Origin of the sequence: Mesorhizobium sp. B3-1-6, assembly GCF_006439555.1 — a bacterium.
Lineage (GTDB): Bacteria > Pseudomonadota > Alphaproteobacteria > Rhizobiales > Rhizobiaceae > Mesorhizobium.
In genome coordinates this window covers 1-180,629 of sequence record NZ_VFTM01000009.1, presented here as the reverse complement: position 1 = coordinate 180,629, position 180,629 = coordinate 1, and the positions used below count along the sequence as shown (strand labels likewise).

At 64.2% G+C, this 180,629-nt stretch carries 170 protein-coding genes, 1 tRNA gene, 2 other RNA genes, 1 pseudogene and 1 riboswitch; of the genes and pseudogenes, 60 read left to right on the top strand and 114 right to left on the bottom strand.

All coding sequences use genetic code 11. The features are described from left to right. Nucleotides 1-159: 159 nt before the first annotated feature. The 19 genes from FJ414_RS10790 to FJ414_RS10700 form a co-directional block, all read right to left on the bottom strand. Entirely contained in the window at nucleotides 160-1,830 is a 1,671-nt protein-coding gene (locus FJ414_RS10790; protein ID WP_140644337.1) for a ribonuclease J, read from the bottom strand. 96 nt (nucleotides 1,831-1,926) lie between these two features. Then, nucleotides 1,927-2,748 (bottom strand): biotin--[acetyl-CoA-carboxylase] ligase, encoded by an 822-nt coding sequence (locus tag FJ414_RS10785; RefSeq protein ID WP_140644335.1) that lies wholly within the window; start codon nucleotides 2,746-2,748, stop codon nucleotides 1,927-1,929. Nucleotides 2,749-2,752: 4 nt separating this feature from the next. Beyond that, on the bottom strand, nucleotides 2,753-4,189 hold the full coding sequence (gene nuoN, locus FJ414_RS10780; protein ID WP_140644333.1) for an NADH-quinone oxidoreductase subunit NuoN: 1,437 nt from the start codon (nucleotides 4,187-4,189) through the stop codon (nucleotides 2,753-2,755). A 14-nt stretch (nucleotides 4,190-4,203) separates the two neighbouring features. Then, a complete protein-coding gene (locus FJ414_RS10775) occupies nucleotides 4,204-5,709 on the bottom strand; it encodes an NADH-quinone oxidoreductase subunit M (RefSeq protein ID WP_140644331.1) in 1,506 nt (501 codons plus the stop codon). Further along, nucleotides 5,709-7,682 (bottom strand): NADH-quinone oxidoreductase subunit L, encoded by a 1,974-nt coding sequence (gene nuoL / locus FJ414_RS10770; RefSeq protein WP_140644329.1) that lies wholly within the window; start codon nucleotides 7,680-7,682, stop codon nucleotides 5,709-5,711. Before nuoL ends, FJ414_RS10775 begins: the two co-directional genes overlap by 1 nt. Before the next feature lie 11 nt (nucleotides 7,683-7,693). Next, nucleotides 7,694-8,002: an NADH-quinone oxidoreductase subunit NuoK gene (nuoK, locus tag FJ414_RS10765; protein WP_027168992.1), complete on the bottom strand. Its 309-nt coding sequence runs from the start codon at nucleotides 8,000-8,002 to the stop codon at nucleotides 7,694-7,696. A 1-nt stretch (nucleotide 8,003) separates the two neighbouring features. Continuing rightward, nucleotides 8,004-8,624 carry an NADH-quinone oxidoreductase subunit J gene (locus FJ414_RS10760; RefSeq protein ID WP_041007645.1) on the bottom strand — a complete coding sequence of 207 codons (621 nt, stop codon included), beginning with the start codon at nucleotides 8,622-8,624 and terminating at the stop codon, nucleotides 8,004-8,006. Nucleotides 8,625-8,751: 127 nt separating this feature from the next. Then, entirely contained in the window at nucleotides 8,752-9,243 is a 492-nt protein-coding gene (gene nuoI, locus FJ414_RS10755; RefSeq protein ID WP_042643165.1) for an NADH-quinone oxidoreductase subunit NuoI, read from the bottom strand. Further along, nucleotides 9,240-9,497, bottom strand: a complete 258-nt coding sequence (locus FJ414_RS10750) for a hypothetical protein (protein WP_140644327.1) — start codon at nucleotides 9,495-9,497, stop codon at nucleotides 9,240-9,242. The genes nuoI and FJ414_RS10750 overlap by 4 nt, the downstream gene beginning before the upstream one ends. Continuing rightward, nucleotides 9,497-10,540 carry an NADH-quinone oxidoreductase subunit NuoH gene (gene nuoH / locus FJ414_RS10745; protein WP_140644325.1) on the bottom strand — a complete coding sequence of 348 codons (1,044 nt, stop codon included), beginning with the start codon at nucleotides 10,538-10,540 and terminating at the stop codon, nucleotides 9,497-9,499. Before nuoH ends, FJ414_RS10750 begins: the two co-directional genes overlap by 1 nt. A gap of 2 nt (nucleotides 10,541-10,542) precedes the next feature. Next, entirely contained in the window at nucleotides 10,543-12,624 is a 2,082-nt protein-coding gene (gene nuoG, locus FJ414_RS10740; protein ID WP_140644323.1) for an NADH-quinone oxidoreductase subunit NuoG, read from the bottom strand. A gap of 73 nt (nucleotides 12,625-12,697) precedes the next feature. Then, the gene (locus FJ414_RS10735; protein WP_140644321.1) at nucleotides 12,698-13,378 is read right to left on the bottom strand and encodes an NADH-ubiquinone dehydrogenase; all 681 of its coding nucleotides are present in this window, start codon (nucleotides 13,376-13,378) and stop codon (nucleotides 12,698-12,700) included. Between the two features lie 75 nt (nucleotides 13,379-13,453). Beyond that, a complete protein-coding gene (gene nuoF / locus FJ414_RS10730; RefSeq protein WP_140644319.1) occupies nucleotides 13,454-14,758 on the bottom strand; it encodes an NADH-quinone oxidoreductase subunit NuoF in 1,305 nt (434 codons plus the stop codon). 10 nt (nucleotides 14,759-14,768) lie between these two features. Beyond that, the gene (locus FJ414_RS10725) at nucleotides 14,769-16,085 is read right to left on the bottom strand and encodes an NADH-quinone oxidoreductase subunit E (RefSeq protein ID WP_140644317.1); all 1,317 of its coding nucleotides are present in this window, start codon (nucleotides 16,083-16,085) and stop codon (nucleotides 14,769-14,771) included. Further along, nucleotides 16,086-17,276: an NADH-quinone oxidoreductase subunit D gene (locus FJ414_RS10720; protein WP_140644315.1), complete on the bottom strand. Its 1,191-nt coding sequence runs from the start codon at nucleotides 17,274-17,276 to the stop codon at nucleotides 16,086-16,088. Nucleotides 17,277-17,342: 66 nt separating this feature from the next. Then, complete coding sequence (locus FJ414_RS10715) at nucleotides 17,343-17,720, bottom strand: four helix bundle protein (protein WP_140644313.1); 378 nt, start codon at nucleotides 17,718-17,720, stop codon at nucleotides 17,343-17,345. Between the two features lie 34 nt (nucleotides 17,721-17,754). Next, nucleotides 17,755-18,357 carry an NADH-quinone oxidoreductase subunit C gene (locus FJ414_RS10710; RefSeq protein ID WP_140644311.1) on the bottom strand — a complete coding sequence of 201 codons (603 nt, stop codon included), beginning with the start codon at nucleotides 18,355-18,357 and terminating at the stop codon, nucleotides 17,755-17,757. Between the two features lie 4 nt (nucleotides 18,358-18,361). Next, nucleotides 18,362-18,943 carry an NADH-quinone oxidoreductase subunit B gene (locus FJ414_RS10705; protein WP_015317338.1) on the bottom strand — a complete coding sequence of 194 codons (582 nt, stop codon included), beginning with the start codon at nucleotides 18,941-18,943 and terminating at the stop codon, nucleotides 18,362-18,364. Further along, nucleotides 18,934-19,299, bottom strand: a complete 366-nt coding sequence (locus FJ414_RS10700) for an NADH-quinone oxidoreductase subunit A (RefSeq protein WP_140644309.1) — start codon at nucleotides 19,297-19,299, stop codon at nucleotides 18,934-18,936. The genes FJ414_RS10705 and FJ414_RS10700 overlap by 10 nt, the downstream gene beginning before the upstream one ends. A 332-nt stretch (nucleotides 19,300-19,631) precedes the next feature. Between FJ414_RS10700 and FJ414_RS10695 the strand changes: the two genes are divergently transcribed. The 8 genes from FJ414_RS10695 (at nucleotide 19,632) to FJ414_RS10660 (ending at nucleotide 29,939) form a co-directional block, all read left to right on the top strand. Beyond that, the gene (locus FJ414_RS10695; protein WP_140644307.1) at nucleotides 19,632-20,831 is read left to right on the top strand and encodes a winged helix-turn-helix domain-containing protein; all 1,200 of its coding nucleotides are present in this window, start codon (nucleotides 19,632-19,634) and stop codon (nucleotides 20,829-20,831) included. A 29-nt stretch (nucleotides 20,832-20,860) separates the two neighbouring features. Next, nucleotides 20,861-21,064: riboswitch (cobalamin riboswitch) on the top strand. Between the two features lie 39 nt (nucleotides 21,065-21,103). Further along, nucleotides 21,104-21,529, top strand: a complete 426-nt coding sequence (locus FJ414_RS10690; protein WP_140644305.1) for a DUF1636 family protein — start codon at nucleotides 21,104-21,106, stop codon at nucleotides 21,527-21,529. A 2-nt stretch (nucleotides 21,530-21,531) separates the two neighbouring features. Next, entirely contained in the window at nucleotides 21,532-22,569 is a 1,038-nt protein-coding gene (cobW, locus tag FJ414_RS10685; RefSeq protein WP_140644303.1) for a cobalamin biosynthesis protein CobW, read from the top strand. Nucleotides 22,570-22,587: 18 nt separating this feature from the next. After that, nucleotides 22,588-26,328, top strand: a complete 3,741-nt coding sequence (locus FJ414_RS10680) for a cobaltochelatase subunit CobN (protein ID WP_140644301.1) — start codon at nucleotides 22,588-22,590, stop codon at nucleotides 26,326-26,328. Continuing rightward, nucleotides 26,325-27,797, top strand: coding sequence for a precorrin-3B synthase (gene cobG, locus FJ414_RS10675; protein ID WP_140644299.1), 1,473 nt, complete (start codon nucleotides 26,325-26,327; stop codon nucleotides 27,795-27,797). The genes FJ414_RS10680 and cobG overlap by 4 nt, the downstream gene beginning before the upstream one ends. 2 nt (nucleotides 27,798-27,799) lie before the next feature. Beyond that, on the top strand, nucleotides 27,800-28,432 hold the full coding sequence (locus FJ414_RS10670) for a precorrin-8X methylmutase (protein WP_140644297.1): 633 nt from the start codon (nucleotides 27,800-27,802) through the stop codon (nucleotides 28,430-28,432). Continuing rightward, nucleotides 28,429-29,178 (top strand): precorrin-2 C(20)-methyltransferase, encoded by a 750-nt coding sequence (locus tag FJ414_RS10665; protein WP_140644295.1) that lies wholly within the window; start codon nucleotides 28,429-28,431, stop codon nucleotides 29,176-29,178. The genes FJ414_RS10670 and FJ414_RS10665 overlap by 4 nt, the downstream gene beginning before the upstream one ends. Further along, the gene (locus FJ414_RS10660) at nucleotides 29,175-29,939 is read left to right on the top strand and encodes a precorrin-3B C(17)-methyltransferase (RefSeq protein ID WP_140644293.1); all 765 of its coding nucleotides are present in this window, start codon (nucleotides 29,175-29,177) and stop codon (nucleotides 29,937-29,939) included. Before FJ414_RS10665 ends, FJ414_RS10660 begins: the two co-directional genes overlap by 4 nt. Here the strand turns inward: FJ414_RS10660 and FJ414_RS10655 are convergent. Beyond that, complete coding sequence (locus tag FJ414_RS10655) at nucleotides 29,903-30,670, bottom strand: cobalt-precorrin-6A reductase (protein WP_140644291.1); 768 nt, start codon at nucleotides 30,668-30,670, stop codon at nucleotides 29,903-29,905. The two genes, FJ414_RS10660 and FJ414_RS10655, sit on opposite strands and share 37 nt — an antisense overlap. A gap of 1 nt (nucleotide 30,671) precedes the next feature. Between FJ414_RS10655 and cbiE the strand changes: the two genes are divergently transcribed. Genes cbiE through cobT form a run of 7 tightly spaced genes read left to right on the top strand, consistent with a single transcriptional unit; the run spans nucleotide 30,672 to nucleotide 36,996 of the window. After that, the gene (cbiE, locus tag FJ414_RS10650) at nucleotides 30,672-31,913 is read left to right on the top strand and encodes a precorrin-6y C5,15-methyltransferase (decarboxylating) subunit CbiE (protein ID WP_140644289.1); all 1,242 of its coding nucleotides are present in this window, start codon (nucleotides 30,672-30,674) and stop codon (nucleotides 31,911-31,913) included. Continuing rightward, on the top strand, nucleotides 31,910-32,296 hold the full coding sequence (locus FJ414_RS10645; protein ID WP_140644287.1) for a cobalamin biosynthesis protein: 387 nt from the start codon (nucleotides 31,910-31,912) through the stop codon (nucleotides 32,294-32,296). The genes cbiE and FJ414_RS10645 overlap by 4 nt, the downstream gene beginning before the upstream one ends. After that, on the top strand, nucleotides 32,293-33,057 hold the full coding sequence (gene cobM, locus FJ414_RS10640; protein ID WP_140644285.1) for a precorrin-4 C(11)-methyltransferase: 765 nt from the start codon (nucleotides 32,293-32,295) through the stop codon (nucleotides 33,055-33,057). Before FJ414_RS10645 ends, cobM begins: the two co-directional genes overlap by 4 nt. Continuing rightward, nucleotides 33,054-33,869, top strand: coding sequence for a uroporphyrinogen-III C-methyltransferase (cobA, locus tag FJ414_RS10635; protein ID WP_140644283.1), 816 nt, complete (start codon nucleotides 33,054-33,056; stop codon nucleotides 33,867-33,869). The genes cobM and cobA overlap by 4 nt, the downstream gene beginning before the upstream one ends. Continuing rightward, nucleotides 33,866-35,182 carry a cobyrinate a,c-diamide synthase gene (locus FJ414_RS10630; RefSeq protein ID WP_140644281.1) on the top strand — a complete coding sequence of 439 codons (1,317 nt, stop codon included), beginning with the start codon at nucleotides 33,866-33,868 and terminating at the stop codon, nucleotides 35,180-35,182. Before cobA ends, FJ414_RS10630 begins: the two co-directional genes overlap by 4 nt. Continuing rightward, on the top strand, nucleotides 35,179-35,946 hold the full coding sequence (locus FJ414_RS10625) for an adenosylcobinamide-GDP ribazoletransferase (RefSeq protein ID WP_140644279.1): 768 nt from the start codon (nucleotides 35,179-35,181) through the stop codon (nucleotides 35,944-35,946). The genes FJ414_RS10630 and FJ414_RS10625 overlap by 4 nt, the downstream gene beginning before the upstream one ends. 24 nt (nucleotides 35,947-35,970) lie before the next feature. Further along, nucleotides 35,971-36,996 carry a nicotinate-nucleotide--dimethylbenzimidazole phosphoribosyltransferase gene (gene cobT, locus FJ414_RS10620; protein ID WP_140644277.1) on the top strand — a complete coding sequence of 342 codons (1,026 nt, stop codon included), beginning with the start codon at nucleotides 35,971-35,973 and terminating at the stop codon, nucleotides 36,994-36,996. A 201-nt stretch (nucleotides 36,997-37,197) separates the two neighbouring features. Here the strand turns inward: cobT and FJ414_RS10615 are convergent, their stop codons facing one another. From FJ414_RS10615 to FJ414_RS10605, 3 genes are all read right to left on the bottom strand, one after another. After that, on the bottom strand, nucleotides 37,198-38,034 hold the full coding sequence (locus FJ414_RS10615; protein ID WP_140644275.1) for a hypothetical protein: 837 nt from the start codon (nucleotides 38,032-38,034) through the stop codon (nucleotides 37,198-37,200). Between the two features lie 393 nt (nucleotides 38,035-38,427). Then, nucleotides 38,428-38,503 (bottom strand) — tRNA-Lys (locus tag FJ414_RS10610). Nucleotides 38,504-38,663: 160 nt separating this feature from the next. After that, nucleotides 38,664-39,566 carry a PhzF family phenazine biosynthesis protein gene (locus FJ414_RS10605; protein ID WP_140644273.1) on the bottom strand — a complete coding sequence of 301 codons (903 nt, stop codon included), beginning with the start codon at nucleotides 39,564-39,566 and terminating at the stop codon, nucleotides 38,664-38,666. Nucleotides 39,567-39,895: 329 nt separating this feature from the next. On the opposite strand from FJ414_RS10605, the gene FJ414_RS10600 reads away from it, so the two are divergent. The 3 genes from FJ414_RS10600 to FJ414_RS10590 are packed head-to-tail and all read left to right on the top strand — an operon-like array spanning nucleotide 39,896 to nucleotide 42,907. Then, a complete protein-coding gene (locus tag FJ414_RS10600; protein WP_246672359.1) occupies nucleotides 39,896-40,984 on the top strand; it encodes an efflux RND transporter periplasmic adaptor subunit in 1,089 nt (362 codons plus the stop codon). A 4-nt stretch (nucleotides 40,985-40,988) separates the two neighbouring features. Continuing rightward, nucleotides 40,989-41,696 carry an ABC transporter ATP-binding protein gene (locus FJ414_RS10595; RefSeq protein WP_140644270.1) on the top strand — a complete coding sequence of 236 codons (708 nt, stop codon included), beginning with the start codon at nucleotides 40,989-40,991 and terminating at the stop codon, nucleotides 41,694-41,696. Next, nucleotides 41,693-42,907 carry an ABC transporter permease gene (locus FJ414_RS10590; protein WP_140644268.1) on the top strand — a complete coding sequence of 405 codons (1,215 nt, stop codon included), beginning with the start codon at nucleotides 41,693-41,695 and terminating at the stop codon, nucleotides 42,905-42,907. Before FJ414_RS10595 ends, FJ414_RS10590 begins: the two co-directional genes overlap by 4 nt. A gap of 41 nt (nucleotides 42,908-42,948) precedes the next feature. On the opposite strand, the gene FJ414_RS10585 is transcribed toward FJ414_RS10590, so the two are convergent. Further along, complete coding sequence (locus FJ414_RS10585; protein WP_140644349.1) at nucleotides 42,949-43,665, bottom strand: hypothetical protein; 717 nt, start codon at nucleotides 43,663-43,665, stop codon at nucleotides 42,949-42,951. Between the two features lie 5 nt (nucleotides 43,666-43,670). Continuing rightward, nucleotides 43,671-44,783: an endonuclease/exonuclease/phosphatase family protein gene (locus tag FJ414_RS10580; protein ID WP_140644266.1), complete on the bottom strand. Its 1,113-nt coding sequence runs from the start codon at nucleotides 44,781-44,783 to the stop codon at nucleotides 43,671-43,673. 166 nt (nucleotides 44,784-44,949) lie between these two features. Between FJ414_RS10580 and FJ414_RS10575 the strand changes: the two genes are divergently transcribed. Further along, nucleotides 44,950-45,531 carry a BA14K family protein gene (locus tag FJ414_RS10575; protein WP_140644264.1) on the top strand — a complete coding sequence of 194 codons (582 nt, stop codon included), beginning with the start codon at nucleotides 44,950-44,952 and terminating at the stop codon, nucleotides 45,529-45,531. A gap of 184 nt (nucleotides 45,532-45,715) precedes the next feature. Beyond that, nucleotides 45,716-46,000 (top strand): PilZ domain-containing protein, encoded by a 285-nt coding sequence (locus FJ414_RS10570; RefSeq protein WP_140644262.1) that lies wholly within the window; start codon nucleotides 45,716-45,718, stop codon nucleotides 45,998-46,000. Between the two features lie 103 nt (nucleotides 46,001-46,103). Here FJ414_RS10570 and ilvC read toward each other — a convergent pair whose 3' ends face one another. Together ilvC and FJ414_RS10560 are read right to left on the bottom strand one after the other, a co-directional pair. After that, nucleotides 46,104-47,123, bottom strand: coding sequence for a ketol-acid reductoisomerase (gene ilvC, locus FJ414_RS10565; RefSeq protein ID WP_140644260.1), 1,020 nt, complete (start codon nucleotides 47,121-47,123; stop codon nucleotides 46,104-46,106). A gap of 25 nt (nucleotides 47,124-47,148) precedes the next feature. Further along, on the bottom strand, nucleotides 47,149-47,802 hold the full coding sequence (locus tag FJ414_RS10560; protein ID WP_140644258.1) for a TetR/AcrR family transcriptional regulator: 654 nt from the start codon (nucleotides 47,800-47,802) through the stop codon (nucleotides 47,149-47,151). Nucleotides 47,803-47,924: 122 nt separating this feature from the next. On the opposite strand from FJ414_RS10560, the gene FJ414_RS10555 reads away from it, so the two are divergent. Beyond that, the gene (locus tag FJ414_RS10555; protein WP_181181586.1) at nucleotides 47,925-48,356 is read left to right on the top strand and encodes a DUF1772 domain-containing protein; all 432 of its coding nucleotides are present in this window, start codon (nucleotides 47,925-47,927) and stop codon (nucleotides 48,354-48,356) included. A gap of 21 nt (nucleotides 48,357-48,377) precedes the next feature. Here FJ414_RS10555 and FJ414_RS10550 read toward each other — a convergent pair whose 3' ends face one another. Then, nucleotides 48,378-48,833 (bottom strand): MarR family winged helix-turn-helix transcriptional regulator, encoded by a 456-nt coding sequence (locus FJ414_RS10550; RefSeq protein WP_140644254.1) that lies wholly within the window; start codon nucleotides 48,831-48,833, stop codon nucleotides 48,378-48,380. A gap of 96 nt (nucleotides 48,834-48,929) precedes the next feature. On the opposite strand from FJ414_RS10550, the gene FJ414_RS10545 reads away from it, so the two are divergent. Together FJ414_RS10545 and FJ414_RS10540 are read left to right on the top strand one after the other, a co-directional pair. Continuing rightward, the gene (locus tag FJ414_RS10545; RefSeq protein ID WP_140644252.1) at nucleotides 48,930-49,235 is read left to right on the top strand and encodes a Rieske (2Fe-2S) protein; all 306 of its coding nucleotides are present in this window, start codon (nucleotides 48,930-48,932) and stop codon (nucleotides 49,233-49,235) included. Nucleotide 49,236: 1 nt separating this feature from the next. Next, a complete protein-coding gene (locus FJ414_RS10540; protein ID WP_181181585.1) occupies nucleotides 49,237-49,956 on the top strand; it encodes a glutathione S-transferase family protein in 720 nt (239 codons plus the stop codon). Here the strand turns inward: FJ414_RS10540 and FJ414_RS10535 are convergent. Together FJ414_RS10535 and FJ414_RS10530 are read right to left on the bottom strand one after the other, a co-directional pair. Beyond that, entirely contained in the window at nucleotides 49,910-51,139 is a 1,230-nt protein-coding gene (locus FJ414_RS10535; protein WP_140644248.1) for an NAD(P)/FAD-dependent oxidoreductase, read from the bottom strand. The two genes, FJ414_RS10540 and FJ414_RS10535, sit on opposite strands and share 47 nt — an antisense overlap. 73 nt (nucleotides 51,140-51,212) lie before the next feature. Next, a complete protein-coding gene (locus FJ414_RS10530) occupies nucleotides 51,213-51,623 on the bottom strand; it encodes a helix-turn-helix domain-containing protein (RefSeq protein ID WP_140644246.1) in 411 nt (136 codons plus the stop codon). A gap of 167 nt (nucleotides 51,624-51,790) precedes the next feature. Between FJ414_RS10530 and FJ414_RS10525 the strand changes: the two genes are divergently transcribed. Then, complete coding sequence (locus FJ414_RS10525; RefSeq protein WP_140644244.1) at nucleotides 51,791-52,684, top strand: SDR family oxidoreductase; 894 nt, start codon at nucleotides 51,791-51,793, stop codon at nucleotides 52,682-52,684. A gap of 38 nt (nucleotides 52,685-52,722) precedes the next feature. Here FJ414_RS10525 and FJ414_RS10520 read toward each other — a convergent pair whose 3' ends face one another. The 4 genes from FJ414_RS10520 to FJ414_RS10505 all read right to left on the bottom strand — a co-directional run bounded on the left by FJ414_RS10520 (nucleotide 52,723) and on the right by FJ414_RS10505 (nucleotide 58,641). Beyond that, nucleotides 52,723-53,763 carry an aldehyde reductase gene (locus tag FJ414_RS10520; protein ID WP_140644242.1) on the bottom strand — a complete coding sequence of 347 codons (1,041 nt, stop codon included), beginning with the start codon at nucleotides 53,761-53,763 and terminating at the stop codon, nucleotides 52,723-52,725. 73 nt (nucleotides 53,764-53,836) lie between these two features. Beyond that, a complete protein-coding gene (locus FJ414_RS10515; protein WP_140644240.1) occupies nucleotides 53,837-55,753 on the bottom strand; it encodes a potassium transporter Kup in 1,917 nt (638 codons plus the stop codon). A 147-nt stretch (nucleotides 55,754-55,900) separates the two neighbouring features. Then, complete coding sequence (locus FJ414_RS10510; protein ID WP_246672361.1) at nucleotides 55,901-57,727, bottom strand: potassium transporter Kup; 1,827 nt, start codon at nucleotides 57,725-57,727, stop codon at nucleotides 55,901-55,903. Nucleotides 57,728-57,900: 173 nt separating this feature from the next. Then, nucleotides 57,901-58,641 carry a pyridoxine 5'-phosphate synthase gene (locus FJ414_RS10505; protein WP_140644236.1) on the bottom strand — a complete coding sequence of 247 codons (741 nt, stop codon included), beginning with the start codon at nucleotides 58,639-58,641 and terminating at the stop codon, nucleotides 57,901-57,903. A gap of 108 nt (nucleotides 58,642-58,749) precedes the next feature. On the opposite strand from FJ414_RS10505, the gene FJ414_RS10500 reads away from it, so the two are divergent. Next, complete coding sequence (locus tag FJ414_RS10500) at nucleotides 58,750-59,145, top strand: STAS/SEC14 domain-containing protein (RefSeq protein WP_140644234.1); 396 nt, start codon at nucleotides 58,750-58,752, stop codon at nucleotides 59,143-59,145. Nucleotides 59,146-59,157: 12 nt separating this feature from the next. Here the strand turns inward: FJ414_RS10500 and FJ414_RS10495 are convergent, their stop codons facing one another. From FJ414_RS10495 to FJ414_RS10450, 10 genes are all read right to left on the bottom strand, one after another. Continuing rightward, nucleotides 59,158-60,285, bottom strand: coding sequence for an ATP-dependent RecD-like DNA helicase (locus FJ414_RS10495; RefSeq protein ID WP_140644232.1), 1,128 nt, complete (start codon nucleotides 60,283-60,285; stop codon nucleotides 59,158-59,160). Between the two features lie 146 nt (nucleotides 60,286-60,431). Beyond that, on the bottom strand, nucleotides 60,432-60,782 hold the full coding sequence (locus tag FJ414_RS10490; protein ID WP_140644230.1) for a nitrile hydratase accessory protein: 351 nt from the start codon (nucleotides 60,780-60,782) through the stop codon (nucleotides 60,432-60,434). After that, nucleotides 60,769-61,428, bottom strand: a complete 660-nt coding sequence (gene nthB, locus FJ414_RS10485; RefSeq protein ID WP_140644228.1) for a nitrile hydratase subunit beta — start codon at nucleotides 61,426-61,428, stop codon at nucleotides 60,769-60,771. The genes FJ414_RS10490 and nthB overlap by 14 nt, the downstream gene beginning before the upstream one ends. Then, nucleotides 61,425-62,030, bottom strand: a complete 606-nt coding sequence (gene nthA, locus FJ414_RS10480; RefSeq protein WP_140644226.1) for a nitrile hydratase subunit alpha — start codon at nucleotides 62,028-62,030, stop codon at nucleotides 61,425-61,427. The genes nthB and nthA overlap by 4 nt, the downstream gene beginning before the upstream one ends. 63 nt (nucleotides 62,031-62,093) lie before the next feature. Then, entirely contained in the window at nucleotides 62,094-65,249 is a 3,156-nt protein-coding gene (locus FJ414_RS10475) for an efflux RND transporter permease subunit (protein ID WP_140644224.1), read from the bottom strand. Continuing rightward, nucleotides 65,246-66,535 carry an efflux RND transporter periplasmic adaptor subunit gene (locus tag FJ414_RS10470; RefSeq protein WP_140644222.1) on the bottom strand — a complete coding sequence of 430 codons (1,290 nt, stop codon included), beginning with the start codon at nucleotides 66,533-66,535 and terminating at the stop codon, nucleotides 65,246-65,248. The genes FJ414_RS10475 and FJ414_RS10470 overlap by 4 nt, the downstream gene beginning before the upstream one ends. A gap of 269 nt (nucleotides 66,536-66,804) precedes the next feature. Then, nucleotides 66,805-67,401, bottom strand: coding sequence for a LysE family translocator (locus FJ414_RS10465; RefSeq protein WP_140644221.1), 597 nt, complete (start codon nucleotides 67,399-67,401; stop codon nucleotides 66,805-66,807). Nucleotides 67,402-67,507: 106 nt separating this feature from the next. Then, nucleotides 67,508-68,083 carry an acetolactate synthase small subunit gene (gene ilvN, locus FJ414_RS10460; protein ID WP_140644219.1) on the bottom strand — a complete coding sequence of 192 codons (576 nt, stop codon included), beginning with the start codon at nucleotides 68,081-68,083 and terminating at the stop codon, nucleotides 67,508-67,510. 84 nt (nucleotides 68,084-68,167) lie between these two features. After that, nucleotides 68,168-69,949 (bottom strand): acetolactate synthase 3 large subunit, encoded by a 1,782-nt coding sequence (locus tag FJ414_RS10455; protein WP_140644217.1) that lies wholly within the window; start codon nucleotides 69,947-69,949, stop codon nucleotides 68,168-68,170. 121 nt (nucleotides 69,950-70,070) lie between these two features. Further along, entirely contained in the window at nucleotides 70,071-70,463 is a 393-nt protein-coding gene (locus FJ414_RS10450; RefSeq protein WP_140644215.1) for a hypothetical protein, read from the bottom strand. A 76-nt stretch (nucleotides 70,464-70,539) separates the two neighbouring features. On the opposite strand from FJ414_RS10450, the gene FJ414_RS10445 reads away from it, so the two are divergent. Next, nucleotides 70,540-72,348: an NAD(P)/FAD-dependent oxidoreductase gene (locus FJ414_RS10445; RefSeq protein WP_140644213.1), complete on the top strand. Its 1,809-nt coding sequence runs from the start codon at nucleotides 70,540-70,542 to the stop codon at nucleotides 72,346-72,348. Nucleotides 72,349-72,556: 208 nt separating this feature from the next. On the opposite strand, the gene FJ414_RS10440 is transcribed toward FJ414_RS10445, so the two are convergent. Together FJ414_RS10440 and FJ414_RS10435 are read right to left on the bottom strand one after the other, a co-directional pair. Then, the gene (locus FJ414_RS10440; RefSeq protein ID WP_140644211.1) at nucleotides 72,557-73,147 is read right to left on the bottom strand and encodes an HD domain-containing protein; all 591 of its coding nucleotides are present in this window, start codon (nucleotides 73,145-73,147) and stop codon (nucleotides 72,557-72,559) included. After that, nucleotides 73,144-74,295, bottom strand: coding sequence for a gamma-butyrobetaine dioxygenase (locus FJ414_RS10435; RefSeq protein ID WP_140644209.1), 1,152 nt, complete (start codon nucleotides 74,293-74,295; stop codon nucleotides 73,144-73,146). The genes FJ414_RS10440 and FJ414_RS10435 overlap by 4 nt, the downstream gene beginning before the upstream one ends. A gap of 135 nt (nucleotides 74,296-74,430) precedes the next feature. Between FJ414_RS10435 and FJ414_RS10430 the strand changes: the two are divergent. After that, a pseudogene (locus FJ414_RS10430) lies at nucleotides 74,431-75,292 on the top strand (LysR family transcriptional regulator). On the opposite strand, the gene FJ414_RS10425 reads toward FJ414_RS10430, so the two are convergent. Genes FJ414_RS10425 through FJ414_RS10415 form a run of 3 tightly spaced genes read right to left on the bottom strand, consistent with a single transcriptional unit; the run spans nucleotide 75,284 to nucleotide 76,736 of the window. Continuing rightward, nucleotides 75,284-75,823 (bottom strand): GNAT family N-acetyltransferase, encoded by a 540-nt coding sequence (locus FJ414_RS10425; protein WP_140644207.1) that lies wholly within the window; start codon nucleotides 75,821-75,823, stop codon nucleotides 75,284-75,286. The pseudogene FJ414_RS10430 and the gene FJ414_RS10425 overlap by 9 nt on opposite strands. A 32-nt stretch (nucleotides 75,824-75,855) precedes the next feature. Continuing rightward, nucleotides 75,856-76,164 (bottom strand): hypothetical protein, encoded by a 309-nt coding sequence (locus FJ414_RS10420; protein ID WP_140644205.1) that lies wholly within the window; start codon nucleotides 76,162-76,164, stop codon nucleotides 75,856-75,858. Between the two features lie 5 nt (nucleotides 76,165-76,169). Then, the gene (locus FJ414_RS10415) at nucleotides 76,170-76,736 is read right to left on the bottom strand and encodes an XRE family transcriptional regulator (RefSeq protein WP_140644203.1); all 567 of its coding nucleotides are present in this window, start codon (nucleotides 76,734-76,736) and stop codon (nucleotides 76,170-76,172) included. Nucleotides 76,737-76,888: 152 nt separating this feature from the next. On the opposite strand from FJ414_RS10415, the gene FJ414_RS10410 reads away from it, so the two are divergent. Then, nucleotides 76,889-78,721, top strand: coding sequence for an ATP-binding protein (locus FJ414_RS10410; protein ID WP_140644201.1), 1,833 nt, complete (start codon nucleotides 76,889-76,891; stop codon nucleotides 78,719-78,721). A gap of 178 nt (nucleotides 78,722-78,899) precedes the next feature. On the opposite strand, the gene FJ414_RS10405 is transcribed toward FJ414_RS10410, so the two are convergent. Beyond that, complete coding sequence (locus FJ414_RS10405; protein WP_140644199.1) at nucleotides 78,900-79,691, bottom strand: GGDEF domain-containing protein; 792 nt, start codon at nucleotides 79,689-79,691, stop codon at nucleotides 78,900-78,902. A gap of 125 nt (nucleotides 79,692-79,816) precedes the next feature. Next, a complete protein-coding gene (gene miaA / locus FJ414_RS10400; protein ID WP_140644347.1) occupies nucleotides 79,817-80,761 on the bottom strand; it encodes a tRNA (adenosine(37)-N6)-dimethylallyltransferase MiaA in 945 nt (314 codons plus the stop codon). On the opposite strand from miaA, the gene serB reads away from it, so the two are divergent. Continuing rightward, nucleotides 80,751-81,638: a phosphoserine phosphatase SerB gene (gene serB, locus FJ414_RS10395; protein ID WP_140644197.1), complete on the top strand. Its 888-nt coding sequence runs from the start codon at nucleotides 80,751-80,753 to the stop codon at nucleotides 81,636-81,638. The two genes, miaA and serB, sit on opposite strands and share 11 nt — an antisense overlap. A gap of 8 nt (nucleotides 81,639-81,646) precedes the next feature. Next, entirely contained in the window at nucleotides 81,647-82,210 is a 564-nt protein-coding gene (locus FJ414_RS10390) for a GNAT family N-acetyltransferase (RefSeq protein WP_140644195.1), read from the top strand. Here FJ414_RS10390 and FJ414_RS10385 read toward each other — a convergent pair whose 3' ends face one another. The 7 genes from FJ414_RS10385 to FJ414_RS10355 form a co-directional block, all read right to left on the bottom strand. Continuing rightward, nucleotides 82,211-82,471 (bottom strand): pilus assembly protein HicB, encoded by a 261-nt coding sequence (locus FJ414_RS10385; RefSeq protein WP_140644193.1) that lies wholly within the window; start codon nucleotides 82,469-82,471, stop codon nucleotides 82,211-82,213. A gap of 44 nt (nucleotides 82,472-82,515) precedes the next feature. Further along, nucleotides 82,516-84,033 carry a DegQ family serine endoprotease gene (locus FJ414_RS10380; protein ID WP_140644191.1) on the bottom strand — a complete coding sequence of 506 codons (1,518 nt, stop codon included), beginning with the start codon at nucleotides 84,031-84,033 and terminating at the stop codon, nucleotides 82,516-82,518. A gap of 145 nt (nucleotides 84,034-84,178) precedes the next feature. Further along, a complete protein-coding gene (locus tag FJ414_RS10375; protein ID WP_140644189.1) occupies nucleotides 84,179-84,364 on the bottom strand; it encodes a DUF2065 domain-containing protein in 186 nt (61 codons plus the stop codon). Between the two features lie 6 nt (nucleotides 84,365-84,370). Then, nucleotides 84,371-85,312 (bottom strand): protease modulator HflC, encoded by a 942-nt coding sequence (locus tag FJ414_RS10370; protein ID WP_140644187.1) that lies wholly within the window; start codon nucleotides 85,310-85,312, stop codon nucleotides 84,371-84,373. Beyond that, nucleotides 85,312-86,427 (bottom strand): FtsH protease activity modulator HflK, encoded by a 1,116-nt coding sequence (gene hflK, locus FJ414_RS10365; protein ID WP_140644185.1) that lies wholly within the window; start codon nucleotides 86,425-86,427, stop codon nucleotides 85,312-85,314. The genes FJ414_RS10370 and hflK overlap by 1 nt, the downstream gene beginning before the upstream one ends. 247 nt (nucleotides 86,428-86,674) lie before the next feature. Further along, nucleotides 86,675-87,193, bottom strand: coding sequence for a dihydrofolate reductase (locus FJ414_RS10360; protein ID WP_140644183.1), 519 nt, complete (start codon nucleotides 87,191-87,193; stop codon nucleotides 86,675-86,677). Continuing rightward, the gene (locus FJ414_RS10355; RefSeq protein WP_140644181.1) at nucleotides 87,193-88,206 is read right to left on the bottom strand and encodes a DUF4424 domain-containing protein; all 1,014 of its coding nucleotides are present in this window, start codon (nucleotides 88,204-88,206) and stop codon (nucleotides 87,193-87,195) included. The genes FJ414_RS10360 and FJ414_RS10355 overlap by 1 nt, the downstream gene beginning before the upstream one ends. A 127-nt stretch (nucleotides 88,207-88,333) precedes the next feature. Here FJ414_RS10355 and cobF point away from each other — a divergent pair, with 127 nt between their 5' ends. After that, nucleotides 88,334-89,098 carry a precorrin-6A synthase (deacetylating) gene (cobF, locus tag FJ414_RS10350; protein ID WP_140644179.1) on the top strand — a complete coding sequence of 255 codons (765 nt, stop codon included), beginning with the start codon at nucleotides 88,334-88,336 and terminating at the stop codon, nucleotides 89,096-89,098. A 157-nt stretch (nucleotides 89,099-89,255) separates the two neighbouring features. On the opposite strand, the gene FJ414_RS10345 is transcribed toward cobF, so the two are convergent. The 4 genes from FJ414_RS10345 to modA all read right to left on the bottom strand — a co-directional run bounded on the left by FJ414_RS10345 (nucleotide 89,256) and on the right by modA (nucleotide 92,316). Then, complete coding sequence (locus tag FJ414_RS10345) at nucleotides 89,256-89,597, bottom strand: winged helix-turn-helix domain-containing protein (protein WP_140644177.1); 342 nt, start codon at nucleotides 89,595-89,597, stop codon at nucleotides 89,256-89,258. Nucleotides 89,598-89,685: 88 nt separating this feature from the next. Next, complete coding sequence (gene modC, locus FJ414_RS10340) at nucleotides 89,686-90,798, bottom strand: molybdenum ABC transporter ATP-binding protein (RefSeq protein ID WP_140644175.1); 1,113 nt, start codon at nucleotides 90,796-90,798, stop codon at nucleotides 89,686-89,688. Next, nucleotides 90,795-91,499: a molybdate ABC transporter permease subunit gene (modB, locus tag FJ414_RS10335; RefSeq protein ID WP_140644173.1), complete on the bottom strand. Its 705-nt coding sequence runs from the start codon at nucleotides 91,497-91,499 to the stop codon at nucleotides 90,795-90,797. Before modB ends, modC begins: the two co-directional genes overlap by 4 nt. Before the next feature lie 22 nt (nucleotides 91,500-91,521). Continuing rightward, entirely contained in the window at nucleotides 91,522-92,316 is a 795-nt protein-coding gene (gene modA / locus FJ414_RS10330) for a molybdate ABC transporter substrate-binding protein (RefSeq protein ID WP_140644171.1), read from the bottom strand. Between the two features lie 165 nt (nucleotides 92,317-92,481). Here modA and FJ414_RS10325 point away from each other — a divergent pair, with 165 nt between their 5' ends. Further along, complete coding sequence (locus FJ414_RS10325) at nucleotides 92,482-92,691, top strand: molybdopterin-binding protein (protein WP_140644169.1); 210 nt, start codon at nucleotides 92,482-92,484, stop codon at nucleotides 92,689-92,691. Between the two features lie 13 nt (nucleotides 92,692-92,704). Here FJ414_RS10325 and FJ414_RS10320 read toward each other — a convergent pair whose 3' ends face one another. Next, complete coding sequence (locus FJ414_RS10320; protein ID WP_140644167.1) at nucleotides 92,705-93,499, bottom strand: thymidylate synthase; 795 nt, start codon at nucleotides 93,497-93,499, stop codon at nucleotides 92,705-92,707. A 143-nt stretch (nucleotides 93,500-93,642) separates the two neighbouring features. Continuing rightward, nucleotides 93,643-93,954, bottom strand: coding sequence for a DUF2853 family protein (locus FJ414_RS10315; protein ID WP_140644165.1), 312 nt, complete (start codon nucleotides 93,952-93,954; stop codon nucleotides 93,643-93,645). A gap of 168 nt (nucleotides 93,955-94,122) precedes the next feature. Between FJ414_RS10315 and ssrA the strand changes: the two genes are divergently transcribed. After that, nucleotides 94,123-94,483, top strand: a transfer-messenger RNA (tmRNA) gene (ssrA, locus tag FJ414_RS10310). A gap of 100 nt (nucleotides 94,484-94,583) precedes the next feature. Continuing rightward, nucleotides 94,584-95,144, top strand: a complete 561-nt coding sequence (locus FJ414_RS10305) for an AAA family ATPase (protein WP_140644163.1) — start codon at nucleotides 94,584-94,586, stop codon at nucleotides 95,142-95,144. A gap of 45 nt (nucleotides 95,145-95,189) precedes the next feature. Here FJ414_RS10305 and FJ414_RS10300 read toward each other — a convergent pair whose 3' ends face one another. Beyond that, entirely contained in the window at nucleotides 95,190-96,395 is a 1,206-nt protein-coding gene (locus FJ414_RS10300; protein WP_140644161.1) for a multidrug effflux MFS transporter, read from the bottom strand. 208 nt (nucleotides 96,396-96,603) lie between these two features. Between FJ414_RS10300 and FJ414_RS10295 the strand changes: the two genes are divergently transcribed. The 4 genes from FJ414_RS10295 to FJ414_RS10280 all read left to right on the top strand — a co-directional run bounded on the left by FJ414_RS10295 (nucleotide 96,604) and on the right by FJ414_RS10280 (nucleotide 98,377). Next, nucleotides 96,604-97,287, top strand: a complete 684-nt coding sequence (locus tag FJ414_RS10295) for a TetR/AcrR family transcriptional regulator (protein WP_140644159.1) — start codon at nucleotides 96,604-96,606, stop codon at nucleotides 97,285-97,287. 116 nt (nucleotides 97,288-97,403) lie between these two features. Then, nucleotides 97,404-97,934 carry an SspB family protein gene (locus FJ414_RS10290; RefSeq protein ID WP_140644157.1) on the top strand — a complete coding sequence of 177 codons (531 nt, stop codon included), beginning with the start codon at nucleotides 97,404-97,406 and terminating at the stop codon, nucleotides 97,932-97,934. Nucleotides 97,935-97,942: 8 nt separating this feature from the next. After that, on the top strand, nucleotides 97,943-98,140 hold the full coding sequence (locus FJ414_RS10285) for a DUF4169 family protein (RefSeq protein ID WP_140644155.1): 198 nt from the start codon (nucleotides 97,943-97,945) through the stop codon (nucleotides 98,138-98,140). A 9-nt stretch (nucleotides 98,141-98,149) separates the two neighbouring features. After that, nucleotides 98,150-98,377 (top strand): ribbon-helix-helix domain-containing protein, encoded by a 228-nt coding sequence (locus tag FJ414_RS10280; RefSeq protein WP_140644153.1) that lies wholly within the window; start codon nucleotides 98,150-98,152, stop codon nucleotides 98,375-98,377. On the opposite strand, the gene FJ414_RS10275 is transcribed toward FJ414_RS10280, so the two are convergent. Then, on the bottom strand, nucleotides 98,374-100,179 hold the full coding sequence (locus tag FJ414_RS10275) for a chloride channel protein (RefSeq protein WP_140644151.1): 1,806 nt from the start codon (nucleotides 100,177-100,179) through the stop codon (nucleotides 98,374-98,376). The genes FJ414_RS10280 and FJ414_RS10275 overlap by 4 nt on opposite strands. A 170-nt stretch (nucleotides 100,180-100,349) precedes the next feature. Here FJ414_RS10275 and FJ414_RS10270 point away from each other — a divergent pair, with 170 nt between their 5' ends. Next, the gene (locus FJ414_RS10270; RefSeq protein WP_140644149.1) at nucleotides 100,350-100,778 is read left to right on the top strand and encodes a helix-turn-helix domain-containing protein; all 429 of its coding nucleotides are present in this window, start codon (nucleotides 100,350-100,352) and stop codon (nucleotides 100,776-100,778) included. Between the two features lie 37 nt (nucleotides 100,779-100,815). Here FJ414_RS10270 and FJ414_RS10265 read toward each other — a convergent pair whose 3' ends face one another. Further along, nucleotides 100,816-104,763: an AsmA family protein gene (locus FJ414_RS10265; RefSeq protein ID WP_140644147.1), complete on the bottom strand. Its 3,948-nt coding sequence runs from the start codon at nucleotides 104,761-104,763 to the stop codon at nucleotides 100,816-100,818. A 195-nt stretch (nucleotides 104,764-104,958) separates the two neighbouring features. On the opposite strand from FJ414_RS10265, the gene FJ414_RS10260 reads away from it, so the two are divergent. After that, a complete protein-coding gene (locus tag FJ414_RS10260) occupies nucleotides 104,959-105,927 on the top strand; it encodes a Dyp-type peroxidase (protein ID WP_140644145.1) in 969 nt (322 codons plus the stop codon). Nucleotides 105,928-105,942: 15 nt separating this feature from the next. On the opposite strand, the gene FJ414_RS10255 is transcribed toward FJ414_RS10260, so the two are convergent. Beyond that, on the bottom strand, nucleotides 105,943-107,358 hold the full coding sequence (locus FJ414_RS10255; protein WP_140644143.1) for an FAD-linked oxidase C-terminal domain-containing protein: 1,416 nt from the start codon (nucleotides 107,356-107,358) through the stop codon (nucleotides 105,943-105,945). Nucleotides 107,359-107,521: 163 nt separating this feature from the next. On the opposite strand from FJ414_RS10255, the gene FJ414_RS10250 reads away from it, so the two are divergent. Then, entirely contained in the window at nucleotides 107,522-108,007 is a 486-nt protein-coding gene (locus tag FJ414_RS10250; RefSeq protein ID WP_140644141.1) for a thioesterase family protein, read from the top strand. 145 nt (nucleotides 108,008-108,152) lie between these two features. Continuing rightward, nucleotides 108,153-108,350, top strand: coding sequence for a hypothetical protein (locus FJ414_RS10245; protein WP_027168755.1), 198 nt, complete (start codon nucleotides 108,153-108,155; stop codon nucleotides 108,348-108,350). A gap of 46 nt (nucleotides 108,351-108,396) precedes the next feature. On the opposite strand, the gene FJ414_RS10240 is transcribed toward FJ414_RS10245, so the two are convergent. Then, complete coding sequence (locus FJ414_RS10240; protein WP_140644139.1) at nucleotides 108,397-108,873, bottom strand: Lrp/AsnC family transcriptional regulator; 477 nt, start codon at nucleotides 108,871-108,873, stop codon at nucleotides 108,397-108,399. Between the two features lie 182 nt (nucleotides 108,874-109,055). On the opposite strand from FJ414_RS10240, the gene FJ414_RS10235 reads away from it, so the two are divergent. Beyond that, nucleotides 109,056-109,895 carry a DMT family transporter gene (locus FJ414_RS10235; protein ID WP_246672358.1) on the top strand — a complete coding sequence of 280 codons (840 nt, stop codon included), beginning with the start codon at nucleotides 109,056-109,058 and terminating at the stop codon, nucleotides 109,893-109,895. Nucleotides 109,896-110,172: 277 nt separating this feature from the next. Here the strand turns inward: FJ414_RS10235 and FJ414_RS10230 are convergent, their stop codons facing one another. After that, entirely contained in the window at nucleotides 110,173-111,075 is a 903-nt protein-coding gene (locus FJ414_RS10230) for a dienelactone hydrolase family protein (protein ID WP_140644135.1), read from the bottom strand. Nucleotides 111,076-111,306: 231 nt separating this feature from the next. Here FJ414_RS10230 and FJ414_RS10225 point away from each other — a divergent pair, with 231 nt between their 5' ends. Beyond that, nucleotides 111,307-111,744 carry a hypothetical protein gene (locus tag FJ414_RS10225; RefSeq protein WP_140644133.1) on the top strand — a complete coding sequence of 146 codons (438 nt, stop codon included), beginning with the start codon at nucleotides 111,307-111,309 and terminating at the stop codon, nucleotides 111,742-111,744. A 368-nt stretch (nucleotides 111,745-112,112) separates the two neighbouring features. Here the strand turns inward: FJ414_RS10225 and FJ414_RS10215 are convergent, their stop codons facing one another. Both FJ414_RS10215 and FJ414_RS10210 read right to left on the bottom strand, forming a co-directional pair. Then, a complete protein-coding gene (locus tag FJ414_RS10215; RefSeq protein WP_140644129.1) occupies nucleotides 112,113-112,313 on the bottom strand; it encodes a hypothetical protein in 201 nt (66 codons plus the stop codon). A 612-nt stretch (nucleotides 112,314-112,925) separates the two neighbouring features. Further along, nucleotides 112,926-115,241: a glucose/quinate/shikimate family membrane-bound PQQ-dependent dehydrogenase gene (locus tag FJ414_RS10210; RefSeq protein WP_140644127.1), complete on the bottom strand. Its 2,316-nt coding sequence runs from the start codon at nucleotides 115,239-115,241 to the stop codon at nucleotides 112,926-112,928. A gap of 234 nt (nucleotides 115,242-115,475) precedes the next feature. Between FJ414_RS10210 and FJ414_RS10205 the strand changes: the two genes are divergently transcribed. The 3 genes from FJ414_RS10205 (at nucleotide 115,476) to FJ414_RS10195 (ending at nucleotide 121,033) form a co-directional block, all read left to right on the top strand. Next, nucleotides 115,476-117,116, top strand: coding sequence for a helix-turn-helix transcriptional regulator (locus tag FJ414_RS10205; RefSeq protein ID WP_140644345.1), 1,641 nt, complete (start codon nucleotides 115,476-115,478; stop codon nucleotides 117,114-117,116). A 148-nt stretch (nucleotides 117,117-117,264) separates the two neighbouring features. Continuing rightward, entirely contained in the window at nucleotides 117,265-118,338 is a 1,074-nt protein-coding gene (locus FJ414_RS10200; protein ID WP_140644125.1) for an NAD(P)-binding domain-containing protein, read from the top strand. A gap of 55 nt (nucleotides 118,339-118,393) precedes the next feature. After that, nucleotides 118,394-121,033: a UvrD-helicase domain-containing protein gene (locus tag FJ414_RS10195; RefSeq protein ID WP_140644123.1), complete on the top strand. Its 2,640-nt coding sequence runs from the start codon at nucleotides 118,394-118,396 to the stop codon at nucleotides 121,031-121,033. A 1-nt stretch (nucleotide 121,034) separates the two neighbouring features. Here FJ414_RS10195 and FJ414_RS10190 read toward each other — a convergent pair whose 3' ends face one another. From FJ414_RS10190 to FJ414_RS10165, 6 genes are all read right to left on the bottom strand, one after another. Beyond that, complete coding sequence (locus FJ414_RS10190; protein ID WP_140644121.1) at nucleotides 121,035-122,327, bottom strand: hypothetical protein; 1,293 nt, start codon at nucleotides 122,325-122,327, stop codon at nucleotides 121,035-121,037. Nucleotides 122,328-122,527: 200 nt separating this feature from the next. Beyond that, nucleotides 122,528-123,577: an ABC transporter permease gene (locus FJ414_RS10185; RefSeq protein ID WP_140644119.1), complete on the bottom strand. Its 1,050-nt coding sequence runs from the start codon at nucleotides 123,575-123,577 to the stop codon at nucleotides 122,528-122,530. Then, complete coding sequence (locus FJ414_RS10180) at nucleotides 123,574-124,371, bottom strand: ATP-binding cassette domain-containing protein (RefSeq protein WP_140644117.1); 798 nt, start codon at nucleotides 124,369-124,371, stop codon at nucleotides 123,574-123,576. The genes FJ414_RS10185 and FJ414_RS10180 overlap by 4 nt, the downstream gene beginning before the upstream one ends. Before the next feature lie 87 nt (nucleotides 124,372-124,458). Beyond that, the gene (locus tag FJ414_RS10175; RefSeq protein WP_140644115.1) at nucleotides 124,459-125,472 is read right to left on the bottom strand and encodes a substrate-binding domain-containing protein; all 1,014 of its coding nucleotides are present in this window, start codon (nucleotides 125,470-125,472) and stop codon (nucleotides 124,459-124,461) included. Nucleotides 125,473-125,582: 110 nt separating this feature from the next. After that, on the bottom strand, nucleotides 125,583-126,491 hold the full coding sequence (locus FJ414_RS10170) for a sugar phosphate isomerase/epimerase (protein WP_140644113.1): 909 nt from the start codon (nucleotides 126,489-126,491) through the stop codon (nucleotides 125,583-125,585). Continuing rightward, nucleotides 126,488-127,519 (bottom strand): Gfo/Idh/MocA family oxidoreductase, encoded by a 1,032-nt coding sequence (locus tag FJ414_RS10165; RefSeq protein WP_140644110.1) that lies wholly within the window; start codon nucleotides 127,517-127,519, stop codon nucleotides 126,488-126,490. Before FJ414_RS10165 ends, FJ414_RS10170 begins: the two co-directional genes overlap by 4 nt. 198 nt (nucleotides 127,520-127,717) lie before the next feature. Between FJ414_RS10165 and FJ414_RS10160 the strand changes: the two genes are divergently transcribed. From FJ414_RS10160 to FJ414_RS10150, 3 genes are all read left to right on the top strand, one after another. Beyond that, the gene (locus FJ414_RS10160) at nucleotides 127,718-128,743 is read left to right on the top strand and encodes a LacI family DNA-binding transcriptional regulator (protein WP_140644108.1); all 1,026 of its coding nucleotides are present in this window, start codon (nucleotides 127,718-127,720) and stop codon (nucleotides 128,741-128,743) included. 166 nt (nucleotides 128,744-128,909) lie between these two features. Then, nucleotides 128,910-130,391 carry an esterase-like activity of phytase family protein gene (locus tag FJ414_RS10155; RefSeq protein ID WP_140644106.1) on the top strand — a complete coding sequence of 494 codons (1,482 nt, stop codon included), beginning with the start codon at nucleotides 128,910-128,912 and terminating at the stop codon, nucleotides 130,389-130,391. A 102-nt stretch (nucleotides 130,392-130,493) separates the two neighbouring features. Continuing rightward, nucleotides 130,494-131,960: an MATE family efflux transporter gene (locus FJ414_RS10150; protein WP_140644104.1), complete on the top strand. Its 1,467-nt coding sequence runs from the start codon at nucleotides 130,494-130,496 to the stop codon at nucleotides 131,958-131,960. A gap of 7 nt (nucleotides 131,961-131,967) precedes the next feature. On the opposite strand, the gene FJ414_RS10145 is transcribed toward FJ414_RS10150, so the two are convergent. Further along, nucleotides 131,968-133,176 (bottom strand): MFS transporter, encoded by a 1,209-nt coding sequence (locus FJ414_RS10145; RefSeq protein WP_140644102.1) that lies wholly within the window; start codon nucleotides 133,174-133,176, stop codon nucleotides 131,968-131,970. 138 nt (nucleotides 133,177-133,314) lie between these two features. On the opposite strand from FJ414_RS10145, the gene FJ414_RS10140 reads away from it, so the two are divergent. After that, nucleotides 133,315-133,890: a TMEM175 family protein gene (locus tag FJ414_RS10140; RefSeq protein ID WP_140644099.1), complete on the top strand. Its 576-nt coding sequence runs from the start codon at nucleotides 133,315-133,317 to the stop codon at nucleotides 133,888-133,890. Nucleotides 133,891-133,893: 3 nt separating this feature from the next. On the opposite strand, the gene FJ414_RS10135 is transcribed toward FJ414_RS10140, so the two are convergent. After that, nucleotides 133,894-134,175, bottom strand: coding sequence for a hypothetical protein (locus FJ414_RS10135; RefSeq protein WP_140644096.1), 282 nt, complete (start codon nucleotides 134,173-134,175; stop codon nucleotides 133,894-133,896). Between the two features lie 152 nt (nucleotides 134,176-134,327). Here FJ414_RS10135 and FJ414_RS10130 point away from each other — a divergent pair, with 152 nt between their 5' ends. Further along, entirely contained in the window at nucleotides 134,328-135,194 is an 867-nt protein-coding gene (locus FJ414_RS10130) for an SDR family NAD(P)-dependent oxidoreductase (RefSeq protein WP_140644094.1), read from the top strand. 101 nt (nucleotides 135,195-135,295) lie between these two features. Here FJ414_RS10130 and FJ414_RS10125 read toward each other — a convergent pair whose 3' ends face one another. From FJ414_RS10125 to FJ414_RS10115, 3 genes are all read right to left on the bottom strand, one after another. Beyond that, nucleotides 135,296-135,727, bottom strand: a complete 432-nt coding sequence (locus tag FJ414_RS10125; RefSeq protein ID WP_181181583.1) for a low affinity iron permease family protein — start codon at nucleotides 135,725-135,727, stop codon at nucleotides 135,296-135,298. 334 nt (nucleotides 135,728-136,061) lie between these two features. Then, a complete protein-coding gene (locus FJ414_RS10120) occupies nucleotides 136,062-136,703 on the bottom strand; it encodes a DapH/DapD/GlmU-related protein (RefSeq protein ID WP_140644092.1) in 642 nt (213 codons plus the stop codon). Between the two features lie 60 nt (nucleotides 136,704-136,763). Then, nucleotides 136,764-137,192 (bottom strand): CreA family protein, encoded by a 429-nt coding sequence (locus FJ414_RS10115; RefSeq protein WP_140644341.1) that lies wholly within the window; start codon nucleotides 137,190-137,192, stop codon nucleotides 136,764-136,766. Nucleotides 137,193-137,424: 232 nt separating this feature from the next. Here FJ414_RS10115 and FJ414_RS10110 point away from each other — a divergent pair, with 232 nt between their 5' ends. The 3 genes from FJ414_RS10110 (at nucleotide 137,425) to FJ414_RS10100 (ending at nucleotide 140,825) form a co-directional block, all read left to right on the top strand. Further along, nucleotides 137,425-138,009, top strand: a complete 585-nt coding sequence (locus tag FJ414_RS10110) for an SCO family protein (RefSeq protein WP_140644089.1) — start codon at nucleotides 137,425-137,427, stop codon at nucleotides 138,007-138,009. Continuing rightward, the gene (locus tag FJ414_RS10105; RefSeq protein ID WP_140644339.1) at nucleotides 138,009-138,881 is read left to right on the top strand and encodes a 50S ribosomal protein L11 methyltransferase; all 873 of its coding nucleotides are present in this window, start codon (nucleotides 138,009-138,011) and stop codon (nucleotides 138,879-138,881) included. The genes FJ414_RS10110 and FJ414_RS10105 overlap by 1 nt, the downstream gene beginning before the upstream one ends. Before the next feature lie 99 nt (nucleotides 138,882-138,980). Continuing rightward, the gene (locus FJ414_RS10100) at nucleotides 138,981-140,825 is read left to right on the top strand and encodes an aminopeptidase P family protein (protein WP_140644087.1); all 1,845 of its coding nucleotides are present in this window, start codon (nucleotides 138,981-138,983) and stop codon (nucleotides 140,823-140,825) included. 121 nt (nucleotides 140,826-140,946) lie between these two features. Here FJ414_RS10100 and FJ414_RS10095 read toward each other — a convergent pair whose 3' ends face one another. Together FJ414_RS10095 and FJ414_RS10090 are read right to left on the bottom strand one after the other, a co-directional pair. Continuing rightward, a complete protein-coding gene (locus FJ414_RS10095) occupies nucleotides 140,947-141,243 on the bottom strand; it encodes an AzlD family protein (RefSeq protein ID WP_140644085.1) in 297 nt (98 codons plus the stop codon). Further along, entirely contained in the window at nucleotides 141,240-141,968 is a 729-nt protein-coding gene (locus tag FJ414_RS10090) for an AzlC family ABC transporter permease (RefSeq protein ID WP_140644082.1), read from the bottom strand. The genes FJ414_RS10095 and FJ414_RS10090 overlap by 4 nt, the downstream gene beginning before the upstream one ends. Before the next feature lie 369 nt (nucleotides 141,969-142,337). On the opposite strand from FJ414_RS10090, the gene FJ414_RS10085 reads away from it, so the two are divergent. Then, a complete protein-coding gene (locus FJ414_RS10085) occupies nucleotides 142,338-143,096 on the top strand; it encodes an SDR family oxidoreductase (RefSeq protein WP_140644080.1) in 759 nt (252 codons plus the stop codon). 26 nt (nucleotides 143,097-143,122) lie between these two features. Here FJ414_RS10085 and FJ414_RS10080 read toward each other — a convergent pair whose 3' ends face one another. From FJ414_RS10080 to mraZ, 21 genes are all read right to left on the bottom strand, one after another. Further along, nucleotides 143,123-143,815 carry a TIGR02453 family protein gene (locus tag FJ414_RS10080; protein ID WP_140644078.1) on the bottom strand — a complete coding sequence of 231 codons (693 nt, stop codon included), beginning with the start codon at nucleotides 143,813-143,815 and terminating at the stop codon, nucleotides 143,123-143,125. Continuing rightward, a complete protein-coding gene (gene ligA / locus FJ414_RS10075; RefSeq protein ID WP_140644071.1) occupies nucleotides 143,815-146,022 on the bottom strand; it encodes an NAD-dependent DNA ligase LigA in 2,208 nt (735 codons plus the stop codon). The genes FJ414_RS10080 and ligA overlap by 1 nt, the downstream gene beginning before the upstream one ends. 134 nt (nucleotides 146,023-146,156) lie before the next feature. After that, on the bottom strand, nucleotides 146,157-147,830 hold the full coding sequence (gene recN, locus FJ414_RS10070) for a DNA repair protein RecN (protein ID WP_140644067.1): 1,674 nt from the start codon (nucleotides 147,828-147,830) through the stop codon (nucleotides 146,157-146,159). Nucleotides 147,831-147,838: 8 nt separating this feature from the next. After that, nucleotides 147,839-148,708 carry an outer membrane protein assembly factor BamD gene (locus FJ414_RS10065; RefSeq protein WP_140644065.1) on the bottom strand — a complete coding sequence of 290 codons (870 nt, stop codon included), beginning with the start codon at nucleotides 148,706-148,708 and terminating at the stop codon, nucleotides 147,839-147,841. A 201-nt stretch (nucleotides 148,709-148,909) separates the two neighbouring features. Then, nucleotides 148,910-149,857, bottom strand: a complete 948-nt coding sequence (gene lpxC, locus FJ414_RS10060) for a UDP-3-O-acyl-N-acetylglucosamine deacetylase (RefSeq protein WP_140644063.1) — start codon at nucleotides 149,855-149,857, stop codon at nucleotides 148,910-148,912. Between the two features lie 376 nt (nucleotides 149,858-150,233). Next, nucleotides 150,234-151,895, bottom strand: coding sequence for a cell division protein FtsZ (gene ftsZ, locus FJ414_RS10055; protein ID WP_140644061.1), 1,662 nt, complete (start codon nucleotides 151,893-151,895; stop codon nucleotides 150,234-150,236). A 67-nt stretch (nucleotides 151,896-151,962) separates the two neighbouring features. After that, nucleotides 151,963-153,270 carry a cell division protein FtsA gene (ftsA, locus tag FJ414_RS10050; protein ID WP_140644059.1) on the bottom strand — a complete coding sequence of 436 codons (1,308 nt, stop codon included), beginning with the start codon at nucleotides 153,268-153,270 and terminating at the stop codon, nucleotides 151,963-151,965. Further along, nucleotides 153,267-154,211 (bottom strand): cell division protein FtsQ/DivIB, encoded by a 945-nt coding sequence (locus FJ414_RS10045; protein WP_140644057.1) that lies wholly within the window; start codon nucleotides 154,209-154,211, stop codon nucleotides 153,267-153,269. Before FJ414_RS10045 ends, ftsA begins: the two co-directional genes overlap by 4 nt. Further along, nucleotides 154,199-155,125: a D-alanine--D-alanine ligase gene (locus tag FJ414_RS10040; RefSeq protein ID WP_140644055.1), complete on the bottom strand. Its 927-nt coding sequence runs from the start codon at nucleotides 155,123-155,125 to the stop codon at nucleotides 154,199-154,201. Before FJ414_RS10040 ends, FJ414_RS10045 begins: the two co-directional genes overlap by 13 nt. Nucleotides 155,126-155,437: 312 nt before the next feature. After that, a complete protein-coding gene (gene murB / locus FJ414_RS10035) occupies nucleotides 155,438-156,403 on the bottom strand; it encodes a UDP-N-acetylmuramate dehydrogenase (RefSeq protein WP_140644053.1) in 966 nt (321 codons plus the stop codon). Beyond that, entirely contained in the window at nucleotides 156,400-157,806 is a 1,407-nt protein-coding gene (gene murC / locus FJ414_RS10030; RefSeq protein ID WP_140644051.1) for a UDP-N-acetylmuramate--L-alanine ligase, read from the bottom strand. Before murC ends, murB begins: the two co-directional genes overlap by 4 nt. Then, nucleotides 157,803-158,927, bottom strand: coding sequence for an undecaprenyldiphospho-muramoylpentapeptide beta-N-acetylglucosaminyltransferase (gene murG, locus FJ414_RS10025; RefSeq protein ID WP_140644049.1), 1,125 nt, complete (start codon nucleotides 158,925-158,927; stop codon nucleotides 157,803-157,805). Before murG ends, murC begins: the two co-directional genes overlap by 4 nt. 6 nt (nucleotides 158,928-158,933) lie before the next feature. Next, nucleotides 158,934-160,085 (bottom strand): putative lipid II flippase FtsW, encoded by a 1,152-nt coding sequence (ftsW, locus tag FJ414_RS10020; protein ID WP_140644047.1) that lies wholly within the window; start codon nucleotides 160,083-160,085, stop codon nucleotides 158,934-158,936. Next, on the bottom strand, nucleotides 160,085-161,488 hold the full coding sequence (gene murD, locus FJ414_RS10015) for a UDP-N-acetylmuramoyl-L-alanine--D-glutamate ligase (RefSeq protein WP_140644044.1): 1,404 nt from the start codon (nucleotides 161,486-161,488) through the stop codon (nucleotides 160,085-160,087). Before murD ends, ftsW begins: the two co-directional genes overlap by 1 nt. A gap of 8 nt (nucleotides 161,489-161,496) precedes the next feature. After that, the gene (gene mraY, locus FJ414_RS10010) at nucleotides 161,497-162,579 is read right to left on the bottom strand and encodes a phospho-N-acetylmuramoyl-pentapeptide-transferase (protein ID WP_140644041.1); all 1,083 of its coding nucleotides are present in this window, start codon (nucleotides 162,577-162,579) and stop codon (nucleotides 161,497-161,499) included. 27 nt (nucleotides 162,580-162,606) lie between these two features. Continuing rightward, complete coding sequence (locus FJ414_RS10005) at nucleotides 162,607-164,040, bottom strand: UDP-N-acetylmuramoylalanyl-D-glutamyl-2,6-diaminopimelate--D-alanyl-D-alanine ligase (RefSeq protein WP_140644039.1); 1,434 nt, start codon at nucleotides 164,038-164,040, stop codon at nucleotides 162,607-162,609. Beyond that, a complete protein-coding gene (locus FJ414_RS10000; RefSeq protein WP_140644036.1) occupies nucleotides 164,037-165,491 on the bottom strand; it encodes a UDP-N-acetylmuramoyl-L-alanyl-D-glutamate--2,6-diaminopimelate ligase in 1,455 nt (484 codons plus the stop codon). The genes FJ414_RS10005 and FJ414_RS10000 overlap by 4 nt, the downstream gene beginning before the upstream one ends. Nucleotides 165,492-165,545: 54 nt before the next feature. Further along, complete coding sequence (locus FJ414_RS09995) at nucleotides 165,546-167,270, bottom strand: penicillin-binding protein 2 (RefSeq protein ID WP_140644032.1); 1,725 nt, start codon at nucleotides 167,268-167,270, stop codon at nucleotides 165,546-165,548. Further along, complete coding sequence (locus FJ414_RS09990; protein ID WP_140644028.1) at nucleotides 167,267-167,662, bottom strand: hypothetical protein; 396 nt, start codon at nucleotides 167,660-167,662, stop codon at nucleotides 167,267-167,269. Before FJ414_RS09990 ends, FJ414_RS09995 begins: the two co-directional genes overlap by 4 nt. 4 nt (nucleotides 167,663-167,666) lie before the next feature. Then, nucleotides 167,667-168,683: a 16S rRNA (cytosine(1402)-N(4))-methyltransferase RsmH gene (gene rsmH, locus FJ414_RS09985; RefSeq protein WP_140644025.1), complete on the bottom strand. Its 1,017-nt coding sequence runs from the start codon at nucleotides 168,681-168,683 to the stop codon at nucleotides 167,667-167,669. Then, the gene (mraZ, locus tag FJ414_RS09980; protein WP_140644023.1) at nucleotides 168,680-169,138 is read right to left on the bottom strand and encodes a division/cell wall cluster transcriptional repressor MraZ; all 459 of its coding nucleotides are present in this window, start codon (nucleotides 169,136-169,138) and stop codon (nucleotides 168,680-168,682) included. Before mraZ ends, rsmH begins: the two co-directional genes overlap by 4 nt. A 396-nt stretch (nucleotides 169,139-169,534) precedes the next feature. On the opposite strand from mraZ, the gene FJ414_RS09975 reads away from it, so the two are divergent. Beyond that, on the top strand, nucleotides 169,535-170,650 hold the full coding sequence (locus tag FJ414_RS09975) for a cystathionine gamma-lyase (RefSeq protein ID WP_140644020.1): 1,116 nt from the start codon (nucleotides 169,535-169,537) through the stop codon (nucleotides 170,648-170,650). 9 nt (nucleotides 170,651-170,659) lie between these two features. On the opposite strand, the gene FJ414_RS09970 is transcribed toward FJ414_RS09975, so the two are convergent. From FJ414_RS09970 to FJ414_RS09940, 7 genes are all read right to left on the bottom strand, one after another. Next, nucleotides 170,660-170,953, bottom strand: coding sequence for a type II toxin-antitoxin system RelE/ParE family toxin (locus FJ414_RS09970; protein WP_140644018.1), 294 nt, complete (start codon nucleotides 170,951-170,953; stop codon nucleotides 170,660-170,662). Further along, on the bottom strand, nucleotides 170,950-171,234 hold the full coding sequence (locus FJ414_RS09965) for a type II toxin-antitoxin system ParD family antitoxin (RefSeq protein WP_140630896.1): 285 nt from the start codon (nucleotides 171,232-171,234) through the stop codon (nucleotides 170,950-170,952). The genes FJ414_RS09970 and FJ414_RS09965 overlap by 4 nt, the downstream gene beginning before the upstream one ends. Before the next feature lie 154 nt (nucleotides 171,235-171,388). Next, an RNA gene (rnpB, locus tag FJ414_RS09960) (RNase P RNA component class A) lies at nucleotides 171,389-171,785 on the bottom strand. A gap of 125 nt (nucleotides 171,786-171,910) precedes the next feature. Continuing rightward, entirely contained in the window at nucleotides 171,911-172,615 is a 705-nt protein-coding gene (locus FJ414_RS09955; protein ID WP_140644015.1) for a transglycosylase SLT domain-containing protein, read from the bottom strand. 176 nt (nucleotides 172,616-172,791) lie between these two features. Continuing rightward, on the bottom strand, nucleotides 172,792-173,568 hold the full coding sequence (locus tag FJ414_RS09950) for an N-acetylmuramoyl-L-alanine amidase (protein ID WP_140644013.1): 777 nt from the start codon (nucleotides 173,566-173,568) through the stop codon (nucleotides 172,792-172,794). Then, entirely contained in the window at nucleotides 173,565-174,284 is a 720-nt protein-coding gene (locus FJ414_RS09945) for a DnaJ family molecular chaperone (RefSeq protein WP_140644011.1), read from the bottom strand. The genes FJ414_RS09950 and FJ414_RS09945 overlap by 4 nt, the downstream gene beginning before the upstream one ends. 132 nt (nucleotides 174,285-174,416) lie before the next feature. Then, nucleotides 174,417-174,629: a hypothetical protein gene (locus FJ414_RS09940; protein ID WP_027168700.1), complete on the bottom strand. Its 213-nt coding sequence runs from the start codon at nucleotides 174,627-174,629 to the stop codon at nucleotides 174,417-174,419. A 176-nt stretch (nucleotides 174,630-174,805) separates the two neighbouring features. Here FJ414_RS09940 and FJ414_RS09935 point away from each other — a divergent pair, with 176 nt between their 5' ends. The 3 genes from FJ414_RS09935 to FJ414_RS09925 are packed head-to-tail and all read left to right on the top strand — an operon-like array spanning nucleotide 174,806 to nucleotide 180,436. Further along, the gene (locus tag FJ414_RS09935) at nucleotides 174,806-178,432 is read left to right on the top strand and encodes a hydantoinase B/oxoprolinase family protein (RefSeq protein ID WP_140644009.1); all 3,627 of its coding nucleotides are present in this window, start codon (nucleotides 174,806-174,808) and stop codon (nucleotides 178,430-178,432) included. 43 nt (nucleotides 178,433-178,475) lie between these two features. Continuing rightward, on the top strand, nucleotides 178,476-179,774 hold the full coding sequence (locus tag FJ414_RS09930) for a DUF3419 family protein (RefSeq protein WP_140644007.1): 1,299 nt from the start codon (nucleotides 178,476-178,478) through the stop codon (nucleotides 179,772-179,774). Further along, nucleotides 179,771-180,436 (top strand): class I SAM-dependent methyltransferase, encoded by a 666-nt coding sequence (locus tag FJ414_RS09925; RefSeq protein ID WP_140644005.1) that lies wholly within the window; start codon nucleotides 179,771-179,773, stop codon nucleotides 180,434-180,436. The genes FJ414_RS09930 and FJ414_RS09925 overlap by 4 nt, the downstream gene beginning before the upstream one ends. 31 nt (nucleotides 180,437-180,467) lie before the next feature. Here the strand turns inward: FJ414_RS09925 and FJ414_RS09920 are convergent. Further along, a partial coding sequence (locus FJ414_RS09920; RefSeq protein WP_140644003.1) for a transposase occupies nucleotides 180,468-180,629 on the bottom strand: 162 nt, incomplete at its 5' end.

The window sequence follows — 180,629 nt, the reverse complement described above, 5'->3', positions numbered from 1 at the left end:
GCAGTAGGCAGTAGGCAGTAGGCAGTAGGCAGTAGGCAGTAGGCAGTAGGCAGTAGGCAGTAGGCAGTAGGCAGTAGAGAAGAAGCAAATTTGGCGAGCTAAAAGCAATCGCTTTCCTATTGCCTACTGCCTACTGCCTATTCCCTACTGCCCTACTCTTCATCTCGTCACAAACACAGTCACCAGCGGCTTCTTGCCCCAGGCTTCGTTGGCGGCGCCGCGCACGGCACGGCGCACCGCTTCCTGCACCAGGTCGAGGTCTTTTCGGCGCTGGCGCGGAATGGAGTCCACCGCGCCGATTGCCGCATCGAGCATCAGGTCCTCCAGCGTCTCGCCGCTGGCATCGGCCTCGGCGACCCCGATCGCCACCAGGTCGGGGTCGCCGGCAAGCTCATATTTGTCGTCGAGCACGACATTGACCGCGACATGGCCGGCGAAGGAAAGCTTGCGGCGGTCGCGTATGCCCATCGCCTGATCGGTGCCGATCAGCGAGCCATCCTTGTAGAGCCGCCCGAACGGCACCTGGTCGATGATCGTCGCCGGGCCGGGCCAGAGCCTGAGCATGTCGCCGTCGCGCACCTGCGCCACCTGGCCGATGCCCGACATCGACATCAGCGAGCCCTGCGCCACCAGATGCGCCGCCTCGCCATGCACGGGAACGCCGATCTGCGGCCGGACCCATTCATACATCTTGCGCAACTCGCTGCGGCGCGGATGGCCGGAGACATGCACCAGGGCATCGCCGTCCTCGATGATCTTCATGCCAAGATCGATCAGCCGGTTCTTGATCTCGAGGATCGCCTTCTCGTTGCCGGGAATGGTGCGCGAGGAAAACACGACGGTATCGCCGGCCGTTAGCGCCACCGACTTCATCTCGTCGCGTGAAAGCTTGGCAAGCGCGGCCAGCGGCTCGCCCTGGCTGCCCGTGCAGATGATCACCAGGTTCTCGCGCGGGATATAGCCGTAGTCTTCCTCGGCGATGAACTCCGACAGGCCATCCATGTAGCCGAGCTCGCCCGCCACATCGATGACGCGCTTCAGCGAGCGGCCGAGCACCAGGCACTGCCGGCCGGCATCGCGTGCCGCCCTGGCGATCGAGACGATGCGCCCGACATTGGAGGAGAAAGTGGTGACGGCAACGCGCCCCTTGGCTTTCTCGATGACGCCCCTGAGGCCTTCGCCGACCGCGACTTCCGAGGGCGACTCCCCTTCCCTCAACGCGTTGGTGGAATCGCAGATCAGCGCCAGCACGCCCCTGTCGCCATAGGCGCGGAAACGCGCCTCGTCGGTCTTCGGGCCGATCGTCGGCGCCGGGTCTATCTTCCAGTCGCCGGTGTGGATGACGGTGCCGGCGGGCGTGGTGATCGCCAGCGACATCGGTTCGGGGATCGAATGCGCCACTGGAATAGCCTCGATCTCGAACGGTCCGACGGTGAATTTCTCGCCGGCCCGGTAGATCGACGCCGGAATCTTCGGGGCGTTCTGCTCGCCCTGCCGCTTGGCCTCGAGCAGGCCGGCAGTGAACGGCGTCATCCAGACCGGGACTTTAAGCTTCGGCCAGATATCGAGCAGCGCGCCGTAGTGGTCCTCATGCGCATGCGTGATGACGATGCCGCGCAAACCATCGAGATTCTCCTCGATAAAGCGCGTATCGGGCAGGATGAGATCGACGCCGGGATGTGCCGAGTCCGGAAAGGTGACGCCGACATCGACAATGATCCATTCGCGCGCGTCGGAAGGCCCATAGCCGTAAAGGGCGAAGTTCATGCCGATCTCGCCAACGCCGCCCAGCGGCGCGAAAACGAGCTCGGCGTTTTCCTTATTCGCCATGAATTCTTTCCTTCCTGGCCGCCTTGGCCAAGCCGTTGGCACAATTCCGGGAAAAGCGTGTCACGGTTTTCCGTCCGGAATTGCGCAAAAACAAAATTATACCCGGGCCGAGGCGACAGCGCCGAAATGCACGTCGCCGGCCGCGATCGTCAAAAGCGATCCCTCATCGTCGCGGATCACAAAACGGCAGTCCTCGTCAATGGTCTCGAAGACGCCGCGCACCACATTGCCGTCAATTCTGACAGCAACCTCGCCGCCGAGGCCCGCTGCGCGGCCAAGCCAGCGCTTTCTGATGGCATCGAGCCCGCGCCCGTCATCCCACATCCGGGCATTCTCGCTCCAGGCATCCGAAAGCGCCAGGAACAGCGTTTCGGCATCGCAAGTGGCGCCCAATGCCTGCAGCGACGTCGCCGGATAAGGCAAATCTTCCGGGTAGGCCACGACATTGACGCCGATGCCGACCGCAACCGCGAAGCGGCCGCCTTCCAGCATCGTCGATTCCAGCAATATGCCGGCGAGCTTGGCGCCCGAGGCCAGCACGTCGTTCGGCCATTTCAGCTCGAAGCGATTGCGGCCCTGGCTCGCGCCATCCAAGGCGACGGCGATCCGGCCCTTCGGCACGACGGCGTCGAGCGCATCGGCCAGCGCCAGCCCCGCGACGAAGCCGAGCGTCGCGGCAAGCCGCAGCTCGCCGCCCGGAACCAGAAGCAGCGTCGCCGCGAGATTGCCTTCGGGCGTGGCCCAGACACGGCCACGGCGGCCGCGGCCGCTTTCCTGCTTCTTCGAAACGACCCAGAGCTTGCCGGGATCGCCGGCGCGCGCGTGTTCCAGCGCCAGCGCGTTGGTCGAGCCGACGCTGTCATGCGCTTCGAGCCGGAACCCCTCCGACGCGGCGGTTGGAGCCAGTCGAAATGCCATCCCGTCAGAAGAAGGTCTTGGCGGCGGCTTCGGCATAATTGCCGATCGGCCCGCCGATCAGCACATAGAACAGCACGAAGGCGCCGCTGACGCCGAGCACAAGGCGCAGCTCGCTGGCCATCGGCACGAAACCGCCGACCGGCTCGTCGAACCACATGATCTTGATGATGCGCAGATAGTAGTAGGCGCCCACCACCGAGGCCAGCACGCCGATGATCGCCAGCGCATAGAGATGCGCGTTGATGGCGGCCAGGAACACGTACCACTTCCCCCAGAAACCCGCGAGCGGCGGAATGCCGGCCAGCGAGAACATCAGGATGGTGAGGATGGTGGCCATGATCGGGTTGGTCGAGGACAGGCCGGCGAGATCGCTGATCTGCTCGACATTGCCCTCCTTGCGCCGCATGGCGAGGATGAAGGCGAAGGTGCCGAGCGTCATCACCAAATAGATCAGCATGTAGATGGCGACGCCGCGCACGCCGGCCTGGCTATTGGCGGCAAGGCCGACCAGCGCATAGCCCATATGGCCGATCGAGGAATAGGCCATCAGGCGCTTGATGTTGGTCTGGCCGATGGCCGCGAAGGCGCCGAGCGCCATCGAGGCGATCGAGATGAAGACGACGATCTGCTGCCAGTCCGAAGCGATCGGCTTGAAGGCGCCCATGGTGACGCGCACGATCAGCGCCATCGCCGCCATTTTCGGCGCGGCGGCCAGGAAGGCGGTGATCGGCGTCGGCGCGCCTTCGTAGACGTCAGGCGTCCACATATGGAACGGCACGGCCGAGATCTTGAAGGCAAGGCCGGCGAGCACGAACACCAGGCCGAAGACGAGGCCAAGCTGGCGCTCGCCGCTGGAGAGCGCCGTCGCGATCTCCTGGAAGCCGGTGTTGCCGGTGTAGCCGTAGACGAGGCTGATGCCGTAGAGCAGCATGCCCGACGACAGCGCACCGAGCACGAAATACTTCAGGCCCGCCTCGGTCGAACGCAGATTGTCGCGGTTGATCGCCGCGAGCACATAGATCGCCAGCGACTGCAGCTCGAGCCCGAGATAGAGCCCAATCATGCCGTTGGCCGAGATCATCAGCATCATGCCGAGCGTGCAGAGCAGGATAAGAACCGGGAATTCGAACTTGTCGAAATGCTCCTGGCGCGCGAAGCGCATCGACATGACCAGCGTCACCGCCGAGCCGATCAGCGCCAGCATCTTCATGAAGGCGCTGAAGGAATCCTGCACGAAGGCGCCGCCATAGGCGGCTCCCCGTCCGCCGGAGAAAGCGAGCCACAGGCCGGCCACCACCAGCACGAGCACTGCCAGCCCGGTCACGGTCATGGTGTTGTTGGAGCGCGAATAGGCTCCGATCATCAGGAGCACCAGCGCGCCGACGGCCAGGATCAGTTCCGGCGTCGAGAGCGAAAGGCTGGAGAGAAGGTCCGGCGTCATGGTCTATTCCCCAGTCAGTTCGCCGCCGCGGTCTGCGCGGAATTGATGGATGCGGTGACGTTGGTGACGAGCGTCTTGACCGAAGCGGCCGTCGCGTCGAACACCGGCGCCGGGTAGACGCCGAAGAAGATCACCAGCACCACCAGCGGATAGACGATCGCCTTCTCGCGCGGCGACAGATCGAGCAGGTTCTTCAGGCTGTCCTTGGTCAGCGCGCCGAAGATCACCCGGCGATAGAGCCACAGCGCATAGGCCGCCGACAGGATAACGCCGGTGGCGGCGAAGAACGCCACCCAGGTGTTGACCTTGAACACGCCGAGCATGGTCAGGAATTCGCCGATGAAGCCGCTGGTGCCCGGCAGGCCGACATTGGCCATGGTGAAGATCATGAACACGGTCGCGTATTTCGGCATGTTGTTGACGAGGCCGCCATAGGCGTCGATCTCGCGCGTATGCATGCGGTCGTAGATGACGCCGACGCACAGGAACAGCGCGCCCGAGACGAGGCCGTGGCTGAGCATCTGGAAGATCGCGCCCTGCACGCCTTCCTGGTTCATCGCGAAGATGCCCATGGTGACGAAGCCCATGTGGGCTACCGACGAATAGGCGATCAGCTTCTTCATGTCCTCCTGCATCAGCGCCACCAGCGAGGTGTAGATGATGGCAACGACCGAGAGCGTGAACACCAGCGGCGCGAACATCGCCGATGCCTCCGGGAACATCGGCAGCGAGAAGCGCAGGAAGCCGTACCCTCCCATCTTCAGGAGGATGCCGGCCAGGATGACCGAACCGGCGGTCGGCGCCTCGACGTGGGCGTCGGGCAGCCAGGTGTGCACCGGCCACATCGGCATCTTCACCGCGAAGGAGGCGAAGAAGGCAAGCCACAGCCAGGTCTGCATGCTGGCCGGGAAATTATGCGTCAAAAGCGTCGAGATATCGGTGGTGCCCGACTGGAAGAACATCGCCATGATGGCGAGCAGCATCAGCACCGAGCCGGCGAGCGTATAGAGGAAGAACTTGAACGAGGCATAGACACGGCGCTTGCCGCCCCAGACGCCGATGATGATGAACATCGGGATCAGGCCGGCCTCGAAGAAGACGTAGAACAAGACGATGTCGAGCGCGCAGAATACGCCGATCATCAGCGTCTCGAGGATCAGGAAGGCGATCATATAGGCCTTGACCCGCTTCTCGATCGCTTCCCAGGAGGCCAGGATGCAGAACGGCATCAGGAAGGTGGTCAGGATGACGAACAGCATCGAAATGCCGTCGACGCCCATGTGGTAGGAGATGCCCGAATCCAGCCAGGCGTGCTTCTCGACGAACTGGAAGCCGGCCTGCGAATTGTCGAAGCCCGTCCAGATGAACAGCGAGATGACGAAGGTGAACGCCGTCGTGATGAAGGCGATGGCGCGGATGTTGCGGCGCGCGTTCTCATTGTCATCGTCGATGAACAGGATGAGCAGAACACCAACCAGCGGCAGGAAGGTGACCAGCGAGAGGATTGGCCAGTCGGTCATCAGAGCATCATCCAGGTGACGAGAGCGGCCACGCCGATCAGCATGGCGAAGGCGTAGTGATAGAGGTAGCCGGTCTGCAGCTTGACGACCCGGTTGGTGACGTCGACGACGCGCGCCGAGATGCCGTCCGGGCCGAGACCGTCGATGATCGTGCCGTCACCGGTCTTCCACAGGAAGCGGCCGAGACGCTTGGCCGGCTGCACGAACAGGAAGTCGTATAGCTCGTCGAAATACCACTTGTTGAGCAGGAAGGCGTAAAGGCCGCGATGGTTAGCCGCCAGTTCCCTCGGCGCCTCCGGCTTGCGGATATAGAACTGCCAGGCGACCAGCAGGCCGATCACCATGGCGACGAACGGCGCCAATTCCACCCACAACGGCAATTCGTGGATCTCGTGCAGGATGTGGTTGTCCGGCAGCGTGAACAACGACGCCTTCCAGAACTCGCCATAGCCTTCGCCGATGAAGGCGCCGTGGAAGATGATACCCGCGAACAGCGCGCCGGCGGCCAGCACATAGAGCGGCACCAGCATCACAGGCGGCGATTCATGGACATGGTGCATGACCTCGTGGCTGGCGCGCGGCTCGCCGTGGAAGGTCATGAAGATCAAGCGCCAGGAGTAGAAGCTGGTGAAGCAGGCGGCGACCACCAGCAGGATAAAGGCAAAGCCGGCGACCGCATTGTGGCTGGCAAACGACGTCGAGATGATGGCGTCCTTGGAGAAGAACCCGGCGGTGCCGATCACCGTCGCCGGAATGCCGACGCCGGTCAGCGCCAGCGTGCCGATGACCATCATCCAGTAAGTCTTCGGGATCAGATTGCGAAGGCCGCCCATCTTGCGCATGTCCTGCTCATCGGAGACAGCGTGGATGACCGAGCCGGAGCCGAGGAACAGCAGCGCCTTGAAGAACGCATGCGTGAACAGGTGGAAGATCGCCGCGCCATAAGCGCCGACGCCGAGCGCCACAAACATATAGCCGAGCTGCGAGCAGGTCGAATAGGCTATGACGCGCTTGATGTCGTTCTGGACCAGGCCGACCGTCGCCGCGAAGAAGGCGGTGAAGGCGCCGATGAAGGTGACGACGGTCAGCGCCGTATGCGACAGCTCGAACAGCGGCGAGAGCCTTGCCAGCATGAACACGCCGGCGGTCACCATGGTCGCCGCGTGGATGAGTGCGGAGACCGGCGTCGGGCCTTCCATGGCGTCCGGCAGCCAGGTGTGCAGCGGCACCTGCGCCGACTTGCCCATGGCGCCCATGAAGAGCAGCAGGCAGACCACCGTCAACGCCGTCTGCTTGTCGAGCGCATGGCCGAGGAAAGTGAGCACGGCAGCGCCCGCCGGCGCGCCTTCGGCCGGCAGGAAGGAGGCCGCGTTGGCGAAGATGGTGCCGAGATTGACCGAGCCGAAAAGCACGAAGACGCCGAAGATACCGAGCGCGAAGCCGAAGTCGCCGACGCGGTTGACGACGAAAGCCTTGATCGCCGCCGCATTGGCCGACGGCTTCTTGTACCAGAAGCCGATCAAGAGATAGGAGGCGAGACCGACGCCCTCCCAGCCGAAGAACATCTGGATGAGGTTATCGGCCGTCACCAGCATCAGCATCGCGAAGGTGAACAGCGACAGATAGGCAAAGAAGCGCGGACGGTTCGGATCGTGGTGCATGTAGCCGATCGAATAGATGTGAACCAGCGCCGACACCGTGTTGACGACGACCAGCATCACCACCGTCAGCGTATCGATCCTGAGCGCCCACGACGCGTCGATGCCGCCCGACTGGATCCAGCGCAGCACCGGCACGGTGAACACCTCGCCATGGCCGAAGCCGACGCTGAAGAAGGCGATCCACGACAGCACAGCCGCGATCACCAGGAAGCCGGAGGTGATGTACTCGGAAGCCTTGGCGCCAAGCGAATTGCCGAACAGGCCGACAATCAGGAAGCCAAGCAGCGGAAGGAAGACGATAGCCTGATACATGGTGGTTCCCGTCAACCCTTCATCGCGCTCACGTCTTCGACCGCGATCGAGCCGCGGTTGCGGAAGAAGACGACAAGAATGGCAAGACCGATCGCGGCTTCAGCGGCTGCGACCGTCAGCACGAACAGGGCGAACACCTGTCCGACGAGGTCATGCAGCGCCGCCGAGAAAGCGACGAAGTTGATGTTGACCGCAAGCAGGATGAGCTCGATCGACATCAGGATGACGATGATGTTGCGGCGGTTCAGGAAGATGCCGAACACGCCGAGCGTGAACAGGATCGCCGATACGGTCAGATAATGTGCAATGCCGACGACCATCTCAGATGCCCTCGCCCGATTTGACCTTGCGGATTTCCATGCCCGTCGCCGGCGTGCGGCCGACCTGCGCGGCGATCGACTGCCGCTTGACGCCTTCCTTGTGGCGCAGCGTCAAGACGATGGCGCCGATCATGGCGACCAGCAGCACCAGGCCGGAAATCTGGAAATAATAGAGGTAGTCCGTATAGAGGATGTCGCCGAGCGCCGCCGTGTTGGAGCGCGTGGCGAGATCCGGCGTTGCCTTGGCGACGGTCGAGGCAAGCTGCGGCGCGAATGTGTAGCCGCCGAGCACGATGATCAGTTCCGCCGCCAGGATCAGCCCGACCAGCGCGCCGATCGGCGCATATTGCAGCGCGCCCTGCTTCATCTCGGCGAAGTCGACGTCGAGCATCATGACGACGAACAGGAACAGCACCATCACCGCGCCGACATAGACGACGAGCAGGATCATCGCCAGGAACTCGGCGCCGGTCAGCATGAACAGGCCGGCGGCGTTGAAGAAGGTGAGGATCAGGAACAGCACGGAATGCACGGGGTTGCGCGACGAAATGACCATGAAGGCCGACGCCACGGCGATAAAGGCGAAGAGGTAGAAAAAGGCCGCCTCTAATCCACTCAGCATGGGTTCCCCCGGGTTCCTGTCGGATTGGACATTCGCCCTCTCCATTGTCTGTGGCTTCGTTCCGCCTCCGGTAGCGAAGCCGCGTGTTCCTTAGACGAGGCCCCTCGCCCCGTCCATGCGTCAAATGTCAGCGATAGGGCGAGTCGAGCGCGATGTTGCGCGCCAGCTCCCGCTCCCAGCGATCGCCGTTCGCCAGCAGCTTTTCCTTGTTGTAGTAAAGCTCCTCGCGCGTCTCGGTCGCGAATTCGAAATTCGGCCCCTCGACGATGGCGTCGACGGGGCAGGCTTCCTGGCAGAAGCCGCAATAGATGCATTTCACCATGTCGATGTCGTAGCGCACGGTGCGGCGCGTGCCGTCATTGCGGCGCGGCCCGGCTTCGATGGTGATGGCCTGCGCCGGGCAGATCGCTTCGCAGAGCTTGCAGGCGATGCAGCGTTCCTCGCCGTTCGGGTAACGGCGCAGCGCATGCTCGCCACGGAAGCGCGGGCTGGTCGGCCCCTTCTCATGCGGATAGTTGATCGTTTCCTTCGGCGCGAAGAACTGGCGCATCGAAAGGAAGAAGGCGCTGACGAAATCCTTCAGCAGCAGCGACTTTGCGGCCTGGGCCAGAGCACTCATTCAGCACCCCCAAATAATTGAATTGCGGCGACAGCGCCAACAAACCCGAACAGGTTCGGCATCATAAAGCGATACGCAACTCGCGTGAGCGACGCCACTTTCCGTATGTCCCAACCAAATACGGGAACTTGATAATTTGCGGAGATCCTCTGTCCCTGCTGTCGCAACACGTAAGGCAGCACAACAACATTGCCGAGAAAGGCAACAAGTAAGCCAGCAACAGCTCCCACAAAACCTGCGGAGATATCGCCCATCACGCAAACCCTGTGATCTTGAGGAAGGCCGCGGTGGCCACGACCATGAACAGCGAGATCGGCAGGAATACTTTCCAGCCCAGCCGCATCAGCTGGTCGTAGCGGTAGCGCGGCACGAAAGCCTTCACCATCGAGAACATGAAGAACATCAGGCAGATCTTCAGCACGAACCAGATAACGCCCGGTACCCAGGTGAAGGGCGCGAAGTTGAACGGGGGCAGCCAGCCGCCGAGGAACAGGATGGTCGCCAGCGCGCACATCAGGACGACGGCGACATACTCGCCGAGGAAGAAGAGCAGGAACGGCGTCGACGAATATTCAACCATATGGCCGGCGACGAGTTCCGATTCCGCCTCCACAAGATCGAAAGGCGGGCGGTTGGTCTCGGCCAGCGCAGAGATGAAGAACACCACGAACATCGGCAGCAGCGACAGCCAGTGCCAGTCGAGGAAGGTGTTGGGCAGGCCGAGCTTGGTGCCGAGACCGTCCTGCTGCGACATGACGATGTCGGAGAGGTTGAGCGAGCCGACACAGAGCAGCACGGTGACGATGACGAAGCCGATCGAGACTTCGTAGGACACCATCTGCGCGGCCGAGCGCAGCGCGCCGAGGAACGGGTATTTGGAGTTCGAGGCCCAGCCGCCCATGATCACGCCGTAGACCTCGAGCGAGGAGATGGCGAAGACATAGAGGATGCCGACATTGATGTTGGCGATCGCCCATCCCTCGTTGACCGGAATGACCGCCCAGGCCGAGATCGCCAGCACCGCCGACACCAGCGGCGCCAGGAGGAACACGCCCTTGTTGGCGCCCGACGGGATCACCGGCTCCTTGAAGACGAATTTCAGAAGGTCGGCAAAGGCCTGCAGCGTTCCCCACGGACCGACGACGTTCGGCCCACGACGCAATTGCACCGCCGCCCAGATCTTGCGGTCGGCATAGAGCAGGTAGGCGACGCCGATCAGAAGCACGACGATCAGCACGACCGACTTCAGAAGGATCAGCAGCGCCGGCAGCACATAGATTGAGAGGAAGATGTCCATGCTTATTCCGCCGCCTGCTTGAAGCCGCTCTTGGCCAGCGCCGAGCATTCGGCCATCACGGCCGACGCCCGCGCGATCGGGTTGGTCAGATAAAAGTCCTTCACCGGCGAGGTGAAGGTTCCCTTGTTCAGCCGGCCGCCGAGCTTCGCCACCTTGGCGATGTCGTCGCCGCTGCCCGCCTGCACCTGGTCGATGCGGGCGAGATGCGGGAATTCGCCATAGAGCTTGGCGCGCAACTGCGCCAGCGAATCGAAGGGCAGCTTCTTGCCAAGCACGTCGGAGAGCGCCCGCAGGATCGCCCAGTCCTCGCGCGCCTCGCCAGGGGCGAAGCCGGCGCGGTTGGTCTGCTGCACGCGGCCTTCCGTGTTGACATAGGTGCCGGACTTCTCGGTATAGGCGGCGGCCGGCAGGATGACATTGGCGCGATGCGCGCCGGCATCGCCATGCGTGCCGATATAGACGACGAAGGCGCCGCCGGTCCTGGCCATGTCGATCTCGTCGGCGCCGAGCAGGAACAGCACATCGGTATCGCCCAGCATGCCGGCGACATCCTTGCCGCCCTCGCCCGGCACGAAGCCGACATCGAGGCCGCCGACTCTTGCCGCGGCGTTGTGCAGCACCGCAAAACCGTTCCAGTCGGCGGTGACCGCGTTGACGGCGGCCGCGAGCTTTGCCGCCTGGCCGAGCACCGCCGCGCCGTCCGTGCGCGCCAGCGCGCCCTGGCCGACGATGATCAGCGGATGCGTGGCCTTGCTCAGCACCTCGAAGAATTTGCCGTTGCCGTCGGCGAGGCCCTTCAGGGATTCGGGGCCGGCGCCGATCAGCTCATAGTCATAGCGGGTGTCGCCGATCTCGCCGATCACGCCGACCGGCAGGTTGCCGACGCGCCAGCGCTTGCGGATGCGGGCATTGAGCACCGAGGCTTCGAAGCGCGGATTGGCGCCGATGATCAGCACCGCGTCGGCCTGCTCGATGCCTTCGATGGTCGGATTGAAGATGTAGCTGGCGCGGCCGAGCGACGGATCGAGCGCGGCGCCATCCTGGCGGCAGTCGATGTTCTTCGAGCCGAGCGCCGCCATCAAAAGCTTGAGCGCGTAGATTTCCTCGACCGCCGCGAGGTCGCCGGCGATCGCGCCGATCCGCTCGGGCGTCGCCTTGCCCACCTCGTCCTTGATGGCGGCGAAGGCTTCCGCCCAGCTTGCCGGCGCCAGCTTGCCGTTCTTGCGCACATAGGGGCGGTCGAGGCGCTGCGTGCGCAGACCGTCCCAGATGAAGCGGGTCTTGTCGGAAATCCACTCCTCGTTCACCGCCTCGTTGACGCGCGGTAGGATGCGCATCACCTCGCGACCGCGGCTGTCGACGCGGATCGCCGAGCCGACTGCATCCATGACGTCGATCGATTCCGTCTTGGTCAGTTCCCACGGCCGCGCCTGGAACGCGAACGGCTTTGAGGTCAGCGCGCCGACCGGGCAAAGGTCGATGACATTGCCCTGCAGCTCGGAGGTCATCGCCTGTTCGAGATAGGTGGTGATCTCGGCATCCTCGCCGCGGCCGATCAGCCCGAGCTCGGAAATGCCTGCGACCTCGGTGGTGAAGCGGACGCAGCGCGTGCAATGGATGCAGCGGTTCATCACCGTCTTGACCAGCGGGCCGATATACTTGTCTTCGACCGCGCGCTTGTTCTCGTGATAGCGCGAGGAATCGACGCCGAACGCCATCGCCTGGTCCTGCAGGTCGCACTCGCCGCCCTGGTCGCAGATCGGGCAATCGAGCGGATGGTTGATCAGCAGGAATTCCATCACGCCTTCGCGGGCCTTCTTGACCATCGGCGTGTTGGTGAAGATTTCCGGCGGCTCGCCATTCGGGCCGGGACGCAGGTCGCGCACGCCCATGGCGCAGGACGCCTGCGGCTTGGGCGGACCGCCCTTCACCTCGATCAGGCACATGCGGCAATTGCCGGCGATCGACAGCCGCTCGTGGAAGCAGAAGCGCGGCACTTCAGCGCCGGCGTCCTCGGCCGCCTGCAGCAGCGTGTAATGGTCGGGTACCGTGATCTCTTTCCCGTCGACCTTTAGCTTTGCCATTCGCCTCAAATCCCTGCGGATGTCCGCAATCTATCTTTCCGGGCGCGGCTTGAGCCGCGCCCGGTATTTCAATTCACTTGGCCGCGAGCGCCGCCGCTTGCGCAGTCCAGTCGTCGCGGCCGATGCGGCCGGCGAGCGACAGATAATCTTCCACCCAGGCGATCTCTTCCGACGTCCAGGCGGCGATCTGACCATAGGTCCAGATGCCGAGACCGTTGAGCACCTTCTCCAGCTTCGGTCCGATGCCCGAAATCGCCTTCAGGTCCGAAGGCTTCGCCGGCTTGTCGACGGCCTTCGGCTGCCTGAAATCCTCGGGCATCAGCCCGGTCGCGGCCGGTTGGGCGACAATATCGGCCCCGGTCGCGTCGAGCGCCTTCTCGGTCGCGTTCGCCGCGATGTCGGTCACGTCCCTGGCGAAGGTCTGCGCCCTGGCGATCAGCGTCTCGGTCGCCTTGCGCGCCTTGGACGCGTTGGCGGCCGCTTCGCTCTGCGCCTCGAGATCGTCGAGGAACGGCTGGAACATGCGCTGCGAAGCTTCCAGCGCGCCGGTGAAGGCGCCCATCCACATGCCGACGGCATGGTTCGCGAGACCGATGCTGAGCGCCGACATCGCCGCGGCACCCGCGACCGGATGCGCCAGAAGGTTGACGGCGCTGGCCATCTCCTTCGGCATCATCTTGGTCAGGTCCTGGTTCATCTTCTCGAGTTGGTCCAAATCAGGCATGAACGGGTAGGGTATCGAATACGGCGCCATAGAAATCTCCTGGTCGTTTCTTCGTGTGCCCGCCCCAGTTTTTCAGTCTTCGGGCCAAGCCCGTATTTCGAAGTCTTATTCTGCCGCGACCATCACCGGCTCGGCCCGGTGCGCGTTGCGCGAAAACTCATCGATGCGGCGTTCCACCTCGCCGCGGAAATGCCGCATCAGGCCCTGGATCGGCCAGGCCGCCGCGTCGCCCAGCGCGCAGATCGTGTGACCCTCGACCTGCTTGGTGACGTCGAGCAGCATGTCGATCTCGCGCTTCTGCGCCTCGCCGCGCACCAGACGCTCCATCACCCGCCACATCCAGCCGGTGCCTTCGCGGCACGGCGTGCACTGGCCGCAGCTCTCATGCTTGTAGAAGTAGGAAAGCCTGGCGATCGCCTTCACGATATCCGTCGACTTGTCCATGACGATGACAGCCGCCGTGCCGAGGCCGGATTTGAGGTCGCGCAGCGCATCGAAATCCATCGGCGCGTCCATGATCTGCTCGGCCGGCACCAGCGGCACCGAAGCGCCGCCCGGGATGACCGCGAGCAGATTGTCCCAGCCGCCGCGGATGCCGCCGCAATGCTCCTCGATCAGCTCGCGGAACGGGATCGACATCGCCTCTTCGAAAGTGCACGGATTGTTGACATGGCCCGACACGCAGAACAGCTTGGTGCCGGCATTGTTCGGGCGGCCGAAGTACGAGAACCAGGCGGCGCCGCGGCGCAGGATGGTCGGCGCCACCGCGATCGACTCGACGTTGTTGACGGTGGTCGGGCAGCCATAGAGGCCGACATTGGCCGGGAATGGCGGCTTCAGCCGCGGTTGGCCCTTCTTGCCTTCCAGGCTTTCGAGCAGTGCGGTCTCCTCGCCGCAGATATAGGCGCCGGCGCCGTGATGCATGTAGACGTCGAAGTCGTAGCCGGAGGTGTTGTTCTTGCCGATCAGCTTGGCCGCGTAAGCCTCGTCGATGGCGCGCTGCAGCGCCTCGCGCTCGCGGATGAACTCGCCGCGCACATAGATGTAGGCGGCGATCGCGCCCATGGCGAAGCCGGCGACCAGAGCGCCCTCGACCAGCGTGTGCGGATCGTTGCGCAGGATATCGCGGTCCTTGCAGGTGCCCGGCTCGGATTCGTCGGCGTTGATGACGAGATAGCTCGGTCGGCCGTCGCTCTGCTTCGGCATGAACGACCATTTCAATCCGGTCGGAAAGCCGGCGCCGCCACGGCCGCGCAGGCCGGACGCCTTCATCTCGTTGACGATCCAGTCGCGCCCCTTGGCGATGAGGCCGGGCGTATCGTCCCAGATGCCTCGCGACTGCGCGCCAGCCAGCGATGTGTCGAAGAGGCCGTAGATGTTGGTGAAGATGCGGTCTTTGTCCTGAAGCATTTTTCGTCCCTCAGACCGGCTTCTTGCCGAAGACGCGGATGTATTCGGCGACGCCGCCCTTGGCGAGCGCCTTGGCCTGTTTCACCCAGTCGTCGCGATCGATGCGGCCGTGGAAGCTGAGATAGCCGTCGACCCATTCGCGCTCGGCCTTCTTCCAGGAGGCGACCTGCGCGAAGGTGTAGATGCCCAACGAATGCAGAGTGCCTTCGATCTTCGGGCCGACGCCGGAGATCAGCTTGAGATCGTCGACCGTTGCCGGGCGCTCGATGCCGGCGGGCCGGTTCTTGTCGTCGAGCGAAGGTTTGGCTGTCTTGGCGACAGGCTGCTTGGTTTCCGGCGCCTTGAAAGCGGAGGCCGGTTCGGCCTTTGTCTTCGGCCCGCTGCGTGGCTTGGAAACCGCTTCGACTTCCGGATCGGCCTGGTTGGCGTTGGCGGCCGAATGGCGCGGCGCCCTGACGCTGGCGCCGTTCTCGGTGGCCGGAGCGACCTTGACCGGCGACGGCGTGTTGAGCGCCGGGCTGGTTTCAGCCGCATGGGTCTTCGGCTTGCTGGATTTTGACGGCGCAACCGGGCCCGAGGCGGCCGGCGCCGAAGCTGCTGGCGCAGCGGATGCCGGGGCTGCGGCAGGAGCAGCAGCCGGTGCTGCCGCGGCGGCATCCTTGGCGGCTTTCGCCGCCGCCTTGGCTTCCTTGTCACGCGTCGATTTCAGGATTGCCTTTTCGCTGGTCAGCGTCTTCAAGCCACCGGCCGGCTCGGAGCCGTGGCGGCCGTTCTGCGGGCCAGGCTTGACCTCGGCGCCCTTGCCGGCATCGTAGAGATCGATGATTTCGGCCAGCCGCTCGGGCGTCAGATCCTCGAACGTGTCCTTGAAGATCATGACCATCGGCGCGTTGACGCAGGCGCCCAGGCATTCGACCTCCTCCCACGACAGCGTGCCCTTGTCGTTGGTGTGGAACTGGTCGTGATGGATTTTTGACCGGCACACATCCATCAGCGCTTCCGAGCCGCGCAGCATGCAGGGCGTGGTGCCGCAAACCTGGATATGGGCGCGGGTGCCGACCGGATTGAGCTGGTACTGCGTGTAGAAGGTCGCGACTTCGAGGCCACGGATGCGCGGCATGCCGAGCATGTCGGAGATCGTCTCGATCGCCGCCTTGGTGACCCAGCCTTCCTGCTCCTGCGCGATCATCAGCAACGGGATGATAGCCGACTGTTCGCGCCCCTTCGGGTATTTGGCGATCCACTGCTGCGCCGCCGCCGCGTTCGCCTTGTTGAAGGCAAAGGAGGCTGGCTGGATACTGGCATCTGCGAGACGGCGGACTGACATTTAGCGATCGACCTCACCAAACACGATGTCGAGGGAGCCAAGCACGGCGGTGACGTCGGCCAGCATGTGGCCGCGGCACAGGAAGTCCATGGCCTGCAGATGCGCGAAACCGGGCGCGCGCAGCTTGCAGCGATAGGGCTTGTTGGTGCCGTCGGAGACCATGTAGACGCCGAACTCGCCCTTCGGCGCCTCGACGGCCGCATACACCTCGCCGGCCGGCACGCGATAGCCCTCGGTGTAGAGCTTGAAGTGGTGGATGAGCGCTTCCATCGATCGCTTCATCGCCTGGCGCTTGGGCGGCACCACCTTGCCGTCGAGGTTCGACACCGGGCCGGCGCTTTCCTTGCCGAGCAGGAGATCGACGCACTGGCGCATGATCCTGGCCGACTGACGCATCTCTTCCATGCGCACCAGGTAACGGTCGTAGCAATCGCCGTTCTTGCCGATCGGGATGTCGAAATCCATCTCGGAATAGCATTCATAGGGCTGCGACTTGCGCAGGTCCCAGGCGGCGCCCGAGCCGCGCACCATCACGCCCGAAAAGCCCCAGGCCCAGGCGTCGGCCAGCGAGACGATGCCGATATCGACATTGCGCTGCTTGAAGATGCGGTTGCCGGTCAAAAGCGCATCGAGATCGTCGATCGACTTCAGGAACGGATCGATCCACTTGCCGATATCCTCGACCAGCTTCTGCGGCAGGTCCTGGTGCACGCCGCCCGGCCGGAAATAGGCCGCATGCATGCGCGAGCCCGAGGCGCGCTCGTAGAAAACCATCAGCTTTTCGCGCTCGACGAAGCCCCACAGCGGCGGGGTCAGCGCGCCGACGTCCATCGCCTGCGTCGTCACATTCAAGATGTGCGACATGATGCGGCCCATCTCGGAATAGAGCACGCGGATCAACTGACCGCGCTTCGGCACCTCGATGCCGAGCAGCCGCTCGGCGGCCAAAGCGAAGGCATGCTCCTGGTTCATCGGCGCGCAATAGTCGAGCCGGTCGAGATAAGGCACGGCCTGCAGATAGGTCTTGGCCTCGATCAGCTTTTCGGTGCCGCGGTGAAGCAGCCCGATATGCGGATCGACGCGGTCGACCACCTCGCCGTCCAGTTCCAGCACCAGCCGCAAAACGCCATGCGCCGCAGGGTGCTGCGGACCGAAGTTGATGTTGAAGTTGCGGACGGAGGTTTCAGCCATTGTGGCGCCTCTGGCGAAGAGTCAGTAGTGAGTAGTGAGTAGTGATCATCAATCTCAATGCCTGCTTCATTCCGCCTGCTTGGCCTGCACGGTTCTGATCAGAGATCGCGTCATTTTTCCGATCTCTTCGCACCGCAGTAGCAGTTCAGTCTCGTTATCTCTTGCCAGCATACCGATCCGGCACGCCAGCAATATGTGCGTCTCCAGTTCCTTCAACGAACCCTGTGCCATGCGCAGAAATTGAACGAAAGAACCTCTATTCTCACGACCGTACCCTTCAGCGATATTCGCGGCGATAGATACCGCCGAGCGGCGCATCTGGGAGGTCATTCCATAGATCTCGTCTCTCGGAAAACCTTTGGTGACGCGGTAACAATCCTCGGCAAGGACCATCGCCGGTTGCCACACCACCAAGTCGCGATAAGATTCGATCTTTTTTCCCAATTCCTTCCCTACTGACTACTCACTACTTCCCTATTCACTGTTTCGCCTTCTCATCCCCCGGAAGGACGTAGTCCGTCCCTTCCCAAGGAGAAAGAAAATCAAAATTGCGGAATTCCTGCTTGAGCTCGACCGGCTCGTAGATGACCCGCTTGGCCTCGTCGTCGTAACGAACCTCGACGAAGCCGGTCAGCGGGAAATCCTTGCGCAGCGGATGGCCCTCGAAACCATAGTCGGTGAGAATGCGGCGCAGGTCTGGATGGCCCGAAAACAGCACGCCGTAAAGGTCGTAGGTCTCGCGCTCGAACCAGTCGGCACCGGGATAGACGCCGGTCAGCGACGGCACCAGCGTTTCCTCGTCCGCCTGGACCTTGAGCCGGATGCGCACATTCTGCTTCGGCGACAATAGGTGATAGACGACGTCGAAGCGCCTGGCGCGCGACGGGTAGTCCGCTCCGCAGACGTCGATGATCGAGATGAACTGGCAGCGTGGATCGTCGCGCAGGAAGGTCGCTACCTCGATCAGATTGCCCGGTTCAACCGAAACCGTCAGTTCGCCATAGGCAAGCACGGCTTCGCCGATGCGGCCGGAGAGCTTCTCGCCGAGATAAGTGGAGAGTTCGTTCAACGCCTGGGTCATCGGCTCACCGTTCGATCGTGCCGGTGCGGCGGATCTTCTTCTGCAGAAGGAGAATGCCGTAGAGCAGCGCTTCCGCGCTCGGCGGGCAGCCGGGCACATAGATGTCGACCGGCACGACGCGGTCGCAGCCGCGCACCACCGAATAGGAATAGTGATAATAGCCGCCGCCATTGGCGCAGGAGCCCATCGAGATGACGTAGCGCGGCTCCGGCATCTGGTCGTAGACCTTGCGCAGCGCCGGGGCCATCTTGTTGGTCAGCGTGCCGGCGACGATCATGATGTCGGACTGGCGCGGCGACGCGCGCGGCGCGACGCCGAAGCGCTCCGAGTCATAGCGCGGCATCGAGGTGTGTATCATCTCGACCGCGCAGCAGGCGAGGCCGAAGGTCATGAACATCAGCGAGCCGCTGCGCGCCCAGGTGATCAGCGCTTCGGTCGAGGTGACAAGGAAACCCTTGTCGGCCAGTTCATTGTTGATTTCGAGGAAGAAGGGATCGTCCTCCCCCACCGGCCTGCCGGTGTTGGGGTCGATGATGCCCTTGGGCTTCGGCGCGACGAGGGTGCCTGAACTGTCGTTCAATCCCATTCCAGCGCTCCTTTTTTCCATTCATAGGCAAAGCCGATGGTCAGCACCGCCAGGAACACCATCATCGACCAGAAGCCGAGCATGCCGACCTTGGAGAAGGAGACCGCCCACGGGAACAGGAAGGCGACCTCGAGATCGAAGATGATGAACAGAATCGACACCAGGTAGAAGCGGATGTCGAATTTCATACGGGCGTCGTCAAACGAGTTGAAGCCGCATTCATAGGCGGAAAGCTTCTCCGGGTCGGGATTGCGGTAGGCCACCAGGAACGGCGCTATGAGCAGCGCAAGGCCGACGACCAGCGCCACGGCGATGAACAGGACGATCGGCAGATATGAACTCAGGAGTGCGCTCATGCGGCGGCTTTCCTTAGGCGGGCAGTTCACTTTGATTACAGCAACGAACTCTAATGCGGAAGCGTGACAGTTTAACCGCTGAACCGTTTTAAGAGGCCCATGCTGCAACGCGGCGAGGGTTAGCGCAGCGGTTTCGGTGACGCAAGTCAAACCTTGTTCAATTCGCGGCCCTGGACGCCTTATCGGAAGAAACTGGTCCGATCCGCTCCTGTTTGATTTCCTTCGCTTTTTACTCCACTTTTCTCTCCTGACATATCTCCCGCCATTTGCCTGCTAGCATGGCCGGAATCACCGGCTAAAAATCCGGCAAATGATCAGGGCAAGGCGCCTCGATGAAGGACAAGATTTCGCTGGCCATGGCGAGGCGCATTGCGCTCGGAGCACAGGGGTTCAACGACCCTAGGCCCGGCGGCGTTCCGGATCGCCGCCACCTTGCGCGCGTGCTTTCACGAACCGGCCTGTTGCAGATCGATTCCGTCAGCGCTGTGGTGCGCGCTCATTATATGCCGCTCTATTCTCGCCTCGGCCCCTACCCGCTTGCGCTGCTCGACAACGCCGCGGTCACCCGCAAGCGCGCGGTCTTTGAGTATTGGGCGCATGAGGCGTCGTTCCTGCCTGTCGAAACCTACCCTTTGATGCGCTGGCGCATGCTGCGCGCCGAGCAGGGCGACGAGATGTATCTCGGCCTGGCGAAATGGGGCCGGGAGCGCAAGGCGATGATCGACGAGATCTATGCGCAGGTCGCCGAACGCGGCCCGATCGCCGCGTCCGACATCGAAGGCCACAAGGGCAATGGCGGCTGGTGGGGCTGGAGCGAGGCCAAGCACGCTTTCGAATGGCTGTTCTGGGCCGGACGCATCACCACTGCCTACCGGCGCGGCTTCGAACGCTATTACGACCTGCCCGAGCGCGTTTTGCCGCAGGCCGTGCTCGACCTGCCGGTACCCTCGGTCGAGGACGCGCATCGCGAATTGCTGCGCATCTCGGCCCGCGCCCATGGCATCGCCACCTATGGCGACCTTCGCGACTATTTTCGTCTCGCGCCGGGCGATACGAAAGACCGCATCGAGGAACTGGTCGAAGCGGGCGAACTGCTGCCTGTGAAGGTCGAGAGCTGGGACAAGACCGCCTATCTCCACAAGGACGCCCGCTTTCCACGCCGGATAGAGGCCCGCGCCCTGCTCGCCCCCTTCGATCCCGTCGTCTTCGAGCGCACCCGGACGGAAAAACTCTTCGGCTTCCGCTACCGTATCGAGATCTACACGCCGGCCGAAAAGCGCCAATACGGCTACTACGTGCTGCCCTTCCTGCTTGGTGACCGCATCGTCGCCCGTGTCGATCTGCGAGCCGATCGGCCGGCCAGCGTGCTGCGCGTCCATGCTGCCTATGCCGAAACCGGTGCTCCCGCCGAAACGGCGGCCCAACTCTTCGACGAACTGCAGCAAATGCAGGGCTGGCTCGGCCTGGGAGCGATCGAAGTGACGCCGGCCGGCGACCTCGGGCCGGCGCTGGCCGACATCGCGGTGTCGTAGCCGTGCGTTGACAGGCACCCGGCCGTAAGCCTAAATCCGCCGCAGACGGTCTTCTCCCGGCAAAGGGAGGAGCCAAGAGGGAATGCGGTGCGGGCCAACGCCCAAATCCGCGGCTGTCCCCGCAACTGTAAGCGACGAGCCCCGGCCGAAAACCACTGGGATGTTCCCGGGAAGGCGGCCTTCAAGGCGACGACTCGCGAGCCAGGAGACCTGCCGTCTGAGACTTTAAGTATCCGAATGCCCGGCGGGTTTTCCGGGCAAGGAGCCTGGTTTTGGATCGTAACGGCAGTTTCCCGGCAAATAGTGCGGATATTTCGTCCGAGCCCGACGCGCTGGCCGGCGTGACCGTCATCGTCTGCTCCTCCTGCCGCGACGAAACCGGCTCGGACGCACATCCGCGTGCCGGCGCGCTGCTGGCCGAGGACACGCGCCGGGCTGCCTCCGGCGAAAACATCAACATCCGCACCGTCGAATGCCTCGGCAATTGCAAGCGCCGGCTGAGCGCCGCGCTGCTGCGCGACGGCTGCTGGAGCTATGTCTTCGGCGATCTGACCCCGACCAGCGGCGCCGACCTCATCGCCGGCGCAAAGCTCTTCGCCATCTCGACCGACGGCCTGATCCCCTGGCGCGGCCGGCCCGATTCCCTCAAGCGCGGCCTGGTTGCCCGCATTCCTCCCCTCGACATGCTGAAGGACTGACCATGAACGCTTCCGTTTCTCGTGTTCCCTGCACCGTCGTCACCGGCTTCCTCGGCGCCGGCAAGACGACGCTGATCCGCAACCTGCTCGAGAACGCCAAGGGCAAGCGGCTGGCGATCATCGTCAACGAGTTCGGTGATGTCGGCATCGACGGCGAGATACTGAAAGGCTGCGGCGTCGACACATGCCCGGAGGAAAACATCGTCGAGCTCGCCAATGGCTGCATCTGCTGCACCGTGGCCGACGATTTCGTGCCGGCGCTCGACCAGATCCTGTCGCTCAACCCCAAGGTCGACCACATCCTGATCGAGACCTCCGGCCTCGCTCTGCCGAAGCCGCTGGTCCAGGCCTTCCAGTGGCCGACGGTCAAGAGCCGCGTCACGGTCGACGGGGTCGTCGCCGTTGTTGATGGCCCGGCGCTGGCCGACGGCCGCGTCGCTTCCGACATGGATGCCCTGCAGGCCCAGCGCGCCGCGGACGTGACGCTCGACCATGACGATCCGGTCGAAGAGGTATTCGAGGACCAGATTGCCTGCGCCGACCTGATCATCCTGTCGAAGAGCGACCTGATGGATGCGGCCGGATCGCAGCGCGCCAACGCCGTCATCGGCAAGCACGTCGCGCGCGCCGTGAAGATCGTTCCGACCGCGCAAGGCAAGGTCGACCCGTCGGTGCTGCTCGGTCTCGGCCTCGCCGTCGAGGACGACATCGAGAACCGCAAGACCCATCACGACGACGAGCTCGACCATGAGCACGACGATTTCGATTCCTTCGTCATCGACATCCCTTCGGTCGCCAACCCCGATGAGCTGGCCGAGCGCGTCGCCCTTGCCGCCGAGCAGGAAAACGTGCTGCGCGTCAAAGGCTTCGTCGAGGTCGGTGGCAAGCCGATGCGGCTCCTGCTCCAGGCTGTCGGCCCGCGCGTCAATCATTATTACGACCGCGCCTGGACGGCCGAGGACGACCGCCGTTCGCGGCTCGTCGTCATCGGCCTCAAGGGGCTGAACCGCCCGGCGATCGAGCGTATCCTCGCCGGCTGAGGCAAAGACCAAAAAGCGATGCATATCCTCACCACGACATCCGCTTCGCTCGACGATCTCGCCGAGCCGGTCGACCTCAGGCAGACGCCTGCGGATGTGGTGGCCCTGTCCTTCACCGACAGCGACCTCGCCGGTCTGGCCGCCGCCTGGAAGGCCGATGCCGCGCGGCTGCCCGCGATGCGGCTTGCGGCGCTGCGCGACCTTCGCCACCCGATGTCGGTGGATCTTTGGATCGACAGCGTCGCCCGCCACGCCAAGGTCGTCCTGGTGCGCATCCTCGGCGGCTATGAGTGGTGGCGCTATGGCTGCGACCAGCTCGCCGCGGTCGCGCGCGAGCGCGGCATCAAGCTGGCGCTGCTGCCCGGTGAAAGCCATGACGAGGACCAGCGGCTGATCGAAGGCTCGACCCTGCCGCGCGCCGAGCTCGACGCCCTGCTCGGCTATTTCCGCGAAGGCGGGCCGGCCAATATGGCGGCGCTGGTGCAAAGGCTGGCAAGGCTTGCTGGGGCTGAGGCGGCCGTGGTTGATGCGGTCAGTGTGCCGAAGGCGGGGTACTATCGGCCGGGAGTTGGTGTCGTCGAGAAGTCGAACGTTTCAAGGGTCGGCATTCCTTCGCACCCCCCTCTGTCCTGCCGGACATCTCCCCCGCAAGGGGGGAGATCAGCCGTCACCCAAGCCGGCTTTATCTCTGCTTCGTCAAATATCGAGCTAGCTGAAACATCTACAGTTGGCGAAACCGTCGACCACAGAGCAATCTCCCCCCTTGCGGGGGAGATGTCCGGCAGGACAGAGGGGGGTGTGACGGAACTCGGCGTCGACAATTTCGCAGTCGTCCCCATCCTCTTCTACCGTTCCATGCTGCTTGCCGCAGACATCGCGCCGATCGACGCATTGGCCGAGGCATTACATTCGCAAGGCATGGCCCCGGTGCCGATCTTCGTTTCCAGCCTCAAGGATCCGGCGTCTCTCGCCTTCGTCGAAAACGCGATCGCCTCGCTGAATCCCGCCGCCATCGTCACCGCCACCGCCTTCGCCTCCGGCGCGGAGCCCGGCGCCGAGACCCTGTTCGACCGCGCCGGCGTGCCGGTGTTCCAGGTCATCGTCGCCACGACGAGACGCGAGGTCTGGGAAAAAAACCAGCGCGGCCTGGCGCCCGCCGATCTCGCCATGCATGTCGTGCTGCCCGAGCTCGACGGCCGTATCCTCGCCGGCGCCATCTCGTTCAAGGACGAGGTCGAAACCGACCCGGCGCTCGCCTTCCGCGCCTTCGCCAACCGGCCGGAGGCCGATCGCGTCGAGCAGGTCGCCAGGCGGATCGCTGCCTTTATCCGCCTGCAGCGGACCGAGCGGGCCGAACGCAAGCTTGCCATCCTGATCCCCGATTATCCCAGCGCGCCCGGGCGGACCGGCTATGCCGTTGGGCTTGATGTGCCGTCAAGCGTGCTCGCCATGCTGCATGACCTGAAGGAACAGGGCTATGCGGTTGACGGGATTCCGCAATCGCCGCGGCGATTGCTGGATGTGTTGGAGGTTGGTGGGCTTGGCCTCTCCGTAGAGGACTACTCCGCCTTTTCGTTCGAACTGCCGAGGGAAGCGCGCGATGCAGTAGAGGCCGTGTGGGGCAAGGCAGAAGGGATAGGTTCGCGCGAGGCACCCCCCTCTGTCCTGCCGGACATCTCCCCCGCAAGGGGGGAGATCGATCTGTCGCCACCGCTTTCGCCAATTGTCGGAGTTGCAGGAACGGCGCCTTCGACGGAACTGCCAATCTCCCCCCTTGCGGGGGAGATGTCCGGCAGGACAGAGGGGGGTGTTCAAGCGCCGAACTCGGCAACCTTCCCCTTCCGCGCCGCCACCTTCGGCAACGTCACCGTGGCGCTGGCCCCCGACCGCGGCCGCTCGGCCGACCGCCGCGCCGACTATCACGACCCGACGCTCCCCCCGCGCCACGAGTTGATCGCCTTCGGCCTCTGGCTGCAAAAATCGCTCGGCGCGCATGCCATCATCCATGTCGGCGCGCATGGCACGCTGGAATGGCTGCCAGGCAAGACGGTGGCGCTATCCGACACCTGCTTCCCCGAGATCGTCACTGGATCGTTGCCGGTCATCTATCCCTTCATCGTCTCCAATCCCGGCGAGGCCGCGCAGGCCAAGCGCCGCATTTCGGCCGTCACGCTTGGCCATCTGCCGCCGCCGCTGACCGGCGCAGGCCTCGACGAGGTCCAACAGAAGCTGGAGCGCTTGGTCGATGAATATGCCCAGGCCGACGGCCTCGACCGCCGCCGCCGCGACCGTCTGGCTAGGCTGATCGTCGAGACGGCGCAAAGGACCGGCCTGGCCTCCGAAGCCGGCGTTGCCGGCACTGACGCTCCGGACGAAGCGCTGCGCCGCATCGACGCCTGGCTCTGCGACCTCAAGGATTTCGCCGTCAAGGACGGGCTGCATGTCTATGGCCGCGCGCTGGAGGACGAGGTCGATCCACTGCGCCGGCAAAGCGCCGAGGCTGAGAAGTCTGCCCTGCTCGCCGCGCTCGATGGCCGCCACATCAAGGCAGGTCCCGCCGGCGCGCCGGCGCGTGGTCGCTCCGATGTGCTGCCCACCGGCCGCAATCTCTTCACCGCCGATCCGCGCACCATGCCGACGCCGACTGCTTACGATCTCGGCCAGGCGGCGGCGGAAGAAGTGGTGCGCAGTTATATGCAAAGCCACGGCGACTGGCCGCGCTCGCTGGTCATCGATCTTTGGGGCTCGGCCTCCTTGCGCACGGGCGGCGAGGAGATCGCGCAAGGGTTGGCGCTGATGGGCTGTCGGCCGCAATGGGATGCCGCCACGGGTCGCGTCACCGGCATCGAGGTGCTGCCGCCGGCGGCGCTCGGCCGCCCGCGCGTCGACGTCACCTGGCGTATCTCCGGCCTGTTCCGCGACATGTTTCCGACCCAGATCGCGCTGATCGACGCCGCGGCCGACGCGGTCGCCAGCCGCGACGAGGACGATTCGGAAAATCCCCTCGCCGCGGCGACACGCGCTGAGGGCAAGATCGGCCCGCGCATTTTCGGCACTTCGCCCGGCACCTATGGCGCCGGCGTCGAGGACCTGCTGTCGCGCGGCGAATGGGGCGCGCGCGAAGAGATCGGCCGCGCCTATCTCGACGCGACATCGCACGCCTATGGCGGCGCCGACGGCGAAGCGATCTCCGCGCCCGGCGCTTTCGAGAGACGGATCGCGGAAGCCGATCTCCTCGTCCACACCGGCGACGATCCCGGCCGCGACATCCTCGAGGGCTCGGCCGACGTCGCCTTCATCGGTGGCTTTTCGGCCGCCCTTGCCACGCTTGGCCGGAATGCCGACGTCATCGTGCTCGACACGACCGATCCGAAGAAGCCGAAACCGCGCTCGGTCGGCGATGCAGTATCGCGCGTCGTGCGGGCCCGCGCCGTCAACCCGCGCTTCATCGCCGGCCAGATGCGCCATGGCCCGCGCGGCGCCTCCGAATTCGCCGAGACCGTCGATCGGCTGGTCGGTTTCGCCGAGACCACGCATGCCATATCAGGCGCGCTGATCGAGGCGGTGCATGACGCCTATGTCGGCGACACGGACGTCCGCGCCTTCCTGCTGCGCGAGAACCCGGCCGCCGCCAAGGCCATCGCCGAGCGCTTTCTCGCTGCGCGGCGGCGCGGCCTCTGGCATCCGCTCAGGAATTCCATCGACGACGATCTCGCGGCCCTGATCGCCGAGGCCCAGGCAAGCGGGGTGGCGGCATGAACGCCTTTTCGCGCCGCGGCGCCTGCCCTGCGCTGAGCGCACCGATGCAAACCGGTGATGGGCTTCTCGTCCGGCTCAACCCGGTCGCTGGAGGAATTTCTCCGAAGTCGCTGATCGGACTCGGCGAATCCGCCTTGCGCCACGGCAACGGCATCATGGAAGTGACCGCGCGCGGCAGCCTGCAGATCCGTGGTTTGACGGCGGACAGCGCGCGGCTGCTGGCGACGGAGGTGGATGCGCTTGGCATTGCCGTGCGCAGCGGCGTGCCGGTCGAAATCGGGCCGCTGGCGGGAATCGATCCGCAGGAAATTGCGGATCCGCGCCCTCTGGCCGAGCGGATCAGGGTGGCGATCGAAGAGGCCGGGCTGACGGCAAGGCTGGGACCGAAGGTGTCGGTGGTTGTCGACGGCGGCGGGCAGTTGACGATGGATGCCGTGACGGCCGACGTGAGGCTGAAGGCGGTAAAGACTAAGGGCGCTACCCTCTGGAGCCTATCGATTGCCGGCGACGCACGGAGTGCAAAGCCACTCGCGACAGTCGATGAAGATGCGGCGCGCGACATTGCCGTCGCGGCTCTTAGGATGGTCGCTGAAAAAGGGCGCGAGGCGCATACGCGGGATTTGTCGGAGCGGCAGCTGGCTTCGCTCGCGGGTTGGCATTCCTTCACCCCCCTCTCTGTCCTGCCGGACATCTCCCCCTCAAGGGGGGAGATTGGCAGTTCCCGCGCCGGCTCTCCACTTTCGGCGTTGGAGATTGGCGAAAGCCGCGATGACAAGGCAATCTCCCCCCTTGAGGGGGAGATGTCCGGCAGGACAGAGAGGGGGGCGCGGGAACGCCAGCCTGCGGGAAGCCCCATTGGCCTATTTAACCTCGGCAACACCCACGCCCTCGGCATCGGCCTGCCCTTCGGCAGCATGCCCGCCCAGTCCCTCATCGATCTCGCCGTACAAGCCGCGAACCTCCGCGCCATCGAAATCCGCCTCGCCCCAGGCCGCGCCTTGCTCTTCCTCGGCCTCTCCGCACCCTCCTCCCTGCAAACCTCCGCCGCCACCCTCGGCTTCGTCACCGACCCCACGGACCCACGCATCCGCATAGCTGCCTGCCCCGGCACGCCGGCCTGCGCTTCCGGCCGTATCGCCACGCGCGCCATCGCCGAAACCATTGCAAAACAAAGCTCCGGCCTCATCGACGCCTCGCTGACGCTCCACGTTTCCGGCTGCGCCAAGGGCTGCGCGCATCCCGGCGCGGCGGCACTGACCCTGGTCGGCGACGAAAACGGAGCCGGACTTGTCGTGGACGGGACGGCAAAGGCCCTTCCTGCCGCGTACAGGCCGGGCTATGACGCCGCGCGCGGCATCGCCGGCATCCTTGCCGCGCTGCGCGCGCAACGACATCAAGGCGAGACTGCCGCCGCCTGCCTGGCAAGGCTTGGCGCGGCCGGCATCGCCGAACTCTATCGACGGAACTGAAAATGGCCGCCTACGACTATATCCATGACGGGATGGCGATCTACGAGCGCTCTTTCGCCATCATCCGCGCCGAGGCGGATCTGTCGCGCTTCTCGGAGGCGGAAGCCGATGTCGCGATTCGCATGATCCATGCCTGCGGCCAGGTCGAAGCCGCCAGCCATTTTGTTTTCTCCAATGGCTTCGTCGATGCGGCCCGCACCGCATTCGCGGCCGGCGCGGCGATCTTCTGCGATGCCGAGATGGTGGCCCACGGCGTCACCCGCGCCCGGTTGCCGGCCGGCAACAAGGTGATCTGCACGCTGCGCGACCCGCGCACGCACGACATCGCCAGGGAAATCGGCAACACCCGCTCGGCCGCCGCGATCGACCTTTGGGGTGAGCGCATGGCCGGTTCGGTCGTCGCCATCGGCAATGCGCCGACCGCGCTCTTCTATCTGCTCGAAAAACTGCGCGACGGCGCGCCAAAGCCCGCCGTGATCATCGGCATGCCGGTCGGTTTCGTCGGCGCCGCCGAATCCAAGGATGCGCTGGCCGAGAACTCTTACGGCGTGCCCTATGCCATCGTGCGCGGCAGGCTGGGCGGCAGCGCCATGACCGCCGCCGCGCTCAATTCGTTGGCGAGGCCGGGCCTGTGAACGCGATTGTAAAAGGCCGTCTTGTCGGCGTAGGCACCGGCCCGGGCGACCCCGAACTGCTGACGCTGAAAGCGGCGCGCGCGCTGGCCGAGGCCGACGTCGTCGCCTATTTCGCCAAGCGCGGCAACAACAGCAATGCCCGCGCCATCGTCGAAACGCGCTTCCGGCCGGACATGATCGAGCTGCCGCTGCTTTATCCGGTGACCACCGAAATCGACAAGGACCATGACGACTACCGCTCGCAGATCGCCGATTTCTACGAGCAGTCGGCCGAACAGGTCGCCGAGCATCTCGGCGCCGGCAGGATGGTGGCGGTGCTGTCGGAAGGCGATCCGCTCTTCTACGGCTCGTATATGCATCTGCATGTGCGGCTTGCACACCGATTCCCGACGGAAGTCATCCCCGGCATCACCGCCATGTCCGGCTGCTGGTCGACCACTGGCCTGCCGATCGTCCAGGGCGACGATGTGCTGACCGTGCTGCCGGGCACGATGAGTGAGTTCGAGCTGACCCGCCGCCTCGCCGACACCGATGCCGCGGTGATCATGAAGGTCGGCCGCAACCTGCCAAAAATCCGCCGCGCGCTGGAAGCGGCCGGCAAGCTGGCGAAAGCCGTCTATGTCGAGCGCGGCACGATGCCGGGCAGCATCTCGATGCGGCTTGCCGAAAAACCGGACGACAAGGCGCCCTATTTCGCCATCGTACTGGTCGCGGGCTGGTCGGCGCGCCCCGGAGCCAAAGCATGAGCGGCCGCCTCACCGTCATCGGTCTCGGTCCGGGCAATGCCGACCAGGTCACGCCGCAGGCCAGCCATGCGGTGGCCGAGGCTTCGTTCTTTTATGGCTACAAGCCCTATCTTGACCGGCTTGAACTGCGGCCGGACCAGACCCGCATTGCCTCCGACAATCGAGAGGAACTTGCCCGCTCCAACGAGGCGCTGGCCAAGGCGGCCGAAGGCCACAGCGTCGCCGTCGTTTCCGGAGGCGATCCCGGCGTCTTTGCCATGGCCGCGGCTGTCTGCGAGGCGATCGAAGCCGGGCCCGACGAATGGCGTTCGATCGACCTGTCGGTCGTACCCGGCGTCACCGCCATGCTTGCGGTGGCAGCCCGCATCGGCGCGCCGCTCGGCCACGATTTCTGCGCCATCTCGCTCTCCGACAATCTGAAGCCGTGGGACCTGATCGAGCTGCGCCTGCTGGCGGCGGCTGGAGCCGGCTTCGTCATCGCGCTCTACAACCCGATCAGCAAGGCCCGTCCCTGGCAGCTTGGCCGCGCCTTCGAATGCCTGAAGGCGATCCTACCCGGCACCACGCCGGTGATCTTCGGCCGCGCCGCCGGGCGCCCCGACGAGCGCATCGAGGTTTTTCTGCTGGCAGACGCCGATGCGGAAAAGGCCGACATGTCGACCTGCATCATCATCGGCTCGCCCGAGACCCGGATCATCAAGCGCGGCGAACGGCCGGCGCTGGTCTACACGCCGCGTTCGGCAACGGGCTCGAAAAGATGATCGACTTTTCCCGCCAGCGCATCGACGGTTTCGGCCGAGGGCACGTCAGGCAGCGCCGGCCGGCGGATCATGACCACTTCGATGCCGAGTGCCCGCGCAGCGGTGATCTTGCCATAGGTCGCCTCGCCGCCGCTGTTCTTGGACACGACGGCGTCGATACCGTATCTTTCGAGCAAAGCCCGTTCGTCCGCCTCCGGAAACGGCCCGCGCGCCAGCATGTAGAGCGCATCGGGCACCGCGAGCTTCGGCTCGACCGGATCGACGCTGCGGATCAAGTAGCGATGCTGGGGCGCGGTCTCGAAGGCCCCGGCCTCCTGCCGGCCGATCGCGAGGAAAACGCGGCGCGGCGCCGTGCCGAGGGCGCTTGCCGCCTCAGCAACGTCATCGACCAGCGTCCAGTGGTCGCCTGCGACAGGCTCCCAGCCGGGACGACGCAGCGCAAGGATCGGCACGCCGGACCGCTTGGCCGCCTCGGCGGCATTGGCCGAGATACGGGCGGCGTATGGATGCGTGGCGTCGATCAGCAGATCGACATGCTCTTCGCGAAGATAGGCAGCCAATCCCTCCGCGCCGCCAAAACCGCCGACACGCACCGGCACGCCTTGTGCGGCCGGGCTTTCGGTGCGGCCGGCAAGCGACAGCGTGACCGAAAAATCCTCGCGGCGGACGAGCTTCCCGGCCAATTGCCGAGCTTCCGTCGTTCCGCCGAGGATCAGGATATGGTGGGTCATCATGCCTGCTAAGGGTCCGCGCGCTGCCAAGCCCGCATCGAGGTGGCTCACCATCGTCGGCATCGGCGAGGACGGTGTAGCGGGTCTCGGCGACGAGGCCAAGCAGCGGATTGCCGAGGCCGAGATCGTCTTCGGCGGGAAGCGGCATCTCGGCCTTGTCGCGTCGCTGGCCAAGGGCGAAGCGCGCCCGTGGCCGACGCCCTTCGATGCCGAAATGCGCGACGTGCTGGCGGTCGCGGGCAAAAAAATCTGCGTGCTCGCGTCCGGCGACCCGTTCTTTCATGGCGTCGGCGCCACGCTGGCGCGCAAGGTCAAGCCGGATGAGATGCTCGCCCTCCCGGCTCCATCGTCGCTGTCGCTGGCCGCCTCCCGTCTCGGCTGGGCGCTGCAGGACGTCGAGACCATCTCGCTGCACGGCCATTCCATCGATCTGATCCGGCCCCTGCTCCATCCCGGCGCGCGCATCCTGGCGCTCACCTCCGACGCCGACGCGTCGGCGGCTATCGCTGCACTGCTCGACGAGCTCGGTTTCGGCCCTTCGCGGCTGACGGTCCTTGAAGCGCTCGGCGGTATGGATGAGGCGCATCGAACCTCCCGCGCCGATGCCTTCGACCTCAAAAACATCAACCCGCTCAACGTGCTGGCGCTCGAAATTGAAACGACGCCGGATGCGCGCATCCTGCCGCTGGCCTCCGGCCTTGCCGATCATCTGTTCGAGCATGACGGCCAGATCACCAAGCGCGAGATCCGCGCCGTCACGCTGTCGGCGCTGGCGCCACGCCGTGGCGAGCTGCTGTGGGATATCGGCGCCGGTTCCGGCTCGATCGGCATCGAATGGATGCTGGCGCATTCCTCGCTGCGCGCCATCGCCATCGAGGCCGACGGCGAACGCGCCGCCCGCATCCAACGCAATGCCGCGCATTGCGGCGTGCCCGGCCTTGTCGTGGTCGAAGGCGCCGCGCCCAAGGCGTTCGCCAAGCTCGAAACGCCGGATGCGATCTTCATCGGCGGCGGCGGCAGCGATGCCGGCGTGCTGGAGAAGGCGATCAAGGCGCTCCGTCCCGGTGGCCGATTGGTCGCCAATGCGGTGACGCTGGAGATGGAGGCGCTGCTGCTCGACCAGTACAACCGCCGCGGCGGCGATCTTACCCGCATCGCGCTGTCGCGCGCGGCAGCTGTCGGATCCATGCAGGCGTGGCGGCCGGCCATGCCGGTGACGCAGTGGAGCTGGGTGAAACTATGATGGTTGCGGGCATCGGCAGCCGCAAAGGCGTGACGGCGGGCGACGTTCGCGCAGCGGTCGAGACCGCGCTCGAAGCGCATGGGCTGGCGATGACGGCGCTTTCCGCGCTGGCGACGGGCGAAATCAAGCGCGACGAGCCGGCGATCTTCCTTGCCGGCCGAGACCTCGACCTCCCCGTGCTCATCATGTCCGACGCTGCGCTGCAATCCGTCTCGTCCGGCACGGTCAGTCGGTCCGAAGCGTCGCAGGCCCAGGCTGGCACGCCTTCGGTTTCGGAAGCCTCGGCTCTGGCCGCGGCCGGAAAAGGTGCGAAACTGCTTGGGCCGCGCATCGTGCTCGGTCCTGTGACCTGCGCTATCGCTCTTGGCGGAGGTACCGCATGACCGTCCATTTCATCGGCGCCGGTCCAGGTGCGGCCGATCTCATCACGCTGCGCGGCGCGCGGCTCCTGGCCAGTTGCCCGGTCTGCCTCCATGCCGGCTCGATCGTCGCGCCCGAATTGCTCGAGCATTGTGCGCCTGGCACCAAATTGATTGACACCGCGCCGATGTCGCTCGACGAAATCGAGGCCGAATATGTCGCCGCGCATAAGGCCGGCCAGGATGTAGCGCGCCTGCATTCCGGCGACCTCTCCGTTTGGAGCGCGGTGGCCGAACAGATCAGGCGGCTGGAAAAACACGGAATCCCTTATACGCTGACTCCAGGCGTGCCTTCCTTCGCGGCAGCCGCGGCCGCGCTGCGCCGCGAGCTCACCATTCCAGAACTGGCGCAGAGCCTGGTGCTGACCCGCGTTTCCGGCCGCGCCTCGAAAATGCCGCCAGGCGAGACGCTGGCCGGCTTCGGCCGCACCGGCGCCACGCTTGCCATTCACCTTGCCATTCATGCCATCGATCGCGTCGTCGCAGATCTCACGCCACTTTACGGCGCCGAATGTCCGGTCGCGGTCGTCTTCCGCGCTTCCTGGCCGGATGAGCGCATCTTGACGGGCACGCTTGGCACCATCGAGGAGCAGCTGGCGCAAAACCCGATGGAGCGCACGGCAATCATCTTTGTCGGCAGCGCCCTGGCCGCGCAGGATTTCGGCGAAAGCTCATTGTACGACGCCCATTACCAGCGGCGTTTTCGCGGACGGGACGGATTGTGAACGGCAGCGCCAATACGAACGGACGGGCAACGGTGGAACAGGCGCTTGCGCGCCTGAACTTCAAGCCGCGCGAGCTTGAGCCCGGCCATGTCTGGCTGGCCGGCGCCGGCCCCGGCGATACCGGCTGCCTGACGCTGGAAGTGCTGGCGGCGCTCGGGCAATGCGACGCGCTGGTCTATGACGCGCTGGTCTCGCCCGATGTCGTGGCGGTCGCTCAAGGCGCCGAGCTTTACTACGCTGGAAAACGCGGTGGTCAGCCCTCGATGAAGCAGGACGACATCAACGCCCTGCTGGTACGGTTGGCGCGCGAAGGCCGCCGTGTCGTGCGGCTCAAAGGCGGCGACCCTTATATTTTCGGCCGCGGTGGCGAAGAGGCCTTGGCGCTCGCGGGCGAAACCATTCCGTTCCGCGTGCTTTCCGGCCTGACCTCCGGTCTCAGCGCATTGGCAGCCACCGGCATTCCGACCACCATGCGCGGCATCAACAAGGCCGTTATCCTGGCTACCGGCCATGCCGCCGGCACGGATGACGACATCGACTGGGCGGCGATCGCCCGCACTGGACAACCGGTCGTCATCTATATGGGCATGGCCAATCTGCCGGTCATCGCGGCAAAGCTGCTCAGCGGCGGCCTCGCGCCGTCGACACCCGCGGCTGTGATCGTCGCCGCGACGACGCCGCAGGAACGCACCGTCGTCGCCACGCTCGCCACCATCGCGGACGAAGCCGCGGCCGCCGGGCTCGCTTCCCCGGCGCTGATCGTGGTCGGCGGCATCGTCGCCATGCGCGCAGCACTGACGGGCGGCACATGACGGCGCGCGCGATCATCATCGGCGCGCCGCGCTCCGGCTCGGGCAAGACCAGCGTCACCATCGGCCTGCTGCGCGCGCTCGCCCGGCGCGGCCTGAAAGTGCGCGGCGCGAAGTCCGGACCGGACTATATCGACCCGGGCTTCCACGCTGCCGCCACCGGCCTGTCCGGCGTCAACCTCGACAGCTGGGCGATGCCGCCTGCCCTGCTCAACGCGCTGGCCAGCCAAGCCGCCGAGGACACCGAATACATCATCCTCGAAAGCGCGATGGGCCTGTTCGACGGCATCCCCGCGCCGGAGGGCCGCTCCGGCTCGGCCGCCGATCTCGCCCGGCTCTACGGCTTGCCTGTGCTTTTGGTGCTCGACGTTTCCGGGCAGTCGACCACGGCGGCGGCGGTGGCCAAGGGTTTTGCCACCTACGATCCCGATGTGCGCATGGCCGGCGTCGTGCTCAACCGGCTCGGCAGCGAACGCCACCGGCGGCTGTCGGGCGACGCCATCGAGGCGATCGGCCTGCCCGTGGTCGGCGCCATCCTGCGCGATCCGACGCTCAACCTGCCGGAGCGGCATCTCGGCCTTGTCCAGGCCGGCGAGTACGAGAACCTGATGGCGCATCTCGACCGGCTGGCCGACATGGTCGAGAAATCGCTCGACATCGACGCCATCCTGGCGCTGGCGACCCCGCTGGAGCCGGCAGCCGGCGACTTCGCCGATGCCTTGCAACCGCCAGCGCAGCGCATCGCGCTGGCCGAGGACGCCGCCTTCACTTTCCTTTATCCGCATGTCGCCACGCATTGGCGCAGGGCCGGCGCCGAGATCGCCCCCTTCTCGCCACTCGCCGACGAGAAGCCGAGGGAAGATTGCGATGTCTGCTGGCTGCCCGGCGGCTATCCCGAGCTGCATGCCGGCAAGCTCGCGGCCGCGACGAACTTCCGGACGGGAATGGCGCGCTTCGCGGCGACGAAGCCTGTTCACGGCGAGTGCGGCGGCTTCATGGTGCTGGGCGAAGTGCTGGAAGATGCGGACGGCGAGAGCCACAAAATGCTCGGCCTGCTTGGCCATTCGACCAGCTTCGCCAGGCGCAAGATGAACCTTGGCTATCGCGAGGCGCGGCTGCGCGCCGCCTGCCCGTTGGGGCCGGAGGGCACGCTGATCCGCGGCCATGAATTCCACTATGCGCAGATGACCGCCACGGGCAATGACGAGCCGCTGGCTGACCTTGCCGATGGCCAGGGCAATCCGCTCGGCGCCTCCGGTTACCGGCGCGGCCACGTCAGCGGCACCTTCTTCCATGCCATTGCGAGGGGCGCATGAGCGGCCCTTCCGCGCCCCGGCAAGTGCTTGACGATATCGGCCTCAGCCTCGTCTTCTTCATCAGATTGAGATTGCCCTCAAGCGATTTCGGCGGCCGCAGCCTCGCGGATGCGATCTGGGCGGCGCCCTTCGCCGGTCTCGCGGTGGCGATCATCGGCGCGCTCGTCTACGCCATCGCCGCAGTTCTCGACCTCGCCACCGGGCCGTCCGCCGCGCTCACGCTCGCCGCGACGATGCTCGTCACCGGCTGCCTGCATGAGGACGGGCTTTCCGACATCGCCGACGGCTTCGGCGGTGGCCGAACACGCGACAGGAAACTGGAGATCATGCGCGACAGCCGCATCGGCGCCTATGGCGCGGCGGCGCTCGGTGTCTCGCTGCTCATCCGCTGGAGCGCGCTGTCCGAGCTGACCGGTCCCGGCCACGTCGTCCTGGCGCTGCTTGCCGCGCATGCGGCCTCGCGCGGCCTGTTCGGCGCCTTCATGCATCTTCTGCCGCCGGCCCGAGCCGACGGTCTGTCCGCCAATGCAGGCTCTGTCACGACCGAGACCGCCATCGTCGGCGCGGCGCTCGGCGCGGTGGCGCTGCTGGCGCTCGGCCTTGGCGGCGCGATAGCAGCACTCATCCTGCTCGGCCTGATCTTCATGGGCTTCCGCGCGCTTTGCCTCAGCCAGATCGGCGGCCAGACCGGCGACACGATCGGCGCGCTGCAGCAGCTCGGCGAGATCGCCGTGCTGCTCGTCGCATCCGTTTGCCTTTCCTGATTCTCTTTCGGAGACCTTGCCCCCATGTCCCCCCAAACAACGTCCTTCAAATCGCTCGAAGACCTTCGCGCCGCTTGCCTCGATCTTCCCGCCGGCAGCGACGCGGCCGCCGGCGCCGTCGCGAGGCGCCAGGACACGCTGACCAAGCCGCCGGGCAGCCTCGGCCGGCTGGAAACCATCGCCGCCTGGCTCGGCCGCTGGCAGGGCCGCGACATGCCGAAGCTCGATGCGGTGAAAGTCTTCGTCTTCGCCGGCAATCACGGCGTCACCGCGCAGGGCGTGTCGGCCTATCCTTCGGAAGTCACGGTACAGATGGTGGCGAATTTCGCCGGCGGCGGTGCGGCCATCAACCAGCTTGCCCGCATTGCCGGCGCCAAGCTGGACGTCATCCCGCTCGATCTCGAGCATCCGACCGGCGACTTCACGCAGATTCCGGCGATGGACGAGCAGGCGTTCCTCGCCGCCGTCTCGGCCGGCTATGACGCCGTGACCAAGGACCTCGATCTCGTCTGCTTCGGCGAGATGGGCATCGGCAACACGACGCCGGCGGCGGCGATCTCCACCGCCCTCTTCGGCGGCGGCGCCGAGAAATGGACGGGTCGCGGCACCGGCGTCGACGACGCCGGCCTGCAGCGCAAGGTCGTGGCCATCGAGGCTGGCCTCAAGCGCCATGCCGATTCGCTCTCCGACCCGCTGAAGATCGCTGCCGCCCTTGGCGGGCGCGAGCTGGCGGCGATCTTCGGCGCCACGCTCGCCGCGCGCAAGAACAACGTGCCGGTGCTGCTCGACGGCTTTGTGTGCACTGCCGCGGTCGCGCCATTGGCAAGGCTGCACCCGACCGGCCTCGCCCACACCATCGCCGCCCACGTCTCGGCCGAAGCCGGCCACCGCCGCCTGCTCGAAGCGCTCGGCCTGCCGCCGCTGCTCGATCTCGGCATGCGGCTAGGCGAAGGCTCCGGCGCCTGCCTTGCCGTCAACATCGTCCGTTCCGCTTTGGAATGCCACGCGAAGATGGCGAGCTTCGCCGAGGCCGGCGTTTCGGAGAAGTAGACGACACCCCCAGATTGCGTGCGATGCACCCGAAGCGCCGGTGAAGCATTGTTTCTTCCGATCGCTGACGGCCTACCGGTCAGAGCGATCCCAGCAAAAGTGTGAGCGGAACTGCTCCAGCTAAGCCGGAGAGATAGGGCGTTTCGCCGTTTCCATGAAACGGTGAAACGCCCCAGTCCTTCGAGGCGATCGCGGGCAGGTTCACTGCGAAGCGGCAAACCCGCATTGCTTCTGTTCCATCTCGATCTGCTTTGTGATGCGGATGGCGTTCTGCGCGTAGGCCTCGGTCACCGAGCCGCTGTTCACGGTCTTGTCCTTCAAGGGACTCACCGCGGCACAGAGATGGAAAACATGCGGTTCGGAGGACTTCGCGGCTCCGTTTTCCGGCGCGATCCAGTACACGACATCCTGACCGGCAGGGTGACTCGCGTCCTTCGTCGCCGCGGTCACCGCAGAGGTATCCGTGGCGATCTCCTGAGCCTGGGCGGCGACTTCGGGCGAACAGGCCGTGGTCGGCTGTCCCGCCCTGATCTGGGCCGCGCACGAGTTCATGTCCTGGGTGTACTGCTCGACCGACGGGGGCTTGAAGCTGACGCCCATTGCAGTCGCAAGCACGGCCAGCGCAGCACCCACTCCGCCGGCTACCTTCTTGGTCTGCGGATCCATATTCTTGTCGGTGAGGATAAGGAAGATCAACGGGAGGAAGGCAATCAGCGTGATGATCGCGCCGAGCTGGTTTTGGAAGAAGAACCTGGCCGTGTCGGATGCCCGGGCCGGGTCGTGCCGGTTGGCTGCCTTCCACAGCAAGTTACCGGCGATTGCGAAAATCGCGATTCCGACCAGAATGCCGATCAACAGCGGCAGATTCCCTTGGTCGAACTTGCGCTGGTAAAACAAGACGATCCCGGCAATCTCGCCGCCAATGGCGATAATCCACGAGAGCGCGGCGAAAAGGCGAAGGCGCGTCGCGGCGGACTTTTGGCCCTGCGTTGCTTGCCAATCCTTGGTGACGTCTGCGGCCGGCTTGTTGTCGGTCATGACCAAATCCCCTGAAATCGACACTTTGCAGGACGGCTTCAATCGAAAGGCCAACTCGCCCGGCGCAGCATCATTGAACGAACGTCTCGTCGTCTGCCTTCGCGACGCAGCGAAAAATGTGAGCGCCGCGACAGGCCACGTCCCCATCCATATTGCGCACGAGCGGAAGCGTCCATACCCACGGCGCAGACTCCAGTGTGGCGGTGCCTTTGCTCTTCTTTATCTCCGGCTCGAGCCTGACGCTGCCTTCGCCGGCGATTTTGCGGGAGCGGCCGTGATCACAGGACTGGCCGAAGCAACCCCACACCCATACCTCCGAGCAGCGACCTGCTAAGACCCGGAAAAGAGGAGTTTTCCGCAGGCGTAAAATACTAGCAAAAGCAAGGGACTAGATGGTGGGTGTGCACAGGATCGAACTGTGGACCCGCTGATTAAGAGTCAGCTGCTCTACCAACTGAGCTACACACCCACACCGCTGGAAAACCAGCGTCGGCGGCGCATATAGCCGCCGCTTTCGGTGATGTCTAGCCCTGCCGGATCATTTCCCGACAAATAGACATGGCATGAACCCGAAAAGTGGATTCCGGTTTTCAGAAAAGATCATACCAGCTCAAAAAAGGCCGCAGGCGTCAGACAAACAGCTTGCCTTCAGCCATCTTGATCGCATGGCCGCCGATGCGCGCGGAGGCCAGTTTCCCGCCATCGACATTGAGCTCGAGCCGGATGCGCGACGGCCGGCCCATTTCCAGCCCCTGCTCGATCCAGAGCTGCGAGATGCCGTCGGTCGGAGCGTCGAAATGCATGATGGCGCCGGCAAAGGCCGCCGCGGCCGAACCCGTGGCCGGATCCTCGTAGGAAGGCGTGCCGGGCACGATCATGCGCACATGGAAGGCGCTGTCGTGGTGGACCCGCTCGCGGCAGTAGACATAGGGGCTGGCGAAGGCCCAGTCGCTCTTGCGCGGCGCAAGTTCCGACCACGCCTGGTTATCGAGCCTGATCTTGGCTGCCGCTTCAAGGTCCGCGACGGGAATGGTCACGTAAGGCACGCCGGCAGACCAGAAGGCGACGCGGTGATTCTCGAAGCCGATCTCGTGCGGAGCAAGGCCGAGCGCCGCGCCGATTGCTTCCGGGTCGGCCTTGAGCTCCAACGGTTCCGGCAGTTTCGCCAGGTCGAACTCGGCAAAGGTCGAGCCGTCGTGCTTGCTCACCGCGCAACGCACCGGCCCGATATTCTCCTCCAGCACGAAGATGCCGGCCGCTTCCCCGGCCAGTTCCGCCAGCGCGATCGCCGAGCCGACCGTCGGATGCCCGGCGAAAGGCATTTCGTAGTCGGGCGTGAAGATGCGGATACGGTTGCGATGCTTTGGATTGTCGGCAGGCAGCACGAACACCGTCTCGGAAAGATTGAATTCGCGCGCGATCGCCTGCATGCCGGCAGTGTCGAGCCCATCGCTGTCGAGCACCACGGCAAGCGGATTTCCGGCCAGCCTTTCGGTGGTAAACACATCGTAAAGCAAGTAATTGCGCGCCATGGAGAAAACCTTTCACCTCGCCTCGAATTTCTGCCTCAATCCCAACATGAGGGAAATTTAATTTGAAATTCGAACCTTAAGGCCTGATCTGTGCACGGATAGGGACATCGATTTTCAGCATAGGGGTCCGGGGTGGACCAGATTGTCAATCCGCCAAACGCGGAATCCGGTACTTCCATAGAGGCCGCGCTCGGGCTCGACCACAAGGGCGTAAGCCGCAAGCGACGCCGCTTCTGGCTCTACGCGCTGCTGGCGATAGCGATCGTCGCGGCCGGCATTGCCGTCTATCGATGGTATGCCGCCGCACCCCCAGGATTGAATACACCGCCGTGCCTGCGGCGATCGCCGACCTCACCGTCGAGGTATCGGCCACCGGCACCCTGCAGCCGCTGACCCAGGTCGACATCTCCAGCGAGCTTTCCGGCATCGTCCGCTCGGTCGCGGCCAATGAAAACCAGCAGGTCAAGAAGGGCGACGTGCTGGCGACGCTCGACACCGCCAAGCTGGAAGTCCAGATCGAGCGCGCCACCGCCTCCGCCAAGGCTGCGGCCGCCGCCGTCGAGGACGCCAAGGTCACCTTGCGGGAGAACGAGAACGCGGTTGTGCGCGCAAGCGCGCTGACCAAGCGCGGCATGGCGACGGACCAGTCGCTCGAGGCGGCGACCGCGACGCGCGATCGTTCCAAGGCGGCGCTCGACAGCGCCGAAGCCAATCTGGCTATCGCCCAGGCCGACCTCAAGGCGCAGCAGACCGATCTTGCCAAGAGCACCATCTATGCGCCGATCGACGGCATCGTGCTGACGCGCTCGGTCGATCCCGGCCAGACGGTCGCGTCCTCGCTGCAGGCGCCGGTGCTCTTCGTCATCGCCGCCGACCTTCGCAACATGGAATTGCAGGCCGCGGTCGACGAGGCCGATATCGGCCAGGTCAAGCCCGGCCAGCATGCCCGTTTCACGGTCGACGCTTTCCCGGACCGACCCTTCGATGCCGAGATCCGCGATATCTCCTACGCCTCGGTCACCACCGACGGCGTCGTGACCTACAATGCGCGCCTCGAAGTCGACAATGGCGAGCATCTCTTGCGGCCCGGCATGACGGCCACGGTATCGGTCGTGACCCGGCAGGCCAAGGGCGTGCTTACCGTCCCCTCGACCGCCTTCCGCTATCGTCCGATGCAACAGCAGGCCCGCGGCTGGAGCTTCAGCGACCTGTTCACCGGCCGCATGGGCCGGCCCAACCGGCAGCGCGAAGCAACGAAAGCATCGACCGACGGGTCGCGCACGCTTTACGTGCTGGAGAACGGCCGGCCCCGCCCCGTCAACGTCAAGATCGGCTTGAGCGACGGCGAGTTGACCGAGATCACGTCCGGCCTCGACGAGGGCGCGCAAGTCATCACCGGCGTGCAGCAGCGGAGCTGACGACATGTCGGCTCCCCTGCTCATCACTTTCGACAAGGTCTGGAAAAGCTATGGCGAGGGCGAAGCCCGGGTGCATGCGCTGGCCGGCGTCGATCTCGCCATCCGCAGAGGTGAATTCGTCGCCATCATGGGCCCCTCCGGCTCGGGCAAATCGACGGCGATGAACATCATCGGCTGCCTCGACACGCCGACGGCCGGAACCTACTGTTTTATGGGCGTCGATGCGGGCCGCCTCGACCGCAACCGTCGCGCGCTTTTGCGCAACCTCTATGTCGGCTTCGTCTTCCAGGGCTACAATCTGCTGCCGCGCACGACAGCCGCGGAAAATGTCGAGCTGCCGCTGATCTATCGCGGCGTCGCCGCGCGCGAGCGCCGCGACCTTGCCATGCGGGCGCTGGCCGAGGTCGGGCTTGTCGGGCGCGAGCACCACACCCCGGCCGAGCTTTCGGGCGGCCAGCAGCAGCGCGTGGCGATCGCCCGCGCCATCGTCACCAGGCCGACGCTGCTCGTCGCCGACGAGCCCACCGGCAATCTCGACACCGCGCGCACGCACGAGATCATGGAGTTGCTGACCAGGCTCAACGCCGAGCTCGGGCTCTCGATCGTCATGGTCACGCATGAGGCCGACGTCGCGGGCTATGCCGGCCGCACCATCCGCTTCCTCGACGGCCATCTCGCCTCCGATACCTCGAGAGCGGAGGAAGCGGCATGATCTGGGAGACCGTCCGCCTCTCGCTGCGCTCGATCCGCCGCAACGTATTGCGCTCGTTCCTGACGCTGCTTGGTATCGTCATCGGCGTCGCCGCCGTCATCGCCATGCTCACCATCGGCTCCGGCACCACCGAGAAGGTCAAGGCCGACATTTCCAAGCTTGGCAGCAACCTTCTCGTCGTTCGCGCCGGCCGGCCCGCGGGACCAGGCGGACCGGGAGGTCTCGACCAGGTGCGGCCGCTGGCCGAAAAGGATGTCATCGCGCTCGTTGCGCATCTGAGCGGCGCGCGCGCGATTTCGCCTGCTTCGCAAAAGCAGGTCCGCGTCATCTTCGGCACCGAAAGCCTGACCTCGGGCGTCACCGGCACCGACAGCGCCTATCTCGACGCCCGCGACTGGAAACTGGTGTCGGGACGGCCGTTCAGCGATTCCGAAACGCGCGCCGGCGCCGGCGTTTGCCTGATAGGCGAAACCGTGCGCCAGCAATTCTTCGGCGCCGGCGATCCGGAGGGCGAGATCATCCGCGTCAACCGCACCTCCTGCAAGATCATCGGCCTGCTCGAGCCCAAGGGCTATACCGGCTTCGGCCAGGACCAGGACAATGTCGTGCTGATGCCGCTGCACGCCTATCAGCGGCGCATCGCCGGCAACCGCGACATCGACAACATCTATATCGCCGCCGATGACCGCAGGCCGACCACCGAGCTGCAGCCGCGCGTCGAGGACATCTTGCGCGACACGCGCCGCATCACGCCGGACCGCGATTCCGATTTCGCCATCCGCGACATGACCCAGATCGCCGATGCGATGACCAGCGCCACCACCACCATGACCGGCATGCTGGGCGCCGTCGCCGGCGTCAGCCTCCTGGTCGGCGGCATCGGCATCATGAACATCATGCTGGTCTCGGTCACCGAACGCACGCGCGAGATCGGCACCAGGCTGGCGATCGGCGCGCATGAGAAGCACATCCTCATCCAGTTCCTGGTCGAGGCGACGGTGCTGTCGCTCTTTGGCGGCATCATCGGCATCCTTATCGGGCTGTCGCTGGCCGGTCTCGCCTCGATGGCGTTGACGATACCTTTCGCGCCGAGCCCCGCCGTCATCCTGCTCGCCGTCGGCTTTTCGGCGCTGATCGGCATGGTGTTCGGCTTCTTCCCGGCGCTGCGCGGCGCCCGCCTCGATCCGATCGACGCGCTGCGGCACGAATAGCCAGATCACAGAGACTGCTGACGTCCGGACGTCCAGCGTGGTTAGTCGTGGCCGGCGAAATGCCACTCGATCAGCGGCTTCATATGCGGCATCAACCCCTCGGGCAGATCGCCGGCGTGGCGGATGATCACCGGCCCCTCGATCTCCGGGTCCGTCTCGGTGGCGACGAAGGCCGTAATGCGCCGTGCCAACTCGTCGGCGGGCTCGGCGACCCGGTAACAGCGAAAGATCACCGTGCCGCTCGGCGTCGAGAGTGCGTGATAGTGCCGTCCACGCTCGGCCTCCGACAGGTCGAGCCCGGTCTCTTCCCCCACCTCGCGGATCATGTTGAAGTCGACATCGACCAGCCCGTCGCGGAAATCGATCGGCTCGAAGGAGCCGGCGGCGAAATAGACGCGGCCGGCATTGACGGTGTGCGGCCCCATGCGGATCGCCACCAGCGCATTGTCGCCGGCGACCAGCATGGCATGCGCATAGGCATGCTCGGCGCCGGAAATTTCGCGCCGCTTGCGCCACAGCAGGAAGGTCGAATAGTTGACCGCATGGCAGCGGCCGGCGAGGCGGCCGTCCCGGTAGGCAAGCTCGGAAAGCAGCACCACGGTGCCGTCGAACAGCGCCGGATTGGCCGCTATTTCCTGCCGCCAGTTCTCGGCGATCGCCGCCGCATTGCTCAGCGCGAAGGGATGCGGGCCGGTATCGAGACGGACGTCGACCGCATCGACGGGCAGGATGACATTGCGCGGCAGGTCGAAACTCAAGACGGTCACGCCATGTCCAGTGTGATCGCCACCGGGCAATGGTCCGACGCTTTCGGCCTGTCCCAGCCGGCGCGCGGGAAACGCTCGACCTCCTGTCCAGGCGGAAAGATGGTGCGCCAGGGCTGGCCGTTGCGGATGATGTCGGGAACGGCGGTGGCGTTCTTCGCGGCAAGCGCCTTCGACAGCAGGATATAATCGAGCTGGCAGAGATGCCGCTCCTCCGGGCCGCGCGTGTGGTAGAAGCTCCAGCGGTCCATCTCCGGCCGCCGTTCGACGACATTCTCGCAAAAGCCGCCGGCGGTAAGCACGTCGATCGAGGACCGGGCTTCGTCGACAACCTCGAAACGGTAGCCATCGATGGCATCGCCGTCGACCTTCACGCGTTGCCGGTAGTCGTTCAGGTCGCCGCAGACCACCCAGCGCTTGTCGGCGGCATGGTCCTTGCCGAAACGCTCCTCGATGATACGGCGCACCGCCTGCGCCTCGGCGATGCGCAGCGGCATCGACGCCTCGCGGCCGTCCAGCCCGTTGCGCGGCGGGCCCATTGATTTGAAATGCACGAGATAGAGCGTCAACGGCGCGCCGCCGACCCGCAGGTCGATCTCCAGGCAGTCGCGGCGAAAGATACGCTCATTGGCGAGATAGCCGAGCCCGGCGAGCTCCGGCGTGAACAGCCCGAACTGCTCGAAAGTGACATAGGCGTGGCTGGTCATGCGCGAGAATTCGATCGGCTGCCCCTGCGCGGTTTCGTTGCGCATCATCACGGCGACATCGATGCCGCGCGTATCGTTGCCGGCGGTGGTGTATTTCTGCCGGTACCCCCGCCCGACCATCTTGAACAGATAGCCGTATTCGAAGGCCTTCAGCGCCTCGATATTGTCGACCTCCTGCATGCAGATGACGTCCGCGCGGGTGGCCGCGATGGCGAGCGCCGTCAACTGGCGGGTGTCGTCGGACTGGGCGATCGCGCGGGCCTGCTCGAGAATGCGGTATTCGGCCTCGCTCTGGATGTCGAAGAGCGCCAGCGTGCGGTCTTCATTGAGCTGGTTGCGGTAGCCCGAGAAATCGAACCTGTTCATCAGGTTCTCGACATTGAAGGTGGCGAGGCGCAGCGACATGGCCGCGACCTTTGCCTGCAAGCGAGGGCGAAAACAAGGGCCAGGCCGATACTCGTCATGGTTGATGGAACCTTTCCGTTCATCCTCCGTTCAGACGGAAAGTTCCAACAATAGGCCTTTCCCCGGGGTGTGCTGGGCGTGGGGCCTTTACTCCTTGGAGAGTGAAATGAAACCGCTTTTTTCTTCCCTGAGATCCGGGCTTCTGGTCCTGGGCCTCGTTACCGGCGTGACGGCGCCATCGGTCGCCGGACCGATCCTGCAACCCGATCTCGGCGTCGCGACGAACACCGCCGCGCCAAACATCATTCCCGTGCGCGACGGCTGGGCCGGCAACAACAACGGCGGCAGCTTCCAGGATTGGCGTTGGCGTAACCGCGGCGGCGACTTCAGGTGGCGCGGCGGCAATCGACATTTCTCGCGGAACTGGGATGGCGGCAGGTGGAATGGCGGCGGCGATTGGCGCTGGCGGCACCACCACCGCCGGCACTTCCGCGGCGGCGACGCGGCGATCCTTGGGCTGGGCCTCGGCCTGGGCTTGGGCAGCATGGCCTATGGCAACTACTACGATCCCTACTATTACGATCCCTATCCGCGTTACGCTCAGCCGCGGCGCATTTACCGGACCGGGCGGCTGTCCAGCGCGCACGTCCGCTGGTGCTACGACCGCTACCGGTCCTATCGGGCCTGGGACAATACGTTCCGGCCCAACTACGGTCCGCGCCGGCAGTGCATCTCGCCCTATATCTGAGCTCGTCGGCAGGAATGATGAAACGGCGCCCATCGCGGGCGCCGTTTTATTTTGCCGCAACCTGTGGCTACGACGGGTGGCTACGACGGGCGATAACGCTAAATTCATTGGCGGCTTCTATCCATTCATGCCGATCTCCCCCAACACGACGACTCGCAGGACCAGGTTGCAGGACGTGCCCGCCATGGCCGAAAACGAACACAGAAACCAACACAGGCACCGCGTGCTGAAAGGCGCGGCGATCCTGACTGGCATCAACAATTCCGAGGTGAGATGCACGGTGCGCAACATGCATGCGAACGGCGCCGAGCTGAAAGTGCCCATCGATGCGCGCGTGCCGGACGAATTCCTGCTTTATGTGCCGGTCAACGGCATCGGCTACAAGGCAGTGGTGCGCTGGCGCCGCGAGGATCGCATCGGCGTCGAGTTCACCGACACCGAGCCCAAGCCGCACTGGCACTACGGCTGAAATCGCGTCCACTTCGCGGAATAAAAAGCCGGCGGATTTCTCCGCCGGCTTGAAGCTGCAGCAACCTACCGATAGCCGGCAGGGTGGAATTGGCGCAGGCTTCTTAGTTCTTGGCCTTGTCGACCAGCTTGTTCTTGGAAATCCACGGCATCATCGCGCGCAGCTTGGCGCCGACTTCCTCGATCTGGTGGCTGTCGTTGTTGCGGCGGATGCCCTTGAAGCGCGACATGCCGGCGCGGTATTCCTGCATCCATTCCGAGGTGAACTTGCCGGTCTGGATGTCCTTCAGCACGCGCTTCATCTCGGCCTTGGTCTCGGCGGTGATGATGCGCGGGCCTGAGACATATTCACCCCATTCGGCGGTGTTCGAGATCGAGTAGTTCATGTTGGCGATGCCGCCTTCATAGATCAGGTCGACGATCAGCTTCACCTCGTGCAGGCACTCGAAATAGGCCATTTCCGGCGCGTAGCCGGCTTCCACCAGCGTCTCGAAACCGGCACGGATCAGCTCGACCAGACCGCCGCACAGCACCACCTGCTCGCCGAACAGATCGGTCTCGCATTCCTCGCGGAAATTGGTCTCGATGATGCCGGAACGGCCGCCGCCGACGCCGCAGGCGTAGGATAGTGCCAGATCGAGCGCGTTGCCCGAAGCGTCCTGGTTGACGGCGACCAGGCACGGCACGCCGCCGCCCTTCTGGTATTCGCCGCGCACGGTGTGGCCCGGGCCCTTCGGCGCGATCATGACGACGTCGACCGAGGCCTTCGGCTCGATCAGGCCGAAATGCACGTTGAGGCCATGCGCGAAGGCGATCGCCGCACCGTCGCGGATGTTCGGAGCGATCTCCGATTTGTAGATGTCGGCCTGCAATTCGTCGGGCGTCGCCATCATCATCAGGTCGGCCCACTTGGCGGCGTCCGCCACGCTCATCACCTTGAGCCCGTCGGCCTCGACTTTCTTGGCGGTCGCCGAGCCGGCCTTGAGACCAATGGCGATTTCCTTGACGCCGGAATCCTTGAGGTTGAGCGCATGCGCCCGGCCCTGGCTGCCATAGCCGATAATGGCGACCTTCTTGCCCTTGATCAGATTGAGATCGGCGTCACGATCGTAATAGACACGCATTTGGTGTTCCTTCCCGTTTTGAAGATCAGAGGGCCAGTGGCCCGGTTTTTGCTCCGAAGAGAGCGAGAAACTGTTGCGTCGCGCGCGCGGCATCGCCGCCGATCGTCGCCCCAGTCAATTCCACCCGGTCGCCGAGCAGCAGACGTATCTGCACGTCGCGGCCGACCAGACCGAAAAAGGTTCTGAACGCCGTCTCGGCGTCCTCGAAATCGAGCAGCCCGGCCTGCAGACCGGCTTCAAGCACCGGCTTCAGGCGCTTGGCAAGAGCGAAGCGGCCATTCTGCAGCACGATCGCGCCGAGATCGTCCTTGCCGGAACCGGCATGGCTGACTGCCACACGGTTCAGCGCGATCGAAGTGTCGCTGGAGATAACCTTCAGCCAATCTGAAGCGAAGCGCTCCAGGCTCGCCGTGAGCGAACCGATATCCAGTCTCTCACGGTCGACGGCCGCGACACGCACCTTGGACGCCTGCCATTGCACCGTGGCGTTGAGCAGTCCATCGCGATCGCCGAACCATTTGTAGAGCGTTTCCTTGGAACAGCTTGCCCGCCGCGCCACCGCCGTCATGGTCAGGTTGTCGCCCTCTTCGACCAAAAGGCGAAGTGCCGCCTCCAGAACGGCCTGCTGGCGCTCGGTGAGCGCTTCGCTGTTGTCGATATCCTGCACGCTGTGCAACACGTTTGCCCTCGAATACGTCGACAAGACCGATGCGTACCGTACGTTACGGTTCGGTTTCTATGCCGTATTGCCCGAAGTCATGCAAGCCCTATTTTCCATTTCCTTGCCGGAGGGATAAGATGCTGGTCGGTCTGCTCGCCCTGGCCGTAGCCGCCGCCTTCACCGGCGCCGCTGTCTATGTCAGCGTCGCGGAGCAGCCGGCGCGGCTTGGCCTCGATGACCAGGCGCTGCTGCGCGAATGGCAGCCCTCTTATAAGCGCGGGGCCGCCATGCAGGCCTCTATTGCCATGGTAGCCTGCATTCTCGGCCTGATCGCCTGGTGGCTGACCGGCGCGTCAGCCTATCTTGCCGGTGCGCTGTTCATCATTCTGCCTTGGCCATGGACGCTGCTGGTGATGATGCCGACGAACCGGATGCTGGAGGCGATGGATGTCGAGGCCCCCAATTCTCAGGCGAGGTCATTGATCGTCAGGTGGGGCGGGATGCATCTGGTCCGTGTCGCGCTGGGCGCGCTGGCGACGATCGCATTTCTATGGGCCTTGCGCCTGCCCTGAAAGCTCGTCGGCTCATGGATTTCAGTCCGCGACCGGCGGATCGCGCAGCCGCCCGAGCAACCCGGCAAGCATCCCCAACTCCTTGGCGGAAAGCCTGTCGCCCATGAGTTCCGCGATCGAAGCGCCATAGACGGTCCAGATGCGGCGGCGCATGTCCCGACCGCTTGGCGTGATGCGTACGGTCTGGCCCCGGCCGTCGTCTGAGACGGGCAGCTTTTCGACCAGACCATCCGCCTCGAGCCGGGCCAGCAGTCTTGAAACGCCGTACTGTGCCAAGAGAACGCGATCGATCAGTTCGAACGGCCTGAGCCCACCCTCGCCCGCTTCGGCAAGCTCGTGCAGCACGTCGTACCAGGCGAGCGGCGGCAGCCCGCCGGCTTTCAGTGCACCCTCGGTCCTTTCGACCAGTTGGCGCGAGACGCGCATCAGGCGCGCCCAGGCGATGACGGCTTCGGGTGATGGTGATGTTTTCGTCATCGGTCCAGCTTAAGCGATAGATGCAATTGCATCAAGCTTGACGATCGATGCAAACGCATCTATATAGATGCAAATGCATTTATATAGAGAGAACCGATGAGACATGAAATCTGCAAGATCGCCGACATTCCCCAAACCGGCAGCCTGATCGCGCCTTTCTTCGGCCGCGAGGTCCATGTCTGGCGCAGCGGCGAGCGCATCCGCGCCGCGGCCAATGCTTGCCTGCATTTCGGCGGACCGCTGGACTGCAAGGACGGCGCTTTCGTCTGCCAGTGGCATGGCGCGAAATTCGACATGGAAAACGGCGAGCGCCTGAAAGGCCCGGCGCCGAAGGGCTCGCGCCTGATGTTCCTGTCGACCCGCGTCGAGGATGGCGCGCTGAACTATGTCTGGGGAGAGTGAGATGACCGCAAGGCTCACTCTCGTCAGCCATCACTTGTGCCCCTACGTCCAGCGCGCGGCGATTGCGCTTGCCGAAAAAGGCGTGCCGTTCGAGCGGGTCTATGTCGACCTCTCCAACAAACCCGACTGGTTCAAGGCGATCTCGCCGCTTGGCAAGGTGCCGCTGCTGCGCGTCCGGCACGGCAATGCGCAGGATGTGATTTTCGAATCCGCCGTCATCCTCGAATTCCTCGAGGAGACAGAGGCCAATCCCTTACACCCGGCCGATCCGCTGGCGCGGGCCAAGCATCGCGCCTGGATCGAATTCGGCTCGGCCATCCTCAACGCCATAGGCCGTTTCTATTCCGCTGCCGACGAAGCTGCTTTCCTCGATGAAAGCAGACGCTTGTCCGGGATGTTTGCACGTCTGGAAGCAGAATTGTCTGCAAGGCAAAGCGGTCCGTGGTTCGCCGGCGATCGATTCTCGCTGGTCGATGCCGTTTACGGGCCGGTCTTCCGCTATTTCGACACGTTCGACCGCATCGGCGATTTCGGCATTCTTGACGGCAAATCGCTCGTCCAGGCCTGGCGCGAGGCCTTGAGCGAACGCCGGTCGGCTAAAGAAGCCGTCGGCCCGGACTATCCGCGGCGGCTGCATGCCTTCCTTCTGGCAAAGCAATCTTATCTGTCCGGGATCATCCAGCGGCAGGCCATTGCAACTCCGCAAGCCCGATCCGCCTGAACGGGTCGATCACCGTGCCGGCGACCATGGCGGCGAGGAATTGCGGCCCCGGCGGAATCCTCGCAAGCGCCGCCACCATGCGGTCGCGGACAAAGGGCAAGGCTGCGGAATCCGATTGGTAGAACGGCGTCAGCGACAGCGACAGCGCCTGGAAGACGCGCACATGCCAACGGCGCGCGCTCGCATAGGCCTCCAGCGCGCCGTCGATGCCGTTCGTCCGCGCCAGCGCATGGCTGAGCGCGGCCGCGTCGAGCAGCGCCATGTTCGCGCCTTGCCCGAGTTGCGGACTGGTCGAGTGCGCGGCGTCGCCGATGACGGCAAGCCGTCGGCCGGCCGGCAGCGTCATCGTGTGGTGGCAATAGCGGGCGAGCGAGAGCTGCTCGAAACTGTCGATCTGACTGGTGAAAACCTCGCACTCAGGCCATACCGAAACCACCCTCGCCTTCCAGGCGTCGAGCCCCTTCGCCTTCACCTGTTCGGCGTCGGCCGGCTTGAGGCTCCAGAAGAACGCCGCCATGTCTTCCGCGCCGGGCTCCGGCCGGCCGATCGGCAGCACGCCGACCATGACGCTTGCCTTGTCGTAGCGCTGCAGCAGCGCGCGTTCGTCGAAGCCGTCGCGCCAGCCGAGCGACGCCCAGAATGCCCCATAGGCGAGCGGCCGCGGCATCGCGGCATCGCCAAGATAATGCCGCAGCTTCGAGCGCGCGCCGCTGGCATCGACGATGAGGTCGAATGGGCCGAGCCGCCTGCCGTTGCCGCAGACGAGCGTCGCGCGCTCGGCCGCCTCCAGCATCTCGACCTCGACATTGGTTTCGATCGCGATCGCTTCGCGCAAGGCAGCGCGGTAGAGCACGCCGAACAGCGCCGCCCGGTGCACCGCGAGGCCGAAGCGGCGGCCGCGCCGCGCGTCGTAGCGGACTTCGAGCACGGTGCGTCCGCTGCCGGCGTCAGTGCCGTGCAACCGCTCGATCCGGCTGCCAAGCGAAAGAATCTCGGCGAGCAGGCCGAGATCGGCGAGCACGGTCAACCCGGTCGGCTGCAGGATGAGGCCGGACCCGAGGGGCTTCGGCGCGTCGAAACGCTCGAAAATGGTGACTTTGTGCCCTGCCCGGTTGAGATAGAGCGCCGCGGCCAGTCCGGCCGGCCCGGCGCCGGCAATCGCTATGTCGTAAGATCTGCTCATCGCCCGCCCAAGCCAAGCCGGCGCGACAATCCCCCAACACAGCGGTCAAATCAAGTTGGCGCTTTGACGCCCGTCAGGGTTGGGCTGCGTCGAAGGCGGCGCGTGCCTCGCGCACGGCCTCATGGTTGAGCTCGGCCCACTGGATCAGCATCTGCAGGGGTGCGAACATCGAGCGCCCAAGATCGGTCAAGCTGTATTCCACGCTCGGCGGCTTGGTCGGAAACACTTCGCGATGAACATAGCCATCGCGCTGCAGGTCGTGGAGCGTTTGTGTCAGCATGCGCTGTGAGATGTCGGGAACCAGCCGTCGCAATTCGCCGAACCGATAAGGCTTCTCGGCCAGCGCCATGACCAGCAGCGAGCTCCATTTGCCACTGATGCCCTGGATCACGTCGCGGACCGGACAATCGGCGAAATTGGCGCCGTTCGTCATGGCCTTATAGATCTCGAGCTTGGCTTTGAGATTGAAGATCTTGCTGTCCATCGCGACATCCGCTGATCGAATTTCGGCCGGCCGGGGTGGTTCCCTCGCCATGCCTACCTCCCGAAAAACTGCCTTCTTTACGGCTTGAGGTCAATTCCTATTTTAGTGCTGCTCTCTTTTTGAGACTACGTCAGCACCCGCCAATCGGCGCAATTCAGGAACCTCCCATGACCGAAACACTCCTCGTCACCGGTGCCTCCGGCCAGCTTGGCCGCGCCGTCATCGATCACTTGCTGGAAGCGCAGAAAATTGCGCCGGAAAGCATCATCGCCGCCACGCGCAATCCCGAAAACCTCGCGGATCTCGCGGCGCGCGGCGTTACCGTCAGGGCCGCCGATTTCAACGACAAGGCCTCGCTCGAGAAGGCATTCAGCGGCGCCGACAAGGTGCTGATCATCTCGACCGGCGACCTTGACCTCAAAACCGGCCGGCGCCTGAAGCAGCATGAGACCGCGGTCGCAGCGGCCAAGGCGGCAGGCGTTTCGCATCTGCTCTACACCTCGATGCCCAATCCGGAGCCCGGCTCGCCGGTGCTGTTCGCCGGCGACCACTACGGCACCGAGCAGGCGATCAAGGCGAGCGGCATCCCCTACACCATCTTCCGCAACGGCTGGTACCAGGAGAACCTGTTCATGTCGCTTCCGCATGCCATTTCGTCGGGCAAGTGGTACACGTCGGCCGCCGACGGACGCATCGCCCACGGCGCGCGCGACGACATGGCGGCCGCCATTGCCGCCGGCCTTGCTTCCGGCACGAAAGAGAGCAGGATCTACACGCTGACCGGTCCGCAGGCCCATACCGTGGGCGAGATCGCCGCTCTGGTGAGCGAAGTCACCGGCAAGCCGCTGGAAGTCATCCAACTGCCGGACGAGGCGCTGACCGAAGGGGTGAAAGCAGCCGGCGTTCCCGAAGATTTCGCCCGCATCATCGTCTCCTTCGACGCCAACACCCGCGCCGGCCGCATTGCAGAGGTGACCGATGCCGTCGAAAAACTATCTGGCCGCAAGCCGCGGACGCTGAAGCAGTTCCTCGAGACGAACAAGGCTGCCCTGCTCGGCTGAAGTCTGGCGCGCCTGGGGAAGCCGTCCCCCGGCGCGCCTCACTTCGTTTTCTTGAGCAATCCGAGCCGGATCAGGCTCTCGCTGGTCGCCACAAGCGCGTCTTCGCGTGATCGCGGCGTCCAGCCGAGCAGGCGCACGGCTTTGGCGCTCGTCACGTTTCTCGGCTTGCCCAGTTCCGTCACGATCTGGGCCGCTTGCCCGTCGAACAGGCCGACGATCCGGACCAGCCAGTCCGGCAGCTCCCTCGTCGTAATACGCGATCCTGCGTTGCCAAGCCGCGCCTTCAGCGTCCGCGCGATCTCGAGCATCGTCATGAAGTCGCCGCTGATGGCCAGGAACCGCTCGCCCCTGGCGGCGCGGTTGGTCATGGCGCGCAGATGCAGGTCGGCGACGTCGCGCACGTCGACCACGCCGAACACCATGCGCGGCAGGCCGGGCATCTCGCCATCCATCAGACGCCTGATGAAGTCCGTCGAGGTCGAATGATCCGGCCCCAGGACCGGCCCGAAGATGCCGACCGGATTGACGACCGCCAATTCCAAGGCGCCGCTTTCGCGATCGATGAAATCCCAGGCCGCACGCTCGGCCAGCGTTTTCGATTTCACGTAGGCGCTCACCTTCTGCGACAGATCGGTCCAGTTCTCTTCCGTGAACGGACGGCCGGGAACCGGTACCTGGCCATAGCCGATGGCGGCAAAGGACGAGGTGAGCACGACCCGTTCGACGCCGGCATCGCGGGCGGCGCGCAGCACGCGCAACGCCCCTTCCCTGGCCGGAACGATCAGGTCGTCCTCGTGTTTCGGCACGCCGGGCGGAAAGGGCGAAGCGACGTGCAGGACATATCGGCATCCGGCAACCGCTTCGGGCCAGCCCTTGTCGCTCATGAGATCGGCATAAGCGAAGGAAAGCGCGTCGCCCGGCTCGGCGCCGCCGACCTTCAGCATGGCAAGAACATCGGCTTCGCGCTTGGCCGAGCGCACCGTCGTGCGCACGCGATAGCCCGCGTTCAAAAGCGATAGGATGCAATGAGCGCCAAGGAAGCCGGACCCGCCGGTCACAAGCACCAACCCGTCGCTCATGCCCCGCCTCTTTCGAAAGCAACTGCTTCTTCCATCCGCAATTGCGGGACGTCAGCCTATGCGGCGCAGTCTGTCAGATCGCGACCTGCGTGCCAATCTCCACCACGCGCCCGGTGGGAATCTGGAAATACTCCGTCGCGTCCGCCGCCGTTTTCGCCAGGCCGATGAACAACCGGTCCTGCCAGATCGGCATGCCGGAATTGGGCGATGCCTTCAACGAGCGCCGCGACAGGAAGAACGACGTCGTCATGATGTCGAACTTCCAGCCTTGCTTGCGGCAGATCGCCAGCGCGCGCGGGATGTTCGGCTGCTCCATGTAGCCGAAGGTCAAGGTCACGCGCATGAACAGCTCGTTGACCGTCTCCAGCTTCACGCGCTCGCTGTCGGGCACCACCGGTTGCGGCGCCGTCACCACCGACAGGATGACGTTCTTTTCGTGCAGCACCTTGTAGTGCTTGAGGCTGTGCATCAGCGCGGTCGGCGCGCTCAGCGGATCGCTGGTCAGGAACACCGCGGTGCCGGACACCAGTTGCGGTTTCTTCTTCAGAAGGTTCCCCGCCAGAAAATCGAGCGGGATCTCGTTGCGGCGGGTCTTGTCGAACAGATAGCGGCTGCCACGCACCCAGGTCCACATGCCCAGGATGATGGCGAAGGCGACCGCGAGCGACGCCCAGCCGCCCTCGAATACCTTGACGATGTTGGAGGCGAAGAAGCCGATATCGATCAGGGCAAACACCGCGGTGAGCGCGATGGCCGGCCAGATGTTCCATTTCCAGATGCGCGTCATGACGATGAACAGCAGCGTCGTCGTCACCAGCATGTTGCCGGTCACCGAGATGCCATAGGCCGAGGCGAGCTTGCTGGATTCACCGAAGCCGACCACGAGCATCATGACGACGAGCGCGATCAGCATGTTGACGCGCGGCATGTAGACCTGGCCGGACTGCTTTTCCGACGTATGCAGGATTTCCAGCCGCGGCAGCATGTTGAGCTGCACGGCCTGCCGGGTGAGCGAATAGGCGCCGGAGATCACCGCCTGGCTGGCGATGACCGTCGCCGCCGCCGCCAGCACCACCATCGGGATCAGCGCCCAGCCCTCGTTCATCTCGAAGAACGGATGGCCGACCGTGCCGCCCTTGGCAAGCACGAAGGCGCCCTGCCCGGCATAGTTCAAAAGCAGGCAGGGGAACACGATCGCCAGCCACGCCAGCACAATCGGCTTGCGGCCGAAATGGCCGAGGTCCGCGTAGAGCGCCTCGGCGCCGGTGACCGCCAGGAAGACGGCGCCGACCGTGACGAAAGACACATCCGGTGAATTGATGAAGAAGGCCACGATGTAATGCGGGCTTATGGCCCACAGGATTTCCGGGTCGTCGATGATGTGATTGAGACCGGACAGGCCGATCGCGAGAAACCAGACGGCGGTAACCGGGCCGAACACCAGGCCCACGCCGCCGGTGCCGAAGCGTTGCACAGCAAACAGCATCGCAAGGATCAAAAGGGTCAGCGGCACGACATAGGGCTGAAAAGCAGGTGTGACGACATTCATGCCCTCGACCGCCGACAGCACCGAGATGGCGGGCGTGATAACCGCGTCGCCGAAGAACAGCGATGCGCCCACGATACCGATGCCCAGCACGATCGCCGAGCGTGTCGGGAAGGTACCGCGCGCCAGCGCCATCAATGACAGCACGCCGCCCTCGCCGCGGTTGTCGGCGCGCAACACGAACATGATGTACTTGATCGTCACTGTAATCGTGAGCGACCAGATGATCAGCGACAGCACGCCCAGAATGTCGGCGCGGTTGGCGACGTCGCCGCCCGAGGAAGCATGCAACGCTTCGCGAAACGCGTAGATCGGGCTGGTGCCGATGTCGCCATAGACCACGCCGAGCGCGCCCAGCATCAGCACCTTGGTGCTGTGCTGCTCTATTTCGGGATGGCTCGATTGGTCGACGGGTTCTGCCTCAGCACCATTGGCAAGGGCCATGGACGACACTCCGATAAAACGCGCGGTGCTCTACGCTTGCTGCGGTGCAATATCAAGTGCCCCGACGTAAGGGCTCCCATGCCGCCGACGCAGGGCTTTCAATATATGGTACGCGCGGGCTTCTTCATCCGGCGTAGATCGAGGCTGTCAGATCGCTACCTGCGTGCCGATCTCCACCACGCGCCCCGTCGGAATCTGGAAATACTCGGTCGCATCCGCGGCCGAACGCGCCAGGCTGATGAACAGCCGGTCCTGCCAGACCGGCATGCCGGAATTGGGCGACGCCTTCAGCGAGCGCCGCGACAGGAAGAACGACGTCGTCATGATGTCGAACTTCCAGCCCTGCTTGCGGCAAATGGCCAGGGCCCGCGGAATGTTGGGCTGTTCCATGTAGCCGAAGGTCAGCGTCACCCGCATGAACAGTTCGTTGACCGTCTCCATCTTGACGCGCTCGCTGTCCGGAACCACCGGTTGCGGCGCCGTCACCACCGAGAGGATGACGTTCTTTTCGTGCAGCACCTTGTAATGCTTGAGGCTGTGCATCAACGCGGTCGGCGCGCTCAGCGGATCGCTGGTCAGGAACACGGCGGTGCCCGAGACCAGCTGCGGTTTTTTCTTCAGCAGATTTGCCGCCAGGAAGTCGAGCGGGATCTCGTTGCGGCGCGTCTTGTCGAAAAGGTAGCGGGTTCCGCGGATCCAGGTCCACATGATCAGGCCCATGAGACAGGCGACGGTGATCGACACCCAGCCGCCTTCGACGATCTTGACGACATTGGCCGAGAAGAAGCCGAGATCGATGACGCCGAACAGCATTGCCAGCGCCAAAGCAGCAGCAACCTGCCATTTCCACAGCCAGCGCATCACCACGAACAAAAGGATCGTCGTCATCAGCATCTCGCCCGTCACCGAAATGCCGTAGGCCGAGGCAAGCGCGCTCGAGCTGCCGAAACCGACGACCAGGAGCATCACGCCGAGCGCGACCAGGAGATTGACCCTGGGCATATAGATCTGGCCGCTCTGCATCTCGGAGGTGTGCTGCACCTCGATGCGCGGCAGAAGGTTGAGCTGCACAGCCTGTCTTGTCAGCGAGAAGGCGCCGGAAATGACGGCCTGGCTGGCGATGACCGTGGCTGCCGTCGCCAGGCCGACCATCGGCATCAGCGCCCATTCGGGCAGCATCTGGAAGAACGGGTTGGTCGGCTTGCCGCCATGCGAAAGCACGAAGGCGCCTTGCCCGAAGTAATTCAGCAGCAGGCAAGGGAAAACGATTGCGAACCAGGCCATCACGATCGGCTTGCGGCCGAAATGACCAAGGTCGACATAAAGCGCCTCGGCGCCGGTAACCGCCAGGAACACCGCGCCTACGGTGACGAAGGCGCCTGTCGGCGTGGTGGCCAGATAGTAGATCGCGTAATACGGGTTGATCGCCAGGAAGACGGATGGATCGTCGACAATGTGATAGAGGCCTGCCGCGCCGATCGCTACGAACCATGTCGCCGTCACAGGTCCGAACACCGCCGCCACTTTGCCCGTGCCGAAGCGCTGCACGGAGAAAAGCACGGCCAGGATGACCAGCGTGATCGGAACCACATAGGCATCGAGCGCCGGCGTGACCACTTCCAGGCCTTCGACCGCGGACAGCACGGAGATCGCCGGCGTGATGATCGAATCGCCGAAGAACAGCGCCGCGCCGCAAAGGCCGATGACCAGGATGAGCCGTGAGCCCGGCGGATAGGCGCTGCGCGCCAGCGACATCAGCGACAATGTGCCGCCCTCGCCCTTGTTGTCGGCCCTGAGCACGAAGGCGACATATTTGATCGTGACGATGATGGTGAGCGCCCAGACGATCAGCGACAGCACGCCGAGCACGTCATGGCGGGCAACCGAGCTCGACGAAGCATGCAGCGCCTCGCGGAAGGCGTAGATCGGGCTTGTGCCGATATCGCCATAGACGACGCCGAGCGCGCCAAGCATGAGAACCTTGGTGCTGTGCTGCCGCTCGGTTTCGGCATGGCCCGAACGTTCGAGGGATTCCGTCTCGCTGGTGTTGGCTAGCACCGTGAACCCCACTTCACCGGATTCGCCACGCTCCGGGGTCGCCGCATCGCGCGGAACACAGCAAAACTGCCGAAACTACGCAAGGCGCCCTACCATCCGCAGGCCTTCAAGAACCGTCCGATCGTGCCGGCCATGCCATACTCCAGCGCATCGGCTGTCAACCCATGTCCGATCGATACTTCGGCCAATGCCGGAATACGCTTGGCCAATGCCGGCAGGTTCTTCACGGTCAGATCGTGGCCGGCATTGACGCCAAGCCCGGCCGCGAATGCGGCGTCAGCGGTTTTTCCCAATCTTTCCAGCTCCTTGGCCGCCTTTGCGGAATCGGAATGGAAGCCGCCATAGGGACCGGTATAGAGTTCGATGCGGTCGGCGCCGGTATAGCGAGCCGCGTTCACCCCATCCGGATCGGCGTCGGAAAACAGCGACACGCGGAACCCGCCCTTCTTCAGCCGCTTGACGATCGGTGTGAGGAACGCCGCCTGGGCGGTGAAGTTCCAGCCATGGTCCGAGGTTGCCTGCGCCGGGTCGTCGGGCACCAGCGTCACCTGCTCGGGCTGATGCTTCTCGACAAGCGCCAGGAAGTCCTCGGTCGGATAGCCCTCTATGTTGAATTCCGCGCTAGGAAATTCGTCGTCGATCAGCGCCCTGATCTCCGCCAGGTCGGAATGCCTGGTGTGCCGCTCATCGGGCCTCGGATGCACCGTCAGCCCATGGGCGCCGGCGGCTAGGGCGATGCGGCCAAGTCCGGTCACGCTCGGCCATGGCAGGTCGCGGCGGTTGCGCAGCATGGCGACGGCGTTGAGGTTGACCGAAAGCTTGGCGGGCATGAACTGGGTCCAGTGGATCGGCGGGCATCTATAACGCCTTTAAGGGGAACAGATAGAGGGTTTCGGGTGTTCCAGGGGATAGATGGAGGCTAACACAAGGATTTGCCATTGAATTTCCTCGAAGCCGTGCCGGCGATCCGCCGCATCGAAACCAACCGCGACGCGCTTTTCGCCATCGACGTCGTCGGCGATGTCTCGCCGGCCGATGCGGAAAATCTGTTCGGCCTGCTGGAGGCCGCCTACGCGCTGCATCCGAGGATCGACGTGCTGGTCAGGCTGACCGACGAGGAAAGCGTGGACTGGGCCAATATCTCGCAGGACACGCTTCGCCAGGGCGTTGCCGACGCAATGCAACATGTCGTGCGCTGCGCGGCCATCGGCGAGCCGAGTTGGGCTTCTCTCGTCACGGGTATTTTCCCCAAGGCGCTGCCCTTCGAATTCAGGCGCTTCGATGTCGACGATGAGGAAGCCGCCTGGCAGTGGCTTGGCGCAAGGCCAAAATGACATTCGCAAGCGTTAGCGCACCACCGTCAGTCGCTCGGCGGCGCGGGTGATGGCGGTATAGAGCCAGCGCTGCCGGGTCTCCTTGAAGGCCCAGCTCTCGTCGAACAGCACGACATCGTTCCACTGCGAGCCCTGCGCCTTGTGCACGGTCAGCGCATAGCCATAGTCGAAATCGTCGAAGCGCTTCTTCTGCTGCCAGGGAATCTCGGCATCCGGGTCCTCGAACGCCGCCTTGAGCAGCTTGATCTTGGCAACGCCGCGGTCGGGATCGTCCTCTTCCGGCGAGACCAGAAGGTTGATGCCGGGCTTCACCGTCTCGCGCGACGAGGTCATCACCTTCCACAGCGAACCATTGAGCAGCCCCTTGGCCGGATCGTTGCGCAGGCAGACCAGCTTGTCGCCGGCCTGCGGGAAGTCCGCGTTGAATCCCTTCAACTCGCGCAGCCTTTGATTGTAGCGCCGGCGCGTTCGGTTGGTGCCGACCAGCACCTGGTCGGCCTTGAGCACCAGGTCCTGGTTGACGCCTTCCCTGCCGATCACCTGCGCCGTGCCGTAGTCGCCATGCATGAATTCGCGGCCCTCGCGCACGTCGAGCGCCAGACGGATGATGGGATTGTCGCGCGCCTGGCGGTGGATCTCGGTCAACAACACGTCAGGTTCATGCTCGGTGAAGAAGCCGCCGCCCGAGATCGGCGGCAGCTGGGCCGGATCGCCAAGCACGAGGATCGGTGTGCCAAAGCTCTGCAGGTCGCGGCCGAGCTGCTCGTCGACCATCGAGCATTCGTCGATGACGACAAGCTTGGCGCGCGAAATCGGGCTTTGCCGGTTGAGCGAAAAGGTCGGCGACATCGATGTCTTGCCGGTCACCTCGTCTTCGACCGATTCCTCGCCCTTCGGCCTATAGATCAGCGAATGGATGGTGCGGGCGTTGGTCGCGCCCTTGGAACGCAGCACCTGCGCCGCCTTACCCGTGAAGGCGGCGAACTGCACCTGCCCGTCGACGTGCTCGGCGAAATAGCGCGCCAGCGTCGTCTTGCCGGTGCCGGCATAACCGAACAGCCGGAAGACCTGCGGCCGGCCCTCCTTGAGCCAGCGCCCGACCGCTTTCAAAGCCTCGTCCTGTTGGGGAGAAAATTCCATCAGCGCGAGAGACCGGATTCGCAAGCGAAAGACAAGACAGCCGCTCCATCACTCGTATCGCCGGTGATGGCCTCATTTGCCACAACCCCGCCACGCTAGCAGGCGAAAACGAGAACGTAAAGGGAACAAGCCTGTTTGAGTTTGGCTTACCTTACAGATCCCGGATCGTTCTCCAGCAGGATCGGCTTGCCGTGCGGCGTGGCGTGCGCGGCGCGTTCCCAGGCGGCGGCGAGTTCGTCCACCTCGGCCTTGCCGGCGATCCCCTTTCGCGACAAAAGCTTCTCCAAGGCCGCCAGCCAATGCTCGTAATAATCATGCCCGTCGCTCGCGGCGCCCGGCTGCTTCACCTCGGCGGACAAGGCCTCCGCCCACTCGCTCCACGAAAACAGGCCTCTTCCGTGCAGCGCGACAGTCAGCGCGAAGGCTTCAGCCTGCCACGGCTCGGCAAAGACCGGCTCGTCGAAGCCCGCAGGCAATGCGCCGTCATGCCGGCTCAAGATAGCTCTCCCAGGCGTCGATCGAAACGCTGAGCGTGGGATCGGCGCCCTCGCCCCAGATCTCCGGCCCCTCGAACACCACCGTGTAGACCCATTGCGGGTTCTCGCCCTTGCCATGCGCATTGCTGTCGGGGAAGACGAAGCCGTCCCGAACGGCCTCGATCGTCCCGTTCTTGCCGCGCGCGTAGCGCGGCAGGCGCGTATGTCCGGTCGGATTGAAATTCTTCGTACGCACGCGATCGCCCGCCTGGAAACGCGCCGGCGTGGCGACCGGCCGGTCGCATGGGCCGCCCTTGGCAAGCACGGCCGGCACGTCCGCCGCCTTCAGCACCCGTTTCGGCGTCGCGGCGGCATCGACCGCCTTGCCGGCGGCAAGGTCACGCTCGCTGACGAAGGCATGGCGCTTCAGCAGTGCCTCCAGCGCCTTGATCCAGATCTGGTAGTAGCTCGACGAATAATAATCGGCGGGATGCAGCGATTCCCGCGCATGCCGGCTCTCGTCGATGTTCCAGGCGCCCATGCCGCCTGCGGTGAGCGTGACGCCGAGCGCACGCCTCTCCCATGCCGCATGGAAATAAGGCTCGTCCGTCTCGGGCGCGACCGGCCCGAAACCCATCTGCCCGCCGAGATCCTGCGGCCCGTTCATGTCGGTTCCTTCGCGACCGCCGTGCCGATCATCGCATCGCGGCTCACCAGACCAGCGAGCTGTTCCTCGCTCCAGCCTTCCGTGCCCTTGGGCCGCATCGGCACCACGAGGTAGCGAAGCTCGGCCGTCGAATCCCAGACGCGGATCTTCTTGGTCATCGGCAACGTCAGTCCGAACTCCTCCAGCACGCCGCGCGGATCGATCACCGCCCGCGAGCGGTAAGGCGGCGCCTTGTACCAGACCGGCGGCAGGCCGAGCACCGACCACGGATAGCAGGAGCAGAGCGTGCAGACGACGAGGTTATGCGTCTCACCGGTGTTGAATACGGCCTGCATGTGCTCGCCCTGGCGACCGGTATAGGAGAGCGATCCGATCGCCGCGGTCGCGTCGCGCTTCAGCCAATCGGCGTAAGCCGCATCGCTCCAGGCCTTTGCCACCACCCGCGCGCCGTTGCGCGGACCGATCTTGGTCTCATAGGTGTCGACGATGACGTCGATGGCCGCGGGATCGATCAGGCCCTTTTGCGTCAGGATCGTCTCCAGCGCGCGCACGCGCGCCGCGAACGGATCGAGCTCGTTGTCGTGGTCATGATCGTGGGCCATGTCACGAGGTTACGATTGCCCACACCGTGCCGCAAGCTTGACAGCTTGGGCCAGAGCCGCCGCCTACTCGGCGGCGGTCTTTTGCGGGATATCGTCGTTGGTATCGAACAGCGAGGCTTGCTCGCCGCTTTCCACCACATGCAGCTCCGGCCTGCTCTTCTTCGAGAAGAAGCCGAGCAGCCAGCCGGAGAAATTCTCGAAATAGACGTAGATCACCGGCGTGACGAACAGCGTCAGCGCCTGCGAGGCGAGCAGGCCGCCGACCACCGCGACGCCAAGCGGCTGGCGCAGCTCGGCGCTGGCGCCGGTGCCGAGCGCGATCGGGAACGTACCCATCAACGCGGCAAGCGTCGTCATCATGATCGGCCGGAAACGCATCAGGCAGGCCTTGTGGATGGACTCCTTCGCCGACATGCCCTGTCGCCTGAGCTCCAGCGCGACGTCGACCATCATGATGCCGTTCTTCTTGACGATGCCGATCAGCATCAGGATGCCGATCACCGCGATCACCGACAGGTCCATGCCGGCGAAGCGCAGCGCCACCACCGCGCCGAGCACCGCCGACGGCAGGCCGGTGAGGATGGTAAGCGGGTGGATGAAGCTCTCATAGAGCATGCCGAGCACGATGTAGATCGTCAGGATCGCGCCGCCGATCAGGAAGCCTTGGTTGGCAAGCGAATCCTGGAATGTCTTGGCCGTGCCGGCAAAGCTCGTCGAGATCTCCTTCGGCATGCCGATCTGTTCTTTGAGCTGCTCGATGCGGGTCACCGTGTCGCCGAGCGACACGCCCTGCGGCAGATTGTAGGAAACCGTCACCGCCGGAAGCTGGCCGAGCTGATTGACTGTCAGCGCGCCGGCCGTGCGATCGACATGCGCGAAAGCGCCGAGAGGCACTAGGCTGCCGCTGGACGTCCGCATCTGGATGGCCAGCATTCGCTCCGGCGACCAGTTGATCTTGGGATCGAGCTCGGTGATCACCTCATAGCTGTCGGCCGAACCGAAGATCGTCGAAACCTGATCGGTGCCGAAGCCGCCATAGAGGGCCGAACGCAGCGTGTCGGTATCGATGCCGAGCTGGGCGGCCTTGTCGCGGTCTATCACCAGTGATGCCTGCAATGCGTTGTTCTGCAGGTCGCTGGTGACGTCGGTGAAGGTCGTGTGGTCCGCGGCCATCGCGTCGTCCAGCTTCTGCGCCCAGATGTCGGTCTGGCCGGTATCCAGGCCCTGCACCACGAGCTGATAGGCGCTGGCCGATGACCGTGAGCCCAGCCTGAGATTCTGCACCGGCTGCATATAGGCTTCGATGCCGGCCACATTCGAAAGTTGCCGCCTCAGGTCGGACTGGACCTTCTCGATGTCGGGACGCTGGCTCTTGTCCTTCAGCTGCACATAGAGCCGGCCCTGGTTGAGCGCGCTTTGGCTGCCGCCCACCGACCACGCGACATGCGTCACATAGGGAGAATGAGAGAATACATCGGCGACCTTACCCTGCAGCTTGACCATGGCGTCGAAGGAGATGTCCTGGCGCGCAAGCGTGGTCACCGAGATCTGGCTGATATCCTCCTGCGGAAAGAAGCCCTTCGGCGAAACCTGGATCAGCCACACCGACGCTGCCGCCGTTGCGACGAAGACGAGGAACACCAAGAAGGTGTTTCGCAGGCAGAAGCCCAGGATCCGGTCGTAGCCGCGCGTGATGAAATCCGGCTTGTGGCCGGGGGCATGCTTTTCGCGATCGGCCTTGCTCACCGACAGCAGGCGCGAGCAGAGCATCGGCGTCAGCGTCAGCGACACGAACATCGAGGCCAGGATGGCGACGGTCACCACGACGGCGAATTCGTTGAAGATGCGGCCGATGACGCCGCCCATCAGCAGCACCGGAATGAACACCGCCACCAGCGAGATCGAGATCGAGATGATGGTGAAGCCGATTTCGCGCGCGCCCTTCAGCGAGGCGTCGAAGGCCGACAGCCCGTCTTCCTCCATGTGGCGGAAGATGTTTTCCAGCATGACGATGGCGTCGTCGACGACAAGGCCGACAGCAAGCGTCAGGCCCATCAGCGAGATGTTGTCGATCGAGAAACCGAACAGGAACATCGCGCCAAGCGTGGCGATCAGCGAGATCGGCACCGCCACGGCCGGAATGATCGTCGCCGTCACCCGCCGCAGGAACACGAAGATCACCATCACCACCAGGGCGATGGTCAGGAGCAGCGTGAACTGGACGTCGTCGACGGCTTGCCGGATCGAGGTCGAGCGGTCGTTGAGCAGCTTGATGCTGGCCGCCGCCGGCATCTGGTCCTGGAAGGACGGCAGCATCGCCTTGACCTTGTCGACCACCTCGACGGTGTTGGCGTCGGGCTGGCGCTGGACCGCGAGGATGATGGCGCGCGTGCCGTCATACCAGCTTGCCGTCGTTGTGGTCTCGACCGAGTCGACGACGCGCGTCACCTCGCCCAGCCGCACCGGGTGACCATTCTTGGTGGCGATGATCAGGTTGGAGAAGCCGGCGGCGTTGTCGAGCTGAGTGTTGGCGGTGATGGTCAGCTGCTGCTTGTTGTTCTGCAGGACGCCGAGCGGCGTGTTGCTGTTGGCCGAAGCGATCGCAGCCTGCAGCTGATCGATCGAGATGCCGCGCGCGGCCAGCGCGGTCGGATCGATCTGGATGCGCACGGCATATTTCTGCTGGCCGTAAATCGAGACCTGGGCCACACCGTCGATGGTCGACAGAGAAGGTGAAATGACGTTTTCGGCGAAGGCGTCGAGGTCGGTCAGCGGGACCGTGTCGCTGACCAGCGACATCAGAAGGATCGGCGCGTCGGCCGGATTGACCTTGCGATAGCTCGGCGGCGCCGTCATTTCCGGCGGCAGCGATTTTTGCGTGCGCGCGATCGCCGCCTGGACGTCCGCCGCCGCCGCGTCGATGTCGCGGTTCAGCACGAACTGGATGGCGATCGAGGTCTGGCCGAGCGAATTGGTGGTCGAGATCGAATCGATGCCGGCGATCGTCGCGAATTGCTTGATCAGCGGCGTCGCCACCGATGTCGCCATCGTCTCCGGCGAGGCGCCGGGCAAGCTGGCCGAAACGTTGACCACCGGAAATTCGGCGCTGGGCAGCGCCGCCACCGGCAGGAACTTGTAGGCAAAGATGCCGCCCAGAATGAGGGCGAACGACATCAGAAGGGTGGCGACGGGCTTGCGGATGCAGAATTCGGAGATCATTGGCTCGCCCCGCCGGCCTTGTCGGCCTCCGCGACCTTGGGCGACGCCTGATCAGTGGATCCGGCCACGGCTTTGCCTTCGTGCACCGCCGCGCCGTTCTTCAATCGCGTCTGGCCTTCGACGACGACCTTCTCGCCGCTCTTGAGACCATCGCTGATGGCGCTGTTCTGGCCCTCGGTCAGCGCCACCTGCACCGGCCGCATCTCGACGGTGTTGTCCGGCTTGACCACATAGACGAACGGCCCCTTCTGGCTGGGCTGCACCGCGACCGTCGGAACCGAGGTCATCTGCGGCATCGTGCCGGCCTCGAGCACCACGTTCACATATTGCCCGGGCCACAGCGAAAGATCCGGATTGGGTATGCTCGCCCGCGTGGCGATGGTGCCGGAGGCAGTATCGACGCTGGAATCGACGAAATCGAGCGTGCCCTTGCCAATCGGCGTGGGATCGCCGTCCTTGGTCAGCGTCACGTCGCCTTGCTGCGGGTCGGCGAGCGCCTTGTGCAACAAGGCCAGATTGCTCTCCGGCAGCGTGAAGTTCACCTGCAGCGGGTCCATCTGCGTGATGGTGACCAGCGGCGTCGAGCTGCTCGAGTTGCCGTTGCTGGTGGTGACGAGATCGCCCACCGAGACGTTGACGGCGCCGAGCCGGCCCGCGATCGGCGCCGAGATGGTTGCATAGCTCAATTGCACGGTGTCGGCATCGATGGTCGCCTTGTCGGCGTCGATGGTGGCGGCCGCGGCCTTCTGCGCCGCCAGCGCCTGATCGTAGGTCTGCTGCGTTCCAGCCTGCTTGGCGACGAGGTCCTTGGCGCGCTGCAGGTCGGCCTGGGCGCTCACCAGCATTGCCTGGTCCTTGGTGAGCGTCGCCTGGTCCTTGGCGAGCTGCGCCTTCAGCGCGCGGTCGTCGAGCGAGATGAGAAGAGAACCGGCCTTGACCATCTGCCCGTCCTTGACCGCGATCGATACGATCTGGCTGGAAACACGGGCATTGATGCTGACCACCGCCGGCGACGAGACGAAGCCGATGGCATAGCGGCGTATCGGGAAATCGGCGGTCGTCGCGGTCGCCGAAACGATCGAGGCCGAACGCCCACTGCCGCCTTTCGCATTATCCGATGCACTGGCTGTCTTGTCACCGCCGGCCGTCTTGTCCGCGGCGGCAGCGCCAGCCTGCTTGCCCGAAATGAGCTCCTGGACCTTGGCCAACGTCGTGGGCGAAAAATAGAGCCCGGCGCCCGCCAGACAGGCGACCGCTACAACTGCAAAGGCGATTTTTCCGCGCATCGACAAAGTAAGCCCTCTACCCGACACGCCGATCCCGGTGGTCCATCTTAGCTCGATTCACGGCGCTTCGCCGCGATTTTCGCCGAATAGATAGGACAAGGCTCTGGCGGAAAAGGGCCAAAACGCGGGATTACGAAGATTTAATGTGCAGTGCACAATCGTTGGGCAGCCGGCAAACGAGGTCGCGAGCAGCTCTGCGGCCCATCCGAAAGGCTGTCTAGATGTGTCGATATTCAGGTCAGGCCGGCCTCACCTGAATATCGATACACCTAACCGAGCATCGGCCACAGCGTCGCCGCCAGCAGCACGCCCATGGCGATGTTGAACCATTTCAGCCGCACCGGATCCGACAGGAAGCCGCGCAGCGCCGTGCCGAAGCCGGCCCACACCGAGACGCTGGGCAGGTTGACGATGGTAAAGGCGATCGAGATCAGCGCCACCGAGACGAACGGGTGATCGGAATTGGTGTAGACGGCCATGGCGGTGATGGCCATCACCCATGCCTTAGGGTTGACCCACTGGAACGCAGCGGCGTCGATGAAGCGCATCGGCCGCCCCTCCGCCCCATTTCCGTCGCTTATCGAGCGGGACATGGCGATCTTCCAGGCGAGGTAGAGCAGATAGGCGGCGCCCGCGATCTTCAGCGCCGTATGCAGCGCCGGAAACGCCGTCAGCACCGCGCCGAGCCCGAAGCCGACGGCCAAAAGCAGGACCAGAAAGCCGATGCCGATGCCCAGCATGTGCGGAACCGTCCTGGCGATACCGAAATTGACGCCGGAAGCGAGCAGCATGAGGTTGTTCGGCCCCGGCGTGATCGACGTCACGAAGGCGTAGACCAGCAGGGCAAGGAATGCGTCGAGCGACATGTTATCCTCCCCGATATGTCAGCCTTACTGTCCTTTTAGCACATGCGCAAAAGCCAGAAACGGGCAACCGCCGGGCCAAAGCTTGAAAACAGGACGGTCGTCCTGTTCACATTCCCTGCGGACCGCGGTTCATCGCCGCCACGCCGGTGCGGCAGATCTCGACCAGGCCGAGCGGCTTCATGATGGCGATGAACTGGTCGAGCTTGGACCCCTTGCCGGTGATCTCGAAGATGAAATGCTCGGTGTTGGCATCGATGACCGAGGCGCGGAAAGCATCCGCAAGGCGAAGCGCCTCGACCCGGGCGTCACCGGTGCCGGCGACCTTGACCAGCGCCAGCTCCCGTTCCAGCGGCCGCTCCTGCCCAAGCTCATGCGAGCGCACGGTCAGGTCGACCACCCTGTGCACCGGCACGATGCGTTCGAGCTGGTGCTTGATCTGCTCCATCACATGCGGCGTGCCGCGCGTCACGATGGTGATGCGCGACAGATGCCGTTCGTGCTCGGTCTCCGAGACGGTAAGGCTCTCGATGTTGTAGCCACGGCCCGAGAACAGGCCGATGACGCGGGCAAGCACGCCCGGCTCGTTGTCGACCAGCACGGAGAGCGTGTGCGTTTCCGGCTTCTCGGTTTCCTTGGCGATGAAATAGGCGGAGCCGGTCGGTTGAAGGTGCTGTGCGTTCATAAGGTGAATCTCGATTTCAGACTTTTTGAGCTAATTCTCTGTTTGCGCACGGCTTTCTCGCGACAGCCCCGCCTTGATGGCTGCCTACACCAATTCCCTGCCCTTGGCGTCGATGGCGTTGGCCACCGCCTCGTCGGTCGCCTCGTCCGGCAGCAGCATCTCGTTATGCGCCTTGCCCGACGGGATCATCGGGAAGCAGTTGGCCAAGGTCGCCACGCGGCAGTCGAACAGCACCGGCTTCTTCACCGAGATCATCTCCTTGATCGCGTCGTCGAGCTCGTCCGGCTTGTCGCAGCGTATGCCGTGGCCGCCATAGGCTTCCGCCAGCTTGACGAAGTCCGGCATCGCCTCGGTGTAGGAATGCGACAGCCGGTTGCCGTGCAGCAGCTGCTGCCATTGGCGCACCATGCCCATATACTGGTTGTTCAGGATGAAGATCTTGATCGGCGCCTCATACTGCACCGCCGTGCTCATCTCCTGCATCGTCATCTGCACCGAGGCGTCGCCGGCGATGTCGACGACCAGCGCATCCGGATGCGCGATCTGCACACCGAGCGCGGCCGGCAGGCCGTAACCCATGGTGCCGAGGCCACCCGACGTCATCCAGCGGTTCGGCTTGTCGAAATGATAGTGCTGCGCCGCCCACATCTGGTGCTGGCCGACCTCGGTGGTGATGTAGGTGTCCTTGTCCTTGGTCAGCTCGTAGAGCCGCTGGATCGCGTATTGCGGCATGATGACGTCGTTGTTCATCTTGTAGGCGAGCGAGTCCCGCGCGCGCCATTTCGCGATCTGCTCCCACCATGGATAGAGCGCCTTCTTGTCGGTCTTGGCGGTCGCCCGCCACAGTCGCACCAGGTCTTCCAGGACGCGTCCGACATCGCCGATGATCGGCACGTCGGTGTGAACGTTCTTGTTGATCGAGGACGGATCGATGTCGATGTGGATCTTCTTCGAGTTCGGCGAGAACGCGTTGAGACGGCCGGTGATGCGGTCGTCGAACCGCGCGCCGATGCAGATCATCACGTCGCAGTCATGCATGGCCATGTTGGCTTCATAGGTGCCGTGCATGCCGAGCATGCCGACCCAGTTCTTGCCCGACGCCGGATAGGCGCCGAGCCCCATCAGCGTCGAGGTGATCGGGAAACCGGTGAGGTCGACCAGCTCGCGCAGCAAGTGGCTCGCTTCCGGACCGGAATTGATGACGCCGCCGCCCGAATAGATGATGGGCTTCTTGGCGGCTGCCATCAACTCGACGGCGGCCTTCACCTTCTCCAGGTCGCCCTGGACCTTGGGTTGATAGCTGGTGCGCGGCGCCGTCTGCGGCGGCACATAAACGCCCTTGGCGAACTGCACGTCCTTGGGAATGTCGACCACGACCGGGCCGGGACGGCCGGTGGTCGCGACATGGAAAGCCTCATGGATGGTGGCGGCGAGTTGGTTGACGTCCTTCACCAGCCAGTTGTGCTTGGTGCAGGGCCGCGTGATGCCGACGGTGTCGCATTCCTGGAACGCGTCGGAGCCGATCAGCGATGTCGGCACCTGGCCGGTGAGGCAGACCAGCGGAATGGAATCCATCAGCGCGTCCTGCAGCGGCGTCACCGCGTTGGTGGCGCCGGGACCGGACGTCACCAGCATGACGCCCGCCTTGCCGGTCGAACGGGCATAGCCTTCGGCGGCATGGCCGGCGCCCTGTTCGTGCCGGACCAGGATGTGCTCGACATCGTCTTGTTGAAAAATTTCATCATAAATTGGGAGAACGGCGCCGCCCGGATAGCCGAAGACATGCTTGACGCCGTTGTCCTTCAGCGCTTGCACCACCATTTCGGCGCCTGTCATTTCGCGCCGCTCGTTCTGTCCGTTGCTCATCGGTCTGGTCCCGTACTGTCCGCCATCTGGCGATTTGCTGGTCGTTTAGTCGTGTTTCAGGCAATAAAAAAGGCCCCCGAGGGAGCCTGTGTGATGCGCATGGGAGGTTTTCGCCCGGCGGTTACACCGCCTTGCCCACACGCCTGCCTACGAGAATGAGTGCCGTTTTCATGGGCGCGGACAATAAGGGCGAAAACGCGGGCTCGTCAATGGGGTCCAGCGCGAATTCACCCGCCTGTGAGAACGGCGTCGGCGCGCGCTCCCATCCCACAGCTACCTTAGTACAGTTGAGCGTCCCTCTCCGACGCACCACTATGCGCTGGCAGAGGACGTGCGAGGAGGACGCAGGGCTGGCGAACGGGAACATACCCGCGAAATCGAACAGGTGCTGTCCGGCGCGCGATCGGCCCGCGACGACATCGTCGTTCAATCCTGGATGCGCTGCATCGATACCCATCGGCTCGATACGGCGCGGCCGATCGAAATCTACATTGTCATAACAGATTGATTTCATTGTAATCCTTGATGAACGTCACGATTGGCACGCAGCTTGCTGCTCATGACGGACTCTAGCAAGTGGAGGAGAACAAATGCTCGAGAGAACACCCACCACCAAGGCGCAGGCGCTGCTTGACAAGTTCGGCAAGGCATTGGAAGCCGGCGACATCGACAGCGCTGTCAACTGCTTCCAGGCCGATTGCTACTGGCGCGACCTCGTCACCTTCACCTGGAACCTGAAGACGATGGAAGGCCGCGACCAGATCCGCGACATGCTCCAGGCGACGCTGGCCAGCACCAAGCCGACCGGTTGGGCGGTGGCCGAGGGCGAGGAAGCGAACGAGGACGGCGGCGTCATCACCGCCTGGATCACTTTCGAGACCGGCGTGGCGCGCGGCTTTGGCCTCGTGCGGTTCAAGGGCGACCTGATCTGGACCCTGCTCACGACGATGGCGGAGCTGAAAGACCATGAGGAGAAGGCGGGCTTCACCCGCCCCCTCGGCGCCAAGCATGGCCACGGCAAGGACCGCAAGACGTGGCGCGAGGAGCGCGACGACGAGATCGCCGAGCTCGGCCACTCCCGACAGCCCTATGTCGTCATCATCGGCGGCGGTCAGGGCGGAATCGCTCTTGGAGCTAGGCTGAAACAACTCGGCGTGCCGGCCATCATCATCGAGAAGAACGAACGCCCAGGCGATTCCTGGCGCAGGCGCTACAAGTCGCTCTGCCTGCACGACCCGGTCTGGTACGATCACCTGCCTTATATCGACTTTCCGAAGAACTGGCCGGTCTTCGCGCCGAAGGACAAGATCGGCGACTGGTTGGAGATGTACACCAAGGTGATGGAGCTCAACTATTGGAGCTCCACTACGGCGAAATCCGCCAAATACGACGAGAAAGCCAAGGAATGGACGATCGTCGTCGAGCGCGACGGCAAGGAGATCACGCTCAAGCCGAAGCAGCTGGTCCTGGCGACCGGCATGTCGGGCAAGGCGAACTGGCCGAGATACAAGGGCCAGGACATCTTCAAGGGCGAGCAACAGCATTCATCGACCCATCCCGGCCCGGATAAATACCGCGGCAAGAAGGTGGTGGTCATCGGCTCCAACAACTCTGCGCACGACATCTGCGCGGCGCTGTGGGAAGGCGGCGCCGACGTGACCATGGTGCAGCGCTCGTCGACCCATATCGTCAAGTCGGACACGCTGATGGATATCGGCCTCGGCGCCCTCTACTCCGAGCAGGCAGTGGAGAACGGCATGACGACGCGCAAGGCCGACATGATCTTCGCCTCGCTCCCCTACCGCATCCTGCACGAGTTCCAGATCCCGCTCTACGAGCAGATGAAGGAGCGCGACGCGAAGTTCTACGCGGACCTGGAAAAGGCCGGCTTCATGCTCGACTGGGGCGACGACGGCTCGGGCCTGTTCATGAAATACCTGCGACGCGGCTCCGGATATTACATCGATGTCGGCGCCTGCGACCTCGTCATCGACGGGTCGATCAAGCTGAAGAGCGGACCAGGCGCCGCGGTGCAGGAACTCACCGAAACCGGCGTGAAATTCGTCGACGGCACGGAATTGCCGGCCGACCTGGTGATCTATGCGACCGGCTACGGCTCGATGAACGGCTGGGCCGCGGACCTCATCTCACAGGACGTCGCCGACAAGGTCGGCAAGGTCTGGGGTTTGGGTTCCGGCACCACCAAGGACCCCGGCCCTTGGGAAGGCGAGCAGCGCAACATGTGGAAGCCGACGCAGCAGCAAGCGCTGTGGTTCCACGGCGGCAACCTGCACCAGTCTCGGCACTACTCGCAGTATCTGTCACTGCAACTCAAAGCCAGGCAGGTCGGCTTGCCGACGCCCGTCTATGGGCTGCAGGAGGTCTATCACAAGGGATAGACGACTTCCGAACCTTTCCCAGCAAAGGCGCCGCCTTGGCGGCGTCTTTGCTGAACCGTCGACAACACTTTGCCTTCGGCCGGCCGCGATGCGGCTGCGCGCTCGGCCGGCTTGGCTTCCCTGCATTCATCCGGCTGATATGCCACCAATGCGTGTTCGCCGTCGAAGCAGAAACACATGGCTTTCTCCCCCCAGACTTCGCCGCCCTCTAAGCTGCCTTCTCCGCCGCGAACTTTTTCACGACGCGCTCGAGCAGCGGCACGTAGTCGCGAAAGGCCCGCGTCTTCATGTCGGCGACCTTGCCGCCCTCGTCCCAGATGCGCACGCGCACCGCTTCCTCGTGGAACGGATTGCGGCGGAACTCCTTGACTTCCTCGGCATTCATCGGCCCGCCCTGCAGCGACAGCGTATGCACCGAGGCCGCCGACAGCTTGCCGAAATAGGTCGGATCGGTGGCGCACAGATAGCGCTTGGCCGAGACATGCAGCCTGACGCACTCGACGATGACCGGCGGAAAGAAGGGCGCCAGCACCTCGCCGCCCGCCTCGTCATGGTGCTTGTCCTCGACGTCGTCGGGCGAATAGGTGCCGAACTCGCTGGTATAGTGGCCGATATCGTGCAGCAGCGCCGCCGCCACAAGCTCCTCCGGCGCGCCGTCCTGCTCGGCCAGCCATGCGCCCTGCAGCATATGTTCCGACATGGTGACAGGCTCGCCGAGATAGGATTCGGCGCCGCGACGCTCGAAGATATCGGCGATGAATTCGACGATGTTGCCCGTGTTCAATTCATTCGGGTTCATTCCGCCGCCTCCTTGAAACCATGCTCGATCGCCGCCAGCGTCGACAACAGGCCATCCTTGTCGGCGTAGCAGCCCTGCAGCCAGCGCTTGCCGCTGCCGGAAAACGCCTTGCGCGCATGCATGACGCGGGTGTTGTCGACGATAAAGGATTCTCCCGCCTCGAGCTTGAAGGTCACCTCGAAGGCCGGATCCTCGATCAGTTCGGCGAACCGGCGGTAGGCCGCGTAGTATTTCTCCATCTCGGCGAAGGGCACGTCGACCGCCGGCGCCAGCGAGCGGTTGTTGAAGCGGATGCAGATCAACTCGCCATCGGGCCCGAGCTCGATCATCGGCCGCTTCGACTGCAGCCGCACGCCCGACGAGCCGGCATATTCGAAGCGCGCCGGATAGGAAGAGAGCAGCCGGAAGCCGTCCGGGTTCTCCGCCTGAAGCGCCGCCGCCACCGCGAACCCGTCGACGACGCTGGATTCGCCGCCTTCCACCGTGTTCTCGATGCAGGCCAGGATCTGCAGCGTCGGCACCGGATCCCGATAGGGATTGTCGGTATGCGCCTGCAGGCCAAGATTGGTGTAGGCGAGATTGTTCGGGTTGACCTCGGCGCGCACTTCGAACCAGCGCCCGTAATTGGTCTCGCGGATATAACCGAAGAGGTCAGCCACCTTGCACAGCGCGCCGGATTCCGTGGGCAGGCCATCCATGACGGCAAAGCCATAGGCCCGCACCGCCGAAAGCCATTCGCGCAGGACGCCGCGGTCATGCAAGGCCGCCGCGTAGCTGGCGCGCGGCACCGAATTCTGCATTGCCGACTTGGTCCAGCGCTGAATGACGTCGCCCGTCCAGCCGAGCTGCCGAGATTCGACGCGATCATAGGCGTTGGCCCACAGCCACTGGGCCGGGAAGCTGACTGTCTTGTCCTCGGGCACGAACCTGACCTCCAGCGCCCCGCCCTCGATCGAGGCTGAGCCGATCCGCGTCCCGGCCGGAATGTCGAGAATGGTGATCAGCCGTTGGCCGTTGCCGGCGCTGCGCGTCTTGTCGTCCAGCGCATTGTCGCGCAGCCACATGGCGTGGAAGCGGCTCACCGCTCCGTCATCCCAGCCAAGCTCGATCGTTCGTCCGTCGTCGCCCAGCGTTACCGTCGTCAACATATCCTGAAAGCTCCCATCCTCTAACCGCCACCGCAGGCACGGATTGCATGGTGGCTTCATCGAAGGCATAATTCAAATTATCGTTTTGTGGGTAATGACGCTAAATTTGTGATGGCTGGGAAAGCTTTCGACACGATGCCTCCGCTCGACTGGCTGCGCAGTTTCGAGGCCGCCGCCCGCCTGTCGAATTTCACCGCTGCGGCCGTCGAGCTCGGGCTCACCCAGGCCGCGGTCAGCCAGCACATCCGTTTCCTGGAAGAGCGGCTGAAGACGCGATTGTTCGCGCGCCTGGCGCGCGGCGTGGCGCTGTCGCCGGAAGGCGCGGCCTATCTCCCCCACATCCAGTCGGCATTCGCGACCATCGGCAACAGCACGAAAGAGCTGTTCGAGCCGCGCGCCGTGCAGACCGTCAGCATACGTGTTCCCATTTCCTTCGCCCTGCTGGTGCTGGTACCGGCTCTTCCCGACCTGGCAAAGGCGCTGCCGCGCGTCAGGCTCGATCTGGTAACCATCCATCGGCCGACCGATTACGACCAGCCGGGCTCGGCGCTCGACATACGCTTCGGCAACGGGTCCTTTCCCGGTCGCGAGGCCGACCGGCTGACCGTCGAGCGGCTCGTTCCGGTCGCGGCTCCGCCGCTCGCCCTCGGTGGCGATTGGACATTGTTGCCGCTGCTCCTGGTGGCAGGAGCGCGCGAAATGTGGGCGGAAATGGTTTGCCGCCGCGGGGCTTGCCGGCCATTCCCGGCGCTCGCATCGCTTCGACAGTTTCGTCGCCGCCTTGGAAGCGGCCAAGACCGGCGCCGGAGCGCTGCTCGGCTCCCGGCCTTTGGTCGACGCCGCGCTCAGGGACGGTACTCTCGTCAGGCTTTCGGATTTCGAGCTTTCGAGCCCATCGGGCCATTTCCTGACAAGACCGTCATCGTCACGGCTGTCCGGCGCCGAGCAGGATTTTCGCCGCTGGCTTCTGTCGCGCATCGCCAGGATTTCAGGATAGCGCGTCGGCCGCTCTCCCTATCCGTTTCCAGTAGATAAGGGTGCCGGTCAGCCCGCCATGCGGCTTGAGCGCGAAATCGGGGATCTCACCGGTCAGCGTGAAACCAAGTTTCTCATAAAGCCCGGCCGCGCCCTCTTCGCTCGCCGTGTCCAGCACCAGCAGCGTACGACTTTTCTCGACGGCCAATTTCTCCGCTGCCCGCATCAGCCCCGTCGCGACGCCTTTGCCGCGATGATCGCGGCCGGTCATCAGCTTGGCGATCTCGGCGCGGTGCGGTTGATTGGGCGGAAAGTCGAGCAGCAGCGTGACGGTGCCGGCAAGCGCCTCGCCCCGCCATGCGCCGAGCACCGCCCTTTCGCCGCGCTCGGCCCCGGCAAGCGACTTGCGCCAGAAGTCCCGCGCCGCTTCCAGCGACAGCGGATGCATGAAGCTCACCGATCCGCCGGCGGCGACCGTCTCAATCAAGAGAGCGGACAGTTGGGCTACGGTCGCCGCGTCGTGCATCAACACCCGGATTTCAAGGGAGTTCATTCTGGTGTTCTCCAGAGGTCTCGGGAACGAGGTCATTCGAAATGGCTGGTTCGCTTGCGTCGGCGCGCCCGCCTGATTTCGGCGATACGGTCGGCGTCGTCCTCGCTGAGATGGCGCCCGCGCTCCAGGATCTCGAGCGTATATTCCTCATAGGTCAGCCCGAGCCGCTCGGCCCGTTCCAGCCGCATCAGCATGACGGCGTGGCTTGGCGCCTTCCAGGCCTTGTCGTGAGCGGCGCGCCAGGCGAGGAAGATATAGGCGTCGCCCTTGCCCCAGGGCGGGCCGTCATAGTCGTCGAGCGGCGGCCCGCCATTATGCGAGCGCTTTGGCCGGCGAGACATCGCAATCAGTCCCTGACCAGCGCCACGAGATACTCCGCCGCATCCGGTCCGGGAGCATGAAAGACACAATCCGAGGGCGCCCCCAGCGCCAGGCAGTCGCCGGGCTCGAGCCTGTGCACCAAATCGCCCTCGGTGAAGTCCAGCCTTCCGTCGATCAGCCATACCTGCTGCTTGATGAAGGTGTAGGATGCGGCGGGAAGGCTGACCTTGGCGCCCGCCGGCAGGCTGACCCTGATCAGTTCGAGCGGCATCCGCGATGCCGGCGACAGGTGACGTCTGATGTAACCGGTTGCCGGATCCTGCCAGACCGGCTGCTCGTCCTTGCGCGAAACACCGCCGCCCTGCATCTCGGCTCGTGCGATCAGCGTCGACAGCGTCATGCCGAAGGCCGCCGCGATGCGCACCAGGAGCGCCGCGGTCGGACTGGTCGTACCGCGTTCGATGGCGCTCAGCATCGCCTTCGAAACGTCCGAGCGCTCGGCCAATTCGGCCAGCGACCAGCCCCTCACCGTCCTCTCGGAGCGTATCCGTCTGCCGATCGTGGCACTGATGTCATTCGATATACCATCCATTCGTCCAATATATCGGAATTCCGCACGCTGGGAAGAGGTTGTTCGATCGAATGGTCGCGGCTGGCTTAACGCTGCCTACACCATTCGACCTCACCTGACTTTAACCCCGATTGGATAGGGTTGCCGCTCCAGGGGAATGGGACCACGGCATTATGTTTGTTGAACGCGAAGCCTCCGTTGGCGAACCGACTTCGCAGGAGCGCCGCAACATCCAGCAGAACGACAAGCGAATTCTGGGCAATGTCGTGCAATGCGACGGCGCGCGCGCCACCATCAGCGCCCACGCGGAAGACACCGAAGGCGCGGTCACCGGCCTCTGGACCGTCGGCAAGATGATCTCCATCAATCTCGGTTCGACACGAACGGTCGGCCTTGTCTATGCCATCGGCAAATCGGACCTTGCCTGGAACCACGAAGGGCAGAACCCGATCGAGGTCAGCGTCGAACTGGTCGGCGAGGTGCGCGACGGCGCCGAGCCCGACGCCAAGCCGGTGTTCGACCGCGGCATCACCACTTATCCGCATATCGGCGCCATTGCCCACAGCATCCGCAGCCGCGACCTGCAGGCGGTCTACGATCTGGCCGGGCGCCATTCGGTGACCATCGGCACGCTGTCGCAGGATGAGTCGATCGATGCCAACATCGCCATCGACGACACGCTGGCGCGTCATTTCGCCATCGTTGGCACCACCGGCGTCGGCAAATCGACGGCGGTGTCGCTGCTGTTGCGCAAAACGATCGAGGCGCGCCCCGACCTGCGCGTGCTCATCCTCGACCCGCACAACGAGTTCGCCGGCTCGCTGCCGGAATATTGCGTCAAGGTCGATTCCAAGACACTCGACCTGCCGTTCTGGATGTTCAGGCTGGAGGAATTCGCCGAAGTGCTGTTTCGCGGCCGCGAGACGGTGCCCGAGGAAGTGGATGTCCTGCGCGACCTGATCCCGGCCGCCAAGAACCTTTATCGCAACCCGAATTCCGGCACCTATGTCAGGCGCGGCAGCGACGCGCTGACGGCGGACACGCCGGTGCCCTACCGCATGGCCGATCTCATCAAGCAGATCGACGAGCGCATGGGCATGCTCGAAAGCAAGAACGACCGCCCGATCTTGAAGTCGCTGAAAACGCGCATCGAGTCGGCGGCGGCCGATCCGCGCTACCGCTTCATGTTCAATTCGCGGCTGATCGAGGACACCATCCACGAAACGATCGGCAACATTTTCCGCGTTCCCAGCCATGGCCGCCCGGTCACCTGCTTCGAGATGGCGGGCATGCCTTCGGAAGTCGTCAATTCGGTCTGCTCGGTGCTGGCGCGCCTGGCCTTCGACCTGGCCTTGTGGAGCGAGGGCCGGCTGAGGCTGCTCCTGCTTTGCGAGGAAGCCCACCGCTATATGCCGGCCGATCCGCGTCTCGGCTTCGCGCCGACCCGCCACGCGCTGTCGCGTATCGCCAAGGAAGGCCGCAAATATGGCTGTTATCTCGGCGTCGTCACCCAGCGCCCGGGCGAGCTCGACCCGACTATCCTGTCGCAATGCTCTACCTTTTTCGCCATGCGCCTCGCCAACGAACAGGACCAGGCGATCATCCGCTCGGCGATCGCCGACTCCTCGGCCTCGACGCTGGCTTTCCTGTCCTCGATGGGGCAGCGCGAAGCCATCGCTTTCGGCGAAGGCGTGGCGACGACCATGCGGCTGAAATTCGAGAAGCTGCCGCAACAATTCATCCCCGGCACCGCGAAAGGCGAGCAGGTCGAGCCCTCCGTGGATGGCAGCGACGTCGATCTGGCCATGATCGTCGAGCGGCTTCGCAACGTGCCGAAGCCGCAGCAGTCCATGGCTTTCGCCGAGACCGTGGACTCGACCCGCCAGGCCGGCGACCCGGACTACAAGAAGCCGGCCAACGCCCCGCGCGTGCAGCCGGACGACGACTTCGACACTCGCTACGGCCTGAAGCCCTCGACCTTCGGCATGCGCCAGCTCAACGACTGAGTTTCCGCTCTGCCTGAAGCCCCGCTTGAATGGGTAAATCTCGTCAGGAAATTCGTCAGGCTGAGTCGGCTGGAGCCGTTTTCGAGAACCGGAGCGGAGCGGACATTTGGGTCCGTGAGCACCGGAAGCGCAGAAAGCGCCTCCAGACGGCCAGCCTCACGAATTTGATGATGAGATTTTAGGCGCAGACGCGGTTGCGGCCTTGCTTCTTCGCCTCATAGAGCTGGCGGTCGGCGCGGCGGTAGAAATCCTCCGCGCTCTCCTTGTGGTCCCAGACGGCAAGGCCGACGCTGGTGGTGACCTTCAGCCGCACATTGCCCGACATGATCGACATGTTGGCGATCGCCTTGCGGATGCGTTCGGCGAACCTGGCGAGCAATTCGACATCCATGTTGGGGGTGACGACGGCAAATTCCTCGCCGCCCAGCCGCGCCACCACATCGTGATAACGCGTCATGCCCCTCAGACACGCGGCGACGGCCCTCAACACCTCGTCGCCGACGTCATGGCCATGCGTGTCGTTGACCTGTTTGAAATGATCGAGATCGAGGATCATCAGTCCGACCGGCCTGTCGATCCGGCGAAATTCTTGGAGATATTCGCGCAGCGCATCGTCGAAATAGCGGCGATTCTGCATTCCGGTAAGACCGTCGGTGAGCGCCGCCTGCTCGAGCGTCTGCGAACGGGCGCTGAGCGAAACCGTCATGGCCCTGAGCTTGCCCTCTTCCCGCACCTGGCCGCGGATCAGCGGGTAGATGAAGAAGGTGCCAAAGAACAGCGCGGTCGCCAGCAGCGCCCCGGTGACGAACAGCAATTTGTTGAGATAGACGATTTTGTCGACGCGCGATGCGGTATCGAGATCGGCGGCGATGTCCTGCAATTGGCCATAGGCGTGGAAGGTCACCAGGCCTGCGGCCAGGATCACGAAAATAAAGACAAAAAATGCGGATTCCGCCTTATGGAAACGCATCTACTCCCCGCGGCACTGCAAGCCTTGAGGTTATGGCATGGTGGGCCTTACGGACAGTTAACCCGGACAACCTTGGCGAGAATTAGAGCCAGGGATTTTAAGGTGCTGATTGAAAAAGCTTTTCGTCAGTCCGGGAGCGCCGGTTCGTCGCCCGGCCGCAGCCTGCGCCACTCCGCGCCCAGCTGGTGCCTGAACCAGGTCGACTGGCGCTTGGCATACTGCCGGGTCGCGATCTTGGCGCGTTCGATCGCTTCGGGAAAACCCGACTGTCCGGCCATTGCCGCTTGCAGCTCGCGCACGCCGATCGCTTTCATCGCCGGCAGATCCGCGTCGAGGCCGAGCGCGATGAGCCGGCGCACTTCGTCGAGCGCGCCTTTGTCGAGCATCTGGTCGAAACGCGCCTCGATGCGCCGCACCAATTGCTGCCGGTCCGGCTCGATGACCAGGAAACGCGCGCTGTCGCGATCGATCAGCGGCCGGCCGCGCGCCGCCTGCCATTCCAGGATCGAGCGTCCCGAAGCGTCGAGCACCTCGAGTGCCCGCACGATACGCTGGCCGTCGGTCGGCCTGAGCTGCATGGCGACGGTCGAATCCTCACGCATCAGCAGGCGATGCAGCCTTTCGGCCCCTTGTTCCTTGAGCTCGTAGCGCCAGCGCTCGCGGACGGAGGCCGGAATGTCCGGCATGTCCGAGATGCCTTCGGCCAGCGCGCGGAAATAGAGCCCGGTGCCGCCGACGAAAACGACCGGTCGGCCCGACAGCACGCCGTCTTCTATCAGCTTCGTGACGTCGCGCAGCCAGGCGCCGGTGGAATAGGCCGTGGAGGGATGGACATGGCCGTAAAGGAAATGCGGCGCGCGTGCCATTTCAGCGGCGCTCGGCCGCGCCGTCAGGACATCGAGTACCGAATAGCCCTGCATGGAATCGGTGTTGACGATGACGCCGCCACGGCGTTCGGCGAGATCGAGCGCCAGCGCCGACTTGCCGCTGGCTGTCGGCCCGGCTATCAGGATCGCGTTCTTGACGCGGCCTTCGCCCGCCTGCCTGCCGGAATGTTCGATGCCGCTGATCGCCACTTTAGTATCCCGTCCAGAAGCCCGCGCCGTGCCGGCCTCGCTTGCGAATATGGCCTTGCGGGCCGCCGGCGCAAGCGCCGTTGATTGGCTGGCCGCGGACATTGCCTGCGATCTCGTTTTGCCGCGGACGCCCGATATCGGCGAAATGACCGCCAATCTGCGCGCCGCATTGGCTTCCGAGCCGGTCGACGTCATCGTCCAACCGGCCGAAGGCAGGCGCAAGAAGATACTGCTTGCCGATATGGACTCGACCATGATCGACCAGGAATGCATCGACGAGCTTGCCGACGAAATCGGCGTCAAGGATCATGTGGCGGCGATCACCGCGCGCTCGATGAATGGCGAGATCGCGTTTGAGCCCGCCTTGCGCGAACGCGTCGCCCTGCTGAGGGGCCTCGATACCGCCGTGGTCGACCGCATCATCGCCAACCGGCTGACGCTCGCGGCCGGCGGCCGCGCCCTGGTGCAAACGATGCGCGCCAACGGGGCCTGGACAGCGCTGGTCTCCGGCGGCTTCGACGTCTTCACCAGCCGCATCGCCGCCATGCTGGGCTTTCAGGAAAACCGCGCCAACCGGCTGATCGAGGAACACGGCACATTCACCGGCATGGTGGCTGAGCCGATCCTCGGCCGCGCCGCCAAGGCCGAAGCGCTGCTCGACATCGCCAATCGGCTCGGACTGACGACCGAGGATGCCATCGCCGTCGGCGACGGCGCCAACGACCTCGATATGATCCGCCTTGCCGGCACCGGCGTCGCGCTCCACGCCAAGCCGGCGGTGGCGGAACAGGCGCGGATCCGCATCGATCATGGCGATCTGACGGCGCTGCTCTATCTCCAGGGCTACCGCCGGGATGAATTCGTCTTGTGAGGTCTCCAATGACGCCGATACGCACCGAGCGTCTCATCCTGCGCAATTGGGAAGAGCGCGACCGCGAGCTTTTCCATCGCATCAACTCCGACGAGCGCGTGATGGAATTCTTCCCGTTCCGCCGCGACCGTGCCGCGGCGGATGCCAAGATGGACGAGGTCCGCGCCTGGATCGATGAGGATGGCTACGGCTTCGCCGCGGCCGAGATTGCCGCGACCGGCGAATGCATCGGCTTTGTCGGTTTGTCCGGAACGGAAGACATCGACGTGCTGGCGCCCGGCACCATTGAGATCGGCTGGCGGCTGGCACCCGAATTCTGGGGCAAGGGCTACGTCACCGAGGCGTCGGAAGCTTGGCTCGCCTATGGCTTCGGAACGCTTGGCGTCGGCGAAATCGTGTCGTTCGCGGTTGCTGACAATCATCGCTCCATCGCTGTCATGAAGCGGCTCGGCATGCGAGTCGATCCCGCCGCCGATTTCGACCATCCCGCCGTCCCCGATAGCCATCCGCATCTCAAGCGGCATGTCATGTACAGGCTGTCGCGCGAGGATTGGCAGGCACGGCGTATCTGATCAATGCCTCTCAGAAGGACGTTCGTCTCCGGACTGTGGCGGACCATCCGGGACCTGATCGAGAATCCTGGCAAAATCCGCGCCGGATGCATTGCCCGCCCGTCGGCGTAGGAAATCGGCCGCAGTCTCCATAGCACCGATCTTTTGTGCCACGGCCGAGGCGATCCACTGATTGAGCGAGACACCGTCCGCTTTTGCCAGGCGCGCCGCCGCTTCCTTGACCGAGAGGGGCAGCTTCAAAGGATATGTTGCCTTGCTCATGTTCGTGTTCCTTTCAGCAACTCGGCCGGGCTAGCAAGCCGGACTCAATCCATCCGGATCGTCACGAAGCGCAGTTCGCCGGTCTTCGAAGCCAGCATCAAGAGCGCGTTCTTGCGGCCTTGCTCCTTCAGCGCGCCGATCCGGTCCATCACGTCCTTCGGCGTGCCGACCGATTCCTGCGCGATCTCGGTGATCACCTCGCCAGGCTGGATGCCGCGCTCGGCCGCCGCCGAATTCTTGGCGACATCGGTGATGACCACGCCGGACACATCCGCCGCGATGCCGAACTTCTGCCGCGTCTGGTCGTTGAGCTCGCCGACCGTCATGCCGAGCACCGAAGCCGTCGATACCGGAGGCGTCGCCTTGTCGCCCTTGTCCTGGTCGGTGTTGCCGTTCTCGCCGCTGGCCAGCTTCTCACTGTCCTCGAGCCGTCCGAGCGTCACCTTGACGGTCTGCTCGACGCCCTTGCGCACGATGACGACGTCGACCGCCTTGCCGACCGGGCTTTCGGCCACGACACGCGGCAGGTCGCGCATTTCGTGGATGTCTTTGCCGTCGAACTTGATGATGACGTCGCCGGCCTGCACCGAACCGTTGTCGACCGGCCCGCCCTTGATGACGCCGGCCACCAGCGCACCCTTGGCGGTTGCCATGCCGAGGCTTTCGGCGATGTCGTCCGTCACCGGCTGGATGCGCACGCCGAGCCAGCCGCGCCGCGTCTCACCATACTGGCGAAGCTGGTCGACGACGCCGGCGGCAAGCTGCGAGGGGATGGAGAAACCGATGCCGATCGACCCGCCCGACGGCGAGATGATCGCCGTGTTGATGCCGATGACTTCGCCCTCGGCGTCGAACAGCGGGCCGCCGGAATTGCCGCGGTTGATGGCGGCGTCGGTCTGAATGAAATCGTCATAGGGGCCGGAATTGATGTCGCGGTTGCGCGCCGAGACGATGCCGACCGTGACCGTGCCTCCCAGGCCGAACGGATTGCCGATCGCCATCACCCAGTCGCCGACGCGCATCTTGGTGGAATCGCCGAATTTCACCGCCGTCAGCTTGTGGCCCTTGGGGTCGACCTTCAGCACCGCGACATCGGTCTTGGTGTCGGTGCCGACCAGCGTCGCCTTCAGCGTGATGCCGTCGGAGAAATTGACTTCGATATCGTCGGCATCGGCGATGACATGGTTGTTGGTCACGACGATGCCCTGTTCGGCGTCGATGACGAAGCCGGAGCCGAGCGACTGCACTTTCTGCGCGGCACCGCCCTTGTCGCCGCCACGGTTCTTGAAGAAATCGTCGAAGAAGTCCTGGAACGGCGAGCCCTCTGGCAGCTGCGGCATCGGCACCGCGCCCGGCCCTTCCGTGCCTTTCACCGTTTGCGAGGTCGAGATGTTGACCACCGCGCCAAGCAGGCGCTCGGCCAGATCGGCGACCGAAGGTGGTCCGTCGGAGGCGATCGTCGGCGTGACGAAGGACGGAACGGCAACAATGCCGACTGCGAATGCCGTGGCGCCGGCGAAGAAGGTGCGCCGCGCCGCGCGCAACAGGGTGTCGGATATCATCGTGGCCTCCCGGTGTTTCAGAAAAGGAACGACGCATCCGCAAAGGCGCCTGTCCGATTCATGTTGGCAAGAAATAAGGCACGTTTGCGGCTATAGCTATCGGCGGAAGATAAATCGTCAATCGCTTCGGCACCAAGGAATTTCATCAACCGCGGACCAGCCAGACGATGCCGACGCCGATGGCGATCGCCGCCAGTCCGCCGATCCGCAGCACATTTTCCGGCACCGACAGCACTTCAGTAGCGAGTTTCCGGGCCAAAGCCGGAAACCCTCCATAGACCAGCCCTTCGATCACGAGGACCAGGCCGATTGCCGCCAGAAAATCCTGCACCGCCCGCTACTGGGCGGTGCCAGGTTGCGTTGCAGGTGGCGTCGCAGGCGCGGCAGGTGCCGGCCCGGGCTTGCTGTCGGGATCGCGGAAGTAGCGGAAGAACTCGGATTCGGGCGAGAGCACCATCGTCGTTCCGGTGTTGTCCAACGCCGTGCCGTAGGCGTTCATCGAGCGATAGAAGTCGAAGAAGGCCGGATCGCGCTTATAGGCGTCGGCGAAAGTCGCGCTGCGCTGCGCCTCGCCCTCGCCGCGCAGGATTTCCGATTCCTTCTGCGCCTCGGCGACGATCTCGACGACCTCGCGGTCGGCTCGCGCCCTGATGCGCTGTGCCGCCTCGTTGCCGCGCGCCCTCAGGCGCTCGGCTTCCGCCAGGCGCTCGGCCTTCATGCGGTCATAGGTCTGCTGCGAGACCTCCGCCGTCAGATCGGTCCGGCGGATGCGCACGTCCTCGATGTCGAGGCCGAGCGAGGTCGCGTCGGGACGAAGCTGATCGCGCACCTCGCGCATCATGTTGCCGCGCTCTTCCGAAAGAGCGGCTTCGAAGTCGCGCAGGCCGTAGACACGGCGCAGCGCCGCGTCGAGACGCGTCCTCAGGCGGGCTTCGGCCAGTTCGACCTGACCGGACACCGCCGCGCGGAAGGTGCGCGGATCCGAGATGCGGTAGGCGATGAAGGCATCGACCTCGTAGAACTTGCCGCCCGAGACCTGGACGCGGATGTTGTCGAGGTCGAAGCGCATCACCCGCTTCTCGACCATTTGCACGCTGTCGGCATCGAAGAAGGCGAACGGCGCCTTGAAGTAGATGCCGGGCTCGCTCTTGACGTCGATGATCTCGCCGAACCTGAGCACGATAGCTTGCTGGCCGGCATTGACCACGAACACCGACGAATAGAGCAGGAACAGAAGGACGGCCGCGATCACGGCGATGATGGGAAGACGGTTGGCCATCACTGGTTACCTCCCGTCGTGACGCCGCCCATAGGGGCCGGCGCCGGCTGTGCTTTCGGCTGCAATGCCGGCAGCGGCAGGTAAGGCAGCACGCCCTGACCGTTGCCCTGTTCGACGACGACCTTGTTCGAGTCCTTCAGGATCTTCTCCATGGTTTCGAGATAAAGGCGCTTGCGCGTGACGTCGGGCGCCTTGGCGTACTCGTTGTAGACGGAGATGAAGCGCTGCGCCTCGCCTTCCGCCTCCTGCACGACGCGGTTCTTGTAGGCGGCGGCGTCCTCGCGGACCTGTGCCGCCTGGCCGCGCGCCTGGCCGAGCTTCTGGTTGGAATACTGGTTGGCCTGCTCGACGAACTTGTCCTCGTCCTGCTCGGCGCGCTGCACCTCGTCGAACGCGTCGGCTACCTCACGCGGTGGTGCCGCGTCCTCGATCGAGACTGCGTTGACCTGGAGACCGGTCTTGTAGCCGTCGAGCGTGCCCTGGATGATCTCGCGCACCCCGGTTGCGATGCCCTGGCGGTCGTCGCGGAAGATGTCCTGCGCCGGCCGCCGGCCGACGACTTCGCGCATGGCGCTCTCAGCCACCTGGGTCAGCATGCCGTCGGGATCGGAGACATCGAACAGATAGGCTTTGGGATCGGAGACCTGGTAAGCCACCGAGAACTGCACGTTGACGATGTTCTGGTCGCCCGAGAGCATCAGCCCGGAGCCGCTGCTCGAGCCGCCGCCGATGCTGACGAGCTGCTCGGAGATCTTTGCGGTCTCGACCGTTTCGATCGGCCACCAGTGGAAATGCAGGCCTGGCTGCGAAAGCTCGGTCTTCGGCTGGCCGAAGCGCAGTTCGACCGCAACTTCGTCGGGCTGCACGGTGTAGATCGCCTTGAAGGCCCACAGCACGATGAGGGCCAGCGCGATCAGCCCGAGCACGGCCGGGCTGGCGCCGCCGCCTCCCGGAAGCGCGCGCCGCAGCCTGTCCTGGCCGCGGCGGATGATATCCTCAAGATCGGGGGGCGAACCCTGCGGGCCGCTTGGCCCTTTCGGTCCCTGCCCCCAGGGCCCTTGATTGCCGCCGCCGCCCCATGGGCCGCCGCCACCGCTCTTGTCGTTCCAGGGCATGAATGTCCTTTCGCTCCGGTTCCCTCAGGCCTTGCGGCGCAATCCTAACGCATGACCCGGAAAACCCATATCGGTTTTCGAAAAGGAATCATGCGCCAAAATCAAAGTATTACGGCGGCCTCTTGCGCGTCCGGTTGGATGCGCGCCGCTGCAACACCGTTCTTCTATAGGGACGCCTTGACCCGCTTTCAACGCGATGTGCCGTCGTCTCCGTGCGATTTGGATCGGTAGCGACCCTTTGTCGTCGTCAACGATCGTCGCGTCGGCGCTCGTAAACCGTATAACGCGTGGCGTGGCTGTCCTTCTCGCCGGCGGGAAAATCCTCGGCGCTGACGACTTGCCAGACATTTGGGTCGATCGGCGGGAAATGCGCGTCGCCATCGACGCTGGCCAGCACATGCGTCACATGCAGCCGGTCGGCGAGCGGCAAAGCCTGGGCGTAGATCTCGCCGCCACCGACCACGCAGATCTCCTGCGCTCCCGCCATGCAGCGGCCGCGCACCCTGGCCAGCGCGATCGCGTCATCCAGCGAGTGGGCCACCTCAATGCCCTCGGCCCGCCAGGTTTTGTCGCGCGTCACCACGATGTTGAGACGACCGGGCAGCGGCCGGCCGATGCCTTCATAGGTCTTGCGGCCCATGATGATCGGCTTGCCCATCGTGTCGGCCTTGAACCGCTTGAGATCGGTGGAAAGCCGCCACGGCAGGCCGCCTTCGCGTCCGATCACGCCGTTTTCGGCGATGGCGACATAGATCGCGATGTCCATCAGCCGCCATTCCCGCCATTATCCGACGGCTCCAGCAGCAGGATGTCGATGTCGTGCTCGGGATCGAAATCCTTTGCGGTGATCTCGAACGTCGTCGGTCCGACCTTTTTGACATTGTCGCCGCAGAAGGAGACGAGGTTTTTGGGGCTGCCCTTGTCGATCGTCAGCTTGAAGTTACCGATATTGCCGGAGGCCCAATTACCCCCCGTGGTCAGGATGTAGGCGATCCGGCTCTCGTAATATTTCGGATAACCATCCGGATTTGCCTTGGCCGCCTTGCGCACCGCATTCTCGAATGCGCCGTCCATGCAATAGCGGGTCTTGTAGGCCGCATACTGGCCCTGGAACTGGCCGTCGGAGAAGAAACTGACCGAGGAAGTGCCGCCGACGCTGGGCTTGTAGCGATGCGAAACATGGACTTCCTTGTTGGCCGGGAAGGTCGAGCGCCACCAATAGGTCGAGCGCAATTGCCAGAACGGCGCGTAGGCGGTTTTCATGCCCGAGCCGTCATCGGCGGTGTCTTCGATGACGATGCCACGGTTTTCCCAATCCTCGGCGACATCCTTGGGCAGCTTCGCCAGCGCCGCCTTGGCGGCGTCGCCGAACGGATAGAGCGGTACGTTCTGTGCCTTGAGGTCCGTGGTGATGTCGATGCCGAGCGCAAACGCCCTTTGCTCAAGCTGCGGCTTCGCGTCGACGCCGTCGATCGTCACCTCGAAGCCGAGGAAATTGTCGCTCTGCGCTTCCGGGATCGCCGGCATCTCGTTTGGATCGCCCTCGATGTCGGGCATCGGGAACGCGACGATGGAGCTGACATCCTTGTCGGTGTTGTTGCGGAACACATAGTCGACCGCCACCTTCTCCGGCGAGATGAAAAGATCCTCGCTCTGCATGGCGACGGCGTCGCTGCGCGACAGGATCAGGCCGCCGGTGCCGAGCTCAGCGACGGAATCATTGGCGAAGGCCGGAGCGGCCATGATTGCCAGCGCTGCGGTCAGTACGGTGCGTAACATGGACCCCTCCTCGACGGCGATACCGGGCGTCTTTTCATCTACCGTTTCAGTGCGCCGTTTCAAAGCCCTTCGTCATCGGGCATCGGGACTTCTGGACACCGCGCCATCGATCGGGCAGGAGAGCGCCATGCGCAAGCTTCTCGTCATCGGCATCGGCGCCGGCAATCCCGACCACATGACTGTACAGGCCATCAACGGCCTGAACCGCGCCGACGCGCTGTTCATTCCCGACAAGGGAACGAAGAAGAACGATCTTGCCGATTTGCGCCGCCAGATATGCGACCGCTTCGTCACCAATCCGAAATCGCGCCGCGTCGAGTTCGATGTGCCGGTCCGGGCCGAGCCGACATCGTCTTACCGGGCAACCGTCGACGACTGGCACGAGGCGATCGCCGAGATCTATGAGGCCTTGATCCGCGACGAGCTTGCCGACGACGGTTGCGGCGCGTTCCTGATCTGGGGCGATCCGTCGCTCTATGACAGCGCGCTGCGTATCCTCGAACGCGTTCGCCTCAGAGGCAATGTCGCTTTCGAGCTCGAAGTCATCCCCGGCATCACCGCGATCCAGGCGCTGGCCGCCGCCCACGCGACCGCGCTCAATCGCATCGGCGATTCGATTCTTGTCACCACCGGCCGGCGGCTGACCGAGGAAGGCCTGGCCGCCAATGCCGGCTCGACCGTGGTCATGCTCGACGGCAAATGCGCCTTCAACACGCTGGCGGACCAGGATGTCCTCATCCAGTGGGGCGCCTATCTCGGCACACCGGATGAGATCGTCATTTCCGGCCGGCTGGGCGATGTCAGCGCCGAAATCGAAAGGGTTCGCGAGGAAGCCCGGCGAAAGAAGGGCTGGATCATGGACACCTATCTGCTGAGGAAGCCAGGGGATTAGGCAGTAGGCAGTAGGCAGTAGGCAGTAGGCAGTAGGCAGTAGGCAGTAAGATAATGGAGGCGATAGGGGCCTCGATTTCGAGCATCCAGGACATCATACCCTACTGCCTACTGCCTACTGCCTACTGCCTACTGCCTACTGCCTACTGCCTATTCCCTCATCCCGCGTCGATCTCCGCCTGCAGGGCCTGCATATGGACGGCGGCGGCCGATGAAGCGGCTCGCTCTATGGCGCGAAACCGGCTGACGACCGCCAAACCCACCGGCGTCAGTTGCGCGCCGCCGCCTTTGCGGCCGCCGGTCTGCGCCGCGACCAGCGGCTTGCCGAACACGCGGTTCATGTCTTCGACCAGATCCCAGGCATGCTTGTAGGACATCTCCATGCCGCGTGCCGCGGCCGAGATCGAGCCGAAGGCGGCGATCTGCTCCAGAAGTTCGATCTTGCCCGGGCCGATTCGGCCGTCGGGGTCGAGATTTATCCGCAGGCTGAGCGACGGCATTTCATCTCCTCGGCTTCCACGGCACGACAATAGTCTCTATGCGAAGCAAGCGCTATTCCAAATATACATAGCGACATGATCGAGATCCTCAAACGTCGGCTTCGGCCGGCAGGCCGGCGCCGGTGTTTGCGCGATCGAAGCTCACCGTCTTGATGACCGCAAAGACCTCGCTTCCCAGCTTGAGACCAAGCGCCTGCCGCGATTGTTCGGTGATCCGCGCGATCACAACCGCGCCGTGGCAATCGATGCCGATTTCGACCTCGGGCCCCTCGCCGGGCTTCATGCTGACGATTGTTCCCTCCAGGATATTGAGCGCGCTGAGTCCGGCGGGTTTCTCGATGGCGACCATCACGTCGCGGGCGCGGACACGTATGCGAACCGAAGCTCCGGCCGGCCGCGCCAGTTTCGGCACGCGGATCTCGCCGGCCTGCGAGGCAAGCACCGTCATGCCGAAAGCCTCGTCGTGACGCAGGACCTTGGTGTCGAGCACCGCTCCGCCCTCGCCGCGTTCCTCCGCCGGCAACAGGTCGAGCCGCCGCATGATCGCCTCTGTCGGGCCCGCGGCCGCAACCTTGCCCTGCGAAAGCACCATGACGTCGCTCGCCAGCCGCGCCACCTCGGCGACGGAATGGCTGACATAGACGATCGGGATCTTCGTCTCGTCGCGCAACCGCTCGATATAGGGGAGGATCTCGGCCTTGCGCGCCTCGTCGAGCGAGGCGAGCGGTTCGTCCATCAGAAGCATTTTCGGGCTGGTAAGCAGCGCGCGGCCGATCGCGACCCGCTGCCTTTCGCCGCCCGACAGTTTCGCCGGCCGCCGGTCGAGCAGGTGACCGATGCCGAGCAGGTCGACCACCGCGTCCATCCTGGCGTAGCGCTCGGAAGCCGGCGTGAACCAGCGGCCGTAGCGCAGATTGCCGGCGACGCTCATATGCGGGAACAGCCGCGCGTCCTGGAACACCATGCCGATCCGCCGCTTGTGCATCGGCACGAAGATGCGCGCGGCGGTGTCGACCAGCACCTTGCCGTCGACCGAGATACGGCCTTTGTCCGGACGGATCAGGCCCGCGATCAGATTGATCAGCGTCGACTTGCCCGAACCGGACGGCCCGAACAGCGCCGTCAGCCGGCCGGCGCTCTCGAAACGCGCCTCCACGGCGAAATCGCCGAGCCGATGCTGGATATCGACGGAGAGCGTCATTCGATGTCCATTCGCCGGCCGACCCGCCGCGCCAACACTTCCGAGGCGACCAGCGCGACCATCGAGATGACGATCGAGATCAGCGTCAGCCTGAGCGCGCCTTCATCGCCGCCCGGCACCTGTGTGAAGGTGTAGATCGCCGAGGGCAGCGTCTGCGTTTCGTTGGGGATGTTGGAGACGAAGGTGATGGTGGCGCCGAATTCGCCCATCGCCTTGGCGAAGGAAAGGACCGCGCCTGCGATCACGCCGGGCAGGATCAGCGGCAGCGTGATGGTGGCGAACACCCAGAGCGGATTGGCGCCGAGCGTGCCGGCCGCCGCCTCGATTCTGCGGTCGACAGCCTCGATCGAGAGCCGGATGGCCCGCACCATCAGCGGAAAGCCCATCACCCCGCAGGCCAGTGCCGCGCCCGTCCAGCGGAACGAGAAGACGATGCCGAAATGCTCGGCAAGGAAGGCGCCGGCCGGGCCACGCCGGCCGAAGGTGAGCAAGAGCAGATAGCCGGTCACCACCGGCGGCAGGATCAGCGGCAGATGCACCAGCCCGTTGAGCAGGGTCTTGCCCCAGAAACGCCCCCGCGCGAGCAGGAGCGCGAGCAGGATGCCGGGCGGCAGGCTGGCGAGCATCGCCACCGTAGCCACCTTGATCGACAGCCGGACCGCATTCCATTCGTCGGGAGTGAGGTCCAGCAGCCAATTCATAGCGATGTCTGCGCGGTCTTTCTCAGTTGCTCGGCGCGAGCACCGTAAAACCCTGCTCCTTGAAGAGCTCGGCGGCCTTGGCCGACTCGACGCATTTCAGGAAGGCAGCCGTATCCTTGTCCTTCGAATCCGCGGTCTGGGCAATCGGGTAGATGATCGGCGGATGCGAATCTTCCGGGAAGGTGCCGATGACCTTGACGCCCTTTTCGGCATGCGCGTCGGTGGCATAGACGATGCCAAGCGGGGCCTCGCCCGTCGACACCAGCTTCAGTGCGGCGCGCACATTCTCGGCCTGCGCGACCTTGCCTTCGACCGACGACCAGACGCCCAGCGATTCCAGCGCCGCCTTGCCGTATTTGCCGGCCGGCACGGCTTTGAAATCGCCCATGGCAAGCTTGCCGTCGCCGATCAGCTTGGCGAGGTCGAAGCCCTTCTCGACCCTGGTCTCGACCGTGGAATCCTTCGGCGCCACCAGCACGATCTGGTTGCCGAGCAGCTTCACTTCGGTATCCGGCTTGGTCAGCTTCTTGTCGGAGAGATACTTCATCCAGTCGAGGTCGGCCGAGACGAAAACGTCGGCCGGCGCGCCGCCTTCGATCTGCTTGGCCAGGGCCGAGCTCGCCGCATAGGAAATGGTGGCGGCTTCGCCGACTTCCGGCTCGCAGGCCTTGTTGACCGCGTCGAGCGCGTCCTTGAGGCTCGCCGCGGCAAATACGATCACCTTGTCGTCGGCATGGGCCGCCGGTACCGCCGCCATCAGCATTGTCGCCAGACCGCCAATAGCTGCCGCCTTCAACCCAAAACCCTTGCCCGTCATGGAATCTCTCCCTGGTTTCAATCCGTACGGCCCAAAGCCCCGCATCGATATATCCGCATGAACATAACAAGGGAAGGCTTTTCGCCTGCCATGACATTGTGCGCCGTCGTGGTCTCGGCCTACGATGAATGCGAAACGGAACGGCGAAGCTTTAAGGAGAGACGCATGAAGATCAGCGCCCGCAACATCCTCGAGGGTAAGGTCACCGAGATCGTCAAGGGAGCCACCACCTCGCATGTCAGGATCGACATCGGCGGCGGCGTCATCGTCACCACCTCGATCACCAACGAAGCGGTCGCCGACCTCGCGCTCGAAAAAGGCAAGCAGGCCTATGCGGTGATCAAGGCCTCGGACGTCATGGTCGGCATCGACTGAGCCGAAGGCTGGCTCATACGGCGATCGGCGCCTTGATGCTCGCATCCGCGAAATAGTTCTCGAGCCGGAAATCCTCGAAGCGGAAGGCGAAGAGGTCTTTCACCTCCGGATTGATCCACATCGTTGGTAAGGCCTTGGGCGTGCGCAGCATCTGCTCCTGCGCCTGCTCGAAATGGTTCGAATAAAGATGCGCGTCGCCCAGTGTGTGGACGAAATCGCCGGGCTTCAGCCCGGTCACCTGCGCCACCATCATGGTGAGCAAGGCATAGGAAGCGATGTTGAATGGCACGCCGAGGAAGATATCGGCCGAGCGCTGGTAAAGCTGGCACGAGAGCCTGCCCTCCGAGACATAGAACTGGAACAGGCAGTGGCAGGGCGGTAGCGCCATCGCCTCGACTTCGGCCGGGTTCCAGGCCGAGACGATCAGCCGGCGCGAGTTAGGATTCCTGCGTATCTCCTTCAAAAGGCCCGCGATCTGGTCGATCTCGCCGCCATGCCCGTCCGGCCATGAGCGCCATTGCTTGCCGTAGACCGGTCCAAGATCGCCATTCTCGTCGGCCCATTCGTCCCAGATGGTGACGCCATGGTCGTTGAGATATTTGATGTTGGTGTCGCCGGCCAGGAACCACAAAAGCTCGTGGATGATCGACTTCAGATGCAGCTTCTTCGTGGTCGTGACCGGAAAGCCGCGCGAAAGATCGAAGCGCATCTGGTAGCCGAATACCGAGCGCGTGCCTGTCCCGGTGCGATCGCCGCGGTCGGCGCCATTTTCCAGCACATGCTTCAAGAGGTCGAGATATTGGCGCATCGGCTCCGCCTCGATTCGGGTAACAGGCAATCATACCCGACCGACAGCCGATCGAACACCGCAAAGCAGGCTACGGATGTGGGTCGCGCCAAAAAACCAACGGCGCCGGCATGGTTTCGTGCCGGCCGCCGGATGGCAGTGCCTTACAGAGAGCCGAGTTTGCCGAGGTCCTTGGCAACCAGATAGTAGAAGGTCACGCGGCTCTTAGTGTTGTCGGCATGCATCGCCTTGCAGGTCTTCTCGATCGACGCATTCGCCTTTGCGGCATCCGCGATGCCGAGCTTCTTGCCGATCCAGTTCTCCCGCACGCGGTCGAGCTCCTTCGGGTCGGTGCAGGACACCAGCGAGGAGTCGCGGTTCCTGAGCGCAATGCCCAGATGCTTGACGATCTTATCGACCGCGTCGGCGCTGGCGCCGGCATCGTATTTCTTCACATCCGCAAGATAGTCGGCCATCAAACTTCCCCTCGTCGGCGCCACCGATCCGATCGGTGAGGGTTGTGGCGCGCTACGCAACCTGTGCGTTAGGTCAGAGACTCCTCACCGGCAGCGAGATTTGATTGAGTGGGCGCGCAAGTCAACCCTTGGCTGCGCAGTTTGGCATAACCGGATAAGCGCCGGTTTGGCCTTTCTTTTTCCGTTATCGATCCCTATATTCGTTTCGTCGGCTTGACCGACTATGGCGATAAACAGGCGATGAAATAAGCCGTTCGGACCCGGGGGCGGTACCCGGCGCCTCCACCAAAAACCGCTCTGGCTGACGGAGCGGCTTTTGCTGGGGGCGAAATAGGATCGACGAAGGTGTAAAGATCGTACTTTTGCCCGGCATTGTACCACCGTCATCGGGCTAAACTTATAGTTGCCAACGACAACTATGCGGAAGCTCGTCTCGCTGCTTAATGCGGCGCGAACGCTTCAAATCAAGCCCTAGCGGTTCGCACTTCTAGGCGGGGTTCGGAGGTACCTGGCAACAGAAACCTCCACCTTCCCCTCTTTTGCTTCTTCCCACCAACCGAACGGCCAAGGCTCGTCCGGCGCTTGATGCGCGGCGTACAGCCTTGCCGCCCATGCTCAAGGGACATGCGATGCAAAACGATTGCGGCCGATTCTTCGTGCTGACCGGCGGTCCAGGTTCCGGCAAGACCACCTTGATCGAAGCACTGCAGGCCCAGGGCTTCGCGACGGCGCCTGAGGCCGGGCGCGGCATCATCCGCGACCAGATGGCCATCGGCGGCCCTGCCCTTCCCTGGCAGGATCGCGCGCTCTTTGCCGAGCTGATGCTGTCGTGGGAGCTGCGCTCCTGGCACGGCGCACATGCCGAACCACCGGGCCCGATCTTCTTCGATCGCGGCGCGCCCGACACCATCGGCTATCTCAGACTCTGCGGCCTGCCGGTGCCGGACCACCTCACAAGCGCTGCGAGGAAATTCCGCTACGCGCGCCGCGTCTTCGTCGCGCCACCCTGGCCGGAGATCTTCACCCAGGACGAGGAGCGCAAGCAGACGCTCGACGAGGCCGAGCGCACATTCCGCTCGGTGACCGGCATCTATGTGGAGCTCGGTTACGAACTGGTGCCGTTGCCTCTCGCTCCGGTCGAGGAACGGTTGCGCTTCGTCATCGATCAGGCCGGCTTGCAACAGACATGAAAAAGGCCGGGCTTGCCCGGCCTTTTCTGTCTTGTCTGTGATTGCCTACTCCGCCGGCGCCTCGACCGCTTCGCGCGAGCGGCCGAGTGTCAGCTTGGCCAGCGTGAACGAAATCACCGCGCAGAGCGTTATGCCCGCCACCATCGGCAGCGGCGTGCCGTCGAAGAAGATGCCGGCGACGCCCATCGCCAGCGCGCCGATGGCGAAATGCAGCGTGCCCATCAGCGCCGAGGCCGTGCCGGCGATCTCGCCATGCTCTTCCATCGCCAGCACCGAGGTTGTCGGGATGACAAGGCCAAGGAAGCCGTAGCCGACGAAGAGCAGCGCGGCCATCACGTCGAGCCGGTCGACACCCGAGGCCATGATGGCGAACAGCGCCACCATGACCGTGGCATAGCCGGTGACCGCCACCCAGACGACGCGCTTCAAACCAAAACGGTCGGCCAGCATCCCGGTCAGCTGCGACATGCCGATGAAGGCGACCGCGTTGATCGAGAAGAACACGCTGTAGACCGACGGCGACAGGCCGTAATGGTCGATCAGGATGAAGGACGAGCTCGACAGATAGACGAAGAAGCTCGCAATGCCGAAGCCCGCGATCGCCACAAGGCCGAGGAAGTTGCGGTCGCCCATCAGGTAGCGGTAGCCGGCAAGCGCCGTGCCGAAGGACGAGCCGGCGCGCTCTTCGACCGGCCGCGTCTCCTTGAGCGAGGTGGCAAGCAGGATGGTGGCCAAAGCAGCGGCACCCGTCACCGTCCAGAACACGGCGCGCCAGCCGAAACTCTCGATGATCTGGCTGCCGGTCAGCGGCGCCAGGATCGGCGACACCGAGAACACCAGCATCAGAAGCGACATCAGCTTGGCGGCTTCATTGCCGGTGTGCAGGTCGCGCACGATGGCGCGCGGCACCGCCATGCCGGCGCTGGCGCCAAGACCCTGAAGGAAGCGGAAGGCGATCAGCCACTCGATGGTCGGCGCCATCGCCGAGCCGACGCCGCCGACCATGAACAGCGCAAGGCCGGCATAAAGCGGAGCCTTGCGGCCGACCATGTCGGAGATCGGTCCGACGACGATCTGCCCGAAGCCCATCGACAGGAAGAAGATCAGAAGGCTCATCTGCACGGCGGCTGTGCCGGCATGCAGATCCTGGCCGATCGAAGGCAGCGCGGGGAGATACATATCGATCGCAAACGGGCCGATCGCGGACAACAAGCCGAGCACGACCGCGATGCGGAGGAATTTTGGACTCATGGTAAGGCTCTTTTCGGATCTGGTTGCCGCCGCGAATATCGGCGTCTGAACCCAGGACGTTCCATCCCGCGGAAATCCGACACCTGAGAGCGAATTCATTCGTCACTAGAGCGAACTTGTTCGTCTCGGTAGCGCAGACTTCCCGTTATTGTGTCCACAAATTTAGACAGGCTTGTCCAATTCGTCAATCACCGCTATATAGATTTTCATGAAGCACGGCATTTCTCCTGACACTTTCCCGCCACGCAGCCATGAGGCCAAGCGGGTGTCGGTGGTGGAGGCTGCTGCTTCGGTTTTTTGTCGGGAAGGCTATGCCGGTGCCAATATCGACCTAATCGCGGCCGAGGCCGGCGTTTCACGCCAGACTGTCTACAACCATCACGGCGATAAGGAAAAGCTCTTCGTCGCCGTCGTGCGCGACCTGACGGAGCGCTGCAATGCCGGCATCTTCGCCACCATCGCCACCTTTCCCGACCAGCCTACGGACCTGGAAGCCGACCTGGTCGCCTTTGCGGTGCGCATGAACCGCAACTGCATCTGCAACCGCGACGGCCGTTTCCTGCGCAAGCTGATCCAGGCCGAAGGCGAGCGCTATCCGGAATTGTTTGCCGAATGGCGCGAACAAGGCCCGGGCCGCACCTGGTCGGCGCTTGCCGCGCGCTTCGCCCGGCTTGCCTTCGCCGGTCACCTGTCGATCGGCGACCCCGACGTCGCGGCGCGTCAGTTCCTCGCCCTCGTCAACGCCGAGCTTCAGATCACTTTCATGCTGGGCGGCTTACCAACCGAGGAAGAGGTGCTGCGCTCCGCCGCCAACGGTGTGCGGACCTTTCTCGGCGCCTTCGCCAGGAAGAAATTGCCGGCCGGCAAACAGGCGGCGCTCGTTCACGCCTGAGCGATCAAATCGCCGACGCCCCTCTTGGCCTCACGGCTTTGCGCCTATATGCGGTTTACGCCGCGCTCAAGCTTGATTACAGCTATGCGGACGATTCAACGGAACCCGACCATCAGATGGCCGACGACCACATCCGCTACGACATTCTGGCCCAGGAGGCTCTGCGCGGCGTCATGCGCAAGGTCCTGGCCGAAGTCGCGCGCACGGGCCTTCCGGGCAATCATCATTTCTTCATCACCTTCCTGACCGGCGCGCCGGGCGTGCGCATCTCGTCCAGGCTGCGCGAGCGCTATCCGGAGCAGATGACCATCGTCATCCAGTTCCAATATTGGGACCTGAAGGTGACGGATGCCGGCTTCGAGGTCGGACTTTCCTTCTCCGACGTGCCGGAAAAGCTCGAAATCCCTTTCTCCGCCGTGCGCGGCTTCTATGATCCGTCGGTCAATTTCGAGCTCGAATTCGACGTCAAGACGGAGAGCGCCGAAGACGAGGCCGCCGCTCCGGCGCCCGAGCCGGTCGCCGTCGTCCCCGAGAAGAAGCCGGAATCCAAAAAGAAGGCCGCCGAGGCCGAGAAGAAGCCGGCGGTCGCCGAGACCGGCGGCAAGGGCGCTGACGTCGTTTCGCTCGACGCGTTCCGCAAGAAGTAGCCAGCGCCATGGGCGAGGTCGTCAATCTCCGCCAGGCCCGCAAGCAGAAAGCGCGCATCGAGAAAGAACGTCAGGCCGGCGAGAACCGGGCGCTGCACGGCCGCTCGAAGACGGAGCGCGAGCGTCACCGGCTGGCATCGGAAAAGGCCGGGAAATTCCTGGCCGGCCATCGCCGGGAAAAACCCGACGACCCCGGCGAGCGCTGAGTACCTGCAATGGCCGCGGTCGAAAAACGTTCGGTAACGATCCGCGGTCACCGCACCAGCTTTTCGCTCGAACAGCCCTTCTATGACGACCTTATCGCCATCGCCGCGCAGCGTTCGCTGTCGCTCGCGGCGTTGGTCGCCGAGATCGACGAGACACGCACCCGCGACGCCAACCTGTCGTCGGCGCTGAGGCTCTATGTGCTGGCTTGGGCGAAACGCGGCGGCGCCGCGACCTAGACTGCCTCGTCACGGACACTTTGTTGCGTCTTGCGCCTTGCGCCGAAGCTGAGCAGGGCCGACCGGTCGCGCTCCTCCGCCTGCTTTTTCGACCTTACCCGCATCATGTCTTTCCAGCCGATATAGCCGACAAGCCGTTCATCGTCGCGTAAGACGACCGGCAGATGCGAGACGTTGGCGAGCAGAAGCTTGTCGGAAAGCGCCTCCAGATATTCGTCGGGATAAGCCAGCGTGATCTTGCTGCCGGCGAGCAATTCGCCGAGCGTCGTACTGCGATGCTTGCCGGCGCGCCGCCAGCGCAGGATCGCGGGCGGATCGATGACGCCGAGCACATGCCCCTCCCCGTTGACCACCGGGAAGCTCGGGTGCCGCGTGTCCGGCGCGGTCAGGAACGTTGCCGCGCCGTGCAGCGTCATCGTCGCCGGCACGCTCTCGACCTTGGTCGTCATCACTTCCTTGACCCTTGTCAAAGCGAAAGGGTCGACGCGGTATTCGCGCACGAGGTGATGCCCGCGGCGCGCCACTTTTTCGGTCAGGATCGAGCGCTTCATCAACAGCACGGTGACCGCGTGGGCGGTGGCGCAGGCCGCGATCAGCGGCACCAGGACATGCGTGTTGCCGGTGAGCTCGGTAGCGAAGAAAGTCGCGGTCAGCGGCGCGCGCATCGTGCCGCCCATGGTCGCGGCCATCGCCAGCAGCGGCCAGAAGCCGGGGCTTGCCTCGGGCAGGATGCCCGAGAGCACCGCACCCATCGCTCCGCCCATGATGAGCAGCGGCGCCAGCACGCCGCCCGAGGTCCCGGACCCCAGCGCAACCGACCAGATAACGGCCTTCACCACCAGAAGCAGCAGCGCGGCGGTCGCGACGGTGCGGCCGTCGAGCATATTGGCGATGTTGTCGTAGCCGACGCCAAGCGCGTGCGGTTCGATCAGGCCGCCGATGCCGACCACCAGGCCGCCGATCATCGGCCACCACATCCAGTGTATCGGCAGCTTCAGGAAGGCGTCCTCGCAGGCATAGACCAGTTGCGTCAGCAGGCCCGAAAGCAGCCCGGCGGCAATGCCCACCAGCACCCAGCCGCCCAATCCTGCAATCGATGAATCCATGCTGCCCGAGAACGGAAAGATCGGACCCGGCAGGTGCAGCAAGCTGCGTTCGACTTCCGCGACGATTGCCGCGACGGCGACAGGGATGAAGCTGCGCGGCGTCCACTCGAACAGGAGCAATTCGACGGCGAGCATGATGGCGGCGATCGGCGTGCCGAACACGGTCGTCATGCCGGCCGCGGCGCCCGCCACCAGCAGCGTCTTGCGCTCATTGTCGCTGACCGGCAGCATCTGCGCGATCAGCGAGCCGATGGCGCCGCCGGTCATGATGATCGGGCCTTCGGCGCCGAACGGTCCGCCCGAGCCGATCGAGATCGCCGAAGACAGCGGCTTCAGCACCGCGACCTTGGCGTCGAGCCGCGAGCGCCCGAGCAGGATCGCCTCGATGGCCTCGGGAATGCCGTGGCCGCGGATCTTCTCGCTGCCGAAGCGTGCCATCAGGCCGATGATCAGCGCGCCGATCACCGGGACGATCACGGCGGCATAGCCCAGCGGCGAGTCCTCGAGCTTGAGTTCGGCCAGCGAGAACTGGCCGAAATAGGCGATGTTGGTGGCAAGACGGATGAGCTGCAGGAGTACGATGCCGGCGAAGAGCCCAGCGGTCGCCACCACGACGGCGATGGCCGCGATCAGCAGAACACGCGGATCGGTCGTGAAGTCCCGGAGATTGCCGTTGCCGGCGTGAGCAGGTTTCATTCTGGGGCCTGAACTTTCTGGCGGCGCGAAGGCCGTCCGGTTTCAGGCGGCGTAATATCGTAATACGATATAAATCTGCAAGGCTGTTTTCAATCGCTGCACCGCGTCATTTTGGACAGGGATCGCGACGGCCAGTTGAGCTTTTGCGGGAAAAGACCATAAGTCGGGAAATGACGCCGCCGAAACCACGCCCCGCCATCAGCCAGGCCGACTACCAGCGGCTGTCGCAGTTTCGTTATCTGATCCGCCGCTTTCTCGAATTCAGCCAGGTCCAGGCCAACGAGGCGGGCCTCACGCCGCGCCAGCACCAGGCGCTGCTGGCGATCAAGGGATTTCCCGGCGGCGGACCGGTGACGGTGGGCGAGCTTGCCGAGCGGCTACGCATCCGCCACCACAGCGCGGTGGAACTGGTGAACCGCCTTGCCGAGGCAGGCCTGGTGATACGCGATCAGGACAAGAGCGATCACCGCCGCGTCTTGCTGCAGCTCACCCCTTTGGCCGACGATCGCCTGGCCGACTTGTCGGCCGCGCATCTCGACGAGCTTTCGCGCATCGAGCCGATGCTGCGGCGCCTGCTCTCGCGCCAGGAACAGTCCTAGGCGCGGTGGCTAATTCGCTACGTGTGCGACGCGAAGCTCAACCGCCGTCGAGCGACTTCAGCAGATTGTCGATCGTGAACGGGTTGGCCTTCGGCTTCGCCGGCGCTGAAGTCGAACCATCATTGACGCCGGGCAGCGCCCCCTCGGCCTTTGGCGTTTGCGCGGCCGCCTTGCGTGCTGCTTCCAGCTTCGCTTGCTCGGCCTTCTTGCGATCGGCCTGTGCCTTGGCCGCCTCGTCCGCGGCCCGCTGCTCGGCCTCGGCCTTCGCCTGTGCATCGGCCTTGGCCTTGGCGTCCGCTTCGGCCTGCGCCTTGGCGTCGGCTTCCGCCTTCACCCTGGCCTCTTCGTCGGCCTTGGCTTTTGCTTCAGCTTCAGCCTTTGCCTGCGCTTCAGCCTGTGCCTGCGCTTCCGCTTCGGCTTTCGCCCTGGCTTCCGCCTCGGCCTTCTGCCGCGCCTCTTCCTCTTGCCGGCGCAACTCTTCGGCCGCGTTGTCGCGCTCCGTCTGCAGCGAGGCGTAATAGCGCACTTCGCGCCGCAGCCGCTGCTTCTCCAAGAGCGCCGCCTGCATTGCCTCGACCCGCTGCTGTTCCTTCTCCAGCGCGCGCTGCGTCAGGAACTGCGCCAGCGGGCCGCTGTCGAACTGGGGCGCGGTCGCCCCAAGCGGACCGGCCAGGCTGAAATTGACGGCCGGTTCGGAACCGACCAGCGCCTCGTCGCCAGCGTGGTAGGTCAGCGCCCCTTTTGCCGTGACGGTGCTCGTGTTGAGATCGGCCGTCACGTCGGCGGACAAGGTCGCGCCGGGATTGTCGAGGCTGATTGGCGGCACCCGCAACGTGCCGTTGGCGACGGTGAAGGCCACATCGGTATCGCCGGCGGCGAAGCTGCCCTCCCCGGCGATCTGGGGCGCGAACTCCGCGGTTTTGGCCGTGTCGATGTCGCGTCCGATCGCGTCGGCCTTGGCGATCATGGCGGCAAAGCCGCCCGGATTGATGCCGTCCACTTTCAATCCCTTCAGCGCCGCTGTGCCGGATCCGGACAGGGCTGCAATCATGGCGTCGACGGATTTGCCGCTGGTCGACAGCGCCGTCGAAAGATCGCCGCTGCCGCCGATACCGGCGCCGGGCAGAACCGCGGAAAGATCGCTGCCGGCCAGCCTCATCTGGCCGGAGAACAGGCCGGTGCCCTCCGTGTTCTTCAGGTCGAACAGGCCGGTCAGGTCGCCGCCGTAGAGCTTCGCCTTGAGGTCGGAGACGTGGATGCCTTCGCGATCGAGCTTCAGCGAGAATGAAGCGTCATGCGCCGTGGCGAAGGGCCCGACGGCGAGCGCCGATGTGTTGAGATCGAGATCTGCGTTGAACGGCAGCGTCGACTTCTGGCTGAACGGCGTCGTCGGCCAGCCGCCCTTGGCGGGGGCGAAAGACTGGTCCCCGAACAGCGAGACCGCCAGCGGATCAAGGTCGAGCTCGTCGAGCACCAGCGCCCCGGCAAGATGCGGCAGCCCATCCTTGGCGTCGTCGATGTTGACGTCGCCGGAAACCGCCGCCTTGTTGATCGAACCGGTAAGACCGCTCAGCACCAGGAGCCCATTGCCGAAATCGGCATCGGCCGCCAGCGACGTTGCCGTCCCGGTTCCCATGCCGGGCAGGCCTACACCCGTCGTCATCAGCCACGGCTCGATATCGGCGGCATCGAGACTGACCTTGCCCTTGGCGGTCGGGCCTTGCGCCGTCGAGGCGACTGTTCCGTCGAAGCCTGCCCTGAAATCATCGGCCGTCAGGTTGAAGCTGGTCGCGAGACCGCCAGCAACCGAGCCCTTCGCCGAGACGTCGGTGTTGGCGTGGCCGAGCAAGCCGAGCGGCAGCGCAGGCAGGCCGTAAAGCGCAAGCAGCGTGGTGGCATTGTCGTTGCGGGCGTTGAAGGTGATCGACACCGGCGCCTCGGAGAGCTTGTCCACGGTCCCCTTGCCGGAAAGCGACGCCGAGAAGGCCGAGCCGCCGGCCTTGCCCTGGGCCGAGAGCGCCAAGCCCGTGGTGCCGTCGCCATTGTCGGCGGCACTGGTCAAGAGATCGATGCGCGCGTCCTGGAACAGTTCGGGATAGGCCGCCGCGCGGCTGGCCAGGCCTTTGAGCACGCCATTGTCGGGATAGTGCTGTGCGGCGACATCGATCAGCGGCTTGAGGTCCACCGCCACCACGGAAGCGTTGAGCTTGCCGGTCGGGCTCTGCGGGAAATCCTTGACCCGGCCCGTGGCGCTGATCGAGGCGCCGGCCAGGCCGCCGATCGACAGCCGATCGATCTCGAGCAGGCCCTCGCGCAGCCGCAGCGCCGTGTCGACGGTGTCGGCGCTGAGCCCGGCAGCGCTGACTGGACCCGCCTTGATCTGGAAATCGAGATCGCGATCCGAAAACCGGTTGGCGCCCTTGTCGCTGATGAAGATCGAGGCGAAGGCGGCGAGCCCGTCCAGGTCCATCTCGCCGCCCGTCAGCCGCATCAGCACCGACGGCCTGGCGCCATCCTGCTGGCTGGAATCGATGCTGCCCGCAAACTTCGCCTTGCCGAGGATGAGCTCGAGATCGCTGAAGGACTGCCGGCTCTCGCTGAGATCGACCTTGGCCTTGAAGCCTGCCGCGGGCAGCCGGCGGATCGCCTCGTCGACATCCTTCGATAGCCAGGCGGCAAAGCCGGACGGCTGCCCGACGGCGAGCAGCAACGAGCCGGTGAAGCCGAAGTGGTCTTCCACGCTCAACATGCCGTCGGCTTCGAGCGTCGTGCGGCCCGGCAGCGTCGCGGCGAGCGACTTGACCGACCAGCCCCCTTCGACCGGCTCGGCCGACAGCCGCACGTCGCGCACCGTCGTGTCGCCCGCCACCACCGCCGGCAGCCTGACCTCGACCGTGCCCGGTATGGTCGGCTTCGGCATGTGCTGCAGCGTCCGCTCGAATGCCGCGATGCGCTGGTCGAGCGTGAAGCCGGCGCCAGCGGTCCCGCCGCCGACGGCCTCGTCGAACTGCACCTGCGCGCCGCTGGCCTCGACCGAGAAATGCGGCTTCAGGCCGAGATCGACCGATGCCTTGCCGTCGGCGGTATAGGGATTGTCGAGCGGGCCGGTCTCGAAGCGGAACTCGTCGAAATTAAGCTTCTGGTGGTCGAGCGCGAACTTGCCGTTCAGCCGGAAGCCTGGGTCGGGCTTGCTGGTGCTGATCTTGACCGGCTGGCCCTCGTTGCCGCGCAGCTCGGCCGAATTCCTGTCGTCACCCGAAATCTTGAACTGGCCGGAATAGACCGCGGCGCCCTTGACGATGCCGGCATTGCCGTCGGTTTCGATGATCAGCGGATAGGCATCGGGATCCGCTTTCAACCTGAGCCGCATCTGGCCGTCCGGCTCCACCTTGCCGGTCGAAGCCGAGACGTCGGCGCGCAGGCCGTCGAAGCGCAGCGTTCCGTCCATGCGCCATGGGCCGGTGAGCGCCTTGGCCGAAATGGTCGAGTTGATCTCCGAGATCAGATGGCTGCGTCCGCCGGCGGCGTGGCGCAATTCGATCTGCCCTTCGGTTACCGACAGCTTCTCGATCGCGATCTGGCCTGGGTCGAAGGGCGTCGAGGGCCGGAGCGTCCAGTCGACGGTGCCGTCGCCGGCGACATTGATGGTGGCTTTCGGATGCACCAGCCGCATGTCGAAGATCAGCACCTCGCCGCGCAGGAATGGCGCGAGCTCGGCATCCATGGAGAAGGTCTCGACCGTCATCGCCGGCTGGCCTTCCGGCCCCCCCGCGACCTCGACATTGGAGAAGGTCACCGACGGAAACGGCAACAGCCGTGCCGTCGCGTCGCCCTTCACCGTCACCTTGCGGCCGAGAATGGCGCTCGCCTCGCGCTCGAAATCGCCCCGGTAACCCGTCCAGTCGATGAAATACGGCACCACCAGCGCCGCGCACAGCACCAGCACGAACAGGCCACCGAAGATCACGAACAGGCGGGCGAGCATCTGTTTCCCGGGTTGAAAGTCAGCCGCACTCTACCCGCATCCGCGTGTCGATAAAGAGGCAATTCAGCGTGCGACAGCCGCCAACGTCTCCAGTTGCGTGACCGCTCGCGGTCGCGATATCTCTTTTGCAAATCCCTGCCCTTCCGGCCGCGTCCTTGGCCGCCATGAATCTGAACCCAACATGGAGCGTCCCCGATGTCAGGCAAGAACTGGGATAGAGTGCCGATCGACGCGCAGAGCGTCGACGCGCCGCTGTCGCAAGCCGCGATTTTCCTGGTCGTCACGGTCGGCGGCGACAAGGCGGCGCTTTCGGCCGTCGCTTCAGTGCTGGGCGAACTCGACGACCTCGTCAAGAATGTCGGCTTCCGCGACCTGTCGGGCCGGCTGTCCTGCATCGCCGGCATCGGCGCCGGGCTCTGGAACCGCCTGTCGCCCAACCGGCGGCCGCGCGAGCTGAAACCCTTCGCGCCGATCGAGGGCTCGGCCCATTCGGCGCCCTCGACCCCCGGCGATCTGCTCTTCCATATCCGCGCCGAGCGGCCCGACATGTGCTTCGAGTTCGAGCGCATCCTGCTGAACAGTCTTGGTGCCAGCGTGATCGTTGCCGACGAGGTGTCCGGCTTTCGCTATTTCGACGCGCGCGATCTTCTCGGCTTTGTCGACGGCACCGCCAATCCGACCGGCCTCGACCTGCCCGCCTCCGCCTTGGTCGGCGACGAGGACGGCGACTTTGCCGGCGGCAGCTATGTCGTCGTGCAGAAGTACCTGCACGACATAGCCGCCTGGGGCAAAACGCCGACGCATGTCCAGGAAGAAATCATCGGCCGCACCAAGATCGACAACATCGAGATCGATGACGACGACAAGCCACGCAAGTCGCACAAGTCGCTGGCCACGATCGAGGACGACGCCGGCAACGAATACGACATCCTGCGCGACAACATGCCGTTCGGCCGTCCGGGGCAGAACGAGTTCGGAACCTATTTCATCGGTTACACGCGCTATCTGTGGGTGATCGAAAAAATGCTGCAGCGCATGTATGTCGGCGAACCGCCAGGCGCTTACGACCGGCTGCTCGACTTCTCGACGCCGCATACCGGCACGACCTTCTTCGCGCCGACGCGGCCCATGCTGCAGAAGCTGGTCGAGGGCGCGAGGGAATAGCCTCAGATCGGCAGGTTACCCCGCCGCCGGCAAGATCTTGCCCGGATTCATGATGTTGAGCGGATCGAGCGCCTGCTTTATCGTGCGCATGACATCGACGCCATGGCCGAGTTCGTGGCGCAGGAAGCCGACCTTGCCCTGGCCGATGCCGTGCTCGCCGGTGCAGGTGCCTTCCATGGCGATCGCGCGCATGTTGAGCCGGGCGACGAATTTCTCGGCGAGCGCGATCTCTTCAGGATTGTCGACATCCATCAGCACCAGTACATGGAAATTGCCGTCGCCGGCATGGCCGACGATCGGCGCGACAAGCCCCATCTCGGCAATGTCGGCCTCGGTTTCCGTGACGCATTCGGCAAGCCGCGAGATCGGCACGCAGACGTCGGTCGACAGCCCCTTGGCGCCGGGGCGCAGCGTCAGCGACGACCAGTAGGCGTCGTGCCGCGCCTTCCAGAGTTTTGTCCGCTCCTCCGCGACGCTGGTCCACAGGAACGGCCCCCCGCCATTCTCCTCGGCGATCATCCCGAACGTCTCGGCCTGTTCGGCAACGCCGGCGTCGCTGCCATGGAACTCGACGAACAGGCACGGGCTCTCCGGATAGTCGAGCTTCGAATAGTTCTTCATCGCCCGCATCTGCAGCGCGTTGACCAGTTCGATCCGCGCCACCGGGATGCCCATCTGGATCGTGGCTATCACCGTGTTGCAGGCGGCCTCCAGGCTGGGAAACGGGCAGACGCCGCCTGAGATCGCCTGCGGAATGCCCTGCAGTCTCAGCGTCAGCGAGGTGATGACGCCGAGCGTGCCTTCCGAGCCGACCAAAAGCCGCGTCAGGTCGTAGCCGGCCGAGCTCTTCTTCGCCCGCTTGCCGGTCGCCACCGTCTCGCCGTCGGCCATGACGGCGGTCAGCGACAGCACGTTTTCGCGCATGGTGCCGTAGCGCACCGCATTGGTGCCGGAAGCCCTCGTTGCCGCCATGCCGCCCAGCGACGCGTTGGCGCCGGGATCGATCGGGAAGAACAGGCCGGTGTCGCGCAGGTGCCTGTTGAGGTCCTCGCGCGTCACCCCGGGCTCGACGCTGCAGTCGAGATCCTGCGGATTGACGGCCAGGATCCGGTTCATGCGCGAGGTGTCGATGGAAATGCCGCCGCCCGGCGCGTTGGTGTGGCCCTCGAGCGAGGAGCCGACGCCGAAGGCGATGACCGGCACGCGGTGGGCGGCGCAGGCGCGTACGATCTCCTGCACGTCCGCGGCTGTCTCGACGAAAGCGACGCCGTCGGGCGCCTGGGTCGGGATATAGGTGGTGGTGTGCGCGTGCTGGCCGCGAATCGCCTCGCCGGTCTGGAAGCGCTCGCCGAAGCGCTGCTTGAGGATGCCGAGCACCGCGGCGATGCCTTCCTCGTTGCGTTCGACGGGGTTGAGGTCGCTCAAAGCCATGAATTCCTCCGCGAATGGACCAGCGGCCACCCTTGTTATGCAGCTATGGATGATGCCTAAAGCAATTCCGGGAAAAGTGTGAAGCGGTTTTCCGTCCGGAATTGCGCCACATGAACAGAACCTCACCAACCACGCTCTGTCCAGCGACGATCAAGGAAACCATATGACGATCCCCGCGCCCATCATTTCCCGCCCATTGGCGATCGAGAAGGACTGGATCGACTATAACGGCCATCTCAACATGGCCTTTTACAACGTGCTGTTCGATCGCGGCACCGACGAAGCGTTCGCAATGATGGGAGTGGACTCGAGCTATACCAAGGAGCGCCGCCTCAGCGTCTACACCGCGGAAGTCCATATCTGCTACGTACGCGAGTTGCATCTCCACGACACGGTCAAGGTATCGTTCCAGCTCATCGATCATGACGACAAGCGGTTGAGAACCTATCAGGAAATCCGCCATGTCGACGGCTGGCTTGCCGCCACGTCCGAAACGCTGTCGCTGCATGTCGACATGGAAGGACCGAAGGTCGCCCCCTTCCCCGCCGACGTGATGGCCAAGTTGGAGGCCGTGCGCGCCGCCCATGCGGCGCTGCCGATGCCCGAGCGCGCCGGCCGCTCGATCGGCATCAAGCGCAAGGGCGCTTGAAAACCCGCGCGCCCGCGTTAACCTTACCAAGGTTTTAACGTGAACAAGTCGGTTGAGTCCGTTGAACGACTCACCGGTGCGTTCGAAAACCGCCCTACCGGGTTTACGCGCGGGCGGCTGGCGGAATGCGGTGCGAGGACAGTGCATGAAAACCGACATCAAGGTCGAAGTGGAACGGTTGGCGGCCGATCCACGCATCACCGACTATGATTTCTGGCGATCGCTGAAGAACGTCAACAACGAGATCTTCCACATCGCCAACAACAACGAACCTATCCCGTTCGACATGATCCGCTGGCGCGCGATTCTGAAGCAGGCGCGCATGAAACGCGGCCACGCTTGATCCATCGTCGCTGCCTCATCATCGCTGCCCAGTCATAGCTGCCCAGTCATAGCGGCTTGAACCCGCCCAGCGGCGAGCGCGGCTCGACCGGTGACGACTGTATGATGGCGGTGTTGGTCATCGCATAGGGGATGATCCGGTCGATCACCCGCTCGAGCTCGCTTACAGAGCCGACATGGGCGAGCGCGATGAAGCAGTCCTCGCCAGTGACCCGGTCGCATTGCGCGATTTCCGGCAGCTCGCGGATGATGTCCGCCACCACCGAAAGTTGTCCCGGCACGGGCCTTATTCTCAGCCATGCCGACAGCTTCATGCCGAGAGCGGCCGGATTGATCCTGACCGTATAGGCCTCGATCACGCCGTTCTCCTGCAGCTTGCGGATGCGCTCCGCCACGCTCGGCGCCGACAGCCCGACCGCGCGCGCCAATTCCGCCATGCTGATGCGCGCGTCCTTTTCCAACAGACGCAGGACCTTCAGATCGATCGCGTCGAGGTCGACATTTTCACTTCGAAGGTTTTTCAAATCAAATCTCTTCCATCAGAAAGCGAAACCACGCACCTAGCCGTTCATTGCGCATGTATTCCGTGAATTTTGCCTGCGATAATGCTCTTATGAAAGTTCAAACGCAAATTCCGGCTGCAAAGCAGGCCAGCGGTGATATCGATACACGCCCCGCCCTCGCCGGCCCCACCACACTTGCTGGAATGGCCAACGCGTTGCCGCCGCATGTCTGGTTCTGCGTCAGCGCCGTGTTCCATTATCTAGGCCCGGCCTTCGCGGTGCTGCTTTTCGCTCAGGTCGGCGTCCTCGGCATGGCTTGGCTGCGCATCGCCACCGCCACTGTCATCTTCGCCCCGCTGACAAGGCCCTGGCGCGTCTTCGCCCGCGCGGACCGCGCTCAGCGGCTGCTGCTGCTGGCCTTCGGCATCTGCCTGGCGGTGATGAACTGCTCGTTCTATCTGGCGCTCGACCGCCTGCCGATCTCGCTGGTGGCGGCGATCGAATTCGTCGGCACGATCGCGGTCGCGCTGGTCGGCCTGCGCAGCCCGCGCAACTTTGCTGCGCTCGCCGTTGCCGTTGTCGGCACCTTGCTGCTCATCGACGTGAAATGGTCCAGCGATCCGGTCGGCTTGTTCTGGGCCTTTTTGAATGGTGCCCTCTTCGTCGGCTACATCGTGATCGGTCACCGCGTCGCCCAGGCAGGCATCGGCATCGCCGGCCTCGGCACCGCCATGGCAGTCGCTTTCCTCATCGTGTTGCCCATCGGCTTTCGCGAGGCGCTGCCTGCCTTCTCGTCGCCGCAACTCCTCGTCGCCGCGATCGGCGTCGGCGTCTGCTCCTCGGTCATCCCCTACATCTGCGACCAGTTCGCCATGGCGCGGTTGCCGCGCGCGAGCTTCGCATTGATGCTCTCGCTCCTGCCGCTCACGGCAACGCTGATCGGCGTCGTCGTGCTGCGCCAGGTGCCCAGCGTCACCGACTGCATCGGCATTGCGCTGGTCATCGCCGGCGTCGCCTTCCACAAGCCGGCGGCAAACGCCTAGTGGCACTGCGCAGGGATTTTGACCGGTCGGCTCTGTTTGCGTTGTCGGCAGGCGACATGCCTCGGAGATTGGCCGAAACGCCCATCACGATCGTCATTCTAGGGCGGAGCAGGAGCGAAGCGACGCGGCGCAGACCATAGAATGACGAGGTTGGGCGGCTTCAACCAATCCCTGGCGCCGTTTCCGTGAGACAGTGAAACGCCCTGGTTCCCCGACACAGGGATTTTGAAAGGTTGCCGTTTGTCACTCTTCCTGGAAATTGCTCTGGACCGCTCGGCTAGGCCAGCTTCTCCTTCAGGAAAGCGATCGTCCTCCCCCAGGCGAGATCGGCGGCCTTCTTGTCGTAGCGCGCGGCCGAGGTGTCGTTGTTGAAGGCGTGATTGGCGCCGTCATAGACATAGACGGTGTATTCGACATGCGCGGCGTCGAGCGCCTTCTTGTAGGCGTCGATGCCGGCATTGGTCCTGTTGTCCAGCCCGGCATAATGCAGAAGCAGGGGCGCCTTGATCTTCGCGGCGTCCTCGGCCTTGGGCTGCATGCCGTAATAGGCGACGCCGGCGCTGAGGTCCGGCGCATGGACGGCAAGTTGGTTGACCGCGCCGCCGCCCCAGCAGAAGCCGACCGCCCCGACCTTGCCGTTGCCGTCCTTGAGGCCCTTGAGGTAGGCGATCGTCGCCACGCCGTCGGCCGCGACCTGGGCAGCGTCGAGCTTGGTGAACATGTCGCGCGCCTTGTCCTCGTCGGACGGCGTACCGCCGAGCGGCGACAGAAAATCCGGCGCCAGCGCGACGAACCCTTCCAGCGCCACGCGCCGGGCGACGTCGCGGATATGTGCGTTGAGACCCCTGTTCTCGTGGATGACGATGACGGTGCCGAGCTTGCCCGACTGATCCGCCGGCTTGACCAGATAGGCTTTCATCTCGCCGCTTGAGCCGGGATAGGTGACGTCCCCGCCCTTAACGCGGCTGTCGTCCTCGGCGACGATCGCGGCCTGGGCGGAATTGGCCGCCAGCATCGGCGCGATCGCAGCCGCCGCGGCGCCCGAGCCCGCCAGCTTGGTCAACTGCTCCATGAAGCGGCGGCGGTCGAGCGTCAGATGCGTGTATTCGTCATAGGCATCGATCATCGCCTGACTGATGACAGGCTGAGTGATGACGGGCTTGGCAACGGGTTCGGTCATGGCTGTCCTCGACGATTGGCGGGTGATCCGCAACATAGGGTCGAGAATTGCACGGTCCAGTCACGCCCGGGTGATGATCCCTTGGGGGGATCTTAGTAGAGCCGCTGCGCCGGCAAGCAGCTTGATTCATCACATTTTGGTCATTTCTGAAAGTCTTGATGGTGCTGTCACATTAGGACACGAAGTTGGCCGAGCCGCCTCGCCGATACGAATGACGAAAAGGGGAATGCCATGAACGCCCAGGACATCATCAACACCGTTTCCTCGAAGGCCGGCCTCGACGAGCCGACCACCGAGAAGGTTGTCGGCACCATCTTTTCCGTGCTGGAGCACGAAGCGGACGGCACCAGCGTTTCGTCCTTCTTCGACCAGATCCCCGGCGCCGGTGCGCTGGCGCAGAGATACGACGTGATGGCCGCCGGCGCGACGGCCAATTCGGGCGGCGGACTTCTGTCGTCGCTGCAGGGCGCGCTTGGCGGCGTGCTCGGCGAAAAAGCCGGTGCGCTGATCAGCGGCGTCGCCGTGCTCAAGGCATCCGGCCTCGACATGGCGCAGATCCGGCAGGCCGGCGAAACCTTGATCAAGCAGGCCGAAGCCGCCGCCGGCCCGGACCTGACCAACCAGGTGCTGGACCAGGTGCCGAGCCTGAGGGGCCATCTCGGGCTTTGAAGCGTTCCGAACAGGTCTTGAGCGGCTCGGCCATTCGACGGCGGGGCCGATCCGCTTTCTGACGACCGAAGGCGTCCCACCGGCGAAGCCGCTTAGTCCGCCTCATGGGGAACAAGATAGTTCGTAGTTTCTGTGCCTCGGGTGATTGTTAGGGCGGAATATCCAGGCGGCAGCGAATCGGTGAACGTAGCGTCAACCTCCCTGCACTGGCCAATAATTTCGCCGACAGGGGACTTAGCCAAACGATCCGCCAAGGCCGCTCTGCATTTATCGACCGAGTAGATTTGAGGCGCGATTTCGAGCGGCCGACAAGCCCACTCCGGACTGCACGAAAGCAAAACCATTATCGCTGACGCCTCCGGTCCCATTTAGCATTTTCCTGAGCACTCATCCGACGTGACAAAGGACAGTGCGATCAGGTCATCGACGTCGATGCCGCCGCGACCATTGTCCAAAATGTGGGCGACCTTCTGAAATGCGACCATATCATCCACGCTGACGTTGGCCGTCTGCATCCTCTCATGCAGACCCGCCACCTTGGCTTCCAGGGATCTGGAAGTTTCGATCATGGTTTGCCTCCGTTAGTATGTGTGCCAGACGTCAATTTGGTCTTGCAATCATCGCAGCTGAAGATGCTTACCGCCTTGACCCATGAACCGGTTTTGATGATCGGCGAGTGGCGGCTAGGGCACTCGTAACGGATCTCACGTCTCGCAACTCATTGGAAATCGACACCGTCCACCTCTTGCTCCCTCAACGGATGCCCGCCATCCTGCTGGGGTGACGGGCATCCATAAACTGGCGATGAAGGGACTCATGGCCGCCAGTCGGGGACACAATGAGATAGCGGGCTATATGTTTCGTCCTTGGGACCAATGCTTGTGATGTGCGACTTCAGTCGGAACCGATAGCGGACTGGGGACTTGCGCCAGGAACGAACCAACCGACCCTCCGTTGACCGACTGCCGGAAGCTCCCGCGACGGCGGTTGAGCACGAGCAGAGGCTCCAGCGCTGGCGGGTTACGCGCTGGAGCCGTCTTAAAAGGTTGGAGCGAGAAAATGGAAGACTATCGGAACAGTGTCCTGGAGGCTCGTTGGCTTCTCGCCGTACCCGTGTCGCTTCTCCTGACCGTCCTGCTGGCGGGCTTCTTGCTTTCGTAGCAGACCGGCCTCACCCGCACCTATTTCGGCAGCGTATAGGCCATCACGTAATCGCCCGGTTTGGTGCCGACCGAGCCGTGACCGCCGGCGACGATGACGACGAACTGGCGGCCATCGGCCACCGTATAGGTCATCGGCGTCGACTGGCCGCCGGCCGGCAGCCTCGCCTGCCAGAGCTGCCTGCCGGTGGTGAGATCATAGGCGCGCAGATAATCGTCGACCGCGGCGCCCAGGAAAGCGACGCCGCCCGCCGTGATCATCGGTCCGCCTATGCCCGGCACGCCGACCTTCAGCGGCAAAGGCAGCGGCGTCATGTCGTAGACGGTGCCGTTGCGGTGCTTGTAGGCGATGTTTCCCGTCTTGAGGTCGACGCCGGCGACATAGCCCCAGGGCGGCGCCTGGCAGGGAATGCTGAGCGGCGACAGGAACGGTCCCATCACCACCGCGTAAGGCGCGCCGTCGTTGCGGTTCAGCCCCTGCTCGCTGCCCTTGGTGTTGTCGCCCGGCGCCGGCACGTCCGCGCGCGGAATGAGCTTCGAGGTGAAGGCGAGGTAGGTCGGCATGCCGAACATCACCTGCCGCACCGGATCGACCGCGACGCCGCCCCAGTTGAAGACGCCGAAATTGCCGGGATAGATCAGCGAGCCCTGCAGCGAGGGCGGCGTGTAGCGTCCCTCATAGCGCAGCTTCTTCAACTCGATCCGGCACGCCAGCTGGTCGAACATGGTGATACCCCACATGTCGGCGCCGGTCAGCGGCTTCGGATTGAATGAAAGGTCCGACGCCGGCTGCGTCGGCGAGGCATGATCGCCCTCGATCGCGCCGCCGGGCGCGGGCACTTCCTTAACTGGAATGATCGGCTCGCCCGTGCGCCGGTCGAGCACGTAGAGATCGCCCTGCTTGGTCGGCCCGACCAGCGCCGGCACCACGCCGTTCGCCGTGGTGATGTCGACCAGCGACGGCTGTGCCGGCACGTCCATGTCCCACAGATCGTGATGCACGGTCTGCCGCACCCAGCGCAATTGTCCGGTGTTGAGGTCGAGCGCGGTGATCGAGGACGAGAATTTCTCGACATTGGCGCTGCGGCCCATGCCGAGCTGGTCCGGCGTCTGGTTGCCGAGCGGCACGTAGAGCAGCCCGAGTTTCTCGTCGGCGCTCGCGGTCGACCACATGTTGGGAGAGTTGTGGGTGTAGGTTTGCCCGGCGGGCAGCGGCGTCGTCACATCCGGATTGCCGGAATCCCAGTTCCACAGCAGCGCGCCGGTATCGACGTCGAAGGCGCGGATGACACCGGACGGCTCCTCGGTCGAGTAATTGTCGTTGACCGCGCCGCCGACGATGATCTTTCCGGCGACGATCAGCGGCGCCGACGTCGAATAGTAATAGCCCGACTTCGGATAGGGCATGTTGGCCATCAGGTTCAACGTGCCCCCCTCGGCGAAGGACGGACACACCTGCCCGTTGGCGGCGTCCAGCGCGATCAGCCTCGCGTCGGAAGTCGGCAGATAGATGCGCGCGGCGCAAGGCTGGCCGGCGGCGATCTTGGCGTCGGCATAATAGGACACGCCGCGGCATGTCTGGTGCTGGCGGTCGGGGTCGAGCTTGATCTTCGGGTCGTAGCGCCACTTCTCCTTGCCGCTCGCGGCATCGATGGCGATGGCGAAATTATGCGGCGTGCAGATGAACAGCGCGTCGCCGATCTTCAGCGGCGTCACCTGGTAGGTCGTCTCGCCGATATCGTCGGGGCCTTTCACGTCGCCGGTTCGATAGGTCCAGGCCGGCCGCAATTTCGCGACATTGTCAGGCGTGATCTGGTCGAGCGGCGAATAGCGCTGGCCGAAGGGCGTGCGGCCGTAGAAGCGCCACTCGCCGGCCGGCATGTCGCCGCCGAGATTGGCCGCCGCCGCCACCTTCTCGGTGCCCAGCGTGCCGCCGGTATCCTTGGGATCGGCGGTCATCGAATAACCGGCGACCGCGAGCGAGGCGAGCACGGCCAGGATCAGCGGCGCGCGTCCGTCCGGCCCCCGCAGGCCTCGCCTTGCCCATGGCGTCAGCAACCACAGGGCGATGAGCACGATGACACCGCCGCGCGGACCGAGCTGCCACCAGTCGAAGCCGATTTCCCAGACCGCCCAGCACAATGTGGCGAGCACGAACAGCGCGTAGAGCCAAAGCGAGGTCGACCTGCGCCTGAACAGCAGCCAGGCGGTGATCAGGAAGACCAGGCCGGCGATCAGGTAATACCAACTGCCGCCCAGCGCGATGAGCCAGATGCCGCCGCCGCCAAGAATGAGACCGATGAGGAAGAGGACAAGGGAGGTGATGGTGGTGGCCACGAAAGACTCCCGCAGTTATGCGCAGCAGAAAGATCCCCGCTACAAACCTGGAACCAGTATGCTTCCGATTCTCTTCTGCAGCGGCAGTTTCGGTTGGCCCGTGCGCCGTGTCAATTCATGGCGCCGGTCCTCCCACTGCGCAATCGGCGTTTCGATCCCGCTGGCCGGTGCGTGAGCGCGTGCGCATGCCGGACGGTCTTCCGGAAATCCGTCGGCCGGTGCTATGTCTTGTCGATGGACAGCGTTGCCACAATGCTCCGACGCGCCCGCGACGCCTATGAGAAGCGGGCTTGGGCGGATGCGCTGGAGTTACTGCGGGCCACGGACGAAGTCACCGCTTTGGGAACAGACGATCTGGAGCGCATGTTCTGGTCGGCTGGAATGCTTGACCGCGATCCCGATATCGTTGCCGCAGCCGAACGCCTGGTCAAAGCGCACAGCGATGCGGGCCGTGACGACAGAGCGGCATATTGGGCCTGCTTCCATGGCTCCCGGCTTCTGGCATTGGGCGAGCAGGGCCGCGCAACCGCATGGCTGCAGCGGGCGCAGCGCCTTGTGGAGAGCTTTGGTCGCGAATGCTCGACACAAGGCTATCTGGCTTTGCTGGCGGCGCAGAAAGATCTCAGGGCAGGCAGTGATGAAACATCCGCTGCGCATGCAAGGCAGGCGCTTGCGATAGGCGAGCGCTGTCGCGATATCGACCTGGTCGCTTTCGCCAGGTGCGTTCTCGGTCGCGCGCTGGTACGGCAAGGGCGCGTCGAGGAAGGCATCGCCTCTCTGGATGAAGCCATGTTGCCCGTCATCGGAGGCGAGCTCTCGCCGGTAGTCACCGGGCTGGTCTATTGCAATCTCATCGCCGAGTGCCGCCAGGTCTATGCGCTCGATCGCTCCCGCGAATGGACGGATGCGCTGTCGGCCTGGTGCGGAGCGCAGCCGCAACTGGTTCAATTCAACGGTGCCTGCATGCTGCACCGGGCAGAGATCATGGAAATGAACGGCAATTGGCCGGAGGCGATCGCGGAGTCGCGCCGTGCGGCATCTTCTCCTGTTGCCAAGGCGGCTCGCGACAACACGATCGCGGGCGCCGCCTATCAAGAAGCCGAAATCCACCGCCTGCGCGGCGAATTCGCCGCCGCCGAGGAGATGTACCGGAATGCCAGCCGGCTAGGACTCGAGCCGCAGCCGGGCATGGCCTTGCTGCGCCTGATGCAAGGCCGCACGGAGCAGGCGGCCGCGACCCTGCGCCGTGTGCTCGCCACCACCGAAGCACCGCTCAGCCGTGCCCGCCTGCTTCCGGCGATGATCGAAATTGCAATCGCCGCCGGGGCGATCGAGGAGGCCCGCAACGCCTGCCGTGAGCTGGAAGCGACCGCCAGCCGGTTCGCGACCGAGATACTGGGTGCGATCGCATCTCAGGCAAGAGGCGAAATCGAAATGCACGACGGCAACGCCGCGGCTGCGCTCGGTCACTTCCGCGCGGCGCTCGCGATCTGGCAACGCGCCGGCGCTCCCTATCTGGAGGCGCGGCTGCGCGTGCTGGCCGGCCAGGCCTGCCGTATGCTCGCGGACGAGGATGGCGCGGGACTCGAATTCGACGCCGCGCGTTCGGTTTTTGTGGAACTCGGCGCCGCGCCTGATCTCGATCGCCTTAACGCATTGGCCAGGCCCGTCACGCCATCGGCGCACGGCCTGACGCGGCGCGAGATAGAGGTGCTGACCCATATCACCACCGGCAAGACAAACAGGACGATAGCGGTCGAACTTGGCCTCAGCGAAAAGACCGTCGACCGTCACGTTTCCAACATCTTCGACAAGCTCGCGGTCAACTCGCGCGCCGCAGCGACCGCCTACGCCTTCCAGCACGGCCTGCTCTAACGCATATCGTCCAAATTGCGCAGCGTTTTGGGGCAACGACAAGTATCGAAACAAAGACTTGGAGCGTCGCCCGAATCCGCTCGTCGCGGCGCGCTTTAGGCACTGCTAGCCCCATGGGGAGAAATCCCCATCATCTTTCCTTTGCCGCATGGGGCCTATCCCCGTCGGCGCAGGCCAGAGCGGCCTTTCCGTCGGTTACTATCTGGCCCGCAAGGGGATAAAGTTCGTCATCCTGGAAGCTCGCCAGCGCGTCGGGGATATTTGGCGCGCGCGATGGGATTCGCTGCGCCTTTTCACGCCGGCGCGCTTCGACGGACTGGCGGGCATGCGTTTCCCGGCCCCGGCCCATTCCTTCCCGACCAAGGATGAAATGGCCGATTATCTGGAAGCCTATGCCGAGAAATTCGCCTTGCCGGTACGCACGGGCGCCAAGGTTGACGAGGTTAATCGCCACGGCGGGCGTTATGTCGTCACCGCCGGCGCGAGCCGTTTCACCGCCGATCATGTCGTCTTTGCCGCCGCGAGCTACCAGAAGCCGAAGCTTCCGGATTTCGCCGCGCTGCTTGATCCCGCGATACGGCAATTCCACTCATCCGCCTACCAAAACCCGTCGCAGCTCAGGCCGGGCGGGGTACTTCTGGTCGGGGCCAGCAATTCAGGTGCGGAGATTGCCATGGACCTGGCCGGCACGCACCGCGTCTGGCTGGCCGGCCGGCATCCAGGCCACATTCCCGTGGCCTACAACGGCACCATCGCTCTCCGTGTGGTGATACCGTTCGTTTTCCGCGTCCTTCTCCACCGTCTGCTTTCCGTGGATACGCCGATCGGGCGCAGGGTAAGACCAGCACATCTCGTCCATGGCCTTCCGCTGATCCGGGTAAAGCCGCAACACATGGACGCGGCCCAGATAAACCGGGTTGCGCGCGTCGCCACCGTCAAGGACGGTAAGCCGGTGCTCGAGACCGGCGAGGCTCTCGAGGTCGAGAACGTAATCTGGTGCACCGGCTTCCGGCCCGGACTGGATTGGATCAAGCTGCCGATTTTTGATGAAAGCGGCCGGCCGGGGCAATATCGCGGGTCCGTTACCGGCGAACCTGGGCTCTATGTCTGCGGCCTGCCATTCCAGCACTCCCCCTCCTCGACAATGATCCACGGCGCGGAAAGGGACGCCGGCTACGTGGCGGATGCGATCAGCGAGCGGATGCGGATCGCCAAAAACTAGAACAAAACGTAGACAGTTCTGGTCTTTCGCTGCCGAATCACTACATTCGGGGGCGATGTCGGGCTTTTCCGAGGACATGCCTTTTTTCGATGAACCGAATGCGCGGCCGGCGGCGGCTCCATCCGGCATAGCCGCGCGCGCCATGGCGGCGCGCAGCGGCCAGACCGGCGCGCCCGATTATCTGAAGGGCCTCAACCCGGAGCAGCGGCTCGCCGTCGAGACGACCGAAGGCCCGGTTCTGGTGCTGGCCGGCGCGGGCACCGGCAAGACGCGGGTGCTCACCACCCGCATCGCCCATATCCTTGCCACCGGCAGGGCCTTCCCTTCGCAGATCCTGGCCGTCACCTTCACCAACAAGGCCGCGCGCGAGATGAAGCAGCGCATCGGCATCCTGATCGGTGAAGGCAATGTCGAGGGCATGCCGTGGCTCGGCACCTTCCACTCGATCGGCGTGAAGCTGCTTCGCCGCCACGCCGAGCTTGCCGGGCTGAAGTCGGATTTCACCATCCTCGACACCGACGACGTGGTGCGGTTGATCAAGCAGCTGATCCAGGCCGAAGGGCTGGACGACAAGCGCTGGCCAGCCAAGACCTTTGCCCAGATGCTCGACAACTGGAAGAACAAGGGTCTCGGACCCGACGAAATCGCGGAAGGCGATGCGCGCAGTTTCGGCAACGGCAAGGGCCGCCAACTCTACAAGGCCTATCAGGAACGGCTGCAGACGCTGAATTCCTGCGACTTCGGCGACCTGCTCTATCACCCGATCCGCATCTTCCGCGCCTACCCCGACGTGCTGAAGGAGTACCACCGCAGGTTCAAATACATACTGGTCGACGAGTACCAGGACACCAACACCGCGCAATATATGTGGCTGCGCCTGTTGGCGCAAAGACCCCAGTCAGGGCGCGCGCCATCGGCCGAAGGCCGCAAGCCCGACCGGGCGCCGGCCGGTCAGGCCGCCCCCGCGGAGGCCAGCGAGCGGAGCGAGCGCGCGGCCGTGAGCGAAAACAAAGTCAATATCTGCTGCGTCGGCGACGACGACCAGTCGATTTATGGCTGGCGCGGCGCCGAGGTCGACAACATCCTGCGCTTCGACAAGGATTTTCCGGGCGCCACCATCATCCGGCTGGAGCGCAACTACCGGTCCACCGCGCATATTCTGGGCGCGGCCTCGCATCTCATCGCCCACAATGAGGGCCGCTTCGGCAAGACGCTGTTCACCGACCGCGACGACCCCGAGGATGACAAGGTGCACGTCCACGCCGCCTGGGACTCCGAGGAAGAGGCGCGCGCCATCGGCGACGCCATCGAGGCCTATCAGCGGCAGAAGCACAACCTCAACGACATGGCGATCCTGGTGCGCGCCTCCTTCCAGATGCGCGCCTTCGAAGACCGATTCATCACGCTGGGCTTGAACTACCGCGTCATCGGCGGCCCGCGCTTCTACGAGCGCTTGGAAATCCGCGACGCACTTGCCTTCTTCCGCGTCGTCGCCAACGGCGGCGACGACCTCGCCTTCGAGCGCATCGTCAACGTGCCGAAGCGCGGGCTGGGCGAAGCCACCATCCGCCAGATCCATGACACGGCGCGCGCCATGCGCGTCCCGATGCTGGAGGCCGCCGCGACGCTCGCCGAAAGCGACGAGCTGAAGCCGAAGCCGCGCGCGGCGCTGCGCGAGGTCGCAGCCAATTTCGAGCGCTGGCAGAAGGCGCTGGAAACCACCCCGCACACCGAACTCGCCGAGACCATCCTAGAGGAGAGCGGCTACACCGACATGTGGAAGAACGACCGTTCGGCGGATTCGCCCGGACGGCTGGAAAACCTCAAGGAGCTGATCCGCTCCATGGAGGAGTATGAATCGCTCCGTTCCTTCCTCGAGCATGTCGCGCTGGTGATGGAGGCCGAGCAAGGCGAGTCGCAAGATGCGGTCTCGATCATGACGCTGCATTCGGCCAAGGGCCTCGAATTCGAGACCGTCTTCCTGCCCGGCTGGGAGGAAGGCCTGTTCCCGCATCAGCGCGCGCTGGATGAAGGCGGACGCTCCGGCCTCGAGGAAGAGCGCCGGCTTGCCTATGTCGGCCTGACGCGCGCCAAGAAGAACCTGCACATCTGGTTCGTCTCCAACCGCCAGATTCACGGCCTTTGGCAATCGACGATCGCGTCGCGCTTCGTCGACGAATTGCCCGAAACCCATGTCGATATCGCCGACAGCGGCAACAGCTACGGCGGCTACGGCAATCCCTATGGCGGCGGCGCCTTCGCTTCCGGGCGCGGCGGCGGCCGGCAGAATCCTTACGGCGCCTCGCGCTTCGACAATATCGGCGCCAAGGACCAGGGCAGCTTCTCCAACACCTATGCCACGCCCGGCTGGCAGCGCGCGCAGGCGAACCGCACCGAGGCGACCGACCGCAACTGGGGCACCCGCTCCGGCCATCAGGTGGAACGCATCGGCTATGGCGAGACAGACTCCGGCTACGGCGCCGGCCGCACCTCGGTGAAAGGCCGCACCATCGAGGGCGAGCTGGTCGCCAAATCCGTCGCCGACACGCCATCCGCCTTCAATGTCGGCGACCGCGTCTTCCACCAGAAATTCGGCAACGGCAACATCGCGGCCATCGACGGCAACAAGCTCACCATCGACTTCGACAAGGCCGGCCAGAAACGCGTGCTGGACGGGTTTGTCGCGCCGGTTTAGTCTATTGAGTAGCGGAATATTTTTTCACGAATTCGATTACGGGTTTTATCCATTTGAAAAACTCATATTTCTCCGCGATTTGTAGCAAAGAAAAGTAGTTATAAGTAAGCCACGAAACCGCGAGAACTCCAACGGCTCTCTCAACGCTGGCAGCTATATATCTTGCCGTTTTTCCGACAACGCCTGCGACGTACAGAAGAGCCTCCCTTAAGGCCGTAGATATTACGTTTGATACACTTTGAAATATTGAGTATTCAAATTTTTTCTCCGCAATCCCTGTTTCTCTCTTATCTGCCTCCAGTTCCTTTGCGGCGACCTTAACATCCGCATCGAAGACTTCGTGATCCATCATCTTAGAGAATACGAATATAAGATCGCCACTATCACCGACGCCTTCGACCAGAGAGTTCTGTGAGTATTCTATCCAACTCTGGAAATTTCTCAGGAAAGCTTCTGACTGAACCAACGCTGCCAAAATATAGGCTGCTGATGCTTCACCGAACTCCTCAGAAATCGAGGAGCTAAATGATCTGAAAATACTGACATTTATACCAAATGAGATGGGATGAAAATCGTCGTAGTTATTTGAAATCTCCCTAAGCATCCTTTTTGAGCATTTCTTGATTCTTATGTCGCAGTTAGAATTTTGTATGTCGTCATTTATATCGGATATGACTTCCGACAAAGTTACCAGCGCGCGCTGGGCCGAAGACCGAGCCATTCTGCCCTCAGCGAGACTCGGAATCTTCCGCTTTATAAGGGAAGAAGACGCAACTACTTCAATTGGAGCTAGCTTCTGAAGAGGTATGTCCCCGAACAATTCGACAACCTCAGGGTCATCTAAATCCCGAGGATCGATTTCTATTAGCTCTTCGCAAGCGTCAAAAAGATTCTCAACTGAATTTAATAGAGAATCAACTTCGTTCCATTCGTATCCAACAGCGCTAGTTTCCGTTATCACATCTTGCAATAGATTAACACAAGACTCTATTTTGTTGAAAAAATATTCCTTGTGATCAGAAAACCCGCCCTGAATCGATTTTTGATTTGTTAACTCTCTAGAGTCGGATACATCATAAACATAATTCCAAAGCTCGACGTCAAATTCTCCAAAATTACTCTCAAATTTTATTAAGTCTTTCAACATTGCCGACGATACTGCTCGCTCATTTACGTCAGGGGTTTTTTCAATATTATAGCGAGACTGCTCAAGTATGATATTTATGCGATCAAACACGTCAAATTGAGCTTCAAAGAATTTCTTTACAATCTGATATCCAGAAGATTTCTTCATTCCGCAGCCCCAAACCCACGATCAAGAAGTGGCCGGACTATCGCACAATTTCAGATTTATCAAAACTGCGACGTGTTTCTATCCCCTCAATCCGCCTTCTGGGCCTCCCATCTGCTTCGATCATATCGCCAGTGGTGAGCGCTATTTCCCTCAGTCCACTCCATCGGTCCCTTGTGCGCACCAGAAATTCGGGCAGCTCCTCACCTGTACCTTGCCTGGTTCCACTTATGGCCGAGCAGCGACAGGATGATGATCAGCCCGTTGAAGAACTGGACGTAGAAGCCGCTCAGGCCCGCCGCCACCACGCCGGTCTGGATGAAGGACACGGTGACTGCGCCGATCGCGCCGCCAACCACCGTGCCGATGCCGCCCCAGGTCGGCGTGCCGCCGACGAACACCGAGGCGAGCACCGGCAACAGATAGCCGTCGCCCGCCGTCGGCCACCAGGTGAAGTTGATCATCACCGAAAACGTGCCGGCGATCGCAGCGCCGATCCCGACGAAAACGAACACTTTCACCCGCACCCATTTGACGTCGATGCCCATCTGCCTGGCGCTGTCGGGATTGTCGCCGACCACCTTGACCTGCGCGCCGAAGCGATGGCGGTTGTAGAGCAGCGCCGAAAACACAACGAAGGCGATGGCCCAGAATATCTGCACAGGGATGCCCCAGACCTGGCTGGAGAAAATCCTGTAGGCCGAGCTGTCGGCAAGGCCGGTCAGCGCCATCGACTTGCCCTCGTTGATGATCTGGATCAGGCCGCGCAGCAGGAAATTCATGCCGAGCGTGGCGATCAGCGACGACAGCCCGCCATAGACCACCAGCGATCCGACTAGGAAGCCGAGCAGCGTGCCGGTGACGAGCGCCGCCGCGATGCCGAGGAACGGGTCGTAGCCGGCCTGCACCACCAGCGCGAAGACCCAGGAGGCGAAGCCCATGGTCGCCGGGAACGACAGGTCGATCTCCCCGCAGGTGACGACGAAGACCAGCGGCACCACCACGAACAGCGCCACCGGAAGCGTCGTCAGCACCGAGCTGTAAAGGTACCAGGTGGAGAACACGGTCGGGTTGGCGATTATGAACACCGCCATCATGACGACGAAGACGGCGAGCGTGCCGAGCGATGCACGGTTGTCGAGGACGAAGCCGCGCAGCCAGTGATCGGAGGGATGGTTCCATTCCTTGCCGACTGCCGCGCCGCGCGCGCTTGCAAGGGGCTTCTGCAGATCGGGTTCCATGGCCTTGCTCATCGCGCTCCGTGCTCCGCTTCGCCGGCTTCCTGCAGTCCGGGCAGCCCGCCCGGATGCGCGACGTCTTCCATGAAATTGATGAGGTCGTCGGCCGACTTGACGTCGCTACGGTCAGCGCTGAGCGCCACCTTGCCGCGGTCGAGCACGACGAAACGGTCGGCGATATCGAAGACATGGTGGATGTTGTGGCCGATGAACAGGATCGAGCGGCCGCTCGCCCGCACCTGGCGCACGAAGTGGAAGACCTTGGCGGTCTCGGTCAGCGACAGCGCCGTCGTCGGCTCGTCGAGGATGATCAGCTCCGCCTGCTTGTAGATGGCGCGCGCGATCGCCACGCCCTGGCGCTCGCCGCCGGAAAGCTGGCCGACGATCGACTGCGGCGTGAACACTTTCGAGGTGAAGCCGATCTCGCGCATCAGCCGGCTCGCTTCCTCGATCTCCTTGTTGACCTTCAGCCAGCCCATGAAGCTGGTGAGCTCGCGGCCCATGAAGATGTTGCGCACGATCGTCTGCTGCACGGCCAAAGCCCGGTCCTGGAACACCGTCTCGATGCCGGCGTCGCGCGAGCGCGCCGCGCTCCATCCGCTGACCGGCTTGCCGCGCACCAGGATCTCGCCGCTGGTCGGCTTGACCACGCCGGACAGGATCTTGATCAGCGTCGACTTGCCGGCGCCATTGTCGCCGATCAGGCCGACCACCTCGCCGCGGTCGACGCTGAGATTGACGCCGCCCAGCGCATAGACCTGGCCATAGGATTTCTTGATGTCGCGCAGTTCGATGATGCGTTCGCCCATGCGATCCTCGCTTGAATTGTCCCTCTGCCGGCCTTTGCGCCGGCGATCCGGCCGGCCGGGCCTAATCCCGGCCGGCGGCTTGGGAGGTCAACGCAGCGCCTGCTTGGCGAGCTCGGCGACGATCTCATAATTCTGCGGCGTGACGAAACCCGCGCCGGTATCGACATTCATCGGCGCCAGTCCCAGCACGACCTGCTGGCAAAGGCTGAGGATAGGCAGGTAACCTTGCAGGAACGGCTGCTGGTCGGCCGTCAGCTGCACCCAGCCGCCCTTGAAGGCTTCGACGATCTGCGGGCTGGTGTCGAAGCCGAAATTGAAGATGTCGCCTGGCTTTCGCCCCGCCGCCTGCATGTAGGTGGCGACATTGCCGAGCATCTGTCCGCCGGGATAGCCGACCGCCTTGACGTCGGGATGGTTGAGAAGTGCTGCCGTGATCACCGGAATGGCGAGATTGGGATCGGAAGCCCATTCGCCGCTCGGCGGCGAGGAGAGCTGGATCACCTCGACGCCCGCCTCCTTCAAGGCAGCTACCGTGCCGCGTTCGCGGGCACCGCGGTTTTCATTCTCGAACGGCCCGATCATGATTGCCTTGTCGCCGGCTTTCAGCTTGCCAAGCTTGAACGCCTCGGCGCCGAGCGCGCGGCCCTGCTGCTCCTGCTGCGCGCCGACATAGCCGCCGCCGAACGCTTCCACCACCTTCGGCACCGGCACGTTCTGGTACATCATCTTGATGCCGTCCTTATGCGCCTGCTCGGCCAGCGGCATGATCGCGGCATCGCCCGGATGGCCCATCATGGCGATGCCCTGTGGCTTGACAGCGACCGCCTCGCGCAATTGCTGCACCATTTTCTCGACGTCCCACTGAGAGAAGATGTAGTCGACCTTCGGCCCGAGATCGGCGGCCGCCTGCTTGGCGCCATTGTAGACGATGGTGCCGAAGGCGTCGCCCTCGGCGCCGCCGACGAAGAAGCGGATGTGCACGTCCTTGCACCATTGCGCGTCCAGCGCCTGTGCCGGCAAAGTGGAGATTGAGGCGCAGAGCGCCGTGGCGGCCGCCACGACGGTCGAGCGCAGAACAGTCCTTCTGGTCGTCATGCTCATGCACGTTCCTCCCTTTTGATCCCTCGCATCGGAGGGTTTTCGACAATCGCTCGGCGCGGCGCGCCGCAGTGCCGGCCGGCTCCTCCCGGCGACCAATCCTCAATTTGGCCTCAAGCCGGATTGGGCAGGTAGCTGGACCCTCCCCTGCATTGCTTCAGATAGTCGAGCGCGCGCGCCTGGCCGGTGATCTCGAGATCGCCGCGATAGACAGGGTCGTGCCAGCCCTCGATGTCGATGGCGCCCTTGTAACCGGCAAGACGCAACTCGCTGATCACCCGCGTCCAGTCGCTGTCGCCAAAACCCGGCGTACGCATCTGCACGAACGGCAGGCGGCCGAACACGCCGTGCTCGCGGATCACGTCCCAGCGCACGGTGGCGTCCTTGCCGTGGACGTGGAAGATGCGCGGCGCCCATTTGCGGATCTGCGGGATCGGGTCGATCAGATAGACGAGCTGATGGCACGGCTCCCATTCGAGGCCGAGATTGTCGTTGGGCAACTCGTTGAACATCAGCTCCCAGGCATCCGGGTTGTGGGCGATGTTCCAGTCGCCACCCGCCCAGTTGCCGTCCATCGCGCAATTCTCGAAAGCGATGCGCACGCCCTTGTCGGCGGCGCGTTTCGCCAACGGCCCCCAGACCTCGCGGAAACGCGGCAGGCTGTCGGTCAGCTTCTTGCCGCGGATGCGGCCGGTGAAGCCGCTGACCATGGATGTCCCGAACAGATGCGCATTGTCGATGACGGTCTCCCAGGCCGCGAGCACGCCACGATCGACCTCGCCGCCTTCCAGCGGGTTGCCGAACACGCCGATCGACGACACGGTCACGTCGGCATCGCCGATCGCCTCGCGGATTTCGCCCGCCAGGCGCTTCAGGTCCTTGCCGTCCAGCGTCTGCCAGAAGAAAGGCTGAATGCTCTCGAAGCCGAGCGGCAGGATCTGCCTGACATAGGCGCCCGGGTCGTCGAGATTGGCCCGCACCATGGTGCCGATCCTGATGTCGAGAAGCGGATTTGCCATCATTGTGCTTCCTTGACGATTGCCACGCGCCGCCCGCTCTCCGCGCTCTCGATCGCGCCGAAGACCATGGCCAGGCTTTTGAGGTTGTCGGCGCCGCGCGTCTCCGGCTCGGCGCCGGTCTCGATCGCGTGCATGAAATCCTTGATGATGCCGAGATGGCCGTCGACGCGGTCCGTCGGATCGAGCGGCGGCACTTCGATCGGCTGGGTCTTGTCGATGATACCATCGCGGCCGGACGCAACCACCTCCGCCTTGAGCCCGTCATGGCCGTCCCACAGCACGCTGCCGCGCTCGGCGACGATGCGCCAGCTGCCTTCCCAGCTGGTGCGGAAGCCGTCCGCGCACCAGGAGCCGGCATAGGTGAACACCTTGCCGCCGCCGAGATCGAAGACGGCGCTCGCCGATGAGCCCTGCCGATACCAGGAACTGGCCGGCTCCCATTCCTGGCAGTAGACGCTGGCCGGTTCGCCGGCGACCATGTAGCGCGCGGCGTCGAAGGTGTGGATCGCCATGTCGAGCAAGAGCACGTGGCGCATCTCCTCGCGAAAGCCGCCGAAATGCGGCGCGACGAAGAAATCGGCGTGGATGCTAGTCGGCGCGCCCATGGCGCCGGAGTCTAGGAAGCGCCTGATGCGCCTGACATTGGCGACGTAGCGCCGGTTCTGGACGACGGCATGGACGCGCCTGGCCTTGCGCGCCGCCTTGATGATGGCGCGCGCATTGTCCGGGCTGTCGGCCAGCGGCTTTTCGGTGAGCAAATGGCAATGATGGGCGAAGGCCGAAAGCGCGACTTCGCGGCGGGCAGCCGGGACCACGACATCGAATACGGCGTCGGGCTTGGTCTCATCGAGAACGGCGTCGAGGCTTGTGCTGACCACTGCATTGGAGAGCCCGTATTCGCGCGCCCTCGCTTGCGCCCGTTCGGCATCGAGATCGACAAGGCCGGCAATGGCGAGCCCGTCGATCCGCCTTGCGGCATCGAGCCAGTGCTTGCTCATGGCTCCGCACCCGACCAGGACGACCTTCATCATCCAGCACTCCTCCCGTCCGGGCCCCTCCAGGCCGAAGTGTCACGGCGTCCACGGCATCAACCGTAAACGTTTTTCCGTAAACGTTTACGAGAACACACCCGATGGCGTAGAATGTCAATCGGCTGCTTGTCGAAAATTGTCCCGAAGCCTTGGCCTGAGCGGCAGCCGGTGCTAGCCAAGGCAGGGGGAGAACCGTCCTTGGCGTCCAGCATCCACGACCTTGCGCGTCACCTGAACATTTCGATCGGCACCGTGTCGCGGGCGCTGAACGGCCGCGCCGACGTCAATGCTGACACCCGCCGGCGCGTGCTGGAAGCCGCCAAGCTGCTGAACTACGCGCCCAACCAGTCCGGCCGCAGCTTGCGGCAAGGCGCCACCCATTCCGTCGCCTTCATGCTGCAACCGCATCCGGGTGACCAGCAATATGGCGAGCCGTTCTTCATCCCGTTCCTGACCGGCCTGCAGGCGCGACTGGCCGAAAGCGGGCTCGACCTGATCGTGGTGATGGGCGCGCCTGGCGACTACCAGCAGGAGCGCCTGCGCCGCGTCGTCGAGACCCGCCGCGCCGACGCGGTGGTGCTGGCCTGGACGCGGCGCGAGGACGAACGCATCGACTATCTGACCGAGCGAGGCTTTCCCTTCGCAACGCTCGGCCGCAGCCGCTCGGGCGGCAAGTCCTACCCTTCGCTCGATCTCGATTTCGAGAAGGCGGGCAGCGACGCGGTCGACCGGCTGGTCGCGCGCGGCCATCGTCGCATCGCCGCCATCCGCCCGGCGCTCAACCTCAATTTCGGATATCTCTTCCTCGACGGCTATCGCAAGGCGCTGAAACGGCACGGCATCGAGGTTGACCTCGGCCTGATCGCCGACGGCTTCATCAACGAGGCCGGCGGCTACCAGGTGACGCCGCGCGTCATGCTCTCAAAGGACCGACCGACGGCAATCATCTTCAACAACGACGCCATGGCGCTCGGCGGCTGCAAGGCACTGGCCGAGATGGGCATCCGGCCGGGCCACGACATCGCCGTGACCGTCATCGTCGACACGCCGCTCTGCCGCTATTTCTCGCCGACTCTGACAGCCTTCCGTCCATCGCTTGAGCCGATGGGCCGGAGACTGGCCGAGATGCTGCTCGCCTCGCTTCCCGCCTTCGCCGCCCCCGAAGGCACACGCATCATCCGCGAGGTTTGGCCGCTGGAGCTGGTCGTTCGGGAGAGCGATTGAGCGGAAGCGCTTTCCTTCTCCCCCTGTGGAAGAAGGAAAGAACCTCCGCCTGTCACGCAACCATCACGTTCACGTCCTAGACCGCTTGGCGGCCAGGGCTGGCCGCATCGTCGATGCCGCGCCTTTTTGAGCCACTGGCCGCTCTGCTCGTCAAAAGGGGATATCGATGAAACACCTTAACCGAACCGTCGCGCTCGGCGCGGCGCTTGCCCTGTTCACCGCCCTCACCCCGGCGCTCGCCGATGGCGTCGCCTATGTCAACAAGGGGCTGGTCGGCATCGGCCGCATCCCGGCCAGCCAGAAGGACAAGTTCGGCGAGACCTTCGGTTCAGGGTCCGGCATAGCGATCGACACCAAGTCCTGGGCGCGTGACGGCGCCGGCTACAAGGGCTCGCTCTGGCTGCTGCCGGACCGCGGTTACAATGTCGTCGGCACCACCGATTATCGCCCGCGCCTCAACACCATCTCGATCGAGCTGGCCCCGACTGCCCCCGGCGCGGCGCCCGCCGCCGGACAGGAACAGTCTGGCGTGAAAGCGACGCTCGCCGACACGATGCTGTTGACCGACGACAAGGGCGCCGACGCCACCGGCCTCGATCCGTTGAACGGCGTGCGCGAAGCCGCCGGCGACATGCCGATCCTGCCGCAGGCCGACAACGGCAAGCTGGCGTTGGATAACGAAGCGATCGCACGGCTGCCGGACGGCACGATGTTCATCTCCGACGAATATGGCCCCAACATCTACCGCTTTTCGGCCGACGGCCACCTGATGTCGGCGACGCAACCGCCCGCGGCCCTTGTGCCGATGCGCCACGGCAAGCCGAATTTCGCTTCCGACAACCCCGGCCCGGGCGCCGCCGAGCCCGATCCGAAGGATCCCGAGACCGGCCGCCAGAACAACCAGGGGCTCGAAGGCATGTCGATGACCCCGGACGGCAAGTTCCTGATCGCCGTGCTGCAGTCGGCGGCGCGCCAGGACGGCGGCGATTCCGGCTCGACCCGCCAGAACACCCGCGCGCTGGTCTATGATGCTTCCGACCTCGCCCACCTCAAGCTGGCGCACGAATATGTCGTGCCGCTGCCGGTGTTCAAGGATGCCAAAGGCAAGACCAAGGTGGCCGCGCAGAGCGAGATCGTCGCGCTCTCCGACAAGAGCTTCCTGATGCTGGCGCGCGACTCGGGCAACGGCCAGGGTCTCAAGGGCGACGAGTCGCTCTATCGCAAGATCGAGATCGTCGACCTTTCCGCCGCCACCGATATCGCCAACGGTCCGTTCGACGCGGCCGACAAGCCGGTCGCGCCGAAGGGCGTGCTCGACCCGTCGGTGACGCCGGCCAAGCTTACCTCGTTCATCGACATCAACGACAAGGGCGAGCTCGGCCGCTTCGGCCTGCACAATGGCGCGCCGAACGACAAGGACAACCTTTCGGAGAAGTGGGAGGCGATGTCGCTGGTCTCCGTGCTCGATCCGAAGCTGCCCGACGACTATTTCCTGTTCGTCGCCAACGACAACGACTTCCTCACCCAGGACGGCTTCCAGGTCGGCGCTTCGTACAAAGCCGAGGATGGAGCCGATGTCGACACCACCTTCCTCGTCTATCAGGTGACAATCCCCGGCCTGTCTGGGAACACTGTCGCCGGCCAGTAACCGGCGACGGGCGAATGCCCGTCATCCCGCTGATCCTGAAAAGGATGCATGACCATCAGGCCTGCGATACCATCGCGGGCCTGATTCATTTTCGGTGCTGCCATGGATGACAAGAAGCCCACCCGCCGGCGGACCGGCGACCTGACCAGCGGCCCCATTCCGCGCACGCTGCTTCTGTTCGCCCTGCCGGTGCTGGGCTCCAACGTGCTGCAGTCGCTGAACGGCTCGATCAATGCCGTCTGGGTGGGGCGCTTCCTTGGCGAGGCGGCGCTGACGGCGACCTCCAACGCCAATCTGGTGCTGTTCCTGATCCTTGGCACGGTGTTCGGTATCGGCATGGCGGCGACCATTCTGGTCGCGCAGTCCGTCGGCGCCCGCGATCTGCCGGAAGCCAAGCACATCGTCGGCACCAGCGCCACCTTCTTCTTCCTGGTTTCCGTTGTGTTCGCGGTCTGCGGCTGGGTCTGGGTCGACGCCATCCTCACCGGGCTCGGCACGCCGGCGGATGCCTTGCCGCTGGCGCGCGCCTATCTGCGCATCATCTTTGTCGCTGTGCCGATGATGAACCTTCTGTCCTTCGTCATGACCGTGCTACGCGGAGCCGGCGATTCGCGCACGCCGTTTGTCTTCATGGCGCTGGCGGTCGTTCTCGACGTCGTGCTCAATCCCCTGCTGATCCGCGGCATCGGCCTCTTCCCCGAGCTCGGCATCGCCGGCTCGGCGACTTCGACGCTCATAGGCCAGACGGTCAGCGTGATCGCCATCCTGATCGTGCTCTATGCCCGCAAACACCCGCTGCGGCTGGCGGGCGCCGATCTCGCCTTGCTCAGGCCCGACCCGGCCCTGCTGCGCATCGTCGTCTTCAAGGGTATCCCGATGGGCCTGCAGATGATCGTCATCTCGGCCGCGGCATTGACCGTGATGGGCATCGTCAATTCCTACGGCTCGCAGGTCGCTGCCGCCTACGGCATCGCAGCCCAACTCTGGACCTATATCCAGATGCCGGCTCTGGCGATCGGCGCCGCCGTCTCCTCGATGGCGGCGCAGAATGTCGGCGCCGGGCGCTGGGACCGCATCGGCAAGGTCGCGGCGTCCGGCGTCGGCTTCAACCTGGTGCTGACCGGCGCGCTGGTGGCGCTGCTTTTCGTCTTCGACCGCGCGGTGCTCAGCCTATTCCTCAGCAACGACAGCGCCGCGATCGACATCGCCGCCCACATCAACAGGATAGCGTCTTGGTCATTCATCCTGTTCGGCATCACGATCGTGCTGTTCGCCACGGTGCGCGCCACCGGCGCCGTCATGCCGCCGCTCATCATCCTGATCATCTCGGTGTTGATCATTCGCACCGGCTTTGCCTATTCCATGCGCAGCGTCATCGGCCAGGAGGCGCTGTGGTGGAGCTTTCCGGCGGGCTCGATCGCTTCGCTGGTGCTGGCCGCCGCCTATTATCGCTTCGGCCGCTGGCGCACGATGCATATGATCGAGGATCGGCCGGCCGCGGGCGAGCCGCCCGACACCGGCCTTGGCGTGCCGCGCCAACGCGCGCAGCTCCTGCCGGAGACCGAATAGCCAAGACCTACCGTGCGTATCTGACGCCAAAGCCGAGCGCGACCAGCGAGAAGACGATGATCATGCCGGCAAAGGCCAGGCTTGCCACGGTGGCGCTCGCCAGGCTGGACAGGATGCCGATGCCGATCACCGGCAGCGCGTTGCCGCAGAAGCAGCAGATGAAGAAGGCCGACACCACCTCGGCGCGGCGGTCGGCCGGCGCGATCTGATTGACCACTTGCAGGCCGCCGCGATAGCCAAGCGCCGCCGCCACGCCGCAGACCGCCGTCGCGGCGATCATGAGCGCCATCGAGGCGTAGACCTGCGCCGCCACGATCAGCGCCACGGCGGGGATCATCAGCGCCAGCGCCGCGAGCATGGTGGAGCGGCTGGAGAACCAGGCGGTGCCGACGATGGTGATAGCCGCCACGCTCGACAGCTCGAAGAAAAGCCCGCCGGCTTCGGCATGATTGGTCACGTGCAGCTGCTGCGCGAGAATGCTCGGCGCCAGCGCGGCATAGAAGCCGACCAGCGCCATGGCGCCAAAACCGGTCACCGCCGGCGCCACGAACTGCGCGCGGATACCGTCAGGCACCGAAAGCCGCGGCCGCAGCGGGACGTCGGAGAACCGTCCAGGCCTGGAGACGGTTTCCCGCGTGCGCCAGATCAGCAGGGTGACGAGCCCAAGCAGGACGAGATAGACGGCAAATGTCAGCCTGAGCGGCCATGGCGCGAATTGGGCGAGCACCCCCGCCACGAGCGCGCCGGCCCCGAGGCCGACAAAGTTGGTGCTGGTGGCGATGACGGCGGCGCGCGACTTGTCCTTGCCTTCGATCAGTTCGGCCAGCCAGGCGGTGCCGGCGCCTGCGCCGACGCCGATGCCGAGCCCGCTCAGGATGCGGGCGATGTCGAGCCAGGCGAGGTCTTCGGCGAAGAGGAAGGACAACGCGCTGACCACCGCAACAGCCATCGCGGCAAGCGCGGCGGGGCGGCGGCCGACGGCATCCGAGAGACGGCCGAAAAACAGCAGCGCCGCCAGATTGCCGACCACATAGACGGCATAGACCAGCGTCAGCGTGATCTGCGAAAAGCCGAATTCCTGCTTGTAGATCACGTAAAGCGGGGTCAGCGCGGTGCTGCCGGCAAAGAGCGCGGCGATCATGGCGGCGACGGCGGCCTTTGCGGCGGTCCCGTCAAGTTCATTCTCACGCGTCATGGTTTGAGCGTCGCTGGCCATCGGCACCTCCGGCGTTGCAAGCCCAACGCCTATGTAATGACGGCTGTTCCGGTTGCCGAACGCCCTCCTGACAATTCTGGCAGGATGGTCAGGCGCAAAATCCTCTCGTAACGTCCGTCAGCCACCGAGGGAGGAATCATGGGCAAGGGACGGGTCGAGGCATTTACCGATGGCGTCGTCGCCATCATCATCACCATCATGGTGCTGGACCTGAAAGTGCCGCACGGCGAGGATTTTTCAACACTTCTGCCGCAGTGGCCGATCTTCTTCTGCTACGTGCTCTCCTTCATCAATGTCGGCATCTACTGGAACAACCTGCACAACATGTTCCACACCGTGCAGCGCGTCGACGGACGCGTGCTATGGGCCAATCTCAACCTTCTGTTCTGGCTGTCGCTGATCCCGGTGACCACGGCGTTCATGGGAGAGAACCATTTCGCGGCTGCGCCGGTCGCCGTTTATGGCATCGACCTCGCGCTCTGCGCCGTCGCCTACACCATCCTGGTCATCAAACTTCGCCATCTGCATGGCGCCGACACGACCTTCGCCAAGGCCGTCGGCCACGACAAAAAAGGCAAGATCTCGCTGGCGCTCTATATCGTTGCCGTGCTGCTAAGCTTCTTCAACCAGTGGATCAGCGTGGCGATCTATGTGCTGGTGGCGACCGTCTGGTTCGCGCCGGACAAGCGCTTCGAGCGGTTGGTGGAGAAATAACGGCTATTTCCGCATCACTTTCAGCTTTTCCGCCACAGAGGCGGCAAGATCGGCATAGCGTTCCTCCAGCCTTTCTGCCGCCTTGATGATCGGGAAGTCATGGCCGAACTTCTCCAGCGCCAGCCGCAGCTTTTCGGCGAAATCCGCCTGTTTCTCCAGCGCCGCGAACAGCGTTTTCACCTGCGCCTCGCTGATGTCGGGATTGGCGAGCATCTTCGGCACCTCGCGACCCATCTGATCGCCGTTGACGGTTTGCTCTTTCAGGATTCCGATCCAGTCGGTCAAATGCCGAACTCCTTTTTGGGACACCATGCGCGGCGGGCGCCGCCATGGTCAACCCGTTGCGGCTGTTGTTGCGGTCACATGCGGGACGAACCGGGCTTGCCTCGGCGACGTCCGGCGTTAAGTTCGGCCCGACCCTCATAAGGATGGAAACCATGACCAGCGACGCCCAGATCCAGATCGCCCTGCCCGCTTTCGCTTCCGGCAACGTCGCCGTCATCACTGGCGGCGCCAGCGGCATCGGCCTTGCCGCCGCAAAACGGTTCGCGGCGATGGGCATGAAGGTGGTGCTGGCCGATATCGGCGGCGTGCGCCTCGACCAGGCAAGAGAGGCGGTCGCGGCGATCGCCGGCGACGACGCCGTGCTCCCAATCCCCACCGACGTCTCCAGGGCAGACGAGGTAGACCGGTTGGCGGATCTCGCCAACGGCGCCTTCGGTGCGGTGTCGGTGCTGATGAACAATGCCGGCGTCGGCAACAATCCGGGCAAGCCCTGGGAGAACCGCGACGCCTGGAAGCGGCTGCTCGACATCAATTTCTGGGGTGTCGTGCATGGCGTCGAGGCCTTCGCGCCGCGCATGCTCGCGGCGGGCAAGCCGGGCACGATCATCAACACCGGGTCCAAGCAAGGCATCACCACGCCACCCGGCAACCTCGCCTACAACGTCTCCAAGGCCGGCGTGAAGACTTTTACCGAAGGGCTGGCGCATGCGCTGCGCAACGAGCCGGGAGGCAAGATGTCGGCGCATCTGCTGATCCCCGGCTTCACCTATACCGGCCTGACCGAAGGCGCGACGGAAAAGCCCGCCGGCGCCTGGACCGGCGAGCAGGTGATCGACTTCATGCTGGCATCGCTGATGGACGGCGACTTCTACATCCTGTGCCCGGACAACGAGGTGGCGCGGCCGACGGATGAAAAGCGCATGGCCTGGGCGATCGGCGACATCATCGAGAACCGCCCTGCTCTGTCGCGCTGGCATCCCGATCACAAGGACGCCTTCGCGGCCTTCATGGGCCGCTAAGCAATTCCAGGAAAAGTGCGTAGCGGTTTTCCGTCCGGAATTGCGCAAAAGCAAATATCTAGCGGTTCGACGTTTCTGCGAAACGCTCGAGCCGGCCAGGCTCAGGCGGCTGCTTTCTTCTTGGAACCAGCCTTGCCCGCCACAGCCTTCTTCGCCGCCATCTCGGCAATCTTGCGGTCGTGCCGCTTGGCCGCCGCTTCGCATTTGTCGCGGATCTCCTCGACCTCCGATTCCGTCAGATGCTCGATGCCGATGAAGTGGTTTTGAGCGCGGCCGACCCGGATCAGCTCGTCGAGCTTGGCCTGGATCGCCGCGCCGTCTCGGTTCTGCGTGTTCTGGATCAGGAACACCATCAGGAAGGTGATGATGGTGGTGCCGGTGTTGATGACCAGTTGCCAGGTGTCCGAAAAGCCGAACAGCGGGCCGGTTACCGCCCAGACCACCACGATCAACACGCAGACGGCGAAAGTCGGTGGCATGCCGGCGAGATGTGCCACCCAATTGGCAACCCTGGTGAATAGTTTCTCTATCATCTGGATCCCACAACAGGCCGCATCGGCGCGGCGCTCACAGGAAACAGACAGCCGCGGCTTCCGGTTCCAAGTCGTTGGATTTTCTCGCATGCGCGCGTCCACAATCGGCTGCACGCGAAAGGCGCGAACAGGGGAAAACACACCTTATTTGTTTGTTTGCGATAGTGCCGGAGCAGGCCGAAAGCCTGTTCCTTCCGCTTAACGGCGGTTTACCTCCAGCCCCTTCCGCTGCGCCACCCCCGCATGGCGGAAGGGGCAACTATTCCCGAGAGCGAAGCGTAATACCCAAGTAGCGCCCCTCAGCGTCCTCTGGCGCTCCGCCGCTGGTTCGCCTTTAGAGGGTGCCGTCTTCCCAACGGTCGAGAAAGGCCTCGATCGGCACGGCCTGCATGTCGGGGATTGCGCTCGCCAGTTTCTCGGGCGTCCAGTCCCACCAGGCGAGCGCCTCGATGCGCGCCGCGACGGCGGCCGGGAACCGCTGGCGCAGCGGCTTGGCCGGAACGCCGGCGACGATCGTGTAAGGCGCGACGTCATGCGTCACCACGGCATTGGCGCCGATGACGGCGCCGTTGCCGATCGCGACGCCCGGCATGATGACCGCGCCGTGACCGATCCAGACATCATGGCCGATGCTGACCGATTTTGCCTGGCGCCGCGCGCGGAATTCGGTGTCGACGCCCAGCCAGCGGAAATATTCGTTGGGCCGGTAGCTGACCTTGTGCTGCGTCAGCCGCTCGATCGGATGCTCGAGCGCGTTGATGCGGCTGTTGGCGGCGATCGAGCAGAACTTGCCGATCGTCGTGTAGATCGCCTCGGAATGGCGTTCGAAATAGGAAAAGTCGCCGACCGTCACTTCGCGCAGGATCACCCGCTCGCCGATCGAGGCATAGCGGCCGAGCTTGCACGCCTTCAACTCCGCGGTCGGATGGATGCGTGGCTCGGGATCTTTCAGGACAAGATTTTCAGGGTGGTCCATAACTCGGGCTTTACGCCCGAGCGATTGGTCCCGCAAGCGGGGCCGATCGTCCGCTTCGGCCTATTGCGGCTTGCCCTTGGTCCAGACCACGTTCTGGCCGTAAAGCGGCACGGTCGTGACCGACATCTTCGCCGAGCCGTTCTGCACCTGGCGCGAATGCGACAGATAGATCAGCGTCTCGTTCTTCTTGTCGTAGATGCGGTTCACCACCTGCTTCTTCCAGATCAGGCTGAGGCCCTGCTTGAACACCTCTTCGCCGCCCTCGCTCATGTCGATGTCGCCGATGGTGATCGGCCCGGTCTGGCGGCAGGAGATCGAGGAATCGGAAGGATCCTCGAACCAGTTGCCCTTATGCAGCCGGTCGATGATGCTGCGGTCGAAATAGGCGACATGGCAGGTGACGCCGTCGACCTTCGGGTCCTTGATCGCGTCGATCATGATGTCGTTGCCGATCCAGTCGACGCCGACTTTACCCACTTCGTCAGCCATGGCCGCGCTGGCGCTCAGGGCAAGACAGGCAGCGAACAAGCCGATCAATTTTCGCAAGGAGGCCTCCTCGGTTCGGTTTTTGCCGATGTCAGGTGGGGCAGGATCGTGGCGTTTACAAGCCGATCGGCCTGTCCGGCCGCTTGCGGCAACGCGACATCTTTGCGCGCCCGGCGCCGACCCGCTAAGACTGTCGCCGAACCTGGCTTCCAGCCAAAGCAATGGACATTCACTGATGATGCGTTCAATCCTGGTCGGCATTCTCGTCCTGATGGCGGCGGGTATCGGCTGGCTGACATTCGACTGGTACCGGGGCCATTATGGCGGCGAGCCCTTTGGCGCGCCCTTCACGCTGGTCGACCAGAAAGGCGCGCCGATCACCGAAGCGGCGTTCAGAGGGCACCCGAGCGTCGTGTTCTTCGGCTTCACCCATTGCCCGGAAGTCTGCCCGACGACCCTGTTCGAGCTGGCCGGCTGGCTGAAGACGATGGGCGACAGCGGCAAGAACCTCAACGCCTATTTCGTCACCGTCGATCCGGAGCGTGACACGCCGCAGACGATGAACACCTATGTCAGCAACTTCTCCGACCGCATCACCGGCATCACCGGCGATCCGGACAAAGTGCATGCCATGGCCAAGGCCTTCGGCATCTACTGGAAGAAGGTCGACACAGGCGACGGCGACTACACGATGGACCATACGGCTTCGGTGCTGCTGCTCAACGCCAAGGGCGATTTCGCCGGCACCATCGCCTATGGCGAGAGCGCCGACACCGCTGTCGCCAAGCTGAAGCGCCTGGCAGCGGGCGGGCAAACATGATGAGCCAGATCCGGCTCCATCTCACTGCCAACAAGGTCGAGGCCGACCGCATCTTCGCGGCGCTCGACGCCGCTTTCGAGGATGACGGCCTGCCGATCGCCGTGCTGGAGCTCGACGAGGACAACGACATCCACGAAGTGTCGCTCTATGCCGATGGCGACGTCGATCCCGTCGAAGCGCGGGTCAAGGATCTCCTCGCCGGTCTCGGACTGCCGAAGCCCGTCGCGCGCGAGGTCCTTCCCGACGTGGACTGGGTGTCGCGCTCGCTGGAAGGCTTGAAGCCGGTGTGCGCCGGCCGCTTCCTGGTCCACGGCTCGCACGACCGCGCCAAGCGCCACGCTGGCGACCTCGCCATCGAGATCGAGGCCGGCCTTGCCTTCGGCACCGGCCATCACGGCACCACCGCCGGCTGCCTCGAAATGCTGGAGCAGGTGGTGCTGCGCGAGCGGCCGCGCAACGCGCTCGACCTCGGCACCGGCAGCGCGGTGCTCGCCATCGCGCTCGCCAAGCTCGCGCATATCCCGGTGCTGGCGACCGACATCGATCCGGTCGCCATCCGCGTCGCCGCCGCCAATGCCCGCCTCAACCATGTCAAGGCGCTGGTCGAGACGGTGACGGCGCCCGGCTTCCACAATCCGATCTTCGCCAGGCGCGCGCCTTTCGACCTCATCGTCGCCAACATCCTGGCCCGGCCGCTGATGCGGCTGGCGCCGGAGATGGCCAAGCATATCAGGCTCGGCGGTTCGCTGGTGCTCTCCGGCATCCTCGACCGGCAGCGCGACGCGGTGATCTCGGCCTATGTCGGCCAAGCCTTCCGCCACGTCCGCACGCTGCATCGCGAAGGCTGGGTGACCATCCACCTCAAGCGCTGAGCCTGGCAAAATCCAGCCTGTCTGGCCCTGCCGAAATCGATTCCGGTTTGAAGGTCTATGCGCTACGCTCTCGGCTCGCATTCGAGGGAGACGCCAAAAATGTTCCAGACCTTTGATTCCGCTGGCGATCCGGCCGTCGGCAAGCCGCGCGTGGCGCTGCTGCGGCGATGGCTGTCCGAGAACGGCCTCGACGGCTTCATGGTCCCCCGCGCCGACGAGCATCAGGGCGAATATGTCGCCGACCGCTCGGCGCGGCTGAAATGGCTGACCGGTTTTTCCGGTTCGGCCGGTGTCGCCATAATCCTGCGCGACCGCGCCTTCATCTTCGTCGACGGCCGCTACACGCTGCAGGTGCGCAAAGAGGTCGACCTTTCGATCTTCACCATCGAGAGCCTCATCGACAATCCGCCGGCCGCCTGGATCAAAGACAATCTCGGCAAGGGCGCGAGGCTCGGCTTCGACCCCTGGCTGCATACGATCGGCGAGATCAAGGCGCTGAAGGCATCAGCCGAGCAGTCCGGCGCTACTCTAGTGCCGCTCGACAAGAATCCCATCGACATCATCTGGAAGGACCAGCCGGAGCCGCCGCGCGCGCCTGTCGAGATCCATCCGCAAAACCTCGCCGGCGAGCTCGCCAAGGACAAGCTGGCTCGGCTGGCGGGTGCGATCGGAAAGGACGGCGCCACCCACGCAGTGCTGACCGATCCCTCTTCGATAGCCTGGGCCTTCAACATCCGTGGCAGCGACGTGCCGCATACGCCGCTGGCACTCGGCTTCGCCATCCTCGCCGCCGACGGCAAGCATCAGATCTTCATGGACCAGCGTAAATTCCCACGCCAGGTCGCGGCCTACCTCACGCAGTTGGCTGACCTGCACGATCCAGGCGAATTCGAAGCCGCGATCATCGAGCTCGCCAAGGCCGGCGCGAAAATCGCGCTCGATCCTGTGCTGGCGGCGGACAAGCTGAGGATGCTGGTCGAGGACAATGGCGGCACCGTCGTGTTGGCCGCCGACCCGGCGCGCATACCGCGCGCCACCAAGAACCAGGCCGAGATCGCCGGCAGCCGCGCCGCGCATCGCCGCGACGGCGCCGCGGTCGCCAAGCTGCTCTGCTGGCTGGATCGCCAGAAGCCCGGCTCGCTGGACGAAATCGCCGTCGTCACCAAGCTCGAGGAAGTGCGCCGCCAGACCGGCGAGGAAACGCAGATGCCGCTGCGCGACGTCTCCTTCGACACGATTTCCGGCGCCGGCCCGAACGGCGCGATCATGCATTACCGCGTCTCGCGCGCCACCAGCCGCAAGCTTGAAAGCGGCGAACTGTTCCTGCTCGATTCCGGCGGCCAGTATCAGGACGGCACCACCGACATCACCCGCACTGTGCCGATCGGCCAGCCGACCGAGGAAATGCGTGAACGCTTCACCCTCGTGCTGAAGGGCATGATCGGCATCTCGACGCTGCGTTTCCCTGCCGGCACGCGCGGCTCGGAGATCGACGCCGTCGCCCGCGTGGCGCTGTGGAAGCATGGCTGCGACTTCGCCCACGGCACCGGCCACGGCGTCGGCTCCTACCTTGCCGTGCATGAAGGGCCGCAGCGCATCGCCCGCACCGGCACCGAAAAACTGCTGGCCGGCATGATGCTGTCCAACGAGCCGGGCTATTACAAGGAAGGCGCCTACGGCATCCGCATCGAGAACCTGATCCTGGTCACGCCTGCGGAGCAGATCGAAGGCGGCGACATCGCCATGCACGGCTTCGAGACGCTGACCCTGGCGCCGATCGACAAGCGGCTCATCCGCAGCGACCTGCTGCATCGGGACGAGCTGCAATGGCTCGACCGGTATCACGCCTGGGTTCTGGCCGAGATCGGCCCGATGGTCGACGGCGAAACGCTGGCCTGGCTGGAAAAAGCCACCGCCCCGCTGCCGCACGACGCGAAGATTTGAGGCAAGCTTCTTTCTCCCGTTCACGGGGAGAAATGCCCGGTCCACCCTCCGTAGCTGCAGCGCAGCTGCTGCGGAGGACGGGCAGGCAGTGAGGGCAGCGCCAACCATTCAGGATGGAAAGCTAACCCATAAACTGGCGCGCGATAATCAACACCGCCGCGCCGGCCAAAAACATCGCCATCAGTCCGCCGCGCAGCGATACCAGCACGGTGACGATCAGCGCCGCCCATTCGGCCGGTCCGGCATGCAGCAGTTCCGGCGCGACGAGCGTCGTCAGCACCGCCGCCGGAACGGCGTTGAGCCCGGCCTCGACGCGCGGATGGATGGTCTCGAAGCGCGAGATGACGAGATGGCCGCCGACACGCGTGAGATAGGTGGCGACGGCGCCGGCGAGGATGATCCAGAAGGTCGTGCTCATGGCCGCTTGCCCACGCCGCTGTGGTGTGGCGGCAGGATCACCGCCAGGAGGACGCCGGCGACCGCGCCGATCGAGACATGCCAGGGCGAGCCGACGGTTCTGTAGGCGATGATCGAGGCGACGGCGCTGGCGGCGACGACGGGTGCCCACAGCGGCCGCTTGCGGAAGCCAAGCACCAGGCCGAGGAAATAGATCGGCAGCAGGAAATCGATGCCCAGCGCATGCGTATCCGGGATCATCTTGCCGAACACAGCACCCAAGCCGCTTTCGATCACCCAGAACACGTAGACCGGCAGGCCGAGACCCAGATACCAGACGAAACCGACAGGACGGCCGGACTCGGCCCTTGCCTCCGCGATGGCATATTGCGGGTCGGTCAGGATGAAGTAGCCGAGCGCCTGCTGCAGCACGGGCCAATGCGCGATACGCCTGCCGATGCCGGCCGAATAGAGCACATGGCGGAAATTCACCGCGAAGATCGACAGCACGATCAGCCATGGCGCGACATGCTGGCCGAACAATTCGATGCCGACCATCTGGCTGGCGCCGCCATAGATCATGGCGCTCATCAAAAAGGCTTCGAGCACGGAGAAACCATTGTCGACGGCGATCGCGCCGAACAGGATCGCGAACGGCGCCGAGGCGACGACGACCGGCATGCTCAATCGCACGCCGTCCCAGAAATCGCCGCCGGTCCTGCCTCCGGAGATTGCTTCCGCCGCCATCAGCCGCTCCCTAAGCATGTCGCCCAGAAGTGCGCAGCGGTTCTGGGACAACGACATGCATCAACCAAAGACTTAACGCGCGTCACCTGAATCCGCTCAACGAGACGCGCTTTAAGAGCGGCCTCATTTAGGGAGCGTCGCTTTCAATGTCACACCAATTCGCCTGACCCAATGATCAGCGGAACTGATCGCTTGCGTTGCAAAGCGTTGGAAGTTCTCCACGCCTCAGCTGCCGAAATAGCGCTGCCATTCGAAGTCCCTGATGTGCGACGCCTGCCAAGGGATTTTTTGTCCGCCCCTATTGTCGAACGATCGCGCCCTGGCGCAGAGATAGTATCGGGCCTTGCAGCAAAAACCGAGGGGAAATGAATGGTCGTCTTTGATTTCACCGGCAGGCATGCGGTCGTCACCGGAGCGGGCGGCGGCATGGGCGAAGCGATCGCGCTGGCGCTGCTCGATGCCGGCGCCTCCGTCACCGCCATCGATATCAAGCCACGCCCAGCCTCGCTTGCCGCCTATGACGACAGGTTGACCTTCGCGCAGGGTGATTTGACCGACGCCGCTTTCGTCGAACAGGTCATCGGCACCGCCGGCCGCGAGCGCAGAGGCATCGACTATCTCGCCAATGTCGCCGGCGTGCTGTGGTTCGGCCGCGACAAGTCTGCGCTCGATATGGACCTCGATGTCTGGGACCAGGTCTTCAACATCAATTTGAAATCCTTCGTGCACACCGCACGCGCCGTCGTTCCTTACATGCGTTCCGGCGGCCGCGGCGGCGCCATGGTGCATTTCTCCACCATCCAGTGGTATCGCGGCGACCCGAACCCGCAGGACGCCTATCAGGCCTCGAAGGCCGGCGTGTGCGCGCTGTCCAAGTCGCTCGCCATGCAGCTTGCCGGCGAACGCATCCGCTCGAACGCGATCTGCCCCGGCATGGCGCTGACGCCGCTGCAGGCGCGCTGGGACACCGAGGAGAAGCGCGCCGCCGTGGCGAGCTATGCGCCGCTCGGCCGCATCGGCACGCCGCAGGACATGGCGAACGCCGCGCTGTTCCTGTTCTCGGATGCCGCAAGCTACATCACGGGCATCGAACTCGCCGTCGACGGCGGCCTGCTGATGCGGATGTAAACCCTGGCGGCCGCCGGACGACGGCGTCAAGCCGCCACGGCCGTGCCCTGGATCGCCCTGCCCCAGTCGAGCAGCGGCCTGGCGCCAAGCGTGAAATCGACGAGATCGTCGACCAGCGCCGGCGAATGGATCGTCGACGGATCGATGTCGTGCCGGACGACGAAATGCCGGTTGCGCACCGCCTGGGCGAGATCCTCGTCGCCGACATCCTCGAAACCGCGCGGCGCGCGCTTCAGGCGGTCTTCCGGATCGAGTGCCAGGCCGGCCTTCTCGAGCGACGAGACCATGCCGCGGAACGCGGCCGGCTTGGTCACGATCGCCTTGCGCATCGCCTGCAGCAGTTCGGGCGCTGGCTGCCACCAGGCCACACCGGCAAAGCAGCGCTCCAGCCCGATATGCACATAGAAGACCCCTTGCGACATCTTGCTGCCGTCGGGCGAGAGGATCGCCGACAAGTGCCGGTTGTAGGGCCGCTTGTCCTTTGCGAAGCGCACGTCGCGATTGATGCGGAAGAGCGACTTTTTGCGGTCGCCGCGCAGACCGAGCTTGGCCGCCTCGAAACGCTCGGTGAGCGTCTCGACAAGATCACAGAACGGCCCGTGCAGCTCGCTGTCGAAGAGGTCGCGGTTTTCCTGGAACCACTCGCGGCTCTGGTGGAAGTCGAGCGCCTTGAAGAACTGAATGGCCTTCTGCCCAAAACCCTTGAACGCGCCAGTCATCAGCCGGCCCTGCCGATGCGCTGCAGCCAGGTATCCTCGTCGATCACCTCGATGCCGAGGTCGCTCGCAGTTTTCAGCTTCGAGCCGGCGCCCGGACCCGCCACCACCAGGTCGGTCTTGGCGGAAACCGAACCCGCGACCTTGGCGCCGAGCCGCTCCGCCATCGCCTTGGCTTCGGATCGCGTCATCTTTTCCAGCGAGCCGGTGAACACCACCGTCTTGCCGGAGACTTCGCTGCCGGCCGAGATTTCCATGACGTAGGGTTTCGGATGAACCTGCGCGAGCAAGGCATCCAACACATCGTCATTGCGCTCATTGCCGAAGAAGTCGCGCAACGCGTTGATCACCGTGTCGCCGATGCCGTTGATCGACGGGAAGACGGTGTGCGGATCCTCCGCCTTCGCCGTCTCCTTGCCGACGCGGATCAATTCCTCGATTGTCGAGAACTGGCGGGCAAGCACGGCCGCCGTTGTCTCGCCGATATGTCGGATGCCGAGCGCGAAGATGAAGCGGTCGAGCTCCGGCTCGCGGCGCGCGTCGATGGCCGAAAACAGCTTGTCGAGACCTTCATAGTTGCGCTCCTCGACGCTGCGCACATTCTTGCGCGTCTTGCCCGAAGCTTCCTCGCGCAGCCGAGCCTGCTCCTCGCGCCGCTCGGCCAGCGCCTTGGTGACGGCCGGGCGGCGATCCTTCAGCGTGAAGATGTCGGCGGCCGTCTTCACCAACCCCGAATTGAAGAAGAGGTCGATGTTTTCCGCGCCCAAGCCCTCGATATCGAGCGCGCCGCGCGACACGAAGTGGCGCAGCCTCTCCACGGCCTGCGCGGCGCAGATCAACTCGCCGGTGCAGCGCCGCCGCGAATCCTCCTTGCCCGTCTTCTCGTTGATCTCGCGCGTCGCCGGCGAGCCGCAGACCGGGCAGGTATGCGGGAATTCATAAGGCACCGCGCCGGCCGGCCGCTTGTCGACGACGACGCTGACGATCTGCGGGATGACGTCGCCTGCCCGCTGGATGACCACCGTGTCGCCGATGCGCACGTCGATGCCGTCCCGGATCGGCTGGCCGTTGCTGTCGAAACCCTTGATGTAGTCTTCGTTGTGCAGCGTGACGTTCTCTACCACCACGCCGCCGACTGTGACCGGCGCCAGCCGCGCCACCGGCGCCAGCGTGCCGGTACGGCCGACCTGGATGTCGATCTTCTCGACCGTCGTCATCGCCTGCTCGGCCGGGAATTTGTGGGCGACCGCCCAGCGCGGCTCGCCGGTGACGAAACCCCAGCGGCGTTGCAGCTCCAGCTGGTCGACCTTGTAGACGACGCCGTCGATGTCGTAGCCCAACGAGGAGCGCTGCTCCTCGATGCGATGGTAATGCGCGATGAGTTCGTCGATCGACTTCGCCCGCACCATCAGCGGGCTGACCTTGAACCCCCACTCGGCGAATTTCTGCACCGAATCGTACTGGGTGGGAGCCGGATCCGTCGTCGTGTAGCCCCAGGCATAGGCGAAGAATTTCAGATTGCGGCTGGCGGTGACCGACGGGTCCTTCTGGCGGAGCGATCCGGCAGCGGTGTTGCGCGGATTGACGTAATCCTGGCCGCCGACCGCTGCCGAGCGCTGCTTCAGAGCTTCGAATTCGGCATAGGTCATGTAGACTTCGCCACGTATTTCGATTGTCTCCGGCCAACCCGACCCCTTCAGCGTCTTCGGGATATCGGCAATCGTCTTCAGATTGGCGGTGATGTCCTCGCCGACGGCACCGTCGCCGCGCGTCGCGCCCTGCACGAACACGCCGTTCTCGTAACGCAGCGAAGCCGACAGCCCGTCGATCTTCGGCTCGGCGGTGAAGGCGATATCGAGGTCCTTGTCGCGGTCGAAGAAACGCCGGCCGCGCTCGATGAAATCGGCAACGTCCTGGTCGGTGTAGGCCTTGGCGAGGCTGAGCATCGGCACCGCGTGCCGCACCTTGGTAAAGCCCTCCGCGGGCGCGGCGCCAACCCGCAGCGACGGCGAATCCTCACGTATCAGGCCAGGAAAATGCTCTTCAAGAGCGAGGTTGCGCCGCCGCAGCGCGTCATATTCGGCATCGGTGATCGTCGGTGCATCCTCGGCATGATAGCGCCGGTCATGCTCGGCGATCTCCGCCGCCAGCCGCTTCAGCTCCTCCGCGGCCTCGCCTTCGGTCAGCGATTCGACTGGTTTTTCCGACATGAAACGCGGTCCTCGAATTGTGGCGGGCCACTATAAATCAGGATTCGCTGCGAGGGAGTCGGGTTGCGAAGAAATCATTGCTGAACAGCGGGATGCAGCCATCTGCTGACTCAGCCTGCCAGCGTCCAGAAATCTTAAGCCGCCGCGGTATTCTCGCGCAGCAACCGCTCCGCCGCCGCGCGGGCCTCGTCGGTGATGGTGGCGCCGGCCAGCATGCGCGCGATTTCTTCCTGGCGCGCGGCGCGGTCCATTTCGACAATACCGGTGGCCACACGCTCCTTGCCGCCGGATTTCGAGATCAGGAAATGCGTCGCGGCGCGTGCCGCGACCTGCGGAGCATGTGTGACCGAAAGCACCTGCACCCGCTTCGACAACCGCGCCAGCCGCTGGCCGATGGCGTCGGCCACCGCGCCGCCGACGCCGGTATCGATTTCGTCGAACACCAGGGTCGGCGCCGAGCCGCGATCGGCAAGCGCCACCTTCAGTGCCAGCAGGAAGCGCGAGAGCTCGCCGCCCGAGGCGACTTTCATCATCGGCCCCGGCCGTGTGCCTGGATTGGTCCGCACCCAGAATTCGACCTGGTCGATGCCTTCTTCCATGCGGCTTTCGGCATCGCTTCCCATCTCGACGATGAACTCGGCCCGCTCGAGCTTGAGCGCCGGCAGTTCCGCCATCACCGCCTTGGTCAGTCCCCCAGCCGCCGCATGGCGCAGCGACGAAAGCTGCGCCGCGGAAATATCGTAGGCCTCGCGCGCCGCGGCGGCCTGCTTGGCCAGCGCGTGCAGCCGTTCCTCGCCGGCATCGAGATCGGCAAGATCGGCCACCATCGTGTCGCGCAGTTGCGCCAGATCGTCGACCGCGACACTGTGCTTGCGAGAGGCGGCGCGCAGCGCAAACAGACGCTCTTCCGCCTTCTCCAGACGCTGCGGATCATATTCGGTGGCGCGAAGCGCTGCTTCCACGCCAGACTGCGCGGCGTCGAGCGAGATCATCGCTTCATCGAGCGATTTGACCACATCGTCGAGCAGGCCGGGCGCTTCGCTGGACTTGCGCTGCAGCCGCCGCAACAGGCTGGCGAGCTGCGGCAAGGGCGAGGACGGCCCCGACAGCACATCCTGCGCATCATGGATTTCGGTGGCGATCTTTTCGACGCGCATCATCGTCGCGCGCAATTCCGCAAGCTCCGTTTCCTCGCCTGGCTGCGGGTCCAGCTTTGCGAGCTCGGCGACGGAAGCGCGCAGATAATCGGCCTCGCGCGCCGCCGCCTCGACCTTGGCGCGATGCCGCGAAAGCTCCTGCTCGCAGTTTCGCCAGTACCGCCAGGCTTCGCCCGTGCCGCGCACGGCGCCCAGATGGCCGCCGAAACTGTCCAGCAATTCGCGATGCGCGCCGGGATCGACCAGCGCTCGCTCGTCATGCTGGCCGTGGATCTCGACCAGCGCGCGGCCGACATCGCGCATCAGGGTGACGCTGGAGGGCTGGTCATTGACGAAGACGCGGGTGCGGCCATCGGCCGTCTGCACGCGGCGCAGGATGATGTCGCCATCGTCCTCGATATCGTTCCCGGCGAGCAACGCGCGTGCTGGATGGTTGCGCGGCACGTCGAACACGGCGATGACCTGGCCTTGCGCGGCGCCATGGCGGACGAGCGAGGCATCGCCGCGCGAGCCAAGCGCCAGCGACAACGCATCGAGCAGGATGGATTTGCCGGCGCCGGTTTCGCCGGTCAGCACCGAAAGCCCAGGCAGGAAGTCGATGTCCAGCTTCTCGATCAGGACGATATCGCGGATCGACAGTCTGGACAGCATCGCAAGCTTCAGGCGCCGGTGATCAGCTTCCCGGCCTTGGAAATCCACGACCCGGCATTTTCGCGCGGTTCAAGCCCGTTGCTCTGCAGGAGCTTGTAGGAATCCTTGTACCACGAGCTGTCCGGATAGTTGTGGCCGAGCACCGCCGCGGCCGTCTGCGCTTCCGAGGTCAGGCCCATCGCATAGTAGGACTCGGTCAGGCGCGCGAGCGCCTCCTCGACATGGCGGGTGTTGGAATAGTTTTCGACCACGGTGCGGAACCGCTTCACTGCGGCGATGTATTCGCGGCGCTCGAGATAGTAGCGGCCGATCTGCATCTCCTTGCCGGCGAGCTGGTCGTTGGCGAAGCGGATCTTGTCCTTGGCGTCGCCGACATATTCCGAGTTCGGCCAGCGCGTCACCAGATCCTGCATGGTCTGGATGGTCTGGCGCGCTTCCTTCTGGTCCTGGGTGACGTCCTTGATCTGCCGATAGTAGCAGAGGCCGATGATGTACTGCGCGTAAGCCGCGTCGTCGGTCGAGGGATAGAGGGTCAGGTAGCGCTTGGCCGAACCGATCGCCTCGTCATAATTACCGGCGCGGTAGTCGGCGAAAGCGCCCATCACCATCGATTTGCGGGCGAATTCGGAATAGGGATGCTGGCGGTCGACCGCGTCGAACTTCTTGCTCGCCTCGTCGAGGCGGCCGGCATTCATGTTGGCCAGGCCCTGGTTGTAGAGAACGTCGGCCGGCTCGGTCTGGTCGACATAGGTCGCCAGGTTGACATCCTTCTCGGAGGACATGCAGGCCGACAGCACGAGCGCGGGAGCAATCACCGACAGCGCCAGCAAAACACGCCGACGCGGCGTTATCGATCGACCAACTCGCGAAAAAAACATGTTTGGATTCCGCCCCTTCGGCGTCGTTTCGGTCCGGGCCGAAGCCTTAAACCATTATCCCCTTGCCCGGCAACGCTATGTCCGGCCAATCGCACATTTTTGTGGCAAGCCCACGCTGTGGCCAAAGCCGCGCGTTTTGACACCCCTGTGATGCAGCCATGCAACACAAGCCTGACCACAAAGCCAGAAAACGGTTAAAAATCAGATCACCCAGGGTGCGTAGACCGGCCGGCTGACGGCGATCATCTCGGCGACGCGGCCGCGCTCGCGGCGCCTCGTTTCGACGATCTCGAAGGCCGTGTGGTCGGAAAGCAGCCGGCGTAGCGCCGAGGCGTTCATCCGGTGGCCGCCGCGATAGGAGCGGAAGCAGCCGATGAAGCGCGCGCCGGCCAGCGCCAGGTCGCCCATCGCATCGAGCGTCTTGTGGCGGGCGAATTCGTTGGGATAGCGCAGCCCGCCGACATTGATGACGCGGTTGTCGTCGCCGATGACCAGCGAGTTTTCCAGCGAGGAGCCAAGCGCGTAGCCGGCGGCCCAAAGCCGCTCGACGTCTTTCATGAAGCCGAAGGTTCGCGCCCGCGCGATGTCGCGGCGGAAGATGTCGGGATTGATGTCGGAAGCGAATTGCTGGCGGCCGATCGCCGGGCTCTCGAAATCGATCTCGATCTCGAATCGCGTGCCGTCATAGGGGCGGAACTCCGCCCAGGACGCACCGGCTTCCACCCGCACCGGCTTGACGACGCGGATGTAGCGACGCTTCACCGCCAGCGTCTCGATACCGGCCTGGTCGATGGCTTCGACGAAGGCCATGGCGCTGCCATCGAGGATAGGGACTTCCGAACCGTCGATTTCTATGATGAGGTTGTCGATGCCAAGACCGAACACGGTGGCCATCAGATGCTCGACGGTGCCGATATGCTCGCCGGTCGGATCGCCAAGCATGGTGCATAGATCCGTGGCGCCGACTTCGGCGACCAGGGCGCGGAATTCTCGGGCTTCGCCGCCGTTCGAAAGATGGAAGACGATGCCCGTGTCGGCGTCGGCCGGCAGGAAATGAACGGTGACGGTTTTGCCGCTATGAACGCCGATGCCAGCCAGCCTCGCGCGCGATTTCACTGTCGTCTGATAGTCGTGCAAGAGTAACCCCATACGCCCAAAATGCCTGCGTCCGCTCCATCGGCCTTGGGTATCTTGCAGCCAGTCGAATGGTCTGGCGCTCGCACAAAGGCGGCAAAATAGTCAAGAGCATGCGGCTCTGTGTGATCGGCAGGCAGGGCTACTCCCCGAATCCCGGCAAACCGACTTTAGTCCGTGGCGAAGATAATGGCCCGCTTTGGAGACTCCAAATCACGGTTTCTTTCCCCGTGTAACTGCGGGACTGTGTCAGAAGCAGCTCATAAGCCGCTGTTTTCAATGAATTTTATAAAAGCAACAGGCAGACGATACCTCGTCTGCCTGTTAACAACCGTTATATATCGTTAACGATCGGCGGCCCGTATCGACGATCGGCCGGTCCGCCGTATTGTTAGTTGGCCTGGCGGCGCAGGAAAGCCGGGATTTCCAGCTGGTCGTCTTCCTGGACAGTGCGGGCCTGCGGTGTCAGCCGGCCCTGATCGTCGAGCTGGCCGCGACGCGGCGCGTAGAGCTGCGGATCCTGGCTGGCGAGACGGCGCATCTCGGGCGCGGCCTGGCGCAGCTTCGGCTCGCGTGGCTGCGCCGGCTGGAGCCGGGCCGGCTCTTCCTCGCGGCGGGTCAGGCCGTTGGTCAGCCGCTTGATCAGCCCCATCGGACCGCTGTTCTCATGGTCCGCCGGACGGGCCTTGGCTTCGACTTCAGCCCTTACCACCGGCGGAAAGTCCTCCACGCGCGGCATGCGCTGCGGGGCAGCGGCCATCGGCTGCGGCATCTCGCGCTGCGGCGCGGGCTGCTGCATGATCTGCTGTGGCACCACCGGCTGCGGCTGCGGCTGGGCCGGCGGGGCCTGGAAGATCTTGCTCTGCGGCCGGAAGTCGTCGACCGGCACGGCGCGCGGCTGTGCCATGGCAGCAGCGTTCGCCTCGGCAAGCTGGATCGCCTCGGCGACCGGATCGGCCGCGCGCGGCTCGTAGGCTTGCGGCTGAACCGGCGCGGGGCGGATTTCGGCAACCGGAGCCGCCGCCGGGCGGGCGGCCGGCTTCTGCGGCGCGCGGATCGAGATCGGCGCAGCCGCGATTTCGGCCGCCGACTTGTCGATGCCGGTGGCGACGACCGACACGCGGATCACGCCTTCCAGCTCTTCGTCGAAGGTGGCGCCCAGGATGATGTTGGCGTCCTGGTCGACCTCCTCGCGAATGCGGGTCGCTGCCTCGTCGACTTCGAACAGGGTCAGGTCGCGGCCGCCGGTGATCGAGATCAGCAGGCCCTTGGCGCCCTTCATCGAGGTTTCGTCGAGCAGCGGGTTGGCGATCGCGGCTTCCGCCGCTGCCATCGCGCGGCCCTCGCCCGAAGCCTCGCCCGTGCCCATCATCGCCTTGCCCATCTCGCGCATCACCGAACGGACGTCGGCGAAGTCGAGATTGATCAGGCCTTCCTTGACCATCAGGTCGGTGATGCAGGCGACGCCCGAATAGAGCACTTGGTCGGCCATGGCGAAGGCATCGGCGAAGGTGGTCTTGTCATTGGCCAGCCGGAACAGGTTCTGGTTGGGGATGACGATCAGGGTGTCGACGCACTTCTGCAGCTCCTCGATACCCATGTCGGCCGTCTTCATGCGGCGCTGGCCTTCGAAATGGAACGGCTTGGTGACGACGCCGACGGTGAGGATGCCTTTCTCGCGCGCCGCGCGGGCAACGACCGGAGCAGCGCCCGTGCCGGTGCCGCCGCCCATGCCGGCGGTGACGAAGCACATATGGGTGTTGGAGAGATGATCGATGATCTCGTCGATGCACTCTTCCGCCGCCGCGCGGCCGACTTCCGGCTGCGAGCCGGCGCCGAGGCCTTCGGTGACATGCGCGCCGAGCTGGATCAGCCGCTCGGCCTTCGACATGGTCAACGCCTGTGCGTCGGTATTGGCCACCACGAACTCGACGCCGCGCAGGCCGGCTGTGATCATGTTGTTCACGGCATTGCCGCCGCCGCCGCCGACACCGAACACGGTGATACGGGGCTTAAGCTCGGTGATGTCCGGCTTCTGCAGATTGATGGTCATTGTCTCCGTCCTTTGCCTTTCCCGCCGCCTCGCCGCTGCGGCCGCCTATGGGGCTGTCCCCGTCAAATTAAAAACTGTCTCTCAACCACTGACTCATGCGATGCAGTTTTCCGCCCGTCCCGGTCATCCTGAAACCGGAAAGTCCTTTCGCCGAATGGCTCTCGAAGCTCGCCATCTGCGGATAGATCATCAGTCCGACCGGGGTCGAGAACGCCGGTCCCTTGGCCGCCTCAGGCAGGCCCGCGACGCCGAGCGGCCGGCCGATGCGCACATTGCGCCCGAGGATGCGGCGCGCCGCTTCCGGCAGGCCGGCGAGCTGGCTGGCGCCACCGGTGAGCACGACGCGCTTGCCGACGGCATTGCCGTAGCCGGACTTGTTCAGCCGGTCGCGCAAAAGCTCCAGTGTCTCGTCGATGCGGGCGCGGATGATGCGCGTCATCACCGAGCGCGGAATCTGCAGCGGCACATCGCCTTCCTCGCCGATTGGCTGGATCGAGACGAGGTCGCGGTCGTCGGCGCTGCCGGGCAGCGCCGAGCCATGCATGACCTTCAGCCGCTCCGCGGCATCAAGCGAGGTCGACAGGCCCTTGGCCATGTCGAGCGTCACATGGTTGCCACCGATGGCGATGGCGTCGCCGTGAACGAACTTGCCTTCCGAGAACACCGAGATTGTCGTCGTGCCGCCGCCCATATCGATGCAGGCGGCGCCCATTTCGAGCTCGTCGTCGACCAGCGAGGCAAGCCCGCTGGCATAGGGCGTCGCCACCATGCGCTCGACCGACAGATGCGAGCGGTTGATGCAAAGCTCGAGATTGCGCATCGGTGCGGCATCGCCAGTCAAGACATGCATGTCGACGCCAAGCGCATCGCCCACCATGCCGCGCGGGTCGCGTATGCCGCGCTCGCCATCGAGCGAGAAACCGACGGGCAGCGAATGGATCACCTCACGCTCGGCCCGCAGCGCCTGCTTGGCACCGGCGGCGAGCACCCGCTTGATGTCGACTTCCTCGACCTGATGACCACCGAGATTGATCGTCGCCGAAAAGGCTTCGCTCTTCAGCCGGCCGGCCGTCATGTTGACGATGAGGGAATCGACCGTGAGCCCGGCCATGCGCTCGGCCGCATCGACGGAGAGGCGAATCGCATGCTCGGCGCGATCGAGATCCACCACCACGCCGGACTTTACGCCTTGCGACTTCTGGTGGCCGATGCCGATCACCTGGATGCGATGCGAACGCCCACGCAGAAGCTTGCCGTCCTCGTTCGGCTTGAGCTTCGCCACGACACAGCAAACCTTGCTGGACCCGACATCGAGCACCGTGAGCGTGCCCGACCGGCGCGAAGAAGCGTCACCGCTGCCGCCAAGCCAGCTCATATCTTTCTCTCCACCTTGCGCTTGGCCAGGTTCTTCGGCTTTTCGCTGAGCGCGGCTTCGCGCTGCGTCGCCGCTTCCGGCGAAAGCTCCACGACCAGCCTGTCAGGGAGCCTCATGTCGACGGCGGCGATGTCGCGGGTCAGCAACCCGTTGTCATGGTCGAGCTTGACGAGCTCAGCGATCGCCTGGTCCTCGTCGTCCTCCGGCAGCTTGATCGTGATGCCGTTCTCAAGCCTCAGGTCCCAGCGGCGCTCGCCGACACGGATGTAACCTTTGACCCGCGCCGCCAGCGCGGGGTAGCGCTCGATCTTGGCGAGAAAGGCCGGCGCCATCGCCGGCGCGCCCGTGCCGATAATCAGCGGGAGCAGCGCCTGCTTGCCACCCGAGAACGGCGCGATCATCTCGCCCGACCGTTCGATGACAGAAACCGAGGTGCCCTGCTGCCAAAGCGCGAAGGGCTGGCGCTCCTCGATGCGCACTTCCAGCGTATGCGGGTAGATCTTGCGCACAGCGGCACCCTCGACCCATGGCAGCGTCGCGATACGCTCGCGCGCAGCCTCGGCATCGAAGCCGATCAGCGAGGTCCAGCCGTCGAGGCCGAGCCGGTCCAGCACATCGATCTCGGACGTCTGGCGATTGCCGACCACCTTGATCTGGTCGACGGCAAAACCGGTGCGGGCCGTGATGCCCTGCACGATGCTGTCGGTGTAGCCGCCAAGATAGGCGCCATAGGCGCTGCTGGATGCGATCAACGCGGCGGAAAGGATCGCCGCCGAAAAGCGCGGCGCCTCATACTCGCCGCCGCACAGGCGCGCCAGGACGCGCATCGGCCGGCGGAGCTGACGCGGCAATACGAAACGGTCGAATGACAGCGACATGCCGAACAGCGCGAAACCAGCCGCGCCACCGCCATTACCCTGTCCCCACCTCAACGCAGACACGAAGCGTCCTCCACCATCCAACTCAACAAATCGCCGAACGAGTGCCCCGCTTGCGCGGCGATTTCAGGCACCAGAGACGTCGGCGTCATGCCCGGCTGAGTGTTGACCTCGAGCCAGACAACCTCGCCGTTTTCGGAGTGACGGTCGTCGTAACGGAAGTCCGATCGGGAAACGCCCCGGCAACCAATGGCAAGATGAGCCTTGAGCGCCAGTGTCTGTATTTTTTGGTAAATATTCGGTGAAATTTTAGCAGGGATTTCGTGTTTTGATCCGCCGGGAACATATTTTGAATCGTAGTCGTAGAAGGAATGCCCGGTCGGAATGATCTCGCAGACGCCGAGCGCCACGTCGCCCATCACCGCGCAGGTCAATTCGCGCCCATGGATGTAGCGCTCGACCATGACGGTCTCGCCATATTGCCACTCGGTCGAACCGATCACCTGAGGCGGATGCGACTGCCCCTCATGCACGATGACCACGCCGAAGCTCGATCCCTCATTGACCGGCTTGACCACATAAGGCGGCCTCATCGGATGCTTGTTCTGGACGGCGAAGCGGTTGACCACCTTGGATTCCGCGACCGGAATGCCGGACGCCTTGGCAATCTTTTTGGCCAGTTCCTTGTTCATGGCCAGCGCCGAAGCGAGCACGCCCGAATGGGTGTAGGGAATTCCGAGATATTCGAGAATTCCCTGAATGGTGCCGTCCTCGCCGAACGGACCATGCAGCGCATTGAAGGCGACGTCGGGTTTGAGCTCGGCAAGCACAGACCCGACATCGCGCGAAACATCGACACGGGTGACCTGATAGCCTTCATTCTCGAGCGCATCCGCACACGCCTTCCCCGAGGACAGAGACACGGGCCGCTCCGAGGAGAATCCACCCAGGAGGACAGCCACATGCTTGTTCTTCATTCCCGTCATCCCCTCTCACGCCGGGTCTGCAACCGATATTCCCGCACCGTATTTCCAAACATTGAGTCCGAGTCTTCCGGCAGGTTGCCCCCCAGACGGAAAACGCGGATTCACGCGTCGAACGACTCAAATCAGGAAACGCTTTAGGGCAGAGAATCAGAGAGTTGATTCGCTGGCAAGTGCCTATGATTCCGAGAGATTCACTTTCCGCGAAAACAGCCGCAAAAAGTGAATTGTGAGTCTTTAAGGCAACGGTTTTACGGCCATTTCAGATTGCTGGAAGTTCAAGTATCACATGAACTTCAGCCCAAGCTAAAGGAGCTGCCCGAGGAACTCCTGCACCGCATGGCCGGGGCGGAAATTGCCGAGGCGCTTGATCTCCCAATGCAGCCGGATGCCGGAATTCTCAAGCACCCGCGCCCGCACCGTCTCGCCGAGATATTCGAGGTCGTAGCCGGTTGCCGTGCCGGTGTTGATCATGAAGTTGCAATGCATCGGCGACATCTGCGCGCCGCCGATCATCAGCCCGCGGCAGCCCGCCTTGTCGATTTCCTTCCAGGCCGAGGTGCCTTCCGGATTCTTGAAGGTCGAGCCGCCGGTTTTCTCGCGGATCGGCTGCACCGTCTCGCGGTGGTTCTGCACGGCATCCATCGCGGTCTTGATCGCGGCCTTGTCCTCCGGAAACCCTTCGAAAATAGCTGAGGTGAAGATCAGGCCGGAAGGCGCGGATGAGTGGCGATAGGCATAGCCCATATCGTCAGTGAGCAACGTATGGAGATTGCCTTTGCGGTCCAGCGCCCTCACCTCGACGACCCGCTCGCGGGTCTCGACGCCGTTGGCGCCGGCGTTCATCCTGAGCGCGCCGCCAATGGCGCCGGGGATGCCGTGGTAGAAATGGAAGCCGCCGATACCGGCCTCGTGGGCAACCGCTGCGAGGCGCTTGTCGGGCGTAGCAGCGCCCGCCTTGATGCCGATCGACGAAACAACCTCGGCCTCACCAAAACCCTTGGCCGAGAGCCTGATGACGAAGCCCGGAATGCCGCCGTCGCGCACCAGAAGGTTCGAGCCGACGCCGACCACCGTGACCGGCACCTCTTCCGGCACCGCGCGCAGGAAGGCCGCCAGGTCTTCCTCGTCGGCCGGCTGGAACAGCGCCTCGGCCAGGCCGCCGGCCCGGAACCAGGTGATCTTGTCCATCTCCGCGTTCGGCGTGATACGGCCGCGCAGGCCGGAAAGCTTGTCGCCGAGCTTGTCGATCAGGTCTTGGCCACGCATCATGAGGGCGTCCCACCCAGTTCCTTGGGCAGCGCATAGGCCCATTGCGTGATGTTGCCGGCGCCGAGGAAGACGACGAAATCGCCAGGCTTGGCAAGCTCGCGAATGACTGGCGCGATCGCCGCCGCGCCATCGATATAGCGCGCGTCGCGATGGCCGCCCGAGCGGATGCGCGACACCAGCGCGTCGGAGGTCACGCCTTCGATGGGCTCTTCGCCTGCCGCATAGACCGGCGCCACCATCACCGTGTCGGCGTCGTTGAAGCAGACCGAGAACTCCTCGAAGAGATCGTGCAGGCGGGTGAAGCGATGCGGCTGCGCGATGGCGATCACACGCCCCTTGGTCGCGCTGCGCGCGGCCTTCAGCACCGCCGCGATCTCGACCGGATGGTGACCGTAATCGTCGAACACCTCGACGCCGTTCCACGAACCGGTATGGGTGAAGCGCCGCTTGACGCCGGCGAAGGACGACAGGCCCTTCTTGATCGCCTCGGCCGAGAGGCCAAGCTCATGCGCGACGGCAATCGCCGCCGTCGCGTTGGAGACGTTGTGCCGGCCGGGCATCGGCAGGCGCAGATCATTTATCGAAGTCGTGCCCCGCCCCTTGCGATCGCGGATCACGACATCGAATTCGGAGATCGCACCTTGCATCCGGTGGTTGGTGAAGCGCACATCGGCCTGCGCGTTCTCGCCATAGGTGATGACGCGACGGTCCTCGATGCGGCCGACCAGCGCCTGCACTTCCGGGTGGTCGGTGCACATCACGCCGAAGCCGTAGAACGGGACGTTCTCGACGAACTGGCGGAAGGCCTCGCGCACCTTGTCGAAGCTGCCATAGTGGTCGAGATGCTCGGGATCGATGTTGGTGACGACGGCGATGTCGGCCGGCAGCTTCAGGAAGGTGCCGTCGCTCTCGTCGGCTTCGACCACCATCCACTCACCATCGCCCATGCGCGCATTGGTGCCGTAGGCGTTGATGATGCCGCCATTGATGACGGTCGGGTCGAGCCCGCCGGCCTCGAGCAGCGTCGCCACCATGGAGGTGGTCGTCGTCTTGCCATGCGTGCCGCCGATGGCAACGGCCTGACGGAAGCGCATCAGTTCGGCCAGCATCTCGGCTCGGCGGACGATCGGCAGCAACTTCTCGCGCGCGGCTTTCAGTTCCGGGTTGGATTTCTTGATAGCGGTCGAAACGACCACGACTTCGGCGTCGCCGAGATTCTCGGCCTTGTGGCCGACGAAGCATTCGATGCCCTTGTCGCGCAGCCGCTGCACATTGGCGCCGTCGGTCTGGTCGGACCCCTGCACCTTGTAGCCGAGATTGTGCAGCACCTCGGCGATGCCGCTCATGCCGATGCCGCCGATGCCGATGAAATGCACAAGGCCGATCGTCTGCGGCATCTTCATGCGCGCGTCCTCCTGTAGTCCGAAACCGTTTTGCCGGACGCAATAGCCTCTGTCAGATCGGCGAGCAACTGCGCCGCGTTCGGTTTCCCGGCCGAGCGGGCGGCGGCGGCCATGGTCGCCAGCCGGTTCGGAGCCTTCATCAGCCCACCGACCAACTCGGCGATCCGCTCCGCCGACAGCGTCGATTGCGGGTGGAGTTCGGCCCCGCCGGCGGCGGCAAGGGCCGCGGCATTCGCCGCCTGGTCGTGATCGAGCGCGTGCGGATAAGGCACCAGCAGCGCCGGCCGGCCGATGACGGCGATTTCCGAAACCGTCGAGGCGCCGGAGCGCGACATCACCAGATGCGCTGCCCCCATGCGCGCCGCCATGTCGGTGAAGAAGGGCGAAACCTGGACGTCGACGCCGAGTTCGGCATAGGCGGCCTTCACCCGCGCCACATCCTCGGCGCGCGCCTGCTGGGTGATCGCCAGCCGCTTGCGCTGGTCTTGCGGCAAAAGCGCGATCGCTGCCGGAACCGCATCGGAAAAGAACTGCGCGCCCTGGCTGCCGCCGAACACCAGGAAGCGGAACGGCTCGCCCTCGTTCGGTACCACGTAAGGCGTTTTCGCCGCCTCGAGGACCTGCGGCCTGACCGGATTGCCGGTGGTCACCGTCTTTGCGCCGTCAGCGCTCGCGCCCTCCGGCAGGAAGCCGCCGGCAATCGCATCGACGCGGCTGGCAAGCGCCTTGTTGGCGCGGCCCATGACGGCGTTCTGCTCATGGATCAGCGTCGGCACTCTTCGCCTTGTCGCCGCATAGAGCGGCGGCAGTGTCGGATAGCCGCCGAAGCCGACGACCGCCTCCGGCTTGATCCTGGCGATGATTCTTCCTGCTTCGCGCACGCCCTGCCAGATTTTCCAGAAGGCCGAGATCACCGCGACCGGATTCCTCGATCCCAGCGTCGCCGAGGCGATCGCGTGGATGTCGGCGGCGGGAAACTGGCCGGAATAACGCTCGGCGCGACGGTCGGTGGCGAGATGCACCTTCCAGCCGCGTTCGATCAGCTCATGCGCCAGCGCCTCGGCCGGAAACAGATGTCCGCCCGTTCCGCCGGCTGCAAGCAGGATGACACCCTTCGCCATTCTGCCTCATTCCGCCGGCATTGCGCGCTGCGAGAGGACGAAGCCCATCTGCTTGCGCTTTTCCGGACGCTTGCGCGTCAATGCGAGCACCATGCCCATCGAGACGGCGATGGCGATCTGCGAGGAGCCGCCATAGGAGATGAAGGGCAGCGTCATGCCCTTGGCAGGCATCAGTTGCAGGTTCACGCACATGTTGATGGCCGATTGCAGGCCGAAGACGGTGACGAGGCCGCCGACCGCATAGCGGGTGAAATCGTCCTGCTCCTTGAGCGCGATGCTCAAGCCGCGCAGCACGATGAAGGCGAAGATCGACATGATAAAGAAGCACATGATGAGGCCGAACTCCTCGCCCGCGACCGAGAAGACGAAGTCGGTATGAGCATCCGGAACAATGCGCTTGACGGTTCCTTCGCCCGGCCCAACGCCGAACCAACTGCCGTTGATGAGTGCCTCGCGGCCCATGTCGACCTGGAAGGTATCGCCTTCGCCGGTCAGAAACTTGTCAATGCGCAAGGCAACGTGCGGGAACACCGAATAGGCCGCGAACAGGCCGCTCGCCCCGATGACGCCGAGGGCCATGATCCACAGCCACGGCAGGCCGGCCATGAAGAACATGACACCCCATGTGCCGGTCACCAGCATGGTCTGGCCGAGGTCGGGCTGAGCGACCAGGAGAGAGACCACCAGCACAAGCAGCAGGAGGGCGAACAGGTTGCCGGGAATATCGGGCTGGCGCTTATGCTCGGCAAAGAGCCAGGCGCAGATGACGACGAAGGCCGGCTTCAGGAATTCGGATGGCTGAATGGAAAGCCCGGCGAGCGACACCCAGCGCCGCGCCCCCTTCACCTCGACGCCGACGTAGAGCACCGCCACCATCAGCACCAGCATGATGCAGAGCATCACCAGCGACATGCGCCTTATCTGCCGCGCCTCCAGGAAGGAGACCGCAAGCATGACGATCAGCGCCGGGATGGTGAAGATGACCTGTCTGGTGGCGAAGTGAAAGCTGTCGAGGCCGATACGCTCGGCCACCGCAGGGCTCGCCGCGAAGGACAAGATAATGCCAAGTCCCATCAGCGACAGGAACGCGGCCAGGAACCAGCGATCGATCGTCCACCACCAGGTTGCGACAGGACTTTTGTCGAGACGGCTTTGCATCAACGTGGCCCTCCGATGGGTTTCACACCATCTATAGCAGTCGCAGCTTGCCTGAAGGCTTCGCCGCGAACTTCGAAATTCTTGAACTGGTCGAAACTGGCGCAGGCCGGCGAAAGCAGCACCACGGCCTCGCCGCCGGTGTCCTTTGCCGCGGCGGCGGCGGCATGCTCGACCGCCGCCGCCAGCGTTCCGGATATCTCGTAAGGCACCGTCTCGCCGAGCGTCGCCGCAAAGGCGGGCGCCGCCTCGCCGATCAGATAGGCCTTGGCGATGCGCGGGAAGAAGCCGCGCAGCGGCTCGATGCCGCCTTCCTTGGGCAGGCCGCCGGCGATCCAGTAGATACGGTTGGCGAAGCTCGACAGCGCGGGCGCTGCAGCATCGGCATTGGTCGCCTTGGAATCGTTGACGAACAGCACATGGTCCTTGCGGCCGACCTGCTCCATGCGGTGCGCCAGCCCGGGGAAGCTTTCGAGCCCGGCCTGGATCTCGCCAAGCTCGAGCCCGACCTTCAGGCAGGCGACAACGGCGGCCAGCGCATTCTGCGCATTGTGCTGGCCGCGCAGCGAGCCGATGCCTTCGAGGAAGGCGACGCGGCTGTAGCGGCCATGCACGGCTTCCATCAGATTGGTGCCGTCGGCGAAATAGCCGTCGGTCAGTGGCAGGCGCTTGGAAATGCGGATGACCTGCCGGCCGGCGCGCTCCAGGCGGTCGGCGATCTGGGCGCACCAGGAATCGTCGACGCCGATGATCGCGGTGTCTGAGCCGGCGACCAGCCTTTCCTTGATCGAGGCGTAATGCGCCATCGTGCCATGCCGGTCGAGATGGTCCGGCGTCAGGTTGAGCAGGATGCCGGCGGTCGGATTGATCGAGGGCGCGAGATCGATCTGGTAGGACGAGCACTCGACCACATAATGCCGTGTCGGCTCGGGCGGATCGAGCGTCATGATGGCACGGCCGATATTGCCGCCCATCTGCGTGTCGCGGCCCGCCGATTTCAGGATATGCGCCGTCAGCGCCGTCGTCGTGGACTTGCCGTTGGTGCCGGTGATCGCGACGAAAGATGCTGCCGGCGCGCGGCTGATGCGCTCGCGGCAGAACAGCTCGATATCGCCGATGACCTCGACGCCGGCGCCGCGCGCGAGCTCCACCGTCCAGTGCGGCTTGGGGTGCGTCAGCGGTACCCCTGGCGACAAAACGAAGGCGGCGAAGTGCTGCCAGTCGGCGGCGTGCAGATCGCCGGTCGCAATCCCCGCGGCCGCCGCCTTGGCGACGCTGTCCGGATTGTCGTCCCACGCCAGCACCTCGGCGCCCCCCGCGATCAGCGCATGCGCGGTGGCGATCCCCGAGCCGCCAAGCCCGAAGAGCGAAACGCGTTTGCCTGAAAAGGAAAAGGCGGGGATCAAGCGGTGTCCTATCTCAGCTTGAGCGTGGAGAGGCCGACCAGCGCCAGGATGACGGCAATGATCCAGAAGCGGATCACCACCTGGCTTTCGGTCCAGCCGAGCTTTTCGAAATGGTGATGGATCGGCGCCATCAGGAAAACGCGCTTGCCGGTCATCTTGAAGTAGCCGACCTGGATGATGACCGACAGGATCTCGACCACGAACAGGCCGCCGACGATGACCAGCACGATCTCGTGCTTGGTGGCGACCGCGATGGTGCCGATCAGGCCGCCCATCGCCAGCGAGCCGGTGTCGCCCATGAAGATCGCGGCCGGCGGCGCGTTGAACCAGAGGAAGCCAAGGCCCGCGCCGATTACCGCGCCGAGCACGACGGCGAGCTCGCCGGTGCCGGGAACGAAGTGGATCTGCAGATATTCGGCGAAGACCGCGTTGCCCGAAAGATAGGCGATGACGCCGAAGGACGCCGCCGCGATCATGATCGGCACGATCGCCAGACCGTCGAGGCCGTCGGTCAGGTTCACCGCATTGCCGGCGCCGACGATGACGAAGCAGGAGAACGGGATGAAGAACCAGCCGAGGTTGATGAGGAATTCCTTGGCGAAGGGGAAAGTCAGCGACGACGAGAACGGCGCCTGGCCGTTGTGCATGATCACCCACGCGGCGATTGCCGCGACGATGAACTCGATCGCCAGCCTCGCTTTGCCGGAGAAGCCCAGATGCGACTGCTTGGTGACCTTGAGATAGTCGTCGTAAAAGCCGATCGAGCCGAAGCCGACGGTGACCAGCAGCACCACCCAGACATAGATGCTGGACAGGTTAGCCCATAAGAGCGACGAACCGATGATGCCGGACAGGATCATCAGCCCGCCCATGGTCGGCGTTCCGGCCTTCTTGAAATGGGTCTGCGGGCCATCGGCGCGGATCGGCTGGCCCTTGCCTTGCCGCAGGCGCAGCGAATTGATGATCGTCGGCCCGAAGATGAAGACGATCAGCGCCGACGTGATCAGCGCGCCGCCGGTGCGAAAAGTGATGTAGCGGAAGACGTTGAAGAACGAGATTTTGTCCGCGAAATCGACGAGCAATGTGAACATGGTTTTTTCCGTCCCCCGGAGCCCGACCTAGGTCGGCTTAATGTTTGTGGCTTCCGCCGGAAATTTGCCGAGCAATGCCTCGACCAGCTTTGAAAACCCGATGCCTTTCGACGATTTGACCATCACCACGTCGCCGGGCCTGAGCGCGGAGATCACGATCGGCTTCAGTTCTTCCGCTTCCGATCGATACTCGGTTGCGATGTCTGACGGCAGGACGTCGGCCAGCGCCTGCATTTCCGGTCCGCCGAGAAAGACGTTGCGCGTGCCCGTGCCGACGATCAGCGCGGCAAGCGCCGCGTGGAGCTTGGCCGAATGGCTGCCGAGCTCCAGCATGTCTCCGAGCACCGCGATGCGCCGGCCCTCGCCCGAGACAGGCGTAGCGTTGAGCAGCGCCATGGCCGCCGCCATCGACGCCGGATTGGCGTTGTAGCTCTCGTCGATCAGCGTGATCGGCCCGTTGGGATGATGCAGGACATGGCGCCGGCCCCGCCCGCGCTCGGCCGAAAGATCCGCAAGCGCGGCCGCGACCTTGTCGAGGTCTGCGCCGACCAGTTGCGCGGCGCCGAGCACCGCCAGCACGTTCTGCACGATATGGCGGCCGGGCGCCCCGACACGGGCGGTCAGGTCCTTCTTGCCGAGCTTGACGGCGATGTCGGAATGGTCGGCATGAAGCTCGCAGCCGACAAGGCGGAAGGTCGAACGGGGATTTTCGCCGAAGCCGAAGACATGCTCGACCCCCGCCTCTTTCGCCATTTTCCCGAGCAGCTTCCAGCGTGGATCGTCGCGGTTGAGCAGCGCGGCGCCGCCGGGCTCGATCCCCTCGAAAATCTCGCCCTTGGCCATGGCGATCTCGTCGAGATTCTTGAAGAAGCCGAGATGGGCGGCGGCGATGATCGTCACGATGGCGACATGCGGCCTGACCATCTTGACCAGCGGCTTGATCTCGTCCGGATGGTTCATGCCGATCTCGAAGACCGCGTAGTCGCAGCCCTGCGGCATGCGCGCCAGCGTCAGCGGCACGCCCCAATGGTTGTTGAATGACTGCGCCGAGGCGTGCACCTTGCCAACCGCCGACAGCACATGGCGCAGCGCTTCCTTGGTGGTCGTCTTGCCGGCCGAGCCGGTGACCGCGATGATCCTGGCCTTCGAGCGGGCGCGGGCGGCCACACCGAGCTTCTCGAGAGCCGCAAGCACGTCCTGCACGACGATCATCGGCGCCGTCAGCCGACCGAGCGAAGGCAACTTGCCCTCGGCGACGACCAGCACGGCCGCTCCGGCCTTGACCGCGGCTGTCGCGAAATCATGGCCGTCCATCGCCTCGCCCTTGATGGCGAAGAAGGCGTCTCCGGGCGCAAGGCTGCGGCTGTCGATCGAAATGCCGGTGATGCCTTCCGGCAGCGAGCCGATCGGCCTGCCGCCCATGGCTTCGACCAGCGCTTCCGACGTCCACAGCAAACTCATGCGACGCGCTCCTTGAGCGCCTCGCGCACTTCCTCATGGTCGGAGAAGTGGAAGGTTTCGGTGCCGACGGTCTGGCCCTCCTCATGCCCCTTGCCGGCGACGATGAGCGTATCGCCGGCGCGAAGCATCGCAACCGCCTCGTGGATTGCCTTGCGGCGATCGCCGATCTCGATGGCGCCCGGCGCCGCTGCGAGGATCGCCGCGCGGATCGTTTCGGGCACTTCCGTGCGTGGGTTGTCGTCGGTGACGATGACGACATCGGCGAGCCGCGTCGCGATCTCGCCCATGATCGGCCTTTTTCCCCGATCGCGGTCGCCGCCGCAGCCGAACACCACGACGACGCGACCCGTGGTGAAAGGCCGGACCGAGGTCAGCACATTCTCCAGCGCATCGGGCTTGTGCGCGTAGTCGACATAGACGGGGGCGCCGGCGGCGGTGGTGCCGACGAGGTCGAGCCGGCCCGGCGCGCCCTGCAATTTTTCCAACGCCGCCAGGGCTTTGCTTGCCGGCGTTCCGGTCGAGATGGCAAGGCCGGCCGAGACCAGCGCGTTGGCGATCTGGAAATCGCCGGCCAAAGGCAGGTCGACCTCGTGCAGCACGCCGTCCGCCACGACCTCGGCGCGCTGGCGATGGCGCTCATGCTCGACCCGCTTGAGTGTCAGGAAATCGCCATGGCGACCGACGGTCAGCACCTTCAGGCCCGCCGCCTTTGCGGCCCTGATCGTGGGCTCCGACCACGGGTCGTCGGCAAAGACGATCGCGGGGGCGGCCTTCGGCAGCAACGTGTCGAACAGGCGCAGCTTGGCGCGGTGATAATCCTCGACCGTCGGATGATAATCCATGTGGTCGCGGCCGAGATTGGTGAAAGCGCCGGCCGCCAGCTTCACGCCGTCGAGGCGGCGCTGGTCGAGACCGTGGCTCGAGGCTTCCATCGAGGCGTGGGTGACGCCTGCATCCGCCAGTTCCTTGAGCAGTCGGTGCAGCGCCACCGGATCGGGCGTCGTCAGTGAGCCATATTCGTTGCGGCCGGGCGCAACGACACCGGTCGTGCCGATCGAAGCGGCGGCAAAACCCGCCTGCTCCCAAATCTGGCGGGTGAAGGCCGCGACGGATGTCTTGCCGGCAGTGCCGGTGACGGCAACCATGGTCTGCGGCTGGCGCCCGAAGAAGCGCGCCGCGCTGAGCGCCAGCGCCAGGCGCGGATCATCGACGGCGAGAACCGGGACCGACAGGCCGGAGACGGTCGTGCCCCGGCCGGTGACGATCGCCGCGGCGCCTCGGGCCGCGGCATCAGCCGCATAGGTCGAGCCGTCGGCCTTGCTGCCGGCAAGGGCGAAGAAGACGACGCCGGTCTTGACCGAGCGGGAATCGGAGGAAAGTCCGGTCACCTCCAGATCGCGGGAAGCTGTTCCCTCGACAGGCAGGACACCGGCTAGATCTTTTAGATGCATTGAGTCCCGTTCACCGCAACAAAATAGCGCGCAGTTGCCGGCGCGCCCCAAGAATCACTGATAGGAAACCAGCGTTGCACCATTTTCATGGCTGAAATCTGGCTTCACGCCAAGCATGGCCGCTGAGCGCCTGATGATGTTGCCGGCCATAACCCCCGCATTGTTGGCGGCAACGTCCGTCATCCCGGGCTTTTCCGGATGCGGGGCGTCGGCGATCGTGAACACCAGAAATTGCGGATCGTCCATCGGGAAGGCGGCGACGAAGGTGTTGAAATTCAAGTCCTTGGAGTAGCGGCCGTTGATGACCTTCTCGGCCGTTCCGGTCTTGCCGCCAACGCGGTAGCCGGGGACCCTGGCATTTCTGGCCGAGCCCTTCTCGGCGTTGAGCGTATAGAGGTAGCGCATGCCTTCGACCGTCTTGTCGCTGACCACTTTCTTGGCCACCGCCATTGCATCCTGCTCGCTGCGCACCAGAAATGTCGGCTCGATCAGATAGCCCTGCATCAGCGCCGCGCAGCCGACGGCAGCCTGCAGAGGCGTCGTCGACACGCCATGGCCGAAGGCGATGGTGAACGAGTTGACCTGTTTCCAGACCTTGGGTTCGGTCGGGCGGGCGACTTCCGGCAGTTCGGTCTGCATCCTGTCCAGAATGCCGAGGCGGTGCAGGAATTCGCGGTGCCCCTCGATGCCGACGAGTTCGGCCTCCCTGGCCGACCCGATGTTGGACGAATAGAGGAACACTTCCGGCAGCGACAGCACCCGGTTCTTGCCATGGAAATCGTGGATGGCCTGATGGCCGACCCGGATCGGATGCGACGCGTCGAAGCGACTGTTCATCGTCGCCTTGCCGGAATCGAGCGTCATGGCCGAGGTGAAGCTCTTGAAGGTCGAGCCCATCTCGTAGAGACCGGCCGACATACGGTTCAGCCGGTCTTTTTCCTGGGCGTTGTAAGGATTGTTCGGGTCGAAGTCCGGCACCGAGGCCATGGCCATCACTTCGCCCGTCTTGATGTTCAGCACGACGGCGCCGGCGCCCAGTGCGCGATAGCGCTCCAGGCCGGCAGCGATCTCGTCGCGCACCACATGCTGGACGCGCAGATCGATCGACAGCTTGACCGGCTTGAGATCCTTGGCCACCGCGAGCCCCGACGCCTGCAGGTCGCTCAGCCCCTGCTCGTCGATATACTTCTCCATGCCGGAGATGCCCTGGTTGTCGATGTTGGTGAGGCCGACGATATAGGACGACGTCTCGCCGCTCGGATAGAAGCGGCGCTTTTCGGTGCGGAAGCCGAGGCCGGGGACACCCAGCGCCATGATGTCGGATTGCTGCTTCGGCGTCAGCTGCCGCTGCAGCCAGACGAAGCCGGCGCCGCTCTTGAGCTTGCGATAAGTCTGCTCGTAATCGATCTCCGGCAGCACCGTCGAGAGTTTCTCGATCGCCTCGTCGGCGTCGACGATGCGGCGAGGCTCGGCAAACAGCGACGCCGTCTTGATGTCGGTCGCCAGCACCTCGCCATTGCGATCCACGATATCCGGACGCGATGCCGTGACCCGGTTCTCCGGGCCGCCGGAAAGATCGGGATTCTGCATGCCGAGATAGACGAGCCTGCCGGCAATGGTCGAATAGATGGTGAAGAACACCGCCATCGTCATGACGATGCGCGTCCTTGCCTTGCCGCCAGTCGCCTTGCGCGCGGCGTCGACGACGATCGAGCCATCCTCAGCCTGCTTCTTCCGGCGCTTCAGCAGGTCGCCGATCCTTGGAAGCCCACCGATCATTGAACGGTGCTCCCGGTGACCACCGGATCCTTGTCTTCAGAGGGCTCCTTCCCGGAATTGTCGGCCATGCCGCCAAGCCGCTGCCAGGAGAGGTCCTCGATGGTCAGGGGTTTCACGGGGATGTCGTCGAGGCTGCCGATCTGGTGCGCGTTGACCGGTTCGAGCCCGAGCTGGCTCTTATAGACATCGGCAAGCTTCTGCAGCCGCGACGGCTGGGTGAGCAGGCTCCAGTCCGCCTTGAGGAGATCGATCGTCTCTTCCTCGTAGTGGATCTGCGCCTGGATCTTCTGCACAGCCGCCTGTTGTTCTTCGGCTTCGCGCTTCGTCTTGTAGGTCAGGGCGGCGGCCGAGACCATGACGGCGATCAGGACTATGTCGCTGGTACGAAACACGTGCTCACCTCTCTCCCGGCCGCTCGACGGCGGGAAGCTTTGGAAGGCCGAAAATCGAAAAGTCGCCGGCGCGCGCTGGGGCATCGGTGCGTATCGCCGCGCGCAGCCTGGCCGAGCGCGCGCGCGGATTGGCCTCCGTCTCGGCCTCTCCCGGCGTCACGCCGCCGCCGGCCTTGCGGAAGGTGGCAATGCGCACGGGCGCGTCGGGCATATGCCGCGAGCCGCTGGCTGCTTCGGAACGGTCGGCGATGAAGCGCTTGACGATGCGGTCTTCCAGCGAATGGAACGTCACCACGGCGAGCCGTCCGCCGGGTTTCAGCGCCCGCTCGGCGGCCAGCAGCGCTCTTGCCAACTCGCCAAGCTCGTCATTGACGAAGATGCGCAGCGCCTGGAAGACGCGCGTGGCCGGATGGATCTTGTCCTTCGGCCCTCTTCCGATATGCGTTTCGATGGCGTCGGCGAGATCGAGCGTGCGCTCGAAAGGCCTCTTCTCGCGCCGGCTTTCGATCATGCGCGCGATGCGGCCGGCATGGCGCTCCTCGCCGAGAAAGCCGAAGATACGCGCAAGGTCGCCCGCCTTGAAGGTGTTGACGACATCGGCGGCGGAGAGACCCGCCTGCGCCATGCGCATGTCGAGCGGCCCGTCGGCGCGAAACGAAAAGCCGCGCTCGGCTTGGTCGAGCTGCATGGAGGAAACGCCGATGTCGAGCACCACGCCATCGGCGCTCTCGACATGCTCGTCCAGCGTCGAGAACGGCGCCTGGACAAGCCTCAGTCGGCCGCCTGCCCGTTCTTCGAGCGCCCTGCCCGCCGCGATTGCGTCCGGGTCGCGGTCGATGGCAACGACGGAAGCGCCGCGATCGAGGATGGCGCTGGTGTAGCCGCCGGCGCCGAATGTCCCGTCGACGATCGTCTCGCCGGCCTTCGGTGCGAGCGCGTCGAGCACCTCGGCAAGGAGGACCGGAATGTGACGGGCCAGTCCGCCAACGGCGTGGGGGTCATCGCCGTGGCCAGCCATCATTCCGATCGCTCCCCGGGCTTCGTCCCCTGCCGAAGCTGCAAAAGCCTGGCCCGCGCCTGCGCCCCATAGGCGGCAAGCCGTCCCGGCTCCCAGACTTGAAAGAAATTGCCGCGGCCGACAAAGGCCACCTCGTTCGAGATGCCCGTGTGCTCGCGGATGAAATCGGTCATGGTGATGCGGCCGTCCTGGTCCAGCTTCAGAAACGTCCCGTCGCCATGGCAGAAGAACGACATGTCGTCCGCCGTCTGCAGGAACGGGTCCTCCAGCGCGATCCGCTGCTCGTAGCGATCGAGCAGGTCGAGCCCACCGACATCCATCGCCGACAGGTCCAGGCAGCGCAGCGCGTAGAGTTCCGAATAGCCGCGTTTCTGCACCACGGCGCGGAAATGCGCCGGAACGGACACCCGCCCCTTCGCATCGATCCTGCTCACGGTGTTCGACAGAAACCGGTCCAATAAACTCTACAGCCGCTGACGCCGCTGCACCCCTCATGTTGTTCTCCGCGCCCTCGCCGCGCTTGCGGCAAATCGCTTCATTCACCGGGGCGAAAACCGACAAACGCACAGCCGCCGCGGCTGCCCGATTGGCGTACGCTTCACCCTGACGCGGAACGAAAGCTTGATGATGCGAATGGGATATCATGGGGTACTATGGGCGTCAACGGGAATAGGTATCACAAACACGCGCACTACAACCAGAAAGCGCAGGCTGAAGGCACGTCTCGTCTTTATCGTCTATTAAGCCTAACGAAGCGTTTAGAGCCCTCTGGCCCAAAAAGACGCGGCTTGATGCGCACAGCCGGCGCGCATAGCGTCCGTTGAGGTTTTCTGCCCTAGCCAAGGATCCAACTGATGTCCGACACTGCGAAGTCACGCGCCGCGACACTTGCCCATCTGCGCAGCGCCGATTTCGCCAAGGGCGACCCCATCCCCTTGCCGCTGACCATGGCTTCGATCTTCCACGCGCCGGGCGACGCGACGGGCTTCGATCAATACGGCCGCTTCAGCAATCCGACCTGGCATGCGGTCGAGCATGCGCTTGGCCATCTGGAAGATGCGCAATGCGTCGCCTTCCCGTCGGGAATGGCCGCGATTTCCGCGGCTTTCTTCGCGCTCGTCAAATCGGGCGACCGCATCCTCTTGCCTTCGGATGGCTATCACACGACGCGGGCCTTGGCCGAGCGTTTCCTGAAACCGCTCGGCGTCGCCTATGACGAGAGGCCGACGGCAAGCATGCTCGATGGCGGCTTCGCCGGCTACCGGGCGGTCTTCGTCGAAAGTCCGTCGAACCCGCGACTGGACATTTGCGACATCACCGCCGTCGCCAAGGCCGTGCATGCGCAAGGAGGCACCTTGGTCGTCGACAACACGACCATGACGCCCTTCGGCCAGCGCCCGCTTGATCTTGGCGCCGACATCGTGGTCTCTGCCGACACCAAGGCGATCAATGGCCATTCCGACGTGCTCTTCGGCCATGTCGCCAGCCGCGATCCCGACATTGTCGCCAGGGTGAAGGATTGGCGCGAGACGGCCGGCGGCATCCCCGGTCCGTTCGAGGCCTGGCTCGTACATCGCGGCCTCGAAACGCTGGAAGTGCGTTTCGACCGCATGTGCTCGTCGGCCGAAACGATCGCACGCCGGCTGAAGGACCATCGCGCCGTCAGCGGCCTGCGCTTTCCGGGACTCGAAGGCGATGCCTCGCACAATCTGGCGCGCGCCCAGATGGAGCGCTTCGGCTTCCTGATTTCCTTTGAACTCGCCTCCGAAGAACAGGCCGAGGCGTTCATCGACGGCTGTCGGCTTATCGAAGCGGCAACGTCCTTCGGCGGCGTGCACACATCGGCGGAGCGGCGCTCGAAACGCGGCGATGCCGTGCCGCCCGGCTTCGTTCGCCTGGCGATCGGCTGCGAGCCGGTCGAGGAACTGTGGCAGGCGATCGAGGCGTCCCTGGACAAAGTCGCCAGCTGAGCAGATCTGTCACGGGTTCACATCATCCGCTTCGATCTTGCGTCGACCGTGTAATACGCGGACAATCTCGATCGCATCGTGATCGACCCGGTACAAGGTAAGGTATTCGCCAACCACCAGATGGCGGATACCGGGCGCGATATCGTCGCGTGGAGCACCTGAAAAAGGATGCGGGCCGAGCAAGCTCCACCTCCTCTCCATGGCGTCTACGAACCGGACCGCGGCATTGGGACTATGGCTGGCGATGTAGTCGCCGATGTCTTCGAGATCGACCGCCGCTTGAGGAAGCAGCCGATATCTCACTCTTCGAAGCCTTTCGCTTCAGCCATCTTGCGATATTTGGCACGCGCTCGTTCGATGACCGACGGACCGTCGAGGGCCGGCCCGCTGTCGATCCCCTCCTGCACCAGTTTCCGCAGCTCTTCGACGCTGTAGCCGAGCAGATCGCGCCGCTCCTTCCATTGCCTGAGCGCATCGCGGATCACTTCGCTGGCCGAGGCGTATTCGCCAGCCGCGACCACATCGTCAACCGCGGCTGCCAGCTCCGGCGAAAGTGTGATGCTGCGTTTGTCGACCTGGCCCATGATGCGCTCCTGTTCCTCCTTCAAGGTACGATTTAATCGCACCAGCTTCAAGGAACAGGTCATCGCGTTCAGGGCGATTGCGCCGCACGTTGAATCAAAAGGCCCGCCTTCCGGCGTAACCTTCTGATTTCCTAACGCTACCGCACTTTGGAAAAATGCCAGCTGGCCTGTAAGCCGGGTTCTGTATGGCCCTCACCTTGCGGCGAGAACGTGGCGGCCATTCATCTTGGGCGCATGTTGCCATGCGCCTCACGCAACCTACCCGGACGGTGGGCCGGAAACAGCCCTCGAAGGTTTCCCCTCGCACCGCCCCTATTCGGTTTTGCTCCCGGTGGGGTTTGCCCTGCCGCTTCTGTTGCCAGTCGCGCGGTGGGCTCTTACCCCACCCTTTCACCCTTGCCCCGGCAAATGCCGTGGCGGTTTGCTTTCTGTGGCACTTTCCCTGGGGTCGCCCCCGCCGGCCGTTAGCCGGCACCGTGTCTCCATGGAGCCCGGACTTTCCTCACCCGCAACCTTTCGGTTCTCGCGGGTGCGGCCGCCCGGCCAGCTGGCAAGCGCGTATAAAGGGATTCCCGCCCGAAAACGCAAACGAAAAAGCGCCCGGATGCGCAGCGGTTGGGACAACGACGTGCATGAAGCAGATACGCGTTGCCCAAATCCACTTCGGTGGGCCGGCTTAAGCCGGCGAACCCAGCGCCGCCATCTGCACCTTCACCTTGCTGCAATAGGCGGCCGAAACCGGATTCATCCGCCTGGCGCCGTGACCGGCATTGTATTTCAGGATTGTGCCGCAGGTAGTGCCGCCGCCGAGACCCTGCGCCATCGCAAGATACTTCATGCCGAATTTGATGTTGGTGTCGGGATCGAACAGTCCCTTGGTCGAACCGGAATAACCCATCATACGCGCTGTGGCCGGTTTGATCTGCATGAGGCCGATCTCGCCGGCGCTGCCGACCAGGCTCGGCCTGTAGTTGCTTTCGATCTTGATGACGGCTTTGGCCAGCGACACCGGCACGCCGTAGCTTGCGGCATAGCGGGCAACGATCGCCGAATATTGGCCCCCGCCGGCCGCGGCGGGCGCCGCCGGTGCGATCTTGCCGGTGTTGATAGAAGCGGTCGTGGTGAGATCGATCGCCTTTCTGCCGCGTTTGGCACGCTTAGCCGTCGATTTCCCCGCCCTGGTCGCGGCGGCTTTCTGCACCTTTGCCGGGGCTCTCTTGATCTTTGGCGTTTTGCTGCCCGGTACAGCCTTGCTCGTTATGGGGGCAGCGGCAAGGCCATTATCCGCCCGAAGGCTTAAAGGGGCGCTGCTTGCCGGATTGAAGGCAAAACTTATCACTCCGGCAGCAACAGCTGCCGCTACAACGGTCAATTTTTGCATGTAGTCCTGTTCTGTTAGAACCGCGCGAAGAATTTCGCGCAGCTGTGCCAATTCAACATCGGAACATCCGAGGAGATAGATGCCCGACGACTTGCGGGAGAGGCATTTGAAGGCGGAATTGGCGGCAATGAAGGCGACGCAATTCACTTTAAATGACAGATTGTAATTTAAGGAACTTATCGCGACCCCTTGGCGGGGGCTGCCTTTACGGAAGCGACGAGCCTTTCCAGCGTGCGGAGCGTCGAATTGTCCGCTGCACCATCCACCAGCCGCCGCCGGAAATGTCGCTGGAAGGCCGCTACCACGATTTCCGTCCGCTTGTCGTAGATACCCGACATCTCGACGCCATAGCCATAGAGCGCCAGCATCGACTGCAGCGCCTCGACATCGGCGCCGGTATCGCCGGCCTTGAGCGCGGCGCCGGGCTTTATCGGCGCCGCCGGCACGAGGTGGCCGACGCCCGCCACGAACAGCGCCTTCCACGGAAATTTTTCGCCAGGGTCGACCTTGCGGCCCGGGGACACGTCCGAATGCGCGAGCACCCTTGCCGCGGGGATCGAATAACGGCTCACGATGCCCGCGCACAACTCGACCACGGCATCGATCTGTCGCTTCGGAAAAGCCTTGTAGCCCAGCGAATGCCCGGGGTTGACGATCTCGATGCCGACCGAACAGGAGTTGATGTCGGTACGCCCGAGCCAGGAACTCTTGCCGGCATGCCACGCCCGGTCGCTCTCGCGTACCATCTGGACGATGCGGCCGTCCTCATGAACGAGATAATGCGAGGACACTTCGCTCGCCGGGTCGCATAGCCACGCCTCGGCGCCGGCGCCGCTTGCCATGCCGGTATAATGCAGCACGATCATGTCGGGTCGAAGCGTCTCGCGGCGCGGACCGAAATTCGGCGACACCCGGACCTCGGCGCCTGGCTGGTCGGGCAGGAACCCGCTCATACGTGTCTGAGGCCCCGCTCGATCATCTCATAGGCGGCGTTGATCGCCGCGACCCTGGTCGTGGCGATCTTGATGAATTCCTGCGGCAAGCCGCGTGCGATCAGCCTGTCGGGATGATTGTCCGAGATGAGCTTGCGGTAGCGTTTCCTGATCTCCTCGAACGGCTTGCCGCGCTCGATGCCCAGAATGACATAGGGGTCGGCGGCGCCGAGATCGACGTGCCGCGACAAGATCGCTTCGTAATGCGCCTCGTCGATCCGGAAGATCTCGGCGATGCGATGCAGGAACTGGCCCTCATGCTCATGAATGAGGCCATCCGCCTTGGCGATATGGAACAGGCCGTCGAGGATATCTTCCAGCATCATGCAGTTGGCATGGCCGGACCCGCAGAGCTGCGCCATGCGCTGGGCATAGATCTCGAAGCCGGCGACGTCCTGCTTGGCGATGTTGTAAAGCCGCGCCACGTTGCGTGTCTCGCTCGGCGGCACTTCGAAGATTTCCTGGAAGGCGCGCACCTCATCCTGCGTGACGATGCCGTCGGCCTTGGCCATCTTGGCCGAGAGCGCGATCATGGCCACGGAGAAGGCCACGCGCCGGCGCAGGTCCGGATCGCCCGAAAACACGGTGCGCACGGCTTCCACGACATCCGCGACGCCCGAGGACGCCGACGACGAAACACGAGCGATGAAGTCGCCAAGACGGTCCCAAATCGACATGCCGGCTTCATAGTGCGAACCGGGCGGTTCTATCAAGCCTGGACGATGCCGCAGGCGATCCGCTGCGCGGGATCGAGGGCGAAAAGGGAAGGCCGGCAAGGCCGGCCTTCCTCGATATTGTCTGTCAGGCTCTTACTGCGCAGGCGCGGCAGGAGCCGGATTTGTTGCCGGAGCCGGTTCAGCGGGCTTCGAAGCGTCGGGCGAAGCCGGCTTCATGGGCTGCTCGTTGGCCGGCGGATTGGTGCTTTGCGTGGTGGTATTGTCGGTGCCGGTGCCACTGTCGCTGCAAGCCGCGACCCCCAGCAGGGCGAGCGCCGAAACAGACGCCAGAATGAGCTTCTTCATGATATCTCTCCTTCAACAGACGCTCACATTTCGGTGAGCGGTCGCAAGGGAAATGCATCAGCAGGCCCGCCGGTTTCGTAACGTTGCATTTCCATGTGTAACATCAACTTGCGATTGCTGGCGCCGAAATCCCGAACTAACAGAACATACGCTCGAAGACATGATGGATAAGCAAAATGCCGGCAGCCACGGGGACTGGGAAATGGGACTTCTGGATCGACCGCGGTGGCACCTTCACCGACGTCATCGGCCGTGACCCGCAAGGCCGGCTGCATCCCCGAAAACTCCTGTCCGAAAATCCCGAGGCCTATGCGGACGCCGCCATCCAGGGCATCCGCGACCTGTTGGGGTTGAAAACCGGCGCCGCCATTTCCGCAGACGCGATCGGCGACGTCAAAATGGGCACGACCGTTGCCACCAATGCGCTGCTCGAGCGCAAGGGCGACCGCGTCCTGCTGCTCATCAGCAAGGGTTTTCGCGACGCCTTGCGCATCGCTTACCAGGCGCGGCCGGACATCTTCGCCAAGGAGATCATCCTGCCGGAGCAGCTTTACGAGCGCGTCATCGAGATCGACGAGCGCGTGCGCGCCGACGGCTGCGTCGAGCGCCTGCTCGACATCGCGGCCTGCCGCCCGGCGATCGAACAGGCCAAGGCGGACGGCATCGACGCGGTCGCCATCGTCTTCATGCATGCCTGGAAATATCCCGACCACGAAAAGGCCGTGGCCAAGGTTTGCCGCAAGATCGGCTTCAGCCAGATCTCGGTCTCTCATGAGGTCTCGCCGCTCATCAAGCTGGTCGGCCGCGGCGACACCACCGTGGTCGACGCCTATCTGTCGCCGATCCTGTCGCGCTATGTGCAACGGGTGGCCGGCGAACTTGGCGCCGGACCGCGCCTGATGTTCATGATGTCGTCGGGCGGTCTTACCGCCGCCGACCTGTTCCAGGGCAAGGACGCGCTGCTGTCCGGCCCGGCCGGCGGGGTCGTCGGCATGGTCGAGACGGCGAAGCTCGCCGGCTTCGAAAAGGTCATCGGCTTCGACATGGGCGGCACCTCGACCGACGTCGCACATTATGACGGCGAATACGAACGCGCCTTCGACACCGAGGTCGCCGGCGTGCGCATCCGCGCGCCGATGATGCGCATCCACACGGTCGCCGCCGGAGGCGGCTCGATCCTGCACTATGAAGCGGGCCGCTTCCGCGTCGGCCCGGATTCCGCCGGCGCCAATCCCGGCCCCGCCGCCTACCGGCGCGGCGGTCCGCTTGCCGTCACCGACGCCAACGTCATGCTCGGCAAATTGCAGCCCGATTTCTTCCCGGCGATCTTTGGCGCGGGCCAGGACCAGCCGCTCGATGTCGGCACGGTTGGCGAAAAATTCGCCGCACTTGCCGCCGAAATCGGCGACGGCCGGACGCCTGAGGCGGTGGCCGAAGGTTTCGTCACCATCGCCGTCGAGAACATGGCCAACGCCATCAAGAAGATCTCGGTGCAACGCGGCTACGACGTCACCGAGTATCTCCTCAACTGCTTCGGCGGCGCCGGCGGTCAGCATGCTTGCCTGGTTGCCGATGCGCTCGGCATGGAAGCCGTGCTCATCCACCCCTTCTCGGGGCTGCTTTCCGCTTATGGCATCGGCCTCTCGTCGGTCTTCGCCTCGCGCCAGCAGGCGCTGCTGGAGCCGCTCGCGGACGCATCCAGGCCGGCGATCGAAAATCTCATAGCCGCCCTGCGCGGGGTTGTGGTCGCCGAACTTGTGTCTCAGGGCATCGCCGAGAGCGGGATTACCGCCAGGCCAATCCTCCAGATCCGCTACGATGGCACCGACACGGCTCTGCCGGTGAATTTCGAGCACGGCTCGATCCTGCGGGCGAAGGACGATTTCGAGGCCGCGCACAAGGCGCAGTTCGGGTTCGTCTATGAAAACAAGCCGATGATTATCGAGGCTGTAGGGGTGGAGGGCAGCGATGCCGGCGGCGCGGGCCGCGCGGAAACCGAAGCGGAGTTGCAGGATCTTGCCGTTGTTCCTTCCGAGAAGCGGAAAATATTCGCCGAAGGCGAATGGCGCGACGCCGGCGTCTTCCGTCGCGAAGCCCTTAGGCAGGGCAACAAGGTTGCCGGCCCAGCCCTGATCATCGAACCCAACCAGACCGTTGTTGTCGAACCGGGCTGGCAGGCCGAGATCACCGCAAAGGACCATATTCTCCTGCGCCGAACGAGCAAGAAACGACGGCAGGCCGCACTCGGAACCGAGGCCGATCCGGTGATGCTTGAGGTCTTCAACAACCTCTTCATGTCGATCGCCGAGCAGATGGGCGTGACGCTGCAGAACACTGCCTATTCCGTCAACATCAAGGAACGGCTCGATTTTTCCTGCGCCGTGTTCGACCGCCATGGCGCACTGGTCGCCAATGCGCCGCACATGCCGGTGCATCTGGGCTCCATGGACCGCTCGGTCGAAACAGTCATCCGCCTGAATTCGGCCGACATCCATCCCGGCGACGTCTTCGCCCTCAACGCGCCCTATAATGGCGGAACGCATTTGCCCGACATCACCGTGGTGACGCCTGTCTTCGACGATGCGCGCAAGGAGATCCTGTTCTGGGCTGCCTCGCGCGGCCATCACGCCGATGTCGGCGGCACCGCGCCCGGCTCGATGACGCCGCTTGCGACTACGGTCGATGAGGAAGGCGTGCTGTTCGACAATTTCCGCATCGTCGACCGCGGCCGCTTCCGCGAGACGGAGCTGGAGACGCTGCTGACCGACCACCCCTACCCCGCGCGCAATCCGGCCCAGAACATCGCCGACCTGAAGGCACAGATCGCCGCCAACGAAAAAGGCGTGGCGGAGCTGCGCAAGATGGTCGCGCATTTCGGGCTCGACGTCGTCGAGGCCTATATGGGCCATGTCCAGGACAATGCCGCCGAGAGCGTGCGCCGCGTGATCGAGCGGCTCCCCGACAGCGCGGCATACGAATACCCCACCGACACCGGCCAGGTGATCAGGGTGAAGATCACCGTCGACCGGCAAAAACGCGAGGCGACCGTCGATTTCACCGGCACGTCGCCGGTGATGAAGAACAACTTCAACGCGCCGGAGCCCGTCGCCCGCGCCGCCGTGCTCTACGCCTTCCGCGTCATGGTCGAGGACATGATCCCGATGAATGCCGGGTGCCTGAGGCCGATCAACATCGTCATCCCCGAAGGCTCGATGCTGAAGCCCGCCTACCCGGCCGCCGTTGTCGCCGGCAATGTCGAGACCTCGCAGCACGTCACCAATGCGCTGTTCGGCGCGATGGGTGCGATTGCCAACGCGCAAGGCACGATGAACAACCTCACCTTCGGCAACAAGAAATACCAGTATTACGAGACGATCTGCTCCGGCTCGCCGGCCGGCCGGATGAATTCGGGACGCGGCTTTGCCGGCACGTCCGGTGTCCATACCCACATGACCAATTCGCGCCTCACCGACCCCGAGGTGCTGGAACTGCGCTTCCCCGTCGTATTGGAGGACTTCCACATCCGCGAAGGCTCAGGCGGCAAGGGCAAGTGGAACGCCGGCGACGGCACCAGGCGCACCATCCGCTTCCTCGAAAAGATGGAATGCGCGATCCTGTCCTCCCACCGCAACCGGCCGCCCCAGGGCCTCGACGGCGGCGGCGATGGCGAGGCGGGCTCGACCAAGGTCAGGCGCAATGACGGATCGGTCGACGTCTTGAAGGCCTGCGACCAAACCACGCTCGATGCCGGCGAGACCGTCATCGTCACCACGCCGACGCCGGGAGCATTCGGAAAAGCGTGAAATCAACGTCAGCTTGCCGTCAACAGGCTGTCACCTGCCTGTCATGCCGCTGCGCTACCCGCTTGCGCCAACGCAAATGGGGAATCACCTTTCCATGTCGGACGTATCCGGAGAACTCGTTTATCGTCGAGGCAAGGAAGTCGGAAAGGCGGTCTACCAGAACCGGCCATTGTCGAAGGACGGCATTTCCGAGCGGTTGTTCGCCTTTCTGTTCTCCGGCCTCGTCTATCCGCAGATCTGGGAAGACCCGGATGTCGACATGGAGGCCATGCAGCTCGGCGCGGGCCACCGCATCGTCACAATCGCCTCGGGCGGCTGCAACATCCTGGCCTACCTGACCCGCTCGCCGGCCAGGATCGATGCCGTCGATCTCAATGCCGCGCACATCGCGCTGAACCGCATGAAGCTGGAAGCGGTGCGCCACCTGCCGTCGCAGGGCGATCTCTTCCGCTTCTTCGGCGCCGCCGGCACCAGCCACAATTCCGACGCCTATGATCGCTTCATCGCGCCGCATCTCGATGCGGTCAGCCGCCACTACTGGGAGCGCCGCAGCTGGCGCGGTCGCCGCCGCATCTCGGTCTTCGACCGCAACTTCTACCAGACCGGCCTGCTCGGCCTCTTCATCGCCATGGGCCATCGCGTCGGAAAGCTGTTCGGTGTCGACCCGGCCGGCATCATGAAGGCCGAGAACATCGGCGAGCAGCGCCGTTTCTTCAACGAGGAGCTAGCGCCTGTTTTCGACAAGAAGCTGTTGCGCTGGGCGACGTCGCGCAAAGCTTCGCTGTTCGGCCTCGGCATCCCGCCGGCCCAGTACGATTCGCTGATCACCTCCGGCGACGGTTCGATGGCGAGCGTGCTCAAGGCGCGCCTGGAAAAGCTCGCCTGCGACTTCCCGCTCAAGAACAACTATTTTGCCTGGCAGGCCTTTGCCCGACGTTATCCGCAACCCGGCGAGGCGGCGCTGCCTGCCTATCTGGAACAGAGCAACTACAAGACGATCCGCGACAACATCGACCGCGTCGCCATCCACCACGCCAACCTGATCAAGTTCCTGGGTGCCAAGGACGCCGGCAGCGTCGACCGCTTCGTGCTGCTCGACGCGCAGGACTGGATGACCGACGACCTGCTCAACGCACTGTGGACCGAGATCACCCGCACGGCTTCGGCCGGCGCCCGCGTCATCTTCCGCACCGCGGCCGAGCCCAGCCTGCTGCCCGGCCGCGTCTCCAGTTCGCTTCTCGACCAGTGGACCTACGAGGGCGATGCCTCGCGCGAATTCTCCGCAAAGGACCGCTCGGCGATCTATGGCGGCTTCCACCTCTACGTGAAGCGCGCCGCATGAGCACGACGGAGCTGCCTGCCAGCCATGCCGAACTGATGGACGGCGTCTACCGCTGGCAGCGCCACATCTACGACCTGACCCGCAAATACTACCTGCTCGGCCGCGACCGGCTGATCGACGGGCTGGACGTGCCGCATGGCGGCACCGTGCTGGAGCTCGGCTGCGGCACCGGCCGCAACATCGTGCTCGCCGCCCGCCGCTACCCGGACGCCCGCTTCTTCGGTTTGGATATCTCGACCGAGATGCTGGAGACGGCGAACACGACCGTCGCTCGCGAAGGTCTCACGGACAAGGTCAACCTCGCACGCGGCGACGCCACCGATTTCGACGCCAAGGCTCTTTTCGGCATCGAGCATTTCGACCGGGTCTTCGTCTCCTATTCGCTGTCGATGATCCCCCGCTGGGAGAATACCGTATCGGCTGCCCTCGCCGCGCTCGCGCCCGGCGGCTCGCTCCACATCGTCGATTTCGGCCAGCAGGAAGGCCTGCCACGCTGGTTCAGGGCGTTGCTGCGCGGCTGGCTGCGGAAATTCCATGTCACGCCGCGCGCCTCGCTGCGCGACGTGCTTGAATCGGAATCGCAGCGCACCGGCGCAACCTTCCGTTTCAGAACGCTTTATCGCGGCTATGCATATCTCAGCGCGATCGGACTTTCGAAATAGCAAGCGCTACTAGGCGGTGGTGACGATTTAACTATTTGAGCCAGATGGCGATAGCGGCGAGTTTGACGAAGCCCATGAAGTTGGCGAGCAGTTTGTCGTATCGGGTTGCGACGCGCCTGAACTGCTTGAGCTTGCTGAAGAAGCGTTCGATTCGATTTCGCTCCTTGTAGAGATCACGGTCGTAGGGTCGCTG

Coding starts and splice junctions, on each gene's coding strand:
- FJ414_RS10455 (WP_140644217.1), bottom strand. CDS start 69,949: ATGAGCAACGGACAGAACGAGCGGCGCGAAATGACAGGCGCCGAAATG.
- FJ414_RS10405 (WP_140644199.1), bottom strand. CDS start 79,691: ATGCGTTTCCATAAGGCGGAATCCGCATTTTTTGTCTTTATTTTCGTG.
- FJ414_RS10440 (WP_140644211.1), bottom strand. CDS start 73,147: ATGAACCCGAATGAATTGAACACGGGCAACATCGTCGAATTCATCGCC.
- FJ414_RS10165 (WP_140644110.1), bottom strand. CDS start 127,519: ATGATGAAGGTCGTCCTGGTCGGGTGCGGAGCCATGAGCAAGCACTGG.
- FJ414_RS10645 (WP_140644287.1), top strand. CDS start 31,910: ATGATGGTTGCGGGCATCGGCAGCCGCAAAGGCGTGACGGCGGGCGAC.
- FJ414_RS10230 (WP_140644135.1), bottom strand. CDS start 111,075: ATGACCGAACCCGTTGCCAAGCCCGTCATCACTCAGCCTGTCATCAGT.
- FJ414_RS10660 (WP_140644293.1), top strand. CDS start 29,175: ATGAGCGGCCGCCTCACCGTCATCGGTCTCGGTCCGGGCAATGCCGAC.
- FJ414_RS10790 (WP_140644337.1), bottom strand. CDS start 1,830: ATGGCGAATAAGGAAAACGCCGAGCTCGTTTTCGCGCCGCTGGGCGGC.
- FJ414_RS10125 (WP_181181583.1), bottom strand. CDS start 135,727: ATGATAGAGAAACTATTCACCAGGGTTGCCAATTGGGTGGCACATCTC.
- FJ414_RS10320 (WP_140644167.1), bottom strand. CDS start 93,499: ATGCGCCAATATCTCGACCTCTTGAAGCATGTGCTGGAAAATGGCGCC.
- FJ414_RS10290 (WP_140644157.1), top strand. CDS start 97,404: ATGGCCGACGACCACATCCGCTACGACATTCTGGCCCAGGAGGCTCTG.
- FJ414_RS10140 (WP_140644099.1), top strand. CDS start 133,315: ATGGGCAAGGGACGGGTCGAGGCATTTACCGATGGCGTCGTCGCCATC.
- FJ414_RS10200 (WP_140644125.1), top strand. CDS start 117,265: ATGGGGCCTATCCCCGTCGGCGCAGGCCAGAGCGGCCTTTCCGTCGGT.
- lpxC (WP_140644063.1), bottom strand. CDS start 149,857: ATGGGGTTACTCTTGCACGACTATCAGACGACAGTGAAATCGCGCGCG.
- FJ414_RS10110 (WP_140644089.1), top strand. CDS start 137,425: ATGATGCGTTCAATCCTGGTCGGCATTCTCGTCCTGATGGCGGCGGGT.
- recN (WP_140644067.1), bottom strand. CDS start 147,830: ATGCTGTCCAGACTGTCGATCCGCGATATCGTCCTGATCGAGAAGCTG.
- FJ414_RS10590 (WP_140644268.1), top strand. CDS start 41,693: ATGATCTGGGAGACCGTCCGCCTCTCGCTGCGCTCGATCCGCCGCAAC.
- FJ414_RS09995 (WP_140644032.1), bottom strand. CDS start 167,270: ATGATCGGTGGGCTTCCAAGGATCGGCGACCTGCTGAAGCGCCGGAAG.
- hflK (WP_140644185.1), bottom strand. CDS start 86,427: ATGCCCTGGAACGACAAGAGCGGTGGCGGCGGCCCATGGGGCGGCGGC.
- nuoL (WP_140644329.1), bottom strand. CDS start 7,682: ATGTATCAGGCTATCGTCTTCCTTCCGCTGCTTGGCTTCCTGATTGTC.
- nuoG (WP_140644323.1), bottom strand. CDS start 12,624: ATGGCAAAGCTAAAGGTCGACGGGAAAGAGATCACGGTACCCGACCAT.
- FJ414_RS10275 (WP_140644151.1), bottom strand. CDS start 100,179: ATGAAACCTGCTCACGCCGGCAACGGCAATCTCCGGGACTTCACGACC.
- rsmH (WP_140644025.1), bottom strand. CDS start 168,683: ATGATGGCTGGCCACGGCGATGACCCCCACGCCGTTGGCGGACTGGCC.
- FJ414_RS10145 (WP_140644102.1), bottom strand. CDS start 133,176: ATGGCCAGCGACGCTCAAACCATGACGCGTGAGAATGAACTTGACGGG.
- FJ414_RS10130 (WP_140644094.1), top strand. CDS start 134,328: ATGACCAGCGACGCCCAGATCCAGATCGCCCTGCCCGCTTTCGCTTCC.
- FJ414_RS10195 (WP_140644123.1), top strand. CDS start 118,394: ATGTCGGGCTTTTCCGAGGACATGCCTTTTTTCGATGAACCGAATGCG.
- FJ414_RS10245 (WP_027168755.1), top strand. CDS start 108,153: ATGAAAACCGACATCAAGGTCGAAGTGGAACGGTTGGCGGCCGATCCA.
- cobF (WP_140644179.1), top strand. CDS start 88,334: ATGCGCAAGCTTCTCGTCATCGGCATCGGCGCCGGCAATCCCGACCAC.
- FJ414_RS10040 (WP_140644055.1), bottom strand. CDS start 155,125: ATGAAGAACAAGCATGTGGCTGTCCTCCTGGGTGGATTCTCCTCGGAG.
- ligA (WP_140644071.1), bottom strand. CDS start 146,022: ATGTCGGAAAAACCAGTCGAATCGCTGACCGAAGGCGAGGCCGCGGAG.
- FJ414_RS10510 (WP_246672361.1), bottom strand. CDS start 57,727: ATGCTTGGCGCGCTCGGCGTCGTCTATGGCGATATCGGCACAAGCCCG.
- FJ414_RS10495 (WP_140644232.1), bottom strand. CDS start 60,285: ATGGAATTTTCTCCCCAACAGGACGAGGCTTTGAAAGCGGTCGGGCGC.
- FJ414_RS10005 (WP_140644039.1), bottom strand. CDS start 164,040: ATGAGTTTGCTGTGGACGTCGGAAGCGCTGGTCGAAGCCATGGGCGGC.
- FJ414_RS10785 (WP_140644335.1), bottom strand. CDS start 2,748: ATGGCATTTCGACTGGCTCCAACCGCCGCGTCGGAGGGGTTCCGGCTC.
- FJ414_RS10265 (WP_140644147.1), bottom strand. CDS start 104,763: ATGCTCGCCCGCCTGTTCGTGATCTTCGGTGGCCTGTTCGTGCTGGTG.
- FJ414_RS10190 (WP_140644121.1), bottom strand. CDS start 122,327: ATGAAGAAATCTTCTGGATATCAGATTGTAAAGAAATTCTTTGAAGCT.
- FJ414_RS10705 (WP_015317338.1), bottom strand. CDS start 18,943: ATGGGATTGAACGACAGTTCAGGCACCCTCGTCGCGCCGAAGCCCAAG.
- FJ414_RS10360 (WP_140644183.1), bottom strand. CDS start 87,193: ATGGACATCGCGATCTATGTCGCCATCGCCGAAAACGGCGTGATCGGA.
- murG (WP_140644049.1), bottom strand. CDS start 158,927: ATGGCGAAGGGTGTCATCCTGCTTGCAGCCGGCGGAACGGGCGGACAT.
- nuoK (WP_027168992.1), bottom strand. CDS start 8,002: ATGGTCGTCGGCATTGCACATTATCTGACCGTATCGGCGATCCTGTTC.
- nuoF (WP_140644319.1), bottom strand. CDS start 14,758: ATGCTTCAGGACAAAGACCGCATCTTCACCAACATCTACGGCCTCTTC.
- FJ414_RS10235 (WP_246672358.1), top strand. CDS start 109,056: ATGGCCAACGCGTTGCCGCCGCATGTCTGGTTCTGCGTCAGCGCCGTG.
- FJ414_RS10255 (WP_140644143.1), bottom strand. CDS start 107,358: ATGGCTTTGAGCGACCTCAACCCCGTCGAACGCAACGAGGAAGGCATC.
- FJ414_RS10345 (WP_140644177.1), bottom strand. CDS start 89,597: ATGCCGTCGCTCAGCCTGCGGATAAATCTCGACCCCGACGGCCGAATC.
- FJ414_RS10520 (WP_140644242.1), bottom strand. CDS start 53,763: ATGAGCGACGGGTTGGTGCTTGTGACCGGCGGGTCCGGCTTCCTTGGC.
- FJ414_RS10390 (WP_140644195.1), top strand. CDS start 81,647: ATGACGCCGATACGCACCGAGCGTCTCATCCTGCGCAATTGGGAAGAG.
- FJ414_RS10300 (WP_140644161.1), bottom strand. CDS start 96,395: ATGAGTCCAAAATTCCTCCGCATCGCGGTCGTGCTCGGCTTGTTGTCC.
- FJ414_RS10370 (WP_140644187.1), bottom strand. CDS start 85,312: ATGGCCAACCGTCTTCCCATCATCGCCGTGATCGCGGCCGTCCTTCTG.
- FJ414_RS09975 (WP_140644020.1), top strand. CDS start 169,535: ATGTCCGACACTGCGAAGTCACGCGCCGCGACACTTGCCCATCTGCGC.
- FJ414_RS10475 (WP_140644224.1), bottom strand. CDS start 65,249: ATGATCTCCGAATTCTGCATCCGCAAGCCCGTCGCCACCCTTCTGATG.
- FJ414_RS10535 (WP_140644248.1), bottom strand. CDS start 51,139: ATGAGCAGATCTTACGACATAGCGATTGCCGGCGCCGGGCCGGCCGGA.
- FJ414_RS10355 (WP_140644181.1), bottom strand. CDS start 88,206: ATGTTACGCACCGTACTGACCGCAGCGCTGGCAATCATGGCCGCTCCG.
- FJ414_RS10575 (WP_140644264.1), top strand. CDS start 44,950: ATGAAACCGCTTTTTTCTTCCCTGAGATCCGGGCTTCTGGTCCTGGGC.
- nuoH (WP_140644325.1), bottom strand. CDS start 10,540: ATGGACATCTTCCTCTCAATCTATGTGCTGCCGGCGCTGCTGATCCTT.
- FJ414_RS10605 (WP_140644273.1), bottom strand. CDS start 39,566: ATGGCGCGCAATTACTTGCTTTACGATGTGTTTACCACCGAAAGGCTG.
- cobG (WP_140644299.1), top strand. CDS start 26,325: ATGAACGCCTTTTCGCGCCGCGGCGCCTGCCCTGCGCTGAGCGCACCG.
- FJ414_RS10260 (WP_140644145.1), top strand. CDS start 104,959: ATGTCAGGCAAGAACTGGGATAGAGTGCCGATCGACGCGCAGAGCGTC.
- FJ414_RS10505 (WP_140644236.1), bottom strand. CDS start 58,641: ATGCCCGCCAAGCTTTCGGTCAACCTCAACGCCGTCGCCATGCTGCGC.
- ilvC (WP_140644260.1), bottom strand. CDS start 47,123: ATGCGTGTCTATTACGATCGTGACGCCGATCTCAATCTGATCAAGGGC.
- cbiE (WP_140644289.1), top strand. CDS start 30,672: ATGCCTGCTAAGGGTCCGCGCGCTGCCAAGCCCGCATCGAGGTGGCTC.
- FJ414_RS10120 (WP_140644092.1), bottom strand. CDS start 136,703: ATGGACCACCCTGAAAATCTTGTCCTGAAAGATCCCGAGCCACGCATC.
- FJ414_RS09935 (WP_140644009.1), top strand. CDS start 174,806: ATGCCGGCAGCCACGGGGACTGGGAAATGGGACTTCTGGATCGACCGC.
- FJ414_RS10700 (WP_140644309.1), bottom strand. CDS start 19,299: ATGAGCGCACTCCTGAGTTCATATCTGCCGATCGTCCTGTTCATCGCC.
- FJ414_RS10065 (WP_140644065.1), bottom strand. CDS start 148,708: ATGTTTTTTTCGCGAGTTGGTCGATCGATAACGCCGCGTCGGCGTGTT.
- ftsZ (WP_140644061.1), bottom strand. CDS start 151,895: ATGACCATCAATCTGCAGAAGCCGGACATCACCGAGCTTAAGCCCCGT.
- FJ414_RS10670 (WP_140644297.1), top strand. CDS start 27,800: ATGGCCGCCTACGACTATATCCATGACGGGATGGCGATCTACGAGCGC.
- FJ414_RS10000 (WP_140644036.1), bottom strand. CDS start 165,491: ATGCATCTAAAAGATCTAGCCGGTGTCCTGCCTGTCGAGGGAACAGCT.
- FJ414_RS10435 (WP_140644209.1), bottom strand. CDS start 74,295: ATGTTGACGACGGTAACGCTGGGCGACGACGGACGAACGATCGAGCTT.
- FJ414_RS10570 (WP_140644262.1), top strand. CDS start 45,716: ATGGCCGAAAACGAACACAGAAACCAACACAGGCACCGCGTGCTGAAA.
- FJ414_RS10280 (WP_140644153.1), top strand. CDS start 98,150: ATGGCCGCGGTCGAAAAACGTTCGGTAACGATCCGCGGTCACCGCACC.
- FJ414_RS10720 (WP_140644315.1), bottom strand. CDS start 17,276: ATGGCTGAAACCTCCGTCCGCAACTTCAACATCAACTTCGGTCCGCAG.
- FJ414_RS10325 (WP_140644169.1), top strand. CDS start 92,482: ATGAAGATCAGCGCCCGCAACATCCTCGAGGGTAAGGTCACCGAGATC.
- FJ414_RS10185 (WP_140644119.1), bottom strand. CDS start 123,577: ATGAGCAAGGCCATGGAACCCGATCTGCAGAAGCCCCTTGCAAGCGCG.
- FJ414_RS10410 (WP_140644201.1), top strand. CDS start 76,889: ATGTTTGTTGAACGCGAAGCCTCCGTTGGCGAACCGACTTCGCAGGAG.
- FJ414_RS10470 (WP_140644222.1), bottom strand. CDS start 66,535: ATGCGCGGAAAAATCGCCTTTGCAGTTGTAGCGGTCGCCTGTCTGGCG.
- murC (WP_140644051.1), bottom strand. CDS start 157,806: ATGAAGATGCCGCAGACGATCGGCCTTGTGCATTTCATCGGCATCGGC.
- FJ414_RS10525 (WP_140644244.1), top strand. CDS start 51,791: ATGACCGAAACACTCCTCGTCACCGGTGCCTCCGGCCAGCTTGGCCGC.
- FJ414_RS10285 (WP_140644155.1), top strand. CDS start 97,943: ATGGGCGAGGTCGTCAATCTCCGCCAGGCCCGCAAGCAGAAAGCGCGC.
- FJ414_RS10105 (WP_140644339.1), top strand. CDS start 138,009: ATGAGCCAGATCCGGCTCCATCTCACTGCCAACAAGGTCGAGGCCGAC.
- FJ414_RS10580 (WP_140644266.1), bottom strand. CDS start 44,783: ATGTCGCTGCGCCTCGCCACCTTCAATGTCGAGAACCTGATGAACAGG.
- FJ414_RS10530 (WP_140644246.1), bottom strand. CDS start 51,623: ATGGACAGCAAGATCTTCAATCTCAAAGCCAAGCTCGAGATCTATAAG.
- FJ414_RS10760 (WP_041007645.1), bottom strand. CDS start 8,624: ATGCTGAGTGGATTAGAGGCGGCCTTTTTCTACCTCTTCGCCTTTATC.
- ilvN (WP_140644219.1), bottom strand. CDS start 68,083: ATGAACGCACAGCACCTTCAACCGACCGGCTCCGCCTATTTCATCGCC.
- FJ414_RS10115 (WP_140644341.1), bottom strand. CDS start 137,192: ATGGCTGACGAAGTGGGTAAAGTCGGCGTCGACTGGATCGGCAACGAC.
- FJ414_RS10095 (WP_140644085.1), bottom strand. CDS start 141,243: ATGAGCACGACCTTCTGGATCATCCTCGCCGGCGCCGTCGCCACCTAT.
- FJ414_RS10750 (WP_140644327.1), bottom strand. CDS start 9,497: ATGGGCGATATCTCCGCAGGTTTTGTGGGAGCTGTTGCTGGCTTACTT.
- FJ414_RS10170 (WP_140644113.1), bottom strand. CDS start 126,491: ATGATGGCAAATCCGCTTCTCGACATCAGGATCGGCACCATGGTGCGG.
- murB (WP_140644053.1), bottom strand. CDS start 156,403: ATGATGCGTGGCCAAGACCTGATCGACAAGCTCGGCGACAAGCTTTCC.
- nthA (WP_140644226.1), bottom strand. CDS start 62,030: ATGGCCCACGATCATGACCACGACAACGAGCTCGATCCGTTCGCGGCG.
- ftsW (WP_140644047.1), bottom strand. CDS start 160,085: ATGCAAAGCCGTCTCGACAAAAGTCCTGTCGCAACCTGGTGGTGGACG.
- modC (WP_140644175.1), bottom strand. CDS start 90,798: ATGACGCTCTCCGTCGATATCCAGCATCGGCTCGGCGATTTCGCCGTG.
- ftsA (WP_140644059.1), bottom strand. CDS start 153,270: ATGAGCTGGCTTGGCGGCAGCGGTGACGCTTCTTCGCGCCGGTCGGGC.
- FJ414_RS10540 (WP_181181585.1), top strand. CDS start 49,237: ATGACCGCAAGGCTCACTCTCGTCAGCCATCACTTGTGCCCCTACGTC.
- mraY (WP_140644041.1), bottom strand. CDS start 162,579: ATGTTCACATTGCTCGTCGATTTCGCGGACAAAATCTCGTTCTTCAAC.
- FJ414_RS10465 (WP_140644221.1), bottom strand. CDS start 67,401: ATGTCGCTCGACGCATTCCTTGCCCTGCTGGTCTACGCCTTCGTGACG.
- FJ414_RS10205 (WP_140644345.1), top strand. CDS start 115,476: ATGGACAGCGTTGCCACAATGCTCCGACGCGCCCGCGACGCCTATGAG.
- FJ414_RS10080 (WP_140644078.1), bottom strand. CDS start 143,815: ATGACTGGCGCGTTCAAGGGTTTTGGGCAGAAGGCCATTCAGTTCTTC.
- serB (WP_140644197.1), top strand. CDS start 80,751: ATGCCGCTGATCGCCACTTTAGTATCCCGTCCAGAAGCCCGCGCCGTG.
- FJ414_RS10445 (WP_140644213.1), top strand. CDS start 70,540: ATGCTCGAGAGAACACCCACCACCAAGGCGCAGGCGCTGCTTGACAAG.
- FJ414_RS10215 (WP_140644129.1), bottom strand. CDS start 112,313: ATGATCGAAACTTCCAGATCCCTGGAAGCCAAGGTGGCGGGTCTGCAT.
- FJ414_RS10425 (WP_140644207.1), bottom strand. CDS start 75,823: ATGAACTCCCTTGAAATCCGGGTGTTGATGCACGACGCGGCGACCGTA.
- FJ414_RS10725 (WP_140644317.1), bottom strand. CDS start 16,085: ATGTCAGTCCGCCGTCTCGCAGATGCCAGTATCCAGCCAGCCTCCTTT.
- FJ414_RS10250 (WP_140644141.1), top strand. CDS start 107,522: ATGACGATCCCCGCGCCCATCATTTCCCGCCCATTGGCGATCGAGAAG.
- FJ414_RS09930 (WP_140644007.1), top strand. CDS start 178,476: ATGCCGCTGCGCTACCCGCTTGCGCCAACGCAAATGGGGAATCACCTT.
- FJ414_RS10305 (WP_140644163.1), top strand. CDS start 94,584: ATGCAAAACGATTGCGGCCGATTCTTCGTGCTGACCGGCGGTCCAGGT.
- FJ414_RS10090 (WP_140644082.1), bottom strand. CDS start 141,968: ATGGCGGCGGAAGCAATCTCCGGAGGCAGGACCGGCGGCGATTTCTGG.
- FJ414_RS10180 (WP_140644117.1), bottom strand. CDS start 124,371: ATGGGCGAACGCATCATCGAACTGCGCGACATCAAGAAATCCTATGGC.
- FJ414_RS10735 (WP_140644321.1), bottom strand. CDS start 13,378: ATGGCGCCGTATTCGATACCCTACCCGTTCATGCCTGATTTGGACCAA.
- FJ414_RS10100 (WP_140644087.1), top strand. CDS start 138,981: ATGTTCCAGACCTTTGATTCCGCTGGCGATCCGGCCGTCGGCAAGCCG.
- FJ414_RS10550 (WP_140644254.1), bottom strand. CDS start 48,833: ATGACGAAAACATCACCATCACCCGAAGCCGTCATCGCCTGGGCGCGC.
- FJ414_RS10595 (WP_140644270.1), top strand. CDS start 40,989: ATGTCGGCTCCCCTGCTCATCACTTTCGACAAGGTCTGGAAAAGCTAT.
- modA (WP_140644171.1), bottom strand. CDS start 92,316: ATGACGGGCAAGGGTTTTGGGTTGAAGGCGGCAGCTATTGGCGGTCTG.
- FJ414_RS10380 (WP_140644191.1), bottom strand. CDS start 84,033: ATGATATCCGACACCCTGTTGCGCGCGGCGCGGCGCACCTTCTTCGCC.
- FJ414_RS10385 (WP_140644193.1), bottom strand. CDS start 82,471: ATGAGCAAGGCAACATATCCTTTGAAGCTGCCCCTCTCGGTCAAGGAA.
- FJ414_RS10295 (WP_140644159.1), top strand. CDS start 96,604: ATGAAGCACGGCATTTCTCCTGACACTTTCCCGCCACGCAGCCATGAG.
- FJ414_RS10630 (WP_140644281.1), top strand. CDS start 33,866: ATGACGGCGCGCGCGATCATCATCGGCGCGCCGCGCTCCGGCTCGGGC.
- nuoN (WP_140644333.1), bottom strand. CDS start 4,189: ATGACGCCGGACCTTCTCTCCAGCCTTTCGCTCTCGACGCCGGAACTG.
- FJ414_RS10175 (WP_140644115.1), bottom strand. CDS start 125,472: ATGAGCATGACGACCAGAAGGACTGTTCTGCGCTCGACCGTCGTGGCG.
- FJ414_RS10415 (WP_140644203.1), bottom strand. CDS start 76,736: ATGGATGGTATATCGAATGACATCAGTGCCACGATCGGCAGACGGATA.
- FJ414_RS10515 (WP_140644240.1), bottom strand. CDS start 55,753: ATGGCCCTTGCCAATGGTGCTGAGGCAGAACCCGTCGACCAATCGAGC.
- FJ414_RS10420 (WP_140644205.1), bottom strand. CDS start 76,164: ATGTCTCGCCGGCCAAAGCGCTCGCATAATGGCGGGCCGCCGCTCGAC.
- FJ414_RS09965 (WP_140630896.1), bottom strand. CDS start 171,234: ATGGGCCAGGTCGACAAACGCAGCATCACACTTTCGCCGGAGCTGGCA.
- FJ414_RS10545 (WP_140644252.1), top strand. CDS start 48,930: ATGAGACATGAAATCTGCAAGATCGCCGACATTCCCCAAACCGGCAGC.
- FJ414_RS10710 (WP_140644311.1), bottom strand. CDS start 18,357: ATGACCCAGGCGTTGAACGAACTCTCCACTTATCTCGGCGAGAAGCTC.
- FJ414_RS09950 (WP_140644013.1), bottom strand. CDS start 173,568: ATGAGCGGGTTCCTGCCCGACCAGCCAGGCGCCGAGGTCCGGGTGTCG.
- FJ414_RS10085 (WP_140644080.1), top strand. CDS start 142,338: ATGGTCGTCTTTGATTTCACCGGCAGGCATGCGGTCGTCACCGGAGCG.
- cobM (WP_140644285.1), top strand. CDS start 32,293: ATGACCGTCCATTTCATCGGCGCCGGTCCAGGTGCGGCCGATCTCATC.
- cobT (WP_140644277.1), top strand. CDS start 35,971: ATGTCCCCCCAAACAACGTCCTTCAAATCGCTCGAAGACCTTCGCGCC.
- FJ414_RS10225 (WP_140644133.1), top strand. CDS start 111,307: ATGAACGCCCAGGACATCATCAACACCGTTTCCTCGAAGGCCGGCCTC.
- FJ414_RS10450 (WP_140644215.1), bottom strand. CDS start 70,463: ATGAAATCAATCTGTTATGACAATGTAGATTTCGATCGGCCGCGCCGT.
- FJ414_RS09940 (WP_027168700.1), bottom strand. CDS start 174,629: ATGAAGAAGCTCATTCTGGCGTCTGTTTCGGCGCTCGCCCTGCTGGGG.
- FJ414_RS10625 (WP_140644279.1), top strand. CDS start 35,179: ATGAGCGGCCCTTCCGCGCCCCGGCAAGTGCTTGACGATATCGGCCTC.
- FJ414_RS09925 (WP_140644005.1), top strand. CDS start 179,771: ATGAGCACGACGGAGCTGCCTGCCAGCCATGCCGAACTGATGGACGGC.
- FJ414_RS10655 (WP_140644291.1), bottom strand. CDS start 30,670: ATGACCCACCATATCCTGATCCTCGGCGGAACGACGGAAGCTCGGCAA.
- FJ414_RS09955 (WP_140644015.1), bottom strand. CDS start 172,615: ATGCAAAAATTGACCGTTGTAGCGGCAGCTGTTGCTGCCGGAGTGATA.
- FJ414_RS10680 (WP_140644301.1), top strand. CDS start 22,588: ATGCATATCCTCACCACGACATCCGCTTCGCTCGACGATCTCGCCGAG.
- nuoI (WP_042643165.1), bottom strand. CDS start 9,243: ATGAGTGCTCTGGCCCAGGCCGCAAAGTCGCTGCTGCTGAAGGATTTC.
- FJ414_RS10155 (WP_140644106.1), top strand. CDS start 128,910: ATGAAACACCTTAACCGAACCGTCGCGCTCGGCGCGGCGCTTGCCCTG.
- cobW (WP_140644303.1), top strand. CDS start 21,532: ATGAACGCTTCCGTTTCTCGTGTTCCCTGCACCGTCGTCACCGGCTTC.
- FJ414_RS09945 (WP_140644011.1), bottom strand. CDS start 174,284: ATGTCGATTTGGGACCGTCTTGGCGACTTCATCGCTCGTGTTTCGTCG.
- nthB (WP_140644228.1), bottom strand. CDS start 61,428: ATGAACGGGCCGCAGGATCTCGGCGGGCAGATGGGTTTCGGGCCGGTC.
- FJ414_RS10775 (WP_140644331.1), bottom strand. CDS start 5,709: ATGACCGACTGGCCAATCCTCTCGCTGGTCACCTTCCTGCCGCTGGTT.
- modB (WP_140644173.1), bottom strand. CDS start 91,499: ATGAATTGGCTGCTGGACCTCACTCCCGACGAATGGAATGCGGTCCGG.
- FJ414_RS10270 (WP_140644149.1), top strand. CDS start 100,350: ATGACGCCGCCGAAACCACGCCCCGCCATCAGCCAGGCCGACTACCAG.
- FJ414_RS10615 (WP_140644275.1), bottom strand. CDS start 38,034: ATGACCGACAACAAGCCGGCCGCAGACGTCACCAAGGATTGGCAAGCA.
- FJ414_RS10150 (WP_140644104.1), top strand. CDS start 130,494: ATGGATGACAAGAAGCCCACCCGCCGGCGGACCGGCGACCTGACCAGC.
- FJ414_RS10315 (WP_140644165.1), bottom strand. CDS start 93,954: ATGGCCGACTATCTTGCGGATGTGAAGAAATACGATGCCGGCGCCAGC.
- FJ414_RS10695 (WP_140644307.1), top strand. CDS start 19,632: ATGAAGGACAAGATTTCGCTGGCCATGGCGAGGCGCATTGCGCTCGGA.